Source organism: Janthinobacterium sp. PSPC1-1 (assembly GCF_049897625.1).
GTDB classification, from domain to species: Bacteria; Pseudomonadota; Gammaproteobacteria; order Burkholderiales; family Burkholderiaceae_D; genus Janthinobacterium; species Janthinobacterium tructae.
Genome location: NZ_JAFCWP010000005.1, coordinates 1 through 228,618 on the forward strand (window position 1 = coordinate 1; position 228,618 = coordinate 228,618).

211 protein-coding genes, 1 tRNA gene, 1 other RNA gene and 2 pseudogenes are annotated in these 228,618 nt (G+C 62.1%); 75 read left to right on the forward strand and 140 right to left on the reverse strand.

Annotated elements, in window-relative coordinates; translation table 11 throughout:
• The first annotated feature begins 440 nt into the window (after positions 1-440).
• From ACP7EG_RS16630 to ACP7EG_RS16640, 3 genes are all read left to right on the forward strand, one after another.
• Positions 441-1,733, forward strand: a complete 1,293-nt coding sequence (locus tag ACP7EG_RS16630) for a sensor histidine kinase (protein WP_426088516.1) — start codon at positions 441-443, stop codon at positions 1,731-1,733.
• 63 nt (positions 1,734-1,796) lie between these two features.
• Positions 1,797-2,555, forward strand: coding sequence for a LytR/AlgR family response regulator transcription factor (locus ACP7EG_RS16635; RefSeq protein WP_096234411.1), 759 nt, complete (start codon positions 1,797-1,799; stop codon positions 2,553-2,555).
• A gap of 164 nt (positions 2,556-2,719) precedes the next feature.
• On the forward strand, positions 2,720-3,901 hold the full coding sequence (locus tag ACP7EG_RS16640; RefSeq protein ID WP_426088517.1) for a PAS domain-containing sensor histidine kinase: 1,182 nt from the start codon (positions 2,720-2,722) through the stop codon (positions 3,899-3,901).
• A gap of 49 nt (positions 3,902-3,950) precedes the next feature.
• On the opposite strand, the gene ACP7EG_RS16645 is transcribed toward ACP7EG_RS16640, so the two are convergent.
• From ACP7EG_RS16645 to ACP7EG_RS16655, 3 genes are all read right to left on the reverse strand, one after another.
• A complete protein-coding gene (locus ACP7EG_RS16645) occupies positions 3,951-4,898 on the reverse strand; it encodes a porin (RefSeq protein ID WP_141172201.1) in 948 nt (315 codons plus the stop codon).
• Between the two features lie 194 nt (positions 4,899-5,092).
• Positions 5,093-5,743: a class I SAM-dependent methyltransferase gene (locus tag ACP7EG_RS16650; RefSeq protein WP_426088518.1), complete on the reverse strand. Its 651-nt coding sequence runs from the start codon at positions 5,741-5,743 to the stop codon at positions 5,093-5,095.
• Between the two features lie 61 nt (positions 5,744-5,804).
• Positions 5,805-6,746, reverse strand: coding sequence for a CysB family HTH-type transcriptional regulator (locus ACP7EG_RS16655; protein WP_071078844.1), 942 nt, complete (start codon positions 6,744-6,746; stop codon positions 5,805-5,807).
• A 160-nt stretch (positions 6,747-6,906) separates the two neighbouring features.
• On the opposite strand from ACP7EG_RS16655, the gene ACP7EG_RS16660 reads away from it, so the two are divergent.
• The 8 genes from ACP7EG_RS16660 (at position 6,907) to ACP7EG_RS16695 (ending at position 14,672) form a co-directional block, all read left to right on the forward strand.
• Positions 6,907-7,680 (forward strand): sulfite exporter TauE/SafE family protein, encoded by a 774-nt coding sequence (locus ACP7EG_RS16660; RefSeq protein WP_426088519.1) that lies wholly within the window; start codon positions 6,907-6,909, stop codon positions 7,678-7,680.
• Between the two features lie 69 nt (positions 7,681-7,749).
• Positions 7,750-9,438, forward strand: coding sequence for a nitrite/sulfite reductase (locus ACP7EG_RS16665; RefSeq protein ID WP_426088520.1), 1,689 nt, complete (start codon positions 7,750-7,752; stop codon positions 9,436-9,438).
• Complete coding sequence (locus ACP7EG_RS16670) at positions 9,431-9,991, forward strand: DUF934 domain-containing protein (RefSeq protein ID WP_096234404.1); 561 nt, start codon at positions 9,431-9,433, stop codon at positions 9,989-9,991. The genes ACP7EG_RS16665 and ACP7EG_RS16670 overlap by 8 nt, the downstream gene beginning before the upstream one ends.
• A gap of 9 nt (positions 9,992-10,000) precedes the next feature.
• Positions 10,001-10,717, forward strand: coding sequence for a phosphoadenylyl-sulfate reductase (locus ACP7EG_RS16675; RefSeq protein WP_426088521.1), 717 nt, complete (start codon positions 10,001-10,003; stop codon positions 10,715-10,717).
• A 40-nt stretch (positions 10,718-10,757) separates the two neighbouring features.
• Positions 10,758-11,669: a sulfate adenylyltransferase subunit CysD gene (cysD, locus tag ACP7EG_RS16680; RefSeq protein WP_071078849.1), complete on the forward strand. Its 912-nt coding sequence runs from the start codon at positions 10,758-10,760 to the stop codon at positions 11,667-11,669.
• Positions 11,669-12,988: a sulfate adenylyltransferase subunit 1 gene (locus ACP7EG_RS16685; protein ID WP_426088522.1), complete on the forward strand. Its 1,320-nt coding sequence runs from the start codon at positions 11,669-11,671 to the stop codon at positions 12,986-12,988. The genes cysD and ACP7EG_RS16685 overlap by 1 nt, the downstream gene beginning before the upstream one ends.
• 14 nt (positions 12,989-13,002) lie before the next feature.
• Entirely contained in the window at positions 13,003-13,767 is a 765-nt protein-coding gene (gene cobA / locus ACP7EG_RS16690) for a uroporphyrinogen-III C-methyltransferase (RefSeq protein WP_426088523.1), read from the forward strand.
• Positions 13,768-14,021: 254 nt separating this feature from the next.
• Positions 14,022-14,672 carry a hypothetical protein gene (locus ACP7EG_RS16695; protein WP_426088524.1) on the forward strand — a complete coding sequence of 217 codons (651 nt, stop codon included), beginning with the start codon at positions 14,022-14,024 and terminating at the stop codon, positions 14,670-14,672.
• A 6-nt stretch (positions 14,673-14,678) separates the two neighbouring features.
• Here ACP7EG_RS16695 and ACP7EG_RS16700 read toward each other — a convergent pair whose 3' ends face one another.
• Genes ACP7EG_RS16700 through lptF form a run of 4 tightly spaced genes read right to left on the reverse strand, consistent with a single transcriptional unit; the run spans position 14,679 to position 18,359 of the window.
• Positions 14,679-15,644, reverse strand: a complete 966-nt coding sequence (locus ACP7EG_RS16700; RefSeq protein ID WP_426088525.1) for a stealth family protein — start codon at positions 15,642-15,644, stop codon at positions 14,679-14,681.
• Positions 15,641-16,048 (reverse strand): sirohydrochlorin chelatase, encoded by a 408-nt coding sequence (locus ACP7EG_RS16705; protein WP_426088526.1) that lies wholly within the window; start codon positions 16,046-16,048, stop codon positions 15,641-15,643. The genes ACP7EG_RS16700 and ACP7EG_RS16705 overlap by 4 nt, the downstream gene beginning before the upstream one ends.
• Positions 16,048-17,217, reverse strand: coding sequence for an LPS export ABC transporter permease LptG (gene lptG / locus ACP7EG_RS16710; protein WP_096234398.1), 1,170 nt, complete (start codon positions 17,215-17,217; stop codon positions 16,048-16,050). Before lptG ends, ACP7EG_RS16705 begins: the two co-directional genes overlap by 1 nt.
• Positions 17,214-18,359 carry an LPS export ABC transporter permease LptF gene (lptF, locus tag ACP7EG_RS16715; protein WP_426088527.1) on the reverse strand — a complete coding sequence of 382 codons (1,146 nt, stop codon included), beginning with the start codon at positions 18,357-18,359 and terminating at the stop codon, positions 17,214-17,216. The genes lptG and lptF overlap by 4 nt, the downstream gene beginning before the upstream one ends.
• A gap of 67 nt (positions 18,360-18,426) precedes the next feature.
• On the opposite strand from lptF, the gene ACP7EG_RS16720 reads away from it, so the two are divergent.
• Positions 18,427-19,920, forward strand: a complete 1,494-nt coding sequence (locus tag ACP7EG_RS16720; protein ID WP_426088528.1) for a leucyl aminopeptidase — start codon at positions 18,427-18,429, stop codon at positions 19,918-19,920.
• Between the two features lie 189 nt (positions 19,921-20,109).
• Here ACP7EG_RS16720 and ACP7EG_RS16725 read toward each other — a convergent pair whose 3' ends face one another.
• The 4 genes from ACP7EG_RS16725 to ACP7EG_RS16740 are packed head-to-tail and all read right to left on the reverse strand — an operon-like array spanning position 20,110 to position 21,728.
• Positions 20,110-20,643 carry a hypothetical protein gene (locus tag ACP7EG_RS16725; RefSeq protein WP_426088529.1) on the reverse strand — a complete coding sequence of 178 codons (534 nt, stop codon included), beginning with the start codon at positions 20,641-20,643 and terminating at the stop codon, positions 20,110-20,112.
• Positions 20,644-20,654: 11 nt separating this feature from the next.
• The gene (locus tag ACP7EG_RS16730) at positions 20,655-21,125 is read right to left on the reverse strand and encodes a CreA family protein (protein WP_071079295.1); all 471 of its coding nucleotides are present in this window, start codon (positions 21,123-21,125) and stop codon (positions 20,655-20,657) included.
• Between the two features lie 32 nt (positions 21,126-21,157).
• Positions 21,158-21,346, reverse strand: a complete 189-nt coding sequence (locus ACP7EG_RS16735; protein WP_034782199.1) for a DUF1653 domain-containing protein — start codon at positions 21,344-21,346, stop codon at positions 21,158-21,160.
• Positions 21,347-21,356: 10 nt separating this feature from the next.
• Positions 21,357-21,728, reverse strand: coding sequence for a hypothetical protein (locus ACP7EG_RS16740; protein ID WP_096234395.1), 372 nt, complete (start codon positions 21,726-21,728; stop codon positions 21,357-21,359).
• Positions 21,729-22,298: 570 nt separating this feature from the next.
• Here ACP7EG_RS16740 and xth point away from each other — a divergent pair.
• Positions 22,299-23,063 (forward strand): exodeoxyribonuclease III, encoded by a 765-nt coding sequence (xth, locus tag ACP7EG_RS16745; RefSeq protein WP_071078861.1) that lies wholly within the window; start codon positions 22,299-22,301, stop codon positions 23,061-23,063.
• Here the strand turns inward: xth and ACP7EG_RS16750 are convergent.
• Complete coding sequence (locus ACP7EG_RS16750) at positions 23,060-26,719, reverse strand: sensor domain-containing protein (RefSeq protein ID WP_426088530.1); 3,660 nt, start codon at positions 26,717-26,719, stop codon at positions 23,060-23,062. The two genes, xth and ACP7EG_RS16750, sit on opposite strands and share 4 nt — an antisense overlap.
• A 209-nt stretch (positions 26,720-26,928) precedes the next feature.
• Between ACP7EG_RS16750 and prpR the strand changes: the two genes are divergently transcribed.
• The 5 genes from prpR to ACP7EG_RS16775 all read left to right on the forward strand — a co-directional run bounded on the left by prpR (position 26,929) and on the right by ACP7EG_RS16775 (position 32,218).
• The gene (prpR, locus tag ACP7EG_RS16755; protein WP_426088531.1) at positions 26,929-28,539 is read left to right on the forward strand and encodes a propionate catabolism operon regulatory protein PrpR; all 1,611 of its coding nucleotides are present in this window, start codon (positions 26,929-26,931) and stop codon (positions 28,537-28,539) included.
• A 38-nt stretch (positions 28,540-28,577) separates the two neighbouring features.
• The gene (locus ACP7EG_RS16760; protein WP_426088532.1) at positions 28,578-29,477 is read left to right on the forward strand and encodes a phytanoyl-CoA dioxygenase family protein; all 900 of its coding nucleotides are present in this window, start codon (positions 28,578-28,580) and stop codon (positions 29,475-29,477) included.
• A 90-nt stretch (positions 29,478-29,567) separates the two neighbouring features.
• Positions 29,568-30,440: an alpha/beta fold hydrolase gene (locus tag ACP7EG_RS16765; RefSeq protein WP_426088533.1), complete on the forward strand. Its 873-nt coding sequence runs from the start codon at positions 29,568-29,570 to the stop codon at positions 30,438-30,440.
• Between the two features lie 3 nt (positions 30,441-30,443).
• On the forward strand, positions 30,444-31,502 hold the full coding sequence (locus ACP7EG_RS16770) for a sensor histidine kinase (protein ID WP_426088534.1): 1,059 nt from the start codon (positions 30,444-30,446) through the stop codon (positions 31,500-31,502).
• Positions 31,499-32,218, forward strand: a complete 720-nt coding sequence (locus ACP7EG_RS16775; protein ID WP_426088535.1) for a LytR/AlgR family response regulator transcription factor — start codon at positions 31,499-31,501, stop codon at positions 32,216-32,218. The genes ACP7EG_RS16770 and ACP7EG_RS16775 overlap by 4 nt, the downstream gene beginning before the upstream one ends.
• A 5-nt stretch (positions 32,219-32,223) precedes the next feature.
• Here the strand turns inward: ACP7EG_RS16775 and ACP7EG_RS16780 are convergent, their stop codons facing one another.
• From ACP7EG_RS16780 to clpS, 3 genes are all read right to left on the reverse strand, one after another.
• On the reverse strand, positions 32,224-35,571 hold the full coding sequence (locus ACP7EG_RS16780; protein ID WP_426088536.1) for a S41 family peptidase: 3,348 nt from the start codon (positions 35,569-35,571) through the stop codon (positions 32,224-32,226).
• Between the two features lie 309 nt (positions 35,572-35,880).
• Positions 35,881-38,181: an ATP-dependent Clp protease ATP-binding subunit ClpA gene (gene clpA / locus ACP7EG_RS16785; protein ID WP_071078867.1), complete on the reverse strand. Its 2,301-nt coding sequence runs from the start codon at positions 38,179-38,181 to the stop codon at positions 35,881-35,883.
• On the reverse strand, positions 38,178-38,480 hold the full coding sequence (gene clpS / locus ACP7EG_RS16790) for an ATP-dependent Clp protease adapter ClpS (protein WP_096234388.1): 303 nt from the start codon (positions 38,478-38,480) through the stop codon (positions 38,178-38,180). The genes clpA and clpS overlap by 4 nt, the downstream gene beginning before the upstream one ends.
• A gap of 321 nt (positions 38,481-38,801) precedes the next feature.
• Between clpS and cspE the strand changes: the two genes are divergently transcribed.
• Entirely contained in the window at positions 38,802-39,005 is a 204-nt protein-coding gene (gene cspE, locus ACP7EG_RS16795; RefSeq protein ID WP_010395943.1) for a transcription antiterminator/RNA stability regulator CspE, read from the forward strand.
• Between the two features lie 92 nt (positions 39,006-39,097).
• Here the strand turns inward: cspE and icd are convergent, their stop codons facing one another.
• On the reverse strand, positions 39,098-40,351 hold the full coding sequence (gene icd / locus ACP7EG_RS16800; protein ID WP_071078869.1) for an NADP-dependent isocitrate dehydrogenase: 1,254 nt from the start codon (positions 40,349-40,351) through the stop codon (positions 39,098-39,100).
• A gap of 290 nt (positions 40,352-40,641) precedes the next feature.
• Here icd and ACP7EG_RS16805 point away from each other — a divergent pair, with 290 nt between their 5' ends.
• The 3 genes from ACP7EG_RS16805 to ACP7EG_RS16815 all read left to right on the forward strand — a co-directional run bounded on the left by ACP7EG_RS16805 (position 40,642) and on the right by ACP7EG_RS16815 (position 42,224).
• Positions 40,642-41,205, forward strand: coding sequence for a pseudouridine synthase (locus ACP7EG_RS16805; RefSeq protein WP_096234386.1), 564 nt, complete (start codon positions 40,642-40,644; stop codon positions 41,203-41,205).
• Positions 41,206-41,316: 111 nt separating this feature from the next.
• On the forward strand, positions 41,317-41,640 hold the full coding sequence (locus ACP7EG_RS16810) for a hypothetical protein (protein ID WP_426088537.1): 324 nt from the start codon (positions 41,317-41,319) through the stop codon (positions 41,638-41,640).
• Between the two features lie 131 nt (positions 41,641-41,771).
• A complete protein-coding gene (locus ACP7EG_RS16815) occupies positions 41,772-42,224 on the forward strand; it encodes a DUF192 domain-containing protein (RefSeq protein WP_426088538.1) in 453 nt (150 codons plus the stop codon).
• A gap of 141 nt (positions 42,225-42,365) precedes the next feature.
• Here the strand turns inward: ACP7EG_RS16815 and rpsT are convergent, their stop codons facing one another.
• On the reverse strand, positions 42,366-42,632 hold the full coding sequence (gene rpsT, locus ACP7EG_RS16820) for a 30S ribosomal protein S20 (RefSeq protein WP_010395935.1): 267 nt from the start codon (positions 42,630-42,632) through the stop codon (positions 42,366-42,368).
• 308 nt (positions 42,633-42,940) lie between these two features.
• On the opposite strand from rpsT, the gene murJ reads away from it, so the two are divergent.
• Together murJ and ACP7EG_RS16830 are read left to right on the forward strand one after the other, a co-directional pair.
• Positions 42,941-44,488 (forward strand): murein biosynthesis integral membrane protein MurJ, encoded by a 1,548-nt coding sequence (gene murJ / locus ACP7EG_RS16825; RefSeq protein ID WP_426088539.1) that lies wholly within the window; start codon positions 42,941-42,943, stop codon positions 44,486-44,488.
• Between the two features lie 166 nt (positions 44,489-44,654).
• Positions 44,655-45,623, forward strand: a complete 969-nt coding sequence (locus tag ACP7EG_RS16830; RefSeq protein WP_426088540.1) for an IS1595 family transposase — start codon at positions 44,655-44,657, stop codon at positions 45,621-45,623.
• A 57-nt stretch (positions 45,624-45,680) separates the two neighbouring features.
• Here ACP7EG_RS16830 and ACP7EG_RS16835 read toward each other — a convergent pair whose 3' ends face one another.
• From ACP7EG_RS16835 to gspG, 12 genes are all read right to left on the reverse strand, one after another.
• Positions 45,681-46,163 carry an FxDxF family PEP-CTERM protein gene (locus tag ACP7EG_RS16835; RefSeq protein ID WP_426088541.1) on the reverse strand — a complete coding sequence of 161 codons (483 nt, stop codon included), beginning with the start codon at positions 46,161-46,163 and terminating at the stop codon, positions 45,681-45,683.
• Positions 46,164-46,389: 226 nt separating this feature from the next.
• Positions 46,390-47,064 carry a type II secretion system protein gene (locus tag ACP7EG_RS16840; protein WP_426088542.1) on the reverse strand — a complete coding sequence of 225 codons (675 nt, stop codon included), beginning with the start codon at positions 47,062-47,064 and terminating at the stop codon, positions 46,390-46,392.
• 5 nt (positions 47,065-47,069) lie between these two features.
• Positions 47,070-47,462 carry a type II secretion system protein gene (locus tag ACP7EG_RS16845; RefSeq protein ID WP_071078876.1) on the reverse strand — a complete coding sequence of 131 codons (393 nt, stop codon included), beginning with the start codon at positions 47,460-47,462 and terminating at the stop codon, positions 47,070-47,072.
• A 3-nt stretch (positions 47,463-47,465) separates the two neighbouring features.
• Positions 47,466-47,957, reverse strand: a complete 492-nt coding sequence (locus tag ACP7EG_RS16850) for a type II secretion system protein (RefSeq protein WP_426088543.1) — start codon at positions 47,955-47,957, stop codon at positions 47,466-47,468.
• Entirely contained in the window at positions 47,954-49,987 is a 2,034-nt protein-coding gene (locus ACP7EG_RS16855; protein ID WP_426088824.1) for a secretin N-terminal domain-containing protein, read from the reverse strand. Before ACP7EG_RS16855 ends, ACP7EG_RS16850 begins: the two co-directional genes overlap by 4 nt.
• Complete coding sequence (locus ACP7EG_RS16860; RefSeq protein WP_426088544.1) at positions 49,987-50,508, reverse strand: hypothetical protein; 522 nt, start codon at positions 50,506-50,508, stop codon at positions 49,987-49,989. Before ACP7EG_RS16860 ends, ACP7EG_RS16855 begins: the two co-directional genes overlap by 1 nt.
• Positions 50,505-51,077: a hypothetical protein gene (locus ACP7EG_RS16865; RefSeq protein ID WP_426088545.1), complete on the reverse strand. Its 573-nt coding sequence runs from the start codon at positions 51,075-51,077 to the stop codon at positions 50,505-50,507. Before ACP7EG_RS16865 ends, ACP7EG_RS16860 begins: the two co-directional genes overlap by 4 nt.
• Complete coding sequence (locus ACP7EG_RS16870; protein WP_426088546.1) at positions 51,074-51,622, reverse strand: hypothetical protein; 549 nt, start codon at positions 51,620-51,622, stop codon at positions 51,074-51,076. Before ACP7EG_RS16870 ends, ACP7EG_RS16865 begins: the two co-directional genes overlap by 4 nt.
• A complete protein-coding gene (locus tag ACP7EG_RS16875) occupies positions 51,619-52,419 on the reverse strand; it encodes a hypothetical protein (protein ID WP_426088547.1) in 801 nt (266 codons plus the stop codon). The genes ACP7EG_RS16870 and ACP7EG_RS16875 overlap by 4 nt, the downstream gene beginning before the upstream one ends.
• 10 nt (positions 52,420-52,429) lie before the next feature.
• Positions 52,430-54,145 (reverse strand): GspE/PulE family protein, encoded by a 1,716-nt coding sequence (locus tag ACP7EG_RS16880; RefSeq protein WP_426088548.1) that lies wholly within the window; start codon positions 54,143-54,145, stop codon positions 52,430-52,432.
• Positions 54,142-55,347: a type II secretion system F family protein gene (locus ACP7EG_RS16885; RefSeq protein WP_426088549.1), complete on the reverse strand. Its 1,206-nt coding sequence runs from the start codon at positions 55,345-55,347 to the stop codon at positions 54,142-54,144. The genes ACP7EG_RS16880 and ACP7EG_RS16885 overlap by 4 nt, the downstream gene beginning before the upstream one ends.
• Positions 55,348-55,382: 35 nt before the next feature.
• Positions 55,383-55,826, reverse strand: a complete 444-nt coding sequence (gene gspG / locus ACP7EG_RS16890) for a type II secretion system major pseudopilin GspG (RefSeq protein WP_096234373.1) — start codon at positions 55,824-55,826, stop codon at positions 55,383-55,385.
• A gap of 273 nt (positions 55,827-56,099) precedes the next feature.
• Between gspG and ACP7EG_RS16895 the strand changes: the two genes are divergently transcribed.
• Positions 56,100-56,489: a protease inhibitor I9 family protein gene (locus tag ACP7EG_RS16895; protein ID WP_426088550.1), complete on the forward strand. Its 390-nt coding sequence runs from the start codon at positions 56,100-56,102 to the stop codon at positions 56,487-56,489.
• Between the two features lie 98 nt (positions 56,490-56,587).
• Here ACP7EG_RS16895 and ACP7EG_RS16900 read toward each other — a convergent pair whose 3' ends face one another.
• On the reverse strand, positions 56,588-57,238 hold the full coding sequence (locus ACP7EG_RS16900; protein ID WP_426088551.1) for an NF038129 family PEP-CTERM protein: 651 nt from the start codon (positions 57,236-57,238) through the stop codon (positions 56,588-56,590).
• A gap of 10 nt (positions 57,239-57,248) precedes the next feature.
• Positions 57,249-60,272, reverse strand: coding sequence for an ExeM/NucH family extracellular endonuclease (locus tag ACP7EG_RS16905; RefSeq protein WP_426088552.1), 3,024 nt, complete (start codon positions 60,270-60,272; stop codon positions 57,249-57,251).
• 397 nt (positions 60,273-60,669) lie between these two features.
• On the opposite strand from ACP7EG_RS16905, the gene ACP7EG_RS16910 reads away from it, so the two are divergent.
• The gene (locus tag ACP7EG_RS16910; RefSeq protein ID WP_426088553.1) at positions 60,670-61,464 is read left to right on the forward strand and encodes a PEP-CTERM sorting domain-containing protein; all 795 of its coding nucleotides are present in this window, start codon (positions 60,670-60,672) and stop codon (positions 61,462-61,464) included.
• 10 nt (positions 61,465-61,474) lie between these two features.
• Here the strand turns inward: ACP7EG_RS16910 and ACP7EG_RS16915 are convergent, their stop codons facing one another.
• The 34 genes from ACP7EG_RS16915 to ACP7EG_RS17080 form a co-directional block, all read right to left on the reverse strand.
• Entirely contained in the window at positions 61,475-62,479 is a 1,005-nt protein-coding gene (locus tag ACP7EG_RS16915; RefSeq protein WP_426088554.1) for a TIGR03790 family protein, read from the reverse strand.
• A 191-nt stretch (positions 62,480-62,670) separates the two neighbouring features.
• Positions 62,671-64,089: a mannose-1-phosphate guanylyltransferase/mannose-6-phosphate isomerase gene (locus tag ACP7EG_RS16920; RefSeq protein ID WP_426088555.1), complete on the reverse strand. Its 1,419-nt coding sequence runs from the start codon at positions 64,087-64,089 to the stop codon at positions 62,671-62,673.
• A gap of 16 nt (positions 64,090-64,105) precedes the next feature.
• Positions 64,106-65,251 (reverse strand): sugar phosphate nucleotidyltransferase, encoded by a 1,146-nt coding sequence (locus tag ACP7EG_RS16925; protein WP_426088556.1) that lies wholly within the window; start codon positions 65,249-65,251, stop codon positions 64,106-64,108.
• A 150-nt stretch (positions 65,252-65,401) separates the two neighbouring features.
• Positions 65,402-66,127, reverse strand: coding sequence for a WecB/TagA/CpsF family glycosyltransferase (locus ACP7EG_RS16930; protein WP_426088557.1), 726 nt, complete (start codon positions 66,125-66,127; stop codon positions 65,402-65,404).
• A gap of 18 nt (positions 66,128-66,145) precedes the next feature.
• Positions 66,146-67,645, reverse strand: a complete 1,500-nt coding sequence (locus ACP7EG_RS16935; protein WP_426088558.1) for a lipopolysaccharide biosynthesis protein — start codon at positions 67,643-67,645, stop codon at positions 66,146-66,148.
• Positions 67,646-67,658: 13 nt separating this feature from the next.
• Positions 67,659-68,861: a glycosyltransferase gene (locus ACP7EG_RS16940; protein WP_071078893.1), complete on the reverse strand. Its 1,203-nt coding sequence runs from the start codon at positions 68,859-68,861 to the stop codon at positions 67,659-67,661.
• 45 nt (positions 68,862-68,906) lie between these two features.
• Positions 68,907-69,974, reverse strand: coding sequence for an acyltransferase family protein (locus ACP7EG_RS16945; RefSeq protein WP_426088559.1), 1,068 nt, complete (start codon positions 69,972-69,974; stop codon positions 68,907-68,909).
• Between the two features lie 191 nt (positions 69,975-70,165).
• On the reverse strand, positions 70,166-71,293 hold the full coding sequence (locus ACP7EG_RS16950; protein WP_426088560.1) for a glycosyltransferase family 4 protein: 1,128 nt from the start codon (positions 71,291-71,293) through the stop codon (positions 70,166-70,168).
• A complete protein-coding gene (locus ACP7EG_RS16955; protein WP_426088561.1) occupies positions 71,283-72,569 on the reverse strand; it encodes a polysaccharide polymerase in 1,287 nt (428 codons plus the stop codon). Before ACP7EG_RS16955 ends, ACP7EG_RS16950 begins: the two co-directional genes overlap by 11 nt.
• 57 nt (positions 72,570-72,626) lie before the next feature.
• Positions 72,627-73,340 (reverse strand): exosortase-associated protein EpsI, B-type, encoded by a 714-nt coding sequence (epsI, locus tag ACP7EG_RS16960; protein ID WP_208624507.1) that lies wholly within the window; start codon positions 73,338-73,340, stop codon positions 72,627-72,629.
• Entirely contained in the window at positions 73,333-74,226 is an 894-nt protein-coding gene (gene xrtB, locus ACP7EG_RS16965; protein WP_426088562.1) for an exosortase B, read from the reverse strand. The genes epsI and xrtB overlap by 8 nt, the downstream gene beginning before the upstream one ends.
• A 461-nt stretch (positions 74,227-74,687) precedes the next feature.
• Positions 74,688-75,719 (reverse strand): glycoside hydrolase family 5 protein, encoded by a 1,032-nt coding sequence (locus ACP7EG_RS16970; protein WP_426088563.1) that lies wholly within the window; start codon positions 75,717-75,719, stop codon positions 74,688-74,690.
• Positions 75,720-76,174: 455 nt separating this feature from the next.
• Positions 76,175-77,062: a chain length determinant protein tyrosine kinase EpsG gene (gene epsG, locus ACP7EG_RS16975; protein ID WP_071078899.1), complete on the reverse strand. Its 888-nt coding sequence runs from the start codon at positions 77,060-77,062 to the stop codon at positions 76,175-76,177.
• A 16-nt stretch (positions 77,063-77,078) separates the two neighbouring features.
• Positions 77,079-78,488, reverse strand: coding sequence for a chain length determinant protein EpsF (epsF, locus tag ACP7EG_RS16980; protein ID WP_426088564.1), 1,410 nt, complete (start codon positions 78,486-78,488; stop codon positions 77,079-77,081).
• Between the two features lie 110 nt (positions 78,489-78,598).
• A complete protein-coding gene (gene epsE, locus ACP7EG_RS16985) occupies positions 78,599-79,363 on the reverse strand; it encodes a polysaccharide export protein EpsE (protein WP_298408387.1) in 765 nt (254 codons plus the stop codon).
• Between the two features lie 88 nt (positions 79,364-79,451).
• Positions 79,452-80,372, reverse strand: a complete 921-nt coding sequence (locus tag ACP7EG_RS16990; protein ID WP_426088565.1) for an EpsD family peptidyl-prolyl cis-trans isomerase — start codon at positions 80,370-80,372, stop codon at positions 79,452-79,454.
• A 306-nt stretch (positions 80,373-80,678) separates the two neighbouring features.
• Positions 80,679-82,061, reverse strand: coding sequence for an undecaprenyl-phosphate glucose phosphotransferase (locus tag ACP7EG_RS16995; protein WP_426088566.1), 1,383 nt, complete (start codon positions 82,059-82,061; stop codon positions 80,679-80,681).
• Between the two features lie 8 nt (positions 82,062-82,069).
• Positions 82,070-83,317 (reverse strand): XrtB/PEP-CTERM-associated polysaccharide biosynthesis outer membrane protein EpsL, encoded by a 1,248-nt coding sequence (gene epsL, locus ACP7EG_RS17000; protein ID WP_426088567.1) that lies wholly within the window; start codon positions 83,315-83,317, stop codon positions 82,070-82,072.
• 59 nt (positions 83,318-83,376) lie between these two features.
• The gene (locus tag ACP7EG_RS17005; protein WP_426088568.1) at positions 83,377-84,048 is read right to left on the reverse strand and encodes a CAAX prenyl protease-related protein; all 672 of its coding nucleotides are present in this window, start codon (positions 84,046-84,048) and stop codon (positions 83,377-83,379) included.
• Positions 84,049-84,323: 275 nt separating this feature from the next.
• Positions 84,324-86,216, reverse strand: coding sequence for an ATP-binding cassette domain-containing protein (locus ACP7EG_RS17010; RefSeq protein ID WP_426088569.1), 1,893 nt, complete (start codon positions 86,214-86,216; stop codon positions 84,324-84,326).
• 172 nt (positions 86,217-86,388) lie between these two features.
• Positions 86,389-86,463, reverse strand: a tRNA-Arg gene (locus ACP7EG_RS17015).
• A 246-nt stretch (positions 86,464-86,709) separates the two neighbouring features.
• The gene (locus ACP7EG_RS17020) at positions 86,710-87,102 is read right to left on the reverse strand and encodes a RidA family protein (protein WP_426088825.1); all 393 of its coding nucleotides are present in this window, start codon (positions 87,100-87,102) and stop codon (positions 86,710-86,712) included.
• A 26-nt stretch (positions 87,103-87,128) separates the two neighbouring features.
• The gene (locus tag ACP7EG_RS17025; protein ID WP_426088570.1) at positions 87,129-88,289 is read right to left on the reverse strand and encodes an acyl-CoA dehydrogenase family protein; all 1,161 of its coding nucleotides are present in this window, start codon (positions 88,287-88,289) and stop codon (positions 87,129-87,131) included.
• Position 88,290: 1 nt separating this feature from the next.
• Positions 88,291-89,145: an enoyl-CoA hydratase family protein gene (locus ACP7EG_RS17030; RefSeq protein WP_426088571.1), complete on the reverse strand. Its 855-nt coding sequence runs from the start codon at positions 89,143-89,145 to the stop codon at positions 88,291-88,293.
• Between the two features lie 2 nt (positions 89,146-89,147).
• A complete protein-coding gene (locus tag ACP7EG_RS17035) occupies positions 89,148-89,660 on the reverse strand; it encodes a MarR family winged helix-turn-helix transcriptional regulator (RefSeq protein WP_426088572.1) in 513 nt (170 codons plus the stop codon).
• A gap of 12 nt (positions 89,661-89,672) precedes the next feature.
• Complete coding sequence (locus ACP7EG_RS17040) at positions 89,673-90,461, reverse strand: SDR family NAD(P)-dependent oxidoreductase (protein WP_426088573.1); 789 nt, start codon at positions 90,459-90,461, stop codon at positions 89,673-89,675.
• A 1-nt stretch (position 90,462) separates the two neighbouring features.
• Positions 90,463-92,838 carry a bifunctional salicylyl-CoA 5-hydroxylase/oxidoreductase gene (locus ACP7EG_RS17045; protein ID WP_426088574.1) on the reverse strand — a complete coding sequence of 792 codons (2,376 nt, stop codon included), beginning with the start codon at positions 92,836-92,838 and terminating at the stop codon, positions 90,463-90,465.
• The gene (locus ACP7EG_RS17050) at positions 92,835-94,463 is read right to left on the reverse strand and encodes an AMP-binding protein (protein WP_426088575.1); all 1,629 of its coding nucleotides are present in this window, start codon (positions 94,461-94,463) and stop codon (positions 92,835-92,837) included. The genes ACP7EG_RS17045 and ACP7EG_RS17050 overlap by 4 nt, the downstream gene beginning before the upstream one ends.
• Positions 94,464-94,556: 93 nt before the next feature.
• A complete protein-coding gene (locus ACP7EG_RS17055) occupies positions 94,557-95,267 on the reverse strand; it encodes a response regulator (RefSeq protein WP_426088576.1) in 711 nt (236 codons plus the stop codon).
• A gap of 84 nt (positions 95,268-95,351) precedes the next feature.
• Positions 95,352-99,557 carry a two-component regulator propeller domain-containing protein gene (locus ACP7EG_RS17060; RefSeq protein ID WP_426088826.1) on the reverse strand — a complete coding sequence of 1,402 codons (4,206 nt, stop codon included), beginning with the start codon at positions 99,555-99,557 and terminating at the stop codon, positions 95,352-95,354.
• An 81-nt stretch (positions 99,558-99,638) separates the two neighbouring features.
• The gene (locus tag ACP7EG_RS17065) at positions 99,639-100,808 is read right to left on the reverse strand and encodes a patatin-like phospholipase family protein (RefSeq protein ID WP_426088577.1); all 1,170 of its coding nucleotides are present in this window, start codon (positions 100,806-100,808) and stop codon (positions 99,639-99,641) included.
• Between the two features lie 108 nt (positions 100,809-100,916).
• On the reverse strand, positions 100,917-102,692 hold the full coding sequence (gene ggt / locus ACP7EG_RS17070; protein ID WP_426088578.1) for a gamma-glutamyltransferase: 1,776 nt from the start codon (positions 102,690-102,692) through the stop codon (positions 100,917-100,919).
• An 84-nt stretch (positions 102,693-102,776) separates the two neighbouring features.
• Complete coding sequence (locus ACP7EG_RS17075; RefSeq protein ID WP_096234345.1) at positions 102,777-103,535, reverse strand: 3-hydroxyacyl-CoA dehydrogenase; 759 nt, start codon at positions 103,533-103,535, stop codon at positions 102,777-102,779.
• 156 nt (positions 103,536-103,691) lie between these two features.
• Entirely contained in the window at positions 103,692-104,123 is a 432-nt protein-coding gene (locus ACP7EG_RS17080; protein WP_426088579.1) for a hypothetical protein, read from the reverse strand.
• Positions 104,124-104,415: 292 nt separating this feature from the next.
• Here ACP7EG_RS17080 and ACP7EG_RS17085 point away from each other — a divergent pair, with 292 nt between their 5' ends.
• Positions 104,416-106,485: a TonB-dependent receptor domain-containing protein gene (locus ACP7EG_RS17085; RefSeq protein ID WP_426088580.1), complete on the forward strand. Its 2,070-nt coding sequence runs from the start codon at positions 104,416-104,418 to the stop codon at positions 106,483-106,485.
• Positions 106,486-106,536: 51 nt separating this feature from the next.
• Here the strand turns inward: ACP7EG_RS17085 and ACP7EG_RS17090 are convergent, their stop codons facing one another.
• The 7 genes from ACP7EG_RS17090 to ACP7EG_RS17120 all read right to left on the reverse strand — a co-directional run bounded on the left by ACP7EG_RS17090 (position 106,537) and on the right by ACP7EG_RS17120 (position 112,907).
• Complete coding sequence (locus tag ACP7EG_RS17090; RefSeq protein WP_426088581.1) at positions 106,537-108,660, reverse strand: sodium-translocating pyrophosphatase; 2,124 nt, start codon at positions 108,658-108,660, stop codon at positions 106,537-106,539.
• Positions 108,661-108,854: 194 nt separating this feature from the next.
• Positions 108,855-109,511: an adenylate kinase gene (gene adk / locus ACP7EG_RS17095; protein ID WP_426088582.1), complete on the reverse strand. Its 657-nt coding sequence runs from the start codon at positions 109,509-109,511 to the stop codon at positions 108,855-108,857.
• Positions 109,512-109,757: 246 nt separating this feature from the next.
• Positions 109,758-110,513, reverse strand: a complete 756-nt coding sequence (gene kdsB, locus ACP7EG_RS17100; RefSeq protein WP_426088583.1) for a 3-deoxy-manno-octulosonate cytidylyltransferase — start codon at positions 110,511-110,513, stop codon at positions 109,758-109,760.
• A 2-nt stretch (positions 110,514-110,515) separates the two neighbouring features.
• The gene (locus tag ACP7EG_RS17105; RefSeq protein ID WP_010395789.1) at positions 110,516-110,692 is read right to left on the reverse strand and encodes a Trm112 family protein; all 177 of its coding nucleotides are present in this window, start codon (positions 110,690-110,692) and stop codon (positions 110,516-110,518) included.
• Positions 110,673-111,728, reverse strand: coding sequence for a tetraacyldisaccharide 4'-kinase (lpxK, locus tag ACP7EG_RS17110; protein WP_426088584.1), 1,056 nt, complete (start codon positions 111,726-111,728; stop codon positions 110,673-110,675). The genes ACP7EG_RS17105 and lpxK overlap by 20 nt, the downstream gene beginning before the upstream one ends.
• 133 nt (positions 111,729-111,861) lie before the next feature.
• A complete protein-coding gene (locus tag ACP7EG_RS17115) occupies positions 111,862-112,305 on the reverse strand; it encodes an ExbD/TolR family protein (RefSeq protein ID WP_100876005.1) in 444 nt (147 codons plus the stop codon).
• Complete coding sequence (locus ACP7EG_RS17120) at positions 112,302-112,907, reverse strand: MotA/TolQ/ExbB proton channel family protein (RefSeq protein WP_426088585.1); 606 nt, start codon at positions 112,905-112,907, stop codon at positions 112,302-112,304. Before ACP7EG_RS17120 ends, ACP7EG_RS17115 begins: the two co-directional genes overlap by 4 nt.
• Positions 112,908-114,237: 1,330 nt before the next feature.
• On the opposite strand from ACP7EG_RS17120, the gene xseA reads away from it, so the two are divergent.
• The gene (gene xseA / locus ACP7EG_RS17125; RefSeq protein ID WP_426088827.1) at positions 114,238-115,599 is read left to right on the forward strand and encodes an exodeoxyribonuclease VII large subunit; all 1,362 of its coding nucleotides are present in this window, start codon (positions 114,238-114,240) and stop codon (positions 115,597-115,599) included.
• An 87-nt stretch (positions 115,600-115,686) separates the two neighbouring features.
• Here xseA and ACP7EG_RS17130 read toward each other — a convergent pair whose 3' ends face one another.
• The 6 genes from ACP7EG_RS17130 to ACP7EG_RS17155 all read right to left on the reverse strand — a co-directional run bounded on the left by ACP7EG_RS17130 (position 115,687) and on the right by ACP7EG_RS17155 (position 123,792).
• Entirely contained in the window at positions 115,687-118,137 is a 2,451-nt protein-coding gene (locus tag ACP7EG_RS17130; RefSeq protein WP_426088586.1) for a TonB-dependent receptor, read from the reverse strand.
• 86 nt (positions 118,138-118,223) lie between these two features.
• Positions 118,224-119,297, reverse strand: a complete 1,074-nt coding sequence (locus ACP7EG_RS17135) for an ABC transporter ATP-binding protein (protein WP_426088587.1) — start codon at positions 119,295-119,297, stop codon at positions 118,224-118,226.
• Between the two features lies 1 nt (position 119,298).
• Complete coding sequence (locus ACP7EG_RS17140; RefSeq protein WP_426088588.1) at positions 119,299-120,666, reverse strand: GH1 family beta-glucosidase; 1,368 nt, start codon at positions 120,664-120,666, stop codon at positions 119,299-119,301.
• A gap of 27 nt (positions 120,667-120,693) precedes the next feature.
• Positions 120,694-121,512 carry a carbohydrate ABC transporter permease gene (locus ACP7EG_RS17145; RefSeq protein ID WP_070282696.1) on the reverse strand — a complete coding sequence of 273 codons (819 nt, stop codon included), beginning with the start codon at positions 121,510-121,512 and terminating at the stop codon, positions 120,694-120,696.
• Positions 121,509-122,495, reverse strand: a complete 987-nt coding sequence (locus ACP7EG_RS17150) for a carbohydrate ABC transporter permease (RefSeq protein WP_426088589.1) — start codon at positions 122,493-122,495, stop codon at positions 121,509-121,511. Before ACP7EG_RS17150 ends, ACP7EG_RS17145 begins: the two co-directional genes overlap by 4 nt.
• Positions 122,496-122,502: 7 nt before the next feature.
• On the reverse strand, positions 122,503-123,792 hold the full coding sequence (locus ACP7EG_RS17155; RefSeq protein WP_426088590.1) for an ABC transporter substrate-binding protein: 1,290 nt from the start codon (positions 123,790-123,792) through the stop codon (positions 122,503-122,505).
• A gap of 313 nt (positions 123,793-124,105) precedes the next feature.
• Between ACP7EG_RS17155 and ACP7EG_RS17160 the strand changes: the two genes are divergently transcribed.
• From ACP7EG_RS17160 to ACP7EG_RS17170, 3 genes are all read left to right on the forward strand, one after another.
• Positions 124,106-125,125 (forward strand): LacI family DNA-binding transcriptional regulator, encoded by a 1,020-nt coding sequence (locus tag ACP7EG_RS17160; RefSeq protein ID WP_426088591.1) that lies wholly within the window; start codon positions 124,106-124,108, stop codon positions 125,123-125,125.
• Positions 125,126-125,335: 210 nt separating this feature from the next.
• Positions 125,336-125,914 (forward strand): superoxide dismutase, encoded by a 579-nt coding sequence (locus ACP7EG_RS17165; RefSeq protein ID WP_096234329.1) that lies wholly within the window; start codon positions 125,336-125,338, stop codon positions 125,912-125,914.
• Positions 125,915-126,068: 154 nt separating this feature from the next.
• Entirely contained in the window at positions 126,069-128,594 is a 2,526-nt protein-coding gene (locus ACP7EG_RS17170) for a putative bifunctional diguanylate cyclase/phosphodiesterase (RefSeq protein ID WP_426088592.1), read from the forward strand.
• 60 nt (positions 128,595-128,654) lie between these two features.
• Here the strand turns inward: ACP7EG_RS17170 and ACP7EG_RS17175 are convergent, their stop codons facing one another.
• Positions 128,655-130,232 carry a CHAD domain-containing protein gene (locus tag ACP7EG_RS17175; RefSeq protein WP_426088593.1) on the reverse strand — a complete coding sequence of 526 codons (1,578 nt, stop codon included), beginning with the start codon at positions 130,230-130,232 and terminating at the stop codon, positions 128,655-128,657.
• Positions 130,233-130,352: 120 nt separating this feature from the next.
• On the opposite strand from ACP7EG_RS17175, the gene mgrA reads away from it, so the two are divergent.
• Complete coding sequence (gene mgrA, locus ACP7EG_RS17180) at positions 130,353-131,393, forward strand: L-glyceraldehyde 3-phosphate reductase (RefSeq protein WP_426088594.1); 1,041 nt, start codon at positions 130,353-130,355, stop codon at positions 131,391-131,393.
• Positions 131,394-131,398: 5 nt separating this feature from the next.
• On the opposite strand, the gene ACP7EG_RS17185 is transcribed toward mgrA, so the two are convergent.
• The 3 genes from ACP7EG_RS17185 to ACP7EG_RS17195 form a co-directional block, all read right to left on the reverse strand.
• Positions 131,399-131,878: a DUF2244 domain-containing protein gene (locus ACP7EG_RS17185; RefSeq protein WP_426088595.1), complete on the reverse strand. Its 480-nt coding sequence runs from the start codon at positions 131,876-131,878 to the stop codon at positions 131,399-131,401.
• An 87-nt stretch (positions 131,879-131,965) separates the two neighbouring features.
• On the reverse strand, positions 131,966-132,283 hold the full coding sequence (locus ACP7EG_RS17190) for a hypothetical protein (protein WP_426088596.1): 318 nt from the start codon (positions 132,281-132,283) through the stop codon (positions 131,966-131,968).
• 66 nt (positions 132,284-132,349) lie between these two features.
• Positions 132,350-132,685, reverse strand: coding sequence for a hypothetical protein (locus ACP7EG_RS17195; RefSeq protein WP_426088597.1), 336 nt, complete (start codon positions 132,683-132,685; stop codon positions 132,350-132,352).
• A gap of 285 nt (positions 132,686-132,970) precedes the next feature.
• On the opposite strand from ACP7EG_RS17195, the gene ACP7EG_RS17200 reads away from it, so the two are divergent.
• From ACP7EG_RS17200 to ACP7EG_RS17230, 7 genes are all read left to right on the forward strand, one after another.
• Positions 132,971-133,288 (forward strand): DUF4148 domain-containing protein, encoded by a 318-nt coding sequence (locus ACP7EG_RS17200; protein ID WP_426088598.1) that lies wholly within the window; start codon positions 132,971-132,973, stop codon positions 133,286-133,288.
• 137 nt (positions 133,289-133,425) lie between these two features.
• Positions 133,426-134,838 (forward strand): efflux transporter outer membrane subunit, encoded by a 1,413-nt coding sequence (locus ACP7EG_RS17205; protein WP_426088599.1) that lies wholly within the window; start codon positions 133,426-133,428, stop codon positions 134,836-134,838.
• A 72-nt stretch (positions 134,839-134,910) separates the two neighbouring features.
• Complete coding sequence (locus ACP7EG_RS17210) at positions 134,911-135,417, forward strand: MarR family winged helix-turn-helix transcriptional regulator (protein WP_071078938.1); 507 nt, start codon at positions 134,911-134,913, stop codon at positions 135,415-135,417.
• A 10-nt stretch (positions 135,418-135,427) separates the two neighbouring features.
• Entirely contained in the window at positions 135,428-137,569 is a 2,142-nt protein-coding gene (locus ACP7EG_RS17215; protein ID WP_426088600.1) for an FUSC family protein, read from the forward strand.
• Positions 137,559-137,759, forward strand: coding sequence for a DUF1656 domain-containing protein (locus ACP7EG_RS17220; RefSeq protein WP_071078940.1), 201 nt, complete (start codon positions 137,559-137,561; stop codon positions 137,757-137,759). The genes ACP7EG_RS17215 and ACP7EG_RS17220 overlap by 11 nt, the downstream gene beginning before the upstream one ends.
• Positions 137,760-137,809: 50 nt before the next feature.
• The gene (locus ACP7EG_RS17225; RefSeq protein ID WP_426088601.1) at positions 137,810-138,706 is read left to right on the forward strand and encodes an efflux RND transporter periplasmic adaptor subunit; all 897 of its coding nucleotides are present in this window, start codon (positions 137,810-137,812) and stop codon (positions 138,704-138,706) included.
• Positions 138,703-139,617, forward strand: a complete 915-nt coding sequence (locus tag ACP7EG_RS17230) for a LysR substrate-binding domain-containing protein (protein ID WP_426088602.1) — start codon at positions 138,703-138,705, stop codon at positions 139,615-139,617. Before ACP7EG_RS17225 ends, ACP7EG_RS17230 begins: the two co-directional genes overlap by 4 nt.
• Positions 139,618-139,626: 9 nt before the next feature.
• Here ACP7EG_RS17230 and ACP7EG_RS17235 read toward each other — a convergent pair whose 3' ends face one another.
• From ACP7EG_RS17235 to ACP7EG_RS17260, 6 genes are all read right to left on the reverse strand, one after another.
• Positions 139,627-140,163, reverse strand: coding sequence for an ester cyclase (locus ACP7EG_RS17235; RefSeq protein WP_426088603.1), 537 nt, complete (start codon positions 140,161-140,163; stop codon positions 139,627-139,629).
• A 121-nt stretch (positions 140,164-140,284) separates the two neighbouring features.
• Positions 140,285-141,031: an SDR family oxidoreductase gene (locus ACP7EG_RS17240; RefSeq protein ID WP_426088604.1), complete on the reverse strand. Its 747-nt coding sequence runs from the start codon at positions 141,029-141,031 to the stop codon at positions 140,285-140,287.
• A gap of 80 nt (positions 141,032-141,111) precedes the next feature.
• A complete protein-coding gene (locus tag ACP7EG_RS17245; protein ID WP_071078945.1) occupies positions 141,112-141,336 on the reverse strand; it encodes a hypothetical protein in 225 nt (74 codons plus the stop codon).
• 12 nt (positions 141,337-141,348) lie between these two features.
• A complete protein-coding gene (locus ACP7EG_RS17250; protein WP_099760268.1) occupies positions 141,349-142,020 on the reverse strand; it encodes a thiol:disulfide interchange protein DsbA/DsbL in 672 nt (223 codons plus the stop codon).
• 147 nt (positions 142,021-142,167) lie between these two features.
• Positions 142,168-143,733, reverse strand: a complete 1,566-nt coding sequence (locus tag ACP7EG_RS17255) for a TonB-dependent receptor domain-containing protein (RefSeq protein ID WP_426088605.1) — start codon at positions 143,731-143,733, stop codon at positions 142,168-142,170.
• Positions 143,734-143,831: 98 nt separating this feature from the next.
• Complete coding sequence (locus tag ACP7EG_RS17260) at positions 143,832-144,722, reverse strand: LysR family transcriptional regulator (protein ID WP_426088606.1); 891 nt, start codon at positions 144,720-144,722, stop codon at positions 143,832-143,834.
• A gap of 112 nt (positions 144,723-144,834) precedes the next feature.
• Here ACP7EG_RS17260 and ACP7EG_RS17265 point away from each other — a divergent pair, with 112 nt between their 5' ends.
• The gene (locus tag ACP7EG_RS17265; protein ID WP_426088607.1) at positions 144,835-145,653 is read left to right on the forward strand and encodes a DODA-type extradiol aromatic ring-opening family dioxygenase; all 819 of its coding nucleotides are present in this window, start codon (positions 144,835-144,837) and stop codon (positions 145,651-145,653) included.
• Between the two features lie 51 nt (positions 145,654-145,704).
• Here the strand turns inward: ACP7EG_RS17265 and ylqF are convergent, their stop codons facing one another.
• Entirely contained in the window at positions 145,705-146,652 is a 948-nt protein-coding gene (gene ylqF / locus ACP7EG_RS17270) for a ribosome biogenesis GTPase YlqF (RefSeq protein ID WP_426088608.1), read from the reverse strand.
• Positions 146,653-146,910: 258 nt separating this feature from the next.
• Here ylqF and ACP7EG_RS17275 point away from each other — a divergent pair, with 258 nt between their 5' ends.
• Entirely contained in the window at positions 146,911-147,651 is a 741-nt protein-coding gene (locus tag ACP7EG_RS17275) for a hypothetical protein (protein ID WP_426088609.1), read from the forward strand.
• A gap of 160 nt (positions 147,652-147,811) precedes the next feature.
• A complete protein-coding gene (locus tag ACP7EG_RS17280; protein WP_426088610.1) occupies positions 147,812-148,138 on the forward strand; it encodes a hypothetical protein in 327 nt (108 codons plus the stop codon).
• Between the two features lie 12 nt (positions 148,139-148,150).
• Here the strand turns inward: ACP7EG_RS17280 and ACP7EG_RS17285 are convergent, their stop codons facing one another.
• Complete coding sequence (locus ACP7EG_RS17285; protein WP_426088611.1) at positions 148,151-149,077, reverse strand: histone deacetylase family protein; 927 nt, start codon at positions 149,075-149,077, stop codon at positions 148,151-148,153.
• A gap of 217 nt (positions 149,078-149,294) precedes the next feature.
• Here ACP7EG_RS17285 and ACP7EG_RS17290 point away from each other — a divergent pair, with 217 nt between their 5' ends.
• From ACP7EG_RS17290 to ACP7EG_RS17310, 5 genes are all read left to right on the forward strand, one after another.
• Positions 149,295-150,203 carry an AAA family ATPase gene (locus ACP7EG_RS17290; protein ID WP_426088612.1) on the forward strand — a complete coding sequence of 303 codons (909 nt, stop codon included), beginning with the start codon at positions 149,295-149,297 and terminating at the stop codon, positions 150,201-150,203.
• 5 nt (positions 150,204-150,208) lie between these two features.
• Positions 150,209-151,216, forward strand: a complete 1,008-nt coding sequence (locus tag ACP7EG_RS17295; RefSeq protein ID WP_426088613.1) for a DUF58 domain-containing protein — start codon at positions 150,209-150,211, stop codon at positions 151,214-151,216.
• Complete coding sequence (locus ACP7EG_RS17300; protein ID WP_426088614.1) at positions 151,213-153,234, forward strand: transglutaminase TgpA family protein; 2,022 nt, start codon at positions 151,213-151,215, stop codon at positions 153,232-153,234. Before ACP7EG_RS17295 ends, ACP7EG_RS17300 begins: the two co-directional genes overlap by 4 nt.
• Positions 153,235-153,242: 8 nt before the next feature.
• On the forward strand, positions 153,243-154,388 hold the full coding sequence (mltB, locus tag ACP7EG_RS17305; RefSeq protein WP_426088615.1) for a lytic murein transglycosylase B: 1,146 nt from the start codon (positions 153,243-153,245) through the stop codon (positions 154,386-154,388).
• 438 nt (positions 154,389-154,826) lie between these two features.
• On the forward strand, positions 154,827-155,159 hold the full coding sequence (locus tag ACP7EG_RS17310; RefSeq protein WP_034751784.1) for a hypothetical protein: 333 nt from the start codon (positions 154,827-154,829) through the stop codon (positions 155,157-155,159).
• 240 nt (positions 155,160-155,399) lie between these two features.
• Here ACP7EG_RS17310 and cysM read toward each other — a convergent pair whose 3' ends face one another.
• A complete protein-coding gene (cysM, locus tag ACP7EG_RS17315; RefSeq protein ID WP_071078957.1) occupies positions 155,400-156,302 on the reverse strand; it encodes a cysteine synthase CysM in 903 nt (300 codons plus the stop codon).
• Positions 156,303-156,550: 248 nt separating this feature from the next.
• On the opposite strand from cysM, the gene ACP7EG_RS17320 reads away from it, so the two are divergent.
• Positions 156,551-158,308, forward strand: a complete 1,758-nt coding sequence (locus tag ACP7EG_RS17320; protein ID WP_426088616.1) for an FAD-dependent oxidoreductase — start codon at positions 156,551-156,553, stop codon at positions 158,306-158,308.
• On the opposite strand, the gene ACP7EG_RS17325 is transcribed toward ACP7EG_RS17320, so the two are convergent.
• Positions 158,305-159,627: a M20/M25/M40 family metallo-hydrolase gene (locus ACP7EG_RS17325; RefSeq protein ID WP_426088617.1), complete on the reverse strand. Its 1,323-nt coding sequence runs from the start codon at positions 159,625-159,627 to the stop codon at positions 158,305-158,307. The genes ACP7EG_RS17320 and ACP7EG_RS17325 overlap by 4 nt on opposite strands.
• Before the next feature lie 244 nt (positions 159,628-159,871).
• Between ACP7EG_RS17325 and ACP7EG_RS17330 the strand changes: the two genes are divergently transcribed.
• The gene (locus tag ACP7EG_RS17330) at positions 159,872-161,437 is read left to right on the forward strand and encodes a phospholipase D family protein (RefSeq protein WP_426088618.1); all 1,566 of its coding nucleotides are present in this window, start codon (positions 159,872-159,874) and stop codon (positions 161,435-161,437) included.
• A gap of 118 nt (positions 161,438-161,555) precedes the next feature.
• On the opposite strand, the gene ACP7EG_RS17335 is transcribed toward ACP7EG_RS17330, so the two are convergent.
• From ACP7EG_RS17335 to gyrA, 15 genes are all read right to left on the reverse strand, one after another.
• Positions 161,556-162,086 carry a ComEA family DNA-binding protein gene (locus tag ACP7EG_RS17335; protein ID WP_426088619.1) on the reverse strand — a complete coding sequence of 177 codons (531 nt, stop codon included), beginning with the start codon at positions 162,084-162,086 and terminating at the stop codon, positions 161,556-161,558.
• A 176-nt stretch (positions 162,087-162,262) separates the two neighbouring features.
• Positions 162,263-163,216: a D-glycero-beta-D-manno-heptose-7-phosphate kinase gene (gene rfaE1 / locus ACP7EG_RS17340; protein ID WP_426088620.1), complete on the reverse strand. Its 954-nt coding sequence runs from the start codon at positions 163,214-163,216 to the stop codon at positions 162,263-162,265.
• The gene (locus ACP7EG_RS17345) at positions 163,213-164,580 is read right to left on the reverse strand and encodes a UDP-glucose dehydrogenase family protein (protein WP_096234302.1); all 1,368 of its coding nucleotides are present in this window, start codon (positions 164,578-164,580) and stop codon (positions 163,213-163,215) included. Before ACP7EG_RS17345 ends, rfaE1 begins: the two co-directional genes overlap by 4 nt.
• A 79-nt stretch (positions 164,581-164,659) precedes the next feature.
• Positions 164,660-165,835: a lipopolysaccharide assembly protein LapB gene (lapB, locus tag ACP7EG_RS17350; protein WP_071078964.1), complete on the reverse strand. Its 1,176-nt coding sequence runs from the start codon at positions 165,833-165,835 to the stop codon at positions 164,660-164,662.
• Between the two features lie 46 nt (positions 165,836-165,881).
• Positions 165,882-166,184, reverse strand: a complete 303-nt coding sequence (locus ACP7EG_RS17355) for a LapA family protein (protein ID WP_077400759.1) — start codon at positions 166,182-166,184, stop codon at positions 165,882-165,884.
• A gap of 234 nt (positions 166,185-166,418) precedes the next feature.
• Complete coding sequence (locus tag ACP7EG_RS17360; protein WP_008446215.1) at positions 166,419-166,724, reverse strand: integration host factor subunit beta; 306 nt, start codon at positions 166,722-166,724, stop codon at positions 166,419-166,421.
• A 17-nt stretch (positions 166,725-166,741) separates the two neighbouring features.
• A complete protein-coding gene (gene rpsA, locus ACP7EG_RS17365; protein ID WP_071650172.1) occupies positions 166,742-168,454 on the reverse strand; it encodes a 30S ribosomal protein S1 in 1,713 nt (570 codons plus the stop codon).
• Between the two features lie 118 nt (positions 168,455-168,572).
• A complete protein-coding gene (gene cmk, locus ACP7EG_RS17370) occupies positions 168,573-169,241 on the reverse strand; it encodes a (d)CMP kinase (protein ID WP_426088621.1) in 669 nt (222 codons plus the stop codon).
• A gap of 16 nt (positions 169,242-169,257) precedes the next feature.
• Entirely contained in the window at positions 169,258-170,613 is a 1,356-nt protein-coding gene (gene aroA, locus ACP7EG_RS17375; RefSeq protein ID WP_426088623.1) for a 3-phosphoshikimate 1-carboxyvinyltransferase, read from the reverse strand.
• 18 nt (positions 170,614-170,631) lie between these two features.
• Positions 170,632-171,540 (reverse strand): prephenate dehydrogenase, encoded by a 909-nt coding sequence (locus ACP7EG_RS17380; RefSeq protein ID WP_426088624.1) that lies wholly within the window; start codon positions 171,538-171,540, stop codon positions 170,632-170,634.
• 4 nt (positions 171,541-171,544) lie between these two features.
• Positions 171,545-172,651 carry a histidinol-phosphate transaminase gene (hisC, locus tag ACP7EG_RS17385; RefSeq protein ID WP_426088625.1) on the reverse strand — a complete coding sequence of 369 codons (1,107 nt, stop codon included), beginning with the start codon at positions 172,649-172,651 and terminating at the stop codon, positions 171,545-171,547.
• A gap of 128 nt (positions 172,652-172,779) precedes the next feature.
• Complete coding sequence (gene pheA, locus ACP7EG_RS17390) at positions 172,780-173,850, reverse strand: prephenate dehydratase (protein ID WP_426088626.1); 1,071 nt, start codon at positions 173,848-173,850, stop codon at positions 172,780-172,782.
• 81 nt (positions 173,851-173,931) lie between these two features.
• On the reverse strand, positions 173,932-175,023 hold the full coding sequence (serC, locus tag ACP7EG_RS17395) for a 3-phosphoserine/phosphohydroxythreonine transaminase (protein WP_426088627.1): 1,092 nt from the start codon (positions 175,021-175,023) through the stop codon (positions 173,932-173,934).
• A gap of 24 nt (positions 175,024-175,047) precedes the next feature.
• Positions 175,048-175,632, reverse strand: coding sequence for a DUF2059 domain-containing protein (locus tag ACP7EG_RS17400; RefSeq protein WP_426088628.1), 585 nt, complete (start codon positions 175,630-175,632; stop codon positions 175,048-175,050).
• A gap of 142 nt (positions 175,633-175,774) precedes the next feature.
• Positions 175,775-178,468 (reverse strand): DNA gyrase subunit A, encoded by a 2,694-nt coding sequence (gyrA, locus tag ACP7EG_RS17405; protein WP_426088629.1) that lies wholly within the window; start codon positions 178,466-178,468, stop codon positions 175,775-175,777.
• A gap of 656 nt (positions 178,469-179,124) precedes the next feature.
• Between gyrA and ompA the strand changes: the two genes are divergently transcribed.
• The 4 genes from ompA to ssrA all read left to right on the forward strand — a co-directional run bounded on the left by ompA (position 179,125) and on the right by ssrA (position 181,875).
• Positions 179,125-179,835: an outer membrane protein OmpA gene (gene ompA, locus ACP7EG_RS17410; protein WP_034782001.1), complete on the forward strand. Its 711-nt coding sequence runs from the start codon at positions 179,125-179,127 to the stop codon at positions 179,833-179,835.
• 127 nt (positions 179,836-179,962) lie between these two features.
• Positions 179,963-180,658: a bifunctional 2-polyprenyl-6-hydroxyphenol methylase/3-demethylubiquinol 3-O-methyltransferase UbiG gene (gene ubiG / locus ACP7EG_RS17415; RefSeq protein ID WP_071078972.1), complete on the forward strand. Its 696-nt coding sequence runs from the start codon at positions 179,963-179,965 to the stop codon at positions 180,656-180,658.
• A gap of 68 nt (positions 180,659-180,726) precedes the next feature.
• Entirely contained in the window at positions 180,727-181,431 is a 705-nt protein-coding gene (locus ACP7EG_RS17420; RefSeq protein ID WP_426088630.1) for an HAD family hydrolase, read from the forward strand.
• A gap of 83 nt (positions 181,432-181,514) precedes the next feature.
• Positions 181,515-181,875: a transfer-messenger RNA gene (ssrA, locus tag ACP7EG_RS17425) on the forward strand.
• 229 nt (positions 181,876-182,104) lie between these two features.
• On the opposite strand, the gene ACP7EG_RS17430 is transcribed toward ssrA, so the two are convergent.
• The 3 genes and pseudogenes from ACP7EG_RS17430 to ACP7EG_RS17440 all read right to left on the reverse strand — a co-directional run.
• Entirely contained in the window at positions 182,105-182,542 is a 438-nt protein-coding gene (locus tag ACP7EG_RS17430; protein ID WP_426088631.1) for a hypothetical protein, read from the reverse strand.
• A gap of 180 nt (positions 182,543-182,722) precedes the next feature.
• A complete protein-coding gene (locus tag ACP7EG_RS17435) occupies positions 182,723-183,838 on the reverse strand; it encodes an acyltransferase family protein (RefSeq protein WP_426088632.1) in 1,116 nt (371 codons plus the stop codon).
• Between the two features lie 420 nt (positions 183,839-184,258).
• A pseudogene (locus ACP7EG_RS17440) lies at positions 184,259-184,345 on the reverse strand (phage portal protein); the annotation flags it as partial.
• On the opposite strand from ACP7EG_RS17440, the gene ACP7EG_RS17445 reads away from it, so the two are divergent.
• Positions 184,305-185,300 carry a site-specific integrase gene (locus tag ACP7EG_RS17445; protein ID WP_426088633.1) on the forward strand — a complete coding sequence of 332 codons (996 nt, stop codon included), beginning with the start codon at positions 184,305-184,307 and terminating at the stop codon, positions 185,298-185,300. The pseudogene ACP7EG_RS17440 and the gene ACP7EG_RS17445 sit on opposite strands and share 41 nt — an antisense overlap.
• Before the next feature lie 109 nt (positions 185,301-185,409).
• On the opposite strand, the gene ACP7EG_RS17450 is transcribed toward ACP7EG_RS17445, so the two are convergent.
• Entirely contained in the window at positions 185,410-185,703 is a 294-nt protein-coding gene (locus ACP7EG_RS17450) for a hypothetical protein (RefSeq protein WP_426088634.1), read from the reverse strand.
• A 135-nt stretch (positions 185,704-185,838) separates the two neighbouring features.
• Here ACP7EG_RS17450 and ACP7EG_RS17455 point away from each other — a divergent pair.
• The 3 genes and pseudogenes from ACP7EG_RS17455 to ACP7EG_RS17465 all read left to right on the forward strand — a co-directional run.
• Positions 185,839-186,066: pseudogene (locus ACP7EG_RS17455) on the forward strand (IS5/IS1182 family transposase); the annotation flags it as partial.
• Positions 186,067-186,548: 482 nt separating this feature from the next.
• Positions 186,549-186,851, forward strand: a complete 303-nt coding sequence (locus ACP7EG_RS17460) for an HNH endonuclease (RefSeq protein ID WP_426088635.1) — start codon at positions 186,549-186,551, stop codon at positions 186,849-186,851.
• 668 nt (positions 186,852-187,519) lie between these two features.
• A complete protein-coding gene (locus ACP7EG_RS17465; RefSeq protein ID WP_426088636.1) occupies positions 187,520-188,041 on the forward strand; it encodes a GNAT family N-acetyltransferase in 522 nt (173 codons plus the stop codon).
• Positions 188,042-188,237: 196 nt separating this feature from the next.
• Here ACP7EG_RS17465 and ACP7EG_RS17470 read toward each other — a convergent pair whose 3' ends face one another.
• From ACP7EG_RS17470 to ACP7EG_RS17480, 3 genes are all read right to left on the reverse strand, one after another.
• Entirely contained in the window at positions 188,238-188,687 is a 450-nt protein-coding gene (locus ACP7EG_RS17470; RefSeq protein ID WP_426088637.1) for a GTP pyrophosphokinase, read from the reverse strand.
• Between the two features lie 13 nt (positions 188,688-188,700).
• Complete coding sequence (locus tag ACP7EG_RS17475; RefSeq protein ID WP_426088638.1) at positions 188,701-189,540, reverse strand: hypothetical protein; 840 nt, start codon at positions 189,538-189,540, stop codon at positions 188,701-188,703.
• A gap of 133 nt (positions 189,541-189,673) precedes the next feature.
• On the reverse strand, positions 189,674-191,275 hold the full coding sequence (locus ACP7EG_RS17480) for a sensor domain-containing diguanylate cyclase (protein ID WP_426088639.1): 1,602 nt from the start codon (positions 191,273-191,275) through the stop codon (positions 189,674-189,676).
• 239 nt (positions 191,276-191,514) lie between these two features.
• Between ACP7EG_RS17480 and ACP7EG_RS17485 the strand changes: the two genes are divergently transcribed.
• The 3 genes from ACP7EG_RS17485 to ACP7EG_RS17495 all read left to right on the forward strand — a co-directional run bounded on the left by ACP7EG_RS17485 (position 191,515) and on the right by ACP7EG_RS17495 (position 193,903).
• The gene (locus ACP7EG_RS17485) at positions 191,515-192,024 is read left to right on the forward strand and encodes a hypothetical protein (protein ID WP_426088640.1); all 510 of its coding nucleotides are present in this window, start codon (positions 191,515-191,517) and stop codon (positions 192,022-192,024) included.
• A complete protein-coding gene (locus ACP7EG_RS17490; protein ID WP_426088641.1) occupies positions 192,024-192,407 on the forward strand; it encodes a hypothetical protein in 384 nt (127 codons plus the stop codon). The genes ACP7EG_RS17485 and ACP7EG_RS17490 overlap by 1 nt, the downstream gene beginning before the upstream one ends.
• A 341-nt stretch (positions 192,408-192,748) precedes the next feature.
• Entirely contained in the window at positions 192,749-193,903 is a 1,155-nt protein-coding gene (locus tag ACP7EG_RS17495; protein ID WP_426088642.1) for a sensor histidine kinase, read from the forward strand.
• 33 nt (positions 193,904-193,936) lie between these two features.
• Here ACP7EG_RS17495 and ACP7EG_RS17500 read toward each other — a convergent pair whose 3' ends face one another.
• The 5 genes from ACP7EG_RS17500 to ACP7EG_RS17520 form a co-directional block, all read right to left on the reverse strand.
• Positions 193,937-194,182, reverse strand: a complete 246-nt coding sequence (locus ACP7EG_RS17500) for a hypothetical protein (RefSeq protein WP_426088643.1) — start codon at positions 194,180-194,182, stop codon at positions 193,937-193,939.
• A gap of 124 nt (positions 194,183-194,306) precedes the next feature.
• On the reverse strand, positions 194,307-195,752 hold the full coding sequence (locus tag ACP7EG_RS17505; RefSeq protein ID WP_426088644.1) for an ATPase domain-containing protein: 1,446 nt from the start codon (positions 195,750-195,752) through the stop codon (positions 194,307-194,309).
• The gene (locus tag ACP7EG_RS17510; RefSeq protein WP_426088645.1) at positions 195,749-196,165 is read right to left on the reverse strand and encodes a hypothetical protein; all 417 of its coding nucleotides are present in this window, start codon (positions 196,163-196,165) and stop codon (positions 195,749-195,751) included. The genes ACP7EG_RS17505 and ACP7EG_RS17510 overlap by 4 nt, the downstream gene beginning before the upstream one ends.
• Positions 196,166-196,237: 72 nt before the next feature.
• Positions 196,238-197,608: a hybrid sensor histidine kinase/response regulator gene (locus ACP7EG_RS17515; RefSeq protein WP_426088646.1), complete on the reverse strand. Its 1,371-nt coding sequence runs from the start codon at positions 197,606-197,608 to the stop codon at positions 196,238-196,240.
• Between the two features lie 163 nt (positions 197,609-197,771).
• A complete protein-coding gene (locus ACP7EG_RS17520) occupies positions 197,772-198,008 on the reverse strand; it encodes a hypothetical protein (RefSeq protein ID WP_426088647.1) in 237 nt (78 codons plus the stop codon).
• Positions 198,009-198,167: 159 nt separating this feature from the next.
• Between ACP7EG_RS17520 and ACP7EG_RS17525 the strand changes: the two genes are divergently transcribed.
• The 3 genes from ACP7EG_RS17525 to ACP7EG_RS17535 all read left to right on the forward strand — a co-directional run bounded on the left by ACP7EG_RS17525 (position 198,168) and on the right by ACP7EG_RS17535 (position 200,275).
• On the forward strand, positions 198,168-198,995 hold the full coding sequence (locus ACP7EG_RS17525) for a hypothetical protein (RefSeq protein ID WP_426088648.1): 828 nt from the start codon (positions 198,168-198,170) through the stop codon (positions 198,993-198,995).
• 5 nt (positions 198,996-199,000) lie between these two features.
• On the forward strand, positions 199,001-199,243 hold the full coding sequence (locus tag ACP7EG_RS17530) for an Imm32 family immunity protein (protein ID WP_426088649.1): 243 nt from the start codon (positions 199,001-199,003) through the stop codon (positions 199,241-199,243).
• Positions 199,244-199,330: 87 nt separating this feature from the next.
• Positions 199,331-200,275: an SMP-30/gluconolactonase/LRE family protein gene (locus ACP7EG_RS17535; protein ID WP_426088650.1), complete on the forward strand. Its 945-nt coding sequence runs from the start codon at positions 199,331-199,333 to the stop codon at positions 200,273-200,275.
• 116 nt (positions 200,276-200,391) lie between these two features.
• Here ACP7EG_RS17535 and ACP7EG_RS17540 read toward each other — a convergent pair whose 3' ends face one another.
• Positions 200,392-201,459 carry an SDR family oxidoreductase gene (locus ACP7EG_RS17540; protein WP_426088651.1) on the reverse strand — a complete coding sequence of 356 codons (1,068 nt, stop codon included), beginning with the start codon at positions 201,457-201,459 and terminating at the stop codon, positions 200,392-200,394.
• A gap of 97 nt (positions 201,460-201,556) precedes the next feature.
• Between ACP7EG_RS17540 and ACP7EG_RS17545 the strand changes: the two genes are divergently transcribed.
• From ACP7EG_RS17545 to ACP7EG_RS17555, 3 genes are all read left to right on the forward strand, one after another.
• On the forward strand, positions 201,557-202,471 hold the full coding sequence (locus tag ACP7EG_RS17545) for a LysR family transcriptional regulator (protein WP_426088652.1): 915 nt from the start codon (positions 201,557-201,559) through the stop codon (positions 202,469-202,471).
• A 78-nt stretch (positions 202,472-202,549) separates the two neighbouring features.
• Entirely contained in the window at positions 202,550-203,581 is a 1,032-nt protein-coding gene (locus ACP7EG_RS17550; RefSeq protein ID WP_426088653.1) for a MerR family transcriptional regulator, read from the forward strand.
• Positions 203,582-203,650: 69 nt separating this feature from the next.
• Positions 203,651-204,730, forward strand: coding sequence for a hypothetical protein (locus ACP7EG_RS17555; protein ID WP_426088654.1), 1,080 nt, complete (start codon positions 203,651-203,653; stop codon positions 204,728-204,730).
• On the opposite strand, the gene ACP7EG_RS17560 is transcribed toward ACP7EG_RS17555, so the two are convergent.
• The 4 genes from ACP7EG_RS17560 to ACP7EG_RS17575 all read right to left on the reverse strand — a co-directional run bounded on the left by ACP7EG_RS17560 (position 204,727) and on the right by ACP7EG_RS17575 (position 208,194).
• The gene (locus ACP7EG_RS17560; protein ID WP_426088655.1) at positions 204,727-205,428 is read right to left on the reverse strand and encodes a M24 family metallopeptidase; all 702 of its coding nucleotides are present in this window, start codon (positions 205,426-205,428) and stop codon (positions 204,727-204,729) included. The genes ACP7EG_RS17555 and ACP7EG_RS17560 overlap by 4 nt on opposite strands.
• A 139-nt stretch (positions 205,429-205,567) precedes the next feature.
• Positions 205,568-206,530 carry a GlxA family transcriptional regulator gene (locus ACP7EG_RS17565; protein WP_426088656.1) on the reverse strand — a complete coding sequence of 321 codons (963 nt, stop codon included), beginning with the start codon at positions 206,528-206,530 and terminating at the stop codon, positions 205,568-205,570.
• 3 nt (positions 206,531-206,533) lie between these two features.
• Positions 206,534-207,745, reverse strand: coding sequence for a D-amino acid dehydrogenase (locus ACP7EG_RS17570; protein WP_426088657.1), 1,212 nt, complete (start codon positions 207,743-207,745; stop codon positions 206,534-206,536).
• Entirely contained in the window at positions 207,742-208,194 is a 453-nt protein-coding gene (locus tag ACP7EG_RS17575; protein ID WP_426088658.1) for a winged helix-turn-helix transcriptional regulator, read from the reverse strand. The genes ACP7EG_RS17570 and ACP7EG_RS17575 overlap by 4 nt, the downstream gene beginning before the upstream one ends.
• Before the next feature lie 90 nt (positions 208,195-208,284).
• Between ACP7EG_RS17575 and ACP7EG_RS17580 the strand changes: the two genes are divergently transcribed.
• A complete protein-coding gene (locus ACP7EG_RS17580) occupies positions 208,285-209,475 on the forward strand; it encodes an MFS transporter (protein ID WP_426088659.1) in 1,191 nt (396 codons plus the stop codon).
• On the opposite strand, the gene ACP7EG_RS17585 is transcribed toward ACP7EG_RS17580, so the two are convergent.
• The 4 genes from ACP7EG_RS17585 to ACP7EG_RS17600 all read right to left on the reverse strand — a co-directional run bounded on the left by ACP7EG_RS17585 (position 209,472) and on the right by ACP7EG_RS17600 (position 212,887).
• Positions 209,472-210,167: a Crp/Fnr family transcriptional regulator gene (locus ACP7EG_RS17585; RefSeq protein ID WP_092798371.1), complete on the reverse strand. Its 696-nt coding sequence runs from the start codon at positions 210,165-210,167 to the stop codon at positions 209,472-209,474. The two genes, ACP7EG_RS17580 and ACP7EG_RS17585, sit on opposite strands and share 4 nt — an antisense overlap.
• Positions 210,168-210,322: 155 nt before the next feature.
• Complete coding sequence (locus ACP7EG_RS17590; RefSeq protein ID WP_099760313.1) at positions 210,323-210,970, reverse strand: response regulator; 648 nt, start codon at positions 210,968-210,970, stop codon at positions 210,323-210,325.
• Positions 210,971-211,008: 38 nt separating this feature from the next.
• Positions 211,009-212,241: a GAF domain-containing sensor histidine kinase gene (locus ACP7EG_RS17595; protein ID WP_426088660.1), complete on the reverse strand. Its 1,233-nt coding sequence runs from the start codon at positions 212,239-212,241 to the stop codon at positions 211,009-211,011.
• Positions 212,242-212,305: 64 nt separating this feature from the next.
• Positions 212,306-212,887 carry a DJ-1/PfpI family protein gene (locus ACP7EG_RS17600; protein ID WP_426088661.1) on the reverse strand — a complete coding sequence of 194 codons (582 nt, stop codon included), beginning with the start codon at positions 212,885-212,887 and terminating at the stop codon, positions 212,306-212,308.
• A 171-nt stretch (positions 212,888-213,058) separates the two neighbouring features.
• On the opposite strand from ACP7EG_RS17600, the gene ACP7EG_RS17605 reads away from it, so the two are divergent.
• Both ACP7EG_RS17605 and ACP7EG_RS17610 read left to right on the forward strand, forming a co-directional pair.
• A complete protein-coding gene (locus tag ACP7EG_RS17605) occupies positions 213,059-213,412 on the forward strand; it encodes a hypothetical protein (protein WP_426088662.1) in 354 nt (117 codons plus the stop codon).
• A 66-nt stretch (positions 213,413-213,478) separates the two neighbouring features.
• A complete protein-coding gene (locus ACP7EG_RS17610; protein WP_096234226.1) occupies positions 213,479-213,778 on the forward strand; it encodes an antibiotic biosynthesis monooxygenase family protein in 300 nt (99 codons plus the stop codon).
• Positions 213,779-213,944: 166 nt separating this feature from the next.
• Here the strand turns inward: ACP7EG_RS17610 and pncB are convergent, their stop codons facing one another.
• Entirely contained in the window at positions 213,945-215,135 is a 1,191-nt protein-coding gene (pncB, locus tag ACP7EG_RS17615) for a nicotinate phosphoribosyltransferase (RefSeq protein ID WP_219133235.1), read from the reverse strand.
• Between the two features lie 77 nt (positions 215,136-215,212).
• Entirely contained in the window at positions 215,213-216,076 is an 864-nt protein-coding gene (locus tag ACP7EG_RS17620) for a cysteine hydrolase (RefSeq protein ID WP_426088663.1), read from the reverse strand.
• Positions 216,077-216,147: 71 nt separating this feature from the next.
• Here ACP7EG_RS17620 and ACP7EG_RS17625 point away from each other — a divergent pair, with 71 nt between their 5' ends.
• Complete coding sequence (locus ACP7EG_RS17625) at positions 216,148-216,387, forward strand: TIGR02450 family Trp-rich protein (RefSeq protein WP_426088664.1); 240 nt, start codon at positions 216,148-216,150, stop codon at positions 216,385-216,387.
• On the opposite strand, the gene ACP7EG_RS17630 is transcribed toward ACP7EG_RS17625, so the two are convergent.
• Positions 216,369-216,623, reverse strand: a complete 255-nt coding sequence (locus ACP7EG_RS17630) for a hypothetical protein (protein WP_071079033.1) — start codon at positions 216,621-216,623, stop codon at positions 216,369-216,371. The genes ACP7EG_RS17625 and ACP7EG_RS17630 overlap by 19 nt on opposite strands.
• A gap of 140 nt (positions 216,624-216,763) precedes the next feature.
• Here ACP7EG_RS17630 and ACP7EG_RS17635 point away from each other — a divergent pair, with 140 nt between their 5' ends.
• Positions 216,764-216,955, forward strand: a complete 192-nt coding sequence (locus ACP7EG_RS17635; RefSeq protein WP_426088665.1) for a hypothetical protein — start codon at positions 216,764-216,766, stop codon at positions 216,953-216,955.
• A 17-nt stretch (positions 216,956-216,972) separates the two neighbouring features.
• On the opposite strand, the gene ACP7EG_RS17640 is transcribed toward ACP7EG_RS17635, so the two are convergent.
• Positions 216,973-217,518 carry a nuclear transport factor 2 family protein gene (locus ACP7EG_RS17640; protein ID WP_426088666.1) on the reverse strand — a complete coding sequence of 182 codons (546 nt, stop codon included), beginning with the start codon at positions 217,516-217,518 and terminating at the stop codon, positions 216,973-216,975.
• A 102-nt stretch (positions 217,519-217,620) separates the two neighbouring features.
• Positions 217,621-218,226, reverse strand: a complete 606-nt coding sequence (locus ACP7EG_RS17645; protein ID WP_426054661.1) for an FMN-dependent NADH-azoreductase — start codon at positions 218,224-218,226, stop codon at positions 217,621-217,623.
• Positions 218,227-218,360: 134 nt separating this feature from the next.
• Here ACP7EG_RS17645 and ACP7EG_RS17650 point away from each other — a divergent pair, with 134 nt between their 5' ends.
• Together ACP7EG_RS17650 and ACP7EG_RS17655 are read left to right on the forward strand one after the other, a co-directional pair.
• Entirely contained in the window at positions 218,361-219,275 is a 915-nt protein-coding gene (locus ACP7EG_RS17650) for a LysR family transcriptional regulator (RefSeq protein ID WP_426088667.1), read from the forward strand.
• Positions 219,276-219,424: 149 nt separating this feature from the next.
• Positions 219,425-219,652: a hypothetical protein gene (locus ACP7EG_RS17655; protein ID WP_071079036.1), complete on the forward strand. Its 228-nt coding sequence runs from the start codon at positions 219,425-219,427 to the stop codon at positions 219,650-219,652.
• Between the two features lie 3 nt (positions 219,653-219,655).
• On the opposite strand, the gene ACP7EG_RS17660 is transcribed toward ACP7EG_RS17655, so the two are convergent.
• From ACP7EG_RS17660 to ACP7EG_RS17685, 6 genes are all read right to left on the reverse strand, one after another.
• Entirely contained in the window at positions 219,656-219,967 is a 312-nt protein-coding gene (locus ACP7EG_RS17660; protein WP_071079037.1) for a MerR family transcriptional regulator, read from the reverse strand.
• 3 nt (positions 219,968-219,970) lie between these two features.
• Entirely contained in the window at positions 219,971-220,891 is a 921-nt protein-coding gene (locus ACP7EG_RS17665; protein ID WP_426088668.1) for a DnaJ C-terminal domain-containing protein, read from the reverse strand.
• Between the two features lie 132 nt (positions 220,892-221,023).
• Positions 221,024-221,710: a beta/gamma crystallin-related protein gene (locus ACP7EG_RS17670; RefSeq protein ID WP_426088669.1), complete on the reverse strand. Its 687-nt coding sequence runs from the start codon at positions 221,708-221,710 to the stop codon at positions 221,024-221,026.
• 159 nt (positions 221,711-221,869) lie between these two features.
• Positions 221,870-222,841 (reverse strand): beta/gamma crystallin-related protein, encoded by a 972-nt coding sequence (locus tag ACP7EG_RS17675; protein ID WP_426088670.1) that lies wholly within the window; start codon positions 222,839-222,841, stop codon positions 221,870-221,872.
• A 102-nt stretch (positions 222,842-222,943) separates the two neighbouring features.
• Positions 222,944-223,816, reverse strand: coding sequence for a beta/gamma crystallin-related protein (locus ACP7EG_RS17680; RefSeq protein ID WP_426088671.1), 873 nt, complete (start codon positions 223,814-223,816; stop codon positions 222,944-222,946).
• Positions 223,817-224,018: 202 nt separating this feature from the next.
• A complete protein-coding gene (locus tag ACP7EG_RS17685) occupies positions 224,019-224,228 on the reverse strand; it encodes a beta/gamma crystallin-related protein (RefSeq protein WP_426088672.1) in 210 nt (69 codons plus the stop codon).
• A gap of 188 nt (positions 224,229-224,416) precedes the next feature.
• On the opposite strand from ACP7EG_RS17685, the gene ACP7EG_RS17690 reads away from it, so the two are divergent.
• Together ACP7EG_RS17690 and ACP7EG_RS17695 are read left to right on the forward strand one after the other, a co-directional pair.
• Positions 224,417-225,811 (forward strand): MATE family efflux transporter, encoded by a 1,395-nt coding sequence (locus ACP7EG_RS17690; RefSeq protein ID WP_426088673.1) that lies wholly within the window; start codon positions 224,417-224,419, stop codon positions 225,809-225,811.
• A gap of 202 nt (positions 225,812-226,013) precedes the next feature.
• Positions 226,014-228,224 carry a S9 family peptidase gene (locus ACP7EG_RS17695; protein WP_426088674.1) on the forward strand — a complete coding sequence of 737 codons (2,211 nt, stop codon included), beginning with the start codon at positions 226,014-226,016 and terminating at the stop codon, positions 228,222-228,224.
• Between the two features lie 79 nt (positions 228,225-228,303).
• On the opposite strand, the gene ACP7EG_RS17700 is transcribed toward ACP7EG_RS17695, so the two are convergent.
• Complete coding sequence (locus ACP7EG_RS17700) at positions 228,304-228,489, reverse strand: CsbD family protein (protein ID WP_116743435.1); 186 nt, start codon at positions 228,487-228,489, stop codon at positions 228,304-228,306.
• Positions 228,490-228,618 lie beyond the last annotated feature (129 nt).

Here is a 228,618-nt window from a genome sequence, read left to right on the forward strand (position 1 = left end):
ATTGACGCTGCACTTACATCAAATGCCCACACTTATCGACTGTTAATTGTTAAAGAACGGTATTCGGTACTGCTTTCGCGCTATCGACAAAGCGTTGTGTTTGTCAGCTGCGAAGAAGGGAGAGTATGAAGCTTTTTCAGCATTTCGTCAACCTTCTTTTTTTCCCACTTCACTCAGCATTTGCATGCATCGTTCAGCGAGGGGGCGAATTATAGCCTTGGGCTGCGCACGCCGCAAGGGCTATTTTGATGCTGCGGCCTGCCCTCACCGCCCAGCAAGCCTTGTCTTCACTTCAAGCGCCTTTTTGTGCAGCCTGTCGCAATCGACTGGCGCACTTCGTGGTCTTTAGGCACAGTGCCAACATCAGACTCTGACGCTACTCAACAAGGGGTTAAACTTCCCCGCTGCGTCGATTAACTCTTGTACTTGAAAGTGCCCCCATGCTTCCGATTTCCAGCCTGCCCCAATTGTTGAAAACCATCCTCGCTTGGTTGCAACGGGCATTCGACGCGACGACGACCTGGGTTACCCAACTGTCCTGGTGGAAATTTTTCCTGTTCGCTGCGCTGGCCCTGATCGCCGGCTCCATTTTGCAAGATGAGCTGTTCTCGTCCAGCCCGGACGAAGAAGTTGTCATCAAGTCGCACAAACGCAGCAGCAAGGGCTCGGGAGATACCAATATCCTGATCGACGATACGGGCATCCATTTCAATCCCCGCAATAGCAAGAACCGGCGCAGCAGCACGGCCGACGCGGCCAGCGATCCGGCCGATGCCGCCGAGGCGGACGCGCAAGCCAGTGCCGTACCGCCGGAGCCGCCTCAACCGCCCGCCGCCCCCGCCAAACCCAGCTATCCGGTGACCACCAATGCTTCAGGGGAAGAAGTCCATATTGAATTGCCGCCGCAAATCGGCGAAGAGCTGTCGAATGCCATCGAAGAAGCGGTCGATGATGCGGCGGAGCAAAAAGTGTCGCGCTACCACCAGCAAGCTTCCACCTGGTTCAAGAGTTTTGTGTCCTTGCTGGTATTGGCCCTGTTTGCCATGAAAGCCCTGGTCGGCGGCAAGAAACGCGCCGAAGCGGAAACCGTCACGGCGAATGAGGCGGCCGAACGCGAATCCATGCAGCGCCAGCTCAGCGAAGCGAAGATGCAGATGATGCAGGCGCAAGTCGAGCCGCATTTCCTGTTCAACACGCTCGCCTCCGTCGAACACTTGATCCAGGTCGATCCACCGCGCGCGGCCAAGATGCAGCGCAGCCTGATCCAGTATCTGCGCGCCGTGCTGCCGCAAATGCGCGACAACGCGCTGATTACCAACCTGGGCCGCGAAGCGGACATGGTGCAAGCGTACTTGAACCTGCTGAAAATGCGCATGGAAGAACGCTTGACCGTCGATTTCCAGATTCCCGATGGCCTGCGCAGCGCCGCGTTCCCGCCCATGATGCTGCAATCGATGGTGGAAAATGCCATCAAGCATGGGCTGGAAGTCAAGCCGGAAGGCGGCACCCTGCGCATCGTGGCGGAAGTGGCGCACAGCAAGCTGCGCGTTATCGTCACCGATGACGGCCTGGGCTTTGGCGTGGTGCCCAGCGATGGCACGGGACTGGGTTTGCCCACCATCCGCGAGCGCCTGAAGCTGTTGCATGGCGATCAGGGCAGCCTGACCATTACGCCAAATCAACCGTCCGGCGTGTGCGCCGTGATCGAAGTGCCATATCAGCTGTCCAAATAAGACAGTTGATAAAAACGCTAAATCATTGAATAATCAATCTTCGCCTGTTCACACTTGAGACCTATGCCTACCGCTATTATTGCCGACGACGAAAGACTGATGCGCGACCAGCTGCGCCTGCGCCTGGGCCAGGCTTGGCCCGAACTGGAAATCATCGGCGAAGCCAAGAATGGCGACGAAGCGATCGAACTGGTGGAGCAACTCAAGCCCGACTTTGCCTTTCTCGATATCCGCATGCCGGGCAAGACGGGCATGGAGGCGGCGCAAGTGATTGGCAGCAAGACCCATATCGTCTTTGTCACGGCCTACGATACCCACGCCGTCGAAGCCTTCGAGCGGGGCGCAGTCGATTATGTGCTCAAGCCGCCCGAGCATGAGCGCTTGCTGGTGACGGTAGAGCGCCTGAAAACGCATTTGAACAAGCCTGCGCTGGACGTCAACAGCAGTGTCACGGCCATGCTGTCACAGCTGGCCGAGAAAATCACGGCCAAGCCCACCTACCTGCAATGGATACAGGCCAGCATCGGCCAGGACTTGCGCATGATCCCCGTGGAAGAGATTTTATTTTTCCGTTCTGACGAGAAATACACCTGCGTGCAGACAGCCAAGTATGAGGCGCTGATCCGCAAGCCCGTGCGCGATCTGGCCGAAGAGCTCGATCCTGCGCTGTTCTGGCAAATCCACCGCGCCACCCTGGTCAACGTGAATGCCATCGAAGGCGTGACGCGCGACATCCGCGGCCGCCACCTGGTACTCATCAAAGGCAAATCTGACAAGCTCGAAGTGAGCCGCAGCTTCTTGCACCTGTTCAAGCAAATGTAAGTCGCGCGCCGCCGCCCGGCCCATGCCGGCGCGGCGCCTTGATCTTTTCCTCCCCCTTCCTGCGCCACATCAAGCCGCGCCGCCCCAGCAGGCATAGGCTACATGAAGTCCAACTCTCCATCGCTGTCTTGCCTGCCTTCGTACACGTTCGCAAGGAGAAGCCCATGCCCGACCGAGGCAGTCCCACACTGCTGCGCATCCTGCCGCTGGGCATGGCGGCGGCACTATTGCTGTGCTTGTTTCCTCCGCTGAAAGCCCGCCGGCAACGGCAGGCGCGCGGGCAAGCCATCATCGACAGCGCCAGCGACGCCATCATCAGCATCGACAGCGGGCAATTCATCCTGCATGCGAACGCGGCGGCAGCCAGATTGTTCGACGACACGCCGGACGGCATGCGCGGCAGGCACCTGGGCCACTACATCCTGCGCGACTTGCGCAGCCTCGGCAGGCACGAGGGCGATCCGCCGTTTGGCGACATCAGCCAGGAGCTGCGCCTGACGGGCCGGCGCGCCACCGACTACACCCTGACGGGACGGCGCAGCGATGGCGCCATGTTCCCCCTCGAAGGCTCGCTCTCGGCCATGCAAGAAGACGGCCACAGCGTATTTACCATCATCGTGCGCGATATCAGCGCGCGCCAGCAGATGCATGCACAGCTGGCCCGCTCCTTTTCGCAATTGCGTGAATTGTCGAGCGCGCTACAATCGATCCGCGAAGAGGAACGCAAGCATATCGCGCGCGAACTGCATGACGACCTGGGGCAATTGCTGGCCACCCTGCGCGGCGACCTGACCCTGGTGCGCCAGCACTCGGACACCACCGGGTCCCTGCAAGCGTTGCTGCAAAGCATGGACGGCTTGCTGGTGACTGCCATCACTTCGCTGCGGCGCATCGCCAGCAACCTGCGTCCGCGCGCGCTCGATGAAGGAGGCTTGTATTTCGCGCTGCAAAAATTGCGCCACGACTTCCTGTTGCGCCGCGCCATCCATTTTGACTTGCTGGCCGACGAAACCGACCTGGTGCTCGACGACGCGCGCAGCACGGCCATCTACCGCATCGTGCAAGAAGCGCTGACGAATATCGCGCGCCATGCCGAGGCAAGCCACATCACCATCGCCCTGCACCGCATCGATTCCTCGCTGGCGATCACCATTCAGGATGACGGCCGCGGCATTGCCGAACACGACCTGGAAAAAGCCACGGCCTTGGGACTGCTGGGCATGCGCGAGCGGGTGTGGGGCTTGAACGGCAGCATTCATATCGGCGCCGATAACGAACTGGGCGGCACACGCATCGAAATCTCGCTGCCCATGCAGGCGGAAGTGATGGAAACAGCCACGTCATAACAAAAAAAGGCGCCCGCAGGCGCCTTTACTTCGTCACATCGAATGATGCTTAGAATTTATGTGCCAGGCCAATCTGGTACGAAGTCAGCGACTTGACGCGCTCGCGGCCAGCGTAAGCGTACACGTCGGTACGCTTCGACAAGTGGTAGTCGTAGCCGACGCCGAATTCCTTGATGGTATCCTGATCCTTGACCTTGTTGTTGCTTTGCTCTTGCTTGCCATACGACACTTTGGCATCGCCGCCGCCAACCGTGTAGTTCAGGCCGATCAGGTAGGACTTGAATTCGCCGTTGGCAGCCACCTTGGTGTCGCCTTTCGAGTAGGCGGCCGTGATCTTGGCTGGGCCGAATTTATAGCCGCCACCGATGGACCACAGGTCCGGCTTGGCTGCCGTTGCCGTTGCTTGCACGGCTTTCTCGTAGCCGGCGTGCAAGCTGATCGGACCATTGTCGTAGGTTGCCAGGCCGATGACGCCTGCGTCAGCGCTGTTGACTTCGCTCAGCACGTATTGCAGGCTGCCCACGAAACCTTCAAAGCTTGGGCTGTTGTAGGTCACAGCGTTGTTCACGCGCGACGAGCCGACGCCCGAACGCAGCAGGGTTTCATTGTTCTTGCCAACCACGCCGTAGGTGTTGAATGGGTCGACGCGGGCGATGGTGCCATCGACCAGATTCTTGGTGCGGCCCAGGATGGCGGTACCGAAAGCGCCTTTCAAGCCCACATACGCTTGACGGTCGAACAACACGCCCTTTTGCGCGCCGGTGTCGGCCAGGAATTCACTTTCCAGGTTGAAAATTGCGGACAGGCCGCCACCCAGATCTTCCGTACCCTTGAAACCGAGGCGCGACGCATTGTTTTCGCGTTGTACCGTCGGCTGGCCAGTGGTCTTGGCGATACCGAGGTCAACCAGACCATACACGGTAACGTTCGATTGTGCTTGCGCCGTAGCTGCTGCGAAGGTGCCGATGATCAATGCTGCCAGAGTAATTTTTTTCACTTGAGATTCTCTACATTAGGTTGGACAAGTTGAGCTGCTGCTGAGCTGCTTAGCTGCTGAACCGAATCATGCCCACGAAATACTTCAACAATATGACATCGACAAGATGTTGCTTTTTGGCACAACACCGTGTCACATAAAAACAACAGACGAAAAAAAACCGCCCGCAGGCGGTTTATCTTGCCGTGCTGGCCCTATTTCAGGCGGCAGCTCAGCAGCCAGTAATGTTCCAGGCGCTTCATGCGGATTTCGCGGGCCGAGTGGGCAAATTTTTTGCGCAGATGACTATCCGACGGGAAATTCTTCAGCACTTCATAGCGTTCGCCCCCCTCCGTCGTGCGGAACTGGTGGGTATTGCCTTCCAGGTCGGTGCGCGCGATGACAGTGCTGCTGCCGTCGACGTAGGAATTGTCGATCAGCACCAGCAGGATGTCCTTGCCCAACTTGCTACGCAATTGCTTCAGGTATTTGTCCTGGTCTTCGCGCTTGACGTGCGACCACCAGAAACCGGCGAACACGGCCGTAAACTTGCCCAGCAAGTCATCGGGCAAGTTGAATGCGTCGAGCTTGGCAAAGGTGACGTTGTCGGGCAAGCCGCGGGCCTGGGCCAGCGCCAGCATTTCATCGTTGATATCGGTGGCCAGCACGGACTCGGCCGACTCGGCGACCACTTCCGTCCAATAGCCGGTGCCGCAGGCCAGTTCCAGCACGGTGTGGCCTTCCAGCACGTCGGCGACCTTGTCACCCAACACTTCCAGGTCTTCCTGGCGTTCGGGCTTGTCATAGACGCGCTCGTACTGCTGCGCGATGGTGGCGTAATATTTGGCAAGCTGATCGGTAATCATTGTTTCTTCTCTTCTTAAATAATCTTGGCCAGGCACATCGCCCGGCCGACTTCATGCATTGTTATAGTTCGTAGTGCTCTTTATCACCGCTCATCGCCTGCTCTATGAGCTTGCGGTTCAGAGTCGGCGTCAGCAACTCGATAAAGGTATAAATATAGCTGCGCAAATACGCTCCCTGCTTGACGGCCACGCGCGACACATTCATGCCGAACAGGTGGCCGACAGGGATGGAGCGCAAGCCTTTGTCGCGTTCGGCATCAAAGGCCATACCCGCTATGATACCAATCCCCATGCCCAACTCGACATAAGTCTTGATGACGTCGGCATCAATGGCTTCCAGCAAGATGTCCGGCTTCAGGCCGCGCAGCACGAAAGCGTGGTCGATCTTGTTGCGTCCGGCAAACGCGCTGTCATAGGTAATCAGGGGGAAAGCGGCGATTTCTTCCAGGGTCACGGACTTCGATTTGAGCAGCGGATGGTCGACCGGCACCACCACCACGTGCTCCCATTGATAGCAGGGCAAGGTAATCAGGCCATCGATGGCGGCAATCGATTCCGTGGCGATGGCAAGATCGGCCTGGTCGCGCTGCACCATCTCGGCGATCTGGCGTGGGTTGCCTTGCAGCAAAGATAAGCGTACCTTGGGGAACTTCAGCATGAAGGCTTGCACCACCTTGGGCAAGGTGTAGCGCGCCTGCGTATGCGTGGTGGCAATGGTAAAGCTGCCGCTGTCCTGGGCCGCGAATTCCTTGCCGATGCGCTTCATGCTGTCGATTTCCTGCATGATCAGCTCGACCGATTCCAGCACCAGGCGGCCCGGCTCCGTCAAGCCGCGGATGCGCTTGCCGTGGCGTGTAAAAATATCCACGCCCAGCTCTTCCTCCAGCTCGATGATGGCTTTCGATACGCCCGGTTGCGACGTAAACAAGGCCTTGGCGGCATCCGTCAGGTTATAGTTCTGACGGACCGCTTCGCGCACGAAGCGCAGTTGATGGAGATTCATTGCTGGTTTGCCCTAGATTGCCGTGATTTGCCGAGTTTCCGCCCCACCCATGATTTTGCGTTCATGCATATACGCATATCGCATATAAGCAAATGCGTACTAAGTAGTTTGGAATAAACACTAAGTTTATTACTATTGCGGGTACTTTGGGGGTGCAAGCATGACTTTGTCTTATATAGTCTCAGGATTTGCCGTAGGATTACTCGTAGGAATGACCGGCGTGGGCGGCGGCTCGCTGATGACGCCGCTGTTAACCCTGCTGTTTGGCGTACCGCCCTCCGTGGCGGTGGGCACCGACCTGGCGTTCGCCTCGATCACCAAGAGCGCCGGCACCCTGACGCACCGCCTGCGTGGCACCATCCGCTGGGATATCGTCAAATGCCTGTGCATCGGCGCCCTGCCTGCCGCCGTCGTGTCGACCCTGGCGCTGAAATCATTTGGCACCCTGTCGCCGGAAATCGGCCAGATCATCCGTTACTCGATCGCCGGCTCCGTGCTGCTGACCGTGGTGGCGCTGGTTTTCAAGGGCCGCATGCTCACATGGATCAATGCCCACCCTGAAAAACAATTACAAGGAAATAAGCTTGCCGCAGCGACCATCATTTCAGGCGCCGTGCTGGGCACTCTGGTCACGATCTCGTCGATCGGCGCCGGCGCCATCGGCGCCACCTTGCTGGTGATGCTGTATCCACGCATGACCTCGGCCGAAGTGGCGGGCACCGATATCGCCTACGCCGTGCCCCTGACGGCCATCGCCGCCCTGGGCCACTGGTGGCTCGGCTCCATCCACTGGGAATTGCTGGCCTCGCTGCTGGTCGGCTCCCTGCCCGGCATCACGCTCGGTTCCTGGGTCGCGCGCTCCGTGCCGGAAAAGTTTTTACGCGTGCTGCTGGCGATGACCTTGACCGGCGTGGCAATAAAGCTAATCTATTAAAGACAAGAGCAGTATCAAGAACATCATCCCAGGCAGTCTTCCAGTACCCCGGCTTTTTTAGGAATTGATATGTACCATTACGATCAGTACGACCACCTCATCATCAAAGAGCGCATCGCCCAGTACCGAGACCAGGTTGCGCGCCGTATCGCCAATGAACTGACGGAAGAGGAATTCATCCCGCTGCGCTTGCAAAACGGCCTGTACATGCAACGCCACGCCTACATGCTGCGCATCGCCGTGCCGTACGGCTTGCTGTCGTCGACGCAGATGCGCATGTTCGCGCACATCGCGCGCAAGTATGACCGCGGCTATGGCCATTTCACCACGCGCCAGAACATCCAGTTCAACTGGATCGAGCTGGAACAGACTCCCGATATCCTGACCGACCTGGCTTCCGTGGAAATGCACGCGATCCAGACGTCCGGTAACTGTATCCGTAATACAACATCGGACCCGTACGCCGGTGTCGCCGCCGATGAAATCATCGACCCGCGCCCGTACGCGGAAGTGTTGCGCCAGTGGAGCACCTTCCACCCCGAATTCATCGCCCTACCGCGCAAATTCAAGGTCGCCATCAATGGCGCAGAGGAAGACCGCGCCGCCATCGCCGTGCACGACATCGGCTTGACGGCCGTGCGCAACGAGGCTGGCGAGGTGGGCTTCAAGGTGATGGCCGGCGGCGGCATGGGCCGCACGCCGATTCTGGGCAGCGTCGTGCGCGAATTTTTACCGTGGCAACATTTGCTGACGTATATCCAGGCCATCATGCGCGTGTACAACCTGCACGGCCGCCGCGACAACAAATACAAGGCGCGCATCAAGATTCTGTTGAAAGCCATCGGCGTGGAAGAATTCACGCGCCAGGTGGAAGCGGAGTGGGTCGATTTGAAGGATGGTCCGGAAACATTGACGACCGAGGAAATGCAGCGCGTGGCGGACTTTTTCAATCCGCCCGCCTACCTTGCCCTGCCGGAACTCGACTACAAGGCCGAACATGCGGACAACAAGGCGTATGTGAACTGGCTGGCGCGCAACGTCAAGCCACACCAGCGCCCTGGCTACGTGGCCGTGGTGCTGTCGCTCAAAAAAACGGGCGTGCCACCGGGCGACGCGACGGCCGAGCAGATCGACTTCGCGGCGGATCTCTCCGACCGCTACAGCTTCGGCGAACTGCGCGTGACGCATGAGCAAAACCTGGTGCTGGCCGACGTGGAGCAATCGAAACTGTTCAAGCTGTGGCAGGAAGCCAAGGCGCACGGCCTGGCCACGCCGAACATCGGCTTGCTGACGGACATGATCTGCTGCCCCGGTGGCGATTTCTGCTCGCTGGCGAACGCCAAGTCGCTGCCGATCGCGGCCGCCATCGCGGAGCGTTTCGACAACATCGACTTCCAGCACGACATCGGCGAGATCGAACTGAATATTTCCGGCTGCATCAATGCCTGCGGCCACCATCACGTGGGCAGCATCGGCATCCTCGGCGTCGACAAGGATGGCAGCGAATGGTATCAAGTGTCGATCGGCGGCGCGCAAGGCAACAACGCCGCCATCGGCAAGATCATCGGACCATCGTTCTCTTCCCTGCAGATGCCTGAAGTCATCGGCCGCCTGCTGCACGTCTACGTGCGCGACCGCCACGAAGGCGAGCGCTTCGTCGATACGGCCCAGCGCCTGGGCCTGGCGCCGTTCAAGGAACACGTATATGCAACGCCGATCACGGTCGGCAACCTGGTGGGAGAAGACGAATATGTTTGAAGTACGCGAAGAAATCATCAAGAACGCCGCCGTGGTGCCAAATACCTGGGGCTTGCTGCGCCTCGATGAAAACGACACGCCGGAAACGGTCGTCGTGCCAGCCGGCAAGGTCATCGTGCCGCTGCCCGTGTGGCAAGCCCAGCGCGACACCCTGCTGGCGCGCCTGCCCGACATCGGCGTCTGGCTGGCCAGCGACGAGCGCCCGGAAGAACTGGCCGCCGACGTGGCGCAACTGCCCGTCATCGGCGTGGACTTCCCGAAATTCACGGATGGCCGCGGCTATTCGATCGCCTTCAACTTGCGCGCCCGCCTGGGTTTCCAGGGTGAATTGCGCGCCATCGGCGACGTGCTGCGCGACCAGCTGTTTTCCATGCACCGGGTAGGCTTCGACGCGTATGCGACACGCCCCGACCGCAGCATCCATGACGCTCTGAAAGGTTTATCGGTCTTTTCGGAAACTTACCAGGCCTCGTGGGATCAGAAATCGCCGCTGTTCCGCCGCCATCAGCGCGAAGGCCAGAATCCTGACCTCGACAACGCGGCCGGCATCTGAGGACCAATCATGAGCGATTTGACTTCTTTGATTGACGCCACCGAGCAAACGCTGACACGCATCGCGGCGGACTTTTCGCCGGCCGTGTTCGCGTCCAGCCTGGCAGCCGAAGACATGGTACTGACCGACATGATTCTCAAGGCAAAGCTGCCCATCGGCATCTTTTCCCTGGAAACAGGCCGGCTGCACCAGGAAACCCTGGCCGTGCTCGACAAGGTCAAGGCCCGCTACGACCACGACATCACCCTGTACCGCCCGCAGCCGGAAGCGGTGGCGGCCTACGTGGAACAGAACGGTCTCAACGCGTTCTACAACAGCGTCGAGATGCGCCGCGAATGCTGCCGCATCCGCAAGGTCGAGCCACTGGGCCGCGCCCTGGCCGGCAACATGGCCTGGATCACGGGCCAGCGCCGCGCCCAGTCCACCACGCGCGCCGAATTGCACGTGCAGGAAGACGACGCGGCACATGCGATGACGAAATTTAATCCGCTGGCCGACTGGTCCGAGCAGGATGTGTGGGACTATCTGCGTGCCAACGACGTGCCATACAACGCGCTGCACGACCAGGGCTACCCGTCCATCGGCTGCGAACCGTGCACGCGCGCCGTGCAGCCGGGCGAAGATGTACGGGCCGGACGTTGGTGGTGGGAAAACCCGGATTCCAAGGAATGCGGCCTGCACATGGTGGACGGCAAATTGATACGCATCAAATCCGTGGCAGCCTGAACAGACACAACAGACTCAGCAGAACAAGAAAGCACCCCATATGAGCAATATTTTGAACCAGCGTCACCTCGACAGCCTTGAATCGGAAGCCATCCACATCCTGCGCGAAGTGGCGGCCGAATCGGCCAACCCCGCCTTGCTGTTCTCGGGCGGCAAGGATTCCGTCGTCCTGCTGCGTTTGGCCGAGAAGGCCTTCCGTCCAGGCAAGTTTCCATTCCCCCTCGTGCATATCGACACGGGCCACAACTTCCCGGAAGTCATCACTTTCCGCGACAAGAAAGTGGCCGAACTGGGCGAACGCCTGATCGTCGGCTCCGTCGAAGATTCGATCCAGCGCGGCACGGTGCGCCTGCGCAACCCGGCCACGGATTCGCGCAATGCGGCCCAGGCCGTGACCTTGCTGGAAACCATCGCCGAACATAAATTTGACGCCTGCATCGGCGGCGCGCGCCGCGATGAAGAGAAGGCCCGCGCCAAGGAACGCATCTTTTCCTTCCGCGACGAATTCGGCGCCTGGGACCCGAAAGCCCAGCGTCCCGAGCTGTGGGACCTGTATAACACGCGCGTGCATCCCGGTGAAAACATGCGCGTCTTCCCCATCTCGAACTGGACCGAACTGGACGTGTGGCAATACATTGCCCGCGAAAAGCTGGAATTGCCGCCGATCTACTTCGCGCACGAGCGCCAGGTGATCCCGCGCAACGGTTTATTGGTGCCGCTGACGGACCTGACGCCGCCGCGCGAAGGCGAAACGGTGGAAACGCAAGTCGTGCGCTTCCGCACGGTGGGCGATATCTCGTGCACCTGCCCCGTGTCGTCCGATGCGGCAACGGTCGACGCCATCATCGCCGAGACGGCAATCACGCAAATCACGGAACGGGGCGCCACCCGCATGGATGACCAGACTTCCGAAGCCTCGATGGAAAAACGCAAGAAAGCAGGGTATTTCTAATGAACGCAGCAATCTCCAACACCACTCTCACCGATAGCGTTGAACGCGGCATGTTGCGCTTTATCACGGCCGGCTCCGTCGATGACGGCAAGAGCACCCTGATCGGCCGTTTGCTGTTCGACAGCAAGGGCATCTTCGCCGACCAGCTCGACGCCATGTCGCGCTCCAAGCACAAGCGCACGGTGGGCGACACGGTCGACCTGTCGCTGCTGACGGACGGCCTGGAAGCGGAACGCGAGCAAGGCATCACCATCGACGTGGCCTACCGTTATTTCGCCACGCCGAAACGCAAATTCATCATCGCCGACACGCCGGGCCATGAACAGTACACGCGCAACATGGTCACTGGCGCCTCGACGGCCGACGCCGTCATCATCCTGATCGACGTGTCGAAAGTCAAACTCGGTGACGATGGCAGCGTGGAATTGCTGATCCAGACCAAACGCCATTCGACGATTGCCCACTTGCTGCAGATCGAGCACGTGGTCGTCGCCGTCAACAAGATGGACCTCATCGACTACGATGAGACGGTGTACAACCGCATCGTCGCTGCCTACCGCACATTCGCCCAGTCGCTGGGTCTGAAGGACATCACGCCGATTCCATTGTCGGCCTTGACGGGCGACAACGTCGTCGAGCGTGGCGACAAGCTGGGCTGGTACACGGGCCCGACCCTGATCGAGCTGCTTGAATCACTGTCCGTCTACGACGAATCGCACGACACGCCTTTCCGCTTCCCGGTGCAGCTGGTGGCGCGCCACAACGGCCACGAAGCGAACGACTTCCGCGGCTACATGGGCCGCATCGAAGCGGGCAAGGTCAGCATCGGCGACACCCTCGTGGTGCAGCCGTCTGGCCAGACGGCAACAGTCAAGGATATCGTCACGCTGGACGGCTCACTGTCGACGGCCGTGGTGGGCCAGTCCGTCACCCTGCTGCTCAATGAATACCTCGATATTTCGCGCGGCGACTTGCTGGCCAGCAGCGAACGCCCCGCCACCCTGCTGAAACAGGTGGTGGCCGACGTGTGCTGGCTGTCGGAAGACGCACTGGACCTGCGCCGCAAGTACTGGATCAAGCACGGCACGAAACAGACGGCGGCCAAGGTGACGGCGATCGAGTCGATTCTCGATATCAATACGCAACAGCGCCATCCTGCCGAAGGCCTGAAGCTGAACGATATCGCGCGCATCAGCCTGAACGTGCAGCAGGCGCTGGCGGCCGACGCGTATGCCGATATCCGCGCCACGGGTGCGTTTATCCTGATCGATGAAGTGACCCACCAAACCGTCGCGGCGGGAATGATCCGTCTCGACTGAGGAAGGCAAGCACCATGAACAACTCCCCATCTCTCCCCGGCAAGGTCTACCTGATCGGCGCCGGCCCCGGCGCGCAAGACCTGATGACCTTGCGCGGCGCGCGCCTGCTGGCGCAAGCGGACGTCGTGCTGCACGACGCGCTGGTCACCGAAGAGATGCTGGAGCTGTGCCCGCAGGCGCAAAAAATTCTTGTCGGCAAGCGCTGCGGCCAGTTGTCGACGGCGCAAGCGTTCATCAACAAGCAACTGGTCGACAATGCGCGCAAGCACGCCGTCGTGGTGCGCCTGAAAGGCGGCGACCCCATGCTGTTCGGCCGTGCCGACGAGGAACTGCGGGCGCTGGAAGAAGCGGGCATCGCCGTCGAAGTGGTGCCCGGCATTACCACGGCCCTGGCTGCCGCGGCGGCCACACAGCAACCGCTGACCAAACGGGGCGTGTCGCGCAGCGTGGCTTTCTTTACCTCCAGCACGGCGCCGGGCGAACCGGAGCAGACGCGCATTCCCGACTGCGATACCTTGGTGCAATACATGGGCGGGCGCGAAGCCATCGCCACGGCGCAGCGCCTGCTGGCCCAGGGCCGGCGCGTTGACACGCCCGTGGTGGTGATCGAAAACTGCAGCCGCCCGGACCAACGCATCGTGCGCCTGACGCTGAGCGCCCTGGCGCATGGCCTGGGCGATACCCACGGCCCCGTGCTGGTGATGCTGGGCGACGCCATGGCCGCGCGCGCGCATCAGTCCATCGAAGATGACGCTGCTGTTCTGGCGCGCCATGCCTGAATAAATAAATACAGCGTATTTTACCGACTTTAAAGTCAGTAACCGACGTCTTCAAAAGAAACATGATACGATGCTCACGCATCTTTTCTCGAGAAGTTATTGCGTAATAGCAATGAAATCCCCGCTACAACCCGCCATAGCGCTTGCTGTGCGGCCTCCCCGTTGACGGGAACCGCGCAGCAGTCTCCCCGAAAAAAGCTGCGCCCGCAGGCTGCAATACCGCCGCCGCGCAACTTTAGCCTTACGATCCAACCATGAATTTCACCTCCATGCGCGAAGCCCTGACTTCGCTCAGCCGCAGCAATGTCGGCGTCGCCAGCGCTGTGCTGCTAAGCATGCTCGCCTCCATCGCCCTGTGGACGGTGTTCCCGAATATCGACGATGAAAACCATTTGCTGGAATGGCTGCAGGCGCTGTTCCTGGCCCTGGCCTGCACGGTGCACGGCGTGCGCGCATGGCAAGAGCCTGACCGCCAGTCCTTGCGTTTCCTCATGCATGCGGGCTTGTCGGCCCTGCTGTTCGGTTTCCTGCTGCGCGAACTCGATATCGACCAGTTCGGCACGGCACCCGCCTGGGCGCAACTGGAAAAAGCCCTGCGCGTGGTGGAATTGCTGATCCTGATACGCGTGCTGATCTTTTTTGCACCGCGTGCGCGCAAGGTGTTTGCCCACCCCGGCCTGATTTTCAGCATGCGCATCACCATCCTGACGGCCATCGGCGGCTTGCTGATGGTCGCTGGCTGGCCTTTCGACAAGAAGGTATTTCACGGCATGCCGGATGCTTACGCGCTGCTGGGCGAGGAAGTCTTCGAACTGGGCGCCTATTTGCTGCTGTTTCTCGCGTCGCTGTCCGACACCACGGCCGCCGCCCGCATCAGCCTGGCGCCGAAGAAAAAAGCGGCTTAACCGTCTTCAAATTTCAAAGGAAGATGGCAGCGGCAGCAGCCGTTGCAAGGTCGCGGCCACGCGCAGCAGGCGCGGATCGTCATCGTCGGCCTCGTCGCAGGTATCGTTGATACAGAAAAACGGCAAACGGCCGAAACGTGCCGCCAGCGCCTCGAGCTGCTGCGGCGCATCCACATCGCCGCTGGCGATATGCAGCGGGTCGAGCATGCGCGCCCGCGCCACGCCCAGATGCACCATCCAGCGCGGCACCAGGTCGGGCAGCAATGCCGGCACCTGCCAGGAGCGGAACACCGTCGCGCGCACGGCGGCAAACATGGCCGGCGCCAGCCCTTCCAATTCATGCAGCGCGCTTTTCAGCATGGGCCGCGGCGCATGCGCATACAGGCGCGGCTCATGCCGGTAATCGGCGTACTGCGCCGACAGCCATTGCCGCGACAAGGTGGCGCAATTGACGGGCGCCGCCACGTCGGCGCGCAAGCCCTGCAAATCGGGCTGCAGCGCACTCTCCGTAAACACGCTCAGACGCCCCTCCCCTTCCTCCCCGAACCAGAACGCGGGCTCGAACGGCGCGCCAAAAAAAACGTCGTCGTTCAGGTACAGGAAGCGTTCGGACAAGCCAGGAATATGGTGCAGGTACGATTCGATATGGCCGGAGTCGAACACGGGCAGGGATGCATCGGGCATCAGGCAGGCATGGTCGATCACCGTCAGGCGCGGTGAGACGCGCAGCCAGTGGGGCACTTGCCGGTCCGTCAGCAGGTAGATGTGTCCGTGGCCGGGGAAGAAGCGCTCGAGCGCGCGCAGGTTGTAGCGCAGTTCGCCGTTGTCGCGATAGCGCCCCGCCACGTTGCCATGCAGGGCCAGTTGGCCGGGATGCGCCTGCGCCCAGGCGGCATAAGCGTGCTGCCGGCGCGTGCGCCATGCGGGATCGGCGCCGTCAACCCACAGGTAGACGATGTCGATGCCGCTCAAGGGCGAGGGCTGGAGCCTGGCGCCGCCACGCAGTAATCGGCGATGGCAGCGAGCACGCTGGCGTTCTCGCCCACCGCCTCGACCACCTTCAGGCGCAGTGCCGGATGCTGCTGGCGCAGTTCTTCCAGCAACAGCGGCAAGTCGCGCAGCACATGCCCGCCCTGCCCCAGGAACACCGGCACCACGGTAACGTCCAGGATGGCGCCGGCGGGCAGCTCGGCCAGCAAGGTCGCCACCAGTTCGGGCAGGCGCGGCGTCATCAGCTCCAGGAAGGCCAGGTGCACGCTGGTGCCGGGCATGCGCGCCTGGGTCAGGTCGCGCAGGCGCTCGAAGGGCGCGGCCCACGATGCGGCGCGCGCGCCATGGGCAAACAAAATCAGTGCCTGTTGCACGTTCGTCTCCATTAGTGTCTTTCCACCCACCACAGGGCGCCCAGCGCCAGCAGCAGATACAGGGTGCTCGGCGCCACCGCCGTCAGGAAGGCCGGCCAGGTACTGAGCAACCCAAGATGCGAAAACAGGGTGTTGACCAGCATGAAGCTCACGCCGATCATGATGCCGATGAAGATCTTCAGGCTGATGCCGCCGCTGCGCGTGTGCATGTAGGCGAATGGCAGCGCCAGCGCCATCAGCACGAAGATAGCCAGCGGATCGATCAGCTTTTTCCAGAAGGCGATGCGGAAACGCTCGGTTTCCTGCTTGTTCTCGGCCAGGTGGCGCGTGTACACGGCCAGTTCGCTGGCCGACATGCGCTCGGGATCGGAAGCCGACACCGTCAGGATCTTCGGCGTCACTTCCGACGTCATGTCCTTGCTCGCGCTCTGCACCGTGCGCACCAGACTCGTTTCCTGCCCAAAGTAGTTCGCCAGCTTCGGTTCAAAGCCGGGCGAGGTCGCCGCGCTGTTCGAGAACGAGGTTTCCGTCACGTCGGTCAGGCGCCAGATATTATTGCCCTGATATGTCGCCCCCTTGGCCACGGTCAGGGTGCGCAAACGCATATCGGTATCAAACTCATACAGCTTGACGTTTTTCAGCTGGCCGTCCGGACGCGCTTCGCCCACATTGAAAAAGCGCGAGCCGGTGACGGTGCCCGTCAGGCCGTCGCTCTTGACCATGTCCTTGGTCCACAGGCCCGAGCGAAACTCGCTCGACACGGCCGCGCCGCGCGACGTCAGCTTGAGGCGTTCGGCCAGCGGCTCGGTGCGCGGCGTGATCAGCTCACCAAAGATGAAGGTGATGACGACAAAGACGATACCGATGCGGAACAGGAAACCGGCCGCCATCGCCGTCGACATGCTCGAGGCGCGCATGATGGTAAATTCGGAGCTGGCCGCAAACTGCGCCATCGTGTAGATCGTGCCGATCAGTGCCGCGATCGGCATCACCTCGTACACATGCCCCGGCACCAGCACCAGCACATACAGGAAGGCATACTGGATGGTGTAGCCATTGCGGCCCACCTTGGGCAGCTCGCCCGTCAGGTCGATGAAGGCTTGCAGTGCCAAGAAGGCCAGCAGCACGAACAGCACCGCCTGGAATATCGAGACCGCAAAATAGCGCTGTAAAATCTTCATTTCGATACCGCTTTACTTGGTTTGCCGGCGCGGCGCGCGCGCTTGAAGGACGCCAGCAGGACCAGCGGATGATAGCGGTGATTCACATTCAGGCGCCACGCAAACAGCGCCACCACGGCCAGTGCCGCCAGCAGGTGCAGCGGCCACCAGGCCAGGCCGAATGTCAGGCGCCCCTGTTTCACGCTCGCTTCGACGACCTTGATAAGGTTGCTGTACGTAAAGAAAATCAGCAGGGCCACGATCAGGTTGGCCGAACTGCCGGCGCGCGGATTGACAAAGCCCAGCGGAATGGCCAGCAGGATCAGCATCAGGCCGATCATGGGCGCACTGACGCGCCACAGCAATTCGGCCATGGTGTAGGGATTCGGATCGGCGACCAGCGCCATGGTGCTCATCGCGCGCACGCCCAGTTCCGCGCCCAGTTCCTGCTGCTTGCTCTCGATGCGCATGATGTACTGCTCGAATTCCATGGTCTGGAAGTCCGCCTGCGTCGGCACGCCCTGGTAGCGGCGGCCGCTCTTGAGCACCAGGAAGCGTTCGCCCTTGGCGTCGGTATTGATCACGCCTTCCTTGGCGACGACGACGACGGCGCTGCCTTTTGCATCGACGGTATTGACGAAGACGTTCTGCACCACGTTCTTCTCGCCGCTGACGCCCTCGACGAAGAAGATGCGGTTGCTGCCGGCCGATTCGCGGAACTGGCCCGGCGTGACTTTCTGCAGGTCTTCGCGCTTTTCAAAGCGCGCCACATATTCATCGCTTTTCTTTTGCGCCCACGGCGTGGCGTACAGGCTCAGGACACCGGTGGCCAGCACCAGCGGCAGGCCGAAGCTGAGCACGGGCCAGATCCAGCGCGACAGGCTCAGGCCGGAGGCGAACCACACCACCATCTCCGACTCCTTGTAGCTGCGCGTGACGACCATCAGCACCGAAATGAAACCGGTAAGGATGATGATGGTGGGCAGCTGCATCAGGGCGGAAAAAACCATCAGCGACATGACGTCGGCCGACGCAATCTTGCCGCCCGCCGCCTTGCCGAGAATACCGATCAGCATCCAGGTGAGCAGGATGCTGAACAAAACAGTGAAGGTGGCCCCGGCGGCACTAGCCAATTCACGTCGAAGGGCGCGTTGAAAGATCATTCGGAGTTTATAATTCGGGTCAGTTAGTTGAGTAACACGTTACTAGTAAATGAAAACGGAGAACCAAATGGACTTTAGCATAAAAGCATTCGATACCAAGAGCACCCTCGGCACGGCCAAAAGCGGATGCATCGCGGTTGCGGTATTCGAAAACAAAAAACTGTCGCCAGCGGCAAAATCGCTGGACAGCAAGGGTGCGATTTCGGCTGCGCTGAAGTCCGGCGACATCAGCGGCAAGCCAGGCAGCACCTTGCTGCTGCGCGCAGTCGATGGCGTCGCCGCCGAACGTGTTCTGCTGGTAGGCATGGGCAGCGATGAAACTGTCAGCGAAAAAAGCTTCGCTACCGGTGTACAAGCGGCCCTCAAGGCTTTCGGCTCGCTGGGCGCTGCGGACGCCATTATCGCATTACCGCTGACGGAAGTGAAAGAGCGCGACGTAAATTGGGCAATCCGTTGCGTGGTGCAAGCCGCCCACGACAGCGAATACCGCTGCGACTCGCAAAAAAGCAAAAAAGATCCGGTGCCAGCAGGCGTGCGCAAGATCGTCCTGTCGGCGCCGGCAACAAGCGCCACGCGCGGCGCGCTGGCGCAAGCCATCGCCATCGCCAACGGTTCCGACCTGACGCGCAATCTGGGCGACCTGCCTGCCAACGTCGCCAACCCGACCTACCTGGCCAATACTGCCAAGCAGCTGGCCAAGGATTACAAGTTTGAAGTCGAAGTGCTGGACCGCAAACAGCTCGAAGCGCTGAAAATGGGCAGCTTCCTGTCCGTCACCAACGGCAGCGAACAGCCGCCGAAATTCATCGTCCTGAAGCACATGGGCGGCAAGGCCAAGGATGCGCCAGTGGTCCTGGTCGGCAAGGGCATCACCTTCGACACGGGCGGCATTTCGATCAAGGCCGGTCCTGGCATGGATGAAATGAAGTACGACATGTGCGGCGCCGCCTCGGTACTGGGCACCTTCCGCGCCATCGGCGAAATGAACCTGAAGCTGAACGTCATCGGCGTCATCGCCGCGTGCGAAAACATGCCGTCAGGCCGCGCCACCAAGCCGGGCGACATCGTCACCTCGATGAACGGACTGACCATCGAAGTGCTGAACACCGATGCCGAAGGCCGTCTGGTGCTGTGCGACGCGCTGACCTACGCCGAGCGTTTCAAGCCGGCAGCCGTGGTCGATATCGCCACCCTGACGGGCGCTTGCGTCGTCGCTCTGGGCCACCACAACAGCGGCCTGTTTACGCGCAGCGATGCGGCGCATGATCAGCTGGCCAATGAACTGCTGGCAGCGGGCAAACAGTCGAGCGACACGGCATGGCGCATGCCGATCGAAGAAGCCTACAACGAACAGTTGAAGTCGAACTTCGCCGACCTGGCGAACATCGGCACGCCAGGCGGCGGTTCGGTGACGGCAGCGGCGTTCCTGGAAAACTTCACCAAGAAGTACACCTGGGCGCATCTGGACATCGCCGGCACGGCATGGAAATCGGGCGGCGCAAAAGGCGCGACCGGCCGTCCAGTGCCCCTGCTGACGACGTTCCTCATCAACCGCGTGTAAGAGAACGCCAGACCAAACCTACTGCGCGGGGCTATTGGCGGCCGGCGATGCTCGCTGTACATAAAGTACAGCTGCGCTTCTCGGCCACCACTAGCTCCCGCTCGCTACGGTTTTGTCAGGCGTCGTTACGTAAGAAGGCAGCCGCCATGGTCACTGACCATGGCGGTTTTTTCATGCGTGGCGCATTAATCAGTAGACGACGGGATCGGGAATCGGCAACGGCGCCACCTTGGGCTGCACCACTATCTCCGGCACGGCGGCAGCTGGCAGCGGCGCGGAAACCAGCGCGGGCGGCGGCGCCAGACGGGCCGGGTCTTGCATGACGATGGTCAGGATCGACGGGTAGTCAAAGCCGGCGCCCGTGTTGCGGTCGACGAAATAACCGACGCCCAGGGTCAGGATGACATTGCCCCAGACGCTGCCATTGAGCTTGGGATCGATGTGATCGTCCGTGGCGATGGCGGGTGAACCGTGCTTGCGGCAATCGACCTTCAGAGGCTCCGGGCTCTTGCGGATGGTAATGCGCCCCGGCGTGGTGACGAACCATTTGCCCACGTCGTTGCTGAGGATGCAGCCGGCGCCATTGAGCTCGCGGTTGTCCTGGATGGTTTGCACCAGCACCATCTGCTCGGTATTGCCGGTCAACGTGGCGCAGCCGCCCAGAGCGAACAGCAGCGTCCCGGCGGCAAAGGCGGCAAGGGGGGCAGACAGCGGCACACGCATGGGTAGCTCGCTTAACGCACGGGAATCGGCTGGTCGCCGGGCACGGCGACGGCAGTGACGCTGTTTTTCGGGCTGCCCTCGATCAGGCGGTCGGAATACACAAGGTAGACCAGCGCATTGCGCTTGCTGTCGACCATGCGCACCACGCGCACATGTTTGAAGAAGATCGAGGCACGCTCGGTAAATACTTCTTCCTGGCGCGGCAGCTTGCCCTTGAATTGCAGCGGACCCACCTGGCGGCAGGCGACGGCCGCATCGGCCTTGTCCTCGGCCAGGCCGACGGCGCCCTTGATGCCACCGGTCTTGGCGCGCGACAGATAGCAGCTGACGCCAGCGACACGGGGATCGTCGTAGGCTTCGACGACGATCTTGTGGTCAGGGCCGATCAGTTTGAACACCGTGTCGACCGAACCGATGGTTTCGGCATGCGCCGCGGTGCAGGCAAAGCCCAGCACCAAAGCGGCAGGCAGCAATTTACGCATGAAATAATCCCGGGCACGCACGCAGGCGGCCATCAGTTGATGGGAGCGAAACGCTGGACCATGACGCCTTCGACTTCGATCAGTTGAAAAAACACGTCTTTCGGCCGGGTCCAGATGGAACCGTCCGCAGCGCGATACACGATCATCGGCGTCAGATCCGCCTCCAGCGTGGCTTCGCACACCAGTTCATAAATGCCGCCCTTGTAGTGTCGATAACGCATCGCCGTCCCCTCAAGCCGTTGAATCTTCGCTCTTGTCGTCGGCCAGTGCCTTCTGCTTCATCTTCAGGCCCTGGATCACTTTCAATATGCCTTCCATGCCGGCAGCGCCATCGGCGCCGCTGAAGGCATCGAGCACTTCATTGAGCACCTTGTTGCGCACGGTCGCCTCATCGGAGGACATTTCCAGCGCGCGCTGGGCTTTCGCCGCCTTTTCGGCCGCGCTCACGCGCGGCTTGGCCGCCGTCTTGCCATGCGTCAGAGCTGCCTGCCAGATAACCCAGCGACGCTGGGTTTCGAAAATCAGGTACTCATCCGGTTTGTCTTCTCTTCGCCGCACAATGTGGCCGTCACGCTGCGCCCACGCTTCAAATGCAGTTCGCATTTTCTTCCTTTGCAAATGCTACGCGCAAGTCTCACTATTAAAACTGCAACATTTCAAAATAGTACCATCTATTGATGTCGCAAAACAGTCTCATAGATATAGTACTGCAATTTATATAACAAGTCTGGCGGCGCCAAGGACGGAACTGACGCTCCGCCCCGGCACAGTGGTCATGTAATCGGAATAGCAATTACAACTAATTACAACTGCTTCCTGTTCGGTTCTTAACTTGGCTGTAACAAAGCCGTGTGACACAGTTGTTACATTGTGCCATTTTAGTAGTTTTTATCGCGTTTCAGCGAGAAACTTTACACCTTTGTCGCGTTAAACGGCGAGACGCAGCCTGCCACGCCAGCCACTTATGCCAAATCAAACACAGGGGTTGATCAATCATACACAAAAACATAATATTCATGCGCCACGATTGGCTAAATATAAATACTTTATGAACACTCTTTTTCCCTGTGGGAAAATAAGGTGCTTGCGCGACAAGCGGCAAGCAGCACGCCGGCGACACGCATGCGGTAAGATTCGCGCTTATCGATACCTATTCAAGCAAGGATTTTTCCCATGAAACTCGCCACCTGGAACGTCAACTCACTCAAAGTGCGCCTGCCGCAAGTGCTGCAGTGGCTGACAGACAACCCGGTCGATATACTCTGCTTGCAAGAGACCAAACTCACGGATGACAAGTTCCCCGTCGCCGAGATCGAGGCGGCCGGTTACCAGGTGGTCTTCAGCGGCCAGAAAACCTACAACGGCGTGGCCATCCTGTCGAAGCTGCCGATCACCGACGTGGTGAAGAACAATCCGCGCTATGAAGATGCGCAGCAGCGCATCCTGGCCGCCACCATCGGTGGCGTGCGCGTCGTCTGCGCCTACGTGCCGAACGGCCAGAGCATCGACTCGGACAAATACGAGTACAAGCTGGGCTGGCTGTCCGCCCTGCACGACTGGCTGGCCGAAGAAGCGCTGCAGCACCCGCAGCTGGCCGTCGTGGGCGACTACAATATCGCCCCCGACGACCGCGACGTGCACGACCCCGTCGCCTGGGCAGGCCAGGTGCTGGTTTCGGACAAGGAACGCGCCGCCCTGCAGCGCCTGTTCGACATCGGCCTGACGGACGCCTTCCGCCTGTTCGAGCAGGCGGAAAAATCGTTCAGCTGGTGGGATTACCGCCAGCTGGGCTTCCGCCTGAACAAGGGCCTGCGCATCGACCATATCCTGCTCTCGCCAGCCCTGAGTGCCCGCTGCACGGCCTGCGTGATCGACCGCGTGCCCCGCAAATGGGAACAGCCGTCCGACCATGCGCCTGTCGTTGCCACCATCGACTAAGCAGGCAACCGTTCCAGCAGCGATTGCGCATTTGCAGCCGGCACGGGCGCGGAAAACAGATAACCCTGCGCATAGCGGCAGCCTTTCTCCTGCAGCAGGGCGAACTGTTCTTCCGTCTCCACGCCCTCGGCCACGGTCGACAATTGCAGGCTGTCGGCCAGCGCGATGATGGCCGCCACGATGGCGCGGTCTTCCGCGCTGTGTTCCAGGTCCTTGATGAAGGCACGGTCGATCTTGACCTTTTTCACGGGGAAGCGCTTCAGGTAGGCCAGGCTGGAATAGCCGGTTCCGAAATCGTCGATCGACAGGCGCAGGCCCATGCCATTGATCTGCCGCAAAATCTCCAGCGTATGCTCGCCGTGCTGCATCAGCGCCGTCTCGGTGATCTCGAATTCCAGCAGCGCCGGATCGATGCCCGTTTCCCGCAGCACGGCGCCGATGGCCGCCACCAAACCCTTGTGCATGAACTGGCGCGGCGACAAATTCACCGCCAGGGGCACGGGCTGCAAGCCCTGGCGCTGCCAGGCCATGCTTTGCTCGCACGCCTGGCGCATGACCCATTCGCCCACCGGCACGATCAAGCCGTTTTCCTCCATGATGGGAATGAAGCGGTCAGGCAGCACCAGGCCATGGCCGGGACGGCGCCAGCGCAGCAGCACTTCCATGCCATGCAGGCGGCGCGTGGCGATATCGATGATGGGCTGGTAAAACAGTTCGAACTGCTGCAGCGCCAGCGCCGTGCGCAAGCTGCTTTCCAGGTCGAAGTGCAGGGCCGCCGCCTGGTTCATCGTCTGCGTGAAGAACTGGTAATTATTGCGGCCATTGCCCTTGGCGTGGTACATGGCCGCATCGGCATGGCGCATCAGGGCGTCGACATCGCCGCCATCGTCCGGATACACGCAGATGCCGATCGACGGCGTGACGTGCAGCACATGGCCATCGAGCGGAAAGGCGGGCGTCAGCGCCTCGATGACCTTCTCGGCCACGCGCGACGCTTCGTCGGTGTCGCGGATGCCCGGCACCAGCACGACGAATTCATCGCCGCCCAGGCGCGCCACCGTGTCGCTGGCGCGCACCGCGCGGCACAGCCGGGCAGCCACTTCCTTGAGCAGCACGTCGCCCGTCATGTGGCCGAGCGAATCGTTGATGGTCTTGAAGCGGTCCAGGTCGATGAACATCACTGCCAGCTTGCGCCCGGAGCGCTGCGAGGCCAGCATGGCCCGTTCCAGGCGGTCCGACAGCAACGCGCGGTTCGGCAAGCCCGTCAGGTTGTCGTGGTAGGCCATGTGATGCACGCGCGCCTCGGCCTGGCGCCGTTCGGCGATCTCGCCCTGCAGCAGCAGATTGGCGCCGGCCAGTTCAGCCGTGCGTTCGTGCACGCGCAGTTCCAGTTCGTCGCGCGCGCGGCGCACCGCCTCGGCCGCCTCGCGGCGCGCCGTCACGTCGTCGACCAGCCACACGGAACGGCCATGCGCATGCGCCAGGTCGAACGGCCGGCCGGACAGGCGCGCCCAGAAGCGGCTGCCATCCTTGCGCACCAGCTGGTATTCCGACATGTGCACCCTGCCGGCCTCGAAGTCGCGCGCCGTCTCGCCGCGTGCCGTCTTCCACGCGGCCACGTCCGGATACAGGGCCTGCACCGACAGGCCGTTGATCTCGCCGGGTCCATAGCCGAACAGCTCTTCCATCTTGCTGTTGGCACGCAAATTGTAGCCGCCCTCTACCACCGAGATGCCCAGCACGGCGCTGTCGAGGATGGCCTGGTTTTCCAGCAGCGCATTGCGCAAAGATTCTTCGGCGCGCTTCGCTTCCGTGCGGTCCTCGATGATCCAGATGGTGCCGGCGGCGGGATCGTCCGGATTGACCACATAAGCGATCAGCTGCGCCCACAAAGTCGTGCCGTCGCGGCGCATCATTTCCACTTCCGTCTGGAACGGCTTGGCCACCGACAGGAAAGGGAAGGCCGCCGCGCCCAGCAACTCGTAGGACTGCTGCGATACGTACAGCGCGCGCCCGGGCAGGCCCAGCGCCTCGTCGCCGCTGTAGCCGAACATCGCGGCAAAGCCCAGGTTGTAGCGCGTGATCTGGCGGTTCTTGGTATACAGGATACTCACCGAGGCATTCGTCATGATGGCCGCCACTTCCATCTGCGCCTGGCGGCTGTCCGTGACGTCTTCGAGTATCCAGATGGTGCCCTGCTCGCTATGCTCCTGGTCGACGGCCTTGGCGCGGATGCGGCACCAGAACAGGCTGCCATCGCGGCGGCGGAACAGCACTTCATCCTGTTCGTACGGCAAGCCCTGCCCCAGCAGTGGCGTGGCTTGCACGCCAAACGCTGCGTAGGCGGCGGGCGAGGGAAACAGCTCGGCGGCGGGCAGGCCCGTCATCTCCTCCTGCGCGTAGCCGAACATTTCGGCGAAGCGGGGATTGCAGCGCAAGACCAGGCGCGAACGCGAAAACAGGATGCCGACGGACGCATTGTCGAGGATGGCCTGCTGCTCCAGCATCAGCTGGCGCGTGGCCTCCTCGGCCGCCTTCTGCGCGCTGCGGTCGTCGAACAGCCAGATCGTGTCGCGCAAGCCGCGGTCGGTCTGGCTCTCCGGGTTCAGCACGTAGCCATACGCCAGCGCCCAGAATGTGGAGCCGTCGCGGCGGCGCATCTCCATCTCGCCCTGGAACGGCTGGCCGCGCCGCAGCAGGGGCGACGCTTGCCGCACCACGTTCTCGTAGGCCGCGCGCGACGGGTACAGGTCGGCGACAGCCAGGCCCACGCCGCTGTCGCCATCAAAGCCGAAGCATTCGGCGAAGCGGCGGTTGTAGCGCAGTACGCCCTTGTCGCGCTGAAAACCGATGGCCAGCGGCGCGTTGTCCATCACCGCCTGCATTTCCAGCATGGCGCGGCGCAGCTGGTCTTCATCGCGTCGGTGGTCGCTGATATCTTCGATGATCCAGACCGTGCCGTCATGGGTATTCAAGGGATCGACGGCGCGCCCGTGCAGCCGGCTCCAGAACAGCGTGCCATCCTGGCGCCGCAATTCCAGTTCGGTGCGGTACGGCTTGCCCTTGGACAGCAGCGGCGCCGCTTCCAGCCCCAGGATGCGGCAATGCTCGGCGGAGCGGTACAGCACCGCGCCCGGCATGCCCGTCAACTGGTGGCGCGCATAGCCGAGCATCTCGGCAGCACGGATATTGCACTCCTCGATGAAGCCGCCCCTGGAAAACACGATGCCGACGGCCGCGCTTTCCAGGATGGCCTGCTGTTCCAGCAAGGTCTTGCGCAAGGCTTGCTGGTCGCGCTGCTGCACGCTGATGTCGGCAAACACCAGGGTCGCGCCCGGCAAGCCATCGCCCACCGGCAGCGGCTTGGCCCATACCTGCACGGCGATGGCCGCATCGATTCCCTCCAGGCTGCTGTCCCAGTGCCGCTCGCGCCCGGCCGCCCCCAGCGCGCCACGCAGCATGCTGCTGCTCGACGCGCGGTAGGCATCCGTAAAACAGTCGGCCAGCAGGCGGCCCGACACATTCCTGCCCAGCAAGGCGCTCAAGGCGCCATTCACCGCGACCACCATGCCGCAGGCATCGCAGGCGCAGGCGGGCAAGGCGATCAGCTGCAAGGCATCGGCGATGAAATCGGGACTGGTCGGTACGCGGTTCATGGACACCATGGGTCGGTTGTTAGCGGTCGGAATGCACCTGAGCAATATATTCGTCAGGCATCATAGTGCTGTTAGATCATAAACCAGTTTCCCGGGGTTTTTTCATATTCCTTATTAGCAATATCTGAAACACCACAGACCACTTGCAACACGCCCGTTGCACCGCCGTTGCATGGCAATAAAATGAAACAAATCGTTTAGAATAAAGCATGCGCCGCCCTCCCCAACCTCCGCTCGACCACCGCGACAAACCCGTCATCTGGACCGTCTCCGTCTCGCGCCTGTTCGACCTGTTCCGCGACATCACGCTCGAATACGACGACCTGGCAACGATTGAACCGATCAACCTGGGCTTCGACGACGCCGTGCGCCACATCCGCGAACGCATGGCCACGGAGCGCTGCGACGCCGTCATCGCCGCCGGCTCGAACGGCGCCTACCTGAAAGGCCGGCTGTCGGTACCCGTCATCATCGCCAAGGCCAGCGGCTACGACGTGATGCAGGCACTGGCGCGCGCGCGGCGCATCTCGCCGGACATCGGCGTGGTCACCTACCAGGACCCGATGCCGGAACTGGCCGAATTTGCCGCCACCTTCGGCTTCCAGATTGCCCAGCGCACCTATGCCACCGAGGAAGATGCGCGTGCGCAGATCAACGAACTGAAGGCGGCGGGAGTAAAAGCCGTCGTCGGCGCGGGCCTCGTCACCGACCTGGCCGAAGAGGCGGGACTGGCCGCCGTCTTCGTGTATTCGGCCACGGCCATCCGGCGCGCCTTCGACGACGCGCTGGAACTGGCGCGCCTGACCCAGATCGAATCGAACCGGGGACGGCGCGCGGTGGTGGCCGACACCCAGCGCGCGCGGCACGGCCTGCACGATTTGCGCGGCGAATCGGAAGCGATGGAAACCCTGCGCCAGTCAGTAGTGCTGTATGCGCGCTCGCCGGCGACGGTGCTGATCCAGGGCGAGACGGGCAGCGGCAAGGAGCTGGTGGCGCAGGCGATCCACCGCGAAAGCCCGCGCAGCCTGGGTGCGAACCGGCCCTTCATCGCCATCAATTGCGGCGCCATCGCCGAGTCCTTGCTGGAATCGGAACTGTTCGGCCACGAGGACGGGGCCTTTACGGGGGCGCGCCGGGGCGGCCATGCGGGCCTGTTCGAAGCGGCCAACCACGGCACCCTGTTCCTCGACGAAATCGGCGAAATGCCGCTGGCCCTGCAAACGCGATTGCTGCGCGTGCTGGAAGAGCGCGAAGTGGTGCGCGTGGGCGGCACGCGGCCCATCGCCATCCATGTGCGCATCATCAGCGCCACCCACTGCGACCTGGAACAGCGCATCCGCGAAGGCCGCTTCCGCGCCGACCTGTTCTACCGCCTGGCCGTGCTGCGCCTGCATTTGCCCGCCTTGCGCGAACGCGCCAGCGATATTCCGGGCCTGACCGAATGGTCGCTGAAAAACGCGCTGGCCGCGCTGGGCGCGCGGCCGCACCCCAACCTGCACGCGGAAATACAGGCTTGCGCACCGCTGCTGCGCCGCTACGACTGGCCCGGCAACGTGCGCGAACTGCGCAACCTGGCCGAGCGCCTGGCGCTGTTCCTGGCCGCCGAACCGCTGCAGGCGCTGACCCCCGCCTTCGTGCTGGGCGTGGCGCCGGAACTGGCCAACGGCGCCAGCACGGCGGCGCTGCTGCCGGCGCCGCCACCTGTCCCGTCTGAAAGCGCCAGCGAAGTACTGGCGCGCTTCGGCGGCCGCCGCGATGCTGCGGCCCACTACCTGGGCATCAGCCGCACGACGCTGTGGCGCCGGCTGCGCGCTGGCTGACGCCGCCACCGACACGAACTATGGACGACTGGCTTTTCTTGCACGACTTATGGGCCCGCTGCACCAGGCGCAGCGGCACATCCGGCGCCGCTGCGCCGTCCAAGGGCAACGGCGAAACCAAGGCGCTGTATGCGCGCGGCATCTGCCTGGACGATGCCTTGCAATTCCTGTTTCAGGAGCAACCGTCCCTGGACGCGTTCACCAGTTGGGTGACGGCGCGCACGCGCCCGCAAGCGGCGCCTATCGCGCATGAAGATGTGCTGTCGGCCGCCGACGTGCGCCACTTCAATGAGCACGGCTACCTGCTGCTGCGCGGCGCCGTGCCGCGCGAACAATGCGCGGCCGCCCGGGCCGCCATCTGGGACTTTCTTGGCGCCAGTCCTGGGCAACCCGCATCCTGGTATCTGCCGCATCCGGGAAAAAGCGGCCTGATGCTGCAGTTTTCCGACCATCCGGCCCTGCAGGCGAACCGGCACTGCGCGCACATCCGCCACGCCTACCAACAACTGTATGGCCCGCAGCCGATCTACCCCTCCATCGACAAGGTGAGCTTCAATCCGCCGGAAAACGAGAACTACCGTTTCATGGGCAGCCCGCTGCACTGGGATATCAGCTTGCGCCTGCCGATTCCCTTCAAGCTGCAAGGCATGCTCTACCTGAGCGACTGCCCGCCACAGCATGGCGCCTTCCATTGCGTACCCGGCTTCCAGCACCGCGTGGAACAGTGGCTGGCAGGTGTGCCGCCTGACTGCCCGCCGCGCGACTGGGCCGTCAGCGACTTGCGACCCGTTGCCGTCGATGGCATGGCCGGTGATTTCATCATCTGGCACCAGGCCCTGCCCCATTGCGCCACGCCCAACCGCGGCCCGACGCCGCGCATGGTGCAGTACCTGACCTACCTTCCCGAGCACTGCCAGGATCAGGATGAATGGGTCTGAACCGCTCATCCTGCGCTGGCGCCGTTCATCCCGCTGCACTGGCTGCGGGGCGCCTGCGCCGCTAGCATGGTCGTCAAGGAGGAATACCCCATGAAACGAACATTGCAAACATTGATCTTGCTCAGTACCGTACTGCTGGCGAGCACCAGCTGGGCCGCAGCGCCCGCGGCATTCACGGTCGACGTCACGGGCCAGGGCCGCCCCCTGATCCTGATTCCCGGCCTGGCGTCCTCGGGCGAAGTCTGGCAAGGCACGGTGGCACGCCTGTGCGGACCGAAAACAGGACGCGCCTGCCATGTGCTGACCCTGGCCGGCTTTGCCGGCGTGGTGCCCATCGAAGGCGACCTGCTGGCGCAGGCGGAGCAGCAACTGGCCGACTACATCAGCACCCAGAAACTGGGCCGGCCAGCCATCATCGGGCATAGCCTGGGCGGCTTCCTGGCCCTGAAAATGGCCATCGACCATCCGGCCCAAACGGGCAAGCTGCTGATCGTCGACTCGCTGCCGGCGCTGGGCGCGGTGCAAATGCCCTCCATAACGCCGGAACAGCTGCAAGCCATGTCAAGCCAGATGCAATCGGCCATGCGGGCGCAGGATGCAGCCAGCTCCAGCGCCAGCCAGCGCCGCGCCGTCGCCGGCATGGCGACGGCGCCGGCCGACGTGGAGCGCATCATCGGCTGGGGCCAGCGCTCGGACCGCGAAACGGTCATCCGCGCCATGGGCACGCTGATGGCCAGCGACCTGCGCCAGGACGTGGCGAAAGTGCAGTCGCCCACGCTGGTACTGGGCACCTGGATCGCCTACAAGGATTATGCGCCGCGCGCCGCCATCGAAGCGACCTTCCAGCAGCAGTATGCACAGCTGCCGGGCGTAAAAATCGCGCTGGCCGACACGGCGCGCCATTTCATCATGTACGACCAGCCGGACTGGATGCATGCGCGCATCGAACAGTTCCTGGACTAGGCAGTGAACGCACCCTTGCACCGGCCGCCGCTGCTGGCCAGGATCAACTGGTACTGGACCTTCCAGCTGGCCGGCTGGGGCGCACTCACCCTGTTCAACAGCGTGTATGGCGGCTCCTCGCAGCTGCGCATCGTCGTGACGATTTCCTGCTGGGGCTCGCTGGGCGGGCTGTTGCTGTCGCACCTGTGGCATGGCGTTTTGCGCCGGCGCGGCTGGACGGCGAACGGCTTGCGCTGGAAACGCATCTTGCCCTCGCTGGCCTTGCTGGCCGCCATCCAGACGGCCAGCGTGACGGCCGCCTTCCACGTCATGTATCCGCCCGACGTCCTGCGCGGCCTGGCATGGCTGCCCGGCGCGCTGCTGTTCTGGTTCGGCGTCTTCCTGACCTGGACGGTGTTTTACTTCACCGCGCTGTCGCTGCGCCGCGCCGCCCACCTGGAAGCGGAAACCCTGCGCCTGCAGTTGCATGGGCGGGAAGCGGAACTGCGCGCGCTGCAGGCGCAAGTCAATCCGCATTTTTTCTTCAACAGCCTCAATAGCGTGCGCGCGCTGATCTTCGAAGACCGCGAGGCGGCCGCGCAGATGATCGATCAGCTGGCCAACCTGATGCGCCACGCGCTGCAGTCCAGCCAGCATGCGACGGTGCCGCTGGCGGCCGAACTGGACGCCGTGCGCGCCTACCTGGCGATCGAGCAAATACGCTTCGAGGAGCGCCTGCGCGTCAGCTTCGACATCACCCCTGGCATCGATCACGTGCGCGTGCCGCCCATGGCCCTGCAAACGCTGGTGGAAAACGCCGTCAAATATGGTGTGGAGACAAGCGCCGATGGCGCCGACATCCGCATCACGGCACGGCGCGCCAACCCTGCCAACGGCGCCGCCATGCTGCGGATCGATGTCGCCAACACGGGCGCCTTGCACGAACCAGGCAACTCCACCTGCGTCGGCCTGCGCAATGCACGCCAGCGACTGCAGCTGGCTTGCGGCGAGCACGCCAGCCTGGAACTGCGCCAGCAGGCGGGCTGGGTATACGCCACCATCCATTTGCCGGAGCTGGCATGAACGGTCAGCCGCTCAAGGTAATGCTGGTCGATGACGAGCGCCTGGCGCGCGCCGAGTTGCGGCGCCTGCTGGCGTCGCATGTGCAGCGGGGCGCCGTGGAGATTGTCGGCGAGGCGGCCAGCGCGGCCGACGCCATCGCGCAGATCGGCAAACTGCGTCCGGACCTGCTGCTGCTTGACGTGCAGATGCCGGGCGGCTCCGGTTTCGACCTGCTGGCCGCGCTGGATGATGCGCCCGACGTTATCTTTTGCACGGCCTTCGACCAGTACGCGCTGCAGGCGTTTGAAGTGAGCGCCCTCGACTACCTGCAAAAACCTGTGCAGGCGGCACGCCTGGCCACGGCCCTGGCGCGTGCCGGCGCACGGGCGCAAGCCGTGCCGCCACCCGCGCCGCGCAAGGTCTTCATCAAGGATGGGGAGCGCTGCTGGTTTGTCGCGTTTGACGATATCCGCCTGCTGGAATCGGAAGGCAACTACACGCGCGTGCATTTCGGTGCACAGCATCCGCTGATGCTGCGCACCCTGAACCAGCTGGAAGACAAGCTCGATCCATCCCTGTTCTTGCGCGCCAACCGGCGCCAGATCGTCAACCTGGCGCAGGTGGCGCAACTCACGGCAAATGCGGCCGATGGCCTCGACCTGCACCTGCTGGACGGCAGCGTGGTGGAAGTATCACGCCGCCGCGCGCAACAGTTCAAGGCCGTCTGCGGCCTGTAACGCGACTACTTCAGCGCGGGGATCGGCTGCGCCTGGAAAGCGGGGCGCGGCTGCTCTTTGAGCTTTTTCGCCAGCATGTCGAGCGCCACTTCCAGCTGGCGGTCGGCGCCATTGAAAGTGGCGTGCGGCGGATTTTCCACCTCGACGTCCGGTACCACGCCGACGCCTTCGATCAGCCACTGGCCATCGATGCCGAACTGGCCGTTTTCCGCCACGCGCGCCATGCCATTGTCGGCCAGGCGCGTATTGTCGCTGAGCCAGACGCCGGCGCCGGCCGTGCGCTTGCCCACCAGCGGTGCCAGGCCCAGGGCCTTGATGCCGGCGGCGAAGGTCTCGCCATCCGAATACGTGAGTTCATCGACCAGCACCACCAGGTGGCCGCGGAAGGTGTTCTGCATGTTCGACGATGGCTGCACGCCCGGCGGCGCCCAGTAAGCCCAGGCCTTGCGCAGCAGTTTTTCGATGATCCAGCTGTCGATATTGCCGCCGTTATTGCGCCGCACGTCGATGATCAGGCCTTCGCGGTTGATGTTGGCGTAAAAGTCGCGCGCGAACGAGGCGATGTCGTTCGCGCCCATGGCGCGCAGATGCAGGTAGCCGATGCGCCCCTGCGAGGCGGCCGCCACCTGTTCGGCGCGGCTCAATTCCCAGTCGCCATAGCGCAGCGCCGTCTGTTTCGCCATGTTGACGGGCGTGACGATGACGGCGCGCGGCGCGCCTTTACCTCGTTGGACCTGCAGCAGCACCTGCTTGTCGGCCTGGTTCAGCAGCAGGTCGCTGATATCGCGCGCGGCCAGCACGTCCTTGCCGTTGACGGCCGTGATCACGTCGCCCGCCTTCACATCCACTTCAGGGCGCGACAGCGGTGCGCGCGCCGAGGGCAATTCCGCTTCGCTGCGGTAGACATGCTCGACCAGGTAGCCGTCGCCAGTGCGCGCCAGCACGGCGCCCAGGCCGGCCGGCGTGCCTTCCTGCTCCGTGCGGCGCAATTCGCCGGGACGGATCTGCGAATGCAGGGCGCCCACTTCGGCCACCATCATGCCGAGTAAATCATTGAGTTCGGCCCGGTCCGTGACCCGCTCGACCAGCGGCGCATATTTGTCGCGCGCCGCCTTCCAGTTCACGCCGCGCATCTTCGCGTCATACAGGAAGTCGCGGTGCAAGCGCCAGGCGTCGTTGAACATCTGCTTCCATTCCAGACGCGGATTCGACACAAACGTCCAGTCGTCGACCTTGACCTTGGCCTTCGTCAGGTCGGCTGGCAGCTTGGCGCCTGCCTCGATCACCAGCATCTCGCCCGGCCCAGTAGCCGCTGCTGTCCTGTAGTACAGATGTTTCTTATCCGTCGCCAGGTCGAATTCGCGCACATTGGCCACCAGCAGTTCCGGCTTGGAGCCGGTATTGCCGATGGCGAGCGTTTTCAGGCTGGACTTGTTCTCGCCGCTGTCGCGCTCGAGGAAATACAGGCGCTTGTCATCCATGGCCAGCGCACTGTAATTGCCCGCCGCCAGCGGTACTTCATACAGGCGCTCGGCCAGTCCCTTGAAGACGACGTCCGGCAGGGCCGCTGGCATTTTCTTCACGGCCGTCTTGCTGCCGGCCTTCTCCAGGGCCTTTTCCGCCGCCAGTTCGGCCGCCTTTTCATCGTCCGTCTCGGCCGGTTTCACTCCGGGACGGCTCAGCTCATCGTCAGGCTGGAACGGAAAACGGTTGCCCGGCTGCAGCGCCAGCGCATACACGCCGATGCGCTTGTCAAACACGGGGCCCATGTTGCGGTCGCCCCACGGCGACCCGTTGGCCAGCTGAAAATTGCGCGCCGACATGAAATACAGCCAGCGGCCGTCGGGCGAAAACAAGGGCGAACCGGACGTATAGCGGTCGCTGGTGACGAATTGCAGCTGCTTCGAGGCAAGGTTGTACAAGCCGATCTGCTCGCGCTGCTCGTTGCTGGCCACGCGCACGATGGCCAGGTTGCGGCTGTCGGGCGACCATTGCACTTCGTCGTGCTTGTCCACGCCCGCCTTGCCCGCGTCGTCGATCAGCTGGTTGCCACGGGTCGCCAGGTCCAGCAGCCAGAAACGGCCCTTTTTATCCGTGTGCGCCAGCCAGCGCCCATCCGGCGACGGGTACAGTTTCCAGCGGTGGTTATCGCCCTGCGTCGTCAGCTGCTCGCCCTTGCCCGAACCATCGGCGGCGTACTTCCAGATTTCGTTCTCGCCGCTCGTGTCGACGATGGCGAACACGGATTTCTCGTCGCTGGAAAAGACGGCATCGCGCGCCCGCGCCCCTTCGGGAATGGCGATGTCGACGCGGCGCAGGCTGCCCGTGCCGGCGATGCTGACACGGCCCCTTGCAGTGAGGATGATGCGCTCATCCTTGCCCGACACCTGCACATTGCTCAAGGTATCGAGCGGCGAGCGGATCTGGCGCGTGCGCTGCTGGTCGAAGTCGGACACGAGGCTGATGGCCAGCGCCTGCGACTCGCTGGCGCCGGGCGCGTTCAGGTCCAGCACGTGCAAATCCGCACCCAGCTGGTAGACCACCTTGCCGTCGCCCAGCGCGGCGTTGCGCACGTCCCACTGCGTGTAGCTGGTCAACGCGCGGCGGTCGGAGCCGTCTGGCAGCATGCTCCACAGATTGTCGCTGCCGCCTTCGTCGCTGATGTACACCACGCGGCCTTGCCACCACATGGGGCGCTTGTTGTTGCCCGCCAACACGGCAGGCTGCGTATGCATGCGCACGGCCTCGCCCTTGCCGTCCAGGTCGTAGCGCCACAGGGTGGCATGCGCACCGCCCCGGTAGTTGCGCACATTGTCGTTGGTCATGGCCAGGCCGAAACGCGTGAAGAACAACGTCTTGCCCGCGTCGTCGAGCACGGCGTCGTTGGCGTCAGCCACGGGAAACACGCGCCGCGTCTGTTTCACGGGGTCGATGGCGGCGACGATGCGGCGCGAAGCGGGACCGTCCGTATTTTGCGTGCTGACCAGCACTTCGCCCTGCGCCGTCCAGCCCAGCACCAGCACACCGCCATTATCAAAGGAAATGCGGCGCGGCAAGCCGCCCGCCAGCGGCATCACATATGCCTCCTGTGCCCCTTCGTAGGCGGCGGAAAAGGCCAGCCACAGGCCGTCGCTCGAAATCGCCGCGTTCGTTTCATAGCCGGGATGCGTGGTCAGACGCTGCGCCGCGCCGCCGCGCACACTGCTTTTCCACAAATCGCCTTCGGCCGTGAAGACGACGGTGTCGCCGCGTACGGCGGGAAAACGGAAATAGCTGCCGGCAGGAGCGGCGGCAGCGTTGCCCAGCAAGCCGGCGGACAACAGGAGCAAGGTAAGATTGCGGGAAATTTTCATGTGAGCATCCAGATAGCGGTCAGGGCGATAAGACGGCATGGACATCATGTCGATACCGGACAGCAATTCTGGCATAACTGCGACCAAAGAAAACCTTCTTTATTGCCCACAAAAACGTAAAAAAACCCGCACCACTTGCGTGGGCGGGTTTTTCGACAAGAGCAGAAACGCTCTGAACGCTGAACAAAACCGTAGCGAGCGGCAGCGAGTTGCGGCCGAGAAGCGGAGCTATGCTAAGCACGGGGCCGCCGAGGCAGTGAGCATCGGAGGCCGCAAATCGCGACGCGCAGTAGGTTTGGTTCGGTGTTCTTATTCTACTTCCACCGTTTCCGGTGCAGCCGTCGGCGCCGCGTCTGGCGGTTCCGGGAATTCCAGCAAGACCTGGTCCTTGTCGTCGAGGTCGACGGTGACCCGTCCGCCCGTGACCAGACGGCCGAACAGCAGCTCGTCGGCCAAGGCCTTGCGGATCAGGTCCTGGATCAGACGTGCCATCGGCCGCGCGCCCATCAGCGGATCGAAGCCTTTCTTGCCGAGGAAAGCACGCAGCTTCTCGGTAAACACGGCTTCGACCTTTTTCTCGTGCAACTGCTCTTCCAGCTGCATCAGGAACTTGTCGACCACGCGCAGGATGATTTCCTGGTCCAGCGCGCGGAAGCTGATGGTCGCGTCGATGCGGTTGCGGAATTCCGGCGTGAACATGCGCTTGATGTCGGCCATCTCGTCGCCTGCCTGCTTGGAATTGGTGAAACCGATCGAAGCTTTCTGCAAGCTTTCCGCGCCCGCATTGGTGGTCATGATGATGATCACGTTGCGGAAATCGGCTTTGCGGCCATTGTTGTCCGTCAAGGTGCCGTGGTCCATCACCTGCAGCAGGATATTGAAAATGTCCGGATGGGCTTTTTCAATTTCGTCGAGCAGCAAGACCGCATGCGGCTTCTTGGTGATCGCTTCCGTCAGCAAGCCGCCCTGGTCGAAACCAACGTAGCCCGGTGGTGCACCGATCAAACGGCTGACCGCGTGGCGCTCCATGTATTCCGACATGTCGAAACGGATCAGCTCGATGCCGAGGATGAAGGCCAGTTGCTTGGCCACCTCGGTCTTGCCGACACCCGTAGGACCGGAGAACAGGAAGGAGCCGATCGGCTTGTCCGTCTTGCCCAGGCCGGCACGGGCCATCTTGATGGCCGACGCCAGCGCGTCGATGGCAGGATCTTGCCCGAACACGACATTGCGCAAGTCGCGGTCGATCGTCTGCAGCTTGCTGCGGTCGTCCTGGTTGACCGTTTGCGGCGGAATGCGCGCGATCTTGGCGATGATGTCCTCGATCTCGGCCTTGCCGATGGTTTTCTTTTGCTTCGACTTCGGCAAGATGCGCTGCGCCGCGCCCGCTTCATCGATGACATCGATCGCCTTGTCGGGCAGATGGCGGTCGTTGATGAAGCGTGCCGCCAGTTCGGCCGCCGTCGTCAGGGCCGAGGCCGAGTATTTCACGCCGTGATGTTCTTCGAAGCGCGACTTGAGGCCGCGCAGAATCTGGATGGTTTGCTCGACGGTCGGCTCGTTGACGTCCACTTTCTGGAAACGGCGGCTCAAAGCATGATCTTTCTCAAACACGCCGCGGAATTCCGTGTACGTGGTGGCGCCGATGCATTTCAGCTGGCCATTCGCCAGTGCCGGTTTCAGCAGGTTCGACGCATCCAAGGTGCCGCCCGAGGCCGAGCCCGCACCGATGATGGTGTGGATCTCGTCGATGAACAGGATGCCGTTCGGATTGTCCTTCAGCTGTTTCAGCACGGCTTTCAGGCGCTGTTCGAAGTCACCGCGGTATTTGGTCCCGGCCAGCAAGGCGCCCATGTCCAGCGAGTACACGACGGCATTTTGCAGGATTTCCGGCACATCGCTTTGCGTGATGCGGTAAGCAAGGCCTTCGGCGATGGCCGTCTTGCCCACGCCCGCCTCGCCGACGAGCAGCGGATTGTTCTTGCGGCGGCGGCACAGGATCTGGATCACGCGGTCGACTTCTTCCTCGCGGCCGATCAGCGGGTCGATCTTGCCTTCGGCAGCGGCCTTGTTCAGGTTTTGCGTGAACTGGTCGAGCGGGCTTTCCTTCGGCTGGCCCTCGACGGGCGCGTCTTCCACGCCTTCGGAGGCTTTCGCGCTTTCCGTCGACTGGTCCTTGCGCACGCCGTGCGATATGAAATTGACCACATCCAGGCGCGTCACGCCCTGCTGGTGCAGGTAGTAGACCGCATGCGAATCCTTTTCGCCGAAGATGGCCACCAGCACATTGGCGCCCGTGACTTCCTTCTTGCCATTCGAGGCGGACTGGACATGCATGATGGCGCGCTGGATCACGCGCTGGAAACCAAGCGTCGGCTGGGTGTCGACTTCGCCCGTGCCAGGCACGGTCGGCGTGTTATCGCCGATGAAATTGGTGAGGGTCTTGCGCAGGTCCTCAATATTGACCGCGCAGGCACGCAACACCTCGGCAGCGGAGGGATTGTCCAGCAGTGCCAGCAGTAAATGCTCAACCGTGATGAATTCATGCCGTGCCTGCCGAGCTTCGACAAACGCCATGTGCAAACTAACTTCTAATTCCTGCGCAATCATACTTCCTCCATCACGCACTGCAGGGGGTGCCCCGCCTTGCGCGCATGCGTTAAAACGAACTCCACTTTGGTACACGCTATATCTTTAGAGAACACGCCGCACACTCCTTTGCCGTAGCGATGAACACTGAGCATGATTTGCGTCGCCGTTTCACGGTCCTTGTTGAAATACTCCTCAATGATGGCCACCACAAATTCCATCGGGGTGTAGTCGTCATTGAGCAAGGCCACCTGATAGAGCGGTGGCGGCTTCAGCACTTGCCGCTCCAGCAGGGTTTCTGTGTCGTGCTTGGTTGCCATACGCTTATTCTAATGCTTTCACAGTGGTTGTCATGCGCAATATCTACGCCTTTCCAATTGTTTTCAATCTTACGCGTTTTCTTAATAGTGCGCAGATGGCGACCTTGCTGTCAAAATCAAGAGTGGCTTTTTTGGTTGCAGTGAAGAATTTGGCAATATCGATGGAAAAGCGCTTGACTTCATTATTTATTCCGCCAACAATGCTGTATCGACTGTTGCAGTAATGTACAGCTTGATAAGAAGTGAGACGTCGAGGAGGGGGCAAGAAGCTTCTTGCTTTTATGGCTCGTGTGATTTGTTTTAATTTTGAAAGTTCTTTTTATGGCAACAGGTACAGTTAAGTGGTTCAATGATTCCAAAGGTTTTGGCTTCATCACTCCAGATGATGGCGGCGAAGATTTGTTTGCTCATTTCTCCGCAATCAACATGAACGGTTTCAAGACCCTCAAAGAAGGTCAAAAAGTTCAATTCGAAGTCACGCAAGGCCCTAAAGGCAAGCAAGCTTCCAACATCCAAGCAGCCTAAGCATCGCCGGCCCTCAGATGTGAAAAACCCCGTTGTCAAACGGGGTTTTTTTTCGTCCGCAGGGTGCGCGGCACCCTGCCCTGCCCCGCGTGTTACATGTGCTCGATCATCACCTGACCGAAACCGGAACACGACACTTGCGTCGCGCCTTCCATCAGGCGGGCGAAATCGTAGGTGACGCGCTTCGAGGCGATCGATTTTTGCATTGAAGAAATAATCAGGTCGGCCGCTTCCAGCCAGCCCATGTGGCGCAGCATCATTTCCGCCGACAAGATCAGCGAACCGGGGTTCACGTAATCCTTGCCTGCATACTTGGGCGCCGTGCCATGCGTCGCTTCAAACATGGCCACGGAGTCGGACAGGTTGGCGCCGGGCGCGATGCCGATGCCGCCCACTTGCGCCGCCAGCGCGTCGGAAATGTAATCGCCGTTCAAATTCAAGGTGGCGATGACGCTGTATTCGGCCGGACGCAGCAGGATTTGTTGCAGGAACGCGTCAGCAATGGAATCCTTGACGATGATGTCGCGGCCCGTCTTCGGATTCTTGAACTTGCACCATGGACCGCCATCGATCAGCTCGGCGCCGAATTCCGTTTGCGCCAGAGCATATGCCCAGTCGCGGAAGCCGCCTTCCGTGTACTTCATGATGTTGCCTTTGTGCACGATCGTCACGGATGGCTTGTCATTGTCGATCGCATACTGGATGGCCTTGCGCACCAGGCGCTGCGTGCCTTCGATGGAGACGGGCTTGATACCCAGGCCGGACGTGGCCGGGAAGCGGATCTTCGTCACACCCATTTCATTGATCAGGAAATCCATCAATTTCTTGGCTTCGGGCGAGCCTTGCTGGTATTCGATACCCGCGTAGATGTCTTCCGAATTTTCGCGGAAAATCACCATGTCCGTCTTTTCCGGCTCTTTCACGGGCGACGGCACGCCCGTGAAGTAGCGCACGGGACGCAGGCAGACATACAGATCGAGCTGCTGGCGCAGGGCTACGTTCAGCGAGCGGATGCCGCCACCGACGGGCGTGGTCAGCGGCCCCTTGATGGAGACGACGTAATCTTTCAGTACGGCCAGGGTTTCTTCCGGCAGCCACACATCGGGACCGTACACATTCGTCGATTTTTCGCCCGCGTAGATTTCCATCCAGCTGATCTTGCGCGCGCCGCCATAGGCCTTGGCCACGGCAGCGTCGATCACCTTGATCATGACCGGGCTGATATCGATGCCCGTGCCATCGCCTTCAATGAAGGGAACGATGGGATTATCTGGTACATTCAGCGAAAAATCGGCGTTGACGGTGATTTTTTGGCCGTCAGCAGGTACAGTGATATGTTGATACATCGTGATCTCCGAAGTGGGACACACCGCTGGCGGGCAACACACGCCGGCGACGCGCTCTGCGGTTGCAGAGTTTACAAAAACAAGTCCGAACATGGTGGCAACAACGCACTTTAGCAGGGAAAGAACCACCGGGCCATCTGCAGCGCCAAAGAACCTCGTTGCCATACCGCTCATGTCTTCTATAAGACATAAGACTGTGTTTCACATTATGCACCACTATCTTACAGGGCGCCACGCTTTTGCGGCGCCGACCAGCAGCCACCATCGCTTACATCCATTCCCCGACCAGCATGCCACTCATCCTCTTCAATAAACCATTCCAGGTCTTGTGCCAGTTTTCGCCGCAGGACGGCCGCGCCACGCTGGCCGACCATTTGACCATTCCCGGCATCTATCCGGCCGGCCGGCTCGACGCCGACAGCGAAGGCTTGCTGCTGCTGACGGACGACGGCCGCCTGCAGCACGAGATCAGCCACCCCGACCGCAAGGAAGCAAAAACCTATTTGGTGCAGGTCGACGGCGTGCCCGATGCGGCCAGCCTGGCGCGCCTGCAGGCGCCACTGGACCTGGGCGACTTCATCACCAAGCCGTGCAAGGCCGTGCGCATCGCCGAGCCGGACTGGCTGTGGCCGCGCAACCCACCCATCCGCGCGCGCGCCGACAAGCCGACCTCGTGGCTGGCGATCACGTTGAAAGAAGGAAAAAATCGGCAAGTGCGGCGCATGACGGCTGCCGTCGGCCTGCCCACCCTGCGCCTGGTGCGCAGCGCCATCGGCCCGTTCTCGCTGGCCAGCCACCCTCTGCTGCCCGGCGAATGGTGTGAAGTGCCGGCGGAGAACATTGGCAAGGCGTGAGCAGGACAAGAAAAAACGGCTTCAGCACTAAAATTTTTCCAATAAGCATTATTTATTTTTAGATAATGCATTAAAATCATCTGACCTTAACATGACGGAAAAGGAAAGATGATGACAAAAGTAATACTGATGCTGGCCGCTTCCCTGCTTGCCGGCGCCGCGCTGGCGCAATCGGGCGCCAAGGTACACGCTTCCGCAGCGACCGATGCCGTCAAGCCGCCACCCGCATCGGCAGCCAGCCATGCCTCGGCCGCCACCGACGCCGCCAAGCCGGTGCCGCCGGCAGCGGCTTCCGTCAACGCGTCCGCTGCGACGGACGCGGCGCGTTCCGGTGCCTCAAGCAAGGCCTCGGCCGCAACCGATGCAGCACGCATGATTCCGCAGCCGCACAAGACGAAGCAGCCGGCCGCTGAAGCAGGCAAGCCCGTGAAATAAGTATAGCCCCCGGGGTTACGGCAGCAGCCCTGTTGCTGTAGCCCCACGCTTTCGGCGCGGCCAGGCAGCATGCTTGACCAGGCAGCCGCCAGCATGGCTTAATCGCCGCTTCGCAGCTACCGCCCCGCGCCATGAAAACTTCCCCTCGCCGTCTCAGCCTGTCCATCGCCCTGCTGGCGTGCGCCAGCATTGCGCAAGCGCAAACACCGCAAGGCAAGAGCTTGCAGCTCTCGGCCGGCATGCATTTGATCCAGGCGGAAGTGGCCGCCACGGAAGCGCAACGCGAACAAGGCTTGATGTACCGTGAAAAGATGCCGGCGAATGCAGGCATGCTGTTCGTCTTTGGCAACCCGTCCACGCAATGCATGTGGATGAAGAACACGCCGCTACCCCTGTCCGTGGCCTTTATCGACGCCAGCGGCAAGATCGTCAACATCGAAGACATGCAAGCGCACACGCTCGACAGCCATTGTTCGACCAAAACCGTGCCCGTGCGCTATGCGCTGGAAATGAACCTGGGCTGGTTCAAGCAAAAAAACATCAAGCCAGGCATGAGCATCGGCAACCTGCCGGCGGCGCGCTAGATAGTGGCGGCCGCGGCCGCAAGAAAACGCGAAAAACGCGAAAAAACCCGCCAGAACGAATCTGCGGGTTTTTGCTTTTCAACCAGTGCCAGCGTACCGGCACAGGCAAGGCCACCATGGTGGCTTGCCTGCTGGCGAATATTAAGCGGACAGTGCTTTCAAGGCAGCTGCCAGACGGCTCTTATGGCGAGCTGCCTTGTTTTTGTGGATGATCTTCTTGTCAGCGATACGGTCGATGGTCGACACGGATGCTTGGAAGATTGCAGCAGCTGCTGCCTTGTCGCCGCCCTGGATCGCTTTGCGAGCAGCTTTGATAGCCGTGCGCAAGGTCGAACGTTGGGACGAATTGTGTGCGTTTTGCTTAACTGCTTGACGAGCGCGTTTGCGCGCTTGTGCGGTATTTGCCATGGAATTTCCTAAAACAGGGTCAAAGTGCGTTTGCAAACATTAGTGTTTGCCAACCGGTGCGTTCTGTGCGTCTGCCGAACCATGTGTGCCAAACCAGTGCCTGTCAAACATTAGTGTCTGCGTAACAGAATTCTGTACAGCCTTCGATTATAGCGATATTTTCAAGCGGGGGCAAATCAAAAAACCGTGTGTGACACCAAAAACACCTGAAAATGGGCCTGGCAAGGGCGAATCGACAGCGAATCGGCAGCAATTGTTACCATATTTTAAGCGTTTAACGGTAGCGCGCCCGGCTATAATCTGCCCCCATGAACTTGCTTAAAACCCTCGCCGCCATCTCCAGCATGACCATGCTGTCCCGTGTAACCGGATTATTGCGCGAAAGCCTGTTCGCGCGCGCCTTTGGCGCCGGCGCCTACACGGACGCCTTCATCGTTGCCTTCCGCATCCCCAACCTGTTGCGCCGCTTGTTTGCCGAGGGTGCGTTCTCGCAAGCCTTCGTGCCGATCTTGTCTGAATACAAGAACCAGCATGGACAGGAAGCCAGCAAGCAACTGGCCGACCATGTGGCCACCACCCTGGTCTGGGCCACCCTGCTCGTTTCCCTCCTCGGCATCGTCGGTGCGCCGTGGTTCGTGTATGCCATCGCCACGGGCCTGACCAAGGACGCGGGCGCTTTTGACGCGGCCGTGTGGATGACGCGGCTGATGTTCCCTTATATTACTTGCATGTCCTTCGTGGCCCTGGCCGGCGGCATTCTGAATACCTGGCGCGAATTCAAGATTCCCGCCTTCACGCCGGTGCTGCTCAACTTATCATTCATCGCCGCCTCGCTGTTCCTCGCGCCGCACCTGAAACAGCCGATCTACGCCATGGCCATTGCCGTGTTCGCCGGCGGCTTGCTGCAAGTGGCCATCCAGATACCCGCGCTGATCAAGATCGGCATGCTGCCGCGCCTGTCGCTCAATCCCGCCATCGGCCTGTCCGACGGCGGCGTGCGCCGCGTGCTGAAAAAAATGGGACCGGCCGTGTTCGCCGTCTCAGCAGCCCAGATCAGCCTGATGATCAACACCAGCATCGCCTCGCGACTGACGGAGGGCAGCATTTCCTGGCTGTCGTATGCGGACCGCCTGATGGAGTTCCCGACCGCCATGCTGGGCGTGGCCCTGGGCACCATCTTGCTGCCCAGCCTGTCAAAGGCAAACGTGGATGGCGACAAGACGGAATACTCGGCCCTGCTGGACTGGGGCTTGCGCCTGACTTTCCTGCTGGCCCTGCCCGCCGCCGTCGGCATGGCCACTCTGGCCACGCCGCTGATCGCGACATTATTTCACTACGGCAAGTTCACGGCCGAATCGGTGACCATGTCGACGCAGCCGCTGGTGGCCTACAGCCTGGGCCTGATCGGCATCATCCTCGTGAAAACCCTGGCGCCCGCGTTCTACGCGCGCCAGGACATCCGCACGCCCGTGAAAATCGCCATCGGCGTGCTGATCGCCACGCAGTTGATGAATCTGCTGTTCGTGCCCTACATCGCCGTGGCCGGCCTGGCCCTGTCGATCGGTCTGGGCGCCTGCCTGAACGCCTCTTTTCTCTACTGGGGCTTGCGCAAGCGCGGCATCTACCAGCCGAAACCGGGCTGGGCCAAGTTCTTCCTGCGCCTGTTGCCGGCACTCATCGTGATGGGCGGCGTGGCGTATGCTGGCGCCATGCGCATCGACTGGATCGCCATGCAAGCCCATCCGCTGCTGCGGGCGGGCGCGCTGGCCCTGCTGGTAAGCCTGTGTGGCGTGGCGTACTTTGCCACCTTGTTTTTAGTTGGCTTCCGCTTCCGCGACTTCAAGCGCAGCGCCTGACACGCGGCGCAGGCCCCGCTGCCTGTGCCTTGCCATCGGCAGGACTCCCCGTGCAATGTGGCGGGGCGAAAAAAAAGGCTCTGTCATCGGTAAGTAGGGTAAATGCTGGAATCTTCCTTTGACAGTGCTGTCTGACTCTGCATACTCACCTGACAAGGAGCAGATCATGCGGCCAGCCGAATGGATCAGCTTTATCGCCCAGTTTGCGCAGTTGAACCGACGCCAGCGGCAGGCTGGAATGGCCCTGCTGCGTGGCAACGCCCCACATGACACGACCGTCACGCTGCTGGAAAGTGTGGCGCAGCCGCGATTGGCGTGTCCCGCCTGCCACTCGCCTCACCTGCACCGGCATGGCCATGCACACGGCTTGCAACGCTACCGCTGCGTGCCGTGCGGGCGTACCTTTAATGCCTTGACGGGCACGCCGCTGGCCCGCCTGCGTCACAAGGCGCTATGGATCGAGTATGCCGATTGTCTGCTCGACTCCGCCTCAGTGCGCCAGGCCGCTCAGCAGCTAGGACTGCACCGCAACACCACCTTTCGCTGGCGCCACCGTTTTTTAACGATCGCCAAGACGGACCGGCCGCATGGCCTGCACGGCATCGCCGAGGCCGACGAGTTATATCTTCTGGAATCGGAAAAGGGGGCGAGGCAGATGACGCGTCCGGCCCGCCACCGGGGCGGCCATGCCCGCCAACGCGGCATTTCCAATGAGCAGGTCTGCATCCTGGTGGCGCGCGACCGCACCGGGCAGACCCTCGATTTTGTCACGGGCAAAGGGGCGTTGACGAAGGCGCAGTTACACCATTGTTTATTGCCCGCCATCGACAAGGATGTTTTGCTGGTGACCGATGGCCATGCCGCCTACCGGGCCTTCGCCAAGGAGGCGGGTATCAGCCATCAGGCCGTCAACTTGCGCGCCGGCATCCGCGCGCGGGGCGCCGCCCATGTGCAGAACGTCAATGCATATCATCGCCGCCTGCGGGACTGGCTGAGGCCGTTTCACGGCGTGGCGACGCGTTACCTGCCGAATTACCTGGGATGGCGCTGGATACTCGACGCCGGGCGCATCCGCTCACCAGAAACGTTATTGAAAGCAACGGTGGGAGCATTCCCACATCTGACGGTGACATAGCCAAAAAAAACCCGCCGAATATGCGGGCGGGTTTGGCGATACGACAAGACAGCGTGATCAGACTGCCTTTTTTGCGGCACGGCGACGCGCCATGAAGCCCAACAGGCCCAGGCCGCCCAGCAGCATGCCATAGGTTGCTGGCTCAGGCACGGCGCTGACGCTGTACGTCCCCGTGTAATTGCCGCCAGCCAAGGCGTTACCGTACAGTTGCAGTTTGAACGGACCGACACCGGTGTATTCCACGCCAAAGAAACGCAGGCTGCCAATCGATAATGATTCACCCAGCTTGCCGTTCAAGTTCGATTTCAGCGCATTAAACGAAAGGTTCTGGCCGGTAATCGACAAGCCGATGTTGTACTTGCCAGCACCCAAGCCGTTGAGGAAGATTTCATCCAGGCCGCCGGACAGGATGCCATTGCCAACGACGGCGTTGAAGGCATGCGCGCCGCCATCAGCACTAACATTGATGACTTGATCGCCTGCAGAAGCACTGAACGACGCCGCAGCCAGAATGCCGGCAGCGATAAATTTCAATTTCATAGTTTATCCCTTAAAAATTAATTTATGGCTGCGATGCGCAGGCCACCAATAGTTTTAGTACTGAAAGTACTGAACAGAATGGTAGCATAAATACATCTAATTACTTATAAATATTTTATCTAAGTTTCATCGGTGATAACCATTTACGGACTGAACTATTTGCCTGTATCGAGCACTTTCCATAGGTAAATAATTCCGCACGCGTCGTCCCGCTGCCAGCCACCCGCTATCGGGGCACTGGCACTGCGGCTGCGTCGCCTGGCAGCTCGGCCGGAGCCTGAAGCTGGGGCGTTTCTGGCGGCGCGTCTTCTTGCTGCGCAGAAATAGGTTGGGGAAATAACGATGGTGGCAGTGCGGCAGCACCGCCTGGCGATCGTGCGGCCGATTCATTTTCCAGGCCGGCTTCCCCAGCCTGCGCCGCCGGCTGGAGCGCTTGTGCGTCGACCATGAAATGCCATTCCGACAGCCGCGCCTTGCCGTCGAAGCCGGCAAACCGGGCCTCGAAGTTCCCTACTTTCAACGCTGCGGCCGGCGACAGGCTATGCACGCCGATGATGCCATTACTGCCGGGCTGGTACAGCAAGCCCCACTCGGCACGCCCCGTGATGGGGTCGACATACAGCTTGCGCAGATGGCGGCGCAGCTGCGGCACGCGGGGGTCGCGCAGCAAGGCGGAAAGCGTCGGCGGCTGCTGCGGTTGCCCCGGGGGCGTGGCGGCGGCATAACTGCGCAGGGCATCGGAAAACTGCGCGCCGATGTCGAGCAGCTCCTGCTCGGCCGCCTGGCGCTGCAGCAGGGAACCCATCTTCAGGCCGGCCGCGCCCACCAAGCCCAGGATGGCCACCAGGATGATCAGCCCAAGGTAAGTGAAGCCGCGCTGGCGGTGCGCACGAGCATGCATCGCAGCTACCAGTCGGCAAACGGCGTGCCGTTGCGATCCTTGCCAGGCGCGCCGCTCTTGACGTCATACACCTGGCCCGGCGTTTCGTCAGGCGGCGCTACGATCAGCCATGTCGATTCGCTCTCCGTGATCGGGTCGATGGGCATGGCGCGCAGGTATTTCTTGTCCACCAGTTGCTCCAGGGTATCAGGATAGCGGCCCGTATCGCCGTGGTACTGGTCGATGGTGATGCGCAGATTGCGCAAGTTGTCCGCCAGCACGGTTTCCTTGGCCTTGTCCAGGCTGGGAAAATAGCGCGGCACGGCCAGGGTCAGCAGCAGCGCCACGATGCCCAGCACCACCAGCAGTTCGATCAGGGTAAAGCCGCGCGCGCGCGCAGCATGGTTATCGGCAGCCATGGTTCACCATAAGCGGTAAGGCACATTGTTCAGGCCAGTCTTGCTGGACGTGCAATACACATCGTAGACGTCCTCCCCCTCGCGCGGCTCGGTCGCCTCGCTGGCGTAGCTGCGCCGGCCCCACGTCTGCGCATCGCTGAGGCTGGCATCGGCATTGAACGGGTCGCGCGGCACGCGGCGCAGGAAGAACATCTTGCTGCGTTTCGGGTTGCGCTGGTCCGGCACGCCCTCAACCAGCACTTCCAGGCTTTTCGGGTAGCCGCTGGCGTCCGTGACGCGCACGATGCGTCCTTCGTCGCCGGCGCGCTTGTACGCGTCCAGAGCCTGGCGGATATCGCGCAAGGCGCGCCGCAAATCCTGCTCCTGGCGCCGCTGCATGGCCACCTGCGTGACGGGCACCACCAGCGTGGCCAGCACGCCCAGAATGGCCAGGGTCACCAGCAGCTCGATCAGGCTGAAGCCACCCTGCCCCTTCCGGGCACGCGCCAGCCTCATTTGGCGGGTGGCTGCGCCACCGGCACGGGCTGGCCGGACGACAGCGGCAAGGGCGCCATCGGCAGCGGCATGGGCTGGCCCGAGGACAGCGGCAGCGGCGAGGCCGCAGGCGTTTCGGGCGATGGCATCACCTCTGGCGAGGCCACCGTCTGCGGCAGCGTCTGCGGCACCTGGCCCGGCACCATCAGCGGCTGCGGCGCCACCGCCTGCATACCGACGGCCGACGGGCCGGAACGCACGATCACCGTGCCCGGCATCTGCGTGGCTGCCTTGGCCGCCATGTCGGGACGGCGGCGAAAGCTGCCTTCCGTGCCGGCAGAAAATTCCGATTCCTTCGCTTCCGGACGCTGTACCGTGCGCACCAGGTGCGGCGTGATCGACAGCACGATCTCGGTCTTCTGGCTGTCATCCTTGCTGCTGCCGAACAGCCGCCCCAGCACGGGAATGTCGCCCAGGCCGGGCACCTTGTTGCCCGAGCTGCGCTCTTCGTTGTTGATCAGGCCCGCCAGCACCTGGTTTTCGCCATCCTTCAATTGCAGCATGGTCGAGGCCTGGCGCGTGCCGATCTGGTACAGGGTCGAGCCGCTTCTGGTGATGGTGGCCGCGCCCAGGTTGCTCACTTCGAGCGAAATGCGGATGCCCACCTCGTTATTCAGGTAGATGGTCGGTTCGGCGTTCACCGTCAGGCCCACGTCCAGGTAGCTGACGGATTCGGAAGCGAAGCCGCCCGTACCCGGCGAAATGGTGGTGGTCACCACGGGCACCCTGTCGCCGATGACGAACTTCGCCTTTTCGCGGTTGCGCACGCGGATGCGCGGGTTGGCCAGGATGTTCGCATCGCCGTCCTTCTTGTTGATGTTGGCCGTCACGGACAGGTCGCTCACGCCGAGAGTACGCTGGTTCAGATTATTCAAGTCACTGACGGTCAGCCCTACACCGCCCGAAGTGGAGAGCGGCGTCAGGGTCAGGCTTGTCGGCCAGGCCACGCCCAGCTCCAGCAGGCGGCTGCGCTTGACTTCGAGGATTTCCAGCTCCAGCACCACTTCCGCCTCGGGCACGTCCTGCAGCGCGATCAGGCGCTCGGCCAGGCGGATCGCTTCGGGCGTGTCGCGCACGATGACGAGGTTGAGCTTTTCATCGGCCACCACGTCGCGCGTCTTCAAAATGGTCTTGAGCGTGTTGGCCACCTGCTTGGCATCCGCGTTCGCCAGGAAGAAGGTCTTCACCAGCACTTCCTGGTACTCCTTCAATTTTGCCGCCACGTTCGGGTAAATCAAGATGGTGTTCGCATCCATCACCTGCTGCTCCAGCTGGTTCGTCACCAGCAGGAAGTAGATGGCCGATTCGACCGTGCTGTTCTTCAGGAAGATCGAGGTTTTCGCGTCCGCCTTGACGTCCTTGTCGAAGACAAAATTGAGGCCCGAGCGGCGCGCGATCAGTTCGAACACCTGTTTTAATGGCGCATCGCGGAACTCGATGCTGATCGGCTGCTTGTACGATTTGGCCAGGCCCGATTCGACGATAGGCGGCGCCGTCTTTTCATCGACTTCGCGCTGCAGCGCGCGCGCGCCCGCATGGTTAGGCTGCTCCGTCAGGATGGCGTTCAGGCGCTGGCGCGCCGGGTCGTATTGTTTTGCATCAAACGCCGTGCGTGCATCAGCCAGCAGTTTTCCCTGGCGCTGTTCACGCTCGAGCGCGCGCAAGCCGCTGTTGGCGCGCTCGTTCTGCGCATCGATTTCCAGCACGCCCAGAAAGCCCGCGCGCGCCAGCTCGCCCTGCCCCGTTTGCGCCTGACGCTCGGCCTGCTGCAGGCCGGTGCTGGTGGCCCGTTCGCGCGCCTGCAGGTACGCGCTGCGGTACTGCACGTTGCCGGGGTCCTGCTGCAGCGCTTCCTGCAGCTTTTGCAGGCCGGCCGGCACCTGGTTTTGCGCGATCAGCTCGCGCCCGTCGCGGTAGGCCTGCTGCCCGGCACAGCCGGACAGCAGCACCAGCAGTACCGGCAGCAGCGCCGATGAAAAGGAACGAGACATCACTCGAATACTCCAATGTTGAGCTGCTGAACCTGGTTCAACGGCAGGTAAGTGAGCGTCATGACGGGCGGCGCGATCGTCCCGACCCGGTAGGCGCCATCGATGACGGTATTGGCGCGCACGATATACGTCTTGTCGGCGCGCGACAGGAAGACTTCCCAGGCGCCATCGGCGGCCGCCTTGCCCAGATAGACGAACGGTAGCGGTGGCGCCATCGGCGGCGGTGGCGGCGGCGCGGCGCTGGCCACCATTTTCGGTGGCGGCGGAGCCCAGTTCTGGCTCTGGAAGACGCCATCGGCGCCGCCAAAGGTGTCGCCGTCCTCGCCCGCCACCTCGCTGCGCGGCAGCAACGCCAGGATGGCTGGCTGTACGACGGCAGGTCTGGCAGCGCGCTGGCGCGCTGGCGCCACGGTCCGCTCGACCGCCTCGGCCACCTCGGAGACGGGCTGGCGCTCGCCAAACAGCAGCAAGGCGCCCGCGCCCAGCACGCCGGCCAGCAGCAGGTAATGGCGCGGCGTCATGGTGCTTCTCCCGCGTCGCCATGCGTATCGGTCAGATACAACGTCAGGCGCAAACGCGCTTCGAGCTGCGTGTCGGCGATCTGCTCGCGGCGAAAACTCAGTTCGTCAAGCGAGGCGAACGGCATGGCGCGCAGCGCCTGCAGTGCAAACTGCCACACGGCCGCATAACTGCCCTTGAGTGGCAAGGTCACCTGGTAAGTGGCGACGCGGCTGGCCTTGTCGTAGCCACTCTTGTACTCGCCCTGCGCCAGCTGCAAGCCATTTTTCGCCGCCAGGTCGAACAGCAGCTTGACTTGCTGCTCGACGTGGCGCTGCTGGCCCAGCGTCGCATGGAAGCGCGCCAGGTTCTCGCTCGATGTCGCCACCGGTGCCGCAGCAACTGCGGCCAGCGAGGCCACCGGCAATGGACGCGCTTCCAGCTGCGCGGCCACGGCACGCTGCTGCCAGGCCCAGGCCCAGGCGACCACGCCCAGCACCAGCAAGGCCACGGCGATACAGGCGGGCGCGCCCACGCGGCGCAGCAGCAGTTGCGCGCGCAGGCGCAGCATCGCCAGGTCGATCGCCATCATGGCGCCCCCCAGCGTGCTTCCAACTGGAAGCGCAAGGGGCGGTTCGGGTCGAGTTCATTGATTTCATGGCGCAGCAGCTGCACGCGCACGCCAAACAGCTGCTGCCGCTTCAATTGCGCCACATACGCCACCATGGCGTCGCTGCCAGTCGTCTCGGCCGTGATCTTCAGCACGCGCTTGCGCGCGTCCGGCTCCAGCGCCAGCAGCGCGATGCCGGGCGGCGTGGCCGAGGCCAGCGCATCCTGCACGTCGCGCCACGGCAGATTCAGTTGCAGGATGGCCGCATTCACGGCCGCCGCCTGCGCCGGCGCAATCGGCACGATCGCCACGGGTGCCGGTCCCTGCGTGGCTTGCGCGACGCGCTGCTGCGCGCGCTGCAACTGCCCCTCGCGCAGTTGCTGGCGCTGCAGCGCGGCGCTGCCGCTGTACCCCGCCGTGGCGATCAGCGCCACGCCCAGCACCCCCGTGATCCATGCCCATGCGGGCACGCGGTGCAGGCTGCGGCGCCAGCCTGGTGGCGCGAAATCGATATCGAGGCGCGTCATGCCGCGCCTCCGCTGCAGGCCAGCCGGGCGGCCGGCGACAAGCTACCGTCCCCGTCTGGCGTGGAAAAAATCTGGCAGTGGAACTCTTTCGCCTGCGTCAGCCATGCGGGCGGCGGCGCGCCGCACAGCTGCAGCAGCACGGGCGCCGATACGCCTTGCAGCAGCGCCTCGCGCGCCAGTGTCTGCACCAGCCAGCCATGGCCGGCGTCCGAGGGCACGGGCAGTGCGCGCACGGCGCGCAGGCGGCCAGCGTGCCGTACGCCCAAGGTCAGGGTGTTCTCCTGCAACTGACCAAACCAGGCGTCCGGTTTCAACGCGCCGTGCCAGCGGTTCCAGTGGCGCACGAATTGCGGCGTGATGAAGATCAATGCCAGCTTGCGGTCCAGGGCCACGCGGGCAAGTTGCGCCAGCAGCGCGTGCGGCACGGCACAAAAAAACGGCGCGCGCGCGTCCCAGGCGTGGCTGCTTTGCCACAGGCCGGGAGGATCGCCATACAGCGACTGGAAACGCAGCGCGGCGGCAGCCTCGATATCGGCCAGGCGCGTGGCGCCTTGCGGCAGGTCAACCTGCCACAGGCGCGCCAACGCATCGTCGAGCACCACGGACAAGGGCCAGCGCGCGTATTGTCCAGCTTCCAGCACCTGCTCCAGGGCCTGTCCCAGGGCGGCAAAGTCGCCATGCAGGCCGGTGTCAGGCACATACGCGACCTCGCGCAGCAGGGTCCATGCCGGTGCGCGCCAGCGACTGGTGCGCCACAGGCTGACGCTGCCCGCCGCTACGCCCAGGCGCAAACCCATTCCAAAACTTCTACGCATGCAGGGTGACCCTCTTGATTTCCGTGATGGTGGTGGCGCCCCGCCTGACCAGTTCCAGCGCCGCCAGGCGCAGGCTGCGCGTGCCGTTCGCATACGCGGCCGCCTTGATCTGGCGGATCGGTTTTTTGTCGACGATCAGTTCGCGGATTTCATCGGTCAGCACGAGGATTTCGGCGATCGAGCGGCGTCCCTTGTAGCCCGTGCCGCGGCAGTCGCCACAGCCCTTGCCCTGCTTGAATTCATATGCATCAACGTCGGCGCGCGCCAGCCCAACGCTGGCCAGCTCACCATCGTCCGGCGTGTACGGCGTGGCGCAGTGGGGGCAATTGGTGCGAATCAGGCGCTGCGCCCAGATGCCGTTCAAGGCCGAGACAAACGCATACGGGTCGATGCCCATGTGGGTAAAACGGCCGAACACGTCGAACACATTATTCGCGTGCACGGTGGTGAGCACGAGGTGGCCCGTCAGGGCCGACTGCACGGCGATCTCCGCCGTCTCGCGGTCGCGGATTTCGCCCACCATGATCTTGTCGGGGTCGTGGCGCAGGATCGAGCGCAAGCCCTTGGCAAAGGTCAGTCCCTTCTTTTCATTCACGGGTATCTGCAAAATGCCGGGCAGCTGGTATTCGACGGGGTCTTCGATGGTGATGATCTTTTCGCGCCCGTTATGGATTTCCGTCAGCGCCGCATATAAAGTCGTGGTCTTGCCCGACCCCGTGGGACCGGTGACAAGCAGCATGCCGTAGGCTTCCTGTGCCAGCGCGCGCAACGCTTCGAGCGATTGGGCGTCAAAGCCCAGCGCTTCGAGCGTCAGCGCGCCGTACGCCTCGATCATGGCGCGCTTGTCGAGAATGCGGATGACGGCGTCCTCGCCATGGATGCTGGGCATGATGGAGACGCGCAAATCGATTTCGCGCCCGCCCGCCTCGACGCGAAAACTGCCATCCTGCGGCACGCGGCGCTCCGCGATATCGAGTTCGGCCAGCACTTTCAGGCGCGAGATGATGTGTTCGGCCACTTCGATGCCGTTGACCGAAGTGGCGTGATCGAGCACGCCGTCGACGCGGTACTTGACGGCCAGGCCGCCGGCCGTGCTTTCCAGGTGGATGTCCGAGGCGCCCGCCTTCAGCGCGTCGTACAGGGTCGAGTTGACCAGCTTGACGGCGGGGCTGGCCGCTTCCGACACGCTGGCGAACGACAGCACGGCGGCCGTCTTGCCGTCGCGGCGCGCATCGTTCGCTGCGCCGGGCAGCAGGTTGTCGACGGCGCGCGCCGATTCTTCCTGCTTCGACAGGTAGGCGCCGATGTCGGCCTGCAGCGCCAGGCGCACAGTCAAGCTGGCCTGTCCCGCGCGCGCGCCCAGCCAGGTTTGCAGGTCGAGGTCGAACGGGTCGGCGATCACGCCCACCAGTTGGCCATCGGCGGCGCGCAGCAGCACGCTGTGGCGCGCCAGCGCCTGCGACAGCGGCAGCAGGTCGAAGGCAGGAGAAAATGCCAGCATGTCGGTTGTCTCCAGCACGGCCAGACCGAAGGGGCGCGCCAGTTCGCGCACCACCTGGCGCGCCTCGATGCCGCTCAGTTGCTGCAATTCCTCGACCAGGCTGCGCTTCGATTGCCGGCACAGGGCGCGCGCGCGCTGCATCAGCGCAGCGTCGATGGTATGGCCGGGCACGATGGGCGCGATGGATTCGGGACTGGTGTGCATCATGAAATATCGCCGGCAAGGTCAAAGATGGGCATGTACAGCAGAATCACGATGGCGCCCACGATCAGGCCGATGGCGGCCATCAGCAGCGGCTCGAAGGTGCGCGTGAAGCGGTCGATCCAGCGGCTGATTTCACCGTCGTAAAAGGCCGCCGACTGCGTCAGCATGGGGCCCATGTCGCCCGTGCGCTCACCCACGCGCAGCATGCGCAGGGAAATGGGCGTCGTTAGTTGATGCTGTTCAAAGGCCGACGATAGCGGCTGGCCCGCCTCGATGGCCGCGCGCGCCTGGCGCAACGACGCCTGCATGCGCGGCGAGACCATCGCTTGCACGGTGGAAATTGCCTGCACGATGGTGATGCCGCCTTCTGCCAGCATGCCCAGCGTCAGGTACAGGCGCGACAATTCATAGATGCGCACGCGCTCGCCGATGCCGGGCAGCTTTGCCAGCAGGCGCGCCACGCCGCCGTTGCGCAGCACGCGGCGCACGGCGGTCAGCAACACGCTGCCGGCCAGCGCCAGCGCCAGCAGCAGGACCAGGCCGTGTTCGGTGACGAACTGGCCCCAGCTGAGCATGACTTGCGACATCCACGGCAAATTGCGCCCGGCGCCCTGGTAAACCTCGGCAAAGCGCGGCACGACATAGGTGATCAGGAAGGCGCTGACGCCACCGCCCACGGCCAGCAGGATGGCGGGATAGATGGCGGCGCTGACGATTTTTGAGCGCACCGCATCGATGCGCTGCTGGTAGTCGATATAGCGCGACAGCGCGCGCGGCAAGTCGCTCGTGCCTTCGGCCGCCTTGACGATGCCGATGTAGAGCGGTGGAAACAGTTCGGCCTGCTCTGCCAGCACGGCGGAAAAACGCTTGCCTTCGCGCAAGCCTTCCAGCAGGCGCGTGAGCACGCTGCGCGTGGCCGGTGCCGCTTCCTTTTCCAGCAGGGCTTCGAGCGCCTCGACGATGCCCAGACCCGCTGTCAATAGCGCCAGCAATTCCTGGCTGAACAGCAACAGGGGCAGCGCGCGCGCGCGCTGGCGTCCGGCCGCGCTGAACGGAGTGGCCCGCAGCGGCCGGATGGCGCTGACAAACAGGCCCCGCGCCTCGGCCTGGCGGCGCGCGTGCGCTTCGTCGCGCGCGTCAATCACGCAGGTCGACAAGGTGGCCGCTGCCTGGTCCGTGGAGAGCGCGCGAACTTCAAACTGCATGATGGCGTATCCGTGAGGGAGGAGTGGCGCTGGCGCTATTGCGCGCTGATGTCGGCGTTCTCGCCGCTGCCACCGGGCTGGCCATCCTTGCCCATCGAGACGATGTCGTACTCGCCCTTGCTGCCGGGCGCGCGGTATTGATAGGCATGGCCCCAGGGGTCGAGCGGCACGGCCTTTTTCAGGTACGGTCCATTCCAGCGCGTGCCGGCAGCCGGCGGCGCCACCAGCAGTGCGCCCAGGCCTTCTTCCGTGGTCGGGTAGCGCCCCACGTCGAGGCGATAGGTATCGAGCGACTTTTCAAACGCCTCGATCTGCGCCTTGGCCACCGTCACTTCCGATTTGCCCAGCTGGGCAAAATACTTGGGGCCGACATACGCCGCCAGCAAGCCGATGATCACGATGACGACCAATAATTCGAGCAATGTAAAACCACGCGCACCGCGCGCTGCTGCCAAGTTATGCCTGTGTGCTGCTTGCATCCGCTAACTCCCTCTTGCCTGCCTTCGACATTGCCCCCCCATGCGCAGCTGATGGCCGCACGCAGGAGTGACACGCTTGCCTGATGCATATCAGGCTACCATGCCGCTTATGGTTAATACAATCTTTTCTTTGTATTGTAAATAACAAAACTTCAGCAAAAAGCCTGAACTTGCGCAAAACGCCATGTTGCGCCGCGCGCGCCGCCTGCCGCGCAGCACGCGTACAATCAGTGCACGGGTGGCATGCCGCCGCCGCGAACCGAAGGAGTACGCATGTCCGCATTCCATCTGAGTCTGGCCATTCTCGCTGGCGCCGTGGCGCAGCCGGCAGGCGCATCGGCCGCCCCCGCGCGCCAGGCGTATATTGTGCAATTACCCGTGCAATTGCCGGCAGCGGCGCCAACGGCTGCCGCGCCAGGCGCGGCGCAGCGCGAAGCCAGGGCAACGCAGGCCGAGGCGCAACGGCGCGCCGTGCTGGCGCTGGTGCCCGAGGCCAGCGTGCAACACCACTACACGGCCACGCTGAACGGCTTTGCCGCCCTGCTCACGCCAGCCGAGGTCAAGCGCCTGCGCGCCAGCCCCCTCGTCGCGCGCGTCTCGCCCAGCACTGAAGAGCATGTCAATGACAGGGGCGCGCGCAGCGTGCCCGATGCGCAGCGCTGATGCCTGGCCCGGGCCGGCAGAGCCGGTGCGACAAGCAATAATTGAATAAAAAACACAGCGCAGGGCATGCGCTGTGTCTGGACGTGCAACGCCGGTGCTTACGCCGGTACTGACGCCGCTGGCAGGCGCTGGCGGCGGCGCAAGGCAAAGCCGATCAATGCCAGGCCGCCCGTCAGCATCATCCATTCCGAGGCTTCCGGCACGGCCGATATCGACGCGATGCTGGCATAGGTGCTGCCGGCGATGCTGGCGGGCAAGCCGCCGTTGACCGGCGTCAGTTCGAACTGCACCAGATTGCCATTCACATTGCCCAGGTATGAACCGGCGCTGGCGTCGAGCAAGCCCACGCCAAAGGTCGTGCCCGCGTTGCCGGCCGTGTTCAGGAAGTCGCCGCCAAAGGCCACGTTGAAGGCGAACTTGCCGCCCAGGGTCACGTTGTGAAACCAGTCGTTGTAGGCGCCGCTATTGCCGAAGGTCAAGGTGCCCGGCACGCTGCCGCTGACATTGCCTTCCTGCGATTCGAGCGCGCCAAAGGCGCCCGAGAAGTTGCTCAAGGTGGCGCTGGCGCCCGGTGCGGGGCTGTTGCCGGCGATAAAGGCAAAGTCGAGGAAGCCGGCGCCGGAAAACTGGCTGGTGTCGATTTCCACGTGGTAACTGAGCGTGTTCGCCAGCGCCAGGCTGGAGCTGCCAGCAAGCAAGGCGGCCAGCACGGCGTGGCGCAAGGTACGGTTGAGTGTCGTTGCAAACATGGTGATGTCCTTAGAAGTTGCCGGCGAAAATGCTGGCCGAGTAGTTGATCGTCACTTTCGACGGATTGCTGAAACTGACGACAAACGAAGCCGTCGCACCTGGCGCCAGGCTGGCCGCGTTGACGCTGACATACGCGGCGCCTGCATGGCTGCCCGTGGCGTTGGCCAGGGTCACGCCAGCCGGCAAGGCGCCAAACACCACCTGGAACGGGCCGCTGAGCGTGCTCGTGCCCGTGTTGGTGAAGGCAAACGTCCCCGTGTATTTCTGCGTCACGCGGTTATACGCCAGGCCGGAGCTGGCTTGCGCCACGGCGGCCGTGATGTCGCGGTAGGCTGGCTGCAAGTCCAGGCTGACGACGACGGGGTCGTGGTCCGAGGCGCGGTACGGCAAGGCGTTGTACAAGTCTTGCGGCTTGGCCGCATCGATGTTGTAGTCGATCACTTCCGGCTCGTCGGCATTGACATGCCACTCAGCAACACCGGCCACTTGCGGGCTCAGCGCGGCGCTGGCCAGCGCATGGTCGAGGTAGCCGCTCTGGCCGCCAAACACATACGAATACGGCATGCCGGACGGGCGCACGAAACGTTCGAGTTCATTGACGAAGCCGGCGCCAGTGATGACCTGGATCGGGTCTTCCGCGCCATACGAATTGAGGTCGCCGATGACCAGCACGTCCGCGTCGCCGGCAGCGGCTGCCACTTGCGGCACGAAACTGCCCACCAGCCGCTGCGCCTGCTGCACGCGCGTGGCATTCCAGCAACTCTGGCTATCGTTGTTGTCCGCGTCCGGCCCGCCCGACGGGCAGCTGCCCTTCGATTTCAAGTGATTGACGATCAGCGAGAATTTCTCGCCATTGCCGGCGCGGAAGGTTTGCGCCATCGGCGGACGGTTGTTGATGGCATTGGCATCCGACAAGGCGCCGCCCACCAGGCCCAGCTTGGCCGGCTTGTAGATCATCGCCACGCGGATGGCATCCGTACCGGTCGCGGCCGGTTTCGGCACCACGGCATAGCTCACGCCGCCGATGGCCGCATTCAGTTGCTCGACCAGGTAGGTGACGGCTGTCTCGCCATTGTTCTGGATTTCCATCAAGCCCACCACGTCGGCATCGATGGCTTTGAGTTCGGCGACGATCTTGTCGCGCTGGCGCACGAATTCAGCCAGGTTGTCGGCACCGCGGCAATTGCTCTTGCTTGTCGACGCGCCCAGGGTACAGCCCTGTCCCGTCTGGCCAAACACGTTGCTGCCATTCGTGAAGGTCGTGAAGAAATTGAGCACATTGGCGCTGGCCACCTTGACGTTACCAGTAGGCAATTCCGGGCTGGCCGCACGCGGATTGTCGCGCGAAAACTGCGGCACTTGCGTCGGCTGCAGTTTGTACGCGGCGCCGCCACCGCCGATGGCACCAAAGTCGACCACGCCCGTCAGGTCGGCGACCGTATCGCCACTGCGCACGGTGCCATCCTGGCCGATGTACGGTATCGTCGGCGGTGCAACGAAGATGCCATCATCGAGCACGATCAGGTTGTTCGCATTGGCCGCGATCAAGGCTTGCGCTTCGTTTGATCCGGCTGGGTAGCGGTTGGTCGGCACTTCGCGCCGTCCGGCCGACAGGCTCAGCTCGCCGCGCGCGCCCAGGTAGGCGTTCTGCGACACGGTCAAAGGCTGCGTGAAGCGCACCAGCATGCCTTCCACGGCCGCCAGATTGGCGTCAGGCAAGGTCACATTCGTCGGCACAACGGCGTGGCCGGCGCTTTGCGTGAGGATGGCCGTCACGTCTTTCAATTCCGTGTAGGAATTCTTTGCGCCCGTGGGCGTGTATTCAAACACCGTACCCGTCACGCGCACCAGTTCGCCTGGCTGCACCGTGGTGCCGGTATTGCCCGTGTAGACAAAGATGCCGTCCGAAGTCGACGGGTCGCCGTCGCCGGCCGCATCCTGGATGAAGAAGCCGGTGCCCACTTTCAGTGTCACCACGCCTTCGGTAGTCTGCACGGAATTGGCGTACGGGCTGGCTGCGCCGCTGCCCTGGATTTGCGGAATCGTATGGCTGATGGCGGCCAGGCCCTGCACGGCCACGTCCACCTTGCACGAAGCTGTCTGCTGCTGGTCGTTGCTGAAACTGACGATGACGGGGTAATTACCCACCGGCACGCCAGCGGCCACCAGCAGGCTCACGCTGGCGCTTTCGCCAGCCACGCCGGCAGCGCTGAAACTGGCCAGGCTGATGCCGGCCACGGCGGGCGAACTCACGATGGCGGCATTCACGACGCCATCGACGTCGGAAGCGCGCAGCACGGCGTTGCCGCCATTGCCCACGGCCAAGGCCAGGCTGGCGGGGCAGTTGGTGATAATCTGGTGCACCACGGGGCCGCCACAGGCATTGCGCGGCGAGGCCGTGTTGCGCGGCGTCACGCTGCCGCTGGCGAAGTCCAAGCCATTGTCGTCCGTATCGCTGCAGCCGCCGTTCGCGCGCGCAATCGACAGGGTGTTCGATGGCGCGGGCGCCACATTGCCCTCGAAACCGTTGGCCGTACCGAAGCCGACCAGGTCGATGACGGCTGCGCCCGTCGGGTTGGCCAGCGTTTGCGCCGTCTTGCTATTGCTCAACAACACCTTGCCCGCCGTGCCCGACATGGCCAGGCTGCCCGAGGCATCGGGCGTGGGCAAGTCCTGCGTGCCGCCCGCGCCCTTGGCTTGCTGCACCAGCAAATACTGGCCTGCTTGCAAATCGATAGCCGGCAAGGCCGTCACTGCCCAGTTGTTGCCGGCGGCGGAGGCATATTGCACGCTCCAGTTGCTCAGGTTCACGGGACTGGCGCCACGGTTGAACAATTCAATGAAATCGTTGCGATACAGCGCCCCCGTATTGCCGCCACCGCCATACACCTGGCTGATGACGATATCGGAAGCGGCCAGTGCCGGTATGCCCAACGACGACAGCAAGCCGGCCATGAGGCTCAGGCGCCACGGCGCGGCGCGCAGGGACAGTCCGGGCAATGCAGGGCGAGCCGGCGTGTAACTATTCTTCATAAAAATTCCTGGTGGCAATTAAAGTTCCGGCCTGCCAATACAAGCAGGCGGCGCTGAATTTATGGCAACAACATTGGTCAATTAAATAGTCTTTTTACTATTGAGTCATAGTAATATTCAAGCGTGACAGCTTGATGACAAAAGTTGACGGGAATGCATGCACTTTGCACGTACAGGAATGACAAGCTGGTCTATCACACACTATTTTGTTGCATAAAAGTATGCATAAATGTATGAAATGATAATAAAAATAAGCTATGGGAAATTGCGTAGAGTACAAGTATGTTACCATTTGCTTGCGCTAGGTAAACAGCTGGGGGCAAACAGGCCTCAGTTACCGCCAGCACAAACAGCAGCCGCGGCAACGGGCAAACAGCAGAGATAGGAAAGATTGATCATGAGAAAAAATAGTTACCCTTCATACTCGACACTGTTGCTTGCAGGATCTCTGCTGCTGCCCCTGCTGCCGGCCCAGGCGGATACCTACGCTGGTTACTATGTCAATCCGCAAGCCGTGCCGCCTGGCAAAAAACCGAATTGCTCGCAGTCCATGCAAGATGGAAACACGAAAGCGCAGGGCCAGGGCGCATCCAACGTCAGCATGGAAGGCGTGAACAGCCCATGCAGCCTGTCCAATGGCGATATCAATTACGATGAATTCAAGAATGATGGCGTCGGTCCCGGCCCGGTCAGCAGCGTCGGTGACGATGCCGCCTACCACCGCAGCCTGCCCAGCGACGATGCCAAGACCGGCGTGAAACGCTTGCCATCGGATGCACTGGAGTTCACCAGCGTGAGCAGCCGTCCGCTCTCTTCCATACCTGGCGCCTTGACCAGCACGGGTACGGACAGTTTCAATACGGCATCAACGTTGCAGCCATTCGCGCCAGCTGGCTGGGTCGGCTGGCCTGCGGCGAATGCTGGCGGCACCGAACGCCTGGCAGCTGCCAGCTTCGTCAGCCCCGGCGCCACTGGCGGCGCTTCCGGCGACCCTGGCGTGTTTGGCACCAATCCGCCCGTCGCGGGCGTGGAGACGCCAGAGACGCCCGTCGTCACGCCGCCCGTCGTCACGCCACCGGTGGTGACGCCGGTCGATCCGAATATCCCGGCCGTCCCGGAAGCATCCACCTGGGCCATGCTGCTGGCCGGACTGGCCCTCGTCAGCCTGGCGCTGCGCCGCCGCAGCAGCTAAGTAATACCTGTCAGCGTCGGTATGGTGTACTCAACGGCTCGCCGATGAAGATGCCCTGCGCCGGCCAGGCCACGCTCTTCCAGTAAGCCTCGATCGCCGTATCGCCGGACAGATAGCGCTGCAGCAGCACCGTCGGTTGCGGAAACTTCTGCCAGTAATTGCACGGTTCGCTAACGCTGCCATAACTGGCCGTGGCGCCCGCCTCGAGCCAGCGCAAGCTGCTCATCTGCCCCGTTCCCAACAAGTCGCCGCCATACGACGTCAAATGATCGGCCAGCGCGCCCGGTGCAAACTTGAGCGTGTCGAGCTTGGCCACGCGCGCCATGCCCGTCTGGTAGACCATGATGTCCGTTGCGCCGTCGAGCTCGTCGGCGCGCAGGCGTTTGATGTTCAGTTTTTTTGTCGACAAACGTCCTGCCGGCGGGAAAAAAGGCGCACGGCTGTTGCGCGCCGTTTCACCGGTCGTCAAATAATACGCATTCGCTTCCTGCAGGCGAAAACCGGCGCTGACGCCACGCTCGATCAGCTGGCGCGCCTGCGCCACCGATTCGGTGGGCAACAGCATGCTCAGGCGCATCTTGTATTGCGCATACGGCAGGCCGTGCGCGGCATTGAAATAGGGGCTGGGCTGACCCGCGCCGCAGCTGCGTGCACACAGTCCCGCATCGACGCCCAAGGTGTAGGCGGCAGTGATGGAATTGCATTCGACGGCGTACGGCGCCGTCCAGACCATCAGCACGGCCTGGATTTCAGGGCTGAGCTGGCTGTCGATCTGCTTTTTCAGAGTGGCGAACTCGACGGCGCTGAGCTTATGCGGACGATTGGCGATGCGCACGTGAACGATATTGGCTGCCGGTATATTGCGCGCCTGCCGATAATAGTCGGCGATGGCCACGCTATTGGGCTCATCGTCGTTGACCACCAGCGCCAGCTGCCCGGCCGATAGCGCCGGCGACATGGCAGGGGCGACGAACTGGGCGCGGGCATCGGCCTGCACCAGGACGCTGGCGAGCAAGGGTAAGAGCAGGTATTTCAAAGCGGAGAGACTGGCCTGTACTGGTCAAAGGGGCAAGAAACGCTTGCGGCATGTTGCTAATCTACCTTGAAAGACGTTGCTTTACCAAGCGATATTGCCGGAAAATGCTGCCCGATGAAAACCTCGGAACGCCAGAACCGTCGCCCTGGCGCCCCATGCGGGCTTAAGTACTAGACGCGTTTGTAGACATCTTCGTAGCGCACGATATCGTCTTCGCCCAGGTAGCTGCCGGACTGCACTTCGATCAGGTGCAGCGGCAGGCGGCCGGGATTTTCCAGGCGATGCGTCATGCCGATAGGAATGTAGGTCGACTGGTTTTCACTCAGCAACTTGACTTCATCGCCGCACGTCACCTGCGCCGTGCCGCTGACGACGATCCAGTGTTCGGCGCGGTGATGATGCATCTGCAGGGACAGCTTGCCGCCAGGATTGACCGTAATGCGCTTGACCTGGAAACGGTCGCCCAGGTCGATGCCTTCGTAGCAACCCCATGGACGATACACCTTAGTGTGCTGCAAATGCTCGGTACGGCCCGTGCTTTGTAAGTGGGAAACCACTTGCTTGACGCGCTGCACCTGGTCCTTGTGCACCACCAGCACGGCGTCCGCGGTTTCCACCACGACCACGTCCTGCACGCCGATCAGCGCCACGATGCGGCTTTCGGCGCGCACCAGCGAATTGCTCACGTCGTCCAGATACACATCGCCGCGCACGGCATTGCCGGCTGCATCGCGCGGCAAGACCTCGTGCAGCGCGGACCAGGAGCCCACGTCGCTCCAGCCGATATCGGCCGGTACGACCACGGCGCGGCTCGTGTGTTCCATCACGGCATAATCGATGGAGTCGGCGGGACAGGCGGCGAACTCCTTCTCGCTCAGGCGGCAGAAATCGAGGTCGCGGTAAGCCAGGCGCACTGCCGCTTCGGTAGCGTCGGCCATGGCGGGCTGGAATTGCGTCAATTCCTGCAAATAGCTGGCGGCGCTGAAGAGAAACATGCCGCTGTTCCAGAAGTAGTCGCCGCTGGCAACAAAACCGGCCGCGCTCTGCGCATCGGGTTTTTCCACGAAACGTTCAATCTGGTAGCACGCTTCGCTGCCCGCGATGGCTGCGCCGCGACGGATGTAGCCATACCCCGTTTCCGGTGCCGTCGGCACGATGCCGAAGGTGGCCAGCGCGCCTTGCGAGGCGGCCTGGAGCGCATTTTCGATGGCCGCATGAAAGGCCGCCCGGTCTTCAATGACGTGATCGGCTGGCAACACCAGCATGATGGCTTGCGGATCGAGCGCTTGCAAATACCAGGCGGCGGCGGCGACGGCCGGCGCCGTGTTGCGGCCCACCGATTCGAGCATGATGGCCAACGGTTCGATGGCGATATCGCGCATCTGCTCGGCCACCAGGAAACGGTGCTCGTCGCCACAGATCAGCAACGGTGCCATCATCTCCGGCCAGCCAGCCAGGCGCAGCGCCGTTTCCTGCAGCATGGTTTTATCTGATACCAGCGGCAACAGCTGCTTGGGCAGCGCTGCGCGCGACAGGGGCCAGAGGCGGCTGCCGGCGCCGCCGGACAGGATGACGGGATAAATCTTCATGGTGGACGTCCTCTATTTATTTCGATAATGCAAGTTCAACGGGGCTGCGGCGCTTGCTGCGCCGGTCGCGCGCGTTCGACCATTGATCGGTCAGGCATTCGGACACGTGTTTCATCTCTCCGTTGCGGTCGACACTGTACTCCTTGAAGACGATAACTTCTTCCAGCGCAATGTTCTGCAGCACGCGCGTATATTCAAAAAGTACGCTGCGCACCACGCGCGCACCGGAACAGATATGGCTGCCATGACCGATCCAGGTGGGGCCGATGATGGTGGCGCCCGCTTCGATCTTGCAGCCCGAGCCGATATACACGGGCCCTTCGATGTGCGTGCCTTCCCACTCTATGCTCGTATTCAAGCCCACCCAGATGCCCTCTTCCAACTGTACGCCAGGCACGTCCATGTGGGCCACTTCCCCCATCATGACGCTTTGCGATACTTCCCAGTAATCCTTGATGTTGCCGATATCGATCCAGTTGAACGTGCGCGACTGAGCGTAGAAAGGCAAGCCTTTTTCTGCCAGTAAGGGAAACAAGTCCGAGCCGATGTCGAAGACCGTGTCCTTGGGTATCAAGTCCAGCACGGCAGGCTCGAAAATATAGATGCCGGTGCTGACATGGTTCGACAGCGCCGTTTCCTGGCTGGGCTTTTCCTGGAACGCCTTGATGCGGCCATCCTTGTCGCTGACAACCACGCCATAGCTCGACACCTTGTCCCACGGTACTTCGCGCGTGATCACGCTGGCCAGCGCCCCCTTGCGGCGATGCTCGAACAGGGCCGACTGGATGTCGAGGTTGATCACCGCATCACCGCACAGGACGATGGTGGTATCGTCAAAAAAGCCACCGAATTCCTGGATCTTCTTCATGCCGCCGGCCGAGCCTATCGGCTGCGGCACCACCACGCCGGCATCGGTCATATAGCCTTCGAACGAGTAGCCGATCTGCACGCCATACTGGTGGCCGTCGCCGAAATACTCTTCGATCTTTTCATGCAGGTAACTGACATTGACCATGATGTCGCGCACGCCATACTTGGCCAGGTGCTCGATCAGATAGGCCATCACGGGCTTGCCCAGGATGGGGATCATGGGCTTGGGTAAGTCATAGGTCAGCGGGCGCACGCGCGTCCCCTTTCCTGCGGCCAAAATCATTGCTTTCATTTCACGCTCCAATGTCTATGGGGACGCCGAACTCTGCTTGCGCCTACCCGAAGCGATAGAATATCACCAATTTGGCAACACTATTACCTTTTTCATATTATTTTTTGCGCATTGCAACATGACAGACTGTCATCTTTGCTGGCGACCGCGTCAGCGGTACCTGGCGCATTCGCGCAAGAATACCAGGATGTCCCAGGTATAGCGTCGCAGCAGCCGGCGCGGCTCTTGCAGCAAACGGTAAAACCACTCCATGTGGATGCGCTGCACAAAAGCAGGCGCGCGCCGCTTGCCGCCGGACCAGAAGTCGAACAGCGCGCCCACGCCCACCAGTACGTTGGCGTCCAGGGCATCCTGATGTGCGAGTATCCAGCGCTCCTGGATAGGGTTGCCCATCGCCACGAGCACGACCTGGGCGCGCGTCGCATTGATTTGCTGTACCAGATCGGGCGCACTGCCGATGCCGGCATGGCCATCGCAACTGCCGACGACGTCCTGCCCCAGCACCGTGCGCACATGCGTCACTGCCTTGGCCAGGATATCGGGTCGCGCGCCCAGCATGAACACGCGCAGCGGCTGCGCGCTTTGCGCGAACAAATACGGCGTGAAATCGGTGCCATTCAGATTCGCAGCGAAACGGCGCCCCTGCATCAGCCTGGCGGCGATATCCATGCCGACACCATCGTTGACGATGAGGTAGCGGCGCGAGGGATCAGCTTCCAGTACGAAGCGGTTCTTCACGATAAAGTTGGTATTGGCAAAAAACAGCGCCGTCTTTTCCCCACGCGCGATGACGCCCAGCAAGTGCTGCGCCAGCCACTCGCGCGTCGTGCTCAGCACGGGAAAGCGGCTGATGTTGATGGTTTCTGGTGCTTCCATGGTACTTGTGCGCCTCCTTCAATCCGCGGCCGCGCCGCGGTGCTTCAAATTGCGTAATTGCCTGAGCAGTGAGAATGGATCAAAGCCCCCTGCCGTGCCGCGCAGCGCGCGCCCCAGCAGCAACATCGGCAGCAGATAGGCGATGGCGCCGGCAAACAGGGCCAGCACCAGCAGCACGATGGCGCTGCCCTGCCACCAGCGCGCCATCGCGTACAAGGTCAGCAACAGTGCCGCAGCGCCCGCCAGGACAGGCTGCAGCGCCACCAGGAAAGTAGTCCAGGGCAAGTCCATGGACTTGCATGCCAGGTGCTGCGACCACGGCAACATCAGCAGGTAGGCGGCGGCAAACGACAAGCTCATCGCCAGCAAGCCATACTGGCTGAAGCAGGCGGCCAGGATCACGGCCAGGCTCAGCTGCAAGATACCGAGCAGCGGCGGCCAGCGGCTGTGTCCCAGGGCAAACAGCACATAGTTGTTCAGTTCCGCTACCGAAGAGAGGCAATACAGCAGTGCCAGCGCGGCGATGGTGCTACTGGCAGCCAACCATTTCTGGCCAAATACCGTTGCCACCAGCGGCTCGGCCAGGGCGGCCTGGAACAGCAGCATGGGCAGCATCAGGAACAGCATCATCGCCAGCAATTGCAGGTAAGCCTGGCGCAGCTGCTCGGGCTTGCCGCTGGCGGCGGCGAACACGGGCAGCGACACGCGCAGCAGCGACGCCGTGATGACCAGGTACACGGCCGAAGTCAGGCGCTTGGCCAGGTTGTACAGTCCGGTCGCATACGGCCCCAAAAAGATACTCACCAGCAAGGAATCGCCATTGCTGTTGGCAAAGGACAAGATGCCGGAGACGCTAACCTGGCGCACATCATGCCAGTAGCGGCTGGGCCGCGCGCGCCACGCCAGGCTGGGCAGCCAGCCGCTTTGCAGCACCACCAGCAGTAGTGCCAGCCCGGCTGCCATCACTTGCTGCACCACCAGCGACATGGCGCCCCAGCCACGGTAGGCGAGTGCAATGCCGAGCACGCCACCCAGCATGACGGACACGGTGGAGCGGATGGCCAGCTGCTTGAATTGCATCTGCCGCACCAGCCGCGCTTCGTAGGAACGCACCATGCCGAAGAACAGGATGGAGAGGCTCATGCCTTGCAGCACGGGCGCCAGCGATGGTGCGCTGAACAGCGCCGAGACGGGGCCGGCGCTCAGGAACATGCAGGCGCACAGCAACAGGCCGGCTGCCGTGCAGCGCCAGAACAGAGCCGAGTAGGCGCCGTCATCGGGTTCTTTCGCGCGTATCACGGGCATGGCCAGTGCGTCGAGCACGACCAGGCGCGAGAACAGGATGAACAAATGGGCAATCGTCAACAAGCCGAATTCGGCAGGGTTGAGCAGCCGCGCCAGGATGGCGAAGATGATGAAGGACAAGCCCTGCTGAGCCAGATTGTCGAGCACGGCCCAGAAGGAGCCGGACGCCATGCCAGGCGCCTTGACGTTGCCTTCGGCTTTGCTCTCGTTCATGCTGCTGCCCCGCTCACGGGCGTGCCTTGTAGCTGGCCACGGTCGCGCTGACGAAATCGCTGATGCGCGCGGCGATCGTGCCGATATCGAAGCGGTGCGAATGCTGCAGCGCATTTTGCGCCAGGCGCATGCGCGCAGGCTCGTCCGGTTCCAGCACGTCGCGTAGCAAGGTGATCAGCTCGTCGTGCTGGCCCGAGGCAAAGGTGTAGCCATTCTCGTTTTCGCGGATGCTCTCGGCGATGCCGCCGGAACGCGCGCAAATGACGGGCACGCCGTAGGCCAGCGCTTCGACGACGATGCGGCCAAACGGCTCCTTCCACTTTGACGGCACCACCAGCACGTCGAACAGCGGATAGACGTCATCGGGCTTGACCCAGCCCATGAACTCGACGTCGGCATCGCCGAATTTTTCACGCAGGCTGGCCACATACGCTTCGTCCTCGCCCGTGCCGCCGATCAGGAAGCGCACATTGCTGTTCGGTCCCATCAGGCGCGCCGCATCGGCCAGCACGTCGACACCCTTGTGCGGCGCCAGCACGCCCATGTAGCCAACGACCAGCTTGCCGTCGCGCGCCTTGGGCACCCGCCCCGCGATGGGGAACACGGGACCGGGAATGACGGCCGAAGTGGCATGCTTGAAGTAGCCCAGTTCCAGATGTTGATCGACAACAAAACGCGTTTCGCCAAAGACTCCGTCCACCAGGTGCGACATCGGTTTCTTTCCCACAGACAACACCTTGCAACTGCCGCACTGGCCCGTGCAATTGGCGCCGTTCTTGAACAGGCCACCACGCCAGCAAGCCAGAAAGTAACTCTGGATGACGTGTACCACGGGCACCTTGTGCATGCGCGCCAGCAACCAGGTTGCCACATTGATGTTTTCAATGCTGACCGTCATGACGACGTCGGGCCGGAAAGCCTTGACGTGCGGGCGCAAGCGCCAGTAGGCGCGCGGATTGAAATTTTCCAGCACATGCCACAACATCTTCAAGGCTGCCGGGCGTTTGGTAAAAAAGTAGTCCCAGTACACATTCGGCGAGCGCATGATATGCACTTCCACGCCCTTGTACTGTTCCACGCCGGCGGCGTCGCCAACAGTGACGACGCGCACCTCGTGTCCCTGGGCCAGCAAGCCGCTGGCGATCATGAACGAACCTTCCGGCCCGCCCCCTTTGCCGCGGGGAGGAAAGGCGGCACACACAAGCAAAATTTTCAAGTCGGTGCTCGATCAGTAAAAAGAGATAAAAAAGTGGACATGGCTTCAGCCGATGGCGGCCTTGTTCTTGACGCCCAGGCGCGTGAACATGCCCTCGATGCGTCCGGCGTACTTCTTGCCGAGGTTTTTCACGGCCAGCGCGCAATAGCGTTCCACCGTATAGAAGTACAGGGTTGCCAGCGCAATGATCAGCACGAAAGTCAGCGCGACGACGACGGGATGGGCAATCTCGTCCGGATACAGTTTCTTGACCCAGTACAGCACTGGCATGTGCAGCAGGTACAGTGAAAAACTCAGGCTCCCCATCAGCCGCAGCAAGGGATTGCCGAACAGCAGACGCGCGCTGAGGGAATCGAAGGAAAAGACGAAAATAAAGAAGGCCACCAGCACCGCCATCACCAGCGTGCTGAGGTTTTCATGGGTCATGCGCTCGCTGAGCTGGATGACGCCGCATTCGACGCCCAGGAAAATCAGCAACAAGCTCACATGGATGATATTGATCAACTGCGGCTGGTGAAATTCAATGTGCATCTTCCGGCGCACCACGCCGGCCAGCACGCCAAAGGCAAAGTAGTGCAAATTGGCACCCACAAACGTGCCCGGCAGGCTGCGGCGCAGCATGATCAGCAGCACGCAGGCGAAAACGATAAAAATCAGTGGCATGGCATTCTTGGTCGACACATAGTGCGCCGTCGCGCTCCACAGCAGCAGGAACAGGACGTAGAACTGCACTTGCGGGCCTATCGTCCAGAAGACAGACTCGTTACCAATGAACAACAGATGACGCAGCAAATTGTGCGCGCCGATCTGATACTCGAACTGCGGGTCGAAGAAAGTGAAGATGACGAAGGACGCGAGGATCGTGAACAGGTAGGCGGGCGCGATGCGCGTAAAGCGCGCCAGGCTGTAGGCAGTCACGTCCTCGGCACAGAATTTCTTGTCGATATACAGGTAGGACAAGAGAAAGCCGCTGAGCGAGAAAAAAATCATCACGCCCAGGTTATTGAAATGGTGCGACAGGCGCAAAAATCCTTCGCTCCCCATGTGGGCGTAAATCACCATCAGGGCGGCAAAACCGGCCAGGCCGGAGATTGAATCGATTTTCTTGTTCACTGAGATAGCTCACCGGTTATGAGGGAAAAACATAGCCGTCTCGGCTGCTCCTGCGATCGGTGCGTCAATACACCGCCGCGCAGCACTATTATAATTAAATTAATCTTTATTGTCCGCACATTATGACATGCGGCCTGAAACAATTACCGTTTACACCACAGTTCCGGTCAGGAAAAATCTTTGACGCCAGCTTATTTTCGCTTGCGCAGAAGTTCTTCATAGATTGCCACGTAGCGCCCGCCGATATGATTCCAGCTGTACTGCTCGGAAAAATGCTGCAATTGCATGCGCCGCGCCGCGTACGCATCCTGGTCTTGCGCATGCGCGGCGGCAATTGCCACCACCGTCTGCGCCACGTCGCCAGTGTGCAAGATACCGAGCTGCGCCTTTTCCAGCAGCTTGCGAAATGGTGGAATATCGCTGAGCACGGGCGTCAGGCCCGCGCTCATCGCTTCGATGGCGGCAATGCCAAAGCCTTCATGACGCGACAGGCAAATATAGTAGCTCGACTGCGACATCAGCTCGGCCAGTTGCGCATCGCTGGGATTGGCGACGATGCTGACTCGTTCGGCAATCCCCTTCTCGCGCGCCAGCGCTTCCAGGTCGGCGCGGCTGAGGTCATACTCGCGCCCGGCAATCACCAGGCGCCATTCAGGATGGCGCGCGGCCAGTCCGGCAAACAGGTCCAGCGTTTCCTTCAAACCCTTGTTCGACGACCAGCGCCCGAAATACATGATGCACGGCAACTTCGTGGTGGAGCCCTTGGCGTGGTACTTTTCCACGTTGACGCCGTTTTCAATCACCGTCAGGCGCGGCGCCTTGATGATCTTGCCGAACAGATTGCCATCGTTGTCGCTGGTGCCGACCACGCGCGCATAGGCGTGCGAGGTGGCGCGCGTGACGGTATGGAAGAAGATCGTCTTCAGGCGCGAGGCAAAGCTGGTATGGAAGAAACCGCCATGGGTGGAGGCAACCAGCGGACGTCGGTGCAGCCACTTGGTGGCGGCCAGGTAATCATAGGCAAAATCGACGCCATGCACGTGCACCACGTCATAGTCGCCCAGCAATCGCACCACGCCGGGCGAGAACGGATAGCGCGTAGAACCCGAGTAGGGAATGCGGATCACGCGCACGCCATTGACCACCTCTTCCGCCGGCAGGATGTCGGCCGGGTTCACGAATACGCGGTTCAGCGTGATGATGGTGGGAATGTGGCCGTGGCAACGGGCTTGGTAATGGGCAATATTTTGTACGACATCTTCCATGCCACCGATCGATGGATAGTACTGGCGAACAACATGTGCAACTTTAATCGGCATAATGGGCTTTCCCGGCAACAAATTGGCCGGAGCGCAGCGGAGAGGCCAGCCATTTCTTGTCTCGCACGGCGCAACAGCCGAGCAAGAACCAGAGGACGCCGGCCGACTTCAGCGCGAACAGGGAGGTACCGCTGATGCACAGGATCAGCGACATATAGATAACGATATAGGTACGGAAGCGCTCGCCGTGTTCGTCGCGCATCTTGATCATCCACAGGCCGATCCACAGCACCACGCAGCCAAACAGGCCAAAGCGCGTCAGGATGATGGAATAACCCATATCGCCGAAGTTGATGTTGTAGCCGGCCAGTCCGAAAATTTCAGCCGGGCCGAAACGCACCATGGTAATGCCGCTCGAATACAAGCGGCCAGGAATGTTGTCACTGTAGCGCCCATCGTAGTACAGGCCGAACAGGATCAAGATGACGGCGCACACGAAAGGCAGGATCATCACCAGGCGATTGCCGCGTCCCGAAAAAAGCAGGCGCATCAGCACCATCAAGCCCACAGTCACCAGGCCATAGCGCGAATCGGCCAGGGTGATCATGATGGCGGCGGCGCCGAGGAAAAAGGCCATCGAACGCCATTGCTCGCGGCCCTTGGACAAGCCCCATGCCGCCACGATCACGGCAAAGTTGCCGAGCGAGACAGGTTCGAGAAATACGGACGAAACGCGATGGCTGCCCAGCAGGAAAGGCAGGATGGTGCGGCCGATGCCGGCCGGGCGAATGCCGTTCAGCGCCAGGGTGCTGCCTTCAGCCCAGTTGGTACTGGTCGAGATATTGCCTTGCGCCAGGTAATACGAATACACATTGAACAGTTTGGAATACACGTCGACCAGCAGCAACTCGAAGAAGCCCACCGCCAGCACGATATAGATAATGATCTTCAACAGACGGTCGGCGAATTTCTCGTCACCGAAATTGCGCCCAAGAAAATAGAAGAGCACCAGGATGATAATGTCGCGGAAACCCTTGGGATCGAGCGAACTGCGCAGCAAGGCCAGCAGCAGCAAATACGAGGCGATCAGGGTCAGGATGGCCACGAAAGACAGTTCGATGCGGCGCAACAGCAGCACGGCACAAGTGACGTAGATGCACAGCTCGGAAAACGCCACCAGCGCCGTCGATGCCTTGAAGAAATGCGTGTGCACAAAGCACAGCACGGCCTGGTAAACCGTGGCGGCGATCAGGATGGCCAGCAACAAATGGCGCTTGTTGCTCTCCTCGCCAGCGTCGGGCAGGCTGGCGTGGGGGGTGCGGGCGTAGAGAGTCATGCTTGTTTCATCATCGGTTAATAAGACAGATTGGTCAGGCTGCACGCCGTGTTATTGCTAGTCATCGAACTTGCCGGCCAGTTTTTCCGTCGGCGTCTTGCCGATATGGGCAAACAGGGCATTGACGAACTGATCCTGCAACGCATACGCCGCCGTCTTGTCGGCCTGGATGCTCGAGACGCGGAACAGCAAGCCATCGGGCACCTTGCCGCCCAGGCCATAGAACAGCTGGAGCAGCTTGCGCCCCACGCCAGGCAAGGTAGCGCGGTCGCCAACGGTCACCCAGTAGGTAATCGGCTCATTGCGGCTGCCACTGACTGCCACCAGGCGGCGCACGGGAATGTTGCGCTCGGCCACCTTCAGCACGCCCACGTCATTGCTGGTGATGGCAAAGCCTTGCGCCGTATAGCAAATTTCGGGGCGGTGTGCCTGCGTCGCTTCGCCGCGCTGGTCATCGCCATAGGCGACCGACAGCAAGATGCGTTCGCCAGCGGCGTTCACATAGGTGCGCGCCAGCGTTTGCGTGTAAATCTTCGCCAGCGCAGCCTCGGCTTCCGGGTTGACCACGGCGGCTGCCGCATCGCGCTCTTCATGCCACTCGCCAAACTCGGCCGGTACCAGCGCCGTCAGGTCCAGCATGGGCTTGCCTTCGGACATCTTGACCGTGGGCGTCACTATCTTCGTCAGCACCGAGGTCGATACCATCAGCACGCCCAGCAGCAGGCCCGCGAACAGCGTCTTGCGCTGCATACCTTGCAGTGTATCAAGCATGTTTTTTCTCCCGCCGCTGCACATACGCCTGCAACAGCCAATCAACGCCCAGGATCAGCAACAGGGCGGAAATGAACAGCACCATGCCGGCAAAACCATGCAGGAAGCCCTGTCCTGCCGCGTCACCGAAATAATACGTAATCAGGGTCAAGGTCATCACGCGGATCACATTGGCGGTAAAGGAAATCGGCACGATCAGTACGGCCAGCACGCCGTTGCGCAGGGCAGACGTATGGCGCACCAGATTGAGGTAGAACAAACCCAGGGCTTCGAGCGTAAACAGCGTGTGCAAACCGGCGCAGGCATCTGCTACCATCAACTGATATTGGCCCATCTGCAAAATCACGCCGCTGCGGGCGATCGGATAACCAAGGAAAAACAGCACATGTTCAGTGACATACGACACAGCCGTCTTCATCGGCATCGTCAACATCGCCACCAGGATGCCGGGCAAGGGAATCATGAACAGCATGAAGAACAGGGGAAACCACATGATGCGCAAGGCCAGGGTACCGCGCTTGATCAGCAGCACTGCGGCCAGCAGGACGATGTAGGAGCCGATTTCAAAGATGGAAAACTGTTGCGAGCGGCCCAGCACATACATGACCAGGCCCACCACGGCGACGATCCAGCCTGCCTTGGACGAAGGCTGGCCTTCGGTTCTTGCCATCATTTCCGGCCACTTGCGGTACAGCAGCCAGGTCGACAGCACGAGGATGATCGGGCCATGCGCCTGCTCCTCGCTCATCCACAAGCCAGTGATCAGGTCATAAAAGGACGGGACGTACAGGGCCAGCAAACCGACCACGACCGGTCCCCATTCGGGAATGGCGGCCTTCCACCACGGTATCACGGCGCCGCGCGAGCTTAAGGAAGAGGTTTGCATCACTACCCCATGAATGACTGTCGTATCAAAAGCGCCGGCCTTACCGAATGGTATAGCACAGCATCGTTGGCATCGGTTAAACCTCGGCCTATCGTATTTGCAAGATAGCTCCCCCAGAAACCTTTAAAGGATAAGAAACTATTTTAACAAAACATTAAGATTATAACGGAGCCGCGACGCTGGTCAAGCTGAAATACCGCATTTGGGCAGGCTATTTTTTCGTCCACGCGCAAATATTGGCAAAAGAGACAAATCCCTGTGCAATCAATCACTTGCCATACGGAAAAATGATTCTCTTGGTCAACTTTAACCTGCCGCAGCTGCCACGACGGAAACGGATTGACACGAACGGCAACACGCGCACTTCAGCGGCAAGTTCCGCGACAAAACGGGGCGCATGACCGCGCCAACTGGCGCGGTCATGCGGGCGCAACAAGCGACGTGGCACGCTACGCCACAGTCTATTTTTGCCACTCGACCTGGAGCAGGGACAGGGAATTGCGCGTCACACCCACGACCGGCTGCACACTGAAGATATAATTCTTGCCCCACCACGCGCCCGCTGACCAGTACGTCCAACCGGCCCATGGCGCGTTACGCATCGACGTCAGCGCCGCCTGCAAGGTGGGCCGGCACTCTGGCGTGTCGGCAACGCCAAATTCGCCCATGAACAGACTTTGCTTGTTGGCCACGGCCCAGACCCTGACCTTTTCGAGGATATCCGTCAGCTTGGCCGGAGAGATGCAATCGGCCTTGGTTCCCGAGTAATTCGAGTCGACATACTGGTGTACCTCGATCAGGGTGCGCGCCAGCGGGTCTTTCACGCTAGCAAAAGTCGTGGCGTTGGACACGCCATCGCGCGGTGTGGCCCAGTCGTGCGCGCCACTATAGGTACCGCCGGCAATGACGACCAGGTGTTTCGCGTCATTTTCACGCAGTTTTGCCAGCGTGGCCTTGGACGTTTCGCCCCATTGCCTCAGGCTCGTCAGCACCGGTTCGTTCATGAGTCCAAGCGCGACCGTATCAACATCAGGAAAGGCTGCACTCATGCGTACCCAGAAATCGGCGAAGTCCTCGGTCGTCGCGCCAGGCCTGCCCAATGGAATATTGTTGTAGGCACCATAGTTATGCGCATCGAGCAGCACGCACATGCCGCGCGATTTCGCCGTCTCCACCACCTTGGCAATAAACCTGAGCTGCGTCGGGTCGAGCGGACCGCCCACGACAGGCTGCAAGCGTTCCCAGCGGAACGGCAGGCGCAGCATGTTCGCGCCCAGATTGGCAAAGTAGCTGATATCGCTCGCGCTCGGATACATGAAATCCTTGAATACGGTACCGGGAATCTTGCCACCATTGAATTCTGCCCCGGCCAGATTGACGCCGCGCAAGGGCGCCTTGTCCAGGCAAGTGGCGCCGGCAGGCACGGCAACGGCCATCGCCGCGGCCAGCAACACGCCCAGCGCGCCCCGGCGCAAGCGTTCTGCGCCCGCCATGGCACTGCCGGCATCTGGCCCCCTGTGATCGCTGCTCAATTGTCGGACTGTTTCGAACAGAAATTTCATGTTGCCATCCCTCCATTGTGGAAATACATCGTTTGTCCACTATACATTTCGCATCCTTGCTGGCGCAATAAAAACCAGGCCTGGCTTGACGTTGAACATGGCCTGGCCTTGTCAGTGTTGCCACCGTCAGGCATTCCCCCTATCCGATCGCAAGCGGCCATCTTTGCCGAGCGACGACGCGCTCAACGAGCGATAGTTGAATCATAAGCGGTAATTGCTACGACGCCAGGACAAGCCGCTCTATTTCATCACGGAAAGAATTCGTGTGCCGCTTGTTCACATCATGAAAATGGCCGCACATGGCGGCCAAGCAAGTTCGGGCAGAGGAAGCGTGCATATCATGTCTGGTTAGGCACGATATGCACAAGGGCAGCGATAATGCGGGGTTAAAACTCTTGCATGACGGTACCGACAATTTCAACACCGTTACGCTCCAGCTGTTCGGCGAAGGTTGCCAGATCGGCCAGTCCAGTGGCATTCTTGCGCGCCACCAGCAAGGCGCCGCCCGCCCGCGCAGCGACGGCCAGCGCATCCGAGCCGCTGGAGAATGGCGCAACGTCGTACAGCACCACGTCATAGCGCGAGGCGACTTGCTCGTTAAGTGTGGCAAATGAAGTGCGACTAAGCAATTCCTGCGGATTCGGCGGCAAGGTGCCCGCGCTCATGACCGACAGGGCAACAAACGAATCGATCTTGGCGATCGCGTCCAGGTCGCCGCGGCCAGCCAGCAGGTCCGACAGGCCCTGGCGCCCTTTCAGGCCGAAGAATTCCTGCTGTTGCGGCGCGCGCAAGTTCGCATCGACCAGCAAGGTTTGCTCGCCGAGCTGGGAAAAGACCACGGCCAGGTTGGCGGCAAAGATGGCTGCGCCATCGTCCGCATTGATACTCACCACCACCAGCGCCTTGCGGCCGCGCGCGAACCAGCGCAACATCAGCTGGCTGCGGATGGCGCGCAAGGTTTCGACTTGCTGGCCAAATGGCTCGTACGCGGCAATCAGCTTGTCCGAAAAGTTGCCGCTACCGCGCGGCAGGTAGGGATAATTGAACTGGCGCGCGAGTACCTGCTCGATATCGGCTTCGGTGATCAGGCCCAGGCGCAGCGCCGCTTCACCAAAACGGATGCCCAGTTCCTTCTGCATGCGCAGCACGCGTTCGGCATTTTCCGGCGTGATCTTGCCCGATTCCAGCAGCAAGCCGCCGATGCTGGAATCGCCAACGTGCGCCGTGTGGGCGGCAGGCGCTGGTACATGGCCAGCCAGTGCAGGATGATTCATTGTGTTTCCTATCTAATTAATTCAAACGCAAGCGGCTCGACAACACCGACTTCAGGGACTTGAAGCGGCGGCGCTTCGGCGCTTGCCAGGCGATCACGCCCAGCACCGGAATTTGCAGCGCATCGAACAGATCGCGTTCGGAGCGCACGCGGCGGTCCAGCATTTCCAACAGAATACTCAAACCCAGGCCAAGCAAGCCGCCAAAGAAGAAGGCAAGCACGGTGTTGAGGATGACTTTCGGCCCCGCTGGCACGACCGGCGGCACGGCAGGATTGAGGATAGAGATATCGGACTGTTCGGCCTGGCCTTCGATGCTGGTCTGCGAAAAACGCTGCGACGTGGCGTCGTAGGCGCGCTGGGCGCTTTCGACATCCTTCATCAGCACGCCCATTTCGTCGCGCGTGCGGTTCAGTTCCAGCACTTTGCTTTTTTGCGCCGCCATGGCACTACGGATGGCACTTTCGCGCTGCTGCAAAATCTGCGCATTGTTGCTCACGCTGCCTGCAGTGACACGGATAGCCGCTGCCAGGTCGCTGCGCAATTTATCCAGTTCCGCCTTGGCGCTGATGTATTGCGGGTGGTTCTGCGACAGGCGCTGTGAAATCTCGGCAAACTTCGATTCGGCCGTGCCCAGGGCAATCTTCAAATTCTGGATCATCGGATTTTGCGCCACATCGGGCGATTCCAGCGACGACGCGCCTTGCGCCATGCGCTGGCGCGAAGTCGCTTCCATCGACTGCGACTGCGCCATCACCAGTTGCTGCGACAAATCGTTCAGGCGGTTCGATTCCACGTCGACGCGGTTATCCAGGCTGACGATGCCATTTTCCTGCTGATACTTGGACAAACGGCTTTGCGTTGCTTCCAGTACATCGCGCATCTGGCGCGTCTGATCGTTGAAATAGGCCGAGGCTTTTTTCAAAGGCTCGACTTTCAACTGGATGCTGACGCGCTGGTACTCTTCGGCAAAGGCATTCGCGATGGCGGCCACGAAACTCGGGTCCGAACCGCTGAAACTGATTTCTACAACGCTACTTTCACGCGAAGGTACGACCTCGAGTTTTTTCAGCAACAGATCGGCCAGCCAGTCACGCACCGTGCCCTCGCCGCCCGTGGCAGCGTTGAACTGGGCGATGACGGCAGGATTTTGCGCCAGCTTCAGAGAATCGACGACATGCAGGGCAACGTTCTTGCTGCTGATGATATCGATTTGCGTCGCCATGTAGCCGGCCATCAGTTGACCCGGCATTGCCAGGCCCGTGACGGTATCGACGCCCTTGTAATTGAGCAACACGGATGCCGTGCCCTTGTACGTCTTGGGCAGGAGCAGGCTGATCGCCAGCGTTGCCGCCACCACGATCACCAGGGTGATCCAGATGACGCGCTGGCGAGCGCGCAATATCAGTAAAAACTGGGAGAAATTCATAGAAACCGTCTCATATCATCGCAAAACAATCGGTACAAAATAGGCAGCAAAGCTGCCACCATCACTTGGAGCCTATCCCAGCAGAAGACGCTCACTGCTGGAATCGGCTCTTAAAACCAGCTTTCCTTCACATACACCACGTCGTCGCTGAGCAGCAGGTCATCGTGATTGGCATCGAGGATCTGCAACTTGCCATCCGGCCCCCGGCGCTTGATGCGGATGTTGCGCTCGGTGCCGCGCTGGGTCAGGCCACCACCGGCCGACAGCGCCTGCAGCACCGTCATCGAGCGCTCCAGGCGCATGGGGCCTGGACGTTGCACTTCACCATAAATATAGATGCGTGGAGCGCGTTCTACAAATACAACATCGTTGGCGGCCAGGTCAAAATCGCGGTTCAGGTCGGAAGTACGCACCATTTCCACGACATCGACGACATCGGTAGTGGTCTTGCCATCGCGTTTGCGGATCAGGCTGACCGTATCGCCGCCCTCGGGACCGATGCCACCGGCGAGCGCCAGCAAGTCAAGCAGGCTGCGGCGGCCATCGACCGGATAACGGCCCGGCCGGTTCACCTGGCCCAGCACCGACACTTGCTGACTTTGCAACAAGGTAACGATGATATTGACTTGCGGCTTTTTCACAAAGCCGCCCGTTTCGAGCTTGTTGGCAATCTTCTTTTCCGCCTCGGCGACGGGCATTTTCATGACGTTGACCTGGCCGATCAGGGGGAACGTGATGTCGCCCGCTTCGCTGACGCGCGTCTCCACGCCCAGATCCGGGTTGCCGTAGACGGAAATCTTCAGCACGTCGCCCGCGCCGAGCACGACTTCTCCGGCATTGGCACTGCCCAGCGTGAAGGCCAGCAGTGAGGTCATTATCAAAAGTATCAGTCGTTTCATCATCAGCTCGATCTCGTCGGTCATTACGGTTAGTTATGCAAAATATCAATGGTGCCAGGCATGCTTATTTCAGGCCAGCAACGCCCCGTGCGGTAGCCGCAGCGCTGGCGCTAGCCGAGGCTGCAGAAGCCGCACCCGACGCCGCAGTTGCAGCAGAAGCAGCTGGCTGGTTCAGATACTCGATCTTGGCCGCTGCGCGCAGGCGCTCCATTTCTTGCTTGGCGGCATCCTTGGCCCTGGTATTGACCAGGTACTGCTCGATCTGCGGCGCGGCGGCGGCCAGCTTGACCGGCACATCCTTGATGTCGACGATCGTCATCAGCATCGCGCGTTCACCTTCATTGATGATGAACAGCTGGCCTTTCGGCATGGATTGCAACTTGGCAACTAGTTCCGGCGCCAGGTCCGTCGTCGTGCGCGACACCTGGCCACGCGCAAAACCGATCTTGTTGCTCTCCATCCAGGCCGCTACCTCATCGAGCGACTTGCTCTTGTCGATCACTTGCTTGAGCGCATCGTTCATATCCTTGCTGGCGATCAGCAACTGGCGCATGTCGAACTGCTTGCGATTGCTGAACAACTCAGGGTGCTTATTGAAGTAATCTTCCACTTCGGCCTTGCTCGGAGGCGCCATGCCGCTCAGTTTCTTTTGCATGTAGGCCTGGCTGATGATCAGCGCCTTGGCCCGCTCGACGGCTTGCATGACCTTCGGATCGCGGTCGATCTTTTCTTTCAACGCAACATTTTCGACCACTTGGCGGTCGATCAGCGCTTCGAGCAATTGTTTGCTGGCCGCCTCCTGCTGCGCCGCCGGCACGCCGGCGCGCTGCAATTCCTCATTCAGCTGCAGCGCCGTGATTTCTTCGCCATTCACGCTGGCGAGCGCCTGCCCCACCTTCTTCTGCTTATCGCCACCACAGGCGGCCAGGCCGGCCACTGTCAACAGGATAACGCCAGCGGTCAGGATGCGTTGTTGTACATTCATTCGTTTCATTTTCATCGGACTCGCCATCTCAGAGGGTTCAACATGTTTTCAAGCGCTGCCACGCTTTTCGGGCAGGCGGATCAAAACGATGCATGCACTACATTGTTTCAGCATGTCATCTTACAGGTCCTGCAATCACTTTAGCATGCAACAGGTACAAATTATGCAACAGAATTATAGAAATCACAAATGCTGCAACTAATTTTCTTTAGTCAACATAAAAGCCAGACGCCGGGCAACTTGGGAGTTGTCGCCACGTCACAATGCTTGGCTGTGCGGCAATCTTCTTGATAGTCTGTCGCACCATCAATGGGCATTTTCCCGTTTCAGCACCACTTGCACCGTGCGCACCACGATCCACAGGTCCAGCCACAGCGACCAGTTACGCAGATAGTCCAGGTCGAAATGCACGCGCGCTTCCATCTTGTCGAGGGTTTCCGTCTCGCCCCGCAAGCCATTGACCTGCGCCCAGCCGGTAATGCCCGGCTTGGCCTTGTGGCGCAACATATAGCCCTTGATCAACTTGCGATACTGCTCATTGTGCGCCACTGCGTGCGGTCGCGGACCAACGATACTCATGCGCCCTTGCAACACATTGATAAACTGCGGCAACTCATCGAGCGAACTGCGGCGCAGGAAAGCGCCGATGCGCGTCAGCCGCTGGTCATCCTTGGTGGCCTGCACCACCTTGGCACCGTCTTCCGACACCGTCATCGAACGGAATTTATAGACGATAATTTCTTCGCCATACAGGCCGTAGCGACGCTGCTTGAAAATGACGGGACCGGGCGAGGTCACCTTTACAGCGATGGCAATCATCAGCATCAGCGGCAGCAGGCACAACTGGATCAGGCAGGCGAGCACCAGGTCGCTCATGCGCTTGATCGTGCTGTTCCAGCCTGTAAATGGCGATTCGCAGATGGCGATGACGGGCATGCCGCACACATTATCAAAACGCGCCTGCATCAGGTCAAATACATAAATATCCGGCAGGAAATACACCGAGGTGGTGGTGTCCTGCAATTCATCGAGCAACTTGCGGATGCGCGGCTGCGCCGAGATGGGCTGGCTGATGAAAATCATCTTGGTCTGCTTGCTGCGCACGTAAGCGGCAATCTCATCCATTCGGCCCAGCATCGGGTGATACATGTCCTCTGGCCAGCGCTCCTCTTCCCGGTCGTCAAAGTAGCCGTCCACCTGCATGAACAGGTTCGGGTGCTTGCTGATGGCGTCGGCAAAGCGCACGCTGACATTGTTGGCGCCGATGATGGCGACAGAGCGCACTTCGTCGCCGTTGCCCTGGATGGAATGCGCGCGGCGCACCGCCAGTTGCAGGAAAATCAGCAGCAACGGCGTGATGACAAACCAGGCACACACGGCCTTGACATGATAATGCTGCGCCAGGCCGCTGACCACGCCGAGCATGACCAGGATCAGCGCCGTGACGGCCCAGCCGACGATCACGTCGCGCGCATAGGCCCACATGCGCCCGGCACGCCAGGCGCGATACGGGTCGATATGCTGATAGATGGTCGATGAAATGAAAAACGCCAGTATCATCAATATCAGGGCATAACCGTCGAAGGAAGAGCCGAGCAGGATCGAGCATACATACAGCGTGACCATGATGACCAGGGGGTCGAGCACACGCTGAAAAAAGGAAATCAAGGGTATATCGTTAATCGTCATTTTACTTTTCAGAATTGAACATTGGCGGAGAACGAAACCCCTTGGGATCGGTAACTATTGCTGCCCACGATAGGATTGCCGCTGCGCCTGCTGCGAAATGTATCCGCTTCCAGCGTGATATTGCGCAGTGGTGTGTAAGTCAGGCCCAGCGAAGCGCTGGTGCTCGCATCGGACAGGCCATTCAAGGCCGTGAAGCCATTGATGGTGCTGAAATCACGCTTCTCGTGCTGCAGCTGGGCATTGACACCCACCTTGGCCGTAGCGCTCCAGAAGGCCGCCACGCTGGCGCCCTTGTTCAGGCTGCTACCGACGATGCCGCCTTCAACCACCTGGAATTCGCGCCACAGTGCCGCATTGAATCGCAATTTGCCCGTCGCCACCCAGTCGGCAATCAGGCGGCCGTTGGCGCCGCTGCTGCTGCCCGAACCCGACAGCGGATGCGTACGCCGCACCCAGCCGCCGAGGAACGACAGCTTGGTCGGTCCGCTGACGAGCCACAGCACATTGGCCTTGATTTCATCCTGCGTGTAATCATTATCGGGAAAACCCGTCCCTGCGCCGCCCTTGAATTGATAGTCCGACTTCAGGCGGCGCAGCTGCACGCCCACCTTGCTGCCGCTGGCGGCGAGATAGTCGAGACCGAGTTCGGTTGCGTCTTCCGAGCGGTTGTTGATCTTTTGCGCGAGCAATTCATAGTCCGCATCGAAGCGCGAAAAACCTGCGCGCACCTGCCAGCTGGGATGGAACAGCCAGGTCACATCCGCATAATGGCGGCGCTGCGTGCGCAAATTGCGCTCCTTGGAATTGGTATCGGCAAATGGCGTCAGCGTTTCAAGGTAGCTGGTACCCAGATGGCCCTGTACGTGGTTGCCCAACTGCCAGGCCCAATCGACCAGCGCGTCCTTGCCGTTGTAATCGAGTTCCGTGAAACGGTTGAAGGTCACGCGGCTCAGCTTGGCGTAGCCCGTGAACAACTGCCGGCCGATAGGACGTTCGAACAGGAGGCCGCCTTGCACCGTCCGGCTGGTATCGCTCAGATCCGGCGTTTGCCCCGGAAACTCGCTCAGGCGCAGCAAGTTGTCGTCATAGGCAATCGACGTCCGGATGAACGGATGGATGGTGTCGCTGATTTCGGCATGGACGGCCGTGCTGAAGGCAGCGCCGATCAGCAGCGACAGCGCACCCAGGCGCGGCGTGCGAAAAACAGCTCGTACTGCGTCACGGGCAGCGCACTTTTTTTCAGTCAAGCTCAACATTTTTTTCATCTTTGTGATTACTGCATTAACTGCATTAACTAATGGCGCCGATGACGCGATTACCAATAAGCCCATTGCCCAGTCATGAGTACCCAGACACCCAGCAAGCCATTCGTCACGCCATGCGCGATGATGGCCGACCACAGGGTGCGAAAACGCACGTAGAGCCACCCATATGCTAAGCCGGCAAGAATGCCCGCCAACCACAAATTATGTTCAAAGCCAAACAGTATCGCCGTAATAAGAATATAGCGAAATCTCAGCAGTGACGGTTCAACGGCCAGAAAATTCGGCGATTGTAACCAACGCAATAGAAAGGAGCGCCAGAATAACTCTTCCATCACGGGCACCACCAACGCGGCACCGGCGATGCGCGCCAGCAGCAGCGGCCAGTCGTAGCCATTACCGGAGCGCGGATCGAAACCGGCCGACTCGCCGATGACCATCCAGGACGCGCCCAGGTTGAGCCACAGCACCAGCACCACGATGCCCGCCAGCACGGCCAAGACAATGGCACGCCATCCCATGAGCGCCGGACCGGGCCAGGCCAGCTCCGTATAGTGCCGGCGATATAGCCATAGCAGAGCCAGAACGACGCCAATTTTCACCACATACAAATAGCGTAGTTGCTCCTGAGCATAGCCCGCCCATATTAACACATCAGCAATAAGAATAAAAAATAGATAAGTAAAAAAAGGCAGCACGCGTGGCAGCGCGAGTCGGTCAAACATGAAGGCGCTCCCCCGTTTCCGGTCTGGTGATGGCTGGCAAATGAAGATTGCTTGCGGCTGACGCCGCTACAGTAACAACACGGGGAATAGTATCAGAAATATTGTCTTTGATACATCAACAAGACGCAATGCCGCTCCGGGGTCTGTAACGGAGAGTATGTTGCAGCCCGACACGCTACACGCGCCGGGCTGCAACACCCGCTTCAGCCAGAGTTTATCACTACAGTATCAATTTTGATATTAATTGCCACAGGCGGCAATCAATGACAGGCAACTCAGCCTTTGGCGCGCGCTTCGATCGCTTCCCACTTTTCCAGCGCTGCCAGCAACTCTTTCTCGATTTCTGCCACGCGCGCATTGAGGCGTTTGCCTTCAGCCGGCGTTTTCTTGTAGAAATCGGGATGCGACAATTGCCCTGCCAGCACGGCTTGCTCATCTTCCAGCGCTGCCATGATGTTCGGCAGTTCGTCGAGTTCGCGCTGATCCTTGTAGCTGAGCTTTTTCTGCTTGGCCGCCGGTGCGGCAGCCTCGACCTTCACGGCCGGCTTGCTGGCTGGCGCCGTGGCGATCGGCAAGGTGCGCACGCGCTCCCAGTCCGTGTAGCCGCCGACGAACTCGCGCCACTTGCCCTCGCCTTCGGCGACGATCACCTGCGTGACCACGTTGTCGAGGAAGGTACGGTCATGGCTGACGAGGAAGACGGTGCCGGTGTATTCTTCCAGCAACTCTTCCAGCAATTCCAGGGTATCGATATCCAAGTCATTGGTCGGCTCATCGAGCACCAGCACGTTGGCCGGCTTGGCGAACAGGCGCGCCAGCAGCAAACGGTTGCGCTCGCCGCCGGACAGCGACTTGACGGGCGAACGGGCGCGTTCCGGCGCAAACAGGAAGTCGTTCAGATACGTCATCACGTGGCGGCGCTGGCCATTGATCTCGACCCAGTCGCTACCCGGCGCGATGGTTTCCATCAGGTTCGCTTCCTCGTTCAGCTGCGTGCGCATCTGGTCGAAGTACGCCACTTGCAGCTTGGTGCCCAGGCGGATGGTGCCCGTATCGGACTCTTCCTGGCCCAGGATCATCTTCAGCAAGGTGGTCTTGCCGGCGCCGTTGGCACCGATCAGGCCGACCTTATCACCGCGCAAGATGGTGGCGCTGAAATCCTTGACGATGACCTTGTCGCCATAGATCTTCGAGACGTTTTCCAGGTCCGCCACGATCTTGCCCGAGCGTTCGCCGGCCGACACGTCCAGCTTGACTTGTCCCTGCTGGTCGCGGCGCGCATTGCGCGTCAGGCGCAGCGCTTCCAGGCGGCGCACGCGGCCTTCGTCGCGCACGCGGCGCGCCTTGACGCCCTTGCGTATCCACACTTCTTCCTGCGCCAGGAACTTGTCGAACTTGGCGTTTTCCACGTCTTCGATTTCCAGCTGCTCGGCCTTGCGTACTTGGTACGCCGTGAAGTTGCCCGGGTACGACAGCAAGCGACCGCGGTCGAGTTCGATGATGCGCGTGGCAACGTTGTCGAGGAAGGAGCGATCATGGGTAATGAACAGCACGCTGCCCTTGAAATCGCGCAACAGGCCTTCCAGCCACAGGATGGAGCTGAAATCCAGATGGTTGGTGGGCTCATCGAGCAGCAGCACGTCGGGCGCGGAGACCAGCGCGCGCGCCAGTGCGACGCGCTTTTGCATCCCGCCGGACAGGGTTTTCATCAGCATGTCGCCCGTCAGATTCAGACGATCGAGTACGGTTTCCACCTTGTTCGGCAAGCTCCACGCATCGGCCGCATCGAGTTTGACCTGGATGTCGTGCATGCGTTCCATCAATTCGTCGTCATTGCCCTGGCCAAACTGGCCCGTCAACTCGTCGTATTCCTTCAGCCAGGCTTGCGATTCGCCCATGCCGGAGGCGACGGCGTCGAACACGGACATGTCCGGGTCGAATTGCGGTTCTTGCTCCACATACGCGATCTTGATGCCTTGCTGCATCACCAGCAAGCCGTCATCGAGCTTGAACTTGCCCGAAATGACCTTCAACAGCGAGGATTTACCCGTGCCGTTGCGGCCGATCAAGCCCACCCGTTCCGAGTTTTCCAGTGAAAATTCCGCGTGATCGAGCAGCGCGACGTGACCGAACGCAAGTTGCGCCGATGAAAGAGAAATGACAGCCATAATGAATAAGAGTGCTCGGGCGCCGTTTCCTGCACACCGCATGGTGCGCAAAACAGCTGCCGATTAGATGAATGAAGCACGCATTGTACCGATATCTCGGACTTCAATCGCTATCGACCTGTAATTGTTGCCCGCATGAAGTCAGGCTGCCGACGCGCGCTGCGTGGAAATGTGGTGTCGCCAGCAGGAATCGAACCTGCATTTAAGTCTTAGGAGGACCTTGTACTATCCATTGTACGATGGCGACACGCGCAGCGGCATTATACAGGCTGGCGCGCGCCATTGACAGCTTGCCAGGCGCGAGCATGACAGATGGCGCTCCAGCCTGTCGGAAACGATGTTGATGTGCCGTATTTCAGCACGGGCTCTTAGAACACCTATCAAAACCTACTGCGCGTCGGTATTTGCGGCCTGCGATGCTCACTGTACCTTCGTACAGTTGCGCTTCTCAGCCACAACTCCCTTCCGCTCGCGACGGTTTTGTTAGGTGTTGTTAGTCGGGCAGCACCGCCGTCACCTCGATCTCCACTCTGGCGCGATCCTCGATCAGGCCAGCCACCTGCACCGCCGTCATGGCAGGAAAGTGCTTGCCGATCAGCTCACGGTAGGCCACGCCGATTTGCGGATATGCCGCCACGTACTCCTTCTTGTCGAGCACATACCAGTTCATGCGCACGATGTGCTCGGGCAAGGCGCCCGCCTCGGCCAGCACGGCGACGATATTCTGCAGCGCCTGGCGCACCTGCCCCGCGAAATCGTCCGTGTGAAACTGGCCCTGCGCATCCCAGCCTATCATGCCGCTGACATACACCGTGCGCCCGCTGGCGGCCACGCCGTTCGCATAGCCGCGCGGCCTGGCCCATCCCGGTGGTTGCAGCACTTGCATCGTATTCTCCTCGTTATTCATGCGCTTCATGCGTCCCTCGCCTCGCGCAGCAATTCGCGCGCGATGATCAATTGCTGCACTTCGCTGGCGCCCTCGTAGATGCGCAAGGCACGAATTTCGCGGTACAGGCGCTCGACCGGATGGTCGCTGACCACGCCCATGCCGCCGAACAGTTGCACGGCAGCGTCGATCACCTGCTGCGCCGTCTCGGTGGCCGTCAGCTTGGCCATCGCCGCCTCCTTCGTCACCTTGCGGCCCTGGTCGCGCTGCCAGGCGGCGCGGTAGGTCAGCAGGGCGCAAGAGTCGATGCCGGTGGCCATCTGCGCCAGCTTGGCCTGCGTCAGCTGGAAGTCCGCCAGGGTCTGGCCGAACATCTGGCGCTTTGTCGCGTGGCGCAGCGCTTCATCGAAAGCGCGCCGCGCAAAACCCAGCGCGGCGGCGGCCACCGAGGTGCGGAACACGTCGAGTGTCGCCATCGCCACCTTGAAGCCCTGCCCCGCCTCGCCCAGGCGCTGCGACACGGGCACGCGGCAATTGGCAAAGCGCAGGCGCGCCAGCGGATGCGGCGCGATGACGGCGATGCGTTCGGCGATTTCCAGGCCAGGATTGTCGGCATCGACGATGAAGGCGCTGATGCCGCGCGCACCGGGCGCTTCGCCCGTGCGGGCGAACACCACGTAAAAATCGGCGATGCCGCCATTCGAGATCCACGTCTTTTCGCCATCGAGCACATACTCGTCGCCGTCGCGCCGCGCCGCGCACGCCATGGCCGCCACGTCGGAGCCGGCCTGCGGCTCGGACAAGGCAAAGGCGGCGATACGCTTGCCGCTGGCCACGTCCGGCAGATAGCGCGCCTTGTTCTCCAAGCTGCCGAACAGGCCGATGGCGCCGGAACCCAGGCCCTGCATGGCGAAGGCGAAATCGGCCAGGCCGTCGTGGCGCGCCAGGGTTTCGCGCATCAGGCAAATGGCGCGCGTGTCGATCTTGCCATCGGTGCCGGTGGCGTATGCCAGCCAGCCGCCCTGCCCCAGTTGCGCCACCAGCGCGCGGCAGGCTGCGTCGACGTCGGCGCCATGCGCGCCATCCAGGTGCAGTGCCGCCCAGGCATCGAGCTCAGACTCAAGCGCGGCATGGCGCGCCTCGAAAAACGGCCAGTCCAGGTAAGTGGTGTCGCGTGTACTGCTCATGTCAATCGCCTTCAAATTGCGGTTTTTCCTTCGCCACGAAGGCGTGATAGGCGCGGTGAAAATCGTTGGTGGCCATGCAAATGGCCTGCGCCTGCGCTTCCGCCTCGATGGCTTCATCGACGCCCATGTTCCACTCCTGCTGCAGCATTTTTTTTGTCATGCCGTGCGCGAAGGTGGGACCACCGGCCAGGCCGGCGGCGAACAGCTGCGCCGCTTCGCCCAATTCCTCCGGCTCGACCAGACGGTTAAGCCAGCCCCAGCGCTCGGCCTCAGGTCCCGGCAAGGAACGGCCCGTGTACAACAGTTCGGCGGCGCGGCCCTGGCCGATTACGCGCGGCAGCAAGGCGCAGGCACCCATGTCGCAGCCGGCCAGGCCCACGCGGGTAAACAGGAAAGCCGTCTTGCTGCGCGCCGTGCCGATGCGGATATCGGAGGCCAGCGCCAGCATGGCGCCGGCGCCCGCGCAAATGCCGTCGATGGCGGCGATGATGGGCTGCGGGCAGGCGCGCATGGCTTTCACCACGTCGCCCGTCATGCGCGTAAACGCCAACAGGCCGGGCATGTCGAGCTGCGTCAGCGGGCCGATGATGTCGTGCACGTCGCCGCCCGAGCAGAAATTGCCACCACTGCCAGTGATCACCACGGCCTTGACGTCGTCTGCATGCGCCAGAGCGCGGAACAGCTCACGCAATTCCGCATACGAATCGAAGGTGAGCGGATTCTTGCGCTCGGGCCGGTGCAGGGTCAAGGTGGCGACGCCTGCGTCGACGGAAAACAGAAAATGCCGCGCGGCGTAATGACCCAAGCTGGCGCGGTTGCCTGGCAGGTCTTGCCGCTGGCCGGGTAGGTGACGCATGCTCAGTCCTTTATGGAAATGTCATTCAACTGCTGTTTCATGTGCGACAGCAGGTCGATCAATCGGGTTTTGTCGTCCGGCGTCACGCCGTGCAGCAGTTCGGCGATCCAGCCTTCGTGCACGCGCGCCATCTCGTCGAAGGCGCGCCGGCCGGCCGGCGTCAGCTTGACGCTGTACGAGCGGCGGTCCTTCGGGTCGACCACGCGCAGCACCAGTTTTTCCTGCTCCAGCTGGTCGGTGATGCCCGTGATATTGCCGCCCGTGACCATCATGCGCTTGGACAGTTCGCCCATGCGCAAGCCTTCGGGAAAGCGCTCGAGCTGCGCCATCAGATCGAAGCGGGGCAAGGTGATGCCAAAGCTGGCGCGCAAGCGCGTGCGTACCTCGTTTTCGATTTTCACCGTGCACGAAAGCATGCGCAGCCACAGCTTGAGCGACTGGTGGTGGTCCTGCGTCAGGCGGCTGGCCAGGTCCAGCACCGGTTCGTCCTGCGGGAGGTCGCGTTCATTGTCCATTTTATCCATTGTCTACATGACTTCACCGCCGGCGACGGCGATCGATTGTCCATTCATGGCAGCCGACGCGGGCAGGCATAGCCAGGCCACCGCATCGGCCACTTCCTGCGGCTGCACCAGCCGCTGCTGCGGATTGCCAGCCGCCAGTTCCGCGCGCGCCGCGTCTTCGCCGCGCCCCGTCTTGCGCACGATGTTCTGCACGGCCTGCACCACCATCTCCGTTTCCGTGTAACCGGGGCAGACGGCGTTGACGGTGACGCCGCGCGGCGCCACTTCCAGCGCCAGTGCGCGCGTCAGGCCGATCACCCCGTGCTTGGCGGCGACATAGGCGCTGACATAGCGGTAGCCTTTCAGGCCCGCCGTCGACGCCACGTTGACGATGCGTCCCCAGCCCGCTTCCAGCATGGCCGGCATGGCCGCCTGGCAGCAGTGAAACACGCCCGTCAAGTTCACGGCCAGCATCTGCTGCCAGATGGCGGCATCCGTCTTGCCGAATGGCGCCGCGTGCGCCTGGCCCGCGTTATTGATCAATATATCGATGCGGCCGAAATGCGCGGCAGCCTGCGCGAAGCCCGCCTGCACGGACGCCTCCACGCTCACGTCGAGCACGCAGATGGCCACCCTGCCCGCGTGACCGCCCTCTTCCAGCTGCATGCGCGCGCGCGCCAACCGCGCGCCGTCGCGCCCGGCCAGGGTGACCCTGGCGCCCGCGTCCAGCAAGGCGCCCGCGCAGGCCAGGCCGATGCCGCTGCCGGCGCCCGTCACCAACGCATGCTTGTCCTTCAATGCTTGCGTCTTCATGTCATCCTTCCAGCAGCCGCGCAGCCACCTGTTGCGGGGTGAGGCCCGTGTTGGCGGCGGCCAGTTGGCGCTCGCGCTGCAGATTGCGTTCCAGTTGCAGCTGCGCCGGCCGGTACTGCTTCGGCCAAGTTGCACCGGCGCCGCTGTAGCCGATGCGCGCCGTCTCCGTCAGGGTCCATGCCGGGTTGGCCAGGTGCGGCCGGCCCACGGCGCACAGGTCGGCGCGCCCGGCGGCGATGATGCTGTTGGCGTGGTCGGCTTCAAAAATCGAGCCGACGGCCATGCTGGCGATGCCGGCTTCATTGCGCACGCGGTCGGCGAACGGCGCCTGGAACATGCGCCCGTACACGGGCTGTTCGAGTTTACTGACCTGGCCCGAGGAACAGTCGATCAGGTCGGCGCCGGCCTGCTTGAACAGGCGCGCGATGACGACTGCATCGTCGGGGGTGATGCCACCTTCGACCCAGTCGTGGGCCGAGATGCGCACACTCATCGGTTTATCCTGCGGCCAGGCGGCGCGCATGGCGCGAAACACGCGCAGCGGATAGCGGCAGCGGTTTTCCAGGCTGCCGCCATACTCGTCCGTGCGGCGGTTGGTCAGCGGCGAGATAAAACTCGACAGCAGATAGCCATGCGCGCAATGCAGTTCCAGCCAGTCGAAACCGGCGACGGCCGCGGCCAGGGTGGCGCGCACGAAGTCCTGCTCGATGCGCGCCAGGTCGCTTTCCGTGGCCGCGCGCGCCACCTGCGACACGCCGGCCAGATACTGCTGGCTAGACGCCGCCAGCAGCGGCCAGTTATCCTGCGTCAAAGGCAGGTCGATGCCGTCCCACATGGGCCGCGTCGAGCCTTTCGCCCCCGCGTGCCCCAGCTGCAAGGCGATCTTCGCATCGCTGTTGGCATGCACGAAATCGACGATGCGCCGCCAGGCCTGCGTGTGCGCTTCGCTGTACATGCCGGGGCAGGCGGGCGTGATGCGCGCATCGGCCGACACGCACGTCATCTCGGCAAACACGAGTCCCGCGCCGCCCATGGCGCGCGCGCCCAGGTGCATCAGATGGTAGTCGCCCGCCACGCCATCGACGGCGCTGTACTGCGCCATCGGCGAGACGGCGATGCGGTTTTTCAGCAGCACGCCGCGCAGCCGGAAGGGCGTGAGCATGGGCGGCAAAGCCTCGTCCCGCATTTCCACGCCAGCCTGTTCGCCCGCGCGCCGCGCCAGCCACCGTTCGTAATCGGCCAAATACGCTGGATCGCGCAGGCGCAGGTTTTCATGCGAAATTCGCTGGCTGCGCGTGAGCATGGAATAGGCGAACTGCGGCGCTTCCATGGCGCTGTAGCGCTCGACATTTTCAAACCACTCCATGGAATTGCGCGCCGCGCTCTGGATTTTCAGCACCTCGATGGCGCGCAGCTGCTGGTAGGCGGTCAGCGCAGCATCGGTATCGGTATGCTGGCCGAAGCAGCGTGCCAGCTCGATGGCGTCTTCCAGCGCCAGCTTGGTGCCGGAACCGATCGAGTAATGCGCCGTGTGGGCCGCGTCGCCCATCAGCACGACGGGCACGCCATCGTGCCGGTGCACCCATTGCCGGCAAACGATGCGCGGGAAGGTGATCCACTGCGCCGAGCCGCGCAAGTGCGGCGAATTGCTCAGCAAACCTTGGCCATCGAGTTCCTCGGCGAACAGCGCTTCGCAAAAGGCGATACCCTGTTCCTGGCTCATGGCATCGAGGCCTGCGGCGCGCCACACGTGTTCCGGCGTTTCGACGATGAAGGTCGAAGTATCGCCGTCATATTGATAGATATGCGCCTGGAACCAGCCGTGTGGCGTCTGGCGGAAGGCAAACGTGAAGGCCTCGAATTTCTTGCGCGTGCCCAGCCAGACGAAGCGGCAATGGCGCTGGTCGATCTCGGGCTGGTAGCTGGCCGCATAGCGCGTACGGATGCGGCTGTTCAAGCCGTCGCTGGCGATCACCAGCTCGGCGCCGTACTGCTTCGCGATGGCCTGGTCGTCCTGCACCTCCGTCTCGAACACCAGTTGCACGCCAAGTTCCTCGCAGCGCGCCTGCAAAATATTGAGCAGGCGCTTGCGGCCGATACCGCAAAAACCATGGCCACCGGAACGCACGGTCGCGCCCTTGAAGTGGATCTCGATATCGTCCCAGTGGTTGAACGCCTGCAGGATGGCGCGCGCCGTCGGCTCGTCCGCGTTGGTCAGGTTGCCCAGGGTCTGGTCGGAAAACACCACGCCCCAGCCAAACGTGTCGTACGGGCGGTTACGCTCGATGACGGTGATGCGGTGATCCGGGTTCTGCTTTTTCATGAGCAGGCTGAAATACAGGCCGGCGGGACCGCCGCCGATGCAGACGATATTCATGGGGTGTCCGTGCGAAGTTTGAAGCGCTGCAGCTTGCCCGTTTCCGTGCGCGGCAGGGAAGGCAGAAAGCGGATGGCGCGCGGATATTTATACGGGGCGATCTGCTGGCGCACGAAATCCTGCAGTTCGGCTGCCAGCAGGTCACTGGGTTGAAAACCGTCCTTCAGCACCACGTGCGCTTCGACGATCTGGCCACGCTCGGCATCGGCGCGCCCGACCACACCGCACTCGGCCACGGCCGGATGGCGCAGCAGCGCCTCTTCCACCTCCGGGCCGGCGATGTTGTAGCCGGCCGAGACGATCATGTCGTCGCTGCGCGAGCGGTAATAGAAATAACCGTCGGCATCCATCTCGAAGGTGTCGCCCGTCAGGTTCCAGCCGTTCTGTACGTACTCGCGCTGGCGCGGGTCGGACAGGTAGCGGCAACCGGTGGGGCCTTTCACGGCCAGGCGGCCCGTCACGCCGGGCGGCTGCGGCACGCCGGCGTCGTCGACGATGCATGCCTGGTAGCCGGGAATGGCCTTGCCGATGGCGCCGCGGCGGATGCCCTCGCCGGTGGCGGAGATGAAGATGTGCAGCATCTCGGTGGCGCCGATGCCGTCCGTCATGGCCAGTCCCGTCGCGGCCTGCCAGGCGTCGCGCGTGGCCAGCGGCAGCGCCTCGCCGGCCGAGACGGAAAGTCGCAGGCTGCGCAGCTCGTGCTGCGCGGCCAGGGGCGCCATCTGGCGGTAAAAGGTGGGCGCCGTGAAGCAGATCGTGGCGTGATAGGCGCCGATGGCGCGCAGCAGACCCTCGGGCGTGAGTTTTTCCAGCAGCACGGCGCAAGCGCCAAAGCGCAGGGGGAACAGCAGCAGTCCGCCCAGGCCGAAAGTGAAGGCCAGCGGCGGCGTGCCGATGAAGATATCGTCGGCGCGCACCTGCAGCATGGAGCGGGGAAAGCAGTCGCAGATGGCCAGCAGGTCGCGCTGCATGTGCATGGTGCCCTTGGGGACGCCCGTCGTGCCCGAGGTAAAGCTGATCAGGCAAACGTCGTCGGCCGCCGTGTCGTGCGCAGGAAAAGGGACGGGCGGGGTGGCGTGAACTGCCATGCGCTGTTCCAGTTCCGCGTCGTCGGCGCCAAAACACAGCATGGTCGGTAAGCCGGGCAAGCCATCGAGTTCCCCGCTCAAGCCCTGCGCGCACAGCACGGCGTTTACTTCCGCCTTGAGGATAATAGTGGACAGTTCACGCGCGCGCAGCAGCGGCATGGTGGGCACGGCGATGCAGCCGGCCTTCAGCACGGCCAGCAGGCAGGCGGCCATCATCGGGGTATTTGCGCCGCGCAGCAGCACGCGGTTGCCGGGGATCAGGCGCAGGTCGGCCTGCAACACGTGGGCGATGCGGTCGACCTGGCGCGCCAGCTGCGCGTAAGTCCAGCGCTGGCCGTCGGCAAGGATGGCGGTGCGCTCGCCGCCACCGCTGGCGACAGCCGCATCGAGCAGCACGGCAACACAATTGAGACGGGGCGGATACTGCAGCTCTGGCAAGTCCAGGCACAGTTGCGGCCAGAGTGCGCGCGGCGGCAAGTGGGCGCGCGCAAAGTCGTCCTGGGGAGATGCGGTGCTGGGCGAAGGGTCGCTGCTCATGCTCATCCTGGCTGGTAGCGGGCGCGTGCACATGGCCCGGAAGCAGATACTTTAAACCTAAAGTATTTTCCCGGCAAGCGGAAAACAGCAGATTCAGTCAGGGCCGTCCTGCTGGCGCAGCAGGCGCGCCTGCTGCGACACGCTGCGTGCCAGCGCAGCCAGGGCCGCCTGTATCTGGCCGCCATCGAGCACCGATGCCTGCAGCAGGGCCATCATGCCGGCCTCCGCGCCATGCAAACCCAGGGTGCGGCAACCGAGGTGCAGCCGTTCCAGCTGCTGGCGCGCCTGGGCCGGTTCGCCGCGCGCCAGCAAGGCGTCGACCTGTTCGCTGGCGGCGCCGACCTGCCCCTGGAAACCCGTCAGATACGCCAGCAGGCGTTCGCTGTCGATGCCGAGGCGCTGCAAGGTGTCGCGCGGCGCCTCGGCCGGCAATGCGGAGATGTCGAAGCAGGCGTCGATATGCTGGCGCACCTGCTCCGGCTGGAAGGGCTTGACGATGTAGCCTGCGGCACCGGCCTGCACGGCGTCACGCACCGTATCCTGGTCATTCGCCGACGACACCAGCACCAGCGGCATGGCGTCGAGCGTGCTGTCGGAGCGGATTTTCTGCAGCAGCTCCATGCCGGACAGGCGCGGCATGCGCAAATCGCAAAAGCACAGCGACGGGCGCAAGCCCCCTTCGAGCTGCTCCCACGCCGCCGCGCCATCTTCGGCCTCCACGATATCGTGCACGCCGCAGCTGTCGATCAGATGCATCAATACCATGCGCGACACGACATCATCGTCAACCACCAGTACTTTCATTGCTTTCTCCATTGCCGGCAGCGTCGGGGCCTGGCCGTATTCTACCCAGTTTCGCCGCGCGCTCCATGGCCGGCATTGCCTATTTTACATTTCCTTGCCCGAAACGGCTATTTGCGCCAACAGTGCGCGCAATTGCGGCAAATGCAAGGCCACCTGCGTCCAGCGCCCAGCGTCCGCCGCCTCTTCCATTTCCGTGCACAGCATATGCAGCTGCGTTTCATCGAGATAGGCGGCGCTGCCCTTCAAGCCGTGCAGCAGGCGCCCGGCGTTGTCCCTGTCCTGCGCCGCCAGGGCGGCGTCGAGTTCGCGCAGGCGCCCCTCCAGGTCGGCGACGAAGGCGACGCGGATGCGCCGTTGCAGTTCACCGCTGCGGATGGACTGGGAGGGTGCCGCGACGGGGGCAGCCGGCGCGATGCCGAACAGGGCATCGAGTTCGGCCTGCCCCCGCGCGCTGGCGCGCGGCACGTTCGACGGCATGCGCGGCAACATGAAACCGCGCTGCAGCTGGCGCTCGATGGCGCGCGCCAGCAAGGCATGCAGCGCCGCCTCGTCGACGGGTTTGCTGAGGAAATCATCCATGCCGACGCCAAGATAGCGGCTGCGGTCTTCCTCACTGGCATTCGCCGTCAGGGCCACGATCATCAGTTCCTGGTCGCGCACGGGCTGGTCCGGCCAGCCGCCCACGCGGATCAATCGCGTCGCCGTGGCGCCGTCCATCTCCGGCATGCGCCCGTCCATCAGAATCAGGTCATAGCGCGTATGCACGCAGGCCGCCACCGCCAGCACGCCGTTGGCGACCACATCGACCCGGTGTCCCAGGTCTTCCAGCATGACGCGGATGATGATCTGGTTGGTGGGGAAGTCTTCCGCGCACAGCACGCGCAACTGGTGGCTGTGCGGCGCCAGCGCCACCTGCGGCAACAGCGGCGGCGCCACGCCATCGGCCAGCGGCAAGGTGAAGGCGAAGGTGCTGCCCTGCCCCGGCGTGCTGGCCACCTCGATCTCGCCCTGCATCAGTTCAACCAGCTGGCGGCAGATCGCCAGGCCCAGCCCCGTGCCGCCGTAGCGCCGCGTGGTGCTGGCGTCGGCCTGCTCGAACTTCTGGAACAGGCGGGCCAACGCGTCCGCATCGATGCCGATGCCGCTGTCGCTGACGGTAAAGCGGATCAGGTTGACACGGTGCCCGTCGCTGCCACTGGCCACGCCGGCCCGCTCGACGCATACGCTGACGCCGCCGCGCTGAGTGAACTTGAAGGCATTGCCGACCAGGTTGACCAGCACCTGGCGCAAACGGGTCGGGTCGCCCACCACGAAGGCCGGCAAGTCGGGCGCAAAATCGATGGCAAAACCGATGCTGCGCGCGGCCGCCTGCTCCTCGAACAGGCTGACGACCGTCTCGATGGCCGCACCGAGCGCGAAGTCGATATTCTCGATACTCAGCTTGCCCGCCTCGATCTTGGAAAAATCGAGCAAGTCATTGATGATCACCAGCAGCGACTGGGCATTGGCCTGGCCGCGCAATATCTGCTCGCGCGTGGCATCGTGCAGCTGCTCGTCGCGCAGGGCAAAACCCAGCATGCCGATCACACCGGCCAGCGGCGTGCGCATCTCGTGGCTCATGTTGGCCAAAAATTCCGACTTCTGGCGCGTCGCATCCTCGGCCTTGCGCTTGGCCAGGCGCAGGCTTTCCTCATTTTTCGTCAGACTGCTGTTGACTTGCGCCAGCTTTTCCGACTGGGCCAGCACTTCGATTTCCTTGCTCTGCAACTCGGCCGTGCGTTCACCGACCAGTTTTGCCAGCTCGTTCTGCTGGCGCCGCAGCGCGCGCACGCGCTGGCGGTAAGCGCCATACACGGCGCCCAGCAGCAGCGCCGCCATCAGGGTACGGAACCACCAGGTTTTCCAGAACGGCGGCAGGATCGTGATGGCCAAGGTGGCGCCGCTCTCGTTCCACACGCCGTCCTTGTTGGCCGCCTTGACGCGAAACACATAATTGCCCGCATCGAGGTTGGTATAGGTGGCAAAGCGCCGCCCCGCATCCGTCATGACCCAGTCCTGGTCGAAGCCCTCGAGCCGATAGGCGAACATATTGCGCTGGGGGGCCGCGAAATGCAGGGCCGCGAATTCCAGCGAAAAGACGCTTTCGCGGCTGGTCAGCACCAGTTGGCGCGCATGGTCGATCGCCGTCCTGAGCACGTGCGCGAATTCGCCGCGGCCGACGGCCACCGGCTTGTTGAAGATCTGCAGCTCCGTGATGGCCACCAGCGGCGGCACGCGGTTGTCGTGGATATCTTGCGGCACGAACGCCGTCATGCCGTTAAAACCACCGAAATACATGGTCCCATCGGCCGCGCGCAGCGCCGCGCCATCGAAGTACGAGCCTTCCACCGTGCCATCGGCGCTGTCGTAGTTGCGGAACAGGCCACTGCGCATGTCGAGCCGCGTGATGCCGCTATTCGTGCTCAGCCACAGTTGCTCGTTATCGTCGCCCAGGATGCTGGCGACGGCATCGTCGGCCATGCCATCCTTGCGCAGGAAGCGCCGGAAGCGGATTTCGCCCTTCGCATCGACATCCATGCGGTTCAAGCCATTGGCCGTGCCCACCCACAGCACGCCGCGCTTGTCCTCGTGCAGGAAATGCACTTCGTCGTGGCTGAGGCTATGCGGGTTTTGCGGATCATGGCGGAAATGCCGGAACTGGCCGCTGGCGCGGTCCAGCAAATCGAGGCCGTGGAAAGAACCTATCCACAGGCGCCCCTTGCCGTCTTCCAGCACGGGCCGCACCATGTTGTCGGACAGGCTGTTCGGGTTGGCCGGATCGTGGCGGTAGGTAGTAAAGGCCCGGCTGGCGGGGTCGAAACGGTGCACGCCGCCCCGCGTCGAGACCCACAGCATGCCGCTGCGGTCGCTCACGATATTGCGGATGGTGTCGCTGTTCGGATCGCCGGCGGCAAAGCGCATGGTAAAAAAACGCCCGAGTGCCGGATCGAAGCGGTGCAAGCCCGTCGAGCCGCCCACCCACAGCACGCCGTCAGGCGCCTTGTACAGGGTGGTCACCTGCTCGTCGCGCGACATGCCGGGCGAACTGCGCAGGTCGAACAGGCGCGAGCTGCCGTCGCGCGTATCGTACAGTTTCAAGCCGCCCTTGGTGGCCAGCCACAGCTTGCCATTGCCCGCGTCGGCCACGGCGCGCACTTTCTTGTCCGCCAATGCGCCCACATCGCCTGGCGCCCGCGCCATGCGCGAAAAGCCGCCGCTGCCCAGATCGACCCGGCTCACGCCGTTGTACCAGGAGCCGACCCAGAAGGTACCGGCGCGGTCGCGGTACAGCGCCGACAGCTGGTTGTCGGCGACGCTGAATTTGTCGCCCGTCTGGTGCCGGTACTGCAGGAAGGTATCGCTCTCGGGCAGCCAGCGGAACAGGCCATCGGCATTGCTGCCCAGCCAGACGGTGGCGTCGATATCCTGGTACAGGCTGGCGACGCGGATGGCGGAAAAGCCCTGTTTTTCATTCAGGCGCAGGCGCGACTGCGGTGCCTGGCCGGCGCCGCCCAGGCGCCAGCGCTCGGCGCCGGCCATGGTGCCTATCCACAGATTCTGCTGGCGGTCCACCAGCAGCGACTGGATCACGTTGTACTTCGAACCGGGCTCCGTATCGACGGCGAAATGCTCGAAGCGATCGCTGCCCGGCGCCAGCATGTCCAGGCCCGTGACGGTGCCTATCCACAGGCGCTGTTGCGCGTCCAGCGCCAGTGCCTTGATTTCATTGTCACCCAGGCTGTGCGGATTGCCCTCTTCATGGTGCCAGGTGCGGAAAGCGCCCGTGGCGGGGTCGAAATGCTGCAAGCCGTCCGAGGTGGCGATCCAGAAGCCGCGCGCGCCATCGTCAAGAATGGCGTGAATATGCCGGTTGCCGTTGCCGCGCTTGCTCTTTTCGGCCGGGACGTAGTGAATGAAGGTCTGGCTGGCGGCATCGAAGCGGTCCAGGCCGTTGTCGGTGCCGACCCACAGCTGGCCCTGGCTATCGACATGCAGTTCGCCGACCCAGTTGTCGGCCAGGCTGGTCTTGTCGCCCTCGATATTCTTGTAGACGACCATGCGATAGCCGTCGTAGCGGCTCAGGCCAGACTGGCTGCCGAACCACATATAGCCCTGCCGGTCCTGGGCGATGGCCAGCACCGATTCCTGCGCCAGGCCCTGTTCCACGCTGAGCTGATCGAAACGCAGGGTGGGTGCGGGCGCCGCCGCGGCCGGGCCGCCCGGCAGCAGCAACGACAACAGCAATACCACTTCGCAAACACGTCGAAATACCAGCACAATCGTCCTGTCAAAAAAAACGCGAAAAACCCGCACACCGCTCCAAGGGCCGTCTCAAGAACCAAAAAACGCCAGTACATCGTCCTTGCGGGCCTGCGTATCGCGCTGTCCAAGACGGATCAGCTCGTTAGTATACGTCGATTCGAACAATAAATACGATGCCAGCGCAGCGCCGCGCGCTTCAGCCGCGCCGATGCCCGACAACATGGTGCGGATGGGACGCGGCAAACTGCCGATATGCCGGCTGGCGATGGCGTCGAGCCGTTCGGACGGCGCGATGACCAGCAATTCCACGGGCCGCAAGGCGGTCTTGCCCAGCAACTCGGGCGGCAGCATCGACAGGGTCAGGTTGATGCGGTTCAGGCGTTCGATGTCGACGGCCAGGCCATCGAGGAAGATCGACGACAGCGCGTGCCCGGCGATCTGCGCCAGGCTGGGGTAGCGCGCCGCTTCGGCCGCGGCGGGCGCCGGTTCCGTCATGCGCCCCGCCCCCACCACCAGCACCTTGTTCGCCCCCAGGTGGATGGCCGGCGAGATCGGCGCCAGCTGGCGCATGGAACCGTCGCCACAGTATTCGCGCTGGCCACCGATATACAGGGGCACGGCGGGAAAAATAAAAGGGATGGCGGCCGAGGCGAGCAAGTGTTCCACACCGATCTGGTCTTGCAAGGCCAGCCGCTGCGTGCGCACCCAGGGCGCGATCTCGGCCCCCGTCTGGTAAAACGTCATGTGGCGGCTGCCCGAATACGACGACGCCGTCACGGCCAGCGCATGCAGCAACCCATCGGCCAGCGCCGCGTCCAGGCGCGGCAGGTCGAGCATGCGGTGCAGCAGGCTGACCAGCGGGGTATTGTCGAGCAGGGAATTGGGCGGCGAGGCATGCCACTGGCGCAGCAGCCAGCCAAACGACAGCAGCGACAGCCAGCGCGCGCCCGAACGGATCACGCCCAGCGAATCGGCGCGGTAGACTTGCTCGACCTGGATATGCTGCCACACGTCGAGCAGCTTTTGCACGCCTTCGCCGAAATTGTCGGCGCGGCAGGCCAGCGCCGTGGCGTTGATGGCGCCGGCCGAGGTGCCGCAAATGATGTCGAACGGATTACGCGCCGGCGCCCAGCCCGCTTCCCACAATATCGCCGAAATTGCCTGCAGCACGCCCACCTGGTAGGCGGCACGGGCGCCCCCTCCCGTGAGTATCAAGCCTGTTTTATTTTGTATTCCCATGCCGGCAGATTAGCAGGGTCTTGATACTTTGTGGAAAAGATTCGGGGTCAGACCCGTTGGGTCTGACCCCAGCTTTTTCCTTTGGGCTAAACAGTAGTAATCAAAAAATCAATCGCCTCGAACCATGCCTTCACGGCGTGGATCGGCGCCCCCAAACCAGAAATCCTTGCCGTGCGCATTCAGGCGCATGATGCCCTGCAAGCCGGAATTCTGTTCGATGACGCGTACCTCGTGGCCCAGCGCTTGCAGCGCCTCGACCTGGGCGGCAGGCGCGCGGCCCTTTTCCAGCTCCGTCGGGCCATTGCGGCTGCCAAAGTTCGGCAGGTTGATGGCTTGCTGCACGTTCAAGCCCCAGTCCATGGTGCCGACCAGCACCTTGGCGACATAATTGATGATGGAAGAGCCACCGGGCGAACCCGTCGCCAGCACCAGCTTGTGCGTGCCCTTTTCAAACACGAGGGTGGGCGACATGGCGCTGCGCGGGCGCTTGCCCGCTTCGACACGGTTGGCGATGGGGCCATCGGCATCGCGCGAATCGAACGAGAAATCCGTCAGCTGGTTGTTCAGCAAAAAGCCGTCGACCATCTGGCGCGAGCCGAACGCGTCTTCCACGCTGGTGGTCATCGACAGGCCGCCCCCAAAAGCGTCCACCGCCACCAGGTGCGACGTCGACGGGCGCTGCAGTGCGTTGTCCATGCCCCACGCCACCTGCATGCCGGGCGGCGTGCCGGGCAAGGCTTTCACCATGGATTTGTCGCCGATCAGCGAGGCGCGCTGTGCCAAATAGGTTTTATCCAGCATCGAGGCGATGCCCTTGCCGGGCAGCGGCACGAAGTCCGTGTCGGCCACGTAGCGGTTGCGGTCCGCGTAAGCCAGGCGCCCCGCTTCCGAGAACAGGTGGATGGCCTGCGCATCGAGCACGCCGTCGACGGGCGCATACGGGCCGATATTCTTCACTTCCAGGATGCCCAGCATCTGCGCGATGGCGATGCCGCCCGACGATGGCGGCGGCATGCCGCACACGGTCCAGGCCTTGTAATCGCTGCACACGGGCTCGCGCACCTTGGCACGGTAGCCGGCGATGTCTGCCGCCGTCAGCTTGCCCGGATTGGTGGGATGCGACGCCACCTTCGCGGCGATGTCGCGCGCGATGCGGCCCTGGTAAAAAGCGTCGGCGCCGCCGCGGGCGATTTCGCGCAGGGTGCGCGCCAGCTGCGGGTTTTTCAGCACATGGCCGACAGGCCAGGCCTTGCCGTCCTGGTCATAGAAATACGCGGCGGCGACAGGGTCGCGCTTCAGGGCCTGGTCCCAGTTCAACAGGCCGTTGAGGCGCTGGCTGACGGGAAAGCCGCCGTGCGCCAGGCGGATGGCGGGGCCGAACAGGGTCGCCCACGGCAGCTTGCCATGCTCCTTGTGCGCCAGTTCCAGCATGCGCAGCACGCCCGGCGCGCCCACGGAACGCCCGCCCACCACGCCGGTGGCGCGCGAGACGGGACTGCCGTCGGCGTTCTGGAACAGGTGTTCATCGGCGGCGGCGGGCGCCGTTTCGCGTCCGTCGAAGGCTTGTAAGCCCTTGGCGCTGGAGTACAGCAAAAAGGCGCCGCCGCCGATGCCCGACGACTGCGGTTCGACCAGGGTCAGCACCAACTGCGTGGCGATGGCTGCGTCGATGGCGCTGCCGCCTTTTTTCAGCATCTGGTAGCCGGCATCGGCGGCCAGCGGATTGGCGGCGGCGACCATGAATTTTTGCGCCGCCCAACCACTTTTTTCCGCATACGCGGTGGCGATTTCGGGCGCCTTTTGCGGCACTTCAGCAAATACGGGATTGGCAGCCAGAGCTCCCAGCAAGGTCAGGCTCAGTGCCAGCGGCTTCAATGTGATCATGGATTCTCCGATAAAAAAAGGGCGCACAGCCGAGCAAGGCTGTACGCCCCATACGGGGGTATCCTACATCAAATCATGCCCAACTTACTTTGGCTGCATGCGGATCGCGCCGTCTAAACGTATCGTCTCGCCATTGAGCATGACGTTTTCCACGATGGCTTTCACCAGTTGCGCGTATTCGCCGGGCTTGCCCAGGCGCGATGGGAACGGCACCATCTTGCCCAGCGCATCCTGCACTTCGGCCGGCATGCCCAGCAACATTGGCGTCTCGAAAATGCCGGGCGCCACCGTCATCACGCGGATGCCGTTGCGCGACAGGTCGCGCGCCATCGGCAGGGTCAGTCCCACCACGGCCGCCTTCGACGAAGCGTAGGCCGCCTGGCCGATCTGGCCATCGTAGGCCGCCACGGAAGCCGTGTTGATGATGATGCCGCGCTCGCCTTCAGCGGTCGCATCCTGTTTGGCCATGGCATCGGCCGCCAGGCGGCACATATTGAAGGTGCCCACCAGGTTGATGTTGACGACTTTCTGGAACAGGGCCAGCGGATGCGGACCATCCTTGCCCACGGTTTTCACGGCCGGCGCCACGCCGGCGCAGTTGACCAGGCCGCGCAATGGTCCCAGCTTGCCTGCCGCTGCCACCACGGCCATGCCGTCTTCTTCCGACGTGACATCGCACTGCACGAACACGCCGTTCAGTTCAGCGGCCAGCGCCTGGCCCGCCTCCGTCTGCACATCGGCCAGCACGACCTTGCCGCCAGCGGCCGTCAGCATGCGCGCCGTGGCGGCGCCCAAACCCGATGCGCCGCCCGTGATGATGAATACATTGTCCTGAATCTGCATGAAATCTCCTGAGTGATAAGGGCCGTGTTCCCGGCGCCCGATGGTTGCATGGTGCATGATGCCATCATTACGTTTACGTAAACGTAATGTCGGCGACCATTGTAGCCATTTTTGAGCTCACCGAGCGAAAACTTGCAGCCGCAGCGAATGGCAAGTCTAAAAACACTGCATGAAAGCGCCGTTGCGATGGCAGATGCGGCCGTTGGCATCGAGCGTGGCATTGCCCGCGCCGTTGTAGCGCGCGCCGGCCGCATCGCGGCAACCGCCTGTGTCGCAGGCACCGATGGGCTGCGGCGCGCCAGGCATGGGCACGGCCGGGCTGGGCCGCAAGGAAGGCATGGACACGACAGGCGGCGTCGTGCGCTGCACGGGCATGCGGCCGATTACTTGCGCCACGGAACGGCGCGGCTGCACGGGCGGCGCCGGGCGGCAGGGTTCCACGGCCAGCTTGCCGCTGTCGCGCGGGTCGAGCTGGCACACGGGCAGTTGTTGATCCGGCGCCGCCGGTTCCTGCGCCCAGGCATGGCCGCCAGCCAGCAGCCACATGCCGCAGGCCAGCGCCGGCATCATTTTGATCATCGTCTTCATGCCGCTTTCCCCAGTATCCATCGCACAGCGTTCATTATTGGCACACGCTGCGCCAGATGCCAGCGTGAGTAACAATTTCTCACGTTTGCACGTGCTGCACACCACCGAGGCACACCTTGCAACGGTGTTTTATTTCCTTTCAACACTTTCTTTCTTGCCAGCATGGCATTACAATAAGAACGATTCTTATTCTCATTAGCAGAATTTGAGCGCAGTTTATTTTCTTTTCATTCATTTATACCCGAGCCACCCGGAAGGCAGCCAGGAAATAACAACATCCGGAAAGTCCACCATGACCAAGCGCAGTCCCGCCTTCGCAACCTTCGTAGCCCCCGTCGCCACGCCCGCCCGTGCCATCCATTCCACCGCCCTGCTCCTGCCCTGCCTGCTGTCGCTGGCCGTCAGCAGCGCCTGGGCCGAAGGCAATGTGGCCGCCGATCCCACCATGAACACGGTGGTCGTCACCGCGTCGGGCACGGCCATCGACATCAAGGATGCGCCGGCCAGTATCAGCGTCATCACGCGCGAGGAAATCGAGCGCCAGCCCGTGTATGACCTCAACACCTTGCTGCGCCGCATCCCCGGCGTGACGGGTGGCACCAGCCCCGAAGGCGAGGCGTCGAAGATCAAGCTGCGCGGCTTGCCCGACAAATACACCTTGATTCTGGTTGATGGCAAGCGCGTGGGCAGCTCGGCCGACACGGCCTACCGCCCCGACCTGGGCCGCCAGGACTTGAACTGGATCTCGCCCGACATGATCGAGCGCATCGAAGTGGTGCGGGGGCCCATGTCTTCGCTGTACGGCTCGGACGCCATGGGCGGCGTGATCAACATCATCACGCGCAAGATACCGGGCAAGTGGAACGGTTCGGCCACGGCCAACTACACGCAGCCGCAAGACAGCGACCGCGGCACGGCGCACCAGTTGGGCGTGAACCTGGCCGGCCCCCTGTCGGACACGGTCGGCATGCGTCTGGGCGTAAGCCAGTCGCGTCAGAATCCCGATGAAAAATTTTTCGAGAAAGCGGGCAGCATGGGCGGCGAACGCAACCAGACTGTCTCGGGCCAGCTGAACTGGGCGCTGGGCAAGAAACAGAACCTGTCGCTGGACGCCAGCTACGGCAAGCAGCAATCGATGGATTCGTCCGCGCGCGATGCAGATGGCGATCCGCTGGTCTACAGCTGGGGCGCCAACAAACTGATACGCAAGAGCGTCAGCCTCGGCTACGAAGGCCGCTGGGACTTCGGCAAGACCATGGTCAACCTGTATCACAACGACTTCGATAACGAAGTCGTCGACTCGGTAGCAAAATCCAAGGACAGCACGCTCGATGCCAGCCTGGAAAAACGGGTCGGCTGGGGCGGCATCGAGCAAATGCTGGTGATGGGCGGCCAGTGGAAGCACCAGGAACTGACGAATACGAGTACCATCGGCACCGTGCCCACCGATTACCTGGGCAACACCGTGAGCGGCGCGACCCTGTCCGGCACCACCTCGGCCCTGTTTGCGGAAGATCAATTGTTCCTGCGCGAAAACTTGACGGCCACGGCCGGCCTGCGCCTCGACCACCACAGCAAGTTCGGCAACCACTACAGCCCGCGCCTGTACCTGGTGTACCACCCTGCCCCCGCCTGGACCATCAAGGGCGGCATCTCGCAAGGCTTCCGCGCCCCGAGCCTGAAGGAAAACTCGCCGGCGGCGGCGACCAACTCGGGCGGACGCGGTTGCGGCAGCCTGAAACCTCTGGGCTACGTCACCGGCTCCTGCTACATGGCCGGCAATGCGGACTTGAAGCCGGAAACGAGCACGGCCGGCGAGATCGGCGTGGCATGGGAGCAGAATGGCTGGGACGTGGGCCTGACGTACTTCCACACGGATTTCAAGAACAAGATCGACTATGCACCGCTGGGCTTTTACCAGAAGCGCTGGTGGACCAAGATGACGAATATCCAGAAGGCACGTACCAGCGGCCTGGAAGCGACAGCCACCATCCCGCTGACGAAAAACCTGAACTGGCGTAACAACGTGACCTACATGGCGGAAGCGAAAAACCTGACCACGGGCGCCAATCTGCTGTCGACACCGAAGCTGTCGTGGTACTCGGCGCTGGGCTGGCAAGTCAACGACCAGCTGTTCGGCGAAGTATCGGCCCAGTACACGGGCAAGGAACTCGATGCCGGCAAGCTGGCCGAAAAAGCCTACACCATCGTCGACACCGTCGTGTCGTACAAGGTCACGCCCCAGTGGACCGTGCGCGGTGGCGTGCAAAACCTGTTCAAGAAGGGGCCGATGGCCGACGGCCTGGTCGACTATTACGTGCCGGGACGCCGTATGTTTGTCGGCCTGACGTCGCGCTTCTGACGCGGCACCGCCCCGCAGCCTGTGCCACGGGGCGGCAGGGAGTAACTGGTCCTACTGCGCGGGCAAGCTTTGCACGGGCGTCGCCGGTGCCAGGATGGGCGGCACGGGCGCGTGGATGGGCGCCGGCGCCTTGACGGCCAGCCAGCCCGTGGCCGGCAGCAGCGGCACCAGCAGCAGGGCCACGATATTGATGATCTTGATCAAGGGGTTCACTGCCGGACCAGCCGTATCCTTGTACGGGTCGCCCACCGTATCGCCAGTGACGGCCGCCTTGTGCGCATCCGAACCCTTGCCACCGAAGTGGCCGTCCTCGATGTATTTCTTGGCATTGTCCCAGGCGCCGCCGCCCGTGGTCATGGAAATGGCCACGAACAGGCCCGTGACGATGGTCCCCATCAAGAGGCCGCCCAGCGCCGCTGGCCCCAGCAGCATACCCACGACGATGGGCACCACCACCGGCAGCAGCGAGGGCACGATCATTTCGCGGATGGCCGACGCCGTCAGCATGTCGACGGCCTTGTCGTATTCGGGCCGCGCCGTGCCTTCCATGATGCCCTTGATATCGCGGAACTGCCGGCGCACCTCGACCACCACGGCGCCCGCCGCGCGGCCTACCGCTTCCATCGCCATGGCGCCGAACAGATACGGTATCAGCCCGCCGATGAACAGGCCGACGATAACCATGGGGTTCGACAGGTCGAACGTAATGTGATGGCCCACCGATTCCAGCGCATGCGTGTAGTCGGCAAACAGCACCAGCGCGGCCAGCCCGGCCGAACCGATGGCGTAGCCCTTGGTGACTGCCTTGGTGGTGTTGCCGACGGCGTCGAGCGGATCGGTGATGGCGCGCACGGAGTCGGGCAAGCCCGACATTTCCGCGATGCCGCCCGCGTTATCCGTGATGGGGCCATACGCGTCGAGCGCGACGATGATGCCCGCCATCGACAGCATGGCCGTGGCGGCGATGGCAATGCCGTACAGACCGGCCAATTGATACGAGACGAGGATGGCGACGCAGACGGCCAGCACCGGATACGCCGTGGACTTCATCGACACGCCCAGGCCGGCGATGATGTTCGTGCCGTGGCCCGTCGTCGACGCTTCGGCGATGTGGCGCACGGGCTTGAAGTCCGTGCCCGTGTAGTACTCGGTGATGTACACCATCAGGCCCGTGAGCACGATGCCGACGACGGTGGCCCCCAGCATCTTGTAGCGCATGGCGTCGTCCGGCCACAGCAGCCACGTCACCACGGCAAAGCCCACCAGCGACAGGCCAGCGGCCCACCACAGGCCCGTGTACAGGGCCGACATGATCTTCGCGCCCGGCTTGGTTTTTACCATCGAGCAGCCGACGATGGAACCAAGGATGGAAACGGCGCCCAGCAGCAGCGGATAGATGATGGCCGTGCTGCTGGCCTCTGCCATCAGCAGTGCGCCCAGCAGCATGGTGGCGATCAGCGTCACGACATAGGTTTCGAACAGATCGGCCGCCATGCCGGCGCAGTCGCCCACGTTGTCGCCCACGTTGTCGGCGATGACGGCCGGGTTGCGTGGATCGTCCTCGGGGATGCCCGCCTCGACCTTGCCCACCAGGTCCGCGCCCACGTCGGCGCCCTTGGTAAAGATGCCGCCGCCGAGCCGCGCAAAGATGGAAATGAGCGAGGCGCCAAACGCCAGGCCGATCAGCGGTTTGATCAGGTCATGCTGGGTCAGGCCGGGCGCACCCGTCGTCACCAGCAGCCAGTAGAACAGGGTCACACCCAGCAAGCCCAGGCCGACCACCAGCATGCCGGTGATCGCACCGCCCTTGAAGGCCACGTTCAGCGCCTGGTTGATGCCCAGGGTGGCCGCCTGCGCCGTGCGCACATTCGCCCGCACCGAGACATTCATGCCGATGAAGCCGCAGGCGCCCGACAGCACGGCGCCGATCAAAAAGCCCAGCGCGGTGTGCAAGCCCAGCAACAGGTAGATGGCGATCAGCAGCACCACGCCCACAAACGCGATGGTGCGGTACTGGCGCGCCAGGTAGGCGGCCGCGCCCTGCTGGATGGCCAGGGCAATTTCCTGCATGCGCGCGTTGCCGGGATCCTGGCGCAGGATCCAGCTACGCGACACCAAACCGTAAATGACTGCGACCACGCCGCAGGCTACCGCAAACCACAAACTGGCTGCCATATCGTCCCCTCTGTTTTTATCCGACGTCATTGCCAACAGCTGCAGACCGCACCGGGTAGGCACGCGCAGCCAGGAAAACACGACCTGCAAAAAACCTGAACCACGAAAACGTTATGCATCCAGCCATGCTGGCAGTCTGCCTGAAAAGCGGGCAGAAAAAAAGCGGACACTCAGGTCCGCTTTTAAAAAACTGCTTATTCCGCCAGGGCGGCAAAGGCGCTGTCGCGGATTTTCTCGACCGGACCGACGCCGGCGATGCGGCGGTATTTCGGTGCGCCCGGCAGGCCGGACTTGGCCCAGTCGTTGTAGTAGCCGAGCAAGACCTTGGTCTGGTTGTGGTAGACGTCCAGGCGCTTCTTGACCGTTTCCGCCTTGTCGTCGTCGCGCTGGATCAGCGGTTCGCCCGTGATGTCATCGACGCCGTCGACCTTCGGTGGATTGAACTTGACGTGGTAGACACGGCCCGAACCCGGGTGGCTGCGACGGCCGTCCATGCGCTCGATGATCGATGCGTCAGGCACGTCGATTTCCAGCACGTAGTCGACATTGATGCCGGCATCTTTCATGGCGTCCGCTTGCGCGATGGTGCGGGGGAAGCCGTCGAACAGGTAGCCATTGGCGCAATCGGCTTCCTGCAGGCGGTTCTTGACCAGGCCGATCATGATGTCGTCCGACACGAGGCCGCCCGCATCCATGACTTTTTTCGCTGCCAGGCCCAGTTCCGTGCCTTCCTTGATCGCCGCGCGCAGCATGTCGCCCGTGGAGATTTGTGGAATGTTGTATTTTTCTTTGATGAAGTTAGCTTGGGTGCCCTTGCCGGCACCGGGTGCTCCTAAAAGTATCAGACGCATTGAAAGTTCCTAAAAAACAGATTTTGGATGGTGGTATGTGTAATTATTTTTTTTAGATGATGTTGCTATGGCTATCTTTCCCTACGAAACTTACCACAAAAAATCCCCGGAACGCCAGTTTGCTATCGAATTGCTATGCCCTGATTGATCAAAGCCAGCAATTAGCGCGACGGACGTTTCAAAATGTGGTTTTTACTGCAGGCGCACAAATTATATTTGCACGCCTGCCGTTTTGCGGGTAGCGCCTTACAGAATGCCGTAGTGGGCTTGCACCCTAGCAAGATCTTCTGGCGTGTCGACGCCGGCGGCCGGCGCGCTATCGGTCACATGCACGGCGATGGCAACACCGTGCCACAACACGCGCAACTGCTCCAGCGCCTCGATGGCTTCCAGCGGCGAAGCGGACAATTGCGGGTATTCCTGCAAAAACGCATTGCTGTAGGCATACAGGCCGATATGGCGCAGCGGTACATAGCCGGCCGGCAGGCTGTCTTTCGACTGCGCGAAGCCGTCGCGGTGCCAGGGGATGGTGGCGCGCGAGAAATACAAGGCCCGGCCGTTCTTGTCCAGCACGACCTTCACCACGTTCGGGTTGAACGCATCAAGCACATCGTGCAGCGGATGCGCACACGTGGCCATGGGCACGGTACTGCTGATCTGCGCCGCGCAGGCGGCCAGCAGGCCTGGATCGATCAGCGGTTCGTCGCCCTGCAGGTTGACGACGACGGCATCCGGTGGCAAAGCGAGCGTGCGCGCCACTTCGGCGATGCGGTCCGTGCCCGACGGATGATCGCTGCGCGTCATGCACACTTCCACGCCATGCGCAGCGCAGGCGGCGCGAATGCTGTCATGGTCGGTGGCGACGATGACGCGCGCGGCACCAGACAGGGCTGCCTGCTCGGCCACGCGCACCACCATGGGTTTGCCGCCCAGATCAGCCAGCGGCTTGCCCGGCAGGCGCGTCGAGGCCAGGCGGGCCGGGATGATGACGATGAACGCCATCGTTATTCCACTGCGTCTTGCAGGGTGCGCGCTTCGTCCGCCCACATGATGGGGATGCCATCACGGATAGGATAGGCCAGGCGGTCGGCGCGGCAAATCAGTTCCTGCGCCTTCTTATCGTGTTCAAGCGGACCCTTGCAAACAGGGCAGACCAGGATATCAAGCAGTCGAGCGTCCACGACATTTCTCCACAATTTGTTGGGCCAGCGCGCTATCGATACGCGCACTGACGGGGACGACCCACAGTCTCGGGTCATCTTTGAGATGTTCAATTTGCGCACATTTTACTGCATCCTTCTCGGTGATCAAGATCACATCCGTGTCGAGTGCCGCAAATGGCTGGTCGAGAAAGTCGTGATGGTCGGGCAAGGGCAGCTCCGTAAAATCCAATCCGGCGCCGCGCAGCATGGAAAAGAAGCGCTGCGGGTTGCCGATACCGGCCGCCGCCACGATGCGCTGGCCGCTGGCTGCCAGGGTTTCAAGCGGCAGGCTTTCGCCGCGGTTCGCCATGCGTTCGGCCACGCCACCGGCCAGCAGCATCTGCACCACCAGAGAGCCCTGTGGCGCGATCCTGGCCACGAGTGCCGGCGCCAGCTCGGGCGCATTGATCACCGTCATATCGCGCCGGCGGCGCGGCGATTCGCGCAAAGGTCCCGCCGGCAGCAGCCAGCCATTGCCCACGCCGCGGCCGTCGAACAGCACGATTTCCACGTCGCGCTGCAAGGCGTAATGCTGCAAGCCGTCGTCCGTCACCAGCACGTCGACGTCCGGGTGCGCCGCCAGCAGCGCCCTGCCCGCTTGCGCGCGGTCGCGCCCCACCATCACGGGGCAGCCGCCGCGCTGGAAAATCAGCAGCGGCTCATCGCCCACCTGCTGCGGCGTCGAAGCAGCGGTGACGGCGCGCGGCAGCCGGTCGGCGCTGCCATGGCCGCGCGAAATGACGCCCGGGCGCATGCCCGCATCGCGCAAGGCTTGCACCAGCCAGATCGTCAGCGGCGTCTTGCCCGTGCCGCCGATAAAAATATTACCGACGACGACGACGGGCACGGGCAGGCGCGTCGACGTCAACACGCCGGCGCGGTACAGGCCGCGCCGCACGGCGCTCAGGGCGCCGAACAGCAGGGAGACGGGCCACAGCGCGCACGCCAGCGGGCCGCGCGTCAGCCAGGCGCGGGTCAATGTGGTTTCAAGCTTGGCGGGGGAGGATGTGGGCATGAAGGAAGACGTAAAAATAGTGTAGGTCGGATTAGCTGCGCCGTCAGGCGCAGCATAATCCGACATGCTAGGCGGCGGCTTTGTCGGCTTACGCCGTGCCGGCTAAGCCGACCTACAGGCCGATGCTGCCTGCTTATTTGCTGCCACCCGCTTGCGCCGCAAACGTCAGCTTTTCATAGCCGGCCAGGCGCGCCGCCTCCATCACGTGGACGACCATCTGGTGCATGGCGAACTGGTCGGCATTGACCACCACCACGGGCGTCTGCGCAGGCGCCTTGCCGCCGTTGGCCGTCTTCGCTGCGTTTTGCAGGGCATCGGCCAGGCCAGCCACGTCGCGGAACGAAACGGGTTCGCGGTTGACCGTGTAATTACCCTTGGCGTCGATGGTGACGTCGATCTGCTGCGGCTTGTCCTTGGCTTGCTCGGCGTCGGCCGTCGGCAAGGTGATCTGCAGCTCCGTAAATTTGCTGTAGGTGGTGCTGACCATGAGGAAAATCAGGATCACCAGCAGCACGTCGATGAACGGGATCAGGTTGATTTCGGGGTCTTCCCGCCCCTTGCCTTTGCGGAAGTTCATTGGCGGCCACTGTGGACAATATCGACGAACTTGACCGCTTGCTGCTCCATGTCAATGACGAAGCTGTCGACGAGGGCGCGGAAATGGCGATAGAAGACCAGGGCCGGCATGGCGATGGCCAAGCCGAAGCCTGTGTTATACAAGGCCACCGAGATGCCGTGGGCCAATTGTGCGGGATTCGAACCGCTGGCGTTTTGCGAACCGAAGATTTCGATCATGCCCACCACCGTGCCAAACAGGCCCATCAGCGGCGCCAGGGTGGCGATGGTGCCCAGGGTCGTCAGGAAACGTTCCAGCGTGTGGGCCACGCCACTGCCGGCTTCTTCGATCGATTCCTTCATCACCTCGCGCGGCGCGTCGACGTTGCGCAGGGCGGCGGCCAGCACCACGCCCAGCGGCGAATTGTCTTCCAGCTTGGCCAGCGTATCGGGCGTGATCTTGCCGCTGCGATATACCTGCACCACTTCATCGAACAGCTTGCGGGGCAGGATCTTGGTGCGTCGCAAATACAGCAGGCGTTCGATGATCAAGGCCAGGGCGACGATGGAAGCGATCAACAACAGCCAGATGGGCCAGCCAGCGGCTTGAAATATAGCGAGCAAAAGAAACTCCTGGTAAAGAGAAGGCGGTGAAACGCCCGGACAGCCTGTATTGTACCGAGCGCCGAAGAGCGATGGCATGTCGGCGCAGGAATGGCGCAATGTAGCGCGTTGCCGCGCCGGCGGCAAGTGGCGCCTGCATGCGTACTTGTCCACACGGCGCGGCGAGCGGGCGCGGCCAGCGCACAGTTTTGCACACTTTGTGTGGATAAGATTGTGAGCAAGCATGAAGTCCAGCATGCAAGTGCTTGATTCACATGGAAAATATCATTCTGCGCAAAATACAGGCATAGCAGCTTATCGACAGTAGTCAATGTCAATAAATTAATAGTTACAGAGTTCTGCACATTAACTGTGGACAAGATTGTGCGCAAAGCCGAGGAATTCAATTAAGTCATTGATTTTAAAGGATATTAAATCAATGCACAAAAAAGTGGCAAGCAGAGCGAAACATGCGGCATTTCCAGCGTCAAAGTTCTGCACACAATCTGTGGACAAGATTGTGCGCAAGCGCAAGAATAGACGCCAAGTACCTTGATTTATATCGTTTTTATTGCCCTGCATAAAAATGTAGCAGGGACTGAAAAGCGCAGGTTTTCATGCCAAAACCCATCACCAAACTACACTTTTCCACTGAGAATGCAGTTCCACACATAAAGTGTGGATAAGATTGTGAGCAAGCCGATTGACTCCATGCAAGACCCTTGATTTAAAAGGAGTTTTTTTCAATGCTCAAAAATAAGGCAGTGATGCAACCTGTGCATGCCGTAGAAAACCCGGACAAACCACGAAACGGTTTATGCAGTTTTGCACACATTCTGTGGATAAGATTGTGAGCAAGGTGTACACCTGGATGCTACACCCTTGATTTATATGGTTATTTTTATGCTGCGTAAAATTCAGGCAAGCCATGCCATGGGCATTTCAGTGGATAATGCCGGCGCTGCGCCAGAGTTCTGCACATTTTTTGTGGATAAGATTGTGCGCAAGGCCATGCATGGCATACTAAGCGCTTGATTCCTATGTACTTTATTTCCGTGCGCAAAAATGTAGCAGGGCATTTTCCTTTGCTGAAAGGGGCCTGTCCGGCAACAATTGTCCAAGGCAAAAAGTTCCGCACACTTTCTGTGGATAACTTTGTGCGTAAGTGGCAGTGGCTGCACTGATGTGCTTGATATTAAAGGTTTTTTTCCCTGTGCACGCAAATCAGGCATACGGGAATTCTGCATGAAATCAAATACTTAGAAATAGAACTTGTTGTTTTGCGCGATATATGACATAAGCATGACCTCGCCGATAATATGTGGACAGCTTGCTTCTTTCCCCTTGCCAGATGATGAACGACACCCCGACTGACAGCGGCTTTGCCGCCCCGCCCGTGCTGACCGTCAGCGCCCTGAACCAAGCCGTCGCGCGCCTGCTCGAACGCTCGTTTCCCCTGACCTGGATCGCCGGCGAGATTTCCAACTTCACGCGCGCCGCCTCCGGCCACTGGTATTTCACATTGAAGGACGATGGCGCCCAGGTGCGCGCCGTGATGTTCCGTGGCCGCGCCCAGTTTGCCGGTTTCACGCCGCGCGAAGGCGACAAGGTCGAAGTGCGCGCCCTCGTCACCCTGTACGGCGCACGCGGCGATTACCAGATCAATGTGGAAGCCATCCGCCGCGCCGGCGTGGGCGCCCTGTATGAAGCGTTCCAGCGCCTGAAAGAAAAACTGGCCGCGCAGGGCCTGTTCGACCAGGAACGCAAGCGCGCCATTCCCATGTTCGCGCGCAGCATCGGCATCGTCACCAGCCCGCAGGCGGCCGCCCTGCGCGACGTCTTGATCGCGCTCAAGCGCCGCGCGCCGCATGTGGCCATCATTCTGTACCCGACGCCCGTGCAGGGCCAGCAGGCGCCGGAAAAAATCGCGCACGCCATTCGCACGGCATCCACAAGGGCCGAGTGCGACGTGCTGCTGGTGTGCCGTGGCGGCGGCAGCATCGAAGATTTATGGTCGTTCAACGATGAAGCCGTGGCCCATGCGATCGCCGACTGCTCCATGCCCGTGATCAGCGGCGTGGGCCACGAGACCGATTTCACCATCGCCGACTTCGCGGCCGACCTGCGCGCGGCCACGCCGACGGCGGCGGCCGAACTGGCGGCCACGCCGCGCGCCGACTGGCTCGCTTCTTTGCGCGCCGACGCGACCGACCTGCGCCGCGCCATGCGCCGCCGCCTCGACGATGCGGCGCAAACGCTGGACCGCCACAGCCGCCGCCTGCTCAACCCCAAGGCGCAGCTGCAGCAGCAGCGTTTGCAGTTGCTGGCGCTGTCAACGGCCATGACGCATGCAGCGCGCGCGCCCGTAAACCAGTCGCAGTACGCGCTCGAACGCCTGCGTTCGCGCTGGGCCGCCTTGCGGCCCGATGTCACGGCATCACGCGCACGCCTGGTGGAAGCGCAGCGCCGCGGCGGCGCGGCCATGGCGCAACTGGTGACGCAGCGGCGCCACCGCCTCGATGGCCTGGCCGCGCAGCTGGAACTGCTCAATCCGCAGCGCACCCTGGAGCGCGGCTACGCGATTTTGCGCGATGAAAAGGGTGCCATCGTGCGCTCGCCGGCACAGCTGCAGGCACGCCAGAACGTCAATGTGCGCCTGGCCGAAGGCAGCGCGCAGATCGGCATCGCCAGCGTGCAAGCCACCCTGGAATAAGCGTTAGCGTAAAAAAGGCCGGGGAAACTCCCCGGCCCAACACCTTCCCTACTGAGTGGACTGCAACTACTCTTTCACACTACCCGATCAGAACTTCATCGACACGCGCGCGCCAAACGTGCGCGGTGCGTTGTAGAAGGCGCCGTAGATCTGCTGCGTCGGCTGGCATGGCATGCCCACGTCCGTGCAGATTTCATTGACGTCCAGCTTGACCGCCTTGTCGGTGGCGTTCTGCACGAACGCTTCCACCGTATAGGCCTTGTTCGCCGGCTGGAAGCGCAAGCTCAGGTCCAGCGTGGTGTAGGCTTCCTGGCGCTTGACGCCCGCATGACCCGGTACGTCGCCGTTGAAGGCCCCCGCGCCCACATACGACATGGTTTCGTAGTGCACCGAGGCGCGCGGCGTAAGCTGGCCGCCGGCGACGGTGAAATCATGCTCGTACTGGACGGTCGTGGAAAACTTCGGCGCATGCTTCATGGTGCTGCCGCCCACGTTCACCAGTGGCGCCGTGGAGCCGCAGGACTGCCCATTCGCGCGCGCCGCGTCGACGTCGCACGACATGAAGTCGTCATACACGGCTTTCAGCCAGGTGGCGTTGCCCGTCAGGCGGTCGACCTTCGTTGGCCGCCACACCCACTCCGCTTCCAGGCCCTTGACGGTGGCGCCGGCCGCATTGAAGTTGGCCAGCACGCTGTTGACCACCTGCGATTCCAGCTTGTCCTTGTATTTCATCAGGAAGGCATCGAGGTTCAGGGTCAGCTGGCGGTTCAGCAAGTCCGACTTGAAGCCGATTTCATAGCTGGTCAGCTTTTCCGGCTTGGTGGTGGCGCCGCCGTCGCCGATGGCCGGCGAGTGGAAGCCCGTCGTCACGGAACCGAACAGCAAAATGTCCGGGCGCAGCTTGTACTCGATGCGGCCCAGCCAGGTGGCCTGGCCGTATTTCAGGTCGGCCGTATTGTCGCCCGGCGTATTGCCGCAGCTGGCCGCCGTGATGGCGCCGCCCGGGCCGATATTGTGCGTATTGGCCAGGCCCGTGCCGGGCGTGACCAGCTGGCGCAGCTGGTCGGCAGTGAGGACCGTGGTGCCCAGCGGCGTATTCGCGGGCCAGTTCGGACAGGCCCAGTTCTTGCCGCCGACGTCGAACTTATGGTCTTTCGTGTAGCGCGCGCCGGCCGTCAGCTTGATCTGGTCCGTCACTTGCTGGCTGACCTGGCCGAATGCGGCCTTGGACTTCAACTGGCGGTCGCCCTGGATGAAGGACATGGCCGAGGCATACTGGCCCACGGTCGGTTGCACGAAAATCACGGCGCCGTTGGCGATATCCTGCTGCACGGCTGCCTGCGAAATCTGGCTGCGGTCGATATCGAAGCGCACCTTGTTCTTTTCATTGAACAGGAACAGGCCGGCCACCCACTGGAACGGCGCATCGTCGTCCGAGCGCGCCTGCAGCTCGTGCGAATAGCTGTCGAACTGCGCCCAGTCGGTGCGGTTTTCCGATTTGAAGCCGGGGAACAGGCCCGCATCGGCATCGTTGCTGTTCTGGCGCTTGTAGCGGCTCCAGCTGCCCAGGTACGTAAAGTCGAGCGCATCCGTCGGTTTGTAATTGAGCTTGCCCTTGTAGGTCAAAATCGACTGGTCCAGGGTGCCTGGCGTGTCGATCAGGGCCGAGCGCAGCTTCTCGCCCGGCTTCGGTTCAGCCGCCAGGTAGACGTTACCGGCGCCCTGGTCGAGGAAGTAGTCGGCGATGAAGGTGCCGCGCAGCTGCGGCGTAATCTTCCACAGCAAGGAGGCGCGCACGCCCATCTGGTCACCGGCACCATACTTGGCCGTGCCCGGCATGACGTTCGAGCCGCGGCGGAAGTCCACCGTGCCGTCGTGACTATCCTTGATGGCGGCGATGCGCAGCGCCACGTCGTCGGACAACGGGATATTGAGCATGCCCTGCGTCTGCAGGTGGCGCTTGTCGCCCACCGTGATGCCGGCCGAGCCCATGAACTTGGCCGTGCTCGGCGCGGCCGACACGAGATTGACGGCGCCCGCCGTCGAATTGCGGCCATTCAGGGTACCCTGCGGTCCGCGTGCCACCTCGACGTGACTCAAGTCATACATCAGCGCCGTGGCGCCCTGGGGGCGCGGTGAATACACGCCGTCGACATAAAAGGCGACGGCCGGGTCGCCCAGCTCCGTGTGGTTGGCCGAGCCGACGCCGCGCATGTAGACGTGCACGCCGCCCGAGTCACCATGCTGCTCGACGACGAGGCTGGGCACCATGGTCGCCAGCGACGCCAGATCTTTCACTTGATTGTTTTGCAGGGTGTCCTGGTTGAAGGCGGTGACGGCCAGCGGCGTCTCCTGCACGAAGGTATTGCGGCGCGTGGCCGTGACGACGATGCGATCCATCTGCTCGGCGGCCGGTTTTGCCGCGTCAGTGGCTGCTGTGTCCTGTGCCAGCGCGGCGCCGCTGCCCAGCAAAATGAATTGGGCGAAGGTCGCATGCGCCAGGCTGAGGGCGATGGTATTGCGTTTGAGCTGTTGCATTGTTGTTGTCTCCTGTACCGCTGGTTGAATGATGATCACATAGCTCTTTGGCTACTGCTGCACATTTTTTGGGTGTCAATCTGAAGTCATGTCGCCTCCGTGCGGGGTCTATGGGTGGCCACGGCGCGCCCGGCCGTGTCGAATAGAAAGGCATGGCCCTCTTCCGGCGCGAAGCCGATGGCGCTGCCCTGCGCCAGCGCGTGGCGCGCCTCGCCATGCAGCTTGATGGCCACCGCATGCGGGCCGCCGTCGATGCGATCGTCAAGCGTCGCGTGGATGATCTGCGCATCGCCCAGCTGCTCGATCAGGGTGACCGTGGCGCCGTAGCCCTCATTGCGCGGCACCAGGCGCAGGTGCTCGGGGCGTATGCCGACCAGCATGCCCGCCGCGCCGCCGAGCTGGCTGGCCAGGGCCGGGACGGCGGCGCACGGCAAAAAGTTCATGCGCAGGGCGCCGATGAAGCCGGCCACGAACTGGCTGGCCGGATGGCGGTACAGGGCCAAAGGCGCGCCCACCTGCTCCAGGTGGCCGCCGTGGAAGACGGCGACCCGGTCACCGAGGGTCATGGCTTCGACCTGGTCGTGCGTCACATAGATCATGGTGGTGCCCAGTTCCTGGTGCAGCTTGGCCAGCTCGATGCGCGTCTGCACGCGCAGCGATGCATCGAGGTTGGACAGCGGCTCGTCAAACAAAAACACCTTGGGCTGGCGCACGATGGAGCGGCCGATGGCCACGCGCTGGCGCTCGCCGCCGGACAAGGCCTTGGGTTTGCGGTCGAGCAGGTGCGTGATCTGCAAAATCTCGGCCACCTTGCCGACGGCCGCGCGCACCTCGGCTTCTGGTTTACCGGCCAATTTGAGGGCAAAGCCCATGTTGTCGCGCGCCGTCATGTGCGGATACAGGGCGTAGCTCTGGAAGACCATGGCGATGCCCCGCTCGGCCGGCGCCACGTCGTTGGCCAGCAGGTCGCCGATGCGCAGCTGGCCCGCGCTGATGTCTTCCAGTCCCGCGATCATGCGCAGCAGGGTCGACTTGCCGCAGCCGGACGGCCCGACGAAGACCATGAATTCACCGTCATGGATATCGAGGTCCAGGCCCTTGACGATTTCCGGACCGTCGCCGTAGGTCTTGCGGATGCCGCGTAGGGAAATGGCGGCCATGTCAGTGCTCCCCGACCAGGGCAACGGCATGGGACGCGCGCTGGGCGATAATAAAATCGCGGTACCACAGGGCGCTGTCCTTGAAGCTGCGCTGCTGCGTGGCGTAATCGACGTACAGCATGCCGAAGCGCTTGGCATAGCCCGAGTTCCACTCGAAGTTGTCCATCAGGCTCCAGTAGAAATAACCGCGCACGTCGATGCCCTGCGCGATCACGGCGCGCAAGGCGTCCAGGTGCAGCTGCACGTATTCGATGCGCGGCTCGTCGTGGATCTTGCCGTCGACGGGCTTGTCGGCCACGGCCATGCCGTTTTCCGTGATGTAGACGGGGGGCAGCCGGTACTCGCGGTGCAGGCCCACCAGCAGCTCCGTCAAGCCTTGCGGATAGGTCTCCCAGCCCATGTCGTTGACGCCGAGCTTGCACTCGGGCTTGCGCGGCGGAGTCTCGGCGCTCATGAAAGCGCGCGTGTAGTAGTTCACGCCGAGGAAATCGATGGGCTGCCTGATATCTATGAAATCGTTTTCAAAGATAGCTAAAGCAGAAGCATCTGGATGTTTCAGGGCCAGCGCCGGGTAGCGACCCTTGAAGATGGCGTCCATATACCACTGCACCGAGCGTGCATATTCGAGGTCGGCCAGCTCGCGGTCCTGGGCGCTGTCGGTGGCCGGCGTGGCCGTCCATTGATTGAGCACGATGCCCAGCTTCGCCGGCACATTCACGGCGCGCATCGCTTGCATGGCCAGACCGTGCGACAACAACAAGTGGTGCGACACTTGCACGGCGGCGGCCGGGTCGGCCATGCCGGGTGCGAACTGGCCCGTGCCGTGGCCCAGCACGGCCGTGCACCACGGTTCGTTGTGCGTGGCGATGCTGGCGACCTTGTGGCCGAAGCGCCGCGCCACCTCGGCCGCGTAGGCGGCGAAATGGTAGCAGGTGGCGCGATTGAGCCAGCCGCCCTCGTCCTGCAAGGCTTGCGGCAAGTCCCAGTGGTACAGGGTCAGGTGCGCATCGAGTCCCTTGGCGGCCAGCGCGTCGAGCAGGCGCGCATAAAAGTCGAAGCCGGCCTCGTTCCAGGCGCCGGACCCCGTCGGCTGCACGCGCGACCAGGACATGGAAAAGCGATAGGCGTTCACGCCCAGCTTGGCGATCAGCTCCACGTCGTCGGCATAGCGGTGGTAATGGTCGCAGGCCACGTCGCCATTGCTGCCATCGATGATCTTGCCGTCGGCATGGCTGAAGGTATCCCAGATGGACGGGCCACGGCCGTCGATGGCGGCGGCGCCCTCGATCTGGTAAGCGCTGGTGGCCACGCCCCAGGTGAAGGTGGCGGGAAAGTTGGTATCGGTGTCGTCGTTATGCATGGTGGTCATGTCAGTGTGAGTGGATTAAAGAGAGTGCTAGCCTTTGACGGCGCCTTGCGTCAGGCCCTCGATCAGACGCTTCGAGGCAACAAAAAACATCAGCAGCAGCGGCAGCACGGCAATCGCGGCACCCGTCATCAGCGCGCCCCACTCCGTGTTGTTCGGTGCCTGCATGCTGCGCAGGGCCAGCGGGATCGTATAGTTCTCGACCGAGCGCATGACCACCAGCGGCGTAATGAAATTGTTCCATGAGTTGATGAAGGTGATCAGGCCCAGGGTGCCCATGGCGGGGCCGATCAGCGGCAGCACGACACGCCAGTAGATGGCGAATTCGCCGCAGCCATCGATGCGCGCCGCCTCGATCAAGTCCTTCGGGATCGCCGTGCCGATGTACTGGCGCATCAGGAAAATGCCCAGCGCGCCGGCCGCTCCCGGCACGTACAGGGCGCGCGGCTGGTCCAGCCATCCGAGGAAATCCATCAGCATGAAGGTCGGGATCATGTTCATGAACGACGGGATGATCATCGACGCCATCACCAGGGTAAACAAGGGCCGCTTGAAGCGGAACTCGTACATGGCGAACGCATAGCCGCCCAGCGAGCAAAAGAATAAAGTCAGCGCGGTAGTCATCAGGGCCACGTACAGGCTGATGCCGATATTGCGCCAGAACGGCAGGCGCTCCTGCAGCAGCTCGATGTTGTTGAGCAGGGCCGTGCCGAACCAGCGCGGCGGCGGCAGGCTGTAGATCTCGGCGCTCGTGTGCGTGGCAAAGACGAACATGAAGTAAAACGGCGCGACCATGATCAGGGCGCCGATGGCCACCATGGCGTAGGCTGTCCAGCGGGTAGTTTTCATTTGGCCTCCCTGCGCTCGTTGCGGCTGAAGATGCGGTTATTCACCCAGGTGGTGCTGGCGATGATGAGGAACAGCAGCCAGGAAATGGCCGACGCCGTGCCGAAGTCGCCCGAGGAAAACGCCGTCTTGTAGACGAAGATGGCAGTCGTCATCACCGACTGGCTCACGCCGCTCGATTCGGCCACCAGCACGAACGGTTCCTCGAACAGCTGCAGATTGCCCATGATGGTCAAGGTGACGGCCAGGTAGATCATGGGGCGCAGCTGCGGCAGGGTGATGTACCAGAATTGCTGGCGTTTCGAGGCGCCGTCGATGGTCGCCGCCTCATATAAATCCTTCGGGATCACCTGCAGCGCGGACAGGTACAGCACCAGGTTCCAGCCCAGGTAGCGCCAGAAAATCACGAAGGCGACGGCCGGCTTGATGAACAGCGAGCTGCCCAGCCAGTCGATCGATTCGGCGGGAAACAGGCCGCCCACCAGCGGCAGGCTGGCGCACCATTGGATCAGCACATTGATCTGGCCATAGTCGCGCGAAAACAGCGTATTGAAGACCATGGCGATGGCCACGCTGGAGGTGATGAACGGTAAAAAGTAAATGCCGATCACCAGGTTGCGCGAGCGCTTGAAGCTGTTGTGGATGAAGGCCGCCAGCGGAATGGCCACCAGGTGCTGCGGCACGCCCGAGGCCAGCGCCAGCCACACGGTATTGCCCAGCGAGCGCAAGAACCACGGATCGCTCAAGGCATATTTATAGTTATCCAGCCCCACCCACTGCATGGCTTCCACGCCGCTGGCCGCTTCCCACTGGTTGAACGACAAATAGATGGAAAACAGCAGCGGAAACAGGCTGAAGACGGCGAACAAAATGAAGAAGGGGCTAATGAAGATGTACGGCGCCCACTGCTTCATGTTGAAGCGCTTTCTGGCGGGCCTCGCTGCAGCAGCGGGCGCGCCCTCGGTACAAGGCATGGAGGTAGTCATGCTGCTCCTAGCGCCGCGCGCGGTGGGTGATCAGGGCCTTGGCGTCGGCCAGGGCCGTCTTGATATCCTTGTTTTGCGCCAGCACGCTTTCCAGTTCCATGTTGACGATGTCGCGCGCCACGGCGTCGAACTTGTCGACGCGGATGACGGGAATCTTCGCCGCCGTGTCGCGCGCCAGCAGGCGCGTCTTCTGGCCACCGAAATACGCTTGCGGCTCGTCCATCATCGGGTCCGCATACGCCGCCTTCAGGGCCGGGAAGGCGCCGATTTCCTTCAAGGAGTGCAGCTGGATATCCTTGTTCACCGTCATGAACTTGATGAATTCCCAGGCTTGGACCTTGTTGCTGGCCTTTTTCGGGATGCCGTAAAAAGAGCCGCCATACGACGCCAGCGCGCCGGCCGGCAAGTTCGCCGCGCGCCACTGGCCGGCGGAAGCCGGCGCCAGCCACTTGCCCAGGTGGCCGCTGAGCCACGATCCCATCATCTGGCTGGCCACCTTGTCGCGTTTGAAGCCTTCGGCCCACTCGCCCGTCCACGCCACGGTGCGCGCGTCGATGCCCGCCACGCGCGCCGCCTTGGCCAGTTCGAAGGCTTTCACGAAACGGGGCGAGTCGACCAGCACCTGTCCCTTGTCGCCAAAGTAAATGCCTTCGCCATCCTTCAGATTGGCGCGTATATAAATGTCGGCCAGGTCGCTGGCGCCGGCCAGCAGATAGGTGCCGGTGGCGGCCTTGAGCTTCTTGCCGGCGGCGATGTAGGACTCCCACGAGGCCGTCAAGTCGGCCTCCTTGATGCCCGCCTTGTCCATCAAGTCCTTGCGGTAGAACAGGGTGCCCGGCCCCAGGTCGGCCGGCATGGCGCCCAGGGTGCCGCGCGAACTGGTCGCCTGGACGAAGGTGAACGGCACGAACTGGGCGCGGTACTGCCCTGCCCTGTACGGCGGTTGCAGCAAATCTTCCATACCCTTCGATTCGGCGAAGCTGCCGACATAGCGGAAGTCGATGGCCATCACGTCGGGCAGGCGCGCGCCGGCCGCCAGCGCCGTCGTCATCGAGTTATGGTGGTCGTCGATCTGCAGGCTGACCAGCTTGACCTTCACTTGCGGGTACAGCTTTTCCCACAGGGGCAAGGCCGTCTTGACGGCGCGGTCCAGGTCGGGGAAGGAGGCGACAGTGATGGTCGCCGGGGCCAGCGCCGGCAGGACGGCGGCCGGCGGGACGGCTGCGGGCGCGGCGGCCACACCGGCGGCCAGGGTCAGCGCGGCCAGGGGGGCGGCGCCAAGGATGCTTGACTTCATTATTTCATCTCCGTTTATTGAGCGTCTTCTATCTTGAAAACGTTTTCACAACATGTGTCCATTTAACACCGCAAAGAAAATCAAGTCAACCGAAAAAGTTGTCATTTTTATTGAGGGCAGCGTGGCAAGCTGCACGCCGTGGCGCGGGTTCTCCTATGAAAAAGTGCAAAAATTCGTCATTTGAGCCGCCGTTGTTTTTTGTGAAAACGTTTTCAAGCGCCGACCCACGGCCTTGCGGCCATTTATGGTAATCTTTCAATGAAAAGGTTTTCAGAGCACTGACAACCAGCCATCTTGATACTCAGGAATCACCTTGAACGATAGCGCCCACGCTGCTCCCCCTTCCACCCTGCTCGACGTGGCCCGCCAGGCCGGCGTGTCGCCCAGCACCGTCTCGCGCATCCTGAACGGCACGGCCAAGGTGTCCGACGACAAGCGCGACGCCGTGCTGGCGGCCATCGCGCACATGAAATTTGCGCCGAACCAGATGGCGCAGGGCCTGAAAAAGGGGCGCTCGATGACCATCGGCATCGTGGTGCAGGATATTTCCAGCCCCTTCTTCGATGAAAGCCTGCGCGGCGTGGACGATGGTCTGAAAGACACGGGCTACGCATCCGTCATCGTCAGCGGGCACTGGAATGCGCAGGAAGAGGCCGACCGCATCCGCCTGCTGCTGGCGCGGAAGGTCGACGGCATCATCCTGCTGTCCGGGCGCATCTCGGACCAGAGCGTGCTCGATTTCTCGCAGCAGCGTCCGATCGTCTCGACGGGCCGCCTGCTGGCCACGAAAAGCGCCATCGGCTTCAAGCTCGACAACGAATACGGCGCCTACCTGGCCGTGCGCCACCTGGTGGAACTGGGTCACCGCCACATCGCGTTTGTCTCGGGCCCGGCCAACAACACGGATGCGGCCGAGCGCCTGACGGGCTACCAGCGCGCGCTGCGCGAAGCGGACATCGCCATCGATCCGAAGCTGATGGTGGAAGGCGATTTCCACGAGGCAAGCGGCATGCTGGCCATGAACCATTTGTTCGATACGCAGCAGCAGTTCAGCGCCGTCTTTGCCGCCAACGACCTGTCCGCCTACGGCGTGCGCCTGTGCCTGTACCGCAAGGGCATCCGCGTGCCCGACGATATCTCGCTCGTGGGTTTCGATGACTTGCCCGGCTCGTCCTACACGACGCCACCGCTGACGACCATCCACCAGCCCCTGTACGACATCGGCCGCATCGCCACCGAAGCGCTGCTCGGACTGATCAATGGCGAAGCCGTGCAGGCGGCCATTCCGCCGCTGGAACTGATCGTCAGGGAAACCACGCGCCGCATCCGCTGAGGCTTGCGGATGGGCACACAGCGCCCGATTCAAGCTAAACGAGAATCACTACGCCAACGGCATCTGCGACGCGTGTGGGAATCTGCAGCAATGGCGCATCCGCTTTACAATAGTGGCTCGTTCAGCAAGAATGCTTGGTTCAAGCACGCAAGGCTCAACCCTCCGGCCCGGGCCGGAAGACTCCGAACACTCACCATAAAGGGACATCACATGGAACATACTCTGCCACCACTGCCGTATGAAATGGACGCTCTGGCGCCGCATATTTCGAAAGAAACCCTGGAATACCACTATGCCAAGCATCACCAGGCGTATGTCACCAACTTGAATAACCTGATCAAGGGTACCGAGTTCGAGAACCTGTCGCTGGAAGACATCATCAAGAAATCGTCGGGCGGCATTTTCAACAATGCAGCGCAAGTATGGAACCACACCTTCTACTGGAACGGCATGAAGCCGGCCGGCGGTGGCGCTCCTACCGGTGCCGTGGCTGACGCGATCAACGCCAAATGGTCGTCGTTCGACAAGTTCAAGGAAGAGTTCACCAAGTCGTGCGTGGGCAACTTCGGTTCGGGCTGGACCTGGCTGGTGCAAAAAGCCGACGGCTCCGTCGACATCGTCAACACCTCGAACGCCGGCTGCCCTTTGACCACCGGCGACAAGCCATTGCTGACCTGCGACGTCTGGGAACACGCCTACTACATCGACTACCGCAACCTGCGCGCCAAGTACGTGGAAACGTTCTGGGGCCTGGTCAACTGGGAATTCGTTGCCAAGAACTTCGCGTAAGCGCGTTTCTCTTGTCAACGTCAACGAGATTTTGACATGAAAATATGACATGAAAATTGTCATATTTTCCCAAAGGAAGTTTTTACCGAAAGGTAATAACTTCCTTTTTTACATGTGAACGCATGATCCACATCAGCGTGTAACGCAGGCCAAGTTGGACCAGGCCGTCACTGTGCGCCTGCCAGATAGATCCCCCTTCTGGCACTGCGCATGCAAATGCGCAGCGGGACGATATGTCCGGAATTTACGAAACATTTACGTGCGCGACCAAGCAATTTACATTTTGCTTATGCATGCCCCGCTACACTTTCTCATTTGCAACAAAAGCATTTGGCCATCCTGGCCAAAGCAAGCCAGTGGCAACGGGCTGCCGCGCCAGAACCTCCCCCTACCTTCCATGTCCGCACCGCAGCACATTAAAAATGAACACTTTTTCCAGCAATGGCTGATCCACGCCATGGTGTTGTCGGCACTCGCCGGCTTCATTGGATTCACCCAGTACGAGGAATATCACCGGATTGATACTCAGGAACACGAGCGACTGGCGATGCAGGCGGAAATCGTGGAAAAGAATTTAACGCCGCAATTGAAGTTGAGCAAGCGCGTGATCGACAGCATCATCGACGAACTGGCGGCCTGGCAGGCGCAAGGCGATCACCTGCGGCGGGTGAATCATTCGCTCAAAGTGATCAACGATGCGCTGATCGGCATCCGCCCCATCCTGGTCATCGGTCCTGACGGGCAGGTGGTGGCGGGCAGCGACGCCGGCATGGCGGACAAAAACTTCCGGCAAAACGATTGCTTCCAGAAAGCCATGCGACTCGCCGATCCGCAATTGCTGCACGTTAGCGCGCCGCCTGGCAACACCGCCGCTCCCGGCACGATCAGCCTGTGCCGCCGCATCAGCGGGTTTCAGGGCGGCTTTGGCGGCATCGTCATGGTCAGCCTGGCGCCCGCCTACTTCTCCGACCTGCTCGATTCGATTCGGTATGCGCGCGATGTGCATAGCTCGATCTCACGCGAAGACGGCCAGTTGTACCTGGCCTCTTCGCGCCGGACGGACGCGCGGATGCCCGGGCTACCACGCGCCGACAAGCAGCGCATGGTCGCCGAGCGCCATGTGCCATCGAGCGCGGCCCTCTTCGGCACGACGCTGCGCATCGCCGTGAGCCGCGATACCGAGGTCTTGTTCGCGCCGTGGCGCCACAGCTTGTATGCGCAAAGCGTCCTGTTCGGTTTGGTCGCCATCTTCAGCACGCTCGGGCTGCTGATCATACAAAAACGGCACCGCTTGCGGCGGGCCGAGCGCAAGAAGACAGAGAAGCAAATACAGCAACTGGCCTTCTTCGATCAACTCACCAAGCTGCCCAACCGCATCTTGCTGCTGGACCGTCTGAAGCAGGCGAAGAAGACCAGCCTGCGCAGCGGCAACCATGGCGCCGTCCTGTTCATCGATCTGGACAATTTCAAGACACTCAACGACACGCTTGGGCACGACATGGGTGACCTCTTGCTCAATCAAGTCGCGCGGCGCCTGGTCGGCTGCGTGCGCGCTGGCGACACCGTGGCCCGCCTGGGCGGCGATGAGTTCGTCGTCATGCTGACGGACCTGCATGTGAATGCGGAACAGGCGGCGGCCCAGGTCGATATCGTCGGCAACAAGATACTGCAGGAACTGAGCCAGACCTACTGGCTCAACCAGGTTACCCACCGCAGCACCTCGAGTATCGGCGCGACGCTCTTCATGGGCAATCTGACCAGCATCGACGATCTGCTCAAGCAGGCGGACCTGGCCATGTACAAATCCAAGGCGGTGGGACGCAATGCCTTGCGCTTCTTCGATCCCGCCATGGAGGTGGCCATGCTGGAACGGGCCGCGCTGGAAACGGACTTGCGCGACGCCATTCCATGCCAGCAGTTGATACTCCACTACCAGCCCCAAATCGACCACCATGGGGGCGTTACCGGCGTCGAAGCGCTGGTACGCTGGCAACACCCGCTACGCGGACTGGTGCCGCCAAGCGACTTCATTGCGCTGGCCGAAGAAATCGGCGTGATCCTGCCGCTGGGACAATGGGTGCTGGAAACGGCCTGCGCACAATTGGTCGCCTGGGCCGGCCAGCCCGACATGCGCCATCTGAGCATCGCGGTCAATGTCAGCGTACGCCAGTTCAACCAGGACGATTTTGTCGATCAGGTGCTGTTCGCCCTGGCCTGCAGCGGCGCCGACCCACATCGTCTCAAGCTGGAGCTGACCGAGAGCCTGCTGGTATCCGACGTCGGCGGCGTGATCGCCAAGATGTCCGCAATCAAAGCGCACGGCGTCGGTTTTTCGCTCGACGATTTTGGCACAGGCTATTCTTCCCTGGCCTATCTCAAGCGCTTGCCGCTGGACCAGTTAAAAATAGACAAGTCTTTTGTCCGCGACGTGACGCATGACCCTAGCGACGCATCGATCGCCAAAACCATCATCGCCCTGGCTCGCAGCCTGAACATCGCAGTCATCGCGGAGGGCGTCGAGACGCAGGCACAGCGTGATTTCCTGGCGCGCTATGGTTGTCGCGCCTATCAGGGATACTTCTTCAGCCGCCCCTTGACGCTCACGGACCTGGAAAAATTTGTGCAACGCCGCTCGCTTCCTGCTCCATGCGACGACGATCAACGCCGTCTGCGCTCGTGAGAAGTGCCAGCGGCAGATGAATTCAACGGTGGGGACAGGCTGGAAGGCACGCCAAGCTTGTCATGCCTTCCCGCTGCTGCCCTTCGACGGCAAAGGGGCGGCCGCGAAGCGCCGCCATGGCCGCGCCAGCACCTTGCCTGCACCGCCCTGCAATTGCGCCGCCAGGAAGCCGCGCACATAGGCGGCCTGCGGCAACAGATCAGGCTGCATTTCGGCCAGCGCGCGCAGCAAACCGTCCGCCACCTCGATATCGTTGCGCCAGCCCAGCTCGTCCTGCAAGACGGACAGTCGCTTCACGTAGTGCCGGACTTGCCCGGCGTCATATAAGGAGGCAAAAAATTCAGTGGCATAGCGGGCTTTCTTGGCCGCGATGCGCACCCGGTGGCGCGCCGGCGGCGCCAGTTGCGGCAAGTCTTTTCCCCGCTTTAACAGGCGGCGCAAATCCTTGCGCAGGGTAGCGCGGGCAAACGGGCAGACAGGCGCGTCCAGGCGCCGCACTTGACGAATGGAGCAACTGTCGCGCCAGGCGCGCGCCTGTAGCCAGCGCTGCAAGCCCAGCATGCAAGCCGTGCAGCGCGCCGAGGTGACGGCCCGGGCGGCTTGCATGTGCTTGAGGCGTGCCTGCGCGTGCGCCGCCGCTGCCAGCGCCGCCGCATCGGCTTGCGCCTCGCCATCGAGTTGCGCCAGGGTATTGCCAGCCAACACATCCCAGTCGCGCGCCTCGCCCAGCGCGCCGCCCAGCCAGTCGAGTTCGCTCTTCAAGGTGTCCGGCAGCGCCAGCAGGGACTTGAACATGCCCAGCGCCGAGCGCAAACGGCGTAGTCCCACGCGCATCTGGTGCACGCTTTCCACATCCGCGCCCGCCGCCACGCCATCCTGGTTGCCGCTGACCTGTTCCAGGCAATTGCCGGCGATGGCCAGGAACGCTTGCTCCACCGACATCGCTGCGTCCAGCGCCAGGGGCTGCGCCTTGACGGCGCGCAAGGGTTGCTGCGCGACCAGGCGGTAACCGCGTTCCGCCTTGCTCATGTGGCCCAGCTGCAGCGGCACCTCCTGCAGCAAGGCCAGCGCCACGTCGAACAGGCTGGCGGCCTGCCCTTGCTTCAACTCCAGCTCGATCTCGCTGACGGCCACGCTGTGTACGACACCATTGGCACCATCGGCACCGTCCGCACCGCTTTCAATGACACCCTGGTCCAGCACGCATTCGATCTGGTCGCCCTGCGGCGTGTGCAGCTGCCATACGGTGCGCTCGATGCGCGTGGTAAACACGGGCCGCAAGGCGTCGCGGATGGCATCCTGGCGCAGCAGCGCACGGATGGGCTGCTTGCGGCCGATGGCAGAGTCGAGCACGGCGAGATCCGGTTGCGGCCCCGGCACGTCGTCTTCCCATTCATGGCGGCTGTGCAAGCCGCCGCTGACATTGCCGCCCGCCTTCAAGGTTTGCACCCAGCGCCCGTCCACTTGGCGCACGCGCAAGCCCGCCTGGTGGCGGCACAGCTGTAAATCGGGCGTATCGACATAGATATCGTGCATCTGCAGCACCAGTGGTCCTTGCGCAGACTGCGCCAGCAACGGGTGCGCGCGCAGGCGCGAGGCATCTTCCTGCGCCAGCAACAATTTCAATTCGATTTCCATGATCGCTCCTTGCGAGATTCCTCAACGCCTATTGTAAGGCGCGTCCCGTCGCGCGCAAGGCGCACGCACGCACGCCTTGATTTTGCGCCAAAATAGGCGATTCATTGACAAGGAGATGCCATGACCTACAACGCCGCCGAGAACCGCTACGACAGCATGCCATACCGTACCTGCGGGCGCAGCGGGTTGAAACTGCCGCTGCTGTCGCTGGGGCTGTGGCACAACTTTGGCGACAGCAACAATCTGGCTTCGCAGCGCGACATGCTGCGCACCGCATTTGACCTGGGCATCACGCATTTCGACCTGGCGAATAACTACGGCCCGCCGTATGGCAGCGCGGAAAGCAATTTCGGCAAGCTGCTGCGCGACGATTTTTTGCCGTACCGCGATGAACTGATCATTTCCACCAAGGCGGGCTGGGACATGTGGCCCGGTCCGTACGGCCAGGGCGGCGGTTCGCGCAAGTACGTGCTGGCCAGCCTGGACCAGAGCTTGCAGCGCCTGGGCCTCGACTATGTCGACATCTTTTACTCGCACCGCTACGATGCCGACACGCCGCTGGAAGAAACCATGGGCGCACTGGCCACCGCCGTGCAGCAGGGCAAGGCGCTGTACGTGGGCCTGTCGTCGTATTCGCCGCAAAAGACGGCCGAGGCGGCCGCCCTGCTGAAAGAATGGAAAGTGCCGTGTTTGATCCACCAGCCGGCCTACAACATGCTCAACCGCTGGATCGAGGAAGACGGCTTGCTCGACACCCTGCAAGAGCAAGGCATGGGCTGCATCACGTTCACGGCGCTGGCGCAGGGGCTGCTCAGCGACAAGTACCTGGACGGCGTGCCGCAGGATGCGCGCGTCAACCGCCCTGGCGGCGGTTCGCTGACGCAACAGCACCTAAGCGCGGAAAACCTGGCCCGCGTGCGCGCCCTGAACCAGATTGCCGCCCAGCGGGGGCAAACCCTGGCGCAGATGGCGCTGGCCTGGGTGCTGCGCGATCCCCGCGTCACGTCGACCCTGATTGGTGCCAGCAGCAGCGCGCAAATCCGCGAAAACGTGGCCGCACTGCAGCAACTGACGTTCACGGCCGACGAGCTGGCCGCCATCGACGTGCAGGCGCGCGAAGGCCATATCAATCTATGGGAAGGCCCGTCGCGGGCCGTGTAAGGCATTCACGGCGGCGACAGTGGCGGTGGCAGCAGGGCCAGCAGTTCCTGCGCCACCTGCCGGCGCCGTTCGGGCGTGGCGTACACGCCCACGTCCACCTGCGCCCCACCAGCACCGGTATCGTTGATATGTATCAACTGGCGCGGCCACTGCGGCACATCGATGCGCGTGCGCCACGGCAAAAAATGGTGGCGCCGGCAGTGGCCGGCGCTGACCTGTTCGATGATCAGCTCGCCGTCGCGCAGGGCGATGTGTTCATAGTCGCGCGCATGGCGCAGGTAATGCAGCAGGGCGATGGCCACCAGGCCCAGTTCGGCGACCGAAAAGACGGGAATGGTCCAGAGGCCGCGCAGCGCAAAGGCGGCGGCGATCGTCAGGGAAAACAGGCATAGCAAGCCATAGGCGCGCAGCAACTGGCGCGCCGTCAAGGCACTGTGGCGCGCCAGCAGCCATTGCGGCTGCTCGCGCGAGTGATCGCGTGGCATGGCGCCTCCCGCACTATCGCTCCATCACCGCAGCAGCCTTCGCCGCCGTGGGGTTCAGCCAGGTCGTTCAGCCAGCTTGCGCCCGGCTCAGGCGCCCATGCGCACCAGCGCATGGCCCACATGCTGCCACCAGTGATCGCGCGACTTGACCTGCTTCAGGCAAGACGCGTCGATTTCCGCAGGAAACACGCGATCCTGGCACGCCTTCGTTGCCAGGGCATAGCGCTGGTTTTCCGCCGCCGCCAGGGCCACGACGAGCCAGAACGCCAGCGCCAGCAACATCACCAGCACACTCCAGGCCAGGTGATTGGTGTTACTTTTTTCGCCAAAAAACTCGCGCGGCCGCGTCTCGCGGTACATCGACATCACGTCTTTTTCTTTCTCTTCCGACATCTGCGTTTGCATCCTCTGACATCCTATCCTGTGCCGGCCGGCTGGCCATGGCGGCGCGCACGCCGCCTTGCCTGCATTTTACGCTGATGGCGCAGGAGAGACAGTACTTCGTGGAGGCAATTCGTCCTCAGCCTTCTCTGCCGGCGGCACTGGCGCCAGGCTTTCCACATGATCGACGTCGATGTCGCCGCCATCGGCTACCCCGTTGTGCGGCTCCACGCCGGCCCGCTCGCCCGTGCCGGCCGCATCGCTGTCGTTTTCGAGCTCTTCCGCATCCTGGCCAGGCACGCCCTGCATGTCGCTGCCGCTGTCGGAACTGTCGCTGGGTCCCAGCGCGCCCTTGCCGTGACCGCTGCCCAGAACGCGGTCGGGAGTGACGGGCAAATTGTCCGGATCGAGTGTGCTGTTGCTCATGGCTGACTCCCGTTGATCAAAAAACCAGCTTACTCCCCTGGACCGGCCAGCGGCGCACGCCTGCACGGCATTTTCCCCGGGGAATTGCGGCATCGCACAACTATTTTCATAAATTACTTCACAAATGTACTATTCATTGCTATAGTTAATCCAAGTAAGCATCTTCTCATCCAGAAATTGCTTCATCGGCGGCACGGCGCCCATCAGCGCCTTGCCACCGAACCGACCGGTACGTGGCGAGCCGGCCCATCCACCCAGCCATCATGCACATATTGGAGTCTTATCATGCAAGCCAAATCACTCATCGCAGCATTGTTTGCCATCACCACCGCTACTTCGGCTTTTGCCCAAAGCGCCGCGCCAGCCGCTGCCAGCCAGCAACTCACGCGCGCCGACGTCACGGCCGAATACATCCGTGCCCGCAACGCCGGCGAAATCGTCACCAGCGAAGTCGACTACCCGAAAACGCCGGCCACCGCCGCCAGTCAGGTGACGCGCGAACAAGTCATGGCCGAGTTCTACGCCGCCCGCAAGGCTGGCCTGATCCCGCAAACGGAAGCGGACTTTGATGTCGCGCAAACGACCAAGCACGTCGTGCAATAAGAAACCAGTCAGCCGGTTTCAGTAAGTCAGTAACACACCTCAGTTGCGGCGCAGCACTCGGGCCACTCCCGAAGCTCCCGCGGCGAGCTGTGATACCCCAACAGCACCCCCAACACTATCTCTCCCGGAGTCCCTGCATGTCCCTGCACCGCCGTTTGCTTGCCGCCAGCCTGACCCTTGCCTTGAGCGCTTGCGCCGACATGGGCCATATCGCGCCGCAATCGGCCATGCTCGACGCCAACAAGCTGCAAGCGAGCCAAGCCATGGATGCCGCCGCCAGCGCCGCCATCCAATGGCCGCGCACGCAATGGTGGCAAGACTTGCACGACCCCCAGTTGAACCGTCTGATGGAGCAGGCGCTGGCCGACAGCCCCACCCTGCGCGGCGCCCAGGCGCGCGTGCGCCAGGCCGAGGCGCTGGCCGGCGCGGCGGAAGACAAGACCCGCCCGCAGGCCGACGCATCCGTCTCCATCAACCGCGAACTGTATTCGCAGCACGGCAGCACGCCGGCGCCGCTAGCCGGCAATTACGCCTGGCGCAACCAGGCCACCGTCACCGCGTCGTACGACCTGGACCTGTGGGGCCGCAACCGCGCCGCCCTGTCCGCCGCCTTGGGCGACGTGCAGATGGCATCGGCCGAATCACAGATGGCCCGCCTGGCCCTGGAAACGGCGCTGGTACGCACCTACATCCAGCTGTCGTATGAATTCCAGCTGCAGGACGTGATCGAACGCAGCCTGGCGCAGCGCGCCCGCATCCTCGACATCACGCGCCAGCGCAAGGCCGCCGGCATCGGCACCGATATTGACGTGGCGCAGATCGAAACCACCCTGCCCGCCGGCCGCCGCCAGCTGGAACAGTCGGCCGAGTCGCTGGCCCTGCTACGCAACCAGCTGGCCGCCCTGGCGGGCAAGGGTCCGGTCGCCGGCGCGGCGCTCACGCGTCCCGTGCTGCGCCTGGACCAGCCGCTGGCCATTCCCGCCGCCCTGCCGGCCGACCTGATCGGCCGCCGCCCCGACATCGCCGCCCAGCGCTGGAGAGTCGAAGCGGCGGCGCAGCGCATCGACTCTGCCAAGGCCGAGTTTTACCCGAACGTCAACCTGGTGGCCTTTGCCGGCTTCCAGGCCTTCGGTTTCAGCCATTTTCTCGATGCCAATTCGCAGGTACGCGGCGCCTCGCCCGCGCTGAGCCTGCCCATCTTTGCGGGCGCCCGCCTGCGCGCCCAGCTGGGCAGCCAGACGGCCGTGTACGACGGCGCCGTGGAGCAGTACAACGCCACCGTCATCAACGCCATGTCGGACGTCGCCAACGCCGTCACCCGCGCCCAGTCGCTGGCAAAGCAGCACCAGCTGACCGTGCAGGCGCTGGCCACGGCACAGCGCGCGCGCGACCTGGCCGAAAAAGCCTACAAGGCGGGCATGAGCGACGCCATCAGCATGCTCAACACGCAAGTGGCGCTGCTGGCAGAAGAACAGCAGCAGGCGCAAAATGGAGCGCGCGAACTGGATCTGTACGTTTCCTTGATGAATGCATTAGGAGGCGGTATCTAGTGTTGCAATCCTGGTATTGCCATGGCTCAACAAGATACAATCGGAGCTTTATTCACACATGAAGGAATTGACATGACCGCTTTTGACGCCACCTCCAAGCGGCTGCAAAACATCCGCACGCGCATGCCAGGCTTCCCCATGGAACTGATGCGCCTGTTGCGCATGACGTACCACATTCAAAAAGGCATGAAGGACTTGACCAATGCCGCGCTGAAAAAGCATGACCTGGTCGATGCCAGCTACATGGTGCTCGCCGTACTGTACGGCACGGACGACGAAACCTCGAATGCCTGCACCCTGGGCATGGCCTGCCATGAAAAGCCGGCCAACCTGACGCGCGTCTGCAACGACCTGGAAACGCGCGGCCTGATCCACCGCGGCACGCGCCCCGGCGACCGCCGCTCCGTGATGATCTCGCTGACCGACAAGGGCCGCGCCCTGATCGAAACGGCGCTGCCCGACGTGTACCAGGATACCTCGGCCCTGTACGAGGGATTTACGCAAGAAGAGCTGCAAGTGCTCGACAAGCTGTACGTGCGCCAGTTGCGCAACCTGAATAATCTCAACAACCAGAACTGATAGCCTATCGATGACGCCAGCCACAACACCTACATATGGCCCCCTGAGCCGGGCGGCCCACTGGCTGGCACTGGCGCTGCAAGACTGGCGCACAACGGAAGGCGAACGCTGGATTTACGTCGGCAAGACCCTCATCGCGGCGTTCTGCGCCCTGTGGCTGGCCTACCGCCTGGGCCTTGATTCACCCAGCACGGCCATGACCACCACCATCATCCTGGCCCTGCCCAGCAGCGGCATGGTGCTGGAAAAAAGCTTTTACCGCCTGTGCGGCACCCTGCTGGGCTGCCTGGCCGCGCTGACCCTGATCGGCCTGTTCCCGCAGCAGCCCGTACTGCTGTTCGCCGGCCTGGCCCTGTGGGTGGGCCTGTGCACGAGCGGCTCGGCCCTGCACCGCAATGCCCAGTCGTATGTGTACGTGCTGGCTGGCTACACGGCCTGCATGATCGTGTTGCCCGCCATCGAGCAACCGATGCAGGTGTTCTCGCTGGCCGTCACGCGCGTGGCCGAAGTCGGCCTGGGCATCATCTGCTCGGCCGTCGTCTCCAGCGTGCTGCTGCCGCGTCACCAGGGTACGCAGGTGATGCGCACGGTGCAGGCGCGCTATGGCAAATTTCTCACCTTTTGCCAGGACGTGCTGCAGCAAAAGCTCACGCCGGCGCAGGTGGAATTGACGCATTTGCAGTTTGCCGCCGACGTGGCGGCGCTGGAACTGGGCCGCTCGGCCGCGCTGTTCGAAGTGACCAGCAAAGTGGGTCACGTGCGTGCGCAAAACCGCAAGCTGCACGCCTTCAACGCCACCTTCATGACGGCGCTGACCACCTTCTATACCTTTCACCGCCTGTTCGACCGTCTGCAGCGCGATGGCGAGACACAAGTCATGCAGGCATGTGCGCCCCTGTACGCCATCGTCGCCGAGGCGCTGCAGGCGACGCCGTCGCAAGACTCGCTCGACACCATGCAGCGGCACCTGCAAACGGCGCTGGCGCTGGCGCGTGCGGACATCGATAGCGCGACCATCGCGCATGCGCAGCGCATCGATTTCGACACCGTGTGCGAACTGCTGGAACGCTTCGCGCGCGACATGAGCCGCTTTCACGAAGTGTATTTCAGCCTGGCGCACGATACGCCGCTGGAAGTGAGCACGCCGCAGGCGTATGCGCCGAAGACGCCGCCCGCGCTGGTCATCGCCAGCGGCGCGCGCGCGGCCATCAGCCTGGCCCTGCTGGCGCTGGGCGCCTACTTCCTCGCCTGGCCCTACGCCAGCACGGCGATGCTGATGGCGGCCGTGTTCTGCGCGCTGGCCTCGTCCTCGCCACGCCCCATCATGATGATCCGCCAGGTGCTGACAGGCTTTTTCATCGCCATGCCCCTGTCGCTCGTCTGCGTGTATTTCGTGCTGGTGCATGGCGACGGTTTCCCCATGCTGGTGCTGAGTTTTGCGCCCTTCCTCGCCGTCGGCCTGTACCTGATGACGAATCCCGCCAAGCTGGGCGTGGGCCTGGGCGTGTCGACCTTCATCACGCAGATGGCGCCGACCAACGTGATGCATGTCGACGGCGCGGCCTTTTTGAACACCGGCATGGCGCTGATCGTCGGCCTGATGCTGGCCGCCCTCGTGTTTGCCGTGCTGCTGCCCGAGCACACGATGGGCCACAAGGACCACATCGGCCGCGCCCTGTGGCGCGAAGCGCTGCATGCGTGCACGGCGCCCGCACGGCGCGTCAAACACCGCTTCGACAACCGCGTGCGCGACCTCCTCAGCCAGCTCAATGCGGCGGCAGGACCGGCGCCGGGCGTGGCCACGCGCGCCGTCGTGCGCCAGGCCTTGACCCTGCTGGAAATCGGCCATTCCGTAATCGAACTGCGCGAACTGATCGCCAGTTCTTCCGGCAACAGCCCCGCGCGCGACGCCCTGCAGCGCTGCGTGGACAGCCTCGCCGCCTGGCTGCGCACGCGCGGCGAGGCGCAACTGCAGGACGCGCTGGCGGCCACCCTGCAGGCCGGTGGCGTGGTGCGCGCAGCCCAGGCCGCCAGCGGCACGGCGCCGGAGCAAGGCGTGCGCCTGCAGACAGCGCTGGTCGACCTGCATTCGATCTACACCTCATTGCTCGACCATATGGCGCCTGGCGCCGGAGACCACCATGCCGCGTGAATTCGCCCTGTTCGGAATTCTGATTCCTACCCTTCTGCCCCTGTTCATCCTCAGCATCGGCCTGCAAACCCTGCTCGACCGCGTACTGGGCTGGCTGGGCGTGTACCGCATGGTGTGGCACCCGTCGCTGGCGCGGCTGTGCATCTTCATCGCCATCTTCGGCGCACTGACCTTATCGCTGTACAAATAGCTCTGCAAATAAAAAAAACTGTTCAACCCAATCAAGGAAAGGCTGCCGACATGGTAAGCAAACTGACCCGCTATGCAATCACCTTGCTGCTACTGGCCGCAGCCCTGTGGATAGGCAAGACCGTCTGGGACCGCTACATGGAGTCGCCGTGGACGCGCGACGGCCGCATCAAGGCCGACATCGTCAATATCAGCGCCGACGTGGCCGGCACCGTCACGGACGTGCTGGTGCGCGACAACCAGGTGGTACAAAAAGGCGATGTGCTGTTCGTCGTCGACAAGGAACGCTACGCCAGCGCGCTGGCGCAGGCCGACGCCGTGCTGGCCACGCAAAAAACGGAAATGGGCCGCCGCGGCAAGGAAGCGCAGCGCCGCGCCAATCTGGACGCCAGCATCATTTCCACGGAAAGCCGCGAAAGCGCGGCCTACGCCGCCAGCTCGGCCTCGTCGCAAGTGCAGGCCGCCGTGGCCGCGCGCGCGCTGGCCCAGTTGAACCTGGAACGCACCACCGTGCGCGCCCCCGTCAGCGGCTACGTGACCAACCTGAACGTGCACAAGGGTGATTTCGCCGCCGTCGGCGCCCCCAAGCTGGCCGTCATCGACAGCGCCTCGTACTACGTCGTCGGCTATTTCGAAGAAACCAAGCTGGGCATGCTGGCGCCGGATGACAAGGCGGAAATGAATCTGATGAGCGGCGGCACCCTGCATGGCCACATCGAAAGCATCGCGCGCGGCATCACCGATCGCGATGCCGCCACGGGCCGCGAACTGCTGGCCGACGTCAATCCCACCTTCAACTGGGTGCGCCTGGCGCAGCGCGTGCCCGTGCGCATCCACATCGACGAGCAGCCGAAGGGGCAATTGCTGGTAGCCGGCACCACCTGCACCGTGGTGATCACGCCCCACTCGGCACCCGCGCCGAAGCCAGCCGCCGCGCATCCCGCATGAGCCGCAACGGCGGCGCCGGGCGCCTGGCGGAAATCGCCCTGTTCCTCGACGCCGCGGCGCTGGGCAGCTTTTCCGCCGCCGGCCGCAAGCACGGTCTGTCGCCAGCAGCCGCCAGCGCCGCCATCGCGCGCCTGGAAACGGCGCTGGGCGCCACCCTGTTCGAACGCACCACGCGCCAGCTGCGCCTGACGCAAGAGGGTTTGCACTACCGCCGCTACAGCGAACAGGCGCTGGACTTGCTGGCGCAGGCGGAAGACGGCTTGCACGGGGACGCTGGTGCCGTGCGCGGCGTGGTGCGCATCTCGGCGCCGTCCGATATCGGCCGCCAGTTGCTGCTGCCGATGCTCGACCGCTTTGCCGTGCTGCACCCGCAGGTGCGCCATGCGCTGACCCTGACGGATGCCACGGCCAACCTGGTGCAGGACGAGGTCGACCTGGCTATCCGCTACGGCGAGCTGCCCGACAGCGAGATGGTGGCGCGCCTGCTGCACCCGGGCCGGCGCGTCGTGTGCGTGGCGCCCGCGCTGGCCGCCAGGGTGGGCTTGCCGGCCACGCCGCGCGACCTGGCGCTGCTGCCGACCCTGGTGCTCACGGCGGGCGACGGCGCGCCGCAGGAATGGCGCTACCGCGAGAACGGCAAGCGCCACGGCTTGCGCCTGCAAGGCGCCTGGCACAGCAACGACGGCGAAATCATCCGCCGCTGGGCCGTGGCCGGCCATGGCTATGCCTACAAATCCCTGCTCGACATCGGCGACGACCTGCGTGCAGGGCGCTTGCAGACGGTGCTCGACGAATATTTTGCCGATAGCGTCCCCTTGCACCTGCTGTACCGGCGCAGCCGCTTCCAGCCGCCGCGCGTGGCCCTGCTGGCCGACTTCCTGCTGCGGCAGTTCGCCGCGCTGCAAGCCTGACGGCCGCCCTTACTGCGGCAGCACGCCCAGCTGGCGCAGCAGGGTCAGATTGTCTTCCAGGTGCCAGTTGTCGCTGATGCGCCCCTGCGCGTCGACCTGGTACAGATCAAACGCGTAAAAATCGATGGTTTGCCCCTGGCCGCGCAGCTCGCCCTGCGGCGTGGGGAAGACGCCCGTGAAGCGGCCCGTGAAATGCAGGCGCAGGGTCACCCGGTCGCCCGCCACCAGCATGTCCTCGATGGCCACCTGCAAGTCCGGCACGGCCGCGTGGAATACCTGCGACGCCTGCAGCGGGCCGGCCAATCCCTGCGGGCGGCCGGCGGGCAGGGTGCGGTCAATAAAATTGTCGGCCAGCGCCAGGCGCGCCAGGGCCGGATCGCCGCTCTGCCAGAACGCGGCATAGCGGCGCGCCGCCTGCACCACCTTGTCGGTGGCAGCGGCGCCGGACAGGTGGGACGGCATGGGCAAATCCGTGGCGGCATGGGCCGGCGCGGCGGCCAGCAGAGACAGGGCCAGGATGGCGGGAGCAAGAACAAGGGTCGGCATGATAAATCCAGGTTGGTTGATCGGCGTACCTACTGCATATGGCACACCGCCATTCTGGATTTAATCGTCTTGCTTGATAATTAGCCTGTCAATTGAAGCAATCGCTTGCCGAATTTGAAAATCAGCGTCCGCCCGCCACGTCGAGAATGCTGCCCGTCACATAGCTCGCTCCTGGCCCCAGCAGGTACAGGATGGCATCGGCGATTTCTTCCGGCTCGCCACCGCGCTGCATCGGCACGCCGGACGCCAGGCGCGCCACCCGCCCCGGCTCACCGCCAGACGCGTGGATGGCCGTATAGATGATGCCGGGCCGCACGCCGTTGACGCGGATGCCCTCGGCCGCCACTTCCTTCGCCAGCCCGAGGGTCAAGGTATCGACGGCACCTTTCGAGGCCGCGTAATCGATGTATTCGCCCGGGGAGCCGATGCGCGCGGCCACCGACGAGACGTTCACGATGCGCCCTCCCTGCCCGCCGTTCGCCGTCGACATGCGCCGCACGGCTTGCTGGCAGCACAAAAAATAACTGATCACGTTGGTGCGCAGCACGCGTTCCAGGCGCCGCACGGAAATGTCGGCCAGCCGGCATTTCTGCTCCAGCACGCCCACATTATTGACCAGCGCCGTGAGCGTGCCCAGGCGCGCATCGACTTCGCCGAACAGCCGTTCCACGTCCGCTTCATCGCCCACGTCGGCCTGCACGGCAATCGCCTCGCCGCCGCCGGCGACGATACGCGCGCACAGTTCCTCGGCCGCCTGCGCATCGCGCACATAGTTGACGCAGACGGCATAGCCCTGGCGCGCCGCCAGCAGCGCCGTCGCCGCGCCGATGCCGCGGCTGCTACCGGTAATCAAGATCACTTCCTTCATCGTCCCTCCTGGCTGGTTGTGGCTTCATCATACGCGGACGAAAAAAAACCCGCGCGCGGCGGGTTTTCATGCAGGCGCATTCAATTTCGGAAATGCGTCATGGCGTAAGTGAGGTGCTGCCACCAGTGTTCGCGCGACTGCACGGACGCCAAGCATTTTGCATCGACCTCGTTCTTGAACGCGGGATCCACGCAAGCCTTGCTGGCCAGCGCATTGCGCTGGTTTTCCACGCTGACGACGGCAAGCGCCAGCCACGCCACGAGGGCGAGGGCCAGTACGCACAAGGTCCAGGGCAGCTGTTTCATGGCGCTCTCCGCTTACTTCTTCGCTGGCGCGGGAGCGCGCTCTTTCAGCGTGCGCGCCACCAGTTCATCCATCACGCGCAGGGTCGCTGCCTGGGTTTGCGGCTCGGACTGGCCCGGACGCGACAGCTGCGACGGCGACGTGACGAAGCGGCCGTCGATGACGATGGTCGGCGCGCTGTCAATCTTGCTGGCAGTGATCAGCTGCTCGTTGCGTTTCAGCTTGGTCTGCACGCCAAAGGAATTGAACATGTCCAGGTATTTCGCCTTGTCGATGCCGTTCTTGACCAGCAGGTCGAGGATGGCGTCATCGCGGTTCAGGCGGTTGCGCTCGACGTGGATGGCGCGGAAGATCTTGTCGTGGAACTGCTCCAGCTGGCCCATCGCCTCCAGGGTGGCATACGCGTGCGCCTGTGGGTCTTTCGGGCCGGAGAAGGCCAGGTGGATGCGGCGGAAGGCGATCTTGTCGCCTTGCTTCTTGACCCAGTCGTGCATCAGCGGATCGAGCGCGTAGCAATGCGGGCAGGAATACATGAAGTATTCGACCACTTCCACCTTCTTGCCCGTGTCCGTGCGCACTGGCGTCGGGAGCGTGGTAAAGCCGGTATCGGCCGCCATGGCGCCGCCGGTGGCCGCCACCAGGGTGACGGCGGCGAGCAGGGGACGCAAGAAACGCAGAAAACGCATATTAATCCTTCATCATAAAGTGGTCGTGAACGGGGCGAGATTACCACTTTTTGCGCCGGTCGATGAAGCCCGGGCAGAAAAAAGCCGTGTTTATCGCCCCGCTTTGCGCCCGCTTAAGCCGCATTTAAGCCCCGCCGCGCTTGGACTTCAAAAATGGTAGCGCGCCGACACGCGCAGCTGGCGCGCATCCTTGAGGTAAATGCTGGAACGGCAACCGGGCGCATCGCCGTAATGGCGGCGGTTGGCCAGGTTGCTGCCGGCCAGTTCCAGCTCCCAGGCACCCAGCTTGCGCACGTAGCGCCCATCCACGGTGGCGAATGCGGGCACTTGCGCCAGGCAGCTGTTGTCGAAATCCGGGCCATAGCGCAGGACGCGCAGCCATTGCACGCCCACGTCGGCACTGGCGCCGGCCTGCCCCGTCCAGTACAGGCGCAGGCTGGCCAGGGTCTTGGGCACGAGGGCGATATCCGGGCCATCGTAGGCGTAATCGTCGTAGCGCGCATGCACTTGCCGCAGCTGCGCGTCGAGGCGCCAGTCACGCGCCAGCGCCATGCTGGCCTCGATGGCAATGCCGTCGCGGCGCGAAGGGTCGAGGTTGCCCGCAAAGCCCAGCTGGCCCAGGCTCTGGTCAAAGACGATCTGGTTGCTCAGGCGCTCGCTGAAGATGCGCACGGAAGCGCTGCGCGCCGCGTCGCCGAAGGTGGCACCCACTTCCGTTTCGCGCCGCAACTGTCCCGCCAGGGGACGGTAGCCGGCACGGGTATAGCCATCGTCGTCGATACGGTAGCTGCGCGCAGCCTTGGCATACACGCTCAGTTGCGGGCGCAGTTGCAGGCTGCCCTGCACGTCCCAGGCGTTCTGGTTTTCCCAGTCGCTGCCGCCGGCGGGCAGGTCGGCCGGATCGAGCTGGAACTGTTCATGCCGCAATCCCAGCAGCAGGCGCGGCGCATACAGGCCGCCGAAGGCCAGCTCCTCGCGCAGCAGCAGCGCGCGCGAGTACTGGCGGCGCTGCCCATCGCCATCGCGCCCCGAGCTCCGCTCCCACTGCATCAGGTCCAGGCCCACTTCCGTATCCGTGCCCACGCCCCCCACCTTGCCGGAATGGCGCAGGCGCGGCGCCAGTTGCCGGCGGCGGCTGCTGTACCTCGATTCGCTGCCGCCGTCCTCGCCCGCATACTGGGCCGTGGCGCGCTTTTCCCGCTGCGACAGCTCCACGCCCAGCTCGAACTTGCCCACGTAGCGCTGCACGAAGGCGCTGGCGCGCCGCACCTCATAGCGGTACAGGTCTTCCGGGCGGGCCGCCAGCAAGGCCAGGAACGGCGCCTCGGGCGCGGGATAGCGGGTGTCCTGCTTCAGCTGGTCGGCGCTGAAGCCGAAGCGGCCCTGGCGCAGCTTCCATTCCGCACCGCCGTTGAAGCCGCGCTGGTGAAACACGCTGCCGTCGCGGTAATTGCCATTGCGCAGCCCGTCGATGGCCACATCGAGCATCATGCCGCCCTGGTCGCGCGACAGGGCGCCGCGCACGCTGTGCTGGCCGCCCTGCGCCAGCTCGGTGGACAAGTCACCATGCGTGACGCCTGCCGCGCCGCCGTCCTGCTGCACGGATGGCGGCGCGGCAGGCGATTCAAGCTCCTGTGCGCACGCCGGCATGGCCAGGGCGCACAGCAGCAAGGTACGCGTGGCGATGGTCAGGGCGGGAGGGGCAGGCATCATGGCGGCAAGCTGGGTGCGCTACCGGGGCACGCACGGTAGTGAAACGGGAGGATGGCAAAAGCGAATCATTATACGCACGGCGTGCGCCGCTGGGGCCGTCAGCTGCCCAGGCGCCCTTCATCGGCCAGGAAGTCGATGAAGGTGCGCACTTTCGAGGACAGGTAGCGGCGGCTCGTGTAGACGGCGTACACCTTGCCGCCTGCCAGCTGGTAGCCGTCGAAAAGACGCATCAGCCGCCCCGCCGCCAGGTCGGCATCCGTCTGCCACGACGGCAACAGGGCGATGCCCATGCCGTCGAGTGCGGCCGCATGCAGCAAGCTTTCGTTATTGCATTGCAGCACGGGCGAGAACTTCACCGTCTCGCGCCCCTGCGGCCCGTCAAAGGCCAGTTCATTACCGTTTGACAACAAGGAATAGCTGATCATGGCGTGCAGCGCCATGTCCTGCGGCGTTTGCGGGTGGCCCGCGCGCGCCAGGTAGGCGGGCGCGGCCACCAGGTGAAAGGCGATGCTGCCGATGGGCCGCGCGATCAGGGTCGGCGCCGGTGCCTGGCTCACGCGCAGGGCCAGATCAAAGCCCTCTTCCACCAGGTTGACCACTCTTCCGCTGAGGTCGATGTCGAACGTGACTTCCGGAAAGCGCTCGCGGTAAGCCACCAAGGTGCGCGTAAAGATGGCGTTGGCGAACCACACGGGGGCGCTCAGACGTAGCATGCCGCGTGGCACCACCGTCGTGCGGCCGACGGTCGCTTCCACTTCATCGAGATTGTCGAGCATGTCACGGCATTGTTCAAAATACACTTTGCCGATTTCCGTCAGGCTCAGGTGACGGCTGCTGCGGTTCAGCAGGCGCGCGCCCAGGTGGCGCTCCAGGTGCATCACGTGCTTGCTGACCATGGCCGGCGATACATCCAGGCGCTCGCTGGCACGCACGAAACTGTCCAGCTCCACCACGGCGCGAAACACGCGCATGCTGCGCAAGGTATCCATGACCATCCCATTATCAACAAAATGGAAATGATATATCAATAATTTCAATCTTGATCAACTGACCGCGCATGACTATCATCGGTAGCATCAGTCATTCCACTCCGGAGCCGCCATGCAAGAGCACACCTTCCCCACCTATTTCCTGTCGCACGGCGGCGGCCCGTGGCCGTTCATGAAAGACCAGTTCGGCGACCGCTACGACGTGCTCGAAGCATCGTTGCAGGATATCCCACGCCAGATCGGCGCGCGGCCGAAGGCCGTGCTGGTGGTTACGGCGCACTGGGAAGGGCCGCAGTTCCTCGTCTCGGCCAGCCCGCAGCCGGGCATGATCTACGATTATTCGGGCTTTCCGCCGCACACGTATCAGATCCAGTACCCGGCACCGGGCGCACCGGCACTGGCGGCGCAGGTAAAGCAATTGCTCGATACAGCCGGCCATCCGGCGCGCCTCGACCACGAGCGGGGTTTCGACCACGGCACCTTCAGCGCCCTGTTCCCCATCTACCCGCAGGCCGATATGCCGCTGGTGCAATTGTCGCTGAAGCACGATTACGACCCGCTCACGCACATCGAGGTGGGCCGCGCGCTGGCCAGCTTGCGCCGGCAAGGCGTGCTGATACTCGGCAGCGGCCTGTCTTACCATAACCTGCGCCAGTTCGGCCAGGCGGGCGCCGTCGCCTCGCACCAGTTCGACGCCTGGCTGCGCCAGGCGATGGCCCTGCCGCCGCAGCAGCGGCTGGAACAGTTGCTGGCCTGGGACCAGGCGCCCGGTGCACGCCAGGCCCATCCGCAGGAAGACCATCTGCTACCGCTGATGGTGGCGCTCGGTGCGGCCGAGCAGGAAGCGGCGCACGTGGTGTATCACGAGGAGGATTTTTTTGGGGCGCTGGCGGTGACCAGTTTCAGGTTTGGAGAAGGCGCCGCCGCATAAAAAAACGCCGCGACAGCCATGTCGCGGCGTTTTCCTGAGTGAAGCGGTAACTTATGTGCCGCGCTTGCCGCGCGCCGAATTCCTGGCCTTTTCGGCCGCAATCTCTGCCGCTTTCGCCGCTTTTTCCGCCATCTCGGCCGCGTGCTGGGCCATCAGGGTCGCGCGCGTATCCGGCGTTTCCAGCGAGATGCGCCCGAGGATGCCGCTGCGGTAGTCGAGCAGCAAGGTGTGCGAGGCTTTCTCGAAATCGTAATCGCCGCCCTTGATGCGGAAGCCGCGCTTGGCGGCAATGCCCTCGACCACGCCGATGGCATCGACTTCATCGACCTTGGTGCCGTAGCGGGCCGCCAGCAAGTCCGGATAGCGCTTGAGCAATTCCTCGGCCAGGAAGACGGCCACTTCTTCTTCGATCAGCGCGTTCGAGCCGATGGCGTGGCTGGCCGCCAGCATCAGGCCGTCGCTGGGGATGGCGATCTTCGGCCACAGCATGCCGGGTGTGTCGACCAGGATGGTGTTCTTGTCCAGATACAATTTTTGCTGCATTTTGGTCACGGCCGGCTCGTCGCCCACCTTCGCCACGCGCTTTTTCAGCAGCGCGTTCATCAGGGTCGACTTGCCCACGTTGGGGATGCCCATGATCATGATGCGCAGCGGTTTCGTTGGCACGCCGCGGTGCGGCGCCAGCGATTTGGCCAGGTCCGGAATGCGCGCCACGTCACCGGGCTTCTTGGTCGTCATCGCGTACGCGGTCACGCCTTCCTGGGCATTGAAATAGGCGACCCAGGCGGCCGTGGCGGCAGGATCGGCCAGGTCGGTCTTGTTGAGGATCTTCAGGCAAGGGCGCTGGCGGAACAGGCGCAGCTCGTCCACCATGGGATTGCAACTGGCTGCCGGCAGGCGCGCGTCCACCACTTCAATCACCAGGTCGGTATTTTCCATGGTCTCGGCCGCTTTCTTGCGGGCCGCGTTCATGTGTCCTGGGTACCATTGTATCGCCATGCTCTTGCCTTCAGTTCGTTCAGTCAATCCGCTATTTTACGTGGTTGCCGCCACGACGTCGCATTTTCCGCCGCCCAGCGCCAGCCGTGCGACGCGAACGAGACAATTGGTGATAATTTGGCAGTTACTTGAATGATAAGATCCGCAGTCCGTCCAGCCTGGCCGGTTTCCCCATTGCAAACTCAACCTGGCACGCATTCCATGCATCTTCCCCGTTTCCTCCTCCTCGCCCCCCTCTGCGCCTGCCTGCTGCCCGCCATGGCCCAAGAACAAACGGCGGCGCCTGGCGACACGGCCAGCCAGGAAATGCAGCAGGTTGTCGACGTGCAAGGCACGCGCGATCCCGACTTGCGCCCCTACCGCACCATGCTCAAGGGACTCGACGCGTATGCCGACCACCAGCGCCTGGCGCCGGGCGCGCCGCTGCGCTTCATGCTGGTTCCCGCCACGCCCCAGGCCAGGCTCGATGGCGTGACCCTGCACCTGTCGGCCGACAACCTGTCGATCCCCGTGCCCCTGGCGGCGGATGGCGGCTTCACCTTGACGCGCGACAAGACGGCCTACGATGCGAATGCCGACCTGGTCAGCAACAAGAAGCGCGACACCCTGCGCTGGCGCGCCGACATCCATACGCCGGGACTGCCCGCGAACGTGCGCCGTCTGGGCGACTTGCGCCTGGAATGCGAAATCCGCTGGGCCGTCGAACAGGACCAGCTGCCGTTTGTGCGGCGCAACCTGTTCCGCCTGGCGGGCGGACCGTGCCACTCGTCGCTGATCCACGTGCTGTATCCCGTGCCGCGCAGCCTCGCCGCCGTGCAGGCGCGCTCGGGCGAGCGCACGCTGGACATCCGCGTCACGGACGACCGCCAGCGCTACGTGCCGCCGCTGCATGACCAGAGCTGGGACGACAATACCCTGCTGACCATCACTTACGCCGACGACGTCAACATGGCCGTAGCCGCCCCCGCTGCGCCCTTGAAGGCAGTACAGCGCCAGTGATATGCGCCCGCGAAGCCGGATCAAATATTTCCACAAGGTTTTTTATATTTACTGCAAGCAATAAAAAAGTATGCTCTAATATCGCCTCTTAAATGAAAAGCAATTATTTCCAGGCTGGCTCCGCCAGGTGCAGGGAGATACGCGATGGGGATAGGTCGATATGATGAAGGAACACACTGGCATGGCGCCCAAGCGCGTGCCACGCAATGACTGGAAGAGGGAATGCCGGCAGTTGCAGGGGCAAGTGGCGCAGCTGGAAGAGCGCCTGAAACGCCAGAGCGCCGACAGCTATGGCTTGCAAATGCTGTATGACCAATTGGTCAATGAAATCAAGCACCACCGCGACATGCTCCAGCTCGACAGCTTCGATGCGGAGAAATCATCGCTCGTCTACACGCAAGCCTGGCGCCGCTTCATGGCCGGCGACGCGCTCGACTACCAGACCCATCGCCACACGAATTCCAGCAGCCGTCCCAGCTTGCTGTAGTTCGCTGCACCGTTACAGCTCCGCCAGCGCCTTCACGTGCGCCGCCACGCTGCGGCCCAGCGACGACAGGTTGTAGCCCCCTTCGAGGCAACTGACGATGCGGCCCTGGCCATACTGATTGGCCACGGCCATCATTTGCTGCGTCAGCCACGTGTAGTCGGCCTCCACCAGGCCCATGCCGCCCACATCGTCTTCGCGGTGGGCATCGAAACCGGCGGAAATGAAAATCATCTGCGGCTGCTGCCGGTGCAGCGCGGGCAGCCAGTGGTCAAGCACCAGTTGGCGCACGGCATCGCCCTTCGAGCGGGCCGGCACGGGCACGTTGACGCGCGTATCCGTATAGGACTCGACATCGCTGTACGGATAAAACGGGTGCTGGAAAAAACTCACCATCAGGATGCGTGGATCGTTTGCCACGGATTCGGCCGTGCCATTGCCATGATGAACGTCAAAGTCGACGATGGCGACTCTGTCGAGGCCGCGCACGTCGAGCGCATGCTTGGCGGCGATGGCGACATTGTTGAACAGGCAGAAACCCATGGGCTCGCTGGGCCGCGCATGGTGGCCAGGCGGTCGGATCGCGCAAAAGGCGTTGCTGATCTCGCCATCGATAACGGCGTCCGTGGCAGTCACGGCCGAGCCAGCGGCGGCCAGGGCGGCCTCGTAGCTGTGCGCGTTGAGCAAGGTGTCGCCGTCGAGCGGATAGTAGTCGCCCTCGGCCGGCACATTGTCGCGCACCAGGCCGATGGCCGTGGCACTGTGGTTGCGCTCGATGTCGGACAATTGCGCACGCACGCCGTCGCGGTGCTCGACCAGGTCGCTGATATGCGCGAGGATCAATTGATCGTTGATGGCCTGCAAGCGGGCCGGCGATTCAGGGTGCCAGTCGCCCATTTCATGGCGCTGGCAATCGGGATGGGTATAAATGGCTGTGCTCATGCGCTGTACTGGTTACCTCTGTCTCTGTCCATTCTCCGGGAACACTGCATGGCATTCCTGTTCGCCCTGCGCGTTCTCGCATAAAATCACTGGCTGGTCTGTGCCGCCTTTGCTGTCACTCTAATCTACCACGAGCGCGCAGCTGGCGGGCGGCGCCGTTTGACCTGGCCAAAGCGATTGTAAATTAAATAATCCGTTGTACTGTGATAGAAATAACATGTTTTCGAAAATACACCAGGCCGCACAGCAAATCGGCGAAGTTCTCGTCGGCAAACACTTGCAGATCCGCCAGACCCTTGCCTGCGTGCTGGCGGGCGGCCACCTGCTGATCGAAGACGTGCCCGGCGTAGGCAAGACCACGCTGGCGCATGCGCTGGCCATCTCGCTGGGCCTGCAATGGAAGCGCCAGCAATTTACCAGCGACCTGCTGCCCGCCGACGTGGCCGGCATGAGCGTGTATGACCGGGGCAGCGCCAGTTTCATTTTTCATCCAGGCCCCCTGTTTACCCAGGTGCTGCTGGCCGACGAGATCAACCGCGCCACGCCGAAGACGCAATCGGGCTTGCTGGAAGCGATGGAAGAGCGGCAAGTGACGCTCGATGGCGTCACGCACGCGCTGCCGCAGCCGTTTTTCGTCATCGCCACGCAAAACTGCGCGCACCAACTGGGTACCTTCCCCTTGCCCGAATCGCAGCTCGACCGTTTTCTCATGTGCGTCACCTTGGGCTACCCCGATGCGGCCGCCGAACGGGCGCTGCTGCTGGGCGCCGACCGCCGCGCCATGCTGCAAACCTTGCCGGCCGTGATGAACGCGGAAGAATTGCTGCAGGCGCAAGCAGGCCTGCGCGCCATCCACGCCTCGCCCGCCGTCGTCGACTACGTGCTGGCCCTCGTGCATGCCACCCGCGCGCCCGGCGTGTTTGCCGACGGCCTCAGCCCGCGCGCCGCGCTGGCCCTGTTGCAGGCGGCGCGCGCCTGGGCCGCCTTGGCCGGACGCGACCACGTCACGCCCGACGATGTGCAAGCCGTGCTGCTGCCCGTCTGCGCCCACCGCCTGCATGCGGCGCAAGGGTCCACGGACAGCCGCGCGCTGCTGCAGCATCTGCTGTTGAGCATCCCCGTCTGACCGAGATGCGCTGGCGCACTATTCCATGGCTGCCGGCACGCCCCTGGCTGGGCGCGCAGCGCGTGCACATCCGTCCCTCGCGTGCGGGCCTGGCGTTTGCCGCGCTGTTGCTGGCACTGTGGATCGCCGCCGTCAATTACCGCCTGGGCCTGGGCTATGCACTCACGTATTTCGCGGCCGCCTGCGCCATCGCCGACATGCTGTTTAGCAGCCGCAACCTGGCGGGCCTGGCCTTGGCTGCCACGCCGGGCAAGCCCGTGTTTGCGGGCAGCCACGCCTTGTTTACCTTGCGCCTGATCAACCGCAGCACCCGCCCGCGCCATGCGATCCATCTGGCCGTCATCGGTTCGCCGGCATCACCCAACCTGGCCGACATCGCCGCCCACGGGGAAACGGCCGTCAGCATCGGCGTGCCGGCGCAACAACGGGGTTGGCTGAATGCGCCAGCCGTGCGCCTGTCCGGCAGTTTTCCGCTGGGCCTGTTTGTTGCCTGGTGCCATTGGCAGCCCGAGGCGCGCGTGCTCGTGTATCCGCAGCCCGAGCAAGATGCGCCGCCGCTGCCGTGGCTGGCCGGCACAATACAGCAGGCACGGCAGGCAAGCTGGCCAGACTCGCCCGGTGGCGCCCAAGAGCTGACGGGCGTGCGCGCCTACCAGCCGGGCGACCCCTTGCAGCGCCTGGCCTGGCGCCAGATCGCCCGCCATGACGGCGAGCATTTATTCAGCAAACAATTCCAGCCTGACGCCGACGCACCAAAGGGCGCAGCGCACGGCACGCATGGCAACCTTGTGCTCGACTACGCCACGCTGCACGCGCTGGCGCCGGAAGCGCGCCTGTCGCGCCTGGCCGCCTGGGTGCTGCAGGCGGAAAGCACGGGCTTGCCATATGGCTTGCGTCTGGACAAGCTGACTCTGGCACCGGCCCTGGGTGTCAGCCAGCGCGACGCCTGCCTGCGCGCGCTGGCCCTGCATGGTTCGCCGCACGATTTTCCGCCAGCGCAGGCGATGCCATGAAAACCTGGCTGAGCGGCTTGCCGCGCGAAAAGGCCGACATTATGCTGCTGTTGCTGGCCGCCGCCATGGTGCTCGCGCCCCACGCGCTGCATCTGCCCCCATGGTTGTCGGTAGTGACAGCCATGCCGCTGCTGTGGCGCGCCGTCATTACCGTGCGGGGCCGGCGCCAGCCGCCGCTCGCCGTGCTGGCGCCGCTGGCCCTGCTGGGCATCGCCGGCGTGTACGCCAGCTACGGCAGCGTGCTGGGACGCGATCCCGGCGTGGCCATGCTGGCCCTGCTGCTAGCCTTGAAATCGCTGGAAATGCATGGCCGGCGCGACATCTTCGTCTTCGTCTTCCTCAGTTTCTTTTTGCTGCTGGCCAATTTCTTTCATGCGCAAGGCATCCTCAGCGCCGCCTGGATGCTGGCCACCGTGATCGTGCTGCTGGCCGCCCTGCTCTCTGCCCAGTACGGCACGCTGCAGCCGCGCCTGGCGCAAAGGCTAGGCTTGCTGGGACGCATGCTGGCGCTGGCCATTCCCCTGGCGGCCGTACTGTTTCTTGCCGTACCGCGCATCGACGGCCCCCTGTGGGGCGCAGCATCAGAAGGGGCGCAGGCGCGCACGGGCTTGTCCGACAGCATGCAGCCGGGCGCCATCGCCTCGCTGGCCCTATCAAACGAACCCGTCTTTACGGCCCGCTTTTCCACGCCGCTCCCGCCGCAAGACCAGCTGTACTGGCGCGGCGTGGTGCTGGGTGACTACGATGGCGCCACCTGGGCGCGCATGGGCGCTGGCCGGCGCACGCCCGCCAGCGACAGCCGCATCGACATCGCGCTGGAAGGGCCGCCCAGCCACTACGAAGTGACCTTGCCAGCGAACGGCCAGCGGCGCATCTTCGCGCTCGACTTACCGCGCAGCATCGAACGCTTGCCTGGCAATCCGTATGTCGTGTCGTCTGCGCTGGAAGTGCTGACCATACAACCCATTACTTCGACCGTGCATTACCGCGTCAGTTCCCAGCCCCGCTACCGGCTGCAGGCCGGCCTGTCGCTCGCGCAACAACAGCCATGGCTGGCCTTGCCCGCTGGCAGCAACCCGCGCAGCGTGGCCTGGGCCCGCGCACTGCGCGGCAGCGGCGCACAGGCGCTGGCACCCGCCGACGCCATCGCCGCCGTCCTCACGCATTTCCGCCGCGCACCTTTCCGCTACACCCTGCAGCCACCGCTGCTGGGCAAGCATGGCGTCGACGACTTCCTGTTTACCACGCAGGCGGGCTTTTGCGAGCATTACGCGGGCAGCTTCGTCGTGCTGATGCGCGCCATGGGCATTCCCGCGCGCGTCGTCACGGGGTACCAGGGCGGCCTGCGCAACGCTAGCGACAACAGCTTGAGCGTGCGCCAGTCCGACGCCCATGCCTGGAGCGAAGTGTGGCTGGCGGGCCGGGGCTGGGTACGCGTTGACCCCACCAGCGCCGTCGCGCCCCTGCGCACCGAGCGCAACCTCGATGCCGCCTTGCCAGCGGCCGCGTCGCCGCTGACGGCCTGGCGCGCGCTGGCCGGCCTCGATGGCGGCGCGCACGGGGCGATTGCCGCATGGCGCCAGCAATGGCAGCAGGCCGAGCACGCCTGGAGCAGCTGGGTCCTCGACACCACGCCGCAACGCCAGCGCGCCATCCTCGATCGCTTGAAAAACCTGCCGGCGACGACCCTGGCACTCGCTTGCGCCGTGCTGGCCCTGCTGTCCGCCGCAGTTGGTGCACTGGTCTGGTGGCGGCAAGCGCGGCAAGGCGATCCGCTCGACGCCCTGTACCTGCAGTTTTGCCGCCAGCAGGCGCAGCGCGGCTACAGCCGTGCGCCGCATGAAGGGCCGCACGGTTATGCTGCGCGCCTGGCCGCAGGCAAGGCCACACCCGAGGCGCACGCCGCCATCGCACAGTTTCTGGCAATCTATGCCACGATGAAGTATGGTAATGCCAACCCAGACGAACAATTCCGCGCGCGGCGCAGCTTGCGCCACCTGTTAACCCAATGCCGATGAGACGCTCCTTGTTACCGATCAAAACCTCCGCCCTGTCCCTGCTCCTCTCCCTTCCCCTGTGCCTGTCCGCCGCGCATGCTGGCGAAAACGGCAATATTTCCGCTGCCGACCGCGCCCGTGCCGTGCGCGCGGCCAAGGCCCCGCCCGCCAAGGCGACGGCCAAAAAAGCACCGGCGAAATTCGACTTCGAAGGCGAGTTTGTCGACTATGCCAACTGGAAAGAAGTACGCGCCTTCCTCGACGAGATGTCCGCCAAGCATGGTTTTGACCGCGCCGAGCTCGATACCCTGATCGGCAAGGTGCGCTATGTCGAGTCGACCGTGCAGCTGATGAAACCGGCGCCGCCAGGCAAGCCAAAGAACTGGCAAGCGTACAGCGCCCGCTTCATCGAGCCGGTGCGTATCAATGCGGGCGTGAAATTCTGGGAAGAGAACGCGGCAGCGCTGGCGCGTGCCGAACGCGAATATGGCGTGCCGGCTGAAATCATCGTCGGCATCATCGGCGTGGAAACCGTGTACGGACGCAACACGGGCCGTTTCCGCGTGCTCGACGCGCTGACGACCCTGGCGTTTTCCTACCCGGAAAGCCCGACGCGCGCCGCGCGCATGGAATTTTTCAAGGGGGAACTGGAAAACGCGCTGCTGTACGCGCGCAAGGATGGCATCGATCCCTTGACCCTGCTCGGCTCGTATGCGGGCGCCATCGGCCTGCCCCAGTTCATGCCTAGCAGCATCATGAAATACGCGGTGGACTTCGATGGCGATAGTCACATCGACCTGCGCAATTCCACCGCCGACGCCATCGGCAGCGTGGCGCATTTCCTTGTCGAACACGGCTGGCGGCGCGATGACCCGGCCATCAGCACATATCGCGTCACCGTCTCGGCCAGCCACGCCTGGGAAAAGTTCATCGGCCAGGGCTTGCAAGCCAAGTACCGGCTGGAGGAATTGCAGGAGGCCGGCGTGAGTACCGTCGCAGCCACGCCCCAGAACATGTTGTTCGGCCTGATCGATCTGCAAAATGGTTCAGAAGCAACTGAGTATCACTTGGCAAGCAATAACTTCTTTGCTATAACTCAGTACAACAGAAGTTATTTTTATGCCATGTCAGTCATCGACTTGGGCAAGGCCATCAGCCAAGTGCGCGCACGCTAACCGAAAGTCAGTGTAAAGTTATAATATTACTTGTAAGAAAGCGTAAGCGATGTTGAAGCGACCAGCAAACAGGTCTATGGTGGGAGCGATAACATGTGCCAGCCTCGCTCGCCAGCCATTGTGCGGCACGGAATATAGAAATGGTTTTATACTTAACTTTTGTCAAAGTACAATTTTTGTTCTATCATAGAGCATAATAAAGAATAAATAGCTGTTGCAACATGACAACACTTATTTTATCCAAAGCAAGATTACAGAGCTTTCCGGCCTGAAATGGAATCCTGCTGTACAATTGTGTATATATCATGAAAAACTGTATCCCGGATCGTACCGTGTGTGAATTTGTTCCTTTTAGTAAAGAATGAACATGAACGCAGCAAGAGCGAGCTCCGAGTGTTTTTTACTTTGCAGTGCAACTACAGAAGGAACATTAACATCATGACAAACCAAGTCGGCATTGATATGAACAGCGATTCGGACTCCGACGATCTGCTCCAGTACAACCCAAACAGATTGCTCGATACCCTGATCGAAAACCTGCGCCTGAAAAACGACGCAGCACTGTCCCGCGCGCTGGAAGTGGCGCCACCAGTGATCAGCAAAATCCGTCACCACCGCCTGCCGGTCGGTGCATCGCTGCTGATCCGCATGCACGAAGTGAGCGACCTGAGCATCCGCGACCTGCGTTACCTGATGGGTGACCGTCGTAACAAATTCCGCATCAGCGACAAGCAATTCAAGCCAAAAGAAGGCGAAACGCCACAAGGCTGATCCTGCCAGTTTCGCAGGTTTTCCCTCCCCGCCATGGGGAGGGGGTATTTCCGGTAGTTCTCAGGCCGTTCTGGCCGATATATTTCCCGCCTTACCTTATTCCCCAAGCGGTATCGACGCCCAACAAAACCGTAGCGAGCGGCAGTGATTTGTGGCTAAGAAGCGCAACCGTGCTCTAGCACGGTGAGCATCGCCGGCCGCAAAGCGCGCCGCGCAGTAGGTTTGGTTGGGCGTCCTTCATCAAGCAGGAAAAACACCTGTGGACAAGTAACGGTCGCCGCGGTCGCAGACGACAAACACGATCGTCGCATTCTCCACCGTTTGCGAGATGCGCAGCGCGATTTCGCAGGCGCCGGCCGCCGAGATGCCGCAGAACAAGCCCTCTTCTGCCGCCAGGCTGCGCGCCATGCGCTCGGCCACGCCCTGGCTCACGTATTCCACCTGGTCCACGCGCGACTTGTCATAAATTTTCGGCAAGTACGCTTCCGGCCATTTGCGGATGCCGGGAATCTGCGATCCATCCTCGGGCTGTGCGCCGATGATCTGGATGGCGGGATTCTGTTCCTTCAAATAGCGCGATACGCCCATGATGGTGCCCGTCGTGCCCATGGCGCTGACGAAATGCGTGACCTGGCCATTGGTATCGCGCCAGATTTCCGGTCCTGTGCTTTCGTAGTGGGCGCGCGAATTGTCTTCGTTGGCGAACTGGTCAAGGATGATGCCACGGCCATCCTTCTGCATCTGTTCGGCCAGGTCGCGCGCATATTCCATGCCACCCGTCTTCGGCGTGAGCAGGATGTCGGCGCCATACGCGGCCATGCTCTGGCGACGCTCCACGCTGAGATTGTCTGGCATCAAGAGCAGCATCTTGTAGCCGCGCAAGGCGGCGGCCATGGCTAGCGCGATGCCCGTATTGCCGCTGGTGGCCTCGATCAGGGTATCGCCTGGCTTGATGACGCCGCGCTCTTCAGCGCGCTTGAGCATGGACATGGCGGCGCGGTCCTTCACGGAGCCGGCCGGGTTGTTGCCTTCCAGCTTGCCGAGGATGACGTTGTTGCGCGCAATCGCATCGGCGCCCGGCAAGCGCGTCAGTTGCACCAGCGGAGTATTGCCTATCGTATCTTCAAGTGTCTTGTAAGCCATCGTGTCTGTTTAAGTAATTTCAACAAAGACCCATTCTAATATGAGATGCTGGACGGCGTATGGCTAAAAACCGCCGCCCCGCCGGGCTGCCCCCGCTGCGACCGCCCGCGCGCCAGGCCGCATGGCGCCTGGCTTTGCCCCCTGCCAGGGTTGCCGCGTGCGGTGTACCAGCGGGCCGCGCGCGCATGCGCTAGACTCGTGACGGTTAGTTATTTTAGTAATTTGCTTATTCAATCAATGGATCAGTCATGAGCAGCAGCGCACCCGAATTCATCCCCGAAACCACGCAGGACGATCCCGTCCAGGCCAGCAGCCTCGACATCCAGGGCCGCATGCACCAGATTTCCCCCGTCTTCACCGCAGCGGAACTGCGCCGCCTGCAACGCTATGGCAAGGTCTGCCGCTATACGGATGGCGCCACCCTGTTCGAGGCGGGCAACAGCAGCTTCGGCATGCTGGTCATCCTGGCGGGCCACGTCGCCGTCACGCGCCACGAAGGCCTGGGCCGCACCTCGCTGATGCGAGAAGTAGGCCCCGGCCACTTCATCGCCGAAGTGGCGCAGCTGTCGGGCCGCCCCGCCCTCGTCAATGGCCATGCCGTGGGTGACGTGGAGGTGCTCGTCATCAGCTCGGAATCGCTGCGCGCGCTGATCGTGGCGGAAGCGGAAATGGGCGAGCGCATCGTACGCGCCCTGATCCTGCGCCGCGTGGCCCTGATCGAAGTCAATTCAGGCGGCCCCGTGCTGGTGGGGCCGCGCGGCAATGGCAATCTGTTCCACCTGCAAAGTTTTCTATCGAGCAATGGCCACCCGCACACGGTGCTGGACCCGGCCAGCGATGCCGCCGCCGCTGCGCTGGCCGAGCGCTACCAGCCCACGCCGCAGGAGTGGCCGCTGGTCGTCTGTCCCGACGGCAAGGTCATGAAAAACCCCGGCAATGCGGAACTGGGGCGCTGCCTGGGCATGTTGCCCGATTTGTCCGGCGACAAGATCTTCGACGTACTGGTGGTGGGTGCCGGCCCCGCCGGCCTGGCCACGGCCGTGTATGCGGCCTCCGAAGGCTTGAGCGTGCTGGCGCTGGAACAGCGCGCGTATGGCGGCCAGGCGGGCGCCAGCGCGCGCATCGAAAATTACCTGGGCTTTCCCACCGGCATTTCCGGCCGCGCCCTGGCGGGACGCGCCTATGTGCAGGCGCAAAAGTTCGGCGTCGAGATCGCCACCCCGGCCAGCGCCGCCAATTTGCTGTGCGACAGCTGGCCCCTGCGCGTCAAGCTGTGCGACGGCACCCAGGTGCGCGCCCGCACGGTGGTGCTGTCGTGCGGCGCGCGCTACCGCCGTCCCTCGCTGGCGAACCTGAAAACGTATGAAGGACGGGGCGTGTATTACTGGGCCTCGCCCATCGAAGCCAAGCTGTGCAAACAGGAAGAGATCATTTTGGTCGGCGGCGGCAACTCGGCCGGCCAGGCGGCCGTGTTTCTCTCCGGCCACGCGGCCAGGGTCCACATGCTGATCCGCGGCGAAGGGCTGGCGGCCAGCATGTCGAGCTACCTGATCGAGCGCATCGCCGCCACGCCCAACATCACCTTGCACACGCACACGGAAATCATCGCCCTCGAAGGCGACGACGATGGCTTGACGGGCGCCCGCTGGCGCAACAAGCAGACGGGTGAAGAATGCGATTGCGCCGTGCGCCGCGTGTTTCTTTTTGTGGGCGCCGATCCGAACACGGACTGGCTGCACGACTGCGCCGTGGCCGTCGACGAACAAGGTTTCATTCGCACGGGCTTCGACGTCACGCGCGCCGAATGCCGCGCCCATGGCCACGCTGTGTATCCACCCGACTTGCCGGACCGGGCGGCGCTGGAAACCAGTGTGCCAGGCGTCTTCGCCATCGGCGACGTGCGCGCCGGCTCGACCAAGCGCGTGGCCGCCGCCGTGGGCGAAGGCGCGGCGGTCGTTTCCCAGATTCACGGCTTCCTGGCCAGACTGCCCGTCAACAGCGCCTAACGCAGCGGCATTGGATAAGTTGCCACGCTGACATTGCCGTCGCGGTCGATGGCCTGGACGCCAAAGAAATAGTTATCTTTCGACAGCTTGACCTTGGCTTCGGTGACATTGCCCACGTCCTGCGCGCCCTGCCACTGGTCTGCCGTGGTGGCGCGCCAGACGATGCGGTAGCCGGCCAGGTCCGGCTCCGTGTTTGGCTGCCATATCAGTGAAGTGGCGTTTTCCAGCTGCGCCGTGCGCACCTGCACGCCGGCGGGCGCGGCCGGCGCCAGGGCCAACGAAGCGAGCGCCGCCGCATTCACGCGCGCCACTTTCGCCACGTAGTCATAATCGACGAATTGCGGCAAGTCGCCATACTGCACGCCGTTTTCCACGCGCACATCCTGGTGCTGGTGGGTAAAATCCTCGTTCGGCTCCGTGAAACGCAGCGCCGCATACCCTTGCGCGAGGAAGGGCATATGGTCGCCGCCGCGCAGGTAGCGGTCGGCGCGCTGGATGACGTTGACCTTGAAACCGGGCACATAGCGCTCGCCCACCTGCTTCACATGGCGCGCCAGCTGGCGCGAAATCGAGTCGTTTTCGCCGCCCGTCGCCACCAGGGCGCGCACGCCGTCGCTCATTTCCTTCATGGCAGGGATGCCCTCGGCAAACAGGCGCACCTGGCCACCGTCGACGGTTCCGTCGTCGGCGCGCGAACTGCCGATGATGTCGTTATTCAGCATGCCGGCGATGTTGAGCTTGTTCAACTTTGCCTGCTGCGCCCAGTGGCCGGAACCCAACAGCCCCTGTTCCTCGGCCGCCACGGCCATGAAGACGAGCGTGGCATCGAACTGGTAGCGCGCCATCGCGCAGGCCATCTCGATCACGGCCGCCGTGCCTGAGGCGTCGTCGTTGGCGCCGGGCGCGTCGCCCTGCGCATCCATCACGTCGGTGGCACGCGAATCATAGTGGCCGCTGACGACATAGATGCGCCCGGCAGACTGCGGCTGGCTGCCCGGCAGGGTCGCCACCACGTTGACGATTTCCGTCGGCCGCGCGATGCGCTTCGACACGGGTGCGATATGGCTGTCGAACGCCACCTGCAGGCGCCCGCCCGCCTGCGCGCCGCAGCGCTCCAGCTCCGCCTTGATCCAGCGCCGCGCCGCGCCGATGCCGCGCGTGTCGGACACGGTATCGGACATGGTGTGGCGCGTCTGGAAACTGACCAGCTTGCGCACGTGCGCCTCGATGCGCTGCGGCGAGATGTCGGCCACCACCTGCCGTATCTGCTGCTGCGCCGGTTCGGCGCCCGGCGCCGCCGCCACACTCGCCGACAGCATGGCTGCCGTCATTCCCGTCAAAATCCGTACCATGCCTGCATCCCCCGATGATTGATTGAGCTGGCCATTCTCGCATTTTTGACGGCAGGCAAGGATGTTCCAGGATGAAAATCGTGCATTGTAGAAACTGCTACAATCGGCCATTTCCCGTTCCGCTCACGAAAGACACCCGCATGCGCCAGCCCATCCTCCACCCCGCACGCCGCAGTCTCAGCCTGCGCGCGGTCCGCTGACGGTGCGCCGCATGCTCGTCAAATTGCTGCTGCTGGCCACCCTGTTTGCCGGGCTCAGCATCGCCGCGCTGTACAGCTACGGGCGCTTCGCCGAACGTTCGCTGGGGGCACCGGGTACGGCCTTGCCCGTGGCAGCCGGCGCTACCCTGCTCGACCGCGTGCTGGCGCCGCAGCTGGCGCAACGCCCGGAACAGAGCGGCACGGCCCTGATCGACGACAACCTGGAAGCGTTTGCCCTGCGCGCCCTGAGCGCGCGCGAGGCGGGCCGCAGCATCGACCTGCAGTACTACATCTGGCATAACGACGTCACGGGCCGCCTGCTGGTGCGCGAACTGCTGCGCGCGGCCGACCGCGGCGTGCGCGTGCGCGTGTTGCTTGACGATATCAACGCGCGCGGCCAGGATGCCGCCATCCTCGCGCTCGACAGCCATCCGCTGATCGACGTGCGCATCTTCAATCCGGGCCGCAACCGCGACGGCATCTGGTTGCGCGCCGTGGAAATGGCCTTGCGCGCCGTCAGCCTGAACCGGCGCATGCACAACAAGGCCTGGATCGTCGACGGCAGGGTGGCCCTGGTCGGCGGGCGCAATATCGGCGATGAATATTTTGATGCCGCCGAGCAAGTCAATTTCCAGGATGCCGACTTGCTGCTGGTGGGTCCCGCCGTACAGCAGACGAGCGACATTTTCGACCGCTTCTGGAACAGCCGCGCCGTCATCCCCATCGGTGCCTTGCACGCCGGCAAGAACGCAGGCGCGCCGGAACTGCAGGCTATGCGCGCCCGCCTCGACACGCTCACGGGTGAACTGGGCGCTTCGCCGTACCTGCGGCAGCTGACCGATACGGGCCAGCTGCAAGCCCACCTGGATGGCCGGCTGCGGCTGCACTGGAGCGCGCAGGTACAAGTGCTGTCGGACCCGCCGGAAAAAGCCGCGCCCGTGGCCAGTTTGCAGCGCAGCGAGCACTGGCTCATGCACAGCTTGCTGCCCCTGCTGACCGAGGCGCGCGAAGAAGCACTGCTGACTTCGCCCTACTTCGTGCCCGGCGCGGCGCTGACGCAGAGCCTGGCCGACAAGGTTGCCGCCGGCGTCAAGGTCGGTGTGCTGACCAACTCGCTGGCCGCCACCGACGTGGCCCTCGTGCATGCGGGCTATGCGCGCTACCGCGAAGTGCTGCTGGGCGGTGGCGTCGACCTGTATGAATTGAAGACCCTGCACCGCAAGCGCATCAGCCTGATGGGTTCGAGCCGCGCCAGCCTGCATACCAAGGCCGTGGTGGTCGATGGCCAGCGGGGTTTCGTCGGCTCCTTCAACCTCGACCCCCGCTCGGCCCAGCTGAACACGGAGATGGGCGTGCTGTTCAACGATGCCGCGCTGGGAGCCGACATGCGCACGCTGTTCCTGCACTCGACGGCTAGCGACACCAGCTACCGCGTATTCCTCGACAACGGCGCCCTGCGCTGGTCCGACGCCACCGAGCAGCCAGCCAAGGTGTGGACGCACGATCCGGAGTCAGGCTTCTGGCGCCGCATGCTGGTATGCGTGATGCGCTGGCTGCCGATCGAGTCGCAGCTGTAGGCGCATCGGCAGGGCAAAGTGGCGGCGCATAAAAAAAACCCCGCGCGGCCGGTACCACGCAGGGTTTTCTTCTCGTCCTGCGCGGCACCACCACGCAACACGCTTTACAGCAACACGCTTACTTTTTCTCGGCTTCAGCCTTCTTCGCCTCGGCTGCAGCCAGCTTCGCTTCTTTCTTCGCGGCAGCGGCGGCAGCCTTCGCTTCTTTCTTGGCAGCAGCAGCTTCTTTTTTCGTTTCAGCGGCTGTCTTGGCTGGCGCCGCAGCGGTGTCGGTCGCAGCAGCTGGCTTCGCTGCGGCTTCTTTCGCTGCAACTTCCTTCACAACAGTTTCCTTTTTTGCCGGGGCAGCTTTCGCCACCGGGGCCGCTGGCGCGCCAGACTTGGCCTGACCATTCACCTGCAAGCCCGCTTCCGACAGTTTCACGGAACTTTTCGGTCCGATGCCTTTTACGCGGCTTTCGAAATCGGCCCAATCCTTGAAGGCGCCGCCCTTGGCGCGTTCATCAAGGATGGCTTTCGACGTGACGGGGCCGATGCCCTTGACGCCGTCGAGTGCCGCCTGGTCCGCCTTGTTGACATCGACCTGGGCAAAGGCAAAACCCATCGTCGCGATCAGGGTGACGATGGCCAGCAGTATTTTTTTGAACATGGGTATCTCTCCGTGGTGTGGTTTCAAGATGACTCGAACGCAAGGGAGGAGCAGCGCCTTAACGGCTTTAACGGCTGTGGCGTGATACGGTTGACAAGACGGGACAGCGGAATGACGGGGAAACCTGCGCCAGATCAAACAGAGCGGCGCAGGCGAGATGCGGAATACGGCGGCGGTTACTGCGGGAACAGCTCTTCGCGGGTGACGGTGGCCGTGCCCAGCTTGCCGACGACGATGCCGCCGGCCCGGTTGGCCGTACGTACGGCGTCACCCAGGCCCATGCCGGCGCCCAGCATGGCCGCCATGGTGGCGATCACCGTGTCGCCCGCGCCCGAGACGTCGAATACTTCGCGCGCATCGGTCGGCATGTGCAGCACCTCATCGGCCGTGTACAAGCTCATGCCCTCTTCGGAACGGGTCAGCAGCAAGGCTTCCAGGCCCAGCTGTGCGCGCATCTGCTGCGCGCGTTCCGTGAGTTGCTCTTCCGTATTCCAGTTGCCGATCACGCGGCGCAGTTCGGACTTGTTCGGAGTGAGCACTGACGCTCCCGCATAGCGGCTAAAATCATCGCCTTTCGGGTCGACCATGACGATCTTGCCGGCGGCCTTGGCGGCCTTGATCATCTCGGCCACGTTCACCAGGCTGCCCTTGGCGTAGTCTGACAGGACCACCACATCGTAGTGCGGCAGTAGCGCATTGAATTGCTTGAGTTTATCGCGCAGCACCGTATCGCTGGGCGCATCCTCGAAGTCGATGCGCAGCATCTGCTGCTGGCGGCCGATCACGCGCAGCTTGATGATGGTGGAAATGGCCGCATCGCGCTGCAGATAGCTGTGGATGCCGCCGCCTTCGAGCAGGCGCTCGACCTGGCTGCCGGCCTCGTCGTCGCCGACCACGCCCAGCAAGCTCGTCTTCGCTCCCAGCGCGGCCGCGTTGCGCGCCACGTTGGCCGCGCCGCCCAGGCGCTCTTCGCGCTTCTCAATGCGCACGATGGGCACCGGCGCTTCCGGCGAAATACGGCTGACATCACCGAACCAGTAGCGGTCCAGCATCACATCGCCCACCACCAGCAGGCGCACCTGGGCCAGCGCGGCCGGCGCCGTCAAGGCTGCCACCTCGTGGGCGCTCATGCGCGTGTCAGGATCGAGCGACCGATCCCGTGATATTCGATGCCCGCCTCGGCCATGACGGCCGGCTCGAACAGGTTGCGTCCGTCAAAGATCACGGCCTGCTTCAGGCGCGCCTTGACCTGTTCGAAATCGGGACTGCGGAAGGCTTTCCACTCGGTCACGATGACCAGCGCATCGGCGTCCTGCAGCGCATCCTTCGGACTGTCGGCAAAGCGCACCCTTGCCAATTGTTCCGGCGTCAAGTCCAGTTGCAGCACGCGGCGCGCCTCGGGCATGGCGACGGGGTCGTACACGGCCACCGTGGCGCCGCGCGCCAGCAAGTCCGCCAGCAGCACGCGGGCCGACGCTTCGCGCATATCGTCCGTGTTCGGTTTGAAGGCCAGTCCCCAGACGGCGAAATGCCGGCCCGTCAGATCTGCGCCGAAGCGAGTGACCACTTTGCGCCCCAGCACCTGCTTCTGCTGGTCGTTGACGGCTTCGACGGCACGCAGGATCAGCAACTCCTGCCCATAGCCGCGCGCCGTGCGCTCGAGCGCCTGCACGTCTTTCGGGAAGCAGGAACCGCCATAGCCGCAACCTGCGTACAGGAAGCTGTGGCCGATGCGTGGGTCGGAACCGATACCGTGGCGCACGGCCTCGATATCGACGCCCACCTTGTCGGCCAGGTTCGCCAGTTCATTCATGAAGGAAATACGCGTGGCCAGCATGGCGTTCGCCGCATACTTCGTGAATTCGGCCGAGCGCACGTCCATCCAGTAGGTACGTTCGCGGTTGCGGTTGAATGGCGCGTACAGGCTTTTCAGCAATTCGCGCGCGCGCTCGCCGTCCGGCGTGCTGTCGCAGCCGATGACGATGCGGTCCGGGCGCATGAAGTCTTCGACGGCCGCGCCTTCCTTGAGAAATTCCGGGTTCGACGCCACCGAGAACGTGGCGGCCACGCCGCGCGCGTCCAGTTCGCCCTGGATGGCGGCGCGCACTTTTTCGGCCGTACCGACGGGCACGGTCGACTTGTCGACGATGACCTTGAAGTCCGTCATGTACTTGCCGATGCCGCGCGCGGCCGCCAGCACGTATTGCAGGTCGGCCGAGCCGTCTTCATCGGGCGGCGTGCCGACGGCGATGAATTGCATCACGCCGTGTGCGGCGGCTGCCTCGACGTCGGTGGAGAAGGTCATGCGGCCGGCGGCGCGGTTGCGCGCCACGACTTCTTCCAGTCCAGGTTCATGGATGGGGATGCCGCCGCTATTGAGCAAGGCGACCTTCTGTGCGTCCAGGTCGAGGCAAAAAACGTCGTTGCCCAGCTCCGCCAGGCAGGCGCCGGTCACGAGGCCTACATAGCCGGTGCCGATAATAGTGATTTTCATGGATGTACCGTATGGATAAAAAGCAGGTCTTACATAGAAGTACACGCCACATTACTCAGGGCAAGGTGACGTGTACGAATCAGTTCATGACATTGAGTTCTTCGGTGCGGCGCGGTGGATACGTTTCCCACTTATTGCAGCCAGGGCAGTGCCAGTAGAACTGGCGTGCCTTGAAGCCGCAATGGCTGCACTGGTAGCGGGCCAGCTTCTGCGTGTAGCCGTGCACGAGGTTTTTCACCATCGACAGCTCGGACCAGATGGCGGCCGGCGCATCCATCATGCGCGCTTCCAGCAGTTTATCCAGGCCCAGCAGGGTCGGCGTGCGGCGCAGCTCGGCGCTGACCAGCTGCTTCGCCGCTTCCACGCCATCGAGTTCGATGACGGCCTTGAAGACGACCTCGATCAAGTCGATCGACGACGCCTCTTCCAGGTAGGAGCGCAGCAGGTTGACGCCTTCCTGCGCGCGGCCCACCTTGGTGTAGCCATCCATCAGGCGCTGCGCCACCAGGGCCACGTGCGGCACGCTTTGCTGCTCCACGCGGCGCCAGGTGGTCAGCGCGCCTTCCACGTCGCCGCGCGCCAGCAGCACGTCGCCCGTCAGGATGGTGGCGCGCACGCTCTTGCGGTCCGTCTGCAGGGCTTTTTCCAGCAGCGGCATGGCTTCGTCCGGCTTCATGTGCACCAGCGCGTCATGCGCCAGTTCGCAATAGAACTGGGCGATTTCCTTCTGGCGCGCACCGGCGCCCGATTCCTGCAAGCCCACGGCCGCTTCGATGGCGCGCGGCCATTCCTTTTCGCGCTGGTAAATTTCCAGCAGCGCACGGCGCGCCTGGGCCGCATATTGCGTGTCGATCAGGCTATTGAAGGTTTCCTCCGCGCGGTCCAGCAAGCCTGCCTTCAGGTAATCCATGCCCAGTTCGTAGGCGGCATGGCCCTGCTGTTCCAGCGGCAAGTCCGGGCGCGCCAGCAAATTCTGGTGCACGCGGATGGCGCGCTCCGTTTCGCCGCGGCGGCGGAACAGGTTGCCCAGCGCAAAGTGCATATCGGCCGATTCCGGGTCCAGCTTGACGACTTCGATGAAGGCATCGATGGCCTTGTCATGCTGCTCATTGAGCAGGAAGTTCAAGCCCTTGAAGTAATTGCGCGGCAAGCTGCGCGATTCGGACACCAGTTGATGAATGTCGACGCGCGCGGCAATCCAGCCCAGCGCGAAAAACACCGGGATACCCAAGAGCCACCAGAGTTCAAAATCCATGCGATTGTTTTTATTCGAGTAAGAGAGATAGGAGCGACGGCGCCGCTTACTGCGCGCTCACGCTGTCCGGTTGCGGCTGGACATTGCTGGCCACGCCAACGGTTTGCAGCGCGGCAATGGTGGTTTTTTGCTTGCTCGCTTCGCGGCGGTGACGGAACACGGTCGGCGTCAGGGCCAGGACGCCCAGGCTGGCGCCGGCGACAAAAAAGCCCAGCAGCATCAGGACCAGGGGGCCGCGAATTTCATAATTAAGGAAAACATGCAGGTCGACAACCTGCGCATTCTTCAGCGCAAAACTGAAGAACAGGACGAAAAGAACACAGCCAACGATGGTGGAGATGATTTTCATCGATACGCCCAGAAAGTACAAAAAATGCCGTATGGCACAACCTCGGAATGCCTGGCAGAAGCGTAGCGAGCGTCAGTGATTTGTGGCCGAGAAGCGCAACCGTACTGAAGTACGGTGAGCATCGCAGGCCGCAAAGCGCGACGCGCAGTAGCTTATGTCAGGTATTCTCAGCATATTAACAAAAAAAAGCGGCATCCAAGGACGCCGCTCTTTGTGTCGCCTTCCAGCAGACGATTAATCCTCGATAATCGGTTGCCCGACCATCGCGTCCACCCGCTCGCGCAACTGTTTTCCCGGCTTGAAGTGGGGTACCCGTTTTTCGGGAACCATCACCTTGTCGCCGGATTTCGGGTTGCGGCCGATACGCGGGGGCCTGCTGTTCAGGGCAAAACTGCCAAAACCGCGGATCTCGATACGCTGACCGGTCGCCAGGGCGTTGGTCATCGCATCGAGAATGGTCTTGACGGCATACTCCGCATCTTTCGCCACCAGCTGAGAATAACGCTCAGCGAGGCGGTTGATCAGCTCGGACTTTGTCATCTGCCGTATCCGCAGTCTTAGTTCTTGTTATCGAACTTAGCTTTCAACAAGGCGCCCAGGCTGGTGGTGCCCGAAGCTGCGTTGTTGTCGGTAGCTGCCATCTTCTGCATGGCTTCCTGGGTTTCCACGTTGTCTTTCGCTTTGATCGACAGTTGGATACCACGGGCTTTGCGGTCGATGTTCAACACCATTGCTTCGACGGTATCGCCGACTTTCAGGTGCGTACCAGCATCTTCAACGCGGTCGCGCGAGATTTCGGAAGCGCGCAGGTAGCCTTCAACTTCTTCGGACAGTTGGATCACGGCGCCTTTAGGCTCAACCGATTTAACGGTACCGGTTACCAGCGAGCCTTTGTCGTTCATGGCTGCGAAGTTGTTGAATGGGTCACCTTCCAGTTGCTTGACGCCCAGGGAAACGCGCTCGCGCTCAACGTCGATGGCCAGAACGATGGCTTCCAGTTCGTCACCTTTCTTGAAGCGACGCACGGCTTCTTCGCCGGTTTCGGTCCAGGACAGGTCGGACAGGTGTACCAGACCGTCGATGTTGCCGGCCAGGCCGATGAACACGCCGAAGTCGGTGATCGATTTGATCGCGCCGCGGACTTTATCGCCCTTCTTGTGGGTAACGCCAAAGTCATCCCAAGGGTTGGCTTTGCACTGTTTCATACCCAGCGAGATACGACGACGCTCTTCGTCGATTTCCAGAACCATCACTTCTACTTCATCGCCCAGTTGGACAACTTTGTTAGGAGCAACGTTTTTGTTCGTCCAGTCCATTTCGGAAACGTGTACCAGACCTTCGATACCCTGTTCCACTTCAACGAACGCGCCGTAGTCGGTCAGGTTCGTTACTTTACCGAACAGACGGGTGCTTTGTGGGTAACGACGGGACAGACCGGTCCAAGGATCGTCGCCCAGTTGTTTCACGCCCAGCGAAACACGGTTTTTCTCTTGATCGTATTTCAGGACTTTGGCGGTGATTTCCTGGCCAACCGTCAGTACTTCCGACGGGTGACGTACACGGCGCCATGCCAGGTCGGTGATGTGCAGCAAGCCATCGATACCGCCCAGATCCACGAACGCGCCGTAGTCGGTGATATTTTTGACGACGCCGGTCACGACCGTGCCTTCTTTCAGCGTTTCCATCAGTTTCTGACGCTCTTCGCCCATCGAAGCTTCGATGACGGCGCGGCGGGACAGAACCACGTTGTTACGCTTGCGATCCAGCTTGATCACTTTGAATTCGAGGGTTTTGCCTTCGAATGGGGTGGTGTCTTTGACAGGACGGGTATCAACCAGCGAGCCCGGCAGGAATGCGCGGATGCCGTTGGTCAACACGGTCAGGCCGCCTTTGACTTTACCATTGACGGTACCGACGACGATTTCGCCCGATTCCATCGCTTTTTCCAGAGCCAGCCACGAAGCCAGACGCTTGGCTTTATCGCGCGACAGGATGGTATCGCCGAAACCATTTTCCAGCGATTCGATCGCCACGGAAACGAAGTCACCAACTTTGACTTCCAGTTCGCCGTGGTCGTTCTTGAATTCTTCGACAGGGATGAATGCTTCGGATTTGAGGCCAGCGTTCACGATCACGAAATTGTGGTCGAGGCGCACGACTTCAGCGGAAATAACTTCGCCGGAGCGCATATCTTGACGCGACAACGATTCCTCGAAGAGCGCAGCAAAACTTTCCATACCGGTAGATTCGTTAGTTGTAACAGTAGACATAGGGTTCACACAGGTTATCCAGCAGAGATCGCACGACGCGACTTAAACTGGGTTAGGTTTTTGACACACCCGGACAGGCCAGGAGCCGTCAACGGGCACCACATAGCACAACAACACGCTATTTTGCTGCAGCTGCATACCATTTCAACACGGTTTCAACGGCAACATCTGCCGTCATTTCCGACGTATCGAGGACATGCGCCCCTTCCGCAGGGACCAGCGGCGCAATCGCACGGTGAGTATCACGTTCGTCCCGCGCCTGCAAATCCATCAGAAGGTCTTCCATCTTAGCAGAAAAACCCTTGTCTATCAATTGCTTGTAGCGCCGTTGCGCGCGCGCCTCGACGCTGGCGGTGAGGAACACCTTCAATTGGGCATGCGGGAAGATCACCGTGCCCATGTCGCGCCCGTCGGCCACCAGGCCCGGCGTCTTGCGAAAACCCAGCTGCAAGCCCACCAGGGCATGGCGCACTGTTGGCAGCACGGCAATTTTTGACGCCGTATTGCCCACTTCTTCAGCACGGATCTGCTCGGTGACGTTTTCCTGCGCCAGCAGGATCTCGCCGCCCGCAAAATGGCAAGGCAAGTGCTCGGCCAGCTTGGCCAGCGCGTGCTCGTCGCGCAAGTCGGTGCCACGGCGCAGCGCCATCAGCGCCGTCAGGCGGTACAGCGCGCCCGAGTCCAGGTAATGGAAACCCAGCTTGTCGGCCACGCGGTGCGCCACCGTACCCTTGCCGGAAGCGGTGGGGCCATCGATGGCGATGACTGGAATGTTGGAGGTTGACATAGTATTAAACAATCAATTAAATCAAGGTGTCTTTGGCAATCCCCGCAAACGCAGCGAAATACTCGGGGAAGGTCTTGGCCACGCATTTCGGGTCGTTGATGCGCATGGCGTTGCCGCGGCGCGCGGCGCCATCGAGCGAGGCGAGCGAGAAACACATGGCCATGCGGTGGTCGTCATACGTGTCGATGGTGGCTGCCTGGATCTCGGCTGGTGGCGTCACGCGCAGGTAGTCCGCGCCCTCTTCCACTTCCGCACCCAGCTTGCGCAATTCCGTCGCCATGGCGGCCAGGCGGTCCGTTTCCTTCACCCGCCAGCTGGCGATATTGCGCAAGGTCGAGGTGCCGTCCGCGTACAGGGCAGCCACGGCGATCGTCATGGCCGCATCGGGAATATGATTAAAATCCATGTCGACGGCTTTCAAGACGCCGTTCGAACGGGCCTCGATCCAGTTCTCGCCCATGGTGATGGTCGCGCCCATCTGCTGCAAGGCCTCGACGAAGCGCACGTCGCCCTGGATACTGTCGCGCCCCACGCCTTCCACGCGCACGGGACCGCCGCCGATGGCGCCGGCCGCCAGGAAATACGACGCCGACGAAGCGTCGCCTTCCACGTGGATGGTGCCCGGGCTTTGATAGTGCTGGCCCGGCTGCACGGTGAACGACTGCCAGCCGTCATGCTCGACCGTCACGCCGAAGCGGCGCATCAGGTTCAGGGTAATTTCAATGTACGGCTTGGAGATCAACTCGCCCGTCACGTCGATGGTCACCGCATGGTCGCGCGCCATCAGCGGCGCCACCATCAAGAGGGCCGTCAAAAACTGGCTCGACACGTTGCCGCGCACGGCGATGCGCTGCGCGTGGATGTGGCCACGGCGGATGCGCAGCGGCGGGAAGCCCTGCTCGCCCGTGTATTCGATCTGCGTGCCGACGGCGTTCAGCGCGTCGACCAGGTCGCCGATGGGGCGCTCGTGCATGCGCGACACGCCGTGCAGCGTGTAATCGCCGCCGATGACGGCAAGGGCCGCCGTCAGCGGACGGATCGCCGTACCGGCGTTCCCCATGAACAGGTCAGCCGCGTGGTGCGGGAAGACGCCGCCGCAGCCTTCCACGTGATGCACCTGGTGGGCAGTAGCCGGATCGCCCGTCAACTCATCCTGCGTCCATTTGACGCCCAGCGACGTCAACGCCGTGAGCATGACGAAGGTGTCGTCGGAGGCGAGCAAGTCGATGATTTTCGTCGTGCCCCTGGCCAGCGCGGCGAGCAGCAGCACGCGGTTGGAAATGCTTTTCGAGCCGGGTAAACGCACCGTGCCTTCGGCATGCATCACCGGCTGCAAATCGATATGGTGAGGGTAGTGCTTGGTCTGGGTCATGCTGGAATCCTTGAGTATTTATCGTGTGGGCGCGGCAGGTATTTCCGCCGTTTCAATCGCCTCGATCCATTGTTGCCGCGCGTGCTGGGCGTTCGCGTACACGCCTTCGATGGCGGCGCCGTCATTCGCGGCCAGGTGGGCGCGCAAGGTCGTCAACTGCGCCAGGTAGGCGTCCAGTTCGTGCAGCAGCGCCGGCTGGTTGGCCAGGCTGATGTCGCGCCACATTTCCGGCGATGAGCCGGCGATGCGCGTAAAGTCACGAAAGCCGCTGGCCGCATATTGAAACAGCAGGCCCGCGTGCGGTTTGTTGGCGATGTCGTCGACCAGCGCAAAGGCCAGCAAATGCGGCAGATGGCTGACGGCGGCAAATACCTTGTCATGCTCTTCGGGTGTCAAGGTATGCAGGATGGCGCCGCAGGCGCGCCACGCGGCCGCCACCCGTTCCACATCGGCGGCGCTATTTTCCGCCAACGGCGTGAGCACCACTTTCTTGCCTTGATACAGATCGATGATGGCGGCGTCAGGCCCATTCGTCTCGCGTCCCGCGATCGGGTGGCCGGGCACGAATTGCGCCACCTTGCCACCGAGCGCCGCGCGCGCGGCCGCCACCACATCGCTTTTCGTGCTGCCCGCATCGGTGACGATGGTGCCGGGCTGCAGATGCGGCGCGATGGACGCCAAAATAGCGCCCGTCTGCGCCACGGGCGCGGCGACCAGCACCAGGTCGGCGCCAAGCAAGGCATCAGCCATGTCGCCGCCGATTTCGTCGATGATGCCCAACTCAAGGGCGCGCGCCAGCGAGGTCGATGAACGGCCCATGCCGACCACCGTGGCGACCGCGCCCGCGTGTTTCAAGGCGCGCGCGAACGAGCCGCCGATCAGGCCTACGCCGAAGATGACGACTTTTTTCAGTGCAGGCGTCGTCATATCGTCAGGCCAGCGCTTTCGTCAGCGCGGCGATGAAGATGGCGTTTTCCTGCGGCAGGCCGATGGAAATGCGCAGCCATTGCGGCAAGCCGTAGCTGCCGACGGGACGCACGATCACGCCCTGCTGGAGCAGCGCCAGGTTCACGCGCGCGCCCGCTTCGTCATCGTCGCCCACTTTCACCAGCACGAAATTGCCGTGCGACGGCACGAATTCCAGGCCCAGTTGCGTGAATGCCTCGATGAACTGCTGGTAGCCGGCCGCGTTGTTGCGCGCGCTTTGCTCGAGGAAGGCCTTGTCGTTCAGGGCGGCAATCGCGGCCGCCTGCGCCAGCGAGTTGACATTGAACGGCTGGCGGATGCGGTTCATCAGGTCCGTCAGCACCGGTTGGGCAATGGCGAAGCCGATGCGCAGGCCGGCCAGGCCGTAGGCCTTCGACAGGGTGCGCGAGACCACCAGGTTCGGATACTGGCGCACCCACGCCGTCGATTCGTACTGCTCGTCGGCCGAGAGGAATTCGTTGTAGGCTTCATCCAGCACCACCACCACGTGCTGTGGCACTTTTTGCAGGAACGCTTCGAGCTGCGCGGCCGTCAGGAAGGTGCCGGTCGGGTTGTTCGGGTTGGCGATGAAGATCAAGCGCGTATCGTCGGCAATCGCCGCCGCCATGGCATCGAGGTCATGGCCGTAGGCTTGCGCCGGCACGACGATGTGGCGCGCACCCAGGCCTTGCGTGGCCAGCGCGTACACGGCAAACGAATACTGCGAGTAGACCACGGATTGGCCATGCTGCACGAAGGCGTGCGCGGCGATTTCCAGGATGTCGTTGCTGCCATTGCCCAGGGTGATCCAGTCGGCCGGCACGTCATAGCGCTTCGACAGCACGGCTTTCAAGTCGAAGCCGTTGGCGTCCGGGTAGCGGCCCAGGTCATCGATGGCGGCGATCATCGCCTGCTTCGCCGATTCCGGCATGCCGTACGGGTTTTCATTCGACGCCAGCTTGACGATGGCGGCCTCGTCGAGGCCGAATTCGCGCGCGACTTCGGCGATCGGTTTGCCGCTCTGGTAAGGGGCGATGGCGCGGACGTATTCTGGACCGATATTTTTAGACATGGTGTTCTTTAAAAGTTGGTGAATGATTAGGCTGGTGGCTGTTGTTGGGTTACGCTGCGCTAACCCAACCTACGGCTTATTGTAGGTCGGATTAGGCCGCAGGCCGTAATCCGACACCACCGTCGGCGTCACAGACTGACCGGATACGACCCCAGCACCTTGAAAAACGCCGCATTGCCTTGCAGCTCGGCCAGCGCCTGGGCAACGGCTGCATCGTGCACATGGCCTTCCACGTCGACATAGAAATAATACTCCCAGCTGCCCATGCGCGCCGGGCGCGACTCGAAGCGCGTCATCGACACGCCGTGCTTCGCCAGGGGTGCCAGCAACTGGTACACGGCGCCCGCCTTGTTCGGCACGGCCAGCACCAGCGACGTCTGATCCTTGCCCGACGGTGCCGTCTGCAAGGTGCCCACAACGGCAAAGCGCGTGCGGTTGTGCGGGTCGTCCTGGATATGGCCCTTGACCACGCCCAGCTTGTACTGCGCGCCCGCCAGTTCGCTGGCAATGGCAGCGACCGCCGGGTCCTCGCTGGCCATGCGCGCCGCTTCGGCATTCGAGGCCACGGCATGGCGCGCGATGTGTGGGTAATTCTGGTTCAGCCACACCTGGCACTGCGCCAGCGCCTGCGAATGGGCGCAGATGGAGGTGACGCCATCCATGTTGCCGCTCTTCGTCATCAGGCTGTGGTGCACGGCAATGGCGACTTCACCGCTGATGATGAGGCTAGTCTGCAGCATCATGTCCAGCGTGCGGTTGACGGCGCCTTCCGAGGAATTCTCGATCGGCACCACGCCAAAGTCGGCCGTTCCCGCCTCGGCGGAGCGGAACACTTCATCGATGGACGCGCACGGCAAGCCTTCGACGGCGCTGCCGAACTGCTGGTACACGGCCTGTTCGCTGAAGGTGCCGGCCGGGCCAAGATAGGCCACGGTGACGCGCTTTTCCAGCGAGCGGCAGGACGACATGATTTCGCGGAAGATGGTCTGCACTTCGCGGTCGCCCATGGGGCCGGGATTGCGCTCGGCCACGCCGCGCAGCACTTGCGCTTCGCGCTCGGGACGGAACACGGGCGCCTGCGTCTCGGCCTTCACGTGGCCCACTTGCTGGGCTATTTGCGCGCGGCGGTTCAGCAGTTCGAGGATTTGCGCGTCGATCGCATCGATCTGTTCGCGCAGCGGTTTCAATTTATCGGTCATGGTGTTTGTTTCGTCAGCTGTACTTCAATCATGGCCGCGCGGCCTGCGCCGGCGGCGGGCCGGCGCGGTCGTCTAGGCGACTCAGCGTCCGGCAAACTCGTTCAGATAATTCACCAAGGCTTGCACGCCCTCGATCGGCATCGCGTTATAGATCGATGCACGCATGCCGCCGACGGACTTGTGGCCCTTCAGTTGCAGCAGGCCGCGCTGCTTGGCGCCGGCCAGGAATGCGTCGTTCAAGCTTTCATCGCGCAGATAGAACGGGATGGTCATGCGCGAGCGGTATGCGGGATCGACCCGGTTCTGGTAGAAGTCGTCCGCATCAAGCGCCGCGTACAGCAGCGCCGCTTTCTCAATATTACGCTGTTCCATGGCTGCCACGCCACCTTGCCGTTTGAGCCACTGGAAAACCAGGCCGGCAATATAGATGCCGTAGGTGGGCGGCGTGTTGTACATCGATTCATGTTCGGCCACGATGCTCCAGTCGAAAGCGGACGGGCAGATCGGCAGCGCCTTGCCCAGCAAGTCTTCGCGCACGATGACCAGCGTCAGGCCGGCCGGGCCGATATTTTTCTGTGCACCGCCGAAGATGACGCCGTATTGCGACACGTCGATCACGCGCGACAAAATGTGCGAGGACATGTCGGCCACGATGGTGGTCCCTGCCGGTACGCCTGGCGCCTGCTGGAACTCCACGCCGTCGATGGTTTCATTGGTGCAGATGTGCAGGTAGGCGGCGCCTGGCGTCAGTTTCCACTCACCCACCGGCAGCACACCCGTGAAACGCGTGGCCTTGGACGACGCGGCCACGTTGACGTTGGCATATTTTGCCGCTTCCTGGATCGACTTGCCCGACCACGAGCCCGTATGCACGAAGTCGACGGTGGCCGGCTGCTGCGCGGCCAGGCCCACCAGATTCATGGGGATGATGGCGTTCTCGCCCAGGCCACCGCCCTGCAGGAACAGGATCTTGTAGTTGTCGGGCACGGCCAGCAGTTCGCGCAGATCGGCTACTGCCTGCTTGTAGATGGAGATGAATTCGGGACCACGGTGGCTCATTTCCATCACCGACATGCCGCTGCCATGCCAGTCCTGCATTTCCGCTGCCGCTTGCGCCAGCACTTCCTTGGGCAGGACGGCGGGGCCGGCTGAAAAATTGTAGATATGGGTCACGATACGGTCCTTGGAAAAATGGAATTATTGGGGCGGCTGCGTGGCCGCCCGCATGACTTGTTCGAGCACGGCATTCACGCGCGGCATCAGCACGCGCTGGCTGATGGCCATCGATTCGGCCGACAGCTGCGGCATGGTGGCCAGCATCTTGCGGCCCAGCGGCGTCTTGTAGAAGGCCGCCAGCTGCTCGACTTCCGGCACCGTGTAAAAGCGCGCGTACAGGGGCACCATTTCGGCGCTCAGCTCGTCGATCAGGGTCGGGTCGGCCAGCACCTGCGTCAGGGTGGCGATAGCGACGGGGATTTCTTCCTCGGCGCTGGCCAGCGCGCGCGCCTTGCGCTGCTCGTCCAGGTTCGGGTTGCTGCTGATTTGCTGCTGCGCCGACTGGCGGATCATGGCGGGCACCGATTGCAGCATCTGGTCGAAGATGCTGCGCGTCAGTTGCGGGAACTGCATCGCGTCGAGCATGCGCCGCACGGCCACTTTCATGGCGGGGCTGGGTGCCGCCTGGCGCGCGGGCGTGGCTTGCGTGCTCTGGGCCAGGGCCGGCAGGGTCGCAAGAAAGGCCAGCGAAAACGCGGCGAAGAAGGTGGCGACGATTTTTCTCATGGCATGCGGGATGTTGAATGAAGGGTAAATGGGCTGCGGCCGGGAGGCTTGTCGGCTTACGCCCTTTGGGCTAAGCCGACCTACGGGCCTAACAACTGGTGCGCCAACAGCAATTGGGGCTCCCGAAAGAGCCCCAATCATCTTACTCCGGCTGGGCCGGATCGACAGGATCAACGGGATCGGCTGGTTCAGCCGCTGCCGGCGCGGCTGCGGCCTCCAGGCCCGCCTCCGTCGTCAGCTCGACTTCGTCGATATCCGTTTCCACCACGCGCTGCAGGCCGGACAGCTTGGTGCCGTCTTCCACGGCGATCAGGGTCACGCCCTGCGTCGCGCGGCCCATTTCGCGAATTTCCGATACGCGGGTGCGAATCAGCACGCCACCGGTGGTGATCAGCATGATTTCATCGCTGGTATCGACCAGGGTCGCGGCAACCACTCGACCGTTGCGCTCGCTGGTCTGGATGGCGATCATGCCTTTCGTGCCACGGCCATGGCGCGTGTACTCGGTGATCGGCGTACGCTTGCCGTAACCGTTTTCGGTTGCCGTCAGCACCGACTGCTGCTCGTTCTCGGCCACCAGCAGGGCGATCACGTGCTGACCTTCTTCCAGGTTCATGCCGCGCACGCCGCGCGCCGTGCGGCCCATCGGACGCACATCGTTTTCGTCGAAGCGCACTGCCTTGCCCGAATCGGAGAACAGCATCACGTCGTGCTGGCCGTCGGTCAGCGCCGCGCCGATCAGGAAATCGCCATCGTCCAGGTCGACCGCGATGATGCCGGCCTTGCGTGGATTGCTGAAGTCCTTCAGCGGCGTCTTTTTCACGGTACCGAGGCTGGTCGACATGAACACGTAATGGTCTTCCGGGAACGTGCGGTTCTCGCCCGACAGCGGCAGGATCACGGTGATCTTTTCGTTGTCCTGCAGCGGGAACATGTTGACGATCGGCTTGCCGCGCGAATTGCGCGAGCCTTGCGGCACTTCCCATACCTTCAGCCAGTACATGCGGCCACGATCCGAGAAGCACAGGATGTAGTCGTGCGTATTGGCGATGAACAGCTGGTCGATCCAGTCTTCCTCTTTGGTCGCCATGGCCTGCTTGCCGCGTCCGCCACGCTTCTGCGCGCGGTACTCGGAAATCGGCTGCGCCTTCATGTAACCGGTGTGCGACAGGGTCACGACCATGTCTTGCGGCGTGATCAGGTCTTCCGTTTCCAGGTCGGTCGCATTGAGCTCGATCTGCGAGCGGCGCACGTCCTTGTTGCCAGCGCCGTATTCGTTTTTCGCCGCCGTCATTTCATCGGTGATGATGACGGTGACGCGTTCCGGCTTGGCCAGGATGTCGAGCAAGTCGGCGATATGTTCCATCACGTCCTTGTACTCGTTGACGATCTTGTCCTGCTCCAGGCCAGTCAGGCGCTGTAAACGCATCTGCAAAATTTCCTGCGCCTGGTCGTCCGACAGCTTGTACAGGCCATCCGTCTGCATGCCGTAGTGCTTCGGCAGGTTTTCCGGACGGTAGGCATCGATGCCGCCTGGCGTCGTGCCGTCGCCCGTACGGGCCAGCATTTCGCGCACGACGGACGAATCCCAGGCCTTGGCCATCAGCTCGACCTTGGCGATCGGCGGCGTTGGCGCGGCCTTGATGATGGCGATGAAGTCATCGATGTTGGCCAGCGCGACAGCCAGACCTTCGAGCACGTGGCCCCGTTCGCGCGCCTTGCGCAGTTCGAACACGGTGCGGCGCGTGACCACTTCGCGGCGGTGCGACAGGAAGCATTGCAGCATCTGCTTGAGGTTCAGCAGCTTCGGCTGGCCATCGACCAGGGCCACCATGTTCATGCCGAAGGTGTCTTGCAACTGGGTCTGCTTGTACAGGTTGTTCAGCACCACTTCCGGCACTTCGCCCCGTTTCAGCTCGATCACCACGCGCATGCCCGACTTGTCGGATTCGTCGCGGATGTCGGAAATGCCGTCGAGCTTCTTGTCGCGCACGTTTTCGGCGATGCGTTCCAGCAAGGATTTCTTGTTGACCTGGAATGGCAGCTCGTCGACGATGATGGCGATGCGGCCGCCATCCTTGCCGTATTCTTCGAAGTGGGTCTTGGCGCGCATGACCACGCGGCCGCGGCCCGTGCGGTAGCCGTCGCGCACGCCCGACACGCCATAGATGATGCCGGCGGTAGGGAAATCGGGGGCGGGAATGATCTCGATCAATTCATCGATCGTGCATTCCGGGTTGCGCAGCACGTGCAGCGCGCCGTCGATGACTTCGGTGATGTTATGTGGCGGAATGTTCGTCGCCATGCCGACGGCGATACCGGACGAGCCATTGATCAGCAGGTTCGGGATACGCGTCGGCAAGACCGTCGGTTCCTTTTCCTTGCCATCGTAGTTGGGCTGGAAGTCGACGGTATCCTTGTCGATATCGGCCAGCAGTTCGCCGGCGATCTTGTCCAGGCGGCACTCGGTGTAACGCATCGCCGCGGCGCCATCGCCGTCGACGGAACCGAAGTTACCCTGGCCATCGACGAGCATGTAGCGCAGCGAAAAATCTTGCGCCATGCGCACCAGTGTGTCGTAGATCGAGGCATCGCCGTGGGGATGGTACTTACCCATGGTTTCGCCGACCACGCGGGCGCACTTGACGTAAGGGCGGTTCCACACGTTATTCATTTCATGCATCGCGAACAAGACGCGGCGGTGCACTGGCTTCAAGCCATCACGCGCATCGGGCAAGGCGCGACCGACGATCACGCTCATGGCGTAATCGAGGTAGCTCTTGCGCATCTCTTCTTCGAGGGAAATAGGAATTGTTTCTTTTGCGAATTGATCCATTGGCGGTTCGACTGATCTCAGGCTGTGGTTAACTTATCTGTTACGCAATGTATGACGCAATACTGCATATCCTGGGTGGCTGTCGTCGTGGACGCTGCGCCGTGCGCTGCTGGCCCGGCCCGGCTTCCATGTCGCAGAGTGCCAGAACAAATCGGCGCACTGGCGGTACGGCCAGTACGCATACCGCAAGGGTACGTGCTGGTCATGCGGTGCCGCCGTGGGCATTTGCTCGACACTCTTAACAGTCAAGCGCACGATTTTAGCATGCGCGCCCAGCTACCTGTACAAATTGGCCATACCAACAAGATTGGCAGTTTGCACCAGGGGCGTGCATGTTGACCTGTCGATAATGCACAATGACAATATCAGTTCAAGACACCTGCCCTTCAAAGTGGCAAAAAAAGCGATCAAATGTTACAGATGCGTTACAAATGGGCATTTTCGTTGCGCAAAAACAACGCACGGTCTAAAATCGGGCAAGCTTTGATTTAACCACCGTCGTGCGCCCCTGATGCGTGTGGCAAAATGACTGAGAAGTTAATTGCTAGTTTCGCAATCTGAAACGAGCGCATATGGTCTACATGATAAAATCTTGGCACGTAGCACCAGTAGCGCAGTGTTGTTCTGCGGATATCACCCCCCGAAAGGAAAAAAGAATGAATAAATTTGTAACGCTGTTTTTCGCTGCATCCGCAGTGATTGCTGGCTCGGCTTCGGCCCAAACCCCAACCTCCCCACCATTCGCGCCAGTTACCACTGACATCAAAGCACCAAGCCCAAAAAGCGCTTACGTGCAAGATGCCCGCGGCGTGATCGTGCGCGATCCATTCGGTCTGTGCTGGCGCACCGGCTACTGGACACCTGCTGACGCAGTGCCAGGTTGCGACGTGCCACTGTGCGTAGAGCCAGAAACCCTGCAAGACGGCAAATGCGTGGCTCCACCAGCGCCAGTCGTACCAGCACCGGCACCAGTCGTTGTCGTACCAGTACCAGTCGTCGTGGCTCCTACCTCGGAAAAAGTCAGCTTCGCTGCTGATGCATTCTTCGATTTCGACAAAGCTACGCTGAAGCCAGAAGGCAAAGCCAAGCTGGACGAACTGTCCGCACAACTGGGCGGCATCAACCTGGAAGTCATCATCGCTGTGGGTCACACCGACTCCGTCGGCACCGATGCTTACAACCAAAAACTGTCGGTACGTCGTGCTGATGCTGTCAAAGCCTACCTGGTCACCAAAGGCGTTGAAAGCAACCGCGTGTACACCGAAGGCAAAGGCGAAAAACAACCTGTTGCTGATAACAAAACTGCCGAAGGCCGTGCGAAAAACCGTCGCGTGGAAATCGAAGTTGTTGGTACCCGCAACAAGTAATAGCTGAGCCCCCGGACTTGCCGCAAGTCATCGCGCAAGTCAAGGACAGCATGAAAAACCCCGCCAAGGCGGGGTTTTTTTTCGTCCGTGGCTGCCCGATTGTAAAATTGCCGCTATTATTCGACCTATGAACGCCGACCCTCTCGAAATCCAAAAATTCAGTGAGCTGGCCCACCGCTGGTGGGACCCCACTTCCGAGTTTCGTCCCTTGCACGAAATTAACCCCCTGCGCCTGGAATGGATCAACGCGAAAGTGCCGCTGGCTGGCAAGCGCGTGATCGACATCGGCTGCGGCGGCGGCATCCTGGCCGAATCGATGGCCCGCAAGGGCGCCGACGTGACAGGCATCGACCTGTCCGACAAGGCCCTGAAAGTGGCCGACCTGCACAGCCTGGAATCGGGCGCCAAGGTACGCTACAAGCTGATCGCCGCCGAAGCCATGGCCGAGGAAGAGCCGGGCCAGTACGACGTCGTGACCTGCATGGAAATGCTCGAGCACGTGCCGGACCCCGCCGCCATCGTCAAGGCCTGCGCCACCCTGGTGAAACCGGGCGGCCACGTCTTCCTGTCGACCCTTAACCGCAACCCGAAAGCGTACCTGTTCGCCATCCTGGGCGCCGAATACATCCTGCGCCTGCTGCCGAAAGGCACGCACGACTATGACAAATTCATCACCCCGTCCGAACTGTCGCAATACCTACGCAGCGCCGGCCTGGACGTCAACAGCATGCGCGGCATGGGCTACAATCCGCTGACCAAGATTTACTCACTTAATAGCGATACCAGCGTCAATTATCTGGTGGCCTGCACCCGGCCGCTGTAACCATCACGCACAATACAAGGCGGCTGCGGCCGCCATTTTTCATTCTTACTTGACACACTTTGCCCGCCATGATCACAGACCATCTGCCAGCCCCGCGCGCCATCCTGTTCGACCTCGACGGCACCCTGGCCGACACCGCGCCCGACCTGGCAGCGGCCATCAATCTGCTGCGCGCGCGCGCCGGCCTGGCGCCGACCCCGTATGACATCCTGCGCCCCACCGCCTCGGCCGGCGCGCGCGGCATGATAGGCGCGTCGTATGGCGTCCAACCTGGCGAAAGCGGCTACGAAGCCCTGAAAGACGGTTTCCTGAACAATTACGAAGCAGCCCTGGCCGTGGAAAGCCGTTTATTTGACGGCATCTCCGCCATGCTGGAAGGCCTGCAAGCCTTGGGCCTGGCCTGGGGCGTGGTCACCAACAAGGCGGCCCGCTTCACCGACCCGCTGGTGGGCCAGATCGGCCTGGGCGCCGCCGGCTGCGTGATCTCGGGCGACACCATGGCGCACCCGAAACCGCACCCCGCCCCCCTGCTGGAAGCGGCGCGCCGACTGGAACTGGCACCGCAAGACTGCTGGTACGTGGGCGACGACCTGCGCGACATCCAGGCCGGCCGCGCCGCCGGCATGCGCACGGTCGCCTGCGCCTGGGGCTACTGCGGCCCCGTCGAGCCGCAGCACTGGAAGGCCGACCACCTGCTGGACACGCCGCAGGCCCTGCTCGAGCTGGTGACTGGCGTGGTGAAGGCGGCGCAGGCGCGGCAGCTGGCGGCGTAAATCGGCCTCCACTTGATCTGGCGCGCCAACAAACGAATGCATCATGCAAGAGTGTGAAGATTGCGCTACAATGAAGGTTCTGTGGGGACGACCTGGTTTCGACGTGGGTTGCAAAGCAGCGCAGGGCATACCGAGGGCGGGCTACCTCGTAAATACAACCTGAAAAAACTTAACTGCAAACGATAACTCGTACGCACTGGCAGCTTAATTGCTGTTAGCTCTAGAACACCTCGTCCCTGGGGTGGGCCGTTAAAAGCTCTAGAGTCATTTACAGGGACTCGTCTGATGCTGGGTTACTTAGCGTCCGACTAAATAATAGGTAACTCGCTTGCCCATAACGTGCACATCCGTGCTGGCTGAGTTAAATTAAATGATAGTGCTAAGTATGTAGAACTGTCTGTGGAGTGCTTGCGGACGCGGGTTCGATTCCCGCCGTCTCCACCACTGAATAAATAAAAGGGCTTCCCCGTTTTGGCGGGGAGGCCCTTTTTATTTATTCAACGCATGCAGAGCGCGGGCAGCGCATCCGCGTCCGGTACGGACGCGGGGGTTTTGCGGGGCCTTCGGCGAGCGCAGCTCGGCGCCGCAAAACCGGGTTGCGCTTGCAAGCGCAACCCTCTCCGATTCGTCTGACTGGCTCTTGCGCCGCAGGCGGTTTTTCCTAGCAACAACATCAGCCGCTCAGGCCGTGTACGCATGGCGGACCTGAGCCCCGCTCCCTGACTCCAGGGTAGCGGTGCAATGCGTATAGCCAGTAGCAACGTTTAGCAGCTTCATCGATGAGCCAGTCGTTGAGTTCGGGCATGGCCGTAGCGGCCAGATTGGCGCCTGCCTGCACGAACGCCTGGGCGCTCACGGCATGGGCCAGCTGCGCCTGTTGCCGCAGATGCGCAAAAAAATCATCGAGTTCAGTTTGTACGCTCTTGCGCATGCCGGTGAGCATAAGTGCCACGAGGGCCGGCAACGGCAACTTGCGCCGACGCTGAAAAGCCGTCGGATGATCCGGGTGACGGGCATGATCGAGAAACCGGTTGGAATGCAGGTGGCAGGTGAAATTGGACAGCAAGGAAGCAAGGGACATGGCGGCAAAGAAGATCAAAAAGATCTTCATTGGCGGCCGCGCAAAGCCGCTACCGCGTCAAGGACTATGTGATTTATCAGGCAGAAAATTGCGCGGCGCGATCCTTAACTTGGGTGGATTGGACCCCGCCTCCTCATTTGAAAAAGGGCTGGTGCACGGCATTGCCGCACACCAGCCCTTGGACTGGCCCTGCGGGAAGAACACTGAAGGTCAAGTTTTCGTGTTGGATAAATCGGATGGCATCGCACGGAGCTGATTTGGTCGCCTTTGCAATAGGCGCTGTCCAAGCCGTACCCCCCATTTTTCTACTGTTTTGTGCATTATATAGCTGAGAATCAAGAGCCCAAACAATGCTTGTATATTGGCTGGAAGGAGGTCGATTGATAAATGAGTCAGCAACATCTTGATCGGATCCCATGCCCAGTTATGGAATAAGTAGACGGCAAATGTCAAATTGGACAGTAATAGTACAACTGGAGTCGGTTTCAGGTCCGCTCGATAAATCCAGGCAGCGCTAAAGATTGCGACAGCGATGGCGACAAAATGCGTACCTAGCCAGTATGGTGTATATTTTGCGACCAGGTCGAAGTATTGATACAGGATGAATCCGGTGAAAAATAACAGTGACCACAATTGAATTTCTTTTTTCTCAAAAAGGTAATAAAAGACACCGATAAACAGGATCGGTGTATAAATCGTGAAATAGGCCGGGAATGTTCCTGCGAAATTGGGGACGGGATCCATCATGCGTAGGCCGAATGTAACGGCTAGCAATGCCCATGGCAGGAGTTGACGGCGCTGATTTAATAAGCCGAGACATTTCAAGAGTGCCATCAGTAAGTAAAACATGATTTCAATGCGCAAGGTCCATTCAACCCCCAGTAGAGTATAGGGCGCTTGCAACCAGTCGCCCAGCAATAATAGCTGAATCACGATGATGCGTAGTTCAGGAAATGGCTGATGTAGAAAATAGTTATTTATCAGCAATTGTGATAATACTGCCACTATATACAAGGGGTAAATTCGAAAAATTCTCTTGACGAGAAATGTTCCGGTCGATTCTTTTATTAGTACATGAGTAATAATGTAGCCGGAAATCATGAAGAAGACTGTAACGCCAGCGCCACCACTCCAGAAAGCGGGTAATATGATTTGCAGTAGTAACTTGGGTGTTGCATGAACTAGCGGATCGTTAGCCCAGGAGTTCAAGTCAGCGTAAAATTTGTGTCCAATTAAAACACTGACGAAAGAAAAAATACGCAGATAATCCAGGAAAACCAGTCGGTTTGCGAGTGCAGAATCGGACTTGATGAGGTCAGTACTCATGTATTTGTACAAATAAAAGTGTGCGGATACCCGCAGGAATGGCATCGCTTCTGATTGCTTGCCGTGAAGTGGCATAGGCTGGCAGCTATCTGCAATGCGGGCTGATAAAACTTTACATTATAAGCGTTTCCGCTATTTGATTGAGGATTATGTTAGCGAGAGTGAAACTAGAGAGAGATGGACTTGCGTGCTTGTAAAGCATGAAAGCTGTGTGCGTCTGACATCGTGTTTCCGCCAACTCGGACGCGTACGCAAGTAAATCCAATGTTGTGACCTGGTGCGGTGAGGGCGTGAAGAGGGGGGCATGGCGAGCCAATCCTCCCAAGTTAAGCAATAGTTTTTCATTAAACGGCCTTGTACGCCATTTATTTATGCGGTTTGTAGGTCGTTTGACGTGATCTGGATTGCCCCGGTCGATGCGAAGCCCGCGTGCGAACCGTTCTTGTAGTACTTGCGGCGGAACAAGGTGGCCGCCTCGTTGAACCAGGCCGATTGCAGCGCGCTCACCTTCCCGCAATCGTCCAATGCCGTCAAATTCGCCGACCAAGTCGGCGACGTGCAGACCATCGAGGCGTTTCTGGACAAGTGGCTCGACAGGCAAAAAAAACACCTCAAGGCCAGCACATACAACGGCTATCGCAAGATCGTCGTCGACCAGCTGATCCCCTGGTTCGGCACCATCATGCTGTCGGCGCTGCGCAAGAAGGACGTGCGGGCGAAGCTGGAGCCCATGAACGCGACCAACAAGACCATGGCCAATATCCAGAGCGTGCTGCGCAAGGCACTGGACGACGCGATAGAGGACGAGTTGATCGAGGTGAACCCTTTGGCGCGCTGGTGCTATTCCAAGGTCGAGGCGCCGCAGTCGAAGGACGATATCGACCCGTTCACGAAAGAAGAACAGTCAGCGATTCTCGCCCAAGCAACCGGCCAGGGCAGCAACCTGTTGCGGTTTGCCTTCTGGACCGGCTTGCGCACGTCCGAACTGGCGGCCCTGGATTGGGCCGATGTGGACTTCGTGCGCGGGGTAGTGATGGTAACGCGAGCCCTCACGCAGCATTCAAGGGTTGCGGAGAGCACCAAGACAAACGCCGGCCGCCGAGAAGTCAAGCTGCTGGAGCGTGCCATGCATGCACTGCAGGAGCAAAAGGCATTCACTTGGGCGAAGGATGAGGAAGTCTTTCAAAATCCGCGCCTGGAACGGCGCTGGGAGGGGGATCAGCCGATCCGCAAGACTGTATGGACAGGCATCCTGCAAAATGCGGGCGCGCGGTATCGCAACCCTTATCAGACGCGGCATACCTATGCCAGCATGATGCTCTCGGCCGGTGAACACCCTATGTGGGTGGCAAAACAGATGGGGCATGCTGACTGGACAATGATTGCCAGGGTATATGGGTGTTGGATGCCGGATGCAGATCAGACTGCCGGCTCAAAAGCGGAAAGCATTTTCGGTATTTAGAAGTGCCAGGCCGTCGTTTGAGCGCCGCCCTGGTGGATCAATCAATTTCGTCGGCGACCTGGATCATTTCTGAGTCGCCAACGGTTCAACACAAGATGACATGTTGGCCTCATACTGTCTCATTAATCTCACCGTTTATTTCTAAATCAAAGAACTGCCCCCCATGTGCAACGACGCTATCAGCCGAGCAGTTTTTTGGCGCGGTGCCGTCACTCCGACTGCAAAGTCGCGCCGTTTTACCATTAAAGGGAACCTGAATAGTTTCGCCTGGCTTAAGCACGGTGTTCTTAAAACCAAAATCGACACCAATCCATTCTATATGCAAAAATATCAACACATCGGTGCGATTATAAAATTCCACGATATTGTCTTCATCGTCAAGAACCTGGTTTTCTTTGTTCATAGTTTCCTCCGTAGCACTAAATTATCCTAAAAATCCGAAGCCATATGACCCCGCTTCAGTATGCCTGTGGCGACAGCAACTTGCTTAATGTACGTCAAGCTATGGAAAGACCGGCGCCCCGGCGCCGAGGTTTGCAATGCCATTGCGCACGCCACGAGCCGGCTTGGTTTTCGAATATGGAAGTAGTGGACCAGCTATCATCGACGCAGACTGATCGAAACCAAAAGACCTTGCTTTAAACTGCTCGGGGAGCGGGTAATGGTACGGGACTTCAACCGACAGGTTGCCGAGTTGCAGGTGCGTGCAGCCATCCTCAATCGCTTCACGCGACTCGGTACTCCGATGACGGTAGCCATGCCGTAAATCCGTCTAAGGTATGAGGTCTTATACGCTCAGTTGATTTGTGCAACAAAGCCCTTTTACCATCGACAAGAGGGTGATTGTCAGTAATTTGCCAGTAAAACCTTCAAGACGCCTAAAAAATCGAAGCTTACGGTAGGTTCGATTCCCGCCGTCTCCACCACTGAATAAATAAAAAGGGCTTCCCCGTTTTGGCGGGGAGGCCCTTTTTATTTATTCAACGCATGCAGAGCGCGGGCAGCGCATCCGCGTCCGGTACGGGCACGGGGGTTTTGCGGGACTTCGGCGAGCGCAGCTCGGCGCCGTAAACCGGGTTGCGCTTGCAAGCGCAACCCTCTCCGATTCTTCTGGCTAGGTTTTGCGCCGCAGGCGGTTTTTCCTAACGACAACCTTAGCGGCTCAGGCTGTATACGAATGCCGGACCTCGCTCTGTATCAGGGGCCGATGATATAGTGGCGGGAATGTATACACTGAAAGAAAATGCCATGAAAAACGACGCAACCGCTCGCCCGCAAGCAACCCAGGCACCTGCCAGACTCAGCAAAGGGGACTTCGTCACGGCACTGCGCAAGCAGTTGCAAGAAGCAGCAAAGGCCGGTGAAACCAGCGTGGACGTACGCGCTGCGACCCTGCACACCGACGTTGGCGTTTATCCCGCGCGCGGCCACTCGATGCCGACCTGTTGTACGGTAATGTATGAAGAGATGCAGCCGGGTGACGAGATACTGCTGACGCCACCCGGCGGCAAAGGACCTACGCTGCTGGTACGGTATAAATTCCCGCGCTGAGATTCGAGGTCTTAAGTACTGGTGGCAATTCAGAGCGCTAATCGGCTCCGTGCGCTTCCTCCCTATTGTGTTGAAAAAGTTGAGTGGCAACAATTTCGGGAGGTCTCAGATCTCCAGCCTGCCGGTGATCGTTCACTAGCGACGGTACTGGCCAGCTCAGGCTGACAGGAATTCTATCTACAGGTCAATGTACCCGCGTTTTCAACACAATAGGCCGACAGCTGCCGTTGCGGGTTGCTTGTCTGTATTTTGCCAACAAAACCTTCAAGATTCCTAAAAAATCTAAGTTTACGGTAGCTTCGATTCCCGCCGTCGAATAAATAAAAGGGCTTCCCCGTTTTGGCGGGGAAGCCCTTTTTATTTATTCCCTGCATGCGGAATGCGGGCAGCACATCTGCGTCCGGTATGGGCACGGGGGTTTTGCGGGACTTCGGTGAGCGCAACCCTCCGATTCTTCTGACTCGGTTTTGCGCCGCAGGCGGTTTTTCCTAATGAAAACCTCCGCAGCTCAGGCGGCGCACAAATGGCGGACCAGACCTTCGCCTGCGCAGCTTCTCAGGAAGCAACATAAAATCCGTTCACTGCAGGACTTGGGCAACAGGGAACCCACGGAATGATGCAATTTACAATATTATTGCCTCTCCCATTTCTGACTAAATCGAAAGCATATGATTAATATCCGTGAGGCTGAAATAACAGACCTGCGCGCTCTACAAGAAATCGGCTGCCAGACCTATCGTGAGCATTTTTCGGATATTTGGTCCGCTACCGGAATATCAGATTTCCTGGATCAAGATTTTTCTCCCAGCGCGCTTGAAAATTCGCTCAATTCATTGAAGCAAGTCTGGCTTGTCGCTTCCGACGAAAGCGGAAAAGTCGTCGGCTTCGCCAAGGTCAACTTGTCGAAGCCGGCGCCTATCAGCGGCGAGGTGGGCCTGGAACTGCAGAAGATATACTTCCTCAAATCCGAGGCTGGGCGCGGTTATGGAAAGCAGCTTTTGAGCTACATTCACGATCTAGCGCTAGAGCGCAGGGAGAGCTTGATATGGTTAGATGTGCTCAAAACCAACTTAAGTGCTCGCCGCTTCTACGCGAAACAGGGTTTTCAAGAGCGCGGTGAAATCCCCTTCCAAACAGACAAAGTTGCAATTGGAATGGTAGTCATGGTCTGCCAACTGCCAATGACGTGACGCCTCAGCTCGCGTGCACTACGTACCGGTATGAGCCTCAGAAAACAAGGCAGCGGTTCCAATGCCGGTTTATACGAATCGGCGCCCAGGCGCAGCAAGAAGTACCCCGGCCAACGACAGGGTAGCTCTGCGGCGATAGTGCTTGCAGGTGCCGGGATCAGGCCTTCCATTCGGATACGATCCCGACATTCCAGAATCATTGCTGCGATATTAATCGCTTAATCGCCCGCCGATACTTCTCCACCCGCTCCAGATCCTTCTGCGTCGGTGCCCCTATCCTCGACAAATCGCTGTTTTCCGCCAGATCAGCCAACTTGACGGTCTTGCCGACCGGGTCCAGGGCCGCGCGGGCGATGAACGCTTCGTACGACTCGCCTTCGATCCTGGTCACGGCGCGTACGCCGTCGATGACTTCCTGGGAAAATCCTTCGCGCGCGAGGTCGTCGAAGGTGATTTTTCCATCACTGTCTTCCACCACATCATGCAGCACGGCAACGATCTGCTGGGCGCCGGGGGCGACGCGCAGCATGACGCGCAAGGGGTGGAGTATGTACGGCGCGCCGCCCTTGTCCGTCTGGCCGGCATGGGTAGCGGCGGCGATTTCAATCGCGCGCTCCAGGGTGGCGCGTCTTGCGTGTTCACTCATGTTCAATCCTTGTTCACTCCGCTTTGGTTGTCGTGCCCGTTGCGCGCCAGCCGCGGCGCTGCACATGGCACACGCTCGTGCACAGCAAGGCTGGCAACAATAAATTGAGGACCGGTATGAGCATCAGCAAACACAGCAGCAGACCCAGGGCAAAGATCACCGGGCGCTGCTCGCGGCGCAACGCCGTTTGTTGTTCCACGCTGAGCACCTCTTCGGCCGCCGCGCCGTAGATCATTTGCACATTCCAGGCCAGCAAGTACGAGATCAGCACGCACATCGCCCACACGGGAATCAGCAGGGAAAGCAGCAGCAACAGGCGCCGCCGCCAAACGGGGCGCGCGGCGGATGCATCCTGGCTGGCCGGCGCTTGCCAGGCAACATAGCGGCGCGCCGCCACGGCCTTGGCGCGCTCCAGCAACAACCAGCGCAGCGGCAAGCGCGCCGTACCGATGGCGCCGACGATAAAGACCATCACATAGAAAAAAGCAGCCAGCGCCAGCAGCGCCAGGGCGATCTGGCCGATCGACAGCAGGGCCTTGGCGGCGCTGCCCAGGCCGCCGGCAATATTGCCCATCTGCGAGACGGTGGCAGGCCCGTTGGCGAGTGTCCCGACGCCATCCATCACGCCCAGGCCCAGCAAGCCGGTGACGGACACCAGCGCCAGCATGGCGCTCAGTTCGACAAAGAAACGGCCGAAACAGCTATACAGTCCCAGCCACAGCGCCACGACCGCCATGCACCACAGCGCGGAGCGCCACCACAAGCCCGCATGACGCGCGTCGCGCAGTCCCAGGCCGACGCATGTGAAGGCTTCCCGCCAGGCCAGCAGCCAGGTGTGCAATGTTTGTGTCACGCTCAAGCGTACTCCGCAGTGAGGGGCGGATACGTCGATCCGGATGTTGCCGATTGTACATGGACGAGGCTGGCATACGCGCCACTCAGGACACAGCACAAAGCTGACGGCGGCCCTCAGCATTCAGAAATTGCTATCGAAACGCAAAAACAGTCGCAGCCGGCTCGGCACTTTCGCAAGCAGACTCATAGCAGACCTGGTTTCTGCCGGATGCCTTGGCCTTGTACAAGGCCTTATCAGCGAGCTCAACCAACTCGACTGCCTGGTTTTCCAGATGCGACGGCATAAAAGCCGCCACGCCGACGCTGGCCGTCACCACGCCAAGAGGATTGCCCCGATGTTCGATTCCCAGCGACTGCACGGCATGGCGAACGCCTTCAGCCACCGCCAATGCGCCCGCCAGATCCGTACCGGGCAATAAAATGACCAATTCCTCGCCACCATAGCGCGCAGCAAGGTCGCCCGGTCTGCGCATGCTGTAGGCCACCACTTTGCCAATTTTTCTCAGGCACTCGTCGCCGGCCACATGGCCATAGATATCGTTGTATTGTTTAAAGAAGTCGACATCGATCAAGACCAGTCCCAGAGTACTTTCTTCGCGCTGCGCACGGCTGAACTCTGCGCTTAGCGACTGATCGAAATGGCGCCGGTTCGCCAGCCCCGTCAACCCGTCCTGATTGGCAAGCCGGGCCAGGGTTTCATTGATCAATTCCAGCTCATTGCGCGCCTCACGCAATCCCGCCTCGCTCTTGACCCGCAAATCGATTTGCCGCACCACGCGGTAGCCGATGAAGGCAATCAGCAGTACCAGTACGCCGCCCACGGCATTTTGCATCAACGTATCGAGACGCCACGCAGCGAGCACTTCATCCTGTGACAACGCGGCAGAGACCACCAACGGGTATTCCTCGACTCTGCGGTAGCTATTGATACGCGTCACGCCATCGACGCGCGACCGGATCACGGCCGTGCCAACCGGACTTTTGGGTAAATAATCATGAAACACCGGGAACTGCGAAATATCGCGTCCCAGCAAGCTCTCATCGAACGGCCGCCGCAATAAAAGAATGCCCGCTCCATTCGCAATGAAAATGGCGCCTTTTTCGCCCATCGCAAAACGTTCGTAAAACTCCCTGAAATAATTCATGTCGATGGTCGCCAGCGCCACGCCGCCGAAACTGCCGTCAGGCATATTGATCCGCCGCGATACCGTGACGATCCAGTCCCCGGTCGATTTGCTGCGCACGGGCGGGCCGACATAAGGCCCCCGGTCATCATGCGTTCGATGGTATTTAAAATAATCTCGATCGGAATTATTCAGATTGCTCAACAGCGTTTTCTGGGAGTTCACCAGCCAGCTGCCATCCTTGGCATAAATGAAGATGCCGTGTAACTGGGGCAGCTCGCCGACACGGGTGACCAGCAATTTATGGATACGCTCCAGTTCAAGGTCGGAGACACCATCTGTCTCCACCCGCTCCACCAGTCCGACCAGCACCGTATCGGCCTCCTTGATGGTGTCATAGGCATGCTGCGCAACGGATTGCGCCAGATTGGCGCTTTCACGGGCAGCTTCATTGAGCTGCACTTCCCGGGCACGCAAGGTCATCCATAACTGGAGCGCCAGCAGCGACAGGCACACCAGCACGACAAATGAGATGGCCAGCGGCAACAAGGAAAAAATCCGGAAACCCGCTCCCGGCAGTCGTGGCGGCAGGCTGCGTGACCTGGTCATGGATACACTCCCGGATTGATATCCAGTGAAGTGTGCACTAAATAGTGCAACAACATATTCACACATCGTCACAAAAGATATAAAAAAGCTACCGCGACACTTGCCGGGCAACGTGTTCTTTCCGCCAGGCGGTGGTGAATCCTGTTCCAGCCCGCATTGTTTGCGGAAGCGCAATCTCAGATGGAACGGAATGCGAAACAATGCCAACTCCCACACCGTTGCACCTGGCGGAGTCGAGCATGCTTGAAGTTCAGCCCAGGGATAAGCGCGGTTTTTCTATCCTGCCCCAGGCTCCGGAAGATGCCGGGTATTACGTCTATGGCAATCTGCACCGGATGCCACATTCCGGCCATATGGCCCAATATGCGCACCCCAGCTTGCTATCCCTGATCTTTTACATCGAACGTGAATGGCAGGCAATTGATGATCGGAAATTTGGCATCGGCAATATCAGCATCGCGGAAGGATTGGCGTACGACAAGCATGTGAGCCACAGAAAGGGCATTGAAATGGATCTACGCCCCCTGCGGAAGGACAAGCGGGAAGGCCAGTGCGCACGCGTGTCGCGCTTTGATGCCGTATATGACCGGGACGCCACCATCAAATTGATACGGCTGTTTTTGCGCCATCCCATGGTCACCAAGGTCTTCTTTAACGACGGTGAGGTACAAAAGGCGATTGCCAGTGGTCGCGTCCGGTCTCTGCAAGGGCACGACGACCATCTTCATATTGAGATCAGAGAGCACTGATGAATATTCGCCTTGCATGCTGCGCCATGGCGCTCGCTCTATTCTCGCCGTCGCAAGCCGCGGACAAGCCGCCGGCATGGACTGGCGAACCACGCCCCTTGCGGGGTGACTATCAGATCTATGGCGGAACGCTGTCCGAAATGCTGCCGCCCACGCGAAACGACCGGAAAGTGGCAATCATGGTCAAAGGGGAATTGGCACGCGAACTGTTTGCCCAGCTCGGCCCCGATGTGAAACAGGAGCAGGCATGCAGTTCCTCGGCGGACTACCGTGAGCGGCGCAGGGGGGATATTACCTGCGTTCATACAAAAGGGGCAGCATACGAATGCTATTTCGGACTCGACCTGCGTACGGGAAAAGGGATGTTTGGAGCAATCTGCTAAGTAATCCTCAGGAAATTATTGTGAATTTATGACGAACAGAACCGAATGCTATGCAAGGCGCCCGCTGCGACGCAGTGCGAGCACTGCTAGCAGCGGGCAACACAGCAGAGCGCCGGTTATGGAAGTCAGAAATCACAATAATTTATTGGGGGTTACTTAGCCCGGGCGCTGCCTGGCACAGCTAAACCCAGGGCCCGCCTCCCTGTACTGGCGCACATCCAGCCGAATTCCTCCGCCGGAGCGACTCTAGCTGCATATGGCACCCGGAGCAGAACCCAATCCCCCATCCATCGCGTCAACGGCGTACACTGGCTCTTCTACCATCAACGCATCGGTCCATCGTGAAACTATCGTGCTTTATTACCGACCATCTGGAGCAGATCCTGGTGGAGTGGGAACTCTTCGCCAGCTCGCTCCCCATTCCTGGAGCCGCCATCTCGAAATCCGAATTACGCGATCATGCAAAGCAGATGCTGGAAACCATCGTGCGCGACATGGATGTCATCGAGAACGCGGCGCAGCGGAAAAAGAAATCGACCACGGGCGTGTCGGAAATAGCGGGCAAGGAAACGGCAGCCGCCACGCATGGTTCCCTGCGCCAGCAGATCGGCTTCACGCTGCCGCAGCTGACGGCGGAATTTCGCGCGATGCGGGCCAGCGTTCTGCGACTGTGGATGGCACAGGTATCAGTAGCGTCAAAAACGGCAACGGAAGACATCCTGCGCTTCAATGAAGCGATCGACAAGGCGTTGCAGGAATCGGCCATACGCTATTCGCAGCAAAGCGACCGCACCCGTAATACCTTTCTCGCCATCCTCAGCCACGATCTGCGCAGCCCGCTGAGCACCATGACGATGGCCGGTGCGCTGCTGAGCAGGCCGAGCGCGAACCCCTCTTCCACGGTAGAGATCGGTGCACGCGTTGCCCGCAGCGCGGCCGCCATGACAACCATGGTGAACGATCTGCTGGAATTTGCCAGGACGCAGCTGGGCGGACACATGCCCGTCTCCCCCTCCTTGGGCGATATCGGGGAAATCTGCAAGACGGCCGTCGAGGATGCCTCGGCCGCTCACCCGAAATGCAAGTTTGAACTGAGCACCACGGGCGAAATGATTGGCGACTTCGATGCGCCCCGCCTGGCCCAGCTGTTTTCCAATTTGCTCAACAATGCTGCGCAGTATCGCACCGACGACCAGCCAGTGACCATCACGGCCTGCGGCGATGCCGATATGGCCGTGGTGCAAGTGAAGAATTTTGGCCGCCAGATACCGCATGCCTTGCTGAAGACCATATTCGATCCCCTGGTACAGCTGGCCATTTCTGACGAGTACAAGTCGCCAAATGCCACCAGTATTGGCCTGGGTCTGTTTATCGCGCGTGAAATCGCCTGCGCGCACGGCGGCACCATCGGCGCCGAGTCCAGCCTGGAATGCGGCACGGTATTTACCGTGCGCCTGCCCAGGGTAGCGCTGAACGAGAACGCGAACGGCGGCTAGCCGCGCGCGCTCACCTGCCGGGACAGGCTCGCCCTATCTGCGGCTGAGCGGCACATACTCGCCCGGCAAGCTGGCCGCTTCCAGCGCATCGGCAAAGGCCAGCAGGAACTTCGCCTGGCCATGTTCCGACACCAGCAGGGAGGCACCCTTGTGGCGCAGCAATTTCAATACTTCCTGCTGGTGCGCCTGGTATTCGCTGGAGTGACCATAAAACGTTTGATACATCTCCAGCGTTTCCATGGCCTTCGCGGCCAGGATGAATTCGGGTTTGTCCATCATATCTCCTCTTGATCAGCTGGGAAACACAGAAGACGCATTGATCCCCTGTGCGCACGGCCATCACCGTCGGCATGGCCACACTTGCATCATACGCCGCAACTCAGCCGTCACCAACAGCATGTGTCTAGGCGCGGTACGGCTCGCCCGACAGGATGCCCTGATACTGGCTGAGGGCGGCGCCGATCTTCATGCCTTCGGCGTCGATATCATAGAAGCGGATATCCTTGCTGTGGCCGCTGCCGCGCACCTTCACCACCGATACCACGCGCTTGAACTGGCCTTCGAGCTCGATGTAGCGCTGCATGACGATGGCGTCGGCCAGGAAGGCGTTGCCGTAGGAACTGAAGCGCAGCATGGTGTACTGGTCTTCCAGCTCGGCTGTCATCAGCACGGACACGCCCATGTCCGTCAAGGCCGCCACCAGACGGTACAGCGATTCGCGGAAATCCTCGCGGAACATCGAGGCCAGCGCCATTTCAAAGCCGGACAGCGAATCGATCACCACGCGCTTGGCCTTCATGCGCGTGATCATGCTCACCAGGTCATGCAGGATTTCATCCAGCGACAAATCCAGGGTGCGCGTGTTGATGACGCCGATCTGGCCGGAACTGACGAGTGTACTCAATTGATGGCTGAGCAGCTGGTTCGGGCTTTTCTCAAAGGCGGCGATCACGCCGGGCTCGCCGCAACGCACGCCTTCCGTCAAGAATTGCGTGGCCAGCACGGTCTTGCCGGAACCGGACGGCCCCACCAGCAGCAGTGAGTAACCTGCCGGCAAGCCGCCGCCCATCATGGTATCGAGCTCCGGCACGCCCAGCGACAGGCGCTCATTGCCGGAAATACTGACCTTTCCCATGCCGCTGGTCTTCAGCACCGCGCGGGGAAAGATTTCCACCCCATCATCATTGATGCGGAAGGTGTGCACGCCCAGACTTTGCGCCTGTCCGCGCATCTTGACCACCTGGATCTTGCGCACCATGGCGTCGCGGTGCACGAGCTGCGACAGCCACAGGATGCCGTCGGCCACCGTGAACACGGCGCTCGATTCGGCCTCGGGCGCCAGGTATTCGCCGATCAGGAAGGTCGTGGCCAGCCAGCTGGTCATTTGCGCGCCCAGCTGCTGCACGAAATTCTGCAGGCCGGCCGGGCCCGCGTCCACGGCCTTCGCCGACTGCACCACGGAGCGGAAGGAATCGACGAAGACCAGGCTGGGAGAGAACGCCTCGACTTCTTCGGCGATGCGCGCCAGCACGCGGTCGAAATCGCCGTCCAGCAAGTCTGCCGACAGATTGACGAACTTGATCGACTGATTGATCTTGTCCACATCGAAGAAGGGAAACTGCTGCTGATAGCGCAGCATCTTCAGCGGTGGCTCGCCCAGGACCGTGAAAAACAGCGCCTTGCGCTCGGGCGTGGCGAGGGAAAACATGATCTGGTGCGCCAGCGTCGTCTTGCCGCTGCCGGGCGTGCCCGCCACCAGGTTGAAGGAAAACTCGGGTATTCCGCCGCCCAGCAGTTCGTCCAACCCCGGCACGCCAGTGGCCAGGCGGTGGATGGTGACTTTGTTCATTCGTTCGGCTCCGTTCCAGCATTATTCACAACGTCATCACCCCAGGCTCTGAGGAGGATGCTATTCGTTAAGAGTTCGCCAATTAATAAAATAAGGGTGTTGATGAAGTGCATCAACATCGCCGTGCTTGCCGCACAGGCGGCGCTGTCAGCCTGTCCCTGCAAGCTGGCGCGCAAGGCGGTCATGGCAGCTGCCAGTGCTTGCGGCGGATGGAGCGTCAACCAGCTGAACTGTTTCTGACTCTGGTGCAAGCTGCGGGTATACATCAACTCCACGCCCCGCTCACCTATGATCTGATTCAATTCAGTGGCCAGTTGCTCCCACAGGCGAATACTGACGACTACCACCGCACCGGGCTCGCGTAACAGCGCGTGCTCTATCCTGCGCTGCCGCTGTTCATGGGCTGTGGCCATAATCGGATCTTTTCTCTGCGGTTTTCGGTGCTTGGACCATGTTAAACAAAAGCATCAGGGTTTCCTCGCCCATCAGCGCGGAACCGTTGCCGTGATTATTCTCGACAAAGCGTCGATATTGATGGGCTTTACCAGGTAGTGGTCAAACCCTGCCTCGCCAGCGCGGTCGAACTGACCAAGCTGGCTGTACCCTGACGCGGCGACAAAGCACGGCAGCGGCGCCGGCAAGGCCGCGCGGGCCGAGCTGATGACCTGGAAGCCATCCATGCCCGGCAAGCCGATATCGCACACGATCACATCGTAGGGCGCATCGAGCGCGGCACGCAAGCCGCTGGGGCCGTCGTTGCGCACGTCGACATGGTGGCCGTCCTGCGTCAGCAGCAGCGCCAGCATTTCCGCCGCATCGGCATTATCCTCGATCAGCAAGATGCGCCGTGGCAGTGCGCACGCCGCAGGTGCCGCCTGCATGTCCTGCGATGGCGGCGCCAGCGACGACAAGGGCAGCTGCAAGACAAACTGGCAGCCAAAGCCGACCCCGGCGCTGAAGACATCCACGGTGCCGCCATGCAACTGGGTAATGATGCGCACCAGCGACAGGCCGATGCCCAAGCCGCCCTGCGCCCGTTCCAGCGAACGGAAGCCCTGGGTAAACAAGTCGAAGATGAAGGGCTGGATATCGAGGGCGATGCCTGCGCCATCGTCGCTGACGGCAATTTCCACCAACTCATCGTGGCGCCTGACGACGATGTCGATGTGGCCAAACTCGTGCGTAAATTTGCTGGCATTGATGAGCAAGTTCGCAAACACCTGCGTCAGGCGCACCAGGTCCCCTTCGATCACCAGGGCTTCCTTCGGCAGGCTCACGCTCAGCACTTGCTGGCGTTGGCTGATGCTGGCCTGGCCAACTTCCACGGCACTGGCGATGATGTCGCTCAGCAGGATGGGCGCCAGCTGCAAGGTGATCTTGCCGCTGCTGACGCGCGAAGCGTCGAGCAAATCGTCGATCAGGCGCGCCATATGCGCCACCTGGCGGCCGATCACGCCATGCACATCCACCAGTTGGGGATCGAGGTCGACCTTCTTGGCCAGCAAATCATTGGCCATTGCGAGCGGCTGCAAGGGGTTGCGCAACTCATGCGCGAGCATGGCCAGAAATTCTGTCTGGCGCATGGTTGTCGCTTCGGCGGACGCCTGCATATCCTGCGCACCAAACGTCGCCAGCACGAGATTTTGATTGGCTTCGCGCAACTGCATGATCAACAGGCCAAAAGCGTCGGATTTATCCTTTTCCTGCAACTGCATCTTGGCCATGATCAACAGTTGATTGATCGTCTCGCGCAGCAGTTTGACTTCGCGGTTATGCAATGCCTGCAGATTTTGCTCGGAGGGCAACTGCTGGGCGGGCGCATCCTCAGGATCCGGCGAGACTGCTGTGTGGTGCATGGTGACGGTGTGCGGCCTGTGGGGGCCGGCCTCAAGGACAACTCTTCGTTCCGCGGCGTTCACTCAGACCTCGCCGCGCACGCCAGCTCTATTGCTGCATACGGTGTATTACTTTCTAGCTGAGCACGATACTCTATTTTCCTCATGAAATGAAAGCATTCGATTACTTATCGTCAACAGTGCGCAGGGGTAGCACGTAATTGGCGAGCTGCCAGCCCATGGCCAAGGCCGATTGCTCCGCCTCGTGCTGCGTGCTGCGATTTTCCAGATTGGCTTGCCGCACATCTTCAAAGCCGCACTTGCTCAGCACCAACTGTCCCTGCCAGCACCCCTCGGGCAATTCGCAGGCATAGGCCGAGATCACGAAACCATTGTGGGTGGTGGGGTTCGCATAAGACATGAGGCCTCCGTGGGATTGCCAGCGACGTAGTGAACAAGCACCACGGTCATCATTGCAGTATAGTCAGACTGAGTGTAACCGCAATACGCTTCAAAGTAAGCACAATGCGGCGCAAATTCCATTTAAATCAACTACATACGCATCAGGCCGCCTGACGGAATGGTCGCGCGCGCGCATTGGCAACATATTGCATTCCGTGCAAAAATGCGCCTGTCGCAACCCTCCCCCGCATTGCCAATGGACCAATACCATTTCCTCGTCGGCGAATTCGCAAAAAACAGCCCCTTCATTCCCGCCGCGGCCAGCGCACAGCTGTTTGCCTGGTTCGCGCAGATCGGCGAACCCGTCGAGCGCTACGGCAACAAGCGCGGCAAGATCGTCAAGTTCTCACAGCGAAATTACGAGAAGATGCTGTTCGCGCCAGAGACCGACGGCATCGGACTGCTCTCGCCGCGCATCGTGCCGCCCGACGAAGCTGACGAGGCCGTTAACTGCGACGCGCAGGCCATGTATTCGTCGGACTCGTCGCTGATTCTGTCCATACGCGCCAGCAAGCTTGCGCTGGCGCCCTTGTTCGACGGAGCACGGGCCATACCCGGCCTGTTTGACCATTGCGAATATTTTTACTGCTACGCTGAAACACAGGGCTATGGCACCGGCTACGCACTCGGCTACCGGCAGCTCGATGAGGCCCATCCGATGACCTTTGGCATTCCTTGCCCGGCAAACAACTGGTCCGCCATCAAGCGGCGCGGGCTGCAAGATGCGCACCTGCGCGATGTATATCCCATCAATGGTTTCACGCAAGCCAGACTGGACGCGCTGCCGCCCGAGCGCCGGCAAGCGCTGCGCGGTGCGATGCAAGCCCATGGCCGCTGTGAAGAATATGCCGGCTGGATCTTCTGGTACCTGCAGCCGGGGGAACAGGAAGCGGCCCGCGCCGCACTGAACGCACACGCCATGCTGGGCGCCTACATCAACAATTGACAACCATGACCCCACACTTATCGCTGCACTGCTACCTGCAAGACACGCCTTCCGAGCAAGCGCTGCCCTGCTCCGACGTGACCATCCACGCCGACCCGGCCACCCTGCGCGCCATCGCCCATTTTCTGCTGGCCAGCGCCGACGAGTTTGATCTGGCGCAAGACCGCGCCGGCATGCACGCGCATTTGCAGGATGCCTGGGCCGGCTGGCAGGACGACTTCCCCGACCTGATCGTGGTGGCGGCCTGAGGTGAGGCTTGGGGTAAGGCATACAATGGCGCCCCGCTTGCTGCGCCTCGGGTAACATACGCCACCTTTGCCATACAGAGATCCCTGATGTCCGATACCCGAACCGCCCTGCCGACGCTGCGCGCCGCCGTGCTGGCCGCCGCGCTGTCCAGCCTGTCCGCCTGCGCCAGTCCGCCCGCGCACGAAGCGCTGTTTCTCACCACCACCTTCACGCCCGCGCATTCCTTTACCAAGGGCATTGAAGGCCCGGCCGTGGATGCGGATGGCAATATCTACGCCGTCAACTTTGCGCGCCAGCAAACCATCGGCAAGGTGCGTCCCGATGGCAGCGGCGAAGTGTGGCTGACCCTGCCCGGCACCAGCATCGCCAACGGCATCCGCTTCGGCAGCCGGGGCCAGATGTATCTGGCCGACTACATGGAACACACGATTTACCTGGTCGATCCGGCCACGCGCGCGCTCACCATCCACGCGCGCGAGCCGCGCATGACGCAGCCGAACGACATCGCCATCACGGCTGACGACGTGCTGTACGCGAGCGACCCGAACTGGAAGGAAAACACGGGCCGCGTGTGGCGCATCGCGCAAGACGGCACGGTGACCCTGGCGCTCGACACCATGGGTACGGCCAACGGCATCGAAGTGAGTCCTGACGGCAAGATTTTGTATGTGAATGAAAGCGTGCAGCGCAATATCTGGATGTACGACATTGCCGCCGACGGCAGCCTGAGCGGCAAGCGCTTGCTGATCAAGTTTGACGATTTCGGCATGGACGGCATGCGCGTGGATGTCGACGGCAACCTTTACGTGACGCGCTACGGCAAGGGCACGGTGGTGAAACTGTCGCCGCAGGGCCGCATCCTGCGCGAAATCAGCGTGCCCGGCGCCAAGCCCAGCAACATCACCTTTGGCGGCCCCGACGGCCGCACGGCGTATGTGACGGAAGTGGTGCAGGGACGCCTGCTGCAATTTCGCGTCGACCGCCCGGGCCTGGAGTGGCAGCGGGCGCAGGAGCGGCGCAAGGCCGAATAGCAGGATGTCGGCTTACGCGCTTGCGCGCCAAGCCGACCTACGCACTACCACGATGACCCGGTAGGTCGGCTTAGCCGGAACGGCGTAAGCCGACAACATCGTTGGCCGCGACCAGGTCAGCGGGGAATCACGCGCTCCGCCTTCAACTTCTCGAACAGATTGAAGAAGGCATCTTGCGTATCCTGGTAGTCGAGGAAGCCCGCCTTACGGCTCTTGCCCATGTCCGTCATCACTTCCATCGGCCGGCCCAGGTCGGCATCCGTATGCCACCAGGAAGCCAGGCGGCTGATATCGGCTTCCGCCAGATCATGCTGCTGCGCGATAGCACGCCACTGCGCGGGCGCATCCTGCATGCGCTCAGCCAGCGGCGCCATCGTTTCCGGCAAGTCCGCCGCTGCCACGCCGAAATACGCAGCCAGGCGCGGCCACAGCCACTTCCAGCGAAACACGTCGCCATTGACGATATTGAAATCCTCGTTGCGTGCGGCGGGGCTATCCGCCGCCCACGCCAGGTGGCGCGCGATCTGGCCCGCGTCCGTCATGTCGGACAAACCATGCCACTGCGCGGGTGAACCGGGAAAGACGAAGGGCGCGCCGCTGGCCTTGCACAAATTCGCGTACACGGCCAGGGTCAGGCCCATGTTCATGGCATTGCCCAGCGCATAGCCGATGATGGTGTGCGGGCGGTGCACGCTCCACGTAAAGCCGTACTGAGCGGCGGCCGCGAACAGGCGGTCTTCTTGCTCATAGTAAAAATTCTCGACGTCTTGGCGGCCCTGCTCTTCGCGGAACGGCGTCACAGGCACTGTTCCCTTGCCATACGCATCGAACGGTCCCAGGTAATGCTTGAGACCCGTCACCAGCGCCGCGTGGCGCAAGCGGCCGTTTGGCCCCAGCGCGGCCAGCACGTTGGCCACCATGGCGCCGTTGACGCGGATGTTTTCCTGCTCGTTGGCCTGGCGCGCCCAGGCCGTGAAGAAAACGTGGCTGGCGTCCAGGCCCGCCAGCGCGGCGGCGACGGCCGCGCCATCCGTCGCATCGAGTGGCAAAGCCGTGCAGCCAACGGGAACGGGCGTGCGTCCGCGCGAGACGCCAGTCACCTGCCAGCCTTGCGCCAGCAAGTGCGTGGCAAGGTTGCTGCCGATGACGCCGCTGGCGCCGATGATGAGGGCGTGTTTTTGCATGTTAGAAAGCCTCCGAAAGAAAAACCCATCATATCCGCGACTGAAATTCTTATCCGCGATACTATTTCACCTTATTCATGAATAAAATTCGCGAATCATGTTTTCATCGGAACATCTAAAAGGCCTCACGCCCTTCCTCGCCACGGCCGACGCGGGCAGTTTTACGAAGGCGGCCGAGCGCCTGCACCTGAGCAGCTCGGCCGTCAGCAAGAGCGTCGCGCGCCTCGAAGAACGGCTGGGCGTGCTGCTGTTCGAGCGCAGCACGCGCCGGCTGAAACTGAGCGACGCTGGCCGCGCCTATTACGCCACCTGCAAGCGCGTGCTGCAGGAACTGGCGGACGCGGAAGACGTGCTGGCCGAGCACGCGACGGAACTGGCGGGCAAGGTGCGCATCGGCGTGCCGGCATCCTATGGCCGCCTGCGCGTGATGCCGGCGCTGATTGATCTGTGCGAAAAATATCCGCAGCTGCAGCCGTCGATCGCCTTCAGCGACCGCTTCGTCGACCTGTTCGAGGAGCGCATCGATATCGCCGTGCGCATCGGCGCGCCCTCGCACTGGCCGGCCGCGCTGGGGCAGATGCACCTGGGCGACGAGCAGCTGATCCTGTGCGCGGCGCCCGCCTACCTGGCGCGGCGCGGCACGCCCGCCGATATCGCGAATCTGGATGGCCACGACTGCATCGCCTACGGTCGCGGCGACGGCTCGCCCATGCCGTGGCTCTTCCCACACGATGAACATGGCGGGCAGGTGGAATACCGCCTGGCGTCGCCACGCATGACGGTGGGCGACGCGGAAGCACGCACGGCCGCCGTGCTGGCGGGCCTGGGCGTGGCGCAGCTGGCCACCTGGCTGGTGCAGGAACACCTGGCCACGGGCGCCATCGTGGCAATCTTGCCGGAACTGGCCACGCCAGGCTTGCCCCTGTACCTGGCCTGGCCGCTGGCGCGCCAGCTGACGCCGAAGACGGGCACCCTGCTGCAGGAACTGCGGCAGCGGCTGACGATCAATTGACTCAGTTGAATATTTCCCTTGACCCTGACGTGACGTCAGGATCGATGCTGTCCGTACGCACCAGGAAAGGAGCAAACGATGCTGTTGAAAATCGGTGAACTGGCCAGGCTCACGGGCCTGACCATCCGCACCCTGCACCACTACGACAGCATCGGCCTGCTCTCGCCTTCGGCGCGCACGCAAGCTGGCTACCGCCTGTACCAGCACGGCGACATGGACCGGCTGCACCGGATCATGGCGCTGCGCAAGTTCGGGTTGTCGCTGGCCGATATTGCCAACGCCCTCGCCGGCCCGGATCTTCCTTTGCATTCCATCGTGGCGCAGCAGATCGCCATGCTGGAACGCCAGATCGCGCAGGCTTCCACCTTGCACGCACGCCTGTGCAGCTTGCAGGCGCAACTGGCGCAAGGGCAGGCGCCGGAACTGGCCGAGTGGCTCACCACAATGGAGTTGATGACCATGTACGACAAATATTTTAGTCACGAAGAACTGCAACAACTGCCGCTGCTGTCGGACGCGGCCGTGGAACAGGAATGGAAAGAACTGGTAGCGAGAGTGCGCGCCGTCAAAGACGCGGGCGCCAGCCCCGGCGATGCGCAAGCGCAGGCGCTGGCCACGCAATGGATGGTCAAGCTGGTGCGCGACACGGGCGCCCACCCTGGCCTGTTCGCGCGGCTGAACGACATGCACGCGCAGGAGCCATCGATGCAAGCGACGACCAGCATCGATGCGGACTTGATGCAATTCATCATCGCCGCCTTCAATGCCTCGCGCATCGCGCTGTATCGCCCTTTCCTCGATGAGCAGGAATATGCGCACCTGGCCGCCAATTACGGCAAGCGTTCGGGCGAGTGGCCGGCCCTGATCGCCGCCGTGCGCGCCGCCATCGATGCGCGCACGCCGCCCACCGATCCGGCCGTGCTGCAACTGGCGCGGCAGTGGCTGGACCTGTTCCGCGCGTATGCGGGCACGGCCCCCGCCACGCAGCTGAAATTTCGCCAGGCGCACCAGCAGGAACCGCGTTTGATGGAAGGCAGCTTTGTCGACGCCGCCATGCTGCAATACCTGGGCGCGGCGATGGCCGTGGTGGCGCAGGAAAAGCCAGCGTAAAAGTTGGCGTGCGGCATATCCAGGCGATGGCCATGTAGAATCGGCCATCGCCAATCACAGGAAAAACCGATGCGCCGCTTTCTGCTAGCCTGCCTGACCCTGCCCGCCTTGCATATCACCATGGCGGCCGAACCGCCCGTGCAAGGCGTGTGGCAAGGCACCTTGGGCAAGGCGAATATCGTGGCTTGCTTCAACCAGCCCAGCCCCACGCAAGGATCTGACCGCAGCGGCAATTACTACTACACGCGCTACAAGACACCGATCATGCTGGCCAAGCCGAACGGCAAGAGCGACTGGAGCGAATCCGATGCCAAGGGCGATACCACGGGCACGTGGAAACTCAATGCACCGCAGGGCGGCAAGCTCATCGGCACCTGGACGGAGCCGAAAAGCGGCAAGACCCTGCCCCTGGCCTTGACCCTGCTGGAAGCGGCGGGCGACCGCGACCATCCATCCTGCGCCAGCGATGCCTACAACCTGGCGCTGGAAGACTTTCCCAGTACCAAGGTCAGCAAACCCATCGCCTTCGAAGGCAAGCAATACCGCAACTTGCAAGTGGGCGACACCATCACCGTGGAATTGATCGCCCCCGGCGACGGCGTGGCGAAAATCAACGCGCAGCTGCGCACCGTGCTGGCGAAGAACAAGAAGGATCTGGAAGACTTCTATGCCACGCGCCGCGAATATCTGGGCCGCAATGGTTTCACGACGGAAGACGAAGTGTATGCGGAGCCCACCTACTGGTCGCCGCGCTGGGTGACGCTCAAGTTTTACCGCTGGCCGGCCGGCTATGGCGCCAGCGGCATCTCCATTAAATTCCGCACCTGGGACGTGAAAACGGGCCAGGAAACGGACGTGTGGAACTGGTTTGGCGCCAGCGCCAGCGATGGCGACGACAAGGCCGAATTGCCGGATCGCCTGCGCCAGGCCCTCTTCAAGAATGTGACAATCGACGCCGAATGCAAGGGCACGGATTACGACGGACGTGGCCGCTTCCACCTGTCACTGAAGCCGGAAGGTGTGTCGTTCTGGGAAGACTCCAACGGCAGCGGCTGCGAAAACGACTTTTTACTACCCTACAGCAAGGTCGGTCCCTTCCTCACCGTCAAGGGCCGCGCCGCGCTCAGCGATTTGCTGCCGAAGAACTAGCCGCAGGGGCCAGCGTAATAGCTGTCGTCGAGCAGCATATCCTCGAAAAACGCGCCATACGGCAGGGTTGGATGGCGCAAATGAATTTCCAGTATCCAGCGCATGGACGATGGCGAAAAATCGGCGTCGGCCAGCGCACCCGCGTAAATCGTGGCGTGCGGGAAATCGGACACGCGATGCCCTCCCAGGTCGAAGTTCAATTCCCAACCCAGCTTGCGCGCTTCCTTCTCTGCGTAGGCATACAGGGCCGACCCCGTCAGCCGCTCGCGCTGCCACACGCCGCGCACCTGATGGAACAGGTATTCTGCATCGCGCGCGCAACGGGCATAGTCCGCCTGCTGTTCGCTGGCGCCCACCGTAAACGTGGCGCCGCCATCGCCTTCCCACGCCTGCACGCGGGGCGCGATATCGAGAAAGAAAATATCGTTCTCTTGCAGGATCACGCCCGGCTCGGAGGCGCGCTTCATCGGCTTCGTCGTATTGCGGCCGAAGCGCACGCGCGTAGGGTGCCAGCTCAGCGCCAGCCCCATGTCCAGCAGCACCTGCTTCGCCATCGCCACGGCGTCTTCTTCCAGCATGCCGGGACGGATGCGCGCGGCAATCGCGGCGAGCGCTTCGCGCGTCTTGCGGCGCGCCAGTAGCATGCCGTCCTCAGTGTAGGCGGGGCCGACCCGCTCGGCGTCCAGTATGGTGTGCATGTTTGATTTTCCTCAAGGGCGCGGCCGAAGTGGCGCGCCAGCAGGAAAAGTATAGGTTTGCGGCAGGCGCAGCGGGGGTACTGGCTGCCGTGTTTTCCGGACAGCGTGGCAAGCATTCCTGCCATCCCCTCCCTCGTGCCTAGCGGCTGCTGGAAAAGTGCTGCCGGTATTGCCTGGCAGACACGCCGAGCCGCCGCAGGAACACGGCGCGCAGCTGATCTGCCGTGCCGAAACCACAGCGCCAGGCGATGGTTTTCAGCGGTGCGTCACTGACAGCCAGCAAGACGCGCGCAGAGTCGAGCCGGGCGCTTTCGATGAACCGGGCAGGCGTCACGCCCAGCTCCCGCACGAAGATCCTGGCAAAGTTGCGCGGGCTCATGGCTACCAATTGCGCCAGGGTGTCCACGCCCAGCGCCTCGCCCAGATGCGCCAGCACGTATTGCTGTGCCTGCGCCACGGGCGAAGCCGCGTCCACCACGGGCGTCAGATGCGGGCTGAACTGCGACTGCCCGCCTTGGCGCTGCGTGTACACCACCAGGCGCCGCGCCACCTGCAGCGCCAGCGGAGCGCCGCCATCGTCGGCCAGCAAGGATAGCGCCAGGTCGATACCGGCTGTTACACCGGCCGAACTGACCAGCTTGCCGTCGTGCACATAAATGCTGTCCGCATCGACCTGCGCCAGTGGAAAACGGGCAGCCAGCGCCGCCGCGTCGTTCCAGTGCGTGGCTACTTTTTTACCATCAAGCAAGCCTGCATGACCCAGCAGGAACGCACCATTGCAGATGGAGCCATGGCGGCCCGCCTTGCCTGCCGCCCGCGCCAGCCAGGCACTCAGGGCGGCATCGTACGGCTGCGCCGGCAAGCCGGGTCCGCCCGCCACCAACAACAAGTCGTAGGCGTCGTTTGCCTGCGCATAATGCCGGTGCGCGGCCAGGCTCAAGCCATTCGAGCAGCGCAGCAAGCCTTCCTGGGTGCCCAGTACCTCGATCGCGTATTGCTGCTCCGCAGGCAAGAAACTGTTCGCTTCGGCAAACACGTCCATAGGTCCGCTGACGTCGAGCGCCTGCACGCCGGGAAAGATGAGGATGGCGATGGTCGGCATGGCTCAATCCTTTGCCATGGCTGCCACTTGCGCCGCGACCAGCTCCGCCGTCGCGGCTGCCAGGGTCCAGCCCAGGTGGCCGTGGCCCGTGTTGTAGTACACGCCAGGGGCCTTGCCCGGCCCTACTTTCGGCAGCATGGCCGGCAGCATGGGACGCAATCCCGCCCACGGGATCACCTTGCGCGTATTCACGTCAGGAAAGCACTGCTCCACCCACTGCAATAGCGGGCGGATGCGGTCGGCGCGGATGTCGTAATTGATGCCATTGAATTCTGCCGTGCCCGCCACGCGCAGCCGGTCCTCGCCCAGGCGGCTGCTGACCAGCTTGGTCGCGTCGTCGAGCAGGCTGACCTTGGGCGCCCCCGCCTGGCTGGCGGCGTCATCGAGCTGCACGGTGATCGAATAGCCTTTCACGGGATACACGTTCACATGGTCGCCCAGCATTGCCGCCAGGGCGCGGCTGGCCGTGCCCGCGCAGATGACGACGGCGTCGAACAGGGTGCTGTCCTCGCCGATGCTGACGCGCACCTTGCCATGCTCGCGCGCCAGCGCAGTAACTTCCTGACCATAGCGGCATGTCACGCCCAGGCGCACGCAGGCGTCGGCCAGGCCGCTGGTGAATTTGTGGATGTCGCCCGTGGAATCGCTGTCCGTGTAGTAGCCGCCGTAAAAGTCGCCGGTGAGGGCCGGCTCGATGGCGCGCATTTCCAGCAAGCTCACGGCGCGCCGCTGCAAGCCGCCCTTGGCCAGCAGGCGCGATACGCCGGCCGCCCGCTCGAAGCCGCGCCGGTCCCGATACACGTGCAGGATGCCGGCGCGGCGATGATCGAATGCGATGTTTTCCGCTTGCGCCCACGCAAACAAGTGTTCGCGCGCGGCGATCGCCATGCGCGCCGTGGCGATGGTGTTGCGCTCGTAGTCCGGCATGGCGGCGAGAAACTCCGCAAACCAGCTCAGCTTGTGCCAGCCGGGAGTCGGATTGAGCAGCAGCGGCGCATCGCGCCGCGCCATCCATTTCAAGGCGTTCCATATCGTTGCCTTGTGGTTCCACACTTCCGCGTGCGAGGCCGACAATTGCCCGCCGTTCGCATACGACGTTTCCATGGCCGCATAGCGGTGGCGCTCGATCAGGGTGACCTCGACGCCCCGTTTCGCCAGCGCGTAAGCGGTGGTGACGCCCGTGATGCCGGCGCCGAGCACAGCCACCCGCGTCATTGAGGCGACACCTTGTGCACGACGGTATCGCCCGCCTGCAAGACGCGGCCGTCCAGCGCCAGCACGTCCATGCGGCGCACGGGCAAGCCCGAGCCGCGCTGCAGCAGGGTGGAGTGCGCCTCGCCTGGTTCAAACAATTGCGCCTCGCTCCACTGGCGCAAGCCGACGACGACGGGGAACAGGCCCAGCCCCTTGGCCGTCAGCACATATTCCTGGTACGCCGTGCCGTCCGACGCGGGCGCAATGGTGAAAATTCCCTCTTCCACCAGCGTGTGCAGGCGGTCGGCCAGGATGTTCTTCGCCACGCCCAGGCTTTTCTGGAATTCCCCGAACCTGCGCATGCCGTCGAAGGCGTCGCGCACGATCAGCAGCGACCAGCGTTCGCCGATCACGTCGAGCGCGCGCGCCACGGGACAGGGGTCGGTTTTCAGGCTCTTGCGCTTGGCCACGGGTGTCTCCTTGATTGACTGGTTGCATTTTAAAACTTCCCGGCGTAGACTCCAACTGGTTTTAATTTGAAACCACTTATGGACTAGCCCATGCGCGACACAAACCCTCCCCTCACGACAGCACTCCCGCCCACCCTCGTCTGGCTGTTCGCCTGCGCAGCCGGCCTCAGCGTGGCCAATGTGTATTACGCCCAGCCTTTACTCGCCACCCTGGCGCGGGAATTCGGCATGACGGACGCCGCCAGCGGCATGGTCATCACGGCCACGCAGCTCGGCTGCGCGCTGGCCCTGCTGCTGCTGGTGCCCCTGGGCGACATGCTGAACCGGCGCCGCCTGACCCTGTTCCAGCTGGGCTTGCTTGCCATCACTCTGGCGGCGCTGGGCTGCGCCCGTTCCACGCCCGCCTTGCTGGGTGGCATGCTGCTGGTGGGCTTGCTGGGCACGGCCATGACGCAGGGCTTGATCGCCTATGCGGCCAGCGCGGCGGCCAGCCATGAGCGGGGCAGAGTCGTCGGCATGGCGCAGGGCGGCGTGGTGATCGGCTTGCTGCTGGCGCGCACCCTGTCCGGCGTGGTGGCGGACCTGGCCGACTGGCGCGCCGTGTATTTTATTTCGGCGGCCATCGCCTGCGCCCTGCTGTTGCTGCTGTGGCGCAAGCTGCCGCCGGCGCAGCCGGCCAGTCAACGGCTGGCCTACGGCGCGCTGATTGCCTCGATGCTGGACATGCTGCTGCACAACAAGGTGCTGCGCGTGCGCGGCATGCTGGCCCTGCTGATGTTTGCCGTCTTCAATATTTTCTGGAGCGCCCTGGTGCTGCCACTGACTGAGCAAGGCTATAGCCATGCGGCCATCGGCGCGTTTGGCCTGGTGGGCGTGATCGGTGCGCTGGGCGCGGCGCGCGCGGGGGCGCTGGCTGACAAGGGCCGGGCGCAATGGACGACGGGCGCGGCGCTGCTATTGCTGCTGGCCGCGTGGCTGCCGCTCGGCTTTGCCGGTACGGCCCTGTGGCCCTTGATTATCGGCATCATCGCGCTGGACCTGGCGGGCCAGGCCATCCACGTAACGAACCAGAGCCTGATTTTCAAGGACGACAGCGACGCGCACAGCCGCCTGGTGGCGTGCTACATGCTGTTTTATGCGGTGGGAAGCGGATTCGGTGCAATTGCCGCCACCAGCGTGTATGCGCTGGCGGGCTGGCATGCGGTATGCGCGCTGGGCGCGGCGGTCAGCTTGCTCGCCCTGCTGTTCTGGCGGCTGACCTTGCCTGCTGAAAAAACTTAGTTCAAGAGCGCCGTGGCGGAACCATGGCGATACGTCTTCAATGCGTCGGGCTGGATCTGGATCAGCGAACCGCTGACTTTAATCAAATGCAAGTCCGTCAGCTGGTGCAGCACGCGCGACAGGGTGGCGGGCGCCAGGTTCAGGAACGATGCCAGCAGACTTTTCTTCAGGTCCAGCTTGACCTCGTTCGAACGCTGCTGGTCCGATGCCTGCAGCAGATACTCGACCACGCGCTGGGTGGCGTTCTGCACGGAGCAGCGTTCCACGTTGCGGATAAAACCCATCAGGTGGTGCGACAGGCTGTTCATCATCTGGCGTGCGATACGCGGCGACTGGTCCAGCAGGCGCAGCAGCGCGTGCGGCGGGATGCGCAGCAGAAGGCAGTGCTCCAGCGCTTCGGCGCAGAACGGATACGGTTCGTCGAGGAAAATCATGGCTTCGCCAAAGCTCTGGCCCGGACGGATCAGTTCCAGTACCTTGTCGGTACCTTCCATGGAAAACACGCTCAGTTTGACGAGGCCGAAGACCACCACATAGGCGCCTTCAGCCACTTCGCCCTTGCGGAACAGCACTTTGCCTTTTTCCACTTCGACGCGCACGACATCCTGGCGCAATTGTTCTAATTGCGAAGGGGAAATATGGCGGAACAGAGCCTGGCTCGATAGCAAGCCATCGACGTTGACCTTATGCATGACACTCTCTTATTAGATTAGCGAATGACTAAGAGTGTAATGCGCAGGCACCGTCAAGGCCATACGTCAAAGGAACTAGGGTTGTCTAGGCCGGAACGCCATACAGATCAAACAATCGCGCATTTTTTGCCATTTATTTGCGCATTGTTTGATCTTTATTTGCTTAACTCACGCTCGACGGCGTAGACGGCGATCTGCACACGGCTGCTGAGCTTAAGCTTTTTGAGGATGTTTTGCACGTGGATTTTCACCGTGCTTTCGGCCACGTCCAGCTGGCGCGCGATTTCCTTGTTGCTCAGCCCTTGCGCCAGGCAGGCCATGGCTTCGCGTTCGCGCGGTGTCAATTTGTCGTAGTCGGCCTGAGGCGCGTTCTGCCCCGCGCGAAATTGCGACACCAGCTTGGCCGTCATGGCGTCGGCAATCACGGATTCACCGGCGGCGGCGCGGCAGATGGCCTGGCCCAGCTGCTCGGCTTCTATATTTTTCAGCAAGTAGCCGCGTGCGCCAGCGCGCAGGGCCGCGCCCAGGTCGGCCGCGTTTTCCGACACGGTCAGCATCAGCACCACCATCTGCGGCATGTCCTGCAAGATCAGCTGCAGCGCTTCGACGCCCGTTACGCCGGGCATGTTCAAGTCCATCAGCACCACGTCGGGCAGCAGCTCGGCCGTCAGGCGCACGCCGTCGAGTCCGTTCGATGCCTCGCCCACCACCTGGAATAGAGGATTGCGCTGCAACAGCAGCTTGACGCCGCTGCGCAGCAAGGTGTGGTCGTCGACCAGCAGGATTTTGATTGGAGCGTTCACGTATTTGTATCTTTTACCTGGTAAGAATGAATCTTCTGTTACGCAGCCTGGCGCCGGGCTGCCGGCAAGGCCAGCGAGATCGTCGTGCCGCCGCCGGGCGTGCTGTCGATGGCAAATTGCGCACCGAGCCGCTCGGCTCTTTCCTGCATGATACGCAAGCCGATCTGCAATTCCGTTTTCTTGTCGCGCAGGTTGGCGGCGAAGCCTTCGCCATCGTCGCGCACCTGCAACGCAAAGTCGCGCCCGTTTTCCACGCGCAGAGCCACGTTGCTCGCTTGCGCGTGCTTGCGGATATTCGACAGCGCTTCCTGCACGATGAACAGGATCTGTAACTGCTGCTCCGGCGCCAGCGGCGCGCCATTGCCGCTCATGTCCAGGGTGCCGACGACGCCCGTCTGCAGCTCGAACTTGGCCAACACTTCGCTGAGCTTGCTTTCCAGGTCGCTGCCATGCCAGCGCGTACGGAAATTGACCAGCAATTCGCGCACATCCTGGTAGCTTTGTTCGACGCCCATGCGCATCAGCGGCAGCACTTCGGCCGCTTCGTCGAGCTGTCCCCGGCGCACGGAATCGTCGAGCATCTGTACTTGCAAGCTGATGAAATTCAAGCTTTGCGCGATGCTGTCATGCAAGCCTTCGGCCAGCAGGCTGCGTTCGCGCGCCACGGCAAATTCCTTCTCGCGCGCGATCAGGCGCTGGTTCTCGATGGCGATGCCCAGGCTCTGGCCCAGCGTTTCCAGCCAGCCCTGCTGCTGCGCATGCACCGCTTGCGGGCCTGCAAAGTGCAGCGAAAAACTGCCCACCACCTGGTCGCGCGCGAGGATGGGAAAGACGGCGATGGCGATGAAACCTTCGTCCTGGCAGCGGAAGCGCTGCAGCGCATCGACCTGGCGGAAATCGCGGATCTGGATCACGCCCTGCGCCACGGCAGCGCCACACAGGCAATCGTTATTGCGGATGCAGTGTTCCTCTTCCACCATGGCGTCCGAAATGCCCTCATGCACGATGATGTGCACGGTATCGTGCTGCGGATCGAGGATGCGCACGGTGCCGCCTTCGGCTTGCGCGAACTGCATCACGTGGTGCAGAAAGCCACGGCATAGCGCATCGATGGCGTGCTGTCCCGCCAGCAGGGTGGAAATCTCATGCAGTGTGGCCAGCTGGCGTTCCTGCGCGGCGCTCAGGCCCGATGCGGCTTGCGCCAGGCGGCGCTGGCGCCAGCGCGACGCTGGAAGTTGTTTGCGGGAAGGTTGACTGCGCGGCGCATGCATGAAGAACTCGAATCTGAAAAGTGGGGCGCCCGGCAAGCGCTGCGGCCTGCCGGGCTGGTGAAGGTTACAAATGAATCTCGGTACCGAGCAGCTTGACGAACTGCGCCAGCCAGGCCGGATGCGCGGGCCAGGCGGGGGCCGTGACGAACTGGCCATCGGTGACGGCGTCCGTGACGGCGATGTCGGCATACGTGCCGCCCGCCAGTTTCACTTCCGGCGCGCAGGCTGGATAGGCGGAAATGCGCTTGCCACGGATGACATCGGCGGCGGCCAGCAATTGCGCGCCGTGGCAAACGGCGGCGACAGGCTTGCCCGCGTCGGCAAAATGGCGCACGGCGGCGATGACCTTCTCGTTCAGGCGCAGGTATTCGGGCGCGCGGCCGCCGGCGATCATCACCGCGTCATAGTCAGCCGGATCGATCTCGTCGAAGCTGGCGTTCAGGGTAAACAAATGGCCCGGTTTTTCCGTGTAGGTCTGGTCGCCCTCGAAATCGTGGATGGCCGTCTTGATCGTCGCGCCGCTTTTCTTGCCGGGACAAACGGCGTGCACGGTATGCCCGAGCATCAGCAGGGCCTGGAATGGCACCATCGTTTCATAATCTTCTGCAAAATCGCCGGTCAAAAACAGAATTTTCTTCGCTGCCATTTAGTTCTCCTATGAAAGATTGATCCCGCAAGGCGTATCTTAGCGCGACTTGGCAGCCATACTGGATATTTATCAAATTTTCGCGCCTTGATCGAGGATTTTACAGGCTGAGACAGAATTTCTTACAGGCTCGCAGGTCAAACTCGGATACCCCTCCCTGAAAGCCTGGCCATGAGCACCTCCACCAGCCCCCTTGCCAACCCTCTTGTCGCTGCGGCCCTGATCCGTATCTTCGACCATTTCAGCGATGCGCAGCAGGCCCGTAGCGCTCTGCTCGACGCTGGTTTCCCCGCGCACGCCGTGCAGCTTGACACGGTTGACGACGAAGCCGTCCCCGTACAGGGCAAGGCGGCGTGGCGCGGCATGTTCCGCCTCGTCGTCGCCATCGGCACGCCACAAGAGCGCGAACGGGCGCACGCCATCGTGCAGGCCTGCAACGGCTGCGATATCGAACAGCGCACGGCCAGCCACGCGGCAGGCAGGCGTGCAGGCACAGGTGCCGGCAAACACGCGCTGGCGGGCTGACACCCTCCCCCGCGCGGCCAAACTATGGCAAGATCCAGCTTCCTTCATTCCACAGTGGAACTTGCCATGATTTATGAAATTGCCCACATCCAGATCAAATCGGCCACGCATGACGCCTTCGAAGCGGCCGTCGCCAAAGCCGTGCCCCTGTTCCAGCGCGCGCGCGGCTGCGAATCGATGCGCCTGGAGCGCTCGATCGAAAATGGCGATGCCTACCGCCTGGTGGTCGGCTGGAGCACCCTGGAAGACCACACCGTGCATTTCCGCGGCAGCGACGACTTCCAGGCATGGCGCGGCCTGGTCGGTGAATTCTTTGCCGCCCCGCCCCAGGTCGAGCACATGAACACGGTGGTCACGGGGTTTTAAGTCGGGGTTTCACACAGCACACCGTCTGCCCGCCGAGCTTGTCGGCGAGTTTGTCCGCGAGTTTGTCCGCGAACGTGTCCGCGAACGTGTCCGCGAACTTGTCCGATTACGCGCAGCTTTGCCGCGCTAATCAGACCTACGCCACGAATAGACGCCTGGGCGCAGCTTAGACGGCAGGATGGTGAAACACCTGGCGCAAATACGCGAGGAAGGTTTCATCCTTGCACAGGGTCTTGCCCGGTGAATCCGACAATTTCGCCACCGACTGGCCATTGCAGCGCACCAGTTTCATGACGATGTTGAGCGGCGTCAAACCCACGTCGTTGGTCAGATTGGTGCCGATGCCAAAGCCCGTCATGATGCGGTCGGCAAAGTGCTGGTACAGGGCGAAGGCCTTGTCCAGGTCCAGGCCGTCGGAAAACACGAGGCGCTTGGTATTGGCGTCGATGCGCAGGGCCGCATAGTGGGCCAGTGCCTTCTCGCCCCATTCGACGGGGTCGCCCGAATCGTGGCGCAAGCCGTCGAACAGCTTGGCGAAATACAAGTCGAAGTCGGCCAAAAAGGCATCCATGCCCACCACGTCGGTCAGGGCGATCCCCAGGTCGCCGCGGTATTCCTGCACCCAGTCTTCCAGAGCCGCCTTTTGAAAGTCGCGCAGGCGCACACCGAAGGACTGGAATGACTGCATGTATTCATGCGCCATGGTGCCGATCGGCACGATACCGAGCTTTTTCGCCAGGTACACATTCGACGTGCCCTTGAAATACTCGGGCACGTCATGCGCCAGACGCTGCACCACTTCGTCGTGCCAGGCGCCGGAAAAGCGCCGGCGCACACCGAAGTCGGAAAATTCAAACGGGTGTTTACGCCGCGGCAGCTTGCCGAATTCCTTGACGGCCGCCACTTTCAAGCCCAGGCGGTGGCGCCCTTCGCGCATGGCCGCATCGAGGTCGAAGCGGCGGAAATACAGTTCGTTGATGATGTACAGCACGAAAATCTCGAAACCCATCACGTGCACCTGCGGCCCGGCTGCGTGCACCAGCAGGGTGTCGCCATCGGTGCTGACGTCGATGAACTTGCGCTGGAAGCGGAACACCGTCAAAAAGTCGACGAAATCGCTCTTCATGAAGCGCAGGGTGCGCAAATAGGCCAGCTCGTCGTCGGCAAACGACATCGAGCACAGGTGATCGAGCTGCTCTTCCAGCTCGACCTTCAGTTCGGCCAGAGGAAAGGCGGTGGCGTTGCGGCAGACAAATTCATATTCGGTATGGGTATTCGGATGACCGTGCAGCAATGCTTGCCACATTGTAAATTTATACAGATCGGTTTCCAGCAAACTGCGCACTATCGGGGTCATGTGTGTTTTCTCCAACTTCCTGAAGCCAGAATAGTACGCCACCGCAAGCATTTCAGCAGGGCACGCTCGACAATGGCTCAGGCCAGCGCATTGGCCAGCAACTCGGGCAAGACCTCGGCGGACGTGGCCAGCCGCGCGCCGCGCTCGTGCATGGCGGCCAGGAAGTCGCGCTGCTGCGCTGCGAAGCCCGTGACGGGGCTCATGCAGTCCGTCAGCAAGACCAGGCGCGCCAGGGCTGGCTTGCCTTGCTGCGCTTGCAGATAATCGACGATGTGTTCCGTGCTGGCTTTCACGCAGTGGCTGCCCGCCTCGCCCGTGACATAAATCTGCTGCGCCGGCAGCAGGGTATCGAGGAAGGCGCGGTTGAGCTGGGTGGCCGCATCCTGAGGATCGGGCACTTCCGCCATGACGGCCGAGTAATGCTCGGTCCACGGATTGGAACCCTTGCTCAGCTTGGCCACCACTTGCAAGTTGGCCACTTCCCAGGCGTTGTAGGCGGCGCGCACGGCCGCGTGGATATTCTGGCCCCAACTGCCGATCTCGCAATGCACGGGCCACACCATCAATTGGTAGCGCCCCGCTTGCTGCAAGGCATCAAGGTAGGTCAGCACACGCGGCAAGGCGCCGCTGGCGGCGGGCAGAAACAGGCGGTCACGCACCTGCTGCGCGCTGATCTGCGTAAACGGCGCAACGGGGCCGCCATCGCCCGTGCGCCAGAAGGCGGGATGGGCGATGTCGTAGCGGTGGTGGGCGTCGAGGGTCACGCTGATCTGCGTCAGCCCGCCGCCCCCTTCACGGATCAGCTGCGCCACACGCAGCATGTCGGCGTGGGCGCCGGGCACGGGCAGGGCCGGCGCCGCATCCTGCGGCAGCCAGGCGGGAGGTAAATCACAAAAATCGTTTTGCGGATCGATGACAAGCAGGTGCAGCTGGCGTTTCATGGCGGTCCTCGTGCGTGGCGGGTATTGCATGATAATGGCAACATCACCATCACGCCAATCCGGGAGCCGCCATGAACCTTCTAAAGCTCAATAACTTGCGTCCGAACAAATTACTCAACAGCAAATGGACGGCCGTCACGCCAGCCAACAAGGAAAAACACTTCCTCGTCATCAAGCTATGCGCAACTGCCACGCCCGATGAGCCCGTCACGCACGTGGCGCTGGAAGCCGTGCATTCCGGCCGCGTGCAAATCCTGCCATGGCGCGCGCTGCAAGATGCGGCGCAGTGGCATCAGGGATGGAAGACATAGCGGCGCCGGCGCCGCTCGACCAGCTTGACGGCCACCTCGCCCGCTTCCGCCATGGCGTCCGCTTCCGTTGTAAACGGGTGGTCGGCCGACACCCGGCGCTTGCGCAGCAGATTCACCCGGTGCATGGGGTTGGACGAGGGGGCATAGATGGCGACGTACGCGCCCCATAGTTTGCAGCCCGGCAAGCGCTCTGCCGTGTAATTCACTTCATAAAAATCAACATACTTTATCGGCACGATGTGCGCTCCAAAAATGACATGGCCGGACAGCTTGTCTCTACGGACTGACGCGGTGAGGGTAAAACCATGCGCTCGCGATTGCTCAGGATACTCAATTCAGCTCTCTTTTTATCAGGCGGCACAGGAGAAAAGGATGAATGACTACATCATCTGCATGCATGACGACACACAAGCATCTGCTTGCAACGGCCAGGCCGGTGCAGGCACACTTGTCGGGCTATCTACTTGTGCAAGCTGAAAGTATAGACGATGCGAAAAAATTATTGCAGGGCAACCCTGTACTGAACGCGGGTGGCATGCTGGAAATGCGCACACTGCGGCGCGACTGACGCGGCATGGCTGGCGCCTATTTTCCTGCCTCGGCGGCGGCATGCATGGACCAGACGACGCTGAGGATTTTCCATTCGCCATCGCGCTTGACCATTTGCCACGCTTCCACGCCATAGTTGGACAATGTGTCGCCGACGAAGAATTCGTAGTCGAAGTTGACCCACGCCACATGGCGGTCCTGGGTGATCTTGACGTTGTAGAATTTTTCTTCCGTGCGCTGCGGTTCGCGCTGGATGAAGTTGGCGAAACCGACATAGCCGGCCGCCGCGACGCCGTCGAAGTGGACGTCCGTCGTGTCGCGCATTTTCTTGATGAAACCATCGTCTGCCGGCGAGGCGAACAGGATGTTTGTGTGCAGCATCAGCGACGACAGCAGCTTGACATCCTTGGCGATCAGGGCCGCCTGAAAGTCGGCGACGACTTTTTCGATGGCGCGCATATCTTCGGGCGTGGAGGCGTGGCGGCCCACGTGGGCTGGCGCCGCTGGCGCAGTCTGCGCTGGCGCCATGCCTGCCGCCAGCAGGGAACATCCGAACAGTACTGCGCTGGCCAACTTGTGCATGGGGGACTTTCATGGCGAACCGCTCGCCAGGCTGGCACGGGGCGTGCCGCCGGCAAGCTTATGTCAACCATGGCAGATTGGCAACCCCTCTGAAGGCCTGGTTCAGGCTGCCAGGGCTTCGATCGAAGCGCGGCCCTTGGCGATCGCGCTGGCGACGGCATCCTCGCCCATGGCCACGCCTTCGGCCTGCACGAACTCGATGTCGGTGATGCCGATGAAGCCCAGCGCCGTGCGCAGATAGGTGCTCAGGTAGTCATACGCGGCGCCCGGGCCTGCGCTGTAGACGCCGCCGCTGGCCGTAAAAATAACCGCTTTCTTGCCAGTCGCCAGGCCGACGGGGCCCGTCGCCGTGTACTGGAACGTGCGGCCCGCGCGCGCCACGTGATCGATCCACGCCTTCAGGGTCGAGGGCACGGAAAAATTGTACATGGGCGCGGCCAGCACCAGCACGTCGGCGGCCAGCAATTCATCGACCAGGGTATCGGACAGTTGCACGGCGGCGGCCGCCTGCGCGCTGCGCTGCTCTGCCGGGGTGAAGAAGGCGCCCATCACTTCTTCCGTCAGGTGCGGCACGGGTTGCGCGGCCAGGTCGCGCTCGACCACGCTGGCGCCTTGCGCGGCCAGTTTCGCGACGAATTCGCCGGACAATTGGCGCGACAGGGAACCGCTGTTGCGCACGCTGCTATTGATGTACAAGACCTTGCTCATGAATTGCTCCTGTGGAAATGGATGAGGGGATGGGCCACGTCGCAGCCCTTGCACACAGCATAGTTCGGGTCTACCATCGATGAAACTGTATAAATATCAATGGTTATCATCGAATTTTTAGATAGGGAGTTTCCATGAGAGAACCGGGCCAGCCTTCGCTCGACCAGTTGCGCGTGTTTGTCGCCGTCATCGACGCGGGCGGCTTCGCCCATGCAGCGCGCCAGCTGCACCGCACGCAATCGGTGATCAGCTACACCATCGCCAACCTGGAAGAACAACTGAATGTGGTGCTGCTCGACCGCGGCAAGCGCAAGCCCACCCTGACGGACGCGGGCAAGGCCCTGCTGGCCGATGCGCGCGCCGTGGCCCTGAAGGTCGATGGCATGCGCGCGCGCGCCAAGGCGCTGGCCGGCGGGCTGGAGGCGGAAGTGTCGGTGGTGGTCGACGTGATGTTTCCCACCTGCGTGCTGGTGCGCGTTCTGGAAGCTTTCCAGGCGCAGTTCCCCACAGTCGCCCTGCGCCTGCGCATCGAAGCCATGGGCGCCGTGGCGCAGCTGGTGATGGATGGCAGCTGCCACATCGGCCTCGGCGGCTGGATGACGGCCACGGCCAGCATCTTCGAACGCCTGGCCGTCGGTCACGTGCGCCTGATTCCCGTGGCCGCGCCCAGCCACGCGCTGGCGCAGCTGGACGGCCCGATCGCCTCCAACGTGGCGCGCGAACACGTGCAGCTGGTGCTCAGCGACCGCAGCGACCTGACGCAGGGCCAGGATTTCGGCGTACTGGGATTGCGCAACTGGCGCCTGGGCGACCTCGGTTCCAAGCACGCCTTGCTGCGCGCGGGTCTGGGCTGGGGCAACATGCCAGAAGCGATGGTACGCGAAGATTTGACGCAGGGACGGCTGGTGCACCTGCCGCTGGCCGTCGACAAGGGCGAGAATTATCCGATTTACCTGATCCAGCGCGCCGACACGCCGCCCGGCCAGGCGGGCAAGTGGCTGACGGAGCGCTTTGCGGAGCAGTTGCCGTTGCTGGCGCAGGGCTTCTAGAAAAAGTGAGCCACAGGTATGATTAGCCCCCAACAGCAGACACTGGGGTCGGTCCCTGCGGGATCGCAACCCGTCCCATTGGGACGGGTTGCCCCTGAGGGTCCGACCCCGGCCTTTACTTGGGTCAACTTTCAATTACAAGGATTCACATGGCCGGCATCGACGACTTCGTCAACAAACAGAAACCAGGCGCGCGCTTCGTCATTACGGCGCAGATGCTGCGCATGACACCGCAGCAGTTCGACAGCGTGGCGCTGGAATGGATGGAAGACGGCGGCCCCGGCTTCGACGTGGCCGGCATCCCGCACCGGGTGGTCATCGATGGGCAGTTTTATATCGGCAGGATCACCGTGCAGCGGCACGGCGACCCGGCCTAAGGGTTACTCGACGCCCAGCACGTGCAGGCGGCGGCGCAGGCGCGCCACTTCTTCCGACAGATCGACCACCAGCGCGGCCAGTTCGGCGTTCGCATCGAACACGGATTCGATTTCGTGCAGGCGGCGCGCGCGCACCAGATCCAGGCTGGTGAAGCGCCAGGCCGTCAGCTGCCCCGCCGGCGGGCCATTTTGCAGCAGCACGCCCGTCTGCACATGCCGCACCACCCAGTCCGGCTCCACGGCGCAGGCGCGCGCCAGTTCCTCCAGGCTCAGGGCTCGATCTTCGAGCAGTTCGCCAATTACCTTGTTTGTCATGATTTACCCTCCCAGCTTCTGGCGCGGATTGAAAGCCATCTCGCGCGCCATGGTTGCATACAATTCGCGCGCCTTGTCATCGTTCGCCAGCGGCAGCACCACTTCCAGCAGCAGATACAGGTCGCCCGGCTGGGCGGCGGGAATACCGCGCCCCTTCAGGCGCAGCTTGCGCCCCGTCTGCGAATTGGGCGGCACCGTGACGGCCACCGTGCCCGATGGCGTGGGCACGGCGATTTCGCCGCCCAGTGCCGCTTCCCATGGCGTGACGGGCACCGTCTCGAACACGTCGCGCCCTTCCACCTTGTAGCGTGCATCGGGCTGGAAGCGAATTTCCAGATACAGGTCGCCAGCGGGCGCGCCGCCGCTGCCGGGATTGCCCTGCCCCTTCATGCGCAGCTGCTGGCCCTCCGTGACGCCTTTCGGTATCGTCACTTCCAGCGTGCGCTCGCGCGTCACCACATGGCCTTGCGCATCCGCTTCGGGCACGCGCATGACGATGTGGCGCTTGGCGCCGTGGTAGCTGTCGTGCAAATCGATGGTGATGGCGGCGTGGCTGTCTTCGCCCTGCATCTGGAAGCTGCCGCCGGCGCGGCGGCGCCCGCCCACGTGGGCAAACAGGTCGGCAAAGAAGTCGCTGTCGTCGGCGCCCGACGATTCGTAACCCGAACCCCAGTCCGGCGGCGGCCGGAAGGGCTGGCCCTGCGCACCCTGGTTGCGGCCCAGTTCATCGTAGGCGGCGCGCTTTTCCGCGTCGCCCAGCACGCCGTAGGCCTCATTCAGGGCCTTGGTGCGCTTGTCTGCGTCCGGTTCCTTGCTCACGTCGGGATGGTATTTACGTACCAGCTTGCGGTACGCCTTCTTGATCTCGGCCTCGGTCGCCGTTTTCTCGACGCCAAGCTCCTTGTAGTAGTCCTTGTATTCCACCGCGCTTGCTCCCCATGGTTGAACTGCCTGTGAGAAGAGTACACGAATTGGCGCCGGCAACGCGTGCACACAATACAACACCGCCCGCGGAGCACAGCTCGCGCGGGCGGTGAAGGTGGCAGCGAAAAACGCCTAGCGCACGCGACGCAGCGAGGAAATACGGCGGTCGAGGCCACCGTGCAGGCGGCCGTAGCTGCCTGGCCCCATTACCACGCAGCGACCACGGAAGTTGGCATCGACGCAGAACTCCCAGCGGCCGTAATTGACGACGATCGATTCGGCGCGGTCGTTGAAGCCATAGCGGTTCAAGTCATGCACCTCGCGGTCCAGGCGCACGGGCCGGCCGCGCATGCCGGCATCAGGAAACATCAGCACGGCGCCATTCATGTCGGGACGGTGGCCGCCGCCATGACCGTGGCCGGGATAACCGGGATGAGGACGCTCCGGCTCCGGACGCGGAGGGCGCGGCGGGTAGGGACGGTGGTCACCGCCGCCATGGCCCGGGCGTCCCGCTTCGCGCACCGAGGAAATGGCGTCGTTCATGCCCGGCATGCTGTCGTAGCGCCCCGGCCCGAAGGTACGGCAGCTACCGCGGTAATTGGCGTCCTTGCACACTTCCCAGGTGCCCGAGCGCACGATGACGCTGGAGGTCTTGTCGTTAAAGCCCATGCGCGACAAATCGCCCGTGTCGGAACGCAGGGTGACGGGGCGGCCGCGGAAACCGGCGTCCTCGAACAGGGTGATTTCGCCCGCGGATGCGGCAAGGGGGGCGAGGAAGGTGGCGGCGCACAGCAGCGCGGGCCGGAAAGATCGAACCATGACAACTCCAATACTGAGACATTTTCGCCAGTGTAGTCCAGGCGGCAGGCGGCGAGTGTAACAAAGGGCAAGCAAATGTCAGCGCACGGCAGCGAATGTAAAAACCGCCCGGCGGGATCAACCCGGCAGGCGGCCTGTCAGCATGTGTACTGGAGAAAATCAGCGCACGCGGCGCAGCGAGGAAATCTGGTTCTCCATGCCGCTCAGGCGTCCATATTCGCCCGGTCCGATCACTTCGCAGCGGCCACGGAAGTTCGAATCGCTGCACACTTCCCACTGCCCCTCGTTGACGATGATGGACGAGGCGCGGTCATTAAAGTTGTAGCGCACCAGGTCATCCGCATTGCGGTCCAGCGCCAGCGGTTCGCCGCGCATGCCCGCTTCGGGGAACAGCAGGACGGCGCCGCGCTGCTGGTACTGCGGCTGCTGATATTGTGGCTGCTGGTACTGCGGCTGCTCATATTGCTGCTGGCGGCGCGCTTCGCGTTCGTCGACCATGCGCGCCGACGACACGCGCCCATCGAGGCCGCGCCCCAGGTCGTCGTGGCGGCCAGGGCCGAAAATGCGGCAAGTACCCTGGTAGTTCGAGTCGCTGCACAGTTGCCAGTAGCCGTTATGGATGACGATGCTGCTGGTGCGGTCGTTGAAGCCGATGCCGACGAAATCGTCCGTATCGCGGTTCAGGCGCGCCGAGCCGCCATTCTGGCCCGCGCCCGAATACACTTCCAGGGTGCCGCCACGGCCATAGCCGCCGTTGCCACGATCTGGATCACGTCCCGGACGCGCCGGATTGTAGCCATCGCCGCGGCCCGATTCGCGCACCGACGTGATGGCGTCGTTCATGCCCGGCATCGAGCGGTATTCGCCTGGCCCCAGGGTCTTGCAATTGCCGCGAAAACCGGAGTCCGTGCACACATCCCACGTGCCCGAACGCACCAGGATGCTCGACGTCTTGTCGTTGAAACCCATGCGCGACAAATCGTCCGTCGTCTCGCGCAGGTTCACTGCGCGACCACGGAATTCAACGTCTTCGAACAAGGTGATATCGCCCGCATGGGCGCTTGCATGCGCCCCCAGCGAGAGCAGCAAGGTCGCGGCGCATGCCAGCGCGTGTTTGAAAGGGCCCGTCATGATTAACTCCATTCTTCATTCTTTGGTGATGATTTTCCTGGCTGTTGCGCCAGGATGCTAGTGTAACAAATACAAGGCCAGGGACAAAACCCGATCACACGCTCAGTACAGGCGGCGCAGCGAGGAAATGCGCTTGTCGAGCGCCGTGTTCAGCACTTCATACTTGCCCGGTCCCATGCGCTCGCAGCTGCCGTTGAACTGCGAGTCCGTACATACTTCCCAGGTGCCTTCGTTGATGGCGATGGATTCGGCCTGGTCGTTGAAGTTCAGACGTACCAGGTCGCTGACGTCGCGGTTCACCTGCAGCCCTGGCCCCTTCAGGAATGCGCGGCCATACAGCACCACCAGGCCCTCGTCATGTTGCGGACGGTTCTCCTCGCGCGGATCGACCAGGCGCGCCGACGACACGCGCCCATTCAAGCTGCCCAGGTCATCGTGGCTGCCAGGGCCGAACACGCGGCAGCTGCCACGGTAGTTGGAATCGCTGCACAGCTGCCAGTAGCCATGTTCGACGCGCGCGCTGCTGGCGCGGTCATTGAAGCTGATGTCGACCAGGTCATCGCGGTCCGAATTGACACCCGCCGATGCGCCGCGCTGGCCGCCATCGGCATACAGTTCCAGCGCTGCGCGGCGGCCACCGCTGCCGCCGCTCCCCTGCCCGCCGCCGATTTCGCGCACGGACGATATCTTGTCGTTCATGCCCGGCAACGAACGGTAATCGCCGCTTTCCAGCGTCTTGCAATCGCCCTTGAAATCGGCATCCTTGCACACTTCCCAGCTGCCCGAATCGACCTGGATACTCGACACGGTGTCATTGAAATTGACACGCGACAGGTCATCCGTCGTATCGCGCAAGACGACCACACGTCCCTTGAAGTTGTCATCGGTGTACAGGCGGATTTCACCCGCCTGCGCCGCGAGGTGGACAAACAGCGAACTGGCGCACAACAGTGCAAAGGCGAATGGGCGATTCATGGGGCGGTCTCCGGGGCGGCAAAGGTGAGTGTTCTACATGACAACTGATGTCAGTGTAGCCATCCGTAGAAAAAACGGTGTAACAAAGTATGGGAAAAGCACAATAAATTGTTACCAAAAGCAATAGCCGCCCCCCGCAGGGACCGGCCACTCTTGCCAGCCCCGCGTCAGCGCACTTCGCGCACCGACGAAATGCGGTTACTCAGGCGTTCCAGCGTCCCGAGCGCACGCGGATGCTTTGCGTCGTGTCGTTGAAACGGACGTCTTCCAGGTCGGCGACGGCATCGTGCACGGTGTGCGAGCAGCCGTGATAATCGTCGCGCGAATACAGGGTCAGTTCGCCGGCGCCGGCCAGTTCGGCCGTCATGGCGGCGCCCTGCAACAGGGCGCAGTTCAAGGCTTTCTTCAACATGGTCTTACTCCATAGTCAGGATAGTACGGTGTGACTATTTGATCATTTTTCCAGAGAGCGCGCAGTCTATCCGCGACTGGCCCACTTGGCTGTAACAAATGATTACCGCGCCCGGGCGCCAGGGATGCCGCGGCGGACAAGCACGGCGAATGCCGGTAGAATCTTATGTTTAGTTAAGCTTGCCACCCATGCCACACACGACCTCGTTCACCCTGCCCGCCGTCCGCACCGAAGTATCTTCATTATGGAAGCTGGCCTGGCCCATCCTGATCGGCCAGCTGGCCACCGTCGGCATGGGCGCGGCCGACGTGGCGATGACGGGGCATACGAATCCCAAGGAACTGGCGGCCGTGTCGCTGGGCGCGGCCATCTGGTCCATCGTGCTCGTCACCGTGAGCGGCATCATGATGGCGATCAATACGCTGGTGGCGCATGAAATCGGCGCCGCGCGCCACGACCAGGTGCCGCACATCGTGCGCCAGTCGCTGTGGAAGGCGCTGCTCGTCGGCCTGGTGGCTTGCCTGCTGACGAACATGGCGGCGCTGGTGTTCGACCACCTGATGCTCGAACCCGCCGTGGCGGCCAAGGCCAAGCTGTTCGTGCACATCATCAGCTGCGCGCTGCCGCCGTTCGCCGCCTACCGCGCGCTGTATGGATACAGCACCAGCATCAACCAGACCAAGCCCGTGATGGTCATCGCGCTGGCCGCGCTGGCGCTAAACATTCTCGTCAACTACCTGCTGATCTACGGCCACTGGGGCATGCCGAAGATGGGCGGCGTGGGCTGCGCCGTGGCCACCACCTGCTGCGTGTGGATGATGCTGCTGGCCATGCTGGCCTGGATCAGGATCGCCCCCGCCTACCATGCCACGTATCCATTCACGCACTGGGAATGGCCGCAGCCGTCATCCATCGGCCCCATGCTGCGCCTGGGCCTGCCCATCGGCGTGACCTACTTTGCCGAAGTGAGCGCCTTTGGCGTCATCAGCCTGCTGGTGGCACGCTTCGGCGTGATCCAGGTGTCGGCGCACCAGATCGCGCTCAATTTCTCATCCGTCGTTTTCATGGTGCCGCTCACTTTCGGCATCGCGCTGGTGACGCGCGTGGGCCATGCCGTGGGCGAAGCCAATCTGCGCCGCGCCCGCTTCATTTCGTGGGTGGGCGTGGCCATGTCGCTGACGGCGGCCATCGTCTCGGCCACCGTCATCACCGTCTTCCGCCACCAGATCGCGCAAGCCTATACGTCCGATCCGCAGGTGCAGGAACTGTGCGCGCAGCTGCTGCTGTTCGCCGCCCTGTTCCAGCTGTCCGACGCCACGCAGGTGGCCACTTCCTGCGCCATTCGCGGCTACAAGGTGACGCGCCAGCCGATGCTGATCCAGCTGCTGGCGTTCTGGGGTTTCTCGCTGCCCATCGGCTATGTGCTGGGCCTCGCGCCGCAAGGCTTCATCTGGTCGCCGGCCGAACCGATGGCCGCCGCCGGCTTCTGGATCGGCCTCGTCACGGGCCTGACGGTGGCCGCCGTGCTGCTGACCTGGTATCTGAACCGCCTGTCGCTGCAGCGCCTGCACGCGGCGCATTGAACACGGGGCGGCACACAATTTATGCGTGCCGCCCTTGCTGCTTCACCATACAAAGCACCGCTGGTCCACTCTTTACGCCAAAGTAAAGAAGGCAATTTCCGGATTATTCCGTGGCTGGCCCTATCGCATTAAACGCCGTGCTCTGGTATCGTTTGCCGTCAAGCATCTGCTTGACCATCCCTTTACCATCACCGAGACACCCATGCGTTTTATTCTTTGTTTTCTGGCCGCGATGGCCAGCGTTCCCGCATCGGCTGAAAAGCTGACCCTGGAACGCATCCACGCCGATCCGGCGCTGGCCGGCCCCGGCGTGCGCAACCTGAAGGTCTCGCCCGACGGCGAGCGCGTCACGTTCCTGCGCGGCCGCGCCGACAACCAGTTCCAGCTCGACCTGTGGGAATTCAAGCTGAAGGACAAGAGCACGCACCGCCTGGTCGACTCGAAGGCGCTGGTGCCGAATGAAACGATTTCGCCCGAAGAGCAGGCGCGCCGCGAACGCGAGCGCACGGCCAGCCTGAATGGCATTCTCAGCTACAGCTGGTCGCCCGATGGCAAGCAGCTGCTGGTGCCGCTGGCCGGCAATCTGTACCTGGTCGACGCGGCCCGCCCGGACCAGGCGCGCCTGGTCGCCAAGGGCAATGTGCTGGACCCGAAAATTTCGCCGAAAGGCCGCTACGTCTCGTTTGTGCGCGACCAGAACATCCATGTGATCGACCTCAAGACGGGCAAGGAACGCCAGCTGACCACCGACGGCAAGGGCACCATCCACAACGGCGAAGCCGAATTCGTGGCGCAGGAAGAAATGGGCCAGCGCACCGGCTACTACTGGGCGCCCGACGATTCCGCCATCGCCTACAAACGCTATGACGAAGCGCCCGTGCCCGTCGTGCGCCGCTTCGAAATTTTCGCCGACCGCACCGACGTCGTCGAGCAGCGCTACCCTGCCGCCGGCGATCCGAACGCGCTGGTGCAGCTGCTGATCGTCTCGCCGGAGACGGGCGTGCAGCGCCAGGTGGACCTGGGCACGAACCCGGACATCTACCTGGTGCGCGCCGACTGGAGCGCGGACAGCAAATCGCTGGTCTACCAGCGCCAGTCGCGCGACCAGAAGACCCTCGACCTCGTCGCGGTCGATGCCGCCACGTTGGCGCAACGCACCCTGCTGACGGAAACGTCGACAACCTGGGTCAGCATCCATGACGACCTGCGCTTCCTGTCGAACGGCACCTTCCTCTGGTCGTCCGAACGCACGGGCCGCAACCATCTGTATTTGTACGACATGAGCGGCAAGCTGCTGCACCCGGTCACTTCCGGCGAGTGGGGCATCGACGGCGTGCTGGCCGTGAACCAGAAAACCGGCAAAGTGTTCGTCTCATCGAACCGCGACGCCGTGATCGACAAGCAGACCTACGCCCTGGCGCTGGACGGCAGCACGGCCGACAAGGCGCAGCGCGTGACGAAAGCCGATGGCTGGCACGACACGACGTTCTCGCGCAATGGTGAAGTCTTCGTCGACACGTATTCGGACCCGGCCACGCCGCCACAGGTGAGCATCCGCCGGCCGGACGGTTCGATGGTGGGCTGGCTGGAAGAAAACGCGCTCAACGCCAGCCACCCGTATTTCAAGTACAAGGCCGATCACCTGCCGACGGAGTACGGCACCCTGAAAGCCAACGATGGCCAGACCTTGCACTATTCGATCGTCAAGCCGTCAAACTTCGACGCGACCAAACGCTATCCCGTCTACCTGTCGACGTATGGCGGCCCGCACTCGCAGCACGTGGCTCGCCGCTGGGGCAACAACTTCGACCAATACATGGCGCAGCAAGGCTTTGTCGTCTTCCGCCTGGATAACCGCGGTTCTTCGCGCCGCGAACGCGCCTTTACGGACGCCATCTACCATAACCTTGGCGCGGCCGAAGTGGCCGATCAACTGGTCGGCATCGACTGGCTGGGCCAGCAAAGTTTCGTTGACGCGAAACGCATTGGCGTGTTCGGCTGGAGCTACGGCGGTTTCATGACCCTGCGTTTGCTGTCGGCAGCATCAAGCAAGATCGCCATGGGCGTCTCGGTGGCACCCGTGACAGACTGGTCGCTGTACGACACCCACTACACGGAGCAATTCCTCGGCATGCCGAAGGAAAACGTGGATGGCTACAAGGCCAGCACCGTGTTCGCCCACCTCGACGGCTTGCAGTCGCCGCTGCTGCTGGTGCACGGCATGGCCGACGATAACGTCTTGTTCAGCAACAGCACGCGATTGATCGACGCGCTGGTGAACCGCGGCGTGCAGTTCGACCTGATGACGTATCCGGGCGCCAAGCACGGCATCTCGTCGCGCGCGGGCCAGCGTCACGTGTACAGGAAAATTGAGATGTTCTTCAAGCAGAACCTGATGAAGCCAGCACAGTAAGCTTGCGCTGCATCCAATAAAAAAACCGCCGCCTGTCTTGCGACAGGCGGCGGTTTTTTTTACATTCGTGCTGCCAGAATTATGGCTTGCGGGTGATGGTCTCTACTGCATCCTTGACATCGCCAACTTTCTTCTGCACTTTGCCTTCAACCTGATTTGCCAGGCCCTTGGCTTGCTGTTCTTCGCTGCCGACGACTTTGCCAGCGGCTTCCTGGATTTTACCGCCGACTTCCTTCAGTTTACCTTCGACTTGATCTTTGTTCATGGTGGATCCTCACTGTAGTTGGTACATCTGTTGTCCAGCCCGCAAGGGCCGGTACTGCGGCTCACACGCTGTTGCAAACTGCTTGCTGCGTGTCGATGTGTCCATAGTACGCAGTGGGGATCAAAGGTT

Coding starts and splice junctions, on each gene's coding strand:
- ACP7EG_RS17335 (WP_426088619.1), bottom strand. CDS start 162,086: ATGTTCAAAAAAATACTGCTGGCCATCGTCACCCTGATCGCGACGATG.
- cobA (WP_426088523.1), top strand. CDS start 13,003: ATGAACAACTCCCCATCTCTCCCCGGCAAGGTCTACCTGATCGGCGCC.
- ACP7EG_RS17205 (WP_426088599.1), top strand. CDS start 133,426: ATGTCCCTGCACCGCCGTTTGCTTGCCGCCAGCCTGACCCTTGCCTTG.
- ACP7EG_RS16675 (WP_426088521.1), top strand. CDS start 10,001: ATGAGCGATTTGACTTCTTTGATTGACGCCACCGAGCAAACGCTGACA.
- aroA (WP_426088623.1), bottom strand. CDS start 170,613: ATGACCCAGACCAAGCACTACCCTCACCATATCGATTTGCAGCCGGTG.
- xth (WP_071078861.1), top strand. CDS start 22,299: ATGAAACTCGCCACCTGGAACGTCAACTCACTCAAAGTGCGCCTGCCG.
- ACP7EG_RS17215 (WP_426088600.1), top strand. CDS start 135,428: ATGACGCCAGCCACAACACCTACATATGGCCCCCTGAGCCGGGCGGCC.
- ACP7EG_RS17620 (WP_426088663.1), bottom strand. CDS start 216,076: ATGAAACGCCAGCTGCACCTGCTTGTCATCGATCCGCAAAACGATTTT.
- ACP7EG_RS17150 (WP_426088589.1), bottom strand. CDS start 122,495: ATGACTACCTCCATGCCTTGTACCGAGGGCGCGCCCGCTGCTGCAGCG.
- rpsA (WP_071650172.1), bottom strand. CDS start 168,454: ATGTCTACTGTTACAACTAACGAATCTACCGGTATGGAAAGTTTTGCT.
- ACP7EG_RS17485 (WP_426088640.1), top strand. CDS start 191,515: ATGCTTGAAGTTCAGCCCAGGGATAAGCGCGGTTTTTCTATCCTGCCC.
- ACP7EG_RS17645 (WP_426054661.1), bottom strand. CDS start 218,226: ATGAGCAAGGTCTTGTACATCAATAGCAGCGTGCGCAACAGCGGTTCC.
- ACP7EG_RS17545 (WP_426088652.1), top strand. CDS start 201,557: ATGTTTTCATCGGAACATCTAAAAGGCCTCACGCCCTTCCTCGCCACG.
- ACP7EG_RS17680 (WP_426088671.1), bottom strand. CDS start 223,816: ATGAATCGCCCATTCGCCTTTGCACTGTTGTGCGCCAGTTCGCTGTTT.
- rfaE1 (WP_426088620.1), bottom strand. CDS start 163,216: ATGAGCGCCCACGAGGTGGCAGCCTTGACGGCGCCGGCCGCGCTGGCC.
- ACP7EG_RS16630 (WP_426088516.1), top strand. CDS start 441: ATGCTTCCGATTTCCAGCCTGCCCCAATTGTTGAAAACCATCCTCGCT.
- ACP7EG_RS16655 (WP_071078844.1), bottom strand. CDS start 6,746: ATGAATCTCCATCAACTGCGCTTCGTGCGCGAAGCGGTCCGTCAGAAC.
- ACP7EG_RS17530 (WP_426088649.1), top strand. CDS start 199,001: ATGACCCCACACTTATCGCTGCACTGCTACCTGCAAGACACGCCTTCC.
- lptF (WP_426088527.1), bottom strand. CDS start 18,359: ATGATCTTTCAACGCGCCCTTCGACGTGAATTGGCTAGTGCCGCCGGG.
- epsG (WP_071078899.1), bottom strand. CDS start 77,062: ATGAATCATCCTGCACTGGCTGGCCATGTACCAGCGCCTGCCGCCCAC.
- ACP7EG_RS17570 (WP_426088657.1), bottom strand. CDS start 207,745: ATGACGCGGGTGGCTGTGCTCGGCGCCGGCATCACGGGCGTCACCACC.
- ACP7EG_RS17225 (WP_426088601.1), top strand. CDS start 137,810: ATGGTAAGCAAACTGACCCGCTATGCAATCACCTTGCTGCTACTGGCC.
- pheA (WP_426088626.1), bottom strand. CDS start 173,850: ATGACCGATAAATTGAAACCGCTGCGCGAACAGATCGATGCGATCGAC.
- ACP7EG_RS17700 (WP_116743435.1), bottom strand. CDS start 228,489: ATGAACAAAGATCAAGTCGAAGGTAAACTGAAGGAAGTCGGCGGTAAA.
- gyrA (WP_426088629.1), bottom strand. CDS start 178,468: ATGGATCAATTCGCAAAAGAAACAATTCCTATTTCCCTCGAAGAAGAG.
- ACP7EG_RS17145 (WP_070282696.1), bottom strand. CDS start 121,512: ATGAAAACTACCCGCTGGACAGCCTACGCCATGGTGGCCATCGGCGCC.
- ACP7EG_RS17465 (WP_426088636.1), top strand. CDS start 187,520: ATGATTAATATCCGTGAGGCTGAAATAACAGACCTGCGCGCTCTACAA.
- cysM (WP_071078957.1), bottom strand. CDS start 156,302: ATGGCTTACAAGACACTTGAAGATACGATAGGCAATACTCCGCTGGTG.
- ACP7EG_RS17210 (WP_071078938.1), top strand. CDS start 134,911: ATGACCGCTTTTGACGCCACCTCCAAGCGGCTGCAAAACATCCGCACG.
- xrtB (WP_426088562.1), bottom strand. CDS start 74,226: ATGCAAACCTCTTCCTTAAGCTCGCGCGGCGCCGTGATACCGTGGTGG.
- lpxK (WP_426088584.1), bottom strand. CDS start 111,728: ATGCCCACATCCTCCCCCGCCAAGCTTGAAACCACATTGACCCGCGCC.
- epsE (WP_298408387.1), bottom strand. CDS start 79,363: ATGACCTCACTGCTGGCCTTCACGCTGGGCAGTGCCAATGCCGGAGAA.
- ACP7EG_RS17220 (WP_071078940.1), top strand. CDS start 137,559: ATGCCGCGTGAATTCGCCCTGTTCGGAATTCTGATTCCTACCCTTCTG.
- ACP7EG_RS17080 (WP_426088579.1), bottom strand. CDS start 104,123: ATGAAGACGATGATCAAAATGATGCCGGCGCTGGCCTGCGGCATGTGG.
- mgrA (WP_426088594.1), top strand. CDS start 130,353: ATGACCTACAACGCCGCCGAGAACCGCTACGACAGCATGCCATACCGT.
- ACP7EG_RS16995 (WP_426088566.1), bottom strand. CDS start 82,061: ATGACGATTAACGATATACCCTTGATTTCCTTTTTTCAGCGTGTGCTC.
- ACP7EG_RS17035 (WP_426088572.1), bottom strand. CDS start 89,660: ATGGACAATGAACGCGACCTCCCGCAGGACGAACCGGTGCTGGACCTG.
- ACP7EG_RS17460 (WP_426088635.1), top strand. CDS start 186,549: ATGAAAAACGACGCAACCGCTCGCCCGCAAGCAACCCAGGCACCTGCC.
- ACP7EG_RS17050 (WP_426088575.1), bottom strand. CDS start 94,463: ATGAGCAGCGACCCTTCGCCCAGCACCGCATCTCCCCAGGACGACTTT.
- ACP7EG_RS17655 (WP_071079036.1), top strand. CDS start 219,425: ATGGCCGGCATCGACGACTTCGTCAACAAACAGAAACCAGGCGCGCGC.
- ubiG (WP_071078972.1), top strand. CDS start 179,963: ATGAACGCCGACCCTCTCGAAATCCAAAAATTCAGTGAGCTGGCCCAC.
- ACP7EG_RS17250 (WP_099760268.1), bottom strand. CDS start 142,020: ATGCGTTTTCTGCGTTTCTTGCGTCCCCTGCTCGCCGCCGTCACCCTG.
- ACP7EG_RS17635 (WP_426088665.1), top strand. CDS start 216,764: ATGACTACATCATCTGCATGCATGACGACACACAAGCATCTGCTTGCA.
- ACP7EG_RS17525 (WP_426088648.1), top strand. CDS start 198,168: ATGGTCGCGCGCGCGCATTGGCAACATATTGCATTCCGTGCAAAAATG.
- ACP7EG_RS17695 (WP_426088674.1), top strand. CDS start 226,014: ATGCGTTTTATTCTTTGTTTTCTGGCCGCGATGGCCAGCGTTCCCGCA.
- ACP7EG_RS17010 (WP_426088569.1), bottom strand. CDS start 86,216: ATGGCTGTCATTTCTCTTTCATCGGCGCAACTTGCGTTCGGTCACGTC.
- ACP7EG_RS17065 (WP_426088577.1), bottom strand. CDS start 100,808: ATGGGAATACAAAATAAAACAGGCTTGATACTCACGGGAGGGGGCGCC.
- ACP7EG_RS17510 (WP_426088645.1), bottom strand. CDS start 196,165: ATGGCCACAGCCCATGAACAGCGGCAGCGCAGGATAGAGCACGCGCTG.
- ACP7EG_RS17290 (WP_426088612.1), top strand. CDS start 149,295: ATGTTTTCGAAAATACACCAGGCCGCACAGCAAATCGGCGAAGTTCTC.
- ACP7EG_RS17195 (WP_426088597.1), bottom strand. CDS start 132,685: ATGAGCAACAGCACACTCGATCCGGACAATTTGCCCGTCACTCCCGAC.
- ACP7EG_RS17690 (WP_426088673.1), top strand. CDS start 224,417: ATGCCACACACGACCTCGTTCACCCTGCCCGCCGTCCGCACCGAAGTA.
- ACP7EG_RS17550 (WP_426088653.1), top strand. CDS start 202,550: ATGCTGTTGAAAATCGGTGAACTGGCCAGGCTCACGGGCCTGACCATC.
- ACP7EG_RS17660 (WP_071079037.1), bottom strand. CDS start 219,967: ATGACAAACAAGGTAATTGGCGAACTGCTCGAAGATCGAGCCCTGAGC.
- ACP7EG_RS16850 (WP_426088543.1), bottom strand. CDS start 47,957: ATGAGGCTGGCGCGTGCCCGGAAGGGGCAGGGTGGCTTCAGCCTGATC.
- ACP7EG_RS16905 (WP_426088552.1), bottom strand. CDS start 60,272: ATGAAGAATAGTTACACGCCGGCTCGCCCTGCATTGCCCGGACTGTCC.
- ACP7EG_RS17560 (WP_426088655.1), bottom strand. CDS start 205,428: ATGCACACCATACTGGACGCCGAGCGGGTCGGCCCCGCCTACACTGAG.
- ACP7EG_RS17255 (WP_426088605.1), bottom strand. CDS start 143,733: ATGATGCCTGCCCCTCCCGCCCTGACCATCGCCACGCGTACCTTGCTG.
- ACP7EG_RS17360 (WP_008446215.1), bottom strand. CDS start 166,724: ATGACAAAGTCCGAGCTGATCAACCGCCTCGCTGAGCGTTATTCTCAG.
- ACP7EG_RS16885 (WP_426088549.1), bottom strand. CDS start 55,347: ATGCAGTTTGAAGTTCGCGCGCTCTCCACGGACCAGGCAGCGGCCACC.
- cmk (WP_426088621.1), bottom strand. CDS start 169,241: ATGTCAACCTCCAACATTCCAGTCATCGCCATCGATGGCCCCACCGCT.
- ACP7EG_RS16900 (WP_426088551.1), bottom strand. CDS start 57,238: ATGTTTGCAACGACACTCAACCGTACCTTGCGCCACGCCGTGCTGGCC.
- xseA (WP_426088827.1), top strand. CDS start 114,238: ATGATGAACGACACCCCGACTGACAGCGGCTTTGCCGCCCCGCCCGTG.
- ACP7EG_RS17200 (WP_426088598.1), top strand. CDS start 132,971: ATGCAAGCCAAATCACTCATCGCAGCATTGTTTGCCATCACCACCGCT.
- ACP7EG_RS17625 (WP_426088664.1), top strand. CDS start 216,148: ATGAACCTTCTAAAGCTCAATAACTTGCGTCCGAACAAATTACTCAAC.
- ACP7EG_RS17600 (WP_426088661.1), bottom strand. CDS start 212,887: ATGGCAGCGAAGAAAATTCTGTTTTTGACCGGCGATTTTGCAGAAGAT.
- ACP7EG_RS17230 (WP_426088602.1), top strand. CDS start 138,703: ATGAGCCGCAACGGCGGCGCCGGGCGCCTGGCGGAAATCGCCCTGTTC.
- pncB (WP_219133235.1), bottom strand. CDS start 215,135: ATGACCCCGATAGTGCGCAGTTTGCTGGAAACCGATCTGTATAAATTT.
- adk (WP_426088582.1), bottom strand. CDS start 109,511: ATGCGTCTGATACTTTTAGGAGCACCCGGTGCCGGCAAGGGCACCCAA.
- ACP7EG_RS17025 (WP_426088570.1), bottom strand. CDS start 88,289: ATGAGCAGTACACGCGACACCACTTACCTGGACTGGCCGTTTTTCGAG.
- ACP7EG_RS17155 (WP_426088590.1), bottom strand. CDS start 123,792: ATGAAGTCAAGCATCCTTGGCGCCGCCCCCCTGGCCGCGCTGACCCTG.
- ACP7EG_RS17265 (WP_426088607.1), top strand. CDS start 144,835: ATGCAAGAGCACACCTTCCCCACCTATTTCCTGTCGCACGGCGGCGGC.
- ACP7EG_RS17490 (WP_426088641.1), top strand. CDS start 192,024: ATGAATATTCGCCTTGCATGCTGCGCCATGGCGCTCGCTCTATTCTCG.
- ACP7EG_RS17295 (WP_426088613.1), top strand. CDS start 150,209: ATGCGCTGGCGCACTATTCCATGGCTGCCGGCACGCCCCTGGCTGGGC.
- ACP7EG_RS17585 (WP_092798371.1), bottom strand. CDS start 210,167: ATGCATAAGGTCAACGTCGATGGCTTGCTATCGAGCCAGGCTCTGTTC.
- ACP7EG_RS16750 (WP_426088530.1), bottom strand. CDS start 26,719: ATGAACCGCGTACCGACCAGTCCCGATTTCATCGCCGATGCCTTGCAG.
- clpS (WP_096234388.1), bottom strand. CDS start 38,480: ATGGCAACCAAGCACGACACAGAAACCCTGCTGGAGCGGCAAGTGCTG.
- ACP7EG_RS16860 (WP_426088544.1), bottom strand. CDS start 50,508: ATGACGCCGCGCCATTACCTGCTGCTGGCCGGCGTGCTGGGCGCGGGC.
- ACP7EG_RS16810 (WP_426088537.1), top strand. CDS start 41,317: ATGACAAAAGTAATACTGATGCTGGCCGCTTCCCTGCTTGCCGGCGCC.
- ACP7EG_RS17605 (WP_426088662.1), top strand. CDS start 213,059: ATGAGCACCTCCACCAGCCCCCTTGCCAACCCTCTTGTCGCTGCGGCC.
- epsF (WP_426088564.1), bottom strand. CDS start 78,488: ATGAATTTCTCCCAGTTTTTACTGATATTGCGCGCTCGCCAGCGCGTC.
- ACP7EG_RS17300 (WP_426088614.1), top strand. CDS start 151,213: ATGAAAACCTGGCTGAGCGGCTTGCCGCGCGAAAAGGCCGACATTATG.
- ACP7EG_RS16925 (WP_426088556.1), bottom strand. CDS start 65,251: ATGAAAGCAATGATTTTGGCCGCAGGAAAGGGGACGCGCGTGCGCCCG.
- ACP7EG_RS17005 (WP_426088568.1), bottom strand. CDS start 84,048: ATGTTTGACCGACTCGCGCTGCCACGCGTGCTGCCTTTTTTTACTTAT.
- ACP7EG_RS17020 (WP_426088825.1), bottom strand. CDS start 87,102: ATGCAAGTGCTGCAACCACCGGGATGGGCCAGGCCGCGCGGCTATGCG.
- ACP7EG_RS16835 (WP_426088541.1), bottom strand. CDS start 46,163: ATGAAATTGAAATTTATCGCTGCCGGCATTCTGGCTGCGGCGTCGTTC.
- ACP7EG_RS17040 (WP_426088573.1), bottom strand. CDS start 90,461: ATGAAGACGCAAGCATTGAAGGACAAGCATGCGTTGGTGACGGGCGCC.
- ACP7EG_RS16845 (WP_071078876.1), bottom strand. CDS start 47,462: ATGGCTGCCGATAACCATGCTGCGCGCGCGCGCGGCTTTACCCTGATC.
- ACP7EG_RS17135 (WP_426088587.1), bottom strand. CDS start 119,297: ATGGCCGCCATTTCCCTACGCGGCATCCGCAAGACCTACGGCGACGGT.
- ACP7EG_RS17535 (WP_426088650.1), top strand. CDS start 199,331: ATGTCCGATACCCGAACCGCCCTGCCGACGCTGCGCGCCGCCGTGCTG.
- kdsB (WP_426088583.1), bottom strand. CDS start 110,513: ATGGCGTTCATCGTCATCATCCCGGCCCGCCTGGCCTCGACGCGCCTG.
- ACP7EG_RS17685 (WP_426088672.1), bottom strand. CDS start 224,228: ATGTTGAAGAAAGCCTTGAACTGCGCCCTGTTGCAGGGCGCCGCCATG.
- ACP7EG_RS16855 (WP_426088824.1), bottom strand. CDS start 49,987: ATGTCTCGTTCCTTTTCATCGGCGCTGCTGCCGGTACTGCTGGTGCTG.
- ACP7EG_RS17420 (WP_426088630.1), top strand. CDS start 180,727: ATGATCACAGACCATCTGCCAGCCCCGCGCGCCATCCTGTTCGACCTC.
- ACP7EG_RS17175 (WP_426088593.1), bottom strand. CDS start 130,232: ATGGAAATCGAATTGAAATTGTTGCTGGCGCAGGAAGATGCCTCGCGC.
- ACP7EG_RS17505 (WP_426088644.1), bottom strand. CDS start 195,752: ATGAACAAAGTCACCATCCACCGCCTGGCCACTGGCGTGCCGGGGTTG.
- epsL (WP_426088567.1), bottom strand. CDS start 83,317: ATGTTGAGCTTGACTGAAAAAAAGTGCGCTGCCCGTGACGCAGTACGA.
- gspG (WP_096234373.1), bottom strand. CDS start 55,826: ATGCAAGCAGCACACAGGCATAACTTGGCAGCAGCGCGCGGTGCGCGT.
- ACP7EG_RS17565 (WP_426088656.1), bottom strand. CDS start 206,530: ATGCCGACCATCGCCATCCTCATCTTTCCCGGCGTGCAGGCGCTCGAC.
- ACP7EG_RS17470 (WP_426088637.1), bottom strand. CDS start 188,687: ATGAGTGAACACGCAAGACGCGCCACCCTGGAGCGCGCGATTGAAATC.
- ACP7EG_RS16695 (WP_426088524.1), top strand. CDS start 14,022: ATGAATTTCACCTCCATGCGCGAAGCCCTGACTTCGCTCAGCCGCAGC.
- ACP7EG_RS17140 (WP_426088588.1), bottom strand. CDS start 120,666: ATGACCACCATGCATAACGACGACACCGATACCAACTTTCCCGCCACC.
- ACP7EG_RS17075 (WP_096234345.1), bottom strand. CDS start 103,535: ATGCAGATTCAGGACAATGTATTCATCATCACGGGCGGCGCATCGGGT.
- ACP7EG_RS16720 (WP_426088528.1), top strand. CDS start 18,427: ATGGACTTTAGCATAAAAGCATTCGATACCAAGAGCACCCTCGGCACG.
- ACP7EG_RS17540 (WP_426088651.1), bottom strand. CDS start 201,459: ATGCAAAAACACGCCCTCATCATCGGCGCCAGCGGCGTCATCGGCAGC.
- ACP7EG_RS17515 (WP_426088646.1), bottom strand. CDS start 197,608: ATGCACCACACAGCAGTCTCGCCGGATCCTGAGGATGCGCCCGCCCAG.
- hisC (WP_426088625.1), bottom strand. CDS start 172,651: ATGTCTAAAAATATCGGTCCAGAATACGTCCGCGCCATCGCCCCTTAC.
- ACP7EG_RS17610 (WP_096234226.1), top strand. CDS start 213,479: ATGATTTATGAAATTGCCCACATCCAGATCAAATCGGCCACGCATGAC.
- ACP7EG_RS17580 (WP_426088659.1), top strand. CDS start 208,285: ATGCGCGACACAAACCCTCCCCTCACGACAGCACTCCCGCCCACCCTC.
- ACP7EG_RS16955 (WP_426088561.1), bottom strand. CDS start 72,569: ATGACTCTCTACGCCCGCACCCCCCACGCCAGCCTGCCCGACGCTGGC.
- ACP7EG_RS16735 (WP_034782199.1), bottom strand. CDS start 21,346: ATGCGTTATCGACACTACAAGGGCGGCATTTATGAACTGGTGTGCGAA.
- ACP7EG_RS16780 (WP_426088536.1), bottom strand. CDS start 35,571: ATGAAAATTTCCCGCAATCTTACCTTGCTCCTGTTGTCCGCCGGCTTG.
- ACP7EG_RS16815 (WP_426088538.1), top strand. CDS start 41,772: ATGAAAACTTCCCCTCGCCGTCTCAGCCTGTCCATCGCCCTGCTGGCG.
- ACP7EG_RS17325 (WP_426088617.1), bottom strand. CDS start 159,627: ATGCTGTCGGCGAGTGTGGCGGCGGCGCCGGGCGCCGAACCGGCGCAG.
- ACP7EG_RS16895 (WP_426088550.1), top strand. CDS start 56,100: ATGTCCGCATTCCATCTGAGTCTGGCCATTCTCGCTGGCGCCGTGGCG.
- ACP7EG_RS16830 (WP_426088540.1), top strand. CDS start 44,655: ATGCGGCCAGCCGAATGGATCAGCTTTATCGCCCAGTTTGCGCAGTTG.
- lptG (WP_096234398.1), bottom strand. CDS start 17,217: ATGAAGATTTTACAGCGCTATTTTGCGGTCTCGATATTCCAGGCGGTG.
- ACP7EG_RS16920 (WP_426088555.1), bottom strand. CDS start 64,089: ATGAAGATTTATCCCGTCATCCTGTCCGGCGGCGCCGGCAGCCGCCTC.
- ACP7EG_RS16670 (WP_096234404.1), top strand. CDS start 9,431: ATGTTTGAAGTACGCGAAGAAATCATCAAGAACGCCGCCGTGGTGCCA.
- cysD (WP_071078849.1), top strand. CDS start 10,758: ATGAGCAATATTTTGAACCAGCGTCACCTCGACAGCCTTGAATCGGAA.
- ACP7EG_RS16705 (WP_426088526.1), bottom strand. CDS start 16,048: ATGGAGACGAACGTGCAACAGGCACTGATTTTGTTTGCCCATGGCGCG.
- ACP7EG_RS17670 (WP_426088669.1), bottom strand. CDS start 221,710: ATGGTTCGATCTTTCCGGCCCGCGCTGCTGTGCGCCGCCACCTTCCTC.
- ACP7EG_RS17675 (WP_426088670.1), bottom strand. CDS start 222,841: ATGACGGGCCCTTTCAAACACGCGCTGGCATGCGCCGCGACCTTGCTG.
- murJ (WP_426088539.1), top strand. CDS start 42,941: ATGAACTTGCTTAAAACCCTCGCCGCCATCTCCAGCATGACCATGCTG.
- ACP7EG_RS17045 (WP_426088574.1), bottom strand. CDS start 92,838: ATGAATATCGTCTGCATCGGCGGCGGTCCCGCCGGCCTGTATTTCAGC.
- ACP7EG_RS17380 (WP_426088624.1), bottom strand. CDS start 171,540: ATGACGACGCCTGCACTGAAAAAAGTCGTCATCTTCGGCGTAGGCCTG.
- ACP7EG_RS17345 (WP_096234302.1), bottom strand. CDS start 164,580: ATGAAAATCACTATTATCGGCACCGGCTATGTAGGCCTCGTGACCGGC.
- ACP7EG_RS17520 (WP_426088647.1), bottom strand. CDS start 198,008: ATGTCTTATGCGAACCCCACCACCCACAATGGTTTCGTGATCTCGGCC.
- ACP7EG_RS16730 (WP_071079295.1), bottom strand. CDS start 21,125: ATGCGTAAATTGCTGCCTGCCGCTTTGGTGCTGGGCTTTGCCTGCACC.
- ACP7EG_RS17185 (WP_426088595.1), bottom strand. CDS start 131,878: ATGCCACGCGATCACTCGCGCGAGCAGCCGCAATGGCTGCTGGCGCGC.
- ACP7EG_RS17085 (WP_426088580.1), top strand. CDS start 104,416: ATGACCAAGCGCAGTCCCGCCTTCGCAACCTTCGTAGCCCCCGTCGCC.
- ACP7EG_RS17500 (WP_426088643.1), bottom strand. CDS start 194,182: ATGATGGACAAACCCGAATTCATCCTGGCCGCGAAGGCCATGGAAACG.
- ACP7EG_RS16665 (WP_426088520.1), top strand. CDS start 7,750: ATGTACCATTACGATCAGTACGACCACCTCATCATCAAAGAGCGCATC.
- ACP7EG_RS16660 (WP_426088519.1), top strand. CDS start 6,907: ATGACTTTGTCTTATATAGTCTCAGGATTTGCCGTAGGATTACTCGTA.
- ylqF (WP_426088608.1), bottom strand. CDS start 146,652: ATGGCGATACAATGGTACCCAGGACACATGAACGCGGCCCGCAAGAAA.
- ACP7EG_RS16870 (WP_426088546.1), bottom strand. CDS start 51,622: ATGACGCGCCTCGATATCGATTTCGCGCCACCAGGCTGGCGCCGCAGC.
- ACP7EG_RS17030 (WP_426088571.1), bottom strand. CDS start 89,145: ATGCGTCACCTACCCGGCCAGCGGCAAGACCTGCCAGGCAACCGCGCC.
- ACP7EG_RS16990 (WP_426088565.1), bottom strand. CDS start 80,372: ATGAATGTACAACAACGCATCCTGACCGCTGGCGTTATCCTGTTGACA.
- ACP7EG_RS17260 (WP_426088606.1), bottom strand. CDS start 144,722: ATGGATACCTTGCGCAGCATGCGCGTGTTTCGCGCCGTGGTGGAGCTG.
- ACP7EG_RS17190 (WP_426088596.1), bottom strand. CDS start 132,283: ATGCAAACGCAGATGTCGGAAGAGAAAGAAAAAGACGTGATGTCGATG.
- ACP7EG_RS17355 (WP_077400759.1), bottom strand. CDS start 166,184: ATGAAAATCATCTCCACCATCGTTGGCTGTGTTCTTTTCGTCCTGTTC.
- ACP7EG_RS16635 (WP_096234411.1), top strand. CDS start 1,797: ATGCCTACCGCTATTATTGCCGACGACGAAAGACTGATGCGCGACCAG.
- ACP7EG_RS16840 (WP_426088542.1), bottom strand. CDS start 47,064: ATGCATGCTCGTGCGCACCGCCAGCGCGGCTTCACTTACCTTGGGCTG.
- icd (WP_071078869.1), bottom strand. CDS start 40,351: ATGTATCAACATATCACTGTACCTGCTGACGGCCAAAAAATCACCGTC.
- ACP7EG_RS17400 (WP_426088628.1), bottom strand. CDS start 175,632: ATGAGAAAAATCGTCGCCACCTTCTTCGCCGCGTTTTCGCTGGCCTTT.
- ACP7EG_RS16880 (WP_426088548.1), bottom strand. CDS start 54,145: ATGATGCACACCAGTCCCGAATCCATCGCGCCCATCGTGCCCGGCCAT.
- ACP7EG_RS16950 (WP_426088560.1), bottom strand. CDS start 71,293: ATGCCGATTAAAGTTGCACATGTTGTTCGCCAGTACTATCCATCGATC.
- ACP7EG_RS16935 (WP_426088558.1), bottom strand. CDS start 67,645: ATGAACGAGAGCAAAGCCGAAGGCAACGTCAAGGCGCCTGGCATGGCG.
- cspE (WP_010395943.1), top strand. CDS start 38,802: ATGGCAACAGGTACAGTTAAGTGGTTCAATGATTCCAAAGGTTTTGGC.
- ACP7EG_RS16685 (WP_426088522.1), top strand. CDS start 11,669: ATGAACGCAGCAATCTCCAACACCACTCTCACCGATAGCGTTGAACGC.
- ACP7EG_RS17330 (WP_426088618.1), top strand. CDS start 159,872: ATGCTCGTCAAATTGCTGCTGCTGGCCACCCTGTTTGCCGGGCTCAGC.
- ACP7EG_RS17595 (WP_426088660.1), bottom strand. CDS start 212,241: ATGCATGCGCCGCGCAGTCAACCTTCCCGCAAACAACTTCCAGCGTCG.
- ggt (WP_426088578.1), bottom strand. CDS start 102,692: ATGATCACATTGAAGCCGCTGGCACTGAGCCTGACCTTGCTGGGAGCT.
- ACP7EG_RS17640 (WP_426088666.1), bottom strand. CDS start 217,518: ATGCACAAGTTGGCCAGCGCAGTACTGTTCGGATGTTCCCTGCTGGCG.
- ACP7EG_RS17430 (WP_426088631.1), bottom strand. CDS start 182,542: ATGAAGATCTTTTTGATCTTCTTTGCCGCCATGTCCCTTGCTTCCTTG.
- ACP7EG_RS17555 (WP_426088654.1), top strand. CDS start 203,651: ATGCGCCGCTTTCTGCTAGCCTGCCTGACCCTGCCCGCCTTGCATATC.
- ACP7EG_RS17275 (WP_426088609.1), top strand. CDS start 146,911: ATGGCCCAAGAACAAACGGCGGCGCCTGGCGACACGGCCAGCCAGGAA.
- ACP7EG_RS16970 (WP_426088563.1), bottom strand. CDS start 75,719: ATGGCGGGCGCAGAACGCTTGCGCCGGGGCGCGCTGGGCGTGTTGCTG.
- prpR (WP_426088531.1), top strand. CDS start 26,929: ATGCGCCGCCCTCCCCAACCTCCGCTCGACCACCGCGACAAACCCGTC.
- ACP7EG_RS17055 (WP_426088576.1), bottom strand. CDS start 95,267: ATGAAAGTACTGGTGGTTGACGATGATGTCGTGTCGCGCATGGTATTG.
- ACP7EG_RS17310 (WP_034751784.1), top strand. CDS start 154,827: ATGACAAACCAAGTCGGCATTGATATGAACAGCGATTCGGACTCCGAC.
- clpA (WP_071078867.1), bottom strand. CDS start 38,181: ATGATTGCGCAGGAATTAGAAGTTAGTTTGCACATGGCGTTTGTCGAA.
- ACP7EG_RS17480 (WP_426088639.1), bottom strand. CDS start 191,275: ATGACCAGGTCACGCAGCCTGCCGCCACGACTGCCGGGAGCGGGTTTC.
- ACP7EG_RS16875 (WP_426088547.1), bottom strand. CDS start 52,419: ATGGGTTTGCGCCTGGGCGTAGCGGCGGGCAGCGTCAGCCTGTGGCGC.
- ACP7EG_RS17115 (WP_100876005.1), bottom strand. CDS start 112,305: ATGAACTTCCGCAAAGGCAAGGGGCGGGAAGACCCCGAAATCAACCTG.
- ompA (WP_034782001.1), top strand. CDS start 179,125: ATGAATAAATTTGTAACGCTGTTTTTCGCTGCATCCGCAGTGATTGCT.
- epsI (WP_208624507.1), bottom strand. CDS start 73,340: ATGCTTGATACACTGCAAGGTATGCAGCGCAAGACGCTGTTCGCGGGC.
- ACP7EG_RS17280 (WP_426088610.1), top strand. CDS start 147,812: ATGATGAAGGAACACACTGGCATGGCGCCCAAGCGCGTGCCACGCAAT.
- ACP7EG_RS17245 (WP_071078945.1), bottom strand. CDS start 141,336: ATGAAACAGCTGCCCTGGACCTTGTGCGTACTGGCCCTCGCCCTCGTG.
- ACP7EG_RS16865 (WP_426088545.1), bottom strand. CDS start 51,077: ATGATGGCGATCGACCTGGCGATGCTGCGCCTGCGCGCGCAACTGCTG.
- ACP7EG_RS17165 (WP_096234329.1), top strand. CDS start 125,336: ATGGAACATACTCTGCCACCACTGCCGTATGAAATGGACGCTCTGGCG.
- ACP7EG_RS16775 (WP_426088535.1), top strand. CDS start 31,499: ATGAACGGTCAGCCGCTCAAGGTAATGCTGGTCGATGACGAGCGCCTG.
- ACP7EG_RS17320 (WP_426088616.1), top strand. CDS start 156,551: ATGAGCAGCAGCGCACCCGAATTCATCCCCGAAACCACGCAGGACGAT.
- ACP7EG_RS17435 (WP_426088632.1), bottom strand. CDS start 183,838: ATGAGTACTGACCTCATCAAGTCCGATTCTGCACTCGCAAACCGACTG.
- ACP7EG_RS16930 (WP_426088557.1), bottom strand. CDS start 66,127: ATGGAAGCACCAGAAACCATCAACATCAGCCGCTTTCCCGTGCTGAGC.
- ACP7EG_RS16740 (WP_096234395.1), bottom strand. CDS start 21,728: ATGCGAACTGCATTTGAAGCGTGGGCGCAGCGTGACGGCCACATTGTG.
- ACP7EG_RS16640 (WP_426088517.1), top strand. CDS start 2,720: ATGCCCGACCGAGGCAGTCCCACACTGCTGCGCATCCTGCCGCTGGGC.
- ACP7EG_RS17240 (WP_426088604.1), bottom strand. CDS start 141,031: ATGAAGGAAGTGATCTTGATTACCGGTAGCAGCCGCGGCATCGGCGCG.
- ACP7EG_RS16805 (WP_096234386.1), top strand. CDS start 40,642: ATGCCACTCATCCTCTTCAATAAACCATTCCAGGTCTTGTGCCAGTTT.
- ACP7EG_RS17285 (WP_426088611.1), bottom strand. CDS start 149,077: ATGAGCACAGCCATTTATACCCATCCCGATTGCCAGCGCCATGAAATG.
- ACP7EG_RS17650 (WP_426088667.1), top strand. CDS start 218,361: ATGAGAGAACCGGGCCAGCCTTCGCTCGACCAGTTGCGCGTGTTTGTC.
- rpsT (WP_010395935.1), bottom strand. CDS start 42,632: ATGGCAAATACCGCACAAGCGCGCAAACGCGCTCGTCAAGCAGTTAAG.
- ACP7EG_RS16650 (WP_426088518.1), bottom strand. CDS start 5,743: ATGATTACCGATCAGCTTGCCAAATATTACGCCACCATCGCGCAGCAG.
- lapB (WP_071078964.1), bottom strand. CDS start 165,835: ATGGATTTTGAACTCTGGTGGCTCTTGGGTATCCCGGTGTTTTTCGCG.
- ACP7EG_RS16910 (WP_426088553.1), top strand. CDS start 60,670: ATGAGAAAAAATAGTTACCCTTCATACTCGACACTGTTGCTTGCAGGA.
- ACP7EG_RS17235 (WP_426088603.1), bottom strand. CDS start 140,163: ATGCCGACCCTTGTTCTTGCTCCCGCCATCCTGGCCCTGTCTCTGCTG.
- ACP7EG_RS16765 (WP_426088533.1), top strand. CDS start 29,568: ATGAAACGAACATTGCAAACATTGATCTTGCTCAGTACCGTACTGCTG.
- ACP7EG_RS17450 (WP_426088634.1), bottom strand. CDS start 185,703: ATGAACAAAGAAAACCAGGTTCTTGACGATGAAGACAATATCGTGGAA.
- ACP7EG_RS16725 (WP_426088529.1), bottom strand. CDS start 20,643: ATGCGTGTGCCGCTGTCTGCCCCCCTTGCCGCCTTTGCCGCCGGGACG.
- ACP7EG_RS17090 (WP_426088581.1), bottom strand. CDS start 108,660: ATGGCAGCCAGTTTGTGGTTTGCGGTAGCCTGCGGCGTGGTCGCAGTC.
- ACP7EG_RS17130 (WP_426088586.1), bottom strand. CDS start 118,137: ATGCAACAGCTCAAACGCAATACCATCGCCCTCAGCCTGGCGCATGCG.